Annotated in this window: 213 protein-coding genes, 10 tRNA genes, 1 pseudogene and 1 riboswitch (2 of these 225 only partly in view); of the genes and pseudogenes, 96 read left to right on the forward strand and 128 right to left on the reverse strand. The window is 56.7% G+C overall.

Translation table 11 applies throughout. The features are described 5' to 3' along the window. Both HFD87_RS01665 and HFD87_RS01670 read right to left on the reverse strand, forming a co-directional pair. Window positions 1-1,687 carry the 5' portion of a dipeptide ABC transporter ATP-binding protein gene (locus HFD87_RS01665; protein ID WP_167422857.1) on the reverse strand. Its footprint begins 170 nt before the window's first position, so 1,687 of the gene's 1,857 nt are visible here — the first part of the coding sequence; the start codon lies at window positions 1,685-1,687; the stop codon falls past the left edge of the window. Between the two features lie 9 nt (window positions 1,688-1,696). Continuing rightward, window positions 1,697-2,656: an isoaspartyl peptidase/L-asparaginase family protein gene (locus HFD87_RS01670; protein ID WP_167422858.1), complete on the reverse strand. Its 960-nt coding sequence runs from the start codon at window positions 2,654-2,656 to the stop codon at window positions 1,697-1,699. A 245-nt stretch (window positions 2,657-2,901) separates the two neighbouring features. On the opposite strand from HFD87_RS01670, the gene moeA reads away from it, so the two are divergent. Both moeA and moeB read left to right on the forward strand, forming a co-directional pair. After that, window positions 2,902-4,137, forward strand: a complete 1,236-nt coding sequence (gene moeA, locus HFD87_RS01675) for a molybdopterin molybdotransferase MoeA (RefSeq protein WP_167422859.1) — start codon at window positions 2,902-2,904, stop codon at window positions 4,135-4,137. After that, complete coding sequence (gene moeB / locus HFD87_RS01680) at window positions 4,138-4,896, forward strand: molybdopterin-synthase adenylyltransferase MoeB (RefSeq protein WP_167422860.1); 759 nt, start codon at window positions 4,138-4,140, stop codon at window positions 4,894-4,896. Window positions 4,897-5,198: 302 nt separating this feature from the next. Here moeB and HFD87_RS01685 read toward each other — a convergent pair whose 3' ends face one another. The 7 genes from HFD87_RS01685 to mntR all read right to left on the reverse strand — a co-directional run bounded on the left by HFD87_RS01685 (window position 5,199) and on the right by mntR (window position 14,217). Then, complete coding sequence (locus HFD87_RS01685) at window positions 5,199-6,791, reverse strand: ABC-F family ATPase (protein WP_010254366.1); 1,593 nt, start codon at window positions 6,789-6,791, stop codon at window positions 5,199-5,201. A 178-nt stretch (window positions 6,792-6,969) separates the two neighbouring features. Then, entirely contained in the window at window positions 6,970-7,371 is a 402-nt protein-coding gene (locus HFD87_RS01690) for an H-NS family nucleoid-associated regulatory protein (protein WP_003850507.1), read from the reverse strand. Window positions 7,372-8,236: 865 nt separating this feature from the next. Further along, window positions 8,237-9,766, reverse strand: a complete 1,530-nt coding sequence (locus HFD87_RS01695) for an efflux transporter outer membrane subunit (RefSeq protein ID WP_167422861.1) — start codon at window positions 9,764-9,766, stop codon at window positions 8,237-8,239. Window position 9,767: 1 nt separating this feature from the next. Beyond that, window positions 9,768-11,336 carry a DHA2 family efflux MFS transporter permease subunit gene (locus tag HFD87_RS01700; protein WP_167422862.1) on the reverse strand — a complete coding sequence of 523 codons (1,569 nt, stop codon included), beginning with the start codon at window positions 11,334-11,336 and terminating at the stop codon, window positions 9,768-9,770. Further along, window positions 11,333-12,478 carry an HlyD family secretion protein gene (locus HFD87_RS01705; protein ID WP_167422863.1) on the reverse strand — a complete coding sequence of 382 codons (1,146 nt, stop codon included), beginning with the start codon at window positions 12,476-12,478 and terminating at the stop codon, window positions 11,333-11,335. Before HFD87_RS01705 ends, HFD87_RS01700 begins: the two co-directional genes overlap by 4 nt. 150 nt (window positions 12,479-12,628) lie before the next feature. Further along, on the reverse strand, window positions 12,629-13,738 hold the full coding sequence (locus HFD87_RS01710) for an SLC13 family permease (RefSeq protein WP_022625975.1): 1,110 nt from the start codon (window positions 13,736-13,738) through the stop codon (window positions 12,629-12,631). Between the two features lie 20 nt (window positions 13,739-13,758). Beyond that, window positions 13,759-14,217: a manganese-binding transcriptional regulator MntR gene (gene mntR, locus HFD87_RS01715; protein ID WP_010254350.1), complete on the reverse strand. Its 459-nt coding sequence runs from the start codon at window positions 14,215-14,217 to the stop codon at window positions 13,759-13,761. A 253-nt stretch (window positions 14,218-14,470) separates the two neighbouring features. Between mntR and HFD87_RS01720 the strand changes: the two genes are divergently transcribed. After that, complete coding sequence (locus HFD87_RS01720) at window positions 14,471-14,662, forward strand: hypothetical protein (protein WP_029518943.1); 192 nt, start codon at window positions 14,471-14,473, stop codon at window positions 14,660-14,662. A gap of 240 nt (window positions 14,663-14,902) precedes the next feature. Here the strand turns inward: HFD87_RS01720 and ompX are convergent, their stop codons facing one another. Further along, window positions 14,903-15,415: an outer membrane protein OmpX gene (gene ompX / locus HFD87_RS01725; RefSeq protein ID WP_010254344.1), complete on the reverse strand. Its 513-nt coding sequence runs from the start codon at window positions 15,413-15,415 to the stop codon at window positions 14,903-14,905. A gap of 368 nt (window positions 15,416-15,783) precedes the next feature. Between ompX and rhtA the strand changes: the two genes are divergently transcribed. The 5 genes from rhtA (at window position 15,784) to glnQ (ending at window position 20,051) form a co-directional block, all read left to right on the forward strand. After that, window positions 15,784-16,698, forward strand: a complete 915-nt coding sequence (gene rhtA, locus HFD87_RS01730) for a threonine/homoserine exporter RhtA (protein WP_010254339.1) — start codon at window positions 15,784-15,786, stop codon at window positions 16,696-16,698. A gap of 326 nt (window positions 16,699-17,024) precedes the next feature. Further along, window positions 17,025-17,528 carry a DNA starvation/stationary phase protection protein Dps gene (gene dps / locus HFD87_RS01735; protein WP_010254336.1) on the forward strand — a complete coding sequence of 168 codons (504 nt, stop codon included), beginning with the start codon at window positions 17,025-17,027 and terminating at the stop codon, window positions 17,526-17,528. Between the two features lie 319 nt (window positions 17,529-17,847). Next, the gene (gene glnH / locus HFD87_RS01740) at window positions 17,848-18,594 is read left to right on the forward strand and encodes a glutamine ABC transporter substrate-binding protein GlnH (protein ID WP_010254333.1); all 747 of its coding nucleotides are present in this window, start codon (window positions 17,848-17,850) and stop codon (window positions 18,592-18,594) included. 78 nt (window positions 18,595-18,672) lie between these two features. After that, the gene (glnP, locus tag HFD87_RS01745) at window positions 18,673-19,332 is read left to right on the forward strand and encodes a glutamine ABC transporter permease GlnP (protein ID WP_010254329.1); all 660 of its coding nucleotides are present in this window, start codon (window positions 18,673-18,675) and stop codon (window positions 19,330-19,332) included. After that, window positions 19,329-20,051, forward strand: a complete 723-nt coding sequence (glnQ, locus tag HFD87_RS01750) for a glutamine ABC transporter ATP-binding protein GlnQ (RefSeq protein ID WP_010254327.1) — start codon at window positions 19,329-19,331, stop codon at window positions 20,049-20,051. Before glnP ends, glnQ begins: the two co-directional genes overlap by 4 nt. A gap of 78 nt (window positions 20,052-20,129) precedes the next feature. Here glnQ and rlmF read toward each other — a convergent pair whose 3' ends face one another. After that, entirely contained in the window at window positions 20,130-21,062 is a 933-nt protein-coding gene (rlmF, locus tag HFD87_RS01755) for a 23S rRNA (adenine(1618)-N(6))-methyltransferase RlmF (RefSeq protein ID WP_010254323.1), read from the reverse strand. Window positions 21,063-21,203: 141 nt separating this feature from the next. Between rlmF and HFD87_RS01760 the strand changes: the two genes are divergently transcribed. Next, window positions 21,204-21,836, forward strand: a complete 633-nt coding sequence (locus tag HFD87_RS01760) for a flavin reductase family protein (RefSeq protein ID WP_022625978.1) — start codon at window positions 21,204-21,206, stop codon at window positions 21,834-21,836. Between the two features lie 3 nt (window positions 21,837-21,839). Here the strand turns inward: HFD87_RS01760 and hutH (HFD87_RS01765) are convergent, their stop codons facing one another. From hutH (HFD87_RS01765) to HFD87_RS01785, 5 genes are read right to left on the reverse strand one after another with little or no spacing between them, the layout of a single operon-like run. After that, window positions 21,840-23,357 carry a histidine ammonia-lyase gene (gene hutH, locus HFD87_RS01765; protein ID WP_167422864.1) on the reverse strand — a complete coding sequence of 506 codons (1,518 nt, stop codon included), beginning with the start codon at window positions 23,355-23,357 and terminating at the stop codon, window positions 21,840-21,842. After that, entirely contained in the window at window positions 23,354-24,148 is a 795-nt protein-coding gene (locus tag HFD87_RS01770; RefSeq protein WP_010669728.1) for an ABC transporter ATP-binding protein, read from the reverse strand. Before HFD87_RS01770 ends, hutH (HFD87_RS01765) begins: the two co-directional genes overlap by 4 nt. A gap of 2 nt (window positions 24,149-24,150) precedes the next feature. Continuing rightward, window positions 24,151-24,882 carry an ABC transporter permease gene (locus tag HFD87_RS01775; protein WP_167422865.1) on the reverse strand — a complete coding sequence of 244 codons (732 nt, stop codon included), beginning with the start codon at window positions 24,880-24,882 and terminating at the stop codon, window positions 24,151-24,153. Window positions 24,883-24,890: 8 nt separating this feature from the next. Then, a complete protein-coding gene (locus HFD87_RS01780) occupies window positions 24,891-25,610 on the reverse strand; it encodes an ABC transporter permease (RefSeq protein WP_010254310.1) in 720 nt (239 codons plus the stop codon). 12 nt (window positions 25,611-25,622) lie between these two features. Next, window positions 25,623-26,471, reverse strand: a complete 849-nt coding sequence (locus HFD87_RS01785; protein ID WP_010669726.1) for a transporter substrate-binding domain-containing protein — start codon at window positions 26,469-26,471, stop codon at window positions 25,623-25,625. A 194-nt stretch (window positions 26,472-26,665) separates the two neighbouring features. Here HFD87_RS01785 and HFD87_RS23040 point away from each other — a divergent pair, with 194 nt between their 5' ends. Continuing rightward, complete coding sequence (locus HFD87_RS23040; RefSeq protein WP_256378153.1) at window positions 26,666-26,800, forward strand: hypothetical protein; 135 nt, start codon at window positions 26,666-26,668, stop codon at window positions 26,798-26,800. Here the strand turns inward: HFD87_RS23040 and hutG are convergent. Next, window positions 26,787-27,578, reverse strand: a complete 792-nt coding sequence (gene hutG / locus HFD87_RS01790; protein WP_167422866.1) for an N-formylglutamate deformylase — start codon at window positions 27,576-27,578, stop codon at window positions 26,787-26,789. The two genes, HFD87_RS23040 and hutG, sit on opposite strands and share 14 nt — an antisense overlap. Continuing rightward, on the reverse strand, window positions 27,575-28,792 hold the full coding sequence (gene hutI / locus HFD87_RS01795) for an imidazolonepropionase (protein WP_167422867.1): 1,218 nt from the start codon (window positions 28,790-28,792) through the stop codon (window positions 27,575-27,577). The genes hutG and hutI overlap by 4 nt, the downstream gene beginning before the upstream one ends. A gap of 81 nt (window positions 28,793-28,873) precedes the next feature. Here hutI and HFD87_RS01800 point away from each other — a divergent pair, with 81 nt between their 5' ends. After that, the gene (locus HFD87_RS01800; protein WP_132498860.1) at window positions 28,874-30,229 is read left to right on the forward strand and encodes a formimidoylglutamate deiminase; all 1,356 of its coding nucleotides are present in this window, start codon (window positions 28,874-28,876) and stop codon (window positions 30,227-30,229) included. Continuing rightward, the gene (locus HFD87_RS01805) at window positions 30,226-30,768 is read left to right on the forward strand and encodes a HutD family protein (RefSeq protein WP_132498862.1); all 543 of its coding nucleotides are present in this window, start codon (window positions 30,226-30,228) and stop codon (window positions 30,766-30,768) included. Before HFD87_RS01800 ends, HFD87_RS01805 begins: the two co-directional genes overlap by 4 nt. Here the strand turns inward: HFD87_RS01805 and hutC are convergent. Next, window positions 30,752-31,507, reverse strand: a complete 756-nt coding sequence (gene hutC / locus HFD87_RS01810; protein WP_167422868.1) for a histidine utilization repressor — start codon at window positions 31,505-31,507, stop codon at window positions 30,752-30,754. The two genes, HFD87_RS01805 and hutC, sit on opposite strands and share 17 nt — an antisense overlap. 326 nt (window positions 31,508-31,833) lie before the next feature. On the opposite strand from hutC, the gene hutH (HFD87_RS01815) reads away from it, so the two are divergent. The 3 genes from hutH (HFD87_RS01815) to HFD87_RS01825 all read left to right on the forward strand — a co-directional run bounded on the left by hutH (HFD87_RS01815) (window position 31,834) and on the right by HFD87_RS01825 (window position 36,443). After that, window positions 31,834-33,384 (forward strand): histidine ammonia-lyase, encoded by a 1,551-nt coding sequence (gene hutH / locus HFD87_RS01815; protein WP_167422869.1) that lies wholly within the window; start codon window positions 31,834-31,836, stop codon window positions 33,382-33,384. A 15-nt stretch (window positions 33,385-33,399) separates the two neighbouring features. Continuing rightward, the gene (hutU, locus tag HFD87_RS01820) at window positions 33,400-35,085 is read left to right on the forward strand and encodes a urocanate hydratase (protein WP_010254290.1); all 1,686 of its coding nucleotides are present in this window, start codon (window positions 33,400-33,402) and stop codon (window positions 35,083-35,085) included. Between the two features lie 200 nt (window positions 35,086-35,285). Then, window positions 35,286-36,443: a M20 aminoacylase family protein gene (locus tag HFD87_RS01825; protein WP_167422870.1), complete on the forward strand. Its 1,158-nt coding sequence runs from the start codon at window positions 35,286-35,288 to the stop codon at window positions 36,441-36,443. A 1-nt stretch (window position 36,444) separates the two neighbouring features. On the opposite strand, the gene ybiB is transcribed toward HFD87_RS01825, so the two are convergent. The 4 genes from ybiB to HFD87_RS01845 all read right to left on the reverse strand — a co-directional run bounded on the left by ybiB (window position 36,445) and on the right by HFD87_RS01845 (window position 40,873). After that, the gene (gene ybiB / locus HFD87_RS01830; protein WP_122458992.1) at window positions 36,445-37,413 is read right to left on the reverse strand and encodes a DNA-binding protein YbiB; all 969 of its coding nucleotides are present in this window, start codon (window positions 37,411-37,413) and stop codon (window positions 36,445-36,447) included. Window positions 37,414-37,439: 26 nt separating this feature from the next. Further along, complete coding sequence (gene dinG / locus HFD87_RS01835) at window positions 37,440-39,608, reverse strand: ATP-dependent DNA helicase DinG (RefSeq protein WP_033767358.1); 2,169 nt, start codon at window positions 39,606-39,608, stop codon at window positions 37,440-37,442. Window positions 39,609-39,794: 186 nt separating this feature from the next. Continuing rightward, entirely contained in the window at window positions 39,795-40,313 is a 519-nt protein-coding gene (locus HFD87_RS01840; protein WP_167422871.1) for a GNAT family N-acetyltransferase, read from the reverse strand. Continuing rightward, window positions 40,310-40,873 (reverse strand): helix-turn-helix domain-containing protein, encoded by a 564-nt coding sequence (locus HFD87_RS01845; RefSeq protein WP_167422872.1) that lies wholly within the window; start codon window positions 40,871-40,873, stop codon window positions 40,310-40,312. Before HFD87_RS01845 ends, HFD87_RS01840 begins: the two co-directional genes overlap by 4 nt. A gap of 149 nt (window positions 40,874-41,022) precedes the next feature. Between HFD87_RS01845 and HFD87_RS01850 the strand changes: the two genes are divergently transcribed. Continuing rightward, on the forward strand, window positions 41,023-41,757 hold the full coding sequence (locus HFD87_RS01850) for a MerR family transcriptional regulator (protein WP_010254274.1): 735 nt from the start codon (window positions 41,023-41,025) through the stop codon (window positions 41,755-41,757). A 175-nt stretch (window positions 41,758-41,932) separates the two neighbouring features. On the opposite strand, the gene HFD87_RS01855 is transcribed toward HFD87_RS01850, so the two are convergent. The 4 genes from HFD87_RS01855 to HFD87_RS01870 are packed head-to-tail and all read right to left on the reverse strand — an operon-like array spanning window position 41,933 to window position 45,682. Then, window positions 41,933-42,664, reverse strand: a complete 732-nt coding sequence (locus tag HFD87_RS01855) for an ABC transporter permease (RefSeq protein ID WP_010669716.1) — start codon at window positions 42,662-42,664, stop codon at window positions 41,933-41,935. Next, window positions 42,652-43,599 (reverse strand): ABC transporter ATP-binding protein, encoded by a 948-nt coding sequence (locus HFD87_RS01860; RefSeq protein WP_010254263.1) that lies wholly within the window; start codon window positions 43,597-43,599, stop codon window positions 42,652-42,654. The genes HFD87_RS01855 and HFD87_RS01860 overlap by 13 nt, the downstream gene beginning before the upstream one ends. Continuing rightward, window positions 43,592-44,767 carry an ABC transporter permease gene (locus HFD87_RS01865; RefSeq protein WP_167422873.1) on the reverse strand — a complete coding sequence of 392 codons (1,176 nt, stop codon included), beginning with the start codon at window positions 44,765-44,767 and terminating at the stop codon, window positions 43,592-43,594. Before HFD87_RS01865 ends, HFD87_RS01860 begins: the two co-directional genes overlap by 8 nt. A 3-nt stretch (window positions 44,768-44,770) precedes the next feature. Then, on the reverse strand, window positions 44,771-45,682 hold the full coding sequence (locus tag HFD87_RS01870; RefSeq protein WP_033766761.1) for an ABC transporter substrate-binding protein: 912 nt from the start codon (window positions 45,680-45,682) through the stop codon (window positions 44,771-44,773). 306 nt (window positions 45,683-45,988) lie between these two features. Between HFD87_RS01870 and HFD87_RS01875 the strand changes: the two genes are divergently transcribed. Then, window positions 45,989-47,464, forward strand: a complete 1,476-nt coding sequence (locus HFD87_RS01875; RefSeq protein ID WP_033757067.1) for an MFS transporter — start codon at window positions 45,989-45,991, stop codon at window positions 47,462-47,464. A 179-nt stretch (window positions 47,465-47,643) separates the two neighbouring features. Next, a pseudogene (locus HFD87_RS01880) lies at window positions 47,644-47,757 on the forward strand (transcriptional regulator); the annotation flags it as partial. A gap of 141 nt (window positions 47,758-47,898) precedes the next feature. On the opposite strand, the gene idi reads toward HFD87_RS01880, so the two are convergent. From idi to HFD87_RS01895, 3 genes are all read right to left on the reverse strand, one after another. Continuing rightward, a complete protein-coding gene (idi, locus tag HFD87_RS01885; protein ID WP_010669710.1) occupies window positions 47,899-48,441 on the reverse strand; it encodes an isopentenyl-diphosphate Delta-isomerase in 543 nt (180 codons plus the stop codon). A 146-nt stretch (window positions 48,442-48,587) separates the two neighbouring features. Then, the gene (locus tag HFD87_RS01890) at window positions 48,588-50,483 is read right to left on the reverse strand and encodes a methyl-accepting chemotaxis protein (RefSeq protein ID WP_022625996.1); all 1,896 of its coding nucleotides are present in this window, start codon (window positions 50,481-50,483) and stop codon (window positions 48,588-48,590) included. 191 nt (window positions 50,484-50,674) lie between these two features. Continuing rightward, entirely contained in the window at window positions 50,675-51,784 is a 1,110-nt protein-coding gene (locus HFD87_RS01895) for a suppressor of fused domain protein (protein WP_167422874.1), read from the reverse strand. Between the two features lie 521 nt (window positions 51,785-52,305). Between HFD87_RS01895 and HFD87_RS01900 the strand changes: the two genes are divergently transcribed. Beyond that, on the forward strand, window positions 52,306-53,118 hold the full coding sequence (locus tag HFD87_RS01900; protein ID WP_062758111.1) for a DUF4225 domain-containing protein: 813 nt from the start codon (window positions 52,306-52,308) through the stop codon (window positions 53,116-53,118). On the opposite strand, the gene HFD87_RS01905 is transcribed toward HFD87_RS01900, so the two are convergent. From HFD87_RS01905 to bglX, 3 genes are all read right to left on the reverse strand, one after another. Further along, window positions 53,110-53,430 (reverse strand): hypothetical protein, encoded by a 321-nt coding sequence (locus HFD87_RS01905; protein WP_031591701.1) that lies wholly within the window; start codon window positions 53,428-53,430, stop codon window positions 53,110-53,112. The two genes, HFD87_RS01900 and HFD87_RS01905, sit on opposite strands and share 9 nt — an antisense overlap. Window positions 53,431-53,680: 250 nt before the next feature. Further along, the gene (locus HFD87_RS01910) at window positions 53,681-54,553 is read right to left on the reverse strand and encodes an oxygenase MpaB family protein (RefSeq protein ID WP_167422875.1); all 873 of its coding nucleotides are present in this window, start codon (window positions 54,551-54,553) and stop codon (window positions 53,681-53,683) included. 96 nt (window positions 54,554-54,649) lie between these two features. Continuing rightward, window positions 54,650-56,947: a beta-glucosidase BglX gene (gene bglX, locus HFD87_RS01915; RefSeq protein ID WP_033779533.1), complete on the reverse strand. Its 2,298-nt coding sequence runs from the start codon at window positions 56,945-56,947 to the stop codon at window positions 54,650-54,652. A 155-nt stretch (window positions 56,948-57,102) separates the two neighbouring features. Here bglX and dld point away from each other — a divergent pair, with 155 nt between their 5' ends. From dld to HFD87_RS01930, 3 genes are all read left to right on the forward strand, one after another. Beyond that, the gene (gene dld / locus HFD87_RS01920) at window positions 57,103-58,806 is read left to right on the forward strand and encodes a D-lactate dehydrogenase (RefSeq protein ID WP_010260312.1); all 1,704 of its coding nucleotides are present in this window, start codon (window positions 57,103-57,105) and stop codon (window positions 58,804-58,806) included. A 293-nt stretch (window positions 58,807-59,099) separates the two neighbouring features. Further along, entirely contained in the window at window positions 59,100-60,497 is a 1,398-nt protein-coding gene (locus HFD87_RS01925; protein ID WP_167422876.1) for an OprD family outer membrane porin, read from the forward strand. 48 nt (window positions 60,498-60,545) lie between these two features. Next, a complete protein-coding gene (locus HFD87_RS01930) occupies window positions 60,546-63,197 on the forward strand; it encodes a beta-N-acetylhexosaminidase (protein WP_167422877.1) in 2,652 nt (883 codons plus the stop codon). 454 nt (window positions 63,198-63,651) lie between these two features. Here HFD87_RS01930 and HFD87_RS01935 read toward each other — a convergent pair whose 3' ends face one another. From HFD87_RS01935 to HFD87_RS01945, 3 genes are all read right to left on the reverse strand, one after another. Then, complete coding sequence (locus HFD87_RS01935) at window positions 63,652-66,099, reverse strand: DUF3772 domain-containing protein (RefSeq protein WP_167422878.1); 2,448 nt, start codon at window positions 66,097-66,099, stop codon at window positions 63,652-63,654. A 226-nt stretch (window positions 66,100-66,325) separates the two neighbouring features. Next, window positions 66,326-67,273 (reverse strand): D-alanyl-D-alanine endopeptidase, encoded by a 948-nt coding sequence (gene pbpG / locus HFD87_RS01940; RefSeq protein WP_010669685.1) that lies wholly within the window; start codon window positions 67,271-67,273, stop codon window positions 66,326-66,328. 178 nt (window positions 67,274-67,451) lie between these two features. Continuing rightward, the gene (locus tag HFD87_RS01945) at window positions 67,452-68,039 is read right to left on the reverse strand and encodes a Yip1 family protein (protein ID WP_010260296.1); all 588 of its coding nucleotides are present in this window, start codon (window positions 68,037-68,039) and stop codon (window positions 67,452-67,454) included. A gap of 205 nt (window positions 68,040-68,244) precedes the next feature. On the opposite strand from HFD87_RS01945, the gene HFD87_RS01950 reads away from it, so the two are divergent. The 4 genes from HFD87_RS01950 to HFD87_RS01965 all read left to right on the forward strand — a co-directional run bounded on the left by HFD87_RS01950 (window position 68,245) and on the right by HFD87_RS01965 (window position 73,997). Beyond that, window positions 68,245-68,826: a DedA family protein gene (locus HFD87_RS01950; RefSeq protein ID WP_010260294.1), complete on the forward strand. Its 582-nt coding sequence runs from the start codon at window positions 68,245-68,247 to the stop codon at window positions 68,824-68,826. Between the two features lie 231 nt (window positions 68,827-69,057). Next, the gene (locus HFD87_RS01955; protein WP_061704210.1) at window positions 69,058-70,872 is read left to right on the forward strand and encodes a glycoside hydrolase family 15 protein; all 1,815 of its coding nucleotides are present in this window, start codon (window positions 69,058-69,060) and stop codon (window positions 70,870-70,872) included. 214 nt (window positions 70,873-71,086) lie between these two features. Beyond that, window positions 71,087-72,208 carry a L,D-transpeptidase family protein gene (locus HFD87_RS01960; RefSeq protein ID WP_010260287.1) on the forward strand — a complete coding sequence of 374 codons (1,122 nt, stop codon included), beginning with the start codon at window positions 71,087-71,089 and terminating at the stop codon, window positions 72,206-72,208. A gap of 187 nt (window positions 72,209-72,395) precedes the next feature. Further along, the gene (locus HFD87_RS01965; protein ID WP_167422879.1) at window positions 72,396-73,997 is read left to right on the forward strand and encodes an inorganic phosphate transporter; all 1,602 of its coding nucleotides are present in this window, start codon (window positions 72,396-72,398) and stop codon (window positions 73,995-73,997) included. 21 nt (window positions 73,998-74,018) lie between these two features. Here HFD87_RS01965 and HFD87_RS01970 read toward each other — a convergent pair whose 3' ends face one another. From HFD87_RS01970 to HFD87_RS01985, 4 genes are all read right to left on the reverse strand, one after another. After that, window positions 74,019-75,206 (reverse strand): MFS transporter, encoded by a 1,188-nt coding sequence (locus tag HFD87_RS01970; RefSeq protein ID WP_010260279.1) that lies wholly within the window; start codon window positions 75,204-75,206, stop codon window positions 74,019-74,021. A gap of 70 nt (window positions 75,207-75,276) precedes the next feature. Continuing rightward, on the reverse strand, window positions 75,277-76,227 hold the full coding sequence (gene dusC, locus HFD87_RS01975; protein WP_022626007.1) for a tRNA dihydrouridine(16) synthase DusC: 951 nt from the start codon (window positions 76,225-76,227) through the stop codon (window positions 75,277-75,279). 2 nt (window positions 76,228-76,229) lie between these two features. Then, window positions 76,230-77,609: an ATP-dependent RNA helicase RhlE gene (rhlE, locus tag HFD87_RS01980; protein WP_022626008.1), complete on the reverse strand. Its 1,380-nt coding sequence runs from the start codon at window positions 77,607-77,609 to the stop codon at window positions 76,230-76,232. 217 nt (window positions 77,610-77,826) lie between these two features. Next, the gene (locus tag HFD87_RS01985; protein ID WP_010669681.1) at window positions 77,827-78,219 is read right to left on the reverse strand and encodes a YbhQ family protein; all 393 of its coding nucleotides are present in this window, start codon (window positions 78,217-78,219) and stop codon (window positions 77,827-77,829) included. 179 nt (window positions 78,220-78,398) lie between these two features. Between HFD87_RS01985 and HFD87_RS01990 the strand changes: the two genes are divergently transcribed. The 3 genes from HFD87_RS01990 to HFD87_RS02000 are packed head-to-tail and all read left to right on the forward strand — an operon-like array spanning window position 78,399 to window position 81,366. After that, window positions 78,399-79,160 carry an endonuclease/exonuclease/phosphatase family protein gene (locus tag HFD87_RS01990; protein ID WP_010260267.1) on the forward strand — a complete coding sequence of 254 codons (762 nt, stop codon included), beginning with the start codon at window positions 78,399-78,401 and terminating at the stop codon, window positions 79,158-79,160. Further along, window positions 79,157-80,401, forward strand: coding sequence for a cardiolipin synthase ClsB (gene clsB / locus HFD87_RS01995; protein WP_010260263.1), 1,245 nt, complete (start codon window positions 79,157-79,159; stop codon window positions 80,399-80,401). Before HFD87_RS01990 ends, clsB begins: the two co-directional genes overlap by 4 nt. After that, the gene (locus tag HFD87_RS02000; protein WP_033757029.1) at window positions 80,401-81,366 is read left to right on the forward strand and encodes a lysylphosphatidylglycerol synthase domain-containing protein; all 966 of its coding nucleotides are present in this window, start codon (window positions 80,401-80,403) and stop codon (window positions 81,364-81,366) included. Before clsB ends, HFD87_RS02000 begins: the two co-directional genes overlap by 1 nt. A 50-nt stretch (window positions 81,367-81,416) precedes the next feature. Here the strand turns inward: HFD87_RS02000 and HFD87_RS02005 are convergent, their stop codons facing one another. Together HFD87_RS02005 and HFD87_RS02010 are read right to left on the reverse strand one after the other, a co-directional pair. Continuing rightward, window positions 81,417-82,124, reverse strand: coding sequence for a Bax inhibitor-1/YccA family protein (locus HFD87_RS02005; protein ID WP_010260256.1), 708 nt, complete (start codon window positions 82,122-82,124; stop codon window positions 81,417-81,419). Between the two features lie 246 nt (window positions 82,125-82,370). Further along, complete coding sequence (locus HFD87_RS02010; RefSeq protein ID WP_010669679.1) at window positions 82,371-83,465, reverse strand: DUF1615 domain-containing protein; 1,095 nt, start codon at window positions 83,463-83,465, stop codon at window positions 82,371-82,373. Between the two features lie 106 nt (window positions 83,466-83,571). Between HFD87_RS02010 and HFD87_RS02015 the strand changes: the two genes are divergently transcribed. Then, entirely contained in the window at window positions 83,572-84,357 is a 786-nt protein-coding gene (locus HFD87_RS02015; RefSeq protein WP_010260249.1) for an OBAP family protein, read from the forward strand. Between the two features lie 105 nt (window positions 84,358-84,462). Here the strand turns inward: HFD87_RS02015 and moaE are convergent, their stop codons facing one another. From moaE to moaA, 5 genes are all read right to left on the reverse strand, one after another. Next, window positions 84,463-84,915: a molybdopterin synthase catalytic subunit MoaE gene (moaE, locus tag HFD87_RS02020; RefSeq protein WP_010260246.1), complete on the reverse strand. Its 453-nt coding sequence runs from the start codon at window positions 84,913-84,915 to the stop codon at window positions 84,463-84,465. Between the two features lies 1 nt (window position 84,916). Further along, window positions 84,917-85,162, reverse strand: a complete 246-nt coding sequence (gene moaD / locus HFD87_RS02025; RefSeq protein ID WP_033766727.1) for a molybdopterin synthase sulfur carrier subunit — start codon at window positions 85,160-85,162, stop codon at window positions 84,917-84,919. Beyond that, a complete protein-coding gene (gene moaC, locus HFD87_RS02030; RefSeq protein ID WP_033757022.1) occupies window positions 85,155-85,640 on the reverse strand; it encodes a cyclic pyranopterin monophosphate synthase MoaC in 486 nt (161 codons plus the stop codon). Before moaC ends, moaD begins: the two co-directional genes overlap by 8 nt. 2 nt (window positions 85,641-85,642) lie before the next feature. Continuing rightward, window positions 85,643-86,158, reverse strand: a complete 516-nt coding sequence (gene moaB, locus HFD87_RS02035; RefSeq protein ID WP_167422880.1) for a molybdenum cofactor biosynthesis protein B — start codon at window positions 86,156-86,158, stop codon at window positions 85,643-85,645. A 14-nt stretch (window positions 86,159-86,172) separates the two neighbouring features. Beyond that, entirely contained in the window at window positions 86,173-87,162 is a 990-nt protein-coding gene (gene moaA / locus HFD87_RS02040; protein ID WP_167422941.1) for a GTP 3',8-cyclase MoaA, read from the reverse strand. Beyond that, window positions 87,149-87,282, reverse strand: a riboswitch (molybdenum cofactor riboswitch). (Overlaps the previous gene by 14 nt.) 204 nt (window positions 87,283-87,486) lie before the next feature. On the opposite strand from moaA, the gene yvcK reads away from it, so the two are divergent. Beyond that, entirely contained in the window at window positions 87,487-88,410 is a 924-nt protein-coding gene (gene yvcK, locus HFD87_RS02045) for a uridine diphosphate-N-acetylglucosamine-binding protein YvcK (RefSeq protein WP_010669674.1), read from the forward strand. Here yvcK and uvrB read toward each other — a convergent pair. Further along, window positions 88,394-90,415, reverse strand: coding sequence for an excinuclease ABC subunit UvrB (uvrB, locus tag HFD87_RS02050; protein WP_010260230.1), 2,022 nt, complete (start codon window positions 90,413-90,415; stop codon window positions 88,394-88,396). The genes yvcK and uvrB overlap by 17 nt on opposite strands. Window positions 90,416-91,308: 893 nt before the next feature. Between uvrB and HFD87_RS02055 the strand changes: the two genes are divergently transcribed. Then, window positions 91,309-92,031 (forward strand): ABC transporter ATP-binding protein, encoded by a 723-nt coding sequence (locus tag HFD87_RS02055; RefSeq protein ID WP_010260222.1) that lies wholly within the window; start codon window positions 91,309-91,311, stop codon window positions 92,029-92,031. 146 nt (window positions 92,032-92,177) lie between these two features. Here HFD87_RS02055 and bioD read toward each other — a convergent pair whose 3' ends face one another. Genes bioD through bioB form a run of 4 tightly spaced genes read right to left on the reverse strand, consistent with a single transcriptional unit; the run spans window position 92,178 to window position 95,767 of the window. Continuing rightward, a complete protein-coding gene (gene bioD, locus HFD87_RS02060) occupies window positions 92,178-92,849 on the reverse strand; it encodes a dethiobiotin synthase (RefSeq protein ID WP_062758126.1) in 672 nt (223 codons plus the stop codon). Next, window positions 92,846-93,601, reverse strand: a complete 756-nt coding sequence (gene bioC / locus HFD87_RS02065; protein WP_033771181.1) for a malonyl-ACP O-methyltransferase BioC — start codon at window positions 93,599-93,601, stop codon at window positions 92,846-92,848. Before bioC ends, bioD begins: the two co-directional genes overlap by 4 nt. Further along, window positions 93,585-94,736 (reverse strand): 8-amino-7-oxononanoate synthase, encoded by a 1,152-nt coding sequence (bioF, locus tag HFD87_RS02070; protein WP_033766721.1) that lies wholly within the window; start codon window positions 94,734-94,736, stop codon window positions 93,585-93,587. The genes bioC and bioF overlap by 17 nt, the downstream gene beginning before the upstream one ends. Further along, window positions 94,736-95,767, reverse strand: coding sequence for a biotin synthase BioB (gene bioB / locus HFD87_RS02075; RefSeq protein WP_031593833.1), 1,032 nt, complete (start codon window positions 95,765-95,767; stop codon window positions 94,736-94,738). Before bioB ends, bioF begins: the two co-directional genes overlap by 1 nt. Before the next feature lie 85 nt (window positions 95,768-95,852). Between bioB and bioA the strand changes: the two genes are divergently transcribed. After that, on the forward strand, window positions 95,853-97,157 hold the full coding sequence (gene bioA / locus HFD87_RS02080) for an adenosylmethionine--8-amino-7-oxononanoate transaminase (RefSeq protein WP_167422881.1): 1,305 nt from the start codon (window positions 95,853-95,855) through the stop codon (window positions 97,155-97,157). A 75-nt stretch (window positions 97,158-97,232) separates the two neighbouring features. Continuing rightward, on the forward strand, window positions 97,233-97,709 hold the full coding sequence (locus HFD87_RS02085) for a kinase inhibitor (RefSeq protein WP_010260206.1): 477 nt from the start codon (window positions 97,233-97,235) through the stop codon (window positions 97,707-97,709). 343 nt (window positions 97,710-98,052) lie between these two features. Here the strand turns inward: HFD87_RS02085 and pgl are convergent, their stop codons facing one another. Continuing rightward, window positions 98,053-99,054, reverse strand: a complete 1,002-nt coding sequence (gene pgl, locus HFD87_RS02090; RefSeq protein WP_010260201.1) for a 6-phosphogluconolactonase — start codon at window positions 99,052-99,054, stop codon at window positions 98,053-98,055. A gap of 155 nt (window positions 99,055-99,209) precedes the next feature. On the opposite strand from pgl, the gene HFD87_RS02095 reads away from it, so the two are divergent. Continuing rightward, complete coding sequence (locus HFD87_RS02095; RefSeq protein WP_010260198.1) at window positions 99,210-100,028, forward strand: pyridoxal phosphatase; 819 nt, start codon at window positions 99,210-99,212, stop codon at window positions 100,026-100,028. Here HFD87_RS02095 and modC read toward each other — a convergent pair whose 3' ends face one another. From modC to HFD87_RS02115, 4 genes are all read right to left on the reverse strand, one after another. Then, on the reverse strand, window positions 100,029-101,087 hold the full coding sequence (gene modC, locus HFD87_RS02100) for a molybdenum ABC transporter ATP-binding protein ModC (protein WP_167422882.1): 1,059 nt from the start codon (window positions 101,085-101,087) through the stop codon (window positions 100,029-100,031). Then, window positions 101,087-101,776, reverse strand: coding sequence for a molybdate ABC transporter permease subunit (modB, locus tag HFD87_RS02105; RefSeq protein ID WP_010669664.1), 690 nt, complete (start codon window positions 101,774-101,776; stop codon window positions 101,087-101,089). The genes modC and modB overlap by 1 nt, the downstream gene beginning before the upstream one ends. Next, window positions 101,773-102,546 (reverse strand): molybdate ABC transporter substrate-binding protein, encoded by a 774-nt coding sequence (gene modA, locus HFD87_RS02110; RefSeq protein ID WP_033771171.1) that lies wholly within the window; start codon window positions 102,544-102,546, stop codon window positions 101,773-101,775. Before modA ends, modB begins: the two co-directional genes overlap by 4 nt. A 144-nt stretch (window positions 102,547-102,690) precedes the next feature. After that, complete coding sequence (locus tag HFD87_RS02115; RefSeq protein ID WP_010260183.1) at window positions 102,691-102,846, reverse strand: AcrZ family multidrug efflux pump-associated protein; 156 nt, start codon at window positions 102,844-102,846, stop codon at window positions 102,691-102,693. A 136-nt stretch (window positions 102,847-102,982) separates the two neighbouring features. On the opposite strand from HFD87_RS02115, the gene modE reads away from it, so the two are divergent. The 6 genes from modE to gpmA all read left to right on the forward strand — a co-directional run bounded on the left by modE (window position 102,983) and on the right by gpmA (window position 109,668). Next, window positions 102,983-103,765 carry a molybdenum-dependent transcriptional regulator gene (gene modE / locus HFD87_RS02120; RefSeq protein ID WP_167422883.1) on the forward strand — a complete coding sequence of 261 codons (783 nt, stop codon included), beginning with the start codon at window positions 102,983-102,985 and terminating at the stop codon, window positions 103,763-103,765. A gap of 69 nt (window positions 103,766-103,834) precedes the next feature. Continuing rightward, window positions 103,835-105,307, forward strand: a complete 1,473-nt coding sequence (gene modF / locus HFD87_RS02125; RefSeq protein ID WP_167422884.1) for a molybdate ABC transporter ATP-binding protein ModF — start codon at window positions 103,835-103,837, stop codon at window positions 105,305-105,307. Between the two features lie 237 nt (window positions 105,308-105,544). Beyond that, on the forward strand, window positions 105,545-106,591 hold the full coding sequence (gene galT / locus HFD87_RS02130; RefSeq protein ID WP_010260177.1) for a galactose-1-phosphate uridylyltransferase: 1,047 nt from the start codon (window positions 105,545-105,547) through the stop codon (window positions 106,589-106,591). Then, window positions 106,588-107,736, forward strand: a complete 1,149-nt coding sequence (galK, locus tag HFD87_RS02135) for a galactokinase (RefSeq protein ID WP_033771167.1) — start codon at window positions 106,588-106,590, stop codon at window positions 107,734-107,736. The genes galT and galK overlap by 4 nt, the downstream gene beginning before the upstream one ends. Next, the gene (galM, locus tag HFD87_RS02140) at window positions 107,730-108,764 is read left to right on the forward strand and encodes a galactose-1-epimerase (RefSeq protein WP_050680600.1); all 1,035 of its coding nucleotides are present in this window, start codon (window positions 107,730-107,732) and stop codon (window positions 108,762-108,764) included. Before galK ends, galM begins: the two co-directional genes overlap by 7 nt. A 151-nt stretch (window positions 108,765-108,915) precedes the next feature. Beyond that, complete coding sequence (gene gpmA / locus HFD87_RS02145; protein ID WP_033756988.1) at window positions 108,916-109,668, forward strand: 2,3-diphosphoglycerate-dependent phosphoglycerate mutase; 753 nt, start codon at window positions 108,916-108,918, stop codon at window positions 109,666-109,668. Window positions 109,669-109,870: 202 nt separating this feature from the next. Here the strand turns inward: gpmA and aroG are convergent, their stop codons facing one another. Next, entirely contained in the window at window positions 109,871-110,923 is a 1,053-nt protein-coding gene (gene aroG, locus HFD87_RS02150; RefSeq protein WP_010669658.1) for a 3-deoxy-7-phosphoheptulonate synthase AroG, read from the reverse strand. 287 nt (window positions 110,924-111,210) lie between these two features. Here aroG and HFD87_RS02155 point away from each other — a divergent pair, with 287 nt between their 5' ends. The 4 genes from HFD87_RS02155 (at window position 111,211) to zitB (ending at window position 116,279) form a co-directional block, all read left to right on the forward strand. Beyond that, complete coding sequence (locus tag HFD87_RS02155) at window positions 111,211-111,579, forward strand: YbgS-like family protein (protein ID WP_022626030.1); 369 nt, start codon at window positions 111,211-111,213, stop codon at window positions 111,577-111,579. 98 nt (window positions 111,580-111,677) lie between these two features. Beyond that, window positions 111,678-112,259, forward strand: coding sequence for a response regulator transcription factor (locus tag HFD87_RS02160; protein WP_033756983.1), 582 nt, complete (start codon window positions 111,678-111,680; stop codon window positions 112,257-112,259). Window positions 112,260-112,273: 14 nt separating this feature from the next. Further along, window positions 112,274-115,318, forward strand: coding sequence for an ATP-binding protein (locus HFD87_RS02165; RefSeq protein WP_181955669.1), 3,045 nt, complete (start codon window positions 112,274-112,276; stop codon window positions 115,316-115,318). Then, window positions 115,296-116,279, forward strand: a complete 984-nt coding sequence (gene zitB, locus HFD87_RS02170; protein WP_022626033.1) for a CDF family zinc transporter ZitB — start codon at window positions 115,296-115,298, stop codon at window positions 116,277-116,279. Before HFD87_RS02165 ends, zitB begins: the two co-directional genes overlap by 23 nt. On the opposite strand, the gene pnuC is transcribed toward zitB, so the two are convergent. The 3 genes from pnuC to HFD87_RS02185 form a co-directional block, all read right to left on the reverse strand. Further along, the gene (gene pnuC, locus HFD87_RS02175) at window positions 116,273-116,995 is read right to left on the reverse strand and encodes a nicotinamide riboside transporter PnuC (RefSeq protein WP_033785474.1); all 723 of its coding nucleotides are present in this window, start codon (window positions 116,993-116,995) and stop codon (window positions 116,273-116,275) included. The genes zitB and pnuC overlap by 7 nt on opposite strands. A 24-nt stretch (window positions 116,996-117,019) precedes the next feature. Further along, window positions 117,020-118,081 (reverse strand): quinolinate synthase NadA, encoded by a 1,062-nt coding sequence (gene nadA, locus HFD87_RS02180; RefSeq protein WP_167422886.1) that lies wholly within the window; start codon window positions 118,079-118,081, stop codon window positions 117,020-117,022. A gap of 126 nt (window positions 118,082-118,207) precedes the next feature. After that, a complete protein-coding gene (locus HFD87_RS02185; protein WP_010260149.1) occupies window positions 118,208-118,750 on the reverse strand; it encodes a methylated-DNA--[protein]-cysteine S-methyltransferase in 543 nt (180 codons plus the stop codon). Between the two features lie 158 nt (window positions 118,751-118,908). On the opposite strand from HFD87_RS02185, the gene HFD87_RS02190 reads away from it, so the two are divergent. Beyond that, window positions 118,909-120,384 (forward strand): AlkA N-terminal domain-containing protein, encoded by a 1,476-nt coding sequence (locus HFD87_RS02190; RefSeq protein WP_167422887.1) that lies wholly within the window; start codon window positions 118,909-118,911, stop codon window positions 120,382-120,384. Between the two features lie 404 nt (window positions 120,385-120,788). Here HFD87_RS02190 and HFD87_RS02195 read toward each other — a convergent pair. The 22 genes from HFD87_RS02195 to sdhC form a co-directional block, all read right to left on the reverse strand. Continuing rightward, a tRNA-Lys gene (locus HFD87_RS02195) sits at window positions 120,789-120,864 on the reverse strand. 46 nt (window positions 120,865-120,910) lie between these two features. Then, a tRNA-Lys gene (locus tag HFD87_RS02200) sits at window positions 120,911-120,986 on the reverse strand. Between the two features lie 70 nt (window positions 120,987-121,056). Continuing rightward, window positions 121,057-121,132: transfer RNA gene (locus HFD87_RS02205), tRNA-Lys, on the reverse strand. A 164-nt stretch (window positions 121,133-121,296) separates the two neighbouring features. Continuing rightward, window positions 121,297-122,091: a cell division protein CpoB gene (cpoB, locus tag HFD87_RS02210; RefSeq protein WP_045140667.1), complete on the reverse strand. Its 795-nt coding sequence runs from the start codon at window positions 122,089-122,091 to the stop codon at window positions 121,297-121,299. Between the two features lie 9 nt (window positions 122,092-122,100). Further along, window positions 122,101-122,631: a peptidoglycan-associated lipoprotein Pal gene (pal, locus tag HFD87_RS02215; RefSeq protein ID WP_010260771.1), complete on the reverse strand. Its 531-nt coding sequence runs from the start codon at window positions 122,629-122,631 to the stop codon at window positions 122,101-122,103. A gap of 50 nt (window positions 122,632-122,681) precedes the next feature. Then, complete coding sequence (gene tolB, locus HFD87_RS02220) at window positions 122,682-123,977, reverse strand: Tol-Pal system beta propeller repeat protein TolB (RefSeq protein WP_010260769.1); 1,296 nt, start codon at window positions 123,975-123,977, stop codon at window positions 122,682-122,684. A 115-nt stretch (window positions 123,978-124,092) separates the two neighbouring features. Then, window positions 124,093-125,394, reverse strand: coding sequence for a cell envelope integrity protein TolA (gene tolA / locus HFD87_RS02225; RefSeq protein ID WP_022626037.1), 1,302 nt, complete (start codon window positions 125,392-125,394; stop codon window positions 124,093-124,095). Between the two features lie 27 nt (window positions 125,395-125,421). Next, complete coding sequence (tolR, locus tag HFD87_RS02230; protein ID WP_010260764.1) at window positions 125,422-125,850, reverse strand: colicin uptake protein TolR; 429 nt, start codon at window positions 125,848-125,850, stop codon at window positions 125,422-125,424. A gap of 13 nt (window positions 125,851-125,863) precedes the next feature. After that, window positions 125,864-126,550: a Tol-Pal system protein TolQ gene (gene tolQ / locus HFD87_RS02235; protein ID WP_010260762.1), complete on the reverse strand. Its 687-nt coding sequence runs from the start codon at window positions 126,548-126,550 to the stop codon at window positions 125,864-125,866. Next, window positions 126,547-126,951 carry a tol-pal system-associated acyl-CoA thioesterase gene (gene ybgC / locus HFD87_RS02240; RefSeq protein WP_010260759.1) on the reverse strand — a complete coding sequence of 135 codons (405 nt, stop codon included), beginning with the start codon at window positions 126,949-126,951 and terminating at the stop codon, window positions 126,547-126,549. The genes tolQ and ybgC overlap by 4 nt, the downstream gene beginning before the upstream one ends. A 178-nt stretch (window positions 126,952-127,129) precedes the next feature. Beyond that, window positions 127,130-127,423 (reverse strand): cyd operon protein YbgE, encoded by a 294-nt coding sequence (ybgE, locus tag HFD87_RS02245; RefSeq protein ID WP_022626040.1) that lies wholly within the window; start codon window positions 127,421-127,423, stop codon window positions 127,130-127,132. Further along, window positions 127,423-127,527, reverse strand: a complete 105-nt coding sequence (gene cydX / locus HFD87_RS02250; RefSeq protein WP_010260755.1) for a cytochrome bd-I oxidase subunit CydX — start codon at window positions 127,525-127,527, stop codon at window positions 127,423-127,425. Before cydX ends, ybgE begins: the two co-directional genes overlap by 1 nt. A gap of 15 nt (window positions 127,528-127,542) precedes the next feature. Next, a complete protein-coding gene (cydB, locus tag HFD87_RS02255; protein WP_010260752.1) occupies window positions 127,543-128,682 on the reverse strand; it encodes a cytochrome d ubiquinol oxidase subunit II in 1,140 nt (379 codons plus the stop codon). Window positions 128,683-128,693: 11 nt separating this feature from the next. Continuing rightward, on the reverse strand, window positions 128,694-130,265 hold the full coding sequence (cydA, locus tag HFD87_RS02260; protein WP_010260749.1) for a cytochrome ubiquinol oxidase subunit I: 1,572 nt from the start codon (window positions 130,263-130,265) through the stop codon (window positions 128,694-128,696). 574 nt (window positions 130,266-130,839) lie between these two features. Then, window positions 130,840-131,715 carry a succinate--CoA ligase subunit alpha gene (gene sucD / locus HFD87_RS02265; RefSeq protein WP_010260744.1) on the reverse strand — a complete coding sequence of 292 codons (876 nt, stop codon included), beginning with the start codon at window positions 131,713-131,715 and terminating at the stop codon, window positions 130,840-130,842. Continuing rightward, window positions 131,715-132,881, reverse strand: a complete 1,167-nt coding sequence (sucC, locus tag HFD87_RS02270) for an ADP-forming succinate--CoA ligase subunit beta (protein ID WP_003853151.1) — start codon at window positions 132,879-132,881, stop codon at window positions 131,715-131,717. Before sucC ends, sucD begins: the two co-directional genes overlap by 1 nt. Before the next feature lie 70 nt (window positions 132,882-132,951). Next, window positions 132,952-134,175 carry a 2-oxoglutarate dehydrogenase complex dihydrolipoyllysine-residue succinyltransferase gene (gene odhB / locus HFD87_RS02275; protein ID WP_010260740.1) on the reverse strand — a complete coding sequence of 408 codons (1,224 nt, stop codon included), beginning with the start codon at window positions 134,173-134,175 and terminating at the stop codon, window positions 132,952-132,954. Window positions 134,176-134,190: 15 nt separating this feature from the next. Then, window positions 134,191-136,998 carry a 2-oxoglutarate dehydrogenase E1 component gene (gene sucA, locus HFD87_RS02280; RefSeq protein WP_010260738.1) on the reverse strand — a complete coding sequence of 936 codons (2,808 nt, stop codon included), beginning with the start codon at window positions 136,996-136,998 and terminating at the stop codon, window positions 134,191-134,193. A gap of 200 nt (window positions 136,999-137,198) precedes the next feature. Further along, a complete protein-coding gene (locus tag HFD87_RS02285) occupies window positions 137,199-137,915 on the reverse strand; it encodes a succinate dehydrogenase iron-sulfur subunit (protein WP_010260736.1) in 717 nt (238 codons plus the stop codon). Window positions 137,916-137,929: 14 nt separating this feature from the next. After that, entirely contained in the window at window positions 137,930-139,696 is a 1,767-nt protein-coding gene (sdhA, locus tag HFD87_RS02290) for a succinate dehydrogenase flavoprotein subunit (RefSeq protein ID WP_022626042.1), read from the reverse strand. Next, on the reverse strand, window positions 139,697-140,044 hold the full coding sequence (sdhD, locus tag HFD87_RS02295) for a succinate dehydrogenase membrane anchor subunit (protein WP_009091417.1): 348 nt from the start codon (window positions 140,042-140,044) through the stop codon (window positions 139,697-139,699). After that, a complete protein-coding gene (sdhC, locus tag HFD87_RS02300; protein WP_029519433.1) occupies window positions 140,038-140,427 on the reverse strand; it encodes a succinate dehydrogenase cytochrome b556 subunit in 390 nt (129 codons plus the stop codon). Before sdhC ends, sdhD begins: the two co-directional genes overlap by 7 nt. 633 nt (window positions 140,428-141,060) lie before the next feature. Here sdhC and HFD87_RS02305 point away from each other — a divergent pair. Then, entirely contained in the window at window positions 141,061-142,344 is a 1,284-nt protein-coding gene (locus tag HFD87_RS02305; protein ID WP_010260725.1) for a citrate synthase, read from the forward strand. Window positions 142,345-142,618: 274 nt separating this feature from the next. On the opposite strand, the gene nei is transcribed toward HFD87_RS02305, so the two are convergent. The 11 genes from nei to HFD87_RS02360 form a co-directional block, all read right to left on the reverse strand. Then, window positions 142,619-143,407, reverse strand: coding sequence for an endonuclease VIII (gene nei, locus HFD87_RS02310; RefSeq protein WP_033766694.1), 789 nt, complete (start codon window positions 143,405-143,407; stop codon window positions 142,619-142,621). 11 nt (window positions 143,408-143,418) lie between these two features. Beyond that, complete coding sequence (gene pcp, locus HFD87_RS02315; RefSeq protein WP_010671296.1) at window positions 143,419-144,066, reverse strand: pyroglutamyl-peptidase I; 648 nt, start codon at window positions 144,064-144,066, stop codon at window positions 143,419-143,421. A gap of 6 nt (window positions 144,067-144,072) precedes the next feature. Then, window positions 144,073-145,089, reverse strand: coding sequence for a DUF979 domain-containing protein (locus tag HFD87_RS02320; protein ID WP_167422888.1), 1,017 nt, complete (start codon window positions 145,087-145,089; stop codon window positions 144,073-144,075). Then, window positions 145,089-145,817 (reverse strand): DUF969 domain-containing protein, encoded by a 729-nt coding sequence (locus HFD87_RS02325; RefSeq protein WP_010671295.1) that lies wholly within the window; start codon window positions 145,815-145,817, stop codon window positions 145,089-145,091. Before HFD87_RS02325 ends, HFD87_RS02320 begins: the two co-directional genes overlap by 1 nt. Window positions 145,818-145,870: 53 nt before the next feature. After that, window positions 145,871-146,608 carry a 5-oxoprolinase subunit PxpA gene (pxpA, locus tag HFD87_RS02330; RefSeq protein WP_010260713.1) on the reverse strand — a complete coding sequence of 246 codons (738 nt, stop codon included), beginning with the start codon at window positions 146,606-146,608 and terminating at the stop codon, window positions 145,871-145,873. Then, window positions 146,598-147,527: a 5-oxoprolinase subunit PxpC gene (gene pxpC / locus HFD87_RS02335; protein ID WP_033771144.1), complete on the reverse strand. Its 930-nt coding sequence runs from the start codon at window positions 147,525-147,527 to the stop codon at window positions 146,598-146,600. Before pxpC ends, pxpA begins: the two co-directional genes overlap by 11 nt. Beyond that, a complete protein-coding gene (gene pxpB, locus HFD87_RS02340) occupies window positions 147,521-148,177 on the reverse strand; it encodes a 5-oxoprolinase subunit PxpB (protein WP_052270803.1) in 657 nt (218 codons plus the stop codon). The genes pxpC and pxpB overlap by 7 nt, the downstream gene beginning before the upstream one ends. 159 nt (window positions 148,178-148,336) lie before the next feature. After that, window positions 148,337-149,080: a type 2 GTP cyclohydrolase I gene (locus tag HFD87_RS02345; RefSeq protein WP_167422889.1), complete on the reverse strand. Its 744-nt coding sequence runs from the start codon at window positions 149,078-149,080 to the stop codon at window positions 148,337-148,339. Between the two features lie 18 nt (window positions 149,081-149,098). Further along, complete coding sequence (gene phrB / locus HFD87_RS02350) at window positions 149,099-150,523, reverse strand: deoxyribodipyrimidine photo-lyase (RefSeq protein ID WP_167422890.1); 1,425 nt, start codon at window positions 150,521-150,523, stop codon at window positions 149,099-149,101. 12 nt (window positions 150,524-150,535) lie between these two features. Next, the gene (locus HFD87_RS02355; RefSeq protein WP_022626045.1) at window positions 150,536-151,492 is read right to left on the reverse strand and encodes a 2-thiouracil desulfurase family protein; all 957 of its coding nucleotides are present in this window, start codon (window positions 151,490-151,492) and stop codon (window positions 150,536-150,538) included. A gap of 154 nt (window positions 151,493-151,646) precedes the next feature. Continuing rightward, window positions 151,647-151,847 carry a DUF2517 family protein gene (locus HFD87_RS02360; protein ID WP_010671290.1) on the reverse strand — a complete coding sequence of 67 codons (201 nt, stop codon included), beginning with the start codon at window positions 151,845-151,847 and terminating at the stop codon, window positions 151,647-151,649. Window positions 151,848-152,104: 257 nt separating this feature from the next. On the opposite strand from HFD87_RS02360, the gene kdpE reads away from it, so the two are divergent. Further along, window positions 152,105-152,779: a two-component system response regulator KdpE gene (gene kdpE, locus HFD87_RS02365; RefSeq protein WP_010260694.1), complete on the forward strand. Its 675-nt coding sequence runs from the start codon at window positions 152,105-152,107 to the stop codon at window positions 152,777-152,779. Window positions 152,780-153,055: 276 nt separating this feature from the next. On the opposite strand, the gene pgm is transcribed toward kdpE, so the two are convergent. Both pgm and seqA read right to left on the reverse strand, forming a co-directional pair. Then, window positions 153,056-154,696, reverse strand: coding sequence for a phosphoglucomutase (alpha-D-glucose-1,6-bisphosphate-dependent) (gene pgm / locus HFD87_RS02370; RefSeq protein ID WP_167422891.1), 1,641 nt, complete (start codon window positions 154,694-154,696; stop codon window positions 153,056-153,058). Between the two features lie 26 nt (window positions 154,697-154,722). After that, window positions 154,723-155,271, reverse strand: coding sequence for a replication initiation negative regulator SeqA (seqA, locus tag HFD87_RS02375; RefSeq protein WP_010260690.1), 549 nt, complete (start codon window positions 155,269-155,271; stop codon window positions 154,723-154,725). Window positions 155,272-155,521: 250 nt separating this feature from the next. On the opposite strand from seqA, the gene ybfF reads away from it, so the two are divergent. From ybfF to fur, 4 genes are all read left to right on the forward strand, one after another. Further along, window positions 155,522-156,286: an esterase gene (gene ybfF / locus HFD87_RS02380; protein WP_033766681.1), complete on the forward strand. Its 765-nt coding sequence runs from the start codon at window positions 155,522-155,524 to the stop codon at window positions 156,284-156,286. A 168-nt stretch (window positions 156,287-156,454) separates the two neighbouring features. Further along, entirely contained in the window at window positions 156,455-156,730 is a 276-nt protein-coding gene (ybfE, locus tag HFD87_RS02385) for a LexA regulated protein (RefSeq protein WP_010260688.1), read from the forward strand. Between the two features lie 132 nt (window positions 156,731-156,862). Then, on the forward strand, window positions 156,863-157,393 hold the full coding sequence (fldA, locus tag HFD87_RS02390) for a flavodoxin FldA (RefSeq protein ID WP_010260687.1): 531 nt from the start codon (window positions 156,863-156,865) through the stop codon (window positions 157,391-157,393). 348 nt (window positions 157,394-157,741) lie between these two features. After that, window positions 157,742-158,185, forward strand: a complete 444-nt coding sequence (fur, locus tag HFD87_RS02395) for a ferric iron uptake transcriptional regulator (RefSeq protein WP_009091454.1) — start codon at window positions 157,742-157,744, stop codon at window positions 158,183-158,185. Between the two features lie 71 nt (window positions 158,186-158,256). Here fur and HFD87_RS02400 read toward each other — a convergent pair whose 3' ends face one another. From HFD87_RS02400 to nagE, 3 genes are all read right to left on the reverse strand, one after another. Next, window positions 158,257-158,652, reverse strand: a complete 396-nt coding sequence (locus tag HFD87_RS02400) for a hypothetical protein (protein WP_010260686.1) — start codon at window positions 158,650-158,652, stop codon at window positions 158,257-158,259. A gap of 235 nt (window positions 158,653-158,887) precedes the next feature. Next, window positions 158,888-160,555, reverse strand: a complete 1,668-nt coding sequence (glnS, locus tag HFD87_RS02405; RefSeq protein WP_010260682.1) for a glutamine--tRNA ligase — start codon at window positions 160,553-160,555, stop codon at window positions 158,888-158,890. 152 nt (window positions 160,556-160,707) lie between these two features. Beyond that, entirely contained in the window at window positions 160,708-162,735 is a 2,028-nt protein-coding gene (nagE, locus tag HFD87_RS02410) for an N-acetylglucosamine-specific PTS transporter subunit IIBC (RefSeq protein ID WP_031293061.1), read from the reverse strand. 328 nt (window positions 162,736-163,063) lie between these two features. Here nagE and nagB point away from each other — a divergent pair, with 328 nt between their 5' ends. From nagB to HFD87_RS02470, 12 genes are all read left to right on the forward strand, one after another. After that, on the forward strand, window positions 163,064-163,864 hold the full coding sequence (gene nagB / locus HFD87_RS02415) for a glucosamine-6-phosphate deaminase (protein WP_010260676.1): 801 nt from the start codon (window positions 163,064-163,066) through the stop codon (window positions 163,862-163,864). Window positions 163,865-163,926: 62 nt separating this feature from the next. After that, the gene (nagA, locus tag HFD87_RS02420; RefSeq protein WP_167422892.1) at window positions 163,927-165,075 is read left to right on the forward strand and encodes an N-acetylglucosamine-6-phosphate deacetylase; all 1,149 of its coding nucleotides are present in this window, start codon (window positions 163,927-163,929) and stop codon (window positions 165,073-165,075) included. Window positions 165,076-165,082: 7 nt separating this feature from the next. Further along, window positions 165,083-166,303 carry an N-acetylglucosamine repressor gene (locus tag HFD87_RS02425; protein WP_010260667.1) on the forward strand — a complete coding sequence of 407 codons (1,221 nt, stop codon included), beginning with the start codon at window positions 165,083-165,085 and terminating at the stop codon, window positions 166,301-166,303. Window positions 166,304-166,342: 39 nt separating this feature from the next. Continuing rightward, complete coding sequence (locus HFD87_RS02430; protein ID WP_010260664.1) at window positions 166,343-167,095, forward strand: HAD-IIA family hydrolase; 753 nt, start codon at window positions 166,343-166,345, stop codon at window positions 167,093-167,095. A 307-nt stretch (window positions 167,096-167,402) separates the two neighbouring features. Beyond that, window positions 167,403-169,070 (forward strand): asparagine synthase B, encoded by a 1,668-nt coding sequence (asnB, locus tag HFD87_RS02435; RefSeq protein ID WP_010671283.1) that lies wholly within the window; start codon window positions 167,403-167,405, stop codon window positions 169,068-169,070. A 218-nt stretch (window positions 169,071-169,288) separates the two neighbouring features. Next, window positions 169,289-169,365: transfer RNA gene (locus HFD87_RS02440), tRNA-Met, on the forward strand. A 9-nt stretch (window positions 169,366-169,374) separates the two neighbouring features. After that, window positions 169,375-169,459, forward strand: a tRNA-Leu gene (locus HFD87_RS02445). 22 nt (window positions 169,460-169,481) lie between these two features. Then, a tRNA-Gln gene (locus HFD87_RS02450) sits at window positions 169,482-169,556 on the forward strand. 34 nt (window positions 169,557-169,590) lie between these two features. Further along, window positions 169,591-169,665, forward strand: a tRNA-Gln gene (locus tag HFD87_RS02455). Between the two features lie 22 nt (window positions 169,666-169,687). Next, window positions 169,688-169,764: transfer RNA gene (locus HFD87_RS02460), tRNA-Met, on the forward strand. A gap of 6 nt (window positions 169,765-169,770) precedes the next feature. Continuing rightward, window positions 169,771-169,845: transfer RNA gene (locus HFD87_RS02465), tRNA-Gln, on the forward strand. A gap of 30 nt (window positions 169,846-169,875) precedes the next feature. Next, window positions 169,876-169,950: transfer RNA gene (locus tag HFD87_RS02470), tRNA-Gln, on the forward strand. Between the two features lie 115 nt (window positions 169,951-170,065). On the opposite strand, the gene ubiF is transcribed toward HFD87_RS02470, so the two are convergent. Next, entirely contained in the window at window positions 170,066-171,238 is a 1,173-nt protein-coding gene (ubiF, locus tag HFD87_RS02475; protein ID WP_167422893.1) for a 3-demethoxyubiquinol 3-hydroxylase, read from the reverse strand. A gap of 172 nt (window positions 171,239-171,410) precedes the next feature. On the opposite strand from ubiF, the gene miaB reads away from it, so the two are divergent. The 9 genes from miaB (at window position 171,411) to HFD87_RS02520 (ending at window position 180,829) form a co-directional block, all read left to right on the forward strand. After that, window positions 171,411-172,835 carry a tRNA (N6-isopentenyl adenosine(37)-C2)-methylthiotransferase MiaB gene (miaB, locus tag HFD87_RS02480; protein ID WP_167422894.1) on the forward strand — a complete coding sequence of 475 codons (1,425 nt, stop codon included), beginning with the start codon at window positions 171,411-171,413 and terminating at the stop codon, window positions 172,833-172,835. Between the two features lie 209 nt (window positions 172,836-173,044). Further along, window positions 173,045-174,106, forward strand: a complete 1,062-nt coding sequence (locus HFD87_RS02485) for a PhoH family protein (protein ID WP_010258952.1) — start codon at window positions 173,045-173,047, stop codon at window positions 174,104-174,106. Then, window positions 174,103-174,576, forward strand: coding sequence for an rRNA maturation RNase YbeY (gene ybeY / locus HFD87_RS02490; protein ID WP_022626053.1), 474 nt, complete (start codon window positions 174,103-174,105; stop codon window positions 174,574-174,576). Before HFD87_RS02485 ends, ybeY begins: the two co-directional genes overlap by 4 nt. An 82-nt stretch (window positions 174,577-174,658) precedes the next feature. Continuing rightward, a complete protein-coding gene (gene corC, locus HFD87_RS02495) occupies window positions 174,659-175,540 on the forward strand; it encodes a CNNM family magnesium/cobalt transport protein CorC (RefSeq protein ID WP_008925004.1) in 882 nt (293 codons plus the stop codon). A gap of 4 nt (window positions 175,541-175,544) precedes the next feature. After that, window positions 175,545-177,068 (forward strand): apolipoprotein N-acyltransferase, encoded by a 1,524-nt coding sequence (gene lnt / locus HFD87_RS02500; protein WP_010258955.1) that lies wholly within the window; start codon window positions 175,545-175,547, stop codon window positions 177,066-177,068. 440 nt (window positions 177,069-177,508) lie between these two features. Then, window positions 177,509-178,405, forward strand: a complete 897-nt coding sequence (locus tag HFD87_RS02505; protein ID WP_010258958.1) for an amino acid ABC transporter substrate-binding protein — start codon at window positions 177,509-177,511, stop codon at window positions 178,403-178,405. Window positions 178,406-178,685: 280 nt separating this feature from the next. Then, entirely contained in the window at window positions 178,686-179,426 is a 741-nt protein-coding gene (locus HFD87_RS02510) for an amino acid ABC transporter permease (protein WP_010258960.1), read from the forward strand. Beyond that, entirely contained in the window at window positions 179,426-180,103 is a 678-nt protein-coding gene (gene gltK / locus HFD87_RS02515) for a glutamate/aspartate ABC transporter permease GltK (protein ID WP_010258961.1), read from the forward strand. The genes HFD87_RS02510 and gltK overlap by 1 nt, the downstream gene beginning before the upstream one ends. Then, window positions 180,104-180,829, forward strand: coding sequence for an amino acid ABC transporter ATP-binding protein (locus tag HFD87_RS02520; RefSeq protein ID WP_010258962.1), 726 nt, complete (start codon window positions 180,104-180,106; stop codon window positions 180,827-180,829). A gap of 58 nt (window positions 180,830-180,887) precedes the next feature. Here HFD87_RS02520 and HFD87_RS02525 read toward each other — a convergent pair whose 3' ends face one another. Continuing rightward, complete coding sequence (locus HFD87_RS02525; protein WP_010258963.1) at window positions 180,888-181,370, reverse strand: zinc ribbon-containing protein; 483 nt, start codon at window positions 181,368-181,370, stop codon at window positions 180,888-180,890. Window positions 181,371-181,592: 222 nt separating this feature from the next. On the opposite strand from HFD87_RS02525, the gene leuS reads away from it, so the two are divergent. The 13 genes from leuS (at window position 181,593) to lipA (ending at window position 195,088) form a co-directional block, all read left to right on the forward strand. After that, window positions 181,593-184,175: a leucine--tRNA ligase gene (gene leuS / locus HFD87_RS02530; protein ID WP_010671277.1), complete on the forward strand. Its 2,583-nt coding sequence runs from the start codon at window positions 181,593-181,595 to the stop codon at window positions 184,173-184,175. Window positions 184,176-184,189: 14 nt separating this feature from the next. Then, entirely contained in the window at window positions 184,190-184,789 is a 600-nt protein-coding gene (lptE, locus tag HFD87_RS02535) for an LPS assembly lipoprotein LptE (protein ID WP_010258965.1), read from the forward strand. Further along, window positions 184,786-185,817 (forward strand): DNA polymerase III subunit delta, encoded by a 1,032-nt coding sequence (gene holA / locus HFD87_RS02540; protein WP_010671276.1) that lies wholly within the window; start codon window positions 184,786-184,788, stop codon window positions 185,815-185,817. The genes lptE and holA overlap by 4 nt, the downstream gene beginning before the upstream one ends. Continuing rightward, on the forward strand, window positions 185,810-186,454 hold the full coding sequence (gene nadD / locus HFD87_RS02545; protein WP_167422895.1) for a nicotinate-nucleotide adenylyltransferase: 645 nt from the start codon (window positions 185,810-185,812) through the stop codon (window positions 186,452-186,454). The genes holA and nadD overlap by 8 nt, the downstream gene beginning before the upstream one ends. A 92-nt stretch (window positions 186,455-186,546) precedes the next feature. After that, a complete protein-coding gene (rsfS, locus tag HFD87_RS02550; protein ID WP_010258968.1) occupies window positions 186,547-186,864 on the forward strand; it encodes a ribosome silencing factor in 318 nt (105 codons plus the stop codon). A gap of 3 nt (window positions 186,865-186,867) precedes the next feature. Next, a complete protein-coding gene (gene rlmH, locus HFD87_RS02555; protein ID WP_010258969.1) occupies window positions 186,868-187,338 on the forward strand; it encodes a 23S rRNA (pseudouridine(1915)-N(3))-methyltransferase RlmH in 471 nt (156 codons plus the stop codon). Between the two features lie 34 nt (window positions 187,339-187,372). Beyond that, a complete protein-coding gene (gene mrdA, locus HFD87_RS02560) occupies window positions 187,373-189,277 on the forward strand; it encodes a peptidoglycan DD-transpeptidase MrdA (protein WP_010258971.1) in 1,905 nt (634 codons plus the stop codon). 8 nt (window positions 189,278-189,285) lie between these two features. Continuing rightward, the gene (mrdB, locus tag HFD87_RS02565) at window positions 189,286-190,398 is read left to right on the forward strand and encodes a peptidoglycan glycosyltransferase MrdB (protein ID WP_010258973.1); all 1,113 of its coding nucleotides are present in this window, start codon (window positions 189,286-189,288) and stop codon (window positions 190,396-190,398) included. A gap of 10 nt (window positions 190,399-190,408) precedes the next feature. Then, on the forward strand, window positions 190,409-191,506 hold the full coding sequence (rlpA, locus tag HFD87_RS02570; protein WP_167422896.1) for an endolytic peptidoglycan transglycosylase RlpA: 1,098 nt from the start codon (window positions 190,409-190,411) through the stop codon (window positions 191,504-191,506). A 131-nt stretch (window positions 191,507-191,637) separates the two neighbouring features. Beyond that, window positions 191,638-192,849: a D-alanyl-D-alanine carboxypeptidase DacA gene (gene dacA, locus HFD87_RS02575; protein ID WP_010258977.1), complete on the forward strand. Its 1,212-nt coding sequence runs from the start codon at window positions 191,638-191,640 to the stop codon at window positions 192,847-192,849. Window positions 192,850-192,949: 100 nt separating this feature from the next. Further along, complete coding sequence (ybeD, locus tag HFD87_RS02580) at window positions 192,950-193,213, forward strand: DUF493 family protein YbeD (RefSeq protein ID WP_003854030.1); 264 nt, start codon at window positions 192,950-192,952, stop codon at window positions 193,211-193,213. Window positions 193,214-193,293: 80 nt separating this feature from the next. Next, window positions 193,294-193,953 carry a lipoyl(octanoyl) transferase LipB gene (lipB, locus tag HFD87_RS02585; RefSeq protein WP_029519432.1) on the forward strand — a complete coding sequence of 220 codons (660 nt, stop codon included), beginning with the start codon at window positions 193,294-193,296 and terminating at the stop codon, window positions 193,951-193,953. Window positions 193,954-194,122: 169 nt separating this feature from the next. After that, window positions 194,123-195,088 (forward strand): lipoyl synthase, encoded by a 966-nt coding sequence (gene lipA / locus HFD87_RS02590; RefSeq protein WP_010258979.1) that lies wholly within the window; start codon window positions 194,123-194,125, stop codon window positions 195,086-195,088. Window positions 195,089-195,200: 112 nt separating this feature from the next. Here lipA and tatE read toward each other — a convergent pair whose 3' ends face one another. From tatE to HFD87_RS02620, 6 genes are all read right to left on the reverse strand, one after another. After that, complete coding sequence (tatE, locus tag HFD87_RS02595) at window positions 195,201-195,404, reverse strand: twin-arginine translocase subunit TatE (protein WP_010671272.1); 204 nt, start codon at window positions 195,402-195,404, stop codon at window positions 195,201-195,203. A 92-nt stretch (window positions 195,405-195,496) separates the two neighbouring features. Beyond that, window positions 195,497-196,267 carry an amino acid ABC transporter ATP-binding protein gene (locus tag HFD87_RS02600; protein WP_010258981.1) on the reverse strand — a complete coding sequence of 257 codons (771 nt, stop codon included), beginning with the start codon at window positions 196,265-196,267 and terminating at the stop codon, window positions 195,497-195,499. Then, a complete protein-coding gene (locus tag HFD87_RS02605) occupies window positions 196,264-197,208 on the reverse strand; it encodes an amino acid ABC transporter permease (RefSeq protein ID WP_167422897.1) in 945 nt (314 codons plus the stop codon). Before HFD87_RS02605 ends, HFD87_RS02600 begins: the two co-directional genes overlap by 4 nt. Beyond that, on the reverse strand, window positions 197,205-198,092 hold the full coding sequence (locus HFD87_RS02610) for an ABC transporter substrate-binding protein (protein ID WP_061704241.1): 888 nt from the start codon (window positions 198,090-198,092) through the stop codon (window positions 197,205-197,207). Before HFD87_RS02610 ends, HFD87_RS02605 begins: the two co-directional genes overlap by 4 nt. A gap of 22 nt (window positions 198,093-198,114) precedes the next feature. Then, window positions 198,115-198,903, reverse strand: a complete 789-nt coding sequence (locus tag HFD87_RS02615) for a deaminated glutathione amidase (RefSeq protein WP_167422942.1) — start codon at window positions 198,901-198,903, stop codon at window positions 198,115-198,117. Next, window positions 198,903-199,871 (reverse strand): ABC transporter substrate-binding protein, encoded by a 969-nt coding sequence (locus HFD87_RS02620; RefSeq protein WP_061901674.1) that lies wholly within the window; start codon window positions 199,869-199,871, stop codon window positions 198,903-198,905. The genes HFD87_RS02615 and HFD87_RS02620 overlap by 1 nt, the downstream gene beginning before the upstream one ends. Before the next feature lie 120 nt (window positions 199,872-199,991). Here HFD87_RS02620 and HFD87_RS02625 point away from each other — a divergent pair, with 120 nt between their 5' ends. Next, complete coding sequence (locus HFD87_RS02625; RefSeq protein WP_033771120.1) at window positions 199,992-201,347, forward strand: PLP-dependent aminotransferase family protein; 1,356 nt, start codon at window positions 199,992-199,994, stop codon at window positions 201,345-201,347. Here the strand turns inward: HFD87_RS02625 and HFD87_RS02630 are convergent. Both HFD87_RS02630 and cspE read right to left on the reverse strand, forming a co-directional pair. Then, the gene (locus HFD87_RS02630; protein ID WP_010258992.1) at window positions 201,325-201,756 is read right to left on the reverse strand and encodes a GNAT family N-acetyltransferase; all 432 of its coding nucleotides are present in this window, start codon (window positions 201,754-201,756) and stop codon (window positions 201,325-201,327) included. The genes HFD87_RS02625 and HFD87_RS02630 overlap by 23 nt on opposite strands. A gap of 226 nt (window positions 201,757-201,982) precedes the next feature. Beyond that, a complete protein-coding gene (gene cspE / locus HFD87_RS02635; RefSeq protein ID WP_006118399.1) occupies window positions 201,983-202,192 on the reverse strand; it encodes a transcription antiterminator/RNA stability regulator CspE in 210 nt (69 codons plus the stop codon). Between the two features lie 1,297 nt (window positions 202,193-203,489). On the opposite strand from cspE, the gene HFD87_RS02640 reads away from it, so the two are divergent. Continuing rightward, entirely contained in the window at window positions 203,490-203,735 is a 246-nt protein-coding gene (locus tag HFD87_RS02640) for a hypothetical protein (protein WP_010258994.1), read from the forward strand. 190 nt (window positions 203,736-203,925) lie between these two features. Here HFD87_RS02640 and gntT read toward each other — a convergent pair whose 3' ends face one another. Continuing rightward, window positions 203,926-205,242, reverse strand: a complete 1,317-nt coding sequence (gene gntT, locus HFD87_RS02645) for a gluconate transporter (protein WP_010258995.1) — start codon at window positions 205,240-205,242, stop codon at window positions 203,926-203,928. Window positions 205,243-205,533: 291 nt separating this feature from the next. Here gntT and HFD87_RS02650 point away from each other — a divergent pair, with 291 nt between their 5' ends. Next, entirely contained in the window at window positions 205,534-206,682 is a 1,149-nt protein-coding gene (locus tag HFD87_RS02650) for an iron-containing alcohol dehydrogenase (RefSeq protein WP_064689969.1), read from the forward strand. Window positions 206,683-206,848: 166 nt separating this feature from the next. Here HFD87_RS02650 and HFD87_RS02655 read toward each other — a convergent pair whose 3' ends face one another. The 4 genes from HFD87_RS02655 to HFD87_RS02670 form a co-directional block, all read right to left on the reverse strand. Further along, the gene (locus tag HFD87_RS02655) at window positions 206,849-207,685 is read right to left on the reverse strand and encodes a Cof-type HAD-IIB family hydrolase (RefSeq protein WP_111533516.1); all 837 of its coding nucleotides are present in this window, start codon (window positions 207,683-207,685) and stop codon (window positions 206,849-206,851) included. A gap of 102 nt (window positions 207,686-207,787) precedes the next feature. Continuing rightward, window positions 207,788-208,252, reverse strand: coding sequence for an RcnB family protein (locus HFD87_RS02660; RefSeq protein ID WP_010671265.1), 465 nt, complete (start codon window positions 208,250-208,252; stop codon window positions 207,788-207,790). 278 nt (window positions 208,253-208,530) lie between these two features. Continuing rightward, window positions 208,531-209,628, reverse strand: coding sequence for an ABC transporter substrate-binding protein (locus HFD87_RS02665; protein WP_167422898.1), 1,098 nt, complete (start codon window positions 209,626-209,628; stop codon window positions 208,531-208,533). A gap of 241 nt (window positions 209,629-209,869) precedes the next feature. After that, on the reverse strand, window positions 209,870-211,156 hold the full coding sequence (locus HFD87_RS02670) for an HAAAP family serine/threonine permease (protein ID WP_010671264.1): 1,287 nt from the start codon (window positions 211,154-211,156) through the stop codon (window positions 209,870-209,872). Between the two features lie 364 nt (window positions 211,157-211,520). Here HFD87_RS02670 and HFD87_RS02675 point away from each other — a divergent pair, with 364 nt between their 5' ends. Further along, on the forward strand, window positions 211,521-212,111 hold the full coding sequence (locus HFD87_RS02675) for a hypothetical protein (protein ID WP_033771112.1): 591 nt from the start codon (window positions 211,521-211,523) through the stop codon (window positions 212,109-212,111). A gap of 150 nt (window positions 212,112-212,261) precedes the next feature. Continuing rightward, on the forward strand, window positions 212,262-213,455 hold the full coding sequence (locus HFD87_RS02680; protein WP_010259005.1) for a zinc-dependent alcohol dehydrogenase: 1,194 nt from the start codon (window positions 212,262-212,264) through the stop codon (window positions 213,453-213,455). A 65-nt stretch (window positions 213,456-213,520) separates the two neighbouring features. Here HFD87_RS02680 and HFD87_RS02685 read toward each other — a convergent pair whose 3' ends face one another. After that, entirely contained in the window at window positions 213,521-213,727 is a 207-nt protein-coding gene (locus HFD87_RS02685) for a hypothetical protein (RefSeq protein ID WP_010259007.1), read from the reverse strand. Between the two features lie 188 nt (window positions 213,728-213,915). Between HFD87_RS02685 and HFD87_RS02690 the strand changes: the two genes are divergently transcribed. Beyond that, window positions 213,916-214,668 (forward strand): GNAT family N-acetyltransferase, encoded by a 753-nt coding sequence (locus HFD87_RS02690; protein ID WP_167422899.1) that lies wholly within the window; start codon window positions 213,916-213,918, stop codon window positions 214,666-214,668. Here HFD87_RS02690 and HFD87_RS02695 read toward each other — a convergent pair. Then, window positions 214,665-215,357 (reverse strand): DUF421 domain-containing protein, encoded by a 693-nt coding sequence (locus HFD87_RS02695; RefSeq protein WP_010259010.1) that lies wholly within the window; start codon window positions 215,355-215,357, stop codon window positions 214,665-214,667. The two genes, HFD87_RS02690 and HFD87_RS02695, sit on opposite strands and share 4 nt — an antisense overlap. 600 nt (window positions 215,358-215,957) lie before the next feature. On the opposite strand from HFD87_RS02695, the gene HFD87_RS02700 reads away from it, so the two are divergent. Further along, entirely contained in the window at window positions 215,958-219,719 is a 3,762-nt protein-coding gene (locus tag HFD87_RS02700) for an NAD(P)-binding protein (RefSeq protein ID WP_167422900.1), read from the forward strand. Between the two features lie 13 nt (window positions 219,720-219,732). Here the strand turns inward: HFD87_RS02700 and HFD87_RS02705 are convergent, their stop codons facing one another. Further along, window positions 219,733-220,062 carry a hypothetical protein gene (locus HFD87_RS02705; RefSeq protein ID WP_045140688.1) on the reverse strand — a complete coding sequence of 110 codons (330 nt, stop codon included), beginning with the start codon at window positions 220,060-220,062 and terminating at the stop codon, window positions 219,733-219,735. Between the two features lie 351 nt (window positions 220,063-220,413). Between HFD87_RS02705 and HFD87_RS02710 the strand changes: the two genes are divergently transcribed. Beyond that, window positions 220,414-221,637 (forward strand): AI-2E family transporter, encoded by a 1,224-nt coding sequence (locus HFD87_RS02710; protein ID WP_010671259.1) that lies wholly within the window; start codon window positions 220,414-220,416, stop codon window positions 221,635-221,637. Between the two features lie 304 nt (window positions 221,638-221,941). Here the strand turns inward: HFD87_RS02710 and HFD87_RS02715 are convergent, their stop codons facing one another. From HFD87_RS02715 to HFD87_RS02725, 3 genes are all read right to left on the reverse strand, one after another. Next, on the reverse strand, window positions 221,942-222,259 hold the full coding sequence (locus tag HFD87_RS02715) for a hypothetical protein (RefSeq protein ID WP_010259015.1): 318 nt from the start codon (window positions 222,257-222,259) through the stop codon (window positions 221,942-221,944). Between the two features lie 138 nt (window positions 222,260-222,397). Next, window positions 222,398-222,823 (reverse strand): DUF4186 domain-containing protein, encoded by a 426-nt coding sequence (locus HFD87_RS02720; protein ID WP_167422901.1) that lies wholly within the window; start codon window positions 222,821-222,823, stop codon window positions 222,398-222,400. 12 nt (window positions 222,824-222,835) lie between these two features. Further along, window positions 222,836-223,108 (reverse strand): cupin domain-containing protein, encoded by a 273-nt coding sequence (locus tag HFD87_RS02725; protein WP_010259018.1) that lies wholly within the window; start codon window positions 223,106-223,108, stop codon window positions 222,836-222,838. 171 nt (window positions 223,109-223,279) lie between these two features. On the opposite strand from HFD87_RS02725, the gene HFD87_RS02730 reads away from it, so the two are divergent. Then, window positions 223,280-224,176: a lipid kinase gene (locus tag HFD87_RS02730; RefSeq protein ID WP_010259020.1), complete on the forward strand. Its 897-nt coding sequence runs from the start codon at window positions 223,280-223,282 to the stop codon at window positions 224,174-224,176. A 37-nt stretch (window positions 224,177-224,213) separates the two neighbouring features. Here the strand turns inward: HFD87_RS02730 and HFD87_RS02735 are convergent, their stop codons facing one another. The 6 genes from HFD87_RS02735 to HFD87_RS02760 form a co-directional block, all read right to left on the reverse strand. Continuing rightward, the gene (locus HFD87_RS02735; RefSeq protein ID WP_010259022.1) at window positions 224,214-224,447 is read right to left on the reverse strand and encodes a hypothetical protein; all 234 of its coding nucleotides are present in this window, start codon (window positions 224,445-224,447) and stop codon (window positions 224,214-224,216) included. A 255-nt stretch (window positions 224,448-224,702) separates the two neighbouring features. Next, window positions 224,703-225,158: a DUF421 domain-containing protein gene (locus HFD87_RS02740; RefSeq protein WP_167422902.1), complete on the reverse strand. Its 456-nt coding sequence runs from the start codon at window positions 225,156-225,158 to the stop codon at window positions 224,703-224,705. A 12-nt stretch (window positions 225,159-225,170) separates the two neighbouring features. Further along, window positions 225,171-225,680 carry a hypothetical protein gene (locus HFD87_RS02745; protein WP_223565618.1) on the reverse strand — a complete coding sequence of 170 codons (510 nt, stop codon included), beginning with the start codon at window positions 225,678-225,680 and terminating at the stop codon, window positions 225,171-225,173. Window positions 225,681-225,811: 131 nt separating this feature from the next. Then, complete coding sequence (locus HFD87_RS02750) at window positions 225,812-226,777, reverse strand: magnesium and cobalt transport protein CorA (RefSeq protein WP_010259025.1); 966 nt, start codon at window positions 226,775-226,777, stop codon at window positions 225,812-225,814. Between the two features lie 103 nt (window positions 226,778-226,880). Beyond that, window positions 226,881-227,900, reverse strand: coding sequence for a DUF481 domain-containing protein (locus tag HFD87_RS02755; protein WP_010259026.1), 1,020 nt, complete (start codon window positions 227,898-227,900; stop codon window positions 226,881-226,883). A 104-nt stretch (window positions 227,901-228,004) separates the two neighbouring features. Next, on the reverse strand, window positions 228,005-228,601 hold the full coding sequence (locus tag HFD87_RS02760) for a DUF1349 domain-containing protein (protein ID WP_167422903.1): 597 nt from the start codon (window positions 228,599-228,601) through the stop codon (window positions 228,005-228,007). 355 nt (window positions 228,602-228,956) lie between these two features. Here HFD87_RS02760 and HFD87_RS02765 point away from each other — a divergent pair, with 355 nt between their 5' ends. Then, on the forward strand, window positions 228,957-229,193 hold the full coding sequence (locus tag HFD87_RS02765; protein ID WP_003854080.1) for a DUF2171 domain-containing protein: 237 nt from the start codon (window positions 228,957-228,959) through the stop codon (window positions 229,191-229,193). 346 nt (window positions 229,194-229,539) lie between these two features. On the opposite strand, the gene HFD87_RS02770 is transcribed toward HFD87_RS02765, so the two are convergent. Further along, window positions 229,540-230,343 carry a carboxymuconolactone decarboxylase family protein gene (locus HFD87_RS02770; protein WP_010259029.1) on the reverse strand — a complete coding sequence of 268 codons (804 nt, stop codon included), beginning with the start codon at window positions 230,341-230,343 and terminating at the stop codon, window positions 229,540-229,542. Window positions 230,344-230,368: 25 nt separating this feature from the next. Then, window positions 230,369-230,686, reverse strand: the end of a protein-coding gene (locus tag HFD87_RS02775; protein ID WP_167422904.1) for a putative quinol monooxygenase. Its footprint extends 405 nt past the window's final position; 318 of the gene's 723 nt are visible here — the last part of the coding sequence; its start codon lies beyond the right edge, outside the window; the stop codon is at window positions 230,369-230,371.

Raw genomic sequence — 230,686 nt, forward strand, 5'->3', positions numbered from 1 at the left:
TGAGTTTTCGGGTATAAGGGTGCTGAGGCTGCTCAAACACCGCCTGACGCGGCCCCATCTCGACAATCTGACCGAGATACATCACCGCCACGCGGTGGCTGATACGCTCCACCACCGCCATATCATGAGAAATAAACAGGAAGGCGATGCCAAACTCGCGCTGCAGGTCGAGCATCAGATTAATTATCTGCGCCTGAATTGACACATCCAGCGCCGAGACGGACTCATCGGCGATCACCACTTTGGGGTTCAGCGCCAGCGCGCGGGCTATACAGATGCGCTGACGCTGGCCGCCGGAAAACTCATGGGGATAACGCTGAGCATGTTCCGGCAGCAGACCCACTTTATCCAGCAGCCAGGCGACGCGCTGCTCCGCCTCACGACGCGGCATCGCCTTGTGGACCAGCAGCGGCTCCATAATGGAGAAGCCAACCGTCAGCCGGGGATCGAGCGAGGCGTAGGGATCCTGGAAGATAAACTGAATGTCGCGTCGCAGATGGGCCAGCGCGGCACCCGACAAATGGTCTATCCGCTGTCCGTCAAAGGTCAGGGTGCCACCCTGACTGGCAACCAGCTTCAGCAGCGATCGCCCGGTGGTCGATTTACCACAGCCAGACTCCCCCACCAGCGCCAGTGTCTCACCGGCATAGAGATCAAAACTGACTTTTTCGACGGCATGCACCCGGCTTTTGACGCGGTTCAGCAGGCCGCCGCGAATATCAAAGCGGGTGACCAGATCGCGCACCTGCAAAATGGGTGGCTGCAGGCGGCGAACCGTATCCTGCGGCACATCATCAACGGCATCGCTGTGCAGCAACGGAAATTTAGCTGGCAGGGGCTGGCCCTGCATCGAACCGAGCTTTGGCACCGCCGCCAGCAGCGCCTGGGTATAGGGCTGCTGCGGGGCGCTGAACAGCCTGGCTACCGGGGCATTTTCTAATACTTCGCCGCGGTACATCACCTGAACCCGATCGGCCATTTCGGCGACCACGCCCATATCGTGAGTGATAAAAATCACCCCCATCTGCATCTCTTTTTGCAGCACGCGGATAAGCTGCAAAATCTGCGCCTGGATGGTGACGTCGAGCGCGGTGGTCGGCTCATCGGCAATCAGCAGGGCCGGTTTGCAGCAGAGCGCCATGGCGATCATCACGCGCTGACGCATCCCGCCCGACAGCTGATGCGGAAAGCGGGATAATACATTTTGCGCATCCGGGATTCGTACCAGATCCAGCATCCGGCGCGCTTCGGCCAGCGCGCCGGCGTGGCTCAGGCCCTGATGAAGACGGATGGATTCCGCGATCTGCTCGCCCACGGAGAAGACCGGATTCAGTGAGGTCATCGGCTCCTGAAAGATCATCGCCATATCCGCACCGCGCACCCGCCGCATCTGACCTTTTGAGGCGCGCATCAGATCCAGCACGTCGCCGTTGCGACGCCGCAACAGCACCTCGCCGCTGACCCTCCCGCCAGCCTGCTCAATCAGCCGCATCAGCGCCAGCGAGGTCACTGATTTCCCCGAGCCTGACTCCCCCACCAGCGCCAGCGTTTCGCCGCGAAACAGATCGAGTGACAAATGACGCACCGCGTCAGTGACGGTGGTTTCGTGCTGAAAACGCACATTGAGATCGCGCACCGCCAGGACCTGCTCAGGGGCCAGCGGCGGTAACGTTTGCCTGTCGCTCATCTCTGCTCCTTAACTTTCGCGATAGATAGCGACGTCTGCCACTTCGCCAACCCGCGCCACACCGCGATACATCCCTTCGCTGTTGAACGGCAGCGCTACGTTGCCTGCGCGGTCGACGGCAATCAGCCCCCCGCTGCCGCCCAGCTCCAGCACACTGTCATGAATAACATTAACCGTGGCCTGCTGCAGTGAGCGCCCGGCGTAGCGCATCTGCGCTGCCACATCGTAGGCCGCCAGCGTCCGTATAAAGACTTCCCCGGTGCCGGTACAGGAGACCGCCACGCTGTCGTTACTGGCGTAGCAGCCTGCGCCCGGCAGCGGCGAGTCGCCGACCCGCCCGGCCTGTTTGTTGGTCATGCCGCCCGTCGAGGTGGCAGCAGCCAGGTTGCCCGCCAGATCCAGCGCAACCGCGCCTACCGTGCCAAACTTGCGGTCCGGGTCGAGCGGATCGTCGCTGTGCGCGGCACCATCATGGTCCAGCACCGCCGTATCGCTGTTCAGCGCGCGCTGCAACTGCTCCCAGCGTTCCGGGGTCGAAAAGTAATCGGGCGCGACCGGTTCCAGCCCGTTCGCCACGGCAAACTGCTCTGCGCCTTCGCCGATAAACAGCACATGCTCGCTCTTTTCCAGCACGGCACGTGCCGCCAGCACCGGATTACGAACCCGCGTTACGCCCGCGACCGCGCCCACCTCCAGCGTACGGCCATCCATAATGCAGGCATCGAGTTCATGGGTGCCCTGATGGGTGAACACGGCACCTTTTCCGGCGTTGAACAGCGGACACTCTTCCAGCAGTCGCACCGCCTCAGTCACCGCATCAAGTGCGCTGCCGCCCTGCGCCAGTATCTGCTGACCCTGAGAAACAATATCGTGTAGCGCCTGACGATAAAGTTGTTCCTTTTCAGCACTCATTGCTGCGCGCGAAATCGCACCTGCGCCGCCATGAATAGCGATCACTGCATTGACCATAACGCTCTACCCTGTGGTTGCATCAGGACGAAAAACACTGATTTAAAATGGTTTTCACCCTTTTTGGGTGATTTTTGACTATAGAAAGCCTGCTAAGTGTTGTAAAGCGGAAACTGTTCCTGTGGTTATAACCTTTTCTTACCGCCATATTTCACTTTGGCTACTCCCGGGCCGACACCGATGTGACTCAGCGGCCAATTCCCACCATAATAGGCAGCATCTGAAACAACCAGGCTGAACTGTTCATGGAAAGTTTTACTGCAGGTTTGATCTCCCTTGAGGAGGCGCAACAAAAAATGCTGTCACAGCTGACGCCCATCACCGACTCACTTAGTGTGCCGCTGACCGACGCGGTCGGACGCATCACGGCAACTGCAGTCACCTCACCCATTGCCGTGCCGCCCTTCGATAACTCTGCGATGGATGGCTACGCCGTCAGGCTGGCCGATGTCAGCAGCGGCCAGCCGCTTCCCGTGGCGGGTAAAGCCTTTGCGGGCGCACCGTTCAGGGGTGAGTGGCCGCAGGGCAGCGTGATTCGCATCATGACCGGTGCGCCGGTGCCCGCAGGCTGTGAAGCGGTGGTGATGCAGGAGCAGACTGAAACCCAGGGCGATGCGATTGTGATTACCGCGCCGGTGCGTCAGGGGCAAAATATCCGTCTGACCGGCGACGACATTCAGCCGGGCCATGTGGTGCTGGAGGCGGGAACGCGTCTGGGTGCCGCCGAGCTGCCGCTGCTCGCCTCGCTGGGCATCGCACAGATCAGTGTGCTGCGCAAACTGCGGGTTGCTATCTTCTCCACCGGCGATGAGCTTCAGCCGGTCGGTGAGCCGCTGGCAGACGGCCAGATATATGACACCAACCGGTTTGCGGTCTCGCTGATGCTGCATAAGCTGGGTTGCGAAGTCATTGACCTTGGCATCATTAAAGACGATCCCACCGCCCTTCGCGCCGCGTTTGAAGAAGCGGATCGGCAGGCGGATGTGGTGATCAGCACCGGCGGCGTTTCGGTGGGCGAAGCGGACTTCACCAAAAGTATGCTGGAAGAGCTCGGTGCTATCAGCTTCTGGAAGCTGGCGATCAAACCCGGCAAACCGTTTGCCTTTGGTCGCCTCAACAGCAGCTGGTTCTGTGGTCTGCCAGGCAATCCGGTCTCCGCCGCTGTCACCTTCTATCAGCTGGTGCAGCCGCTGCTTGCCACCCTCACCGGCCAGCAAAAATCCGCCTTGCCACCCCGCCAGAAAGTACGCTGTGCCTCACGACTGAAAAAGTCACCCGGCCGCCTCGACTTCCAGCGCGGCATTCTGCGCCAGAATGCACAGGGTGAACTGGAGGTGGAGACCACAGGGATGCAGGGCTCACACGTCTTCAGCTCTTTCGCCCAGGCGAACTGCTTTATTGTGCTGGAACGGGATCGCGGCAACGTTGAGCCGGGCGAGTGGGTTGAGGTAGAACCGTTCAACGCGCTGCTGGAGGCATAAATGCTGCCTGAATTAAGCGATGAGGAGATGCTGCGCTACAACCGACAGATTGTCCTGCGCGGCTTTGATTTCGACGGTCAGGAGCGGCTGAAAGCGAGTCATGCGCTGGTCGTCGGGCTGGGCGGGCTTGGCTGTGCGGCTGCGCCTTACCTGGCGTCTGCCGGTGTCGGCAACCTGACGCTGCTCGACTTCGATACCGTGTCGCACTCTAACCTGCAACGGCAGATCCTGCATCATGACGCGGATATTGGCCGTGCCAAAGTGGACTCCGCCGCACAAAGCCTGGCCGCCATCAATCCGCACTGTCAGCTGCATCCGGTTAATGGACAGCTGGACGATGCAGCGCTGCTGGCGCTGATCGCCCGGCAGCAGGTGGTGCTGGACTGCACCGACAACGTTGCAGTGCGTGAGCAGCTTAACCGGCTCTGTCGTCAGCAGCGGGTGCCACTGGTCTCCGGCGCCGCGATTCGGATGGAAGGTCAGATCAGCGTATTCAACTGGCAGCCCGGCACACCCTGCTATCGTTGCATCAGCCGCCTGTTTGGGGAACAAACCCTGAGTTGCGTGGAAGCGGGCGTCATGGCTCCGCTGGTTGGCGTGATTGGTGCGATGCAGGCGATGGAAGCGATTAAAGTGCTGACGGCATTTGGCACGCCCGCCACCAGCCGGTTGCTGATGTACGATGCGATGAGCGCGGAGTTCCGCAGCATGAAGGTAGCGCAGGATGCGCACTGTGAAGTGTGTGGTGGTAACGCGTAGCGTCGGCAGGAACGCCTGTGCTTCATGAAGCCCGCACCGTGGTGAAGTTTTTACCTGCTCAGGGAACAAGGTCAGATCGGAAAGTCGCTTAAACCATCCATGGGCGCTCGGCCCGCGCCATCCATGGCGCGGGACGCTTTCCTCCTCTGACCATGTTCCCTGCGCCTTGAGCATATGCGTTGCTGCCAGATAATCCCTGAGCCTGGCATCCTGCCCAACCCACACCATCTAACAAGCTAAAAGCATATAACTCATTCATTACCACCAAAAAAAACGGGGTGGCCTGCGCCACCCCGTTTCAATCAGACGATACCCTGACTCCGCAGGTAATCTTCGTAATTACCGGTGAAGTCCACCACGCGGTCTGCTTTCAGCTCTATCACGCGGGTTGCCAGCGAGCTGACAAATTCACGGTCGTGTGAAACAAACACCAGCGTGCCTTCATACATCTCCAGCGCCATATTGAGCGATTCAATCGACTCCATATCGAGGTGGTTGGTCGGCTCATCCATAATCAGAATGTTCGGTTTTTCCATCATCAGCTTACCGAACAGCATACGACCCTTCTCTCCACCGGAAAGCACTTTGGCCGGCTTCTTAATATCATCCTGCGAAAACAGCAGGCGACCCAGAATACCGCGAATGGTCTGCTCATCATCGCCAGGCTGTTTCCACTGACTCATCCAGTCAAATACCGTCAGGTCATTGGCAAAATCATCGGCGTGATCCTGAGCGTAATAACCAATACGTGCATTCTCTGACCATTTAACGCTGCCGTTATCTGGCGTCAGCTGACCCACCAGCGATTTTAACAGTGTTGATTTACCGATACCGTTGGCACCGATCACCGCCAGCTTCTCACCCACTTCCAGCAGCAGATTTAAATTCTTAAACAGCGGACCGTTATCAAATCCTTTGGTCAAACCTTCCACTTCCAGCGCATTACGGAACAACTTCTTGTCCTGCTCAAAGCGGATAAACGGGTTCTGGCGGCTGGAGGCTTTCACTTCATCCAGTTTAATTTTATCCATCTGCTTAGCGCGTGATGTCGCCTGACGCGATTTAGAGGCGTTGGCGCTAAAACGACTGACGAACGATTGTAAGTCAGCAATCTGCGCTTTTTTCTTGGCGTTATCGGATAACAGACGTTCACGCGCCTGGGTCGCCGCGGTCATATATTCGTCATAATTACCGGAATAAACCCGCAGCTCGCCATAATCCAAATCAGCCATGTGCGTACAGACCATATTAAGGAAGTGACGGTCATGCGAAATGATAATCATGGTGCTGTCACGCTCGTTCAGCACCTGCTCCAGCCAGCGAATAGTATCGATGTCCAGGTTGTTCGTCGGTTCATCGAGTAACAGAATATCAGGATTAGAAAACAGCGCCTGCGCCAGCAGCACACGTAATTTAAAGCCCGGCGCAATTTCGCTCATCGGGCCATAATGCTGCTCAACCGGAATGCCGACGCCGAGTAATAACTCACCGGCACGAGACTCCGCGCTATAGCCGTCCATCTCACCGTAAAGTGCCTCAAGATCGCCGACTTTATACCCCTCTTCTTCGCTCATTTCTGGCAAAGAATAAATACGGTCGCGCTCCTGCTTCACTTCCCATAACTCATGGTGACCCATGATAACGGTGTCCAGTACGCTAAATTGTTCAAAGGCGAACTGATCCTGACGCAACTTACCGATGCGCTCGTTGGGATCGTAAGAAACATTGCCGCCTGAAGGCACCAGATCGCCACCCAAAATCTTCATGAAGGTGGATTTTCCGCTGCCGTTCGCACCGATTAAACCGTAACGATTACCGCCGCCAAATTTAACGGAGATATTTTCGAACAGTGGCTTGCTGCCAAACTGCATGGTGATATTGCTGCTAACTAACACGGCATTGACCTTTGTGAAGAGAATGGATGAAAAAACGGCGGCTATTATGCCAGATGTGACGCAGCGCACGCCAGCGTCAGCCGTGGATTCCTTGCGGGGTGATTGATATCCCGGCAGAAATAAAAAAGCCGGAAGGCCATAATGGCCCCCCGGCTCCCACTTACAAGGATTGTGTCGATCAATCGATCAGGAAACTGTCCAGGCTTTTACCGGAATCCAGCGCTTTTTTAATCGCTGCCGGGGTACGGCCCTGGCCAGTCCAGGATTTCTGCTCACCATTTTCGTCGGTGTAAGAATATTTAGCCGGACGCGGCGCACGCTTGGTACGTTTTTTCCCGCTTTCCAGTGCACCTAATAATTCATTAGGATCGATACCGTCAGCCAGCAGCATTTCGCGATATTTAGAAAGCTTTTCTTCTTTTTCGCGATTCTGCGTCTCTTCCGCTTCTGCTTCTTCACGGCGCTCAGTAACAACAACCGTTAATTTTTCCAGGATCTCTTCAAGATCGGTCAGTGGCAGTTCACGAGCCTGGGCACGTAATGTGCGAATATTGTTCAGTACCTTAAATGCGTCACTCATCACAATGTCCTTGATTAAGGGGGGTTAATAAAACTGTAGCGCCAAGACTACCTAATTCAAATAAAAAAATAAATTATTTTTACGCTACAGATAATTCCTAAGTATTAATTCGGGCAAAACAGAGCTATTAAAATCGGGCGTGCCTGACCTTTTATTAACGCTGAATTAACAACAAATGGCACTTTTACTCAGGAGTTGAAAACGATTTCAGGCAGATTATCCCGGCAGAAGGCAGTTAACGCTATCAACTAAATGCGGGCCATGCAGCCTCATTATTTACGTTTACGGGCCGGAGATAACAGATTAAAAATGTGCCTGCCCGTGACCCCAGTCACACCAGCTTACAGATTATGCTTAAAAAGCCACCCCCGGCACCGTTAAATAGCGCAAAAGAATTAACGCTCTGGTGGCTTTTTTAATTATGCCCTTTGCCACCTGTTAACCATTTTTGCCGCTGCGATTTATAGCAGAGTCGGATTATTCGCAGATCGCTTAGCTGCGCAATAACAGTTCCGCCCGGCTCAGGCTGACTGAATAGCCTCACGCGCCCCCACTCGTTCAGTCGTAAGTTGCCTTAAAAAAACGTCAAAGAAATAAACTGAGAAAGGTGACAGAGCTCAAAAACCTGAATGCGGAAAGTGCCAGCAACATGAAAATAATCGCTCGCCGAAGGCGCTGATAATAACCCTGCGATTATCACTGTTTTATTTTCTGCTGGCTGCACCCGTTCCAGTGATGCTGAGAAGCTCTCTTTATCAACGGGTTAGATCATGATGAACAACATGGAGAGAAAGGCAGCATCGGTTTAACGCTGCCGGAGGAGAGATAAAGCGGTAACTGCGCAGAGGCAGCTACCGCCGGATAACTAATTCGCCTGCGTGGCCGGGCCAAATATCGGATATTGCGGCATATCCACGTTCTGGTAAGTCTCCCAGCCGCCGCCCAGCGCTTTATAGAGCGCCACTAAATCGAGTGCACTCTGCATCCGCGCCTGTGTCGCCTGCTCCTCTGCCTGAGCCAGCTGACGCTGCGCATCCAGCACCTCCAGGAAGGTCGATAGCCCCTGGCGATAGCTATCGCTGGCGAGATCAAAGGCACGCTGAAGAGCCCCGGTCGTCTCATCCAGTGCGGTAACCCGCTGCTGATCGGCGCGATAGCTGACCAGCGCATTCTCCACATCCTGTAACGCCGTCAGCACCGTCTGACGATAATCCAGCGCGGCACTGGCCTGCTGCGCCCGCGCTAACTTCACGCTCGACACCAGCTGTCCACCCTGGAAAATCGGAATCGATAGCGACGGGCCATAACTGTAGAAATGGCTGCTCCAGTTATCCAGATAGCTGGCGTCGGTGTTGCGCACGCCCAGCTGTCCGGTGAGAGACAGGCTTGGGAAAAGCTGTGCGACTGAAACGCCAATCTCTGCGGTTTGTGCATGCAGCGTCGCTTCAGCCTGGCGAATATCAGGACGACGGCGTGCCAGCGTGGAGGGAATACCCACCGGAACAAACTGTGGCAGCGGCGGCAACGCTTTAGGTGTACTGAGTTCAGCATCCAGCGCGCCCGGTGTCTTACCGAGCAGCACCGCTAATCCATTCATCGCCTGCCGCGCCTGCGACTGATACTGTGGCAGTTGCGCCTGCAGCGTGCTGAGCTGGGCATGGGCATTTTCCACATCGGTCAGCGGGGCCAGACCATTACGCTGCTGGCTTTGCGTCAGCTCGGTTGTCTGCTGCGCCACATCAATCTGCTGTTGCAGCGTCTGGATGGTGCTCTGCGCGCCACGCAGTTGCAGCCAGGCACGCGCCACTTCGGCTTCCAGTGAGACCAGCGCATCATTGCGCTGCTCTATCGCGGCCTGCTGCTGGGCATTGGCGGCCTCAACCTGACGGCGCACTTTGCCCCACAGGTCAAGCTCCCAGCTGGCATCAAAGCTGCCCTGATAGAGATTAACCGGCTGGGTCAGGCTATTAAGCTGGCTGGCCACGTTGCTGTCGAGCTGATCGGTTGCGCCATTGGATTCCAGCAAGCCTTTAAGTCCGAGTTGCTGACGCGTCACTTTGGCCGAACCGCTCAGGCTGGGGAACAGACTGCCCTGCGCCTGTGTCAGCTGTTCACGCGCACCGGCAATACGCAGCACCGTCTGCTGCAGGCTCAGGTTGCCCGCTATCGCCCGCTCAATCAGACTGTCGAGCTGCGGATCGTTGAAGCTGCGCCACCAGCGTGAATTAATCGCGGCATTTTGCGGCTTTGACGCCTCCTGCGAATCCAGGGTGTTATAGCTACCCGGCACGGCAGGTTTCGGTGCCTGATAATCTGGCCCGACGGCGCAGCCCGCCAGCCCGAGGGCCAGCAGTAAACTCAGGGGTTTCAGGCGATGAGAGTAAAAAACCTTCATGTTAGTGTGCTCCTGCACTGCCTTCGCTCTTAATCGGCGACAGCAGCCAACAAAATGGAATCAAAATCAGGGCGACAATACTCAGGCCTGAGAAGACATCGATGTAAGCGAGAATACGCGACTGCGCAATCATCTCTTGATAGAGCTGTCCGGTTGCCAGCGTGATGGGATCGCCTACCGCCGAGGTAAAGTCGCGAATCGCCTGTGCCCAGTGCTCAAGCGTAATGTTGAACGGCTCGTTCAGCGGCGTCATGTTATGCACCATATGCGCCGACCGCGCCTGAGCGCGCTCGGTGATAGCCGCGGTCGAGAGCGAGATCCCAATCGAACCGGCCACGTTACGGAACATGGTAAATAGCGCCGAGGCGTCAGCGTTAAGTCGCTGCGGAATGGTCACAAAGGCGATAGTGGTCAGCGGGACAAACAGGAAACCCAGCCCGATTGACTGCGCGCTACGCATCAATACCAGCGTTTTGAAATCGACGTTCGGCGTTAAAGTCGAGGAGTAGAAAAACGCCACGGCCAGACAGCTGAAGCCAAAGGCGATGATGTATCGCGTCTGCACAATCGGCATCAGTTTCAGCACCAGCGGAATCGTCAGCACGATCAGTACCGCACCGGGCGACAACACCAGCCCTGACCAGGTTGCGGTGTAACCCAGATCCTGCTGCGCCAGCTGTGGCAGCACAACGGAACTGCCATACAGAATCATCGCCATGCCCGCCATCAGCAGCCCGGCCACCCAGAAGTTGCGGTCTTTCATCACCAGGATATCGACCACCGGCTTGCGGGCATACATCAGCCAGTAAATGGCCCCGACGATGCCAACCAGCGCCAGAATGGCGAACAGCACGATGAAGTGTGAGGCGAACCAGTCCTCATCCTCTCCGCGATCCAGCATAACCTGCAGACAACCCAATCCTAAGGTAATCAGGCTGATGCCGATGTAATCGATCTTCAGCTTCCCTTTGGCCCATTTGCGCTCCCACGGCGGATCTTCCAGCAGCTGATAGATCGCCAGTACGGTCAGCACGCCCACCGGAATGTTGATAAAGAACACCCAGCGCCAGCTGTAGTTGTCGGTGATCCAGCCGCCTAATGTCGGGCCAATCACCGGCGCGACAATAATGGCAATCGAGGAGAGACCAAAAGCCTTGCCGCGATCTTCCGCCTTGAAGTAGTCCAGCAGCACGGACTGCTGAACCGGCTGTAATCCGCCACCAAAAAAGCCCTGCAGCACGCGGAACAGAATGATCTGCCACAGTTCAGTGGCAATGCCGCACAGGAAAGAGCAGATGGTGAACATGACGATGCAGATCAGGAAAAACTGTTTACGGCCAAACAGCCGGCTGAAGAACGCAGAGATAGGCAGCACAATGCCGTTCGCCACCAGATAGGAGGTCAGCACCCAGGTTGACTCATCGTAACTGGATGAGAGCGAACCGGCGATGTGCGGTAGCGCCACGTTGACAATGGTGGTGTCGAGGATCTCCATAAACACCGCCAGCGTCACCGTGATCGCCACTAACCACGGATTACTGGCGGGTTTCCAGCTCTGCGCCGTACTCATTCCACCGTTACCTTAGGTTCAACAGAGAGGCCAAGCGGCAGCGGATGGTTTGGATCAAGACCCTTGTCGATGACAATTTTCACCGGCACGCGCTGAACGATTTTCACATAGTTACCGGTAGCGTTTTCAGACGGGAAGGTCGAGAAGCGCGACCCGGAGCCCATCTGAATACTGTCGACGTGCCCTTCCAGCTTCATGTCCGGCCAGGCATCAACACTGATTTCCACTTTGTCGCCCGGATTCATGCGTTGCAGCTGAGACTCTTTGAAGTTCGCGGTGACCCAGATATCAGGCGAGACCAGCGAAAACAGCGACGATCCCGCCTGCACCAGTGTGCCCAGCTGAACGTTACGCTTGGTGACAAACCCGTCATAGGGCGCGCGAACCTGGGTATAGGAGAGATTAAGATCGGCCGTGCTTAACTGCGCCTTAGCCTGCTCAACCTGTTGCTGACGCGCTTCAACATTGGTCTCCTGCTGGCGAATCTGCAGAGCAACCTGTGACGCCACTTCAACCTGTGCTTTCGCGCTTTGTAACTGCGCCTGCGCCGAACGTAACTGCGCGGACGCGCTGTCGATATTACGCTGACTGGTCGCACGCGGATCGACGCCGCGCTGGCGACGATAATCCGCCTGCGCATTAAGCAGATTCGCTTCGGCTTTCGCCTGATCCGCCAGCGCCTGATCGCGCTGTGCCGGATACTGTACCTTTGACAGCGCCAGTTGAGCCTGCGCCTGATGCAGCTGTGCGACAGCTAAACCGAGCTGCGCATTAGCCTGTTCACGCTGGGCACGATTGTCGCTGGGATCGATCTCCACCAGCAGATCGCCCTTCTTCACCCGCTGGTTATCTTTCACCAGCAACTTCACGACATAGCCGGAGGCTTTAGGTGCAATGGTAACGGCATCGCCTTCGGTAAAGGCGTCGTCGGTGGTTTCAATATTGCGGGTAGTGAACCAGAACCAGAAGCCGACAATCAGCATAATCACCACCACTACCGCCAGAATAATCAGCGGCTTTTTACCGGGGCGTTTACGCTCAGGCTGCTGGTCGTTGTCCTGATTTTCCTCTGACTGACGGTTTTTATCCGTCGCATTCTCTGCGTCCTGCTGGTGTGGATCGCGTTGGTTATTCTCGCTCATAGTTCCCATCACTGGCTAAGGCCCTAATTCCCGGGCATAAAGGTCCTGTTAACCTTATATCGGAAACTGACAAAATCCAGCGCAACTTTACGAAACTTGAGAAATGGCGCACATCCTGCCACCTGTGGCGGGTAGCAGGATGCGTCGGGCCTAATTGAGCAGCCGCAACAGCAGCCAGCCGCTGGCCATCGACCAGGCAAGCAGAGGGAGAGAAAAGAGATGGAAATGCCACCAGACGGCCCGATCTTTCGCCATGCGCAGGGCAATCAGGTTGGCGAGCGAACCCGGCAGCAGGCCGAATCCGCCAATATTGACCGCCCAGGCCAGCACATCGCCAGGCGGGACTTTTTGCAGCAGCAGAATCGTCGCGGGAACGTTGCTGATCACCTGTGACAGACCAATCGCCAGCAGGTAGAGCTGCCCCTGACCGAAATGAGAAACCGCATCAAAGTGAGCCTGCATCACCGGCAGACGCGTCATCAGGAAGACGTCAATAAACATGGCGATAAACACCGCCAGCAGGCTCCAGTCGATGCGCAGCAGCACCGGACGCGCCATCACCAGGAACGTGGCAAGAATCAGCAGCAGGACCCAACCGGTGATTTCCAGCTCCAGGCCGGCGATAAACAGCAGGTATAGCACCACGCTGACAATAAACAGCGGCTTCTGCCACTGCGGCTGTTCAGGGTTGTCATGCTTATCAATCGACCGCTTTGAAAAGCTGAACCAGGTTAATACCATCAGGCTAAGCAGCAGCCAGGCGGCCAGCGGCAGCATCTGCACAATAAACGCGACAACGCTTAGTTTGCCGTGGCTCCACAGCAGAATGTTTTGCGGATTGCCGACCGGCGTCAGCAGGGATCCGGCGTTGACCGCCAGCGCTTCGAAGATGATTAGTCGCGAGATGGGTAAGTGAGAGAACTTTCGCAGCGTCAGCGTCAGCGGCACCAGAATAAACAGCGCCACATCATTGGTCAGGAACGTAGAGAGCAACGCGGCAGCAAGCACCATAAACAGCGCCAGCGCACGTTCGTGCCGGAAACGCGCAATCAGTCGTCCCCCCAGCACGTCAAAGTAGCCACTGGTTTCCAGCCCTTTGGTCAGGATCAACAACCCGGTGAGCGTAATAATGGTATGCCAGTCTACGGCACCGGGCAGATCGGCCCAGCGAAAATCCGCCAGAAATGCCAGAACTACACCAATCACGATTAATAAATGCAAAACAGAGTCATGCAAAAAAGATCGAAGCAGTTGAGGCATGATGAAGGTACGCCTTAGCGTTAGCGGGTTTCGGAGAATTTCTTAAATACGGCCAGCGTTTCATCACTGACGTGATGCTCAATCCCTTCTGAATCACGTCGGGCAGTTTCGGGACTGATGCCTAACGCCAGCAGAAAACTTTCAACAATGTGATGACGGGCGCGGCTCTCCTCTGCCAGTTTCTCCCCTTCACCGGTCAGGAAGACACCGCGGTAAGGCACCTGCTCAACCAGCCCGGCACTGCCAAGCCGCTTCAGCATTTTCGCTACGGTAGGTTGTGAAACGCCCAGGCGGGCCGCCATATCAACCTGACGCGCTTCGCCAAATTCACCAATCAAATCAGAGATTAACTCAACGTAGTCATCAATTAATTCCCGACGATGCGCTTCACGCACCTGCCGAAAACCTTCGACATGCTCTTCAATATCTTTCAGTGGTCCTTTTGGCGCAGAAACCACGCTTTTAGCACGACGACTCATTCAGCTTCCTCATTATTTTTTCCCGTACTGTCACTGCTGTACGGATTTAGCTGCGCTCATTGTAAACCAGCCGCAAAGAAGCTCAAATTTTTCGTCATTAGCCTTGGCTAAAGGATATAGCCAGTGCTATATTTGACGATAATGTAAGCAGCAAAAGAGCGATCCCTGATGATCCTCTGTTGCTCCGGTGATGATGACGCCTCTCACCGCAGGCTGCTGACTACCGCGTCGACAATGATTGGGAGGTGATTCTATGAGCACCCTGAAATGTTGCTTAGATTGCAGTAAATGCTTCCAGGCTGAGAAGAAAACAACCACGGAGATGAAATCCTGGCTGTGCCTGCTGACGCGTTCACCGTTCACACTGCGTCTGATGTTGCTGGAAAAACTGCTGGGCCATAAGTCTGACGATCGTCGCTGTCAGAATCTGATCTGGCGCGGCTAATCCTGATTCTATGCCTTTCAGCCGCTGGCTGAGAGGCGCACTCTCCCTTTCTGCTCTCTTTTTTTCCTGTTTCCCCATCGAATCAATATGACCTGCGGCTTCAACCAGCATGGCTGCTGATCGGCTACAGCGATCCGGAAAAGTCGGGAAACGTGCAGATACGAGAGAAGGGTGAGTAAATCAGCACAATAAAAAACGGCCCACAAGGGGCCGCTTTTTTGCAGGTCAGCTAAGCTAAACTTAGAAGCTGTAACCTACGCCAGCAATCCAGGTGCCAACGTCAACGTTACGGATACGGCTCTGCTCGTAACCAACGTCAACTGCGAAGTCCTGAACTGGGTTAAACTGCAGACCTGCGCCGTAAGAGAAACCTACGTCGCTTGAATCAGTTTTATCGCGTGATGAAGTATCGTTCTGCTGGAATTTACCGTAGCCGATACCCACAACACCGTAGATGCTTGCCCAGTCGTTCAGACGGAAAGCAGGACCACCGGTCACACCGTAGTACTGGCCTTTGTTATAAATGCCAGAATCGGTGTTATCTTTTTCTGTGTAGGTGAATGAACCGATCCAACCCAGTGGGTTAGAACCGTCTTCGTAGCGGTATTTCAGGTTGAAGCCGTTAGCTTTGTTAGCTACGCCCTGATAGTCGCTCTGAGCATAGCCACCAGTTACGGTGCTCTGTGCCATTGCTGAACCTGCAGATACTGCCAGTACACAGGCTAATGCTGAAAGACATGCAATTTTTTTCATAACCACCTCAAATGTGAAAATACTTCTCTCCTGACAACGCTGAAAATATAACAAAAAATAGCGAGAAACTCTGCCCGGATTTTGTTGTCTAACAGAATGTTTGGTGTAACAGGAAGTTAATGCAACAACCTATGTCATTCATTTTTCTTATAAAATCCGTCATCTTTCTGCAATAATCATTTTGTGCTCATTTCGTTCTTTAAGTTAAATCCTAAAAAAACCTGACATTTCTTTACCTAAATGGCCCTGATTCTGGCCAAAAATCGCTCAGTTGAGAGAAATTTAAAACTCCATTCCGTGATTTTTTGCCTGCTATTTCCTTTACACTGGCTGACTCATTACGTTGATGACCAGGATAAGTACACAGGATGTCTGCCTCTCCCGCTTCTAAAAACCTTGCCCCGATAGTGATGCCGATTGCCGTGCTGCTGATTGCGATGCTGTCGCTTCAGGGCGGTGCTTCGCTGGCGAAAAGCCTGTTTCCTGCCGTCGGTGCCACCGGCATCACCGCGCTGCGTCTGGGATTTGGCACCCTGATACTCTGTATTATCTTCAAACCCTGGCGTTTACGCTTTAGCCGGGAGCAACGTCTGCCACTCCTGATGTATGGACTGGCGCTGGGCACAATGAATTTCACGTTCTATCTGGCGATTCGTACCGTGCCGCTGGGTGTGGCGGTGGGACTGGAATTTACCGGCCCACTGGCGCTGGCGCTATTCGGATCGCGCCGGCCACTGGATTTTGTCTGGGTGCTGCTGGCCGTGATTGGTCTGTGGTTCCTGCTGCCTTTTGGCACAGGCATGACTGCGATTGATCCGCTGGGCGCTGCGCTGGCAGTGAGTGCAGGCGCCTGCTGGGCGATCTATATCCTGGCGGGACAGCGGGCAGGCGCAGAACATGGCCCGGCGACAGTGGCTATCGGGTCGCTGATTGCCTCAGTGATTTTTGTACCGCTGGGGCTGACGTTCGCAGAAAGTGGCATCTGGACATGGGCCGTTATGCCGATCGCGTTGCTGGTTGCCCTGCTCTCCAGCGCCATCCCCTATTCGCTGGAGATGATCGCCCTCACCCGCTTACCGGCGCGCATCTTCGGCACGCTGATGAGTCTGGAACCCGCCATGGCTGCCTTTTCAGGCATGCTGTTTCTGGGGGAAACCCTGACCGGGCTTCAGTGGCTGGCGCTGCTGGCGATCATCATCGCCTCGGCAGGTTCAACGCTGACCATGCGGCCGAAAAAGAGTCAGTTAAACAGCGTTGAATTATCAGACGATATCCAAAAATAAACGCTATCCGCCCCGCCTGCTGGCGGGGCTAAATAATAATCATGCTCATCATGAGAATTATTCCTAATCTTCGCTCCTTCCTGAGTTGCCTATTTTGAAACAGACACTTACCAGTTATTTACATAATAGAATAACAACATGATTTAAATAGCTATTTATTTTATTTTATATTTTAACATGGCATTAACCTTCTTAGCCCAGCTCTGCTCTGACTAAAGACGCACGCTATTTCATCCATCGACAAAGTCGTTTCTGCAAAGCTGAAAAGCGCTGCTATACTTATCCGGTACTTGATTAGGACAACCATCAAAGAGAGGACTGAAACGATGAGTACCGCTAAATTGGTTAAAACTAAATCTTCTGACCTGATTTATACCCGCAATGATGTGGCCGAAGACGATAAAAAAGCCACCATCGCGGTGTTAAACCGTCTGGTAGTCGAGTTTATTGACCTGTCATTGATCACTAAGCAGGCGCACTGGAACATGCGCGGTGCTAATTTTATCGGTGTGCATGAGATGCTGGACGGCTTCCGCACCGCGATTACCGATCATCAGGATACTATTGCCGAGCGTGTGGTTCAGCTGGGTGGCGTGGCGCTGGGCACCACGCAGGTCGTTAACGATACGACTCCGCTGAAGAGCTATCCGCTGAATATTCACAGCGTTCAGGATCATCTGAAAGCGCTGGCAGACCGTTACAGCGTTGTCGCGAATGACACCCGTAAAGCGATCACTGAAGTAAAAGACGAAGATACCGCTGATATCTTTACTGCGGCATCACGTGACCTTGATAAATTCCTGTGGTTTATCGAAGCGAACATCGAATAAGACTCAATGCAGTCTGTCAGGCGGGGAAACCCGCCTTTTTTACGTCTGTGTTACCGCATTTTTATGACCCTGTTAACAGTTCTTCCCTCCTCCGCTTCACAGCCTTAACATCTGAGGCACACTACCGCTTGCACCAAAACAGCCACCTGCACCAAAACTGAGCACCAAAATAGTGCAATGGCAGAATTAACTGCAAAATCGTGTCAGCTATGTTATTTAACTCTCTGATTTCGCGGATTTTGCAAAGTTGGCATAATTCTTTCATATGACAAGCCGCAAACGCAGGCCCTGCCGCCTGGTAGTAAAAAAAGGAAAAATGATGAAGTCACTGTTAAAAGTTTCTGTGGCCGCGCTGGCGCTGGCCTTCTCTCTCTCTTCCACTGCAGCAGACAAGAAGCTGGTCGTCGCCACGGATACCGCCTTTGTTCCGTTTGAATTTAAACAGGGTGATAAATATGTCGGCTTCGATGTGGATCTGTGGGATGCCATTGCGAAAGAGCTGAAGCTCGATTACACCCTGAAGCCAATGGACTTCAGCGGCATTATCCCTGCACTGCAAACGCGCAATGTCGATCTGGCACTGGCGGGTATCACCATTACCGAAGAACGTAAAAAAGCGATTGAGTTCTCTGACGGCTATTACAAAAGCGGTCTGCAGGTGATGGTGCGTAACAATGAAAACGACATCAAAGGCATCAGCGATCTGAACGGTAAAGTGGTCGCAGTGAAAAGCGGCACCGGCTCCGTGGAATACGCGAAAGCCAACATCAAATCCAAAGATCTGCGTCAGTTCCCGAATATCGATAGCGCCTATATGGAGCTGGGCACCAACCGTGCGGACGCCGTGCTGCATGACACGCCAAACATCCTTTACTTCATCCATACCGCCGGTAAAGGCCGCTTTAAAGCGGTAGGCGATTCAATTGAAGCGCAGCAGTATGGTATCGCCTTCCCGAAAGGCAGCGACGATTTACGTGAAAAAGTAAACGGCGCACTGAAAACCCTGAAAGAGAACGGCACCTACAACACGCTCTATAAAAAATGGTTTGGCACCGAACCTAAATAATAATTTGCCCGTTATCTGATTTCAGCAGGGGAACTTTTTCCCTGCTTTTTTCCATCGCAACATATCTGGAGTGACACCATGGAGTTTGACTGGAGCGTCATCTGGCCCGCCATGCCAGCGCTGCTTGAAGGCGCTAAACTGACCTTAATTATCTCAATTATTGGACTGATTGGCGGCCTCTTCATCGGCCTGGTAGCGGGCTTTGCCCGCGCTTACGGTGGCTGGATCACCAATAACATCGCACTGGTGTTTATCGAAATCATTCGCGGCACCCCTATCGTGGTGCAGGTGATGTTTATCTATTTTGCTTTGCCGATGGCGTTCCCCGACCTGCGCATTGATCCCTTCAGCGCGGCGGTGGTGACCATCATGATTAACTCCGGCGCTTACATTGCCGAGATTACCCGTGGTGCCGTGCTGTCGATCAACAAGGGCTTCCGCGAAGCCGGACTGGCGCTTGGCCTGTCGAGCCGCGAGACGCTGCGCTACGTGATTATGCCGCTGGCGCTGCGCCGCATGCTGCCACCGCTGGGCAACCAGTGGATTGTCAGCATCAAAGATACTTCGCTGTTTATCGTTATTGGTGTGGCTGAACTGACCCGTCAGGGTCAGGAGATTATTGCCGGTAACTTCCGCGCGCTGGAAATCTGGAGCGCCGTCGCGATTATCTATCTGGTTATTACGCTGGTGTTGAGCTTTGTGCTGCGCCGCATTGAGAAAAGGGTGAAAATCCTGTGATTGAATTTAAAGATGTCTCCAAGCATTTTGGCCAGACCCAGGTGCTGCACAATATTGACCTGAAGATTAACCAGGGCGAAGTGGTGGTGATTATCGGCCCATCCGGTTCCGGTAAATCAACCCTGCTGCGCTGTATTAACAAGCTGGAAGAGATCACCAGTGGCGAACTGATTGTCGATGGCCTGCGCGTCAATGATCCGAAAGTCGATGACCGCCTGATTCGTCAGGAAGCGGGCATGGTGTTTCAGCAGTTTCATCTGTTCCCACAGATGAGTGCGCTGGATAACGTCGCCTTTGGTCCTATCCGTGTGCGCGGTGCCAGCAAAGAGGCGGCACGCCAGCTGGCGCGTGAGTTGCTGGGCAAAGTGGGCCTCGCCGAGCGCGCGCACCACTTTCCGTCTGAGCTTTCCGGCGGTCAGCAGCAGCGCGTGGCGATTGCCCGTGCACTGGCAGTTAAGCCGAAAATGATGCTGTTTGATGAGCCAACCTCAGCGCTCGACCCGGAACTGCGTCACGAAGTGCTGAAGGTGATGCAGGATCTGGCGGAAGAAGGCATGACGATGGTGATTGTGACGCACGAAGTGGGCTTCGCACAGAAGGTGGCTTCACGGCTGATCTTTATCGATAAAGGGCGGATTGCGGAAGATGGCGATCCCGACAGCCTGATCAGCAACCCACCGAGCGAGCGTCTGCGCGAATTCCTGCAGCACGTCTCCTGATCAAAACGGGCCGCATCGCGGCCCGTTCTATTTTACTCTTCGCCCACAGATACACCTGTTACCATGTAAAGCGACACCTCAGTTCCCCAGGCGACTCAGTAGTTTAGTGCGCTGGGCGGCAGGCATAAAACTCCACGCCAGGAAGCGACTCTGCTTCTGACCCTGCGCCATATTAACCACCCGCATCTCCGCCACGTCGAGCGCCTGCAGCTGTTTTTCCAGCGCCGGTAAGTTCTCTTTGCGCGACACCAGCGAGGTAAACCAGCCGATCTGACGACTAAACGCCACGCTCTCGGCGATCATCTTGCCGATAAAGCCCTTTTCGCCACCGGGATACCATAATTCATTGTGCTGGCCGCCAAAGTTGAGCGGCGCACTCTTATCCAGTCCGAGATTGCGGACCTTACGCTGCGATCCCGATACCGCCTCTTCCGCCGAGGCGTGGAATGGCGGGTTACACATCACTGCACTGAAAAATTCAGTTTTACTGACCACACCTGCCAGCACTGCATCGCTGTTTTTCTGACGACGCAGACGGATCTGGCGCGTCAGGCGCGGATTGGCCGCAACAATGCGGTTAGCGGCTTTGATGGCGGCTTCATCGACTTCGGTGCCGGTAAAGCGCCAGCCATATTCTGCCGCGCCAATCAGCGGATAGATGCAGTTTGCACCGCAGCCGACATCCAGAACGTCCGCCGTCGGGATCACGCCGTTGTTATCCAGCGCCAGCAGATCGGCAAGGTAGTGCAGATAATCGGCGCGTCCCGGCACGGGCGGGCAGAGTGAGCCGGGAGCCAGCTGCCAGTCGATGTCGTAAAATAGTTTGATCAGCGCCTGGTTCAGCAGCATCACCGCCTCCGGGTCCGCGAAATCCACGGACTGCACGCCATACCCATTGGGCCGGACTTTGGCTTTCAGCGGCGGATGGGCAGCGGTTAACGCGGCAAAATCGTATTCGCCCTGATGGCGATTGCGGGCGTGGAAGGGCGACGTGCTGGCTGACTTTTTCATACGTTCTCTCAATTATTCAGGCGCGCGTACAATACGCTGTAGGCGGCGGAAAATAAACCCGCACCATCCGCTTACCTCTTTCCGATTCCGTCGGGCGATGCTGTCGGGCTAAGATAAATAAAATTCCCTGCTGGAGAAGTTATGACCCGGAAACGCTATTCCTATCAACCCCGTGCTGGTCACGGTCTGCCGCACGATCCGCTGAACGCCATTATCGGGCCGCGCCCGATCGGCTGGATTAGCTCAGTGAGCAGCAGCGGCCAGCACAATCTGGCACCTTACAGCTTCTTTAACTGTTTCAACTATCATCCGCCGATTATCGGTTTCGCCAGCAGTGGCTGGAAAGACAGCGTGAGAAATATTGCTGAGACCAAAGAGTTTGTCTGGAACCTGGCGACGCGTCCGCTGGCGGAAGCGATGAACGAAAGTTCCGCCTCGCTGCCTGCCGATCAGGATGAGTTCGCCTTTGCCGGTTTAACGCCGCTGGCGGCTTCACAGGTCAGCGCCAGTCTGGTGGCAGAGAGCCCGGTCAACTTCGAGTGCCGCCTGACGCAACTGATTCAGCTGCAGGATGCCAGCGGCAATCTGATCGACAGCTGGCTGGTGCTGGGTGAAGCGGTGGCGATTCACATCGATGAATCGCTGCTGGAAGAGGGCATTTATCAGACCGCTAAAGCCGAGCCGATTCTGCGCGCGGGCGGCCCCAGCGCCTATTACGGCATCAGCGAAGCGCAACGTTTTGATTTAGTCCGTCCGGACGCGCGCCGCAGGTAATCCTCACCCCACAAGCGCATCGGCCCGGTGCGCTTTAATCTGAGCTACCGCGCGGGCGATGTCGGGTGCCAGCCAGCGATCCTGCTGCCAGCGCTCAACAACCTGCCGCAAATGCTGCCAGGCGCGCCGCGTGCCTGCTGCCAGCTGTGACTCACCGTGAAACTCCAGCGCCTGCGCCGCCAGCAGATACTCAATCGCGATAATGTGATCAACATTGCTGACCAGTTTCAGCAGCTTCAGCGCCGAGCCGGTGCCGAGGCTCAGATGATCCTCCTGTAATCCTGAAGTGACATAGTTATCAAGCACCGCAGGCTGCGCCAGCTGACGGTTCTCCGCGCAGAGTGATGCCGCCACGTACTGCGCAATCATCATGCCGGAATTGACGCCCGGCTCGGCCACCAGAAACGGCGGCAGGCCGCTGACCAGCGGATTCACCAGCCGATCAAGCCGCCGCTCGGCGATGCTGCCCAGCTCCGCCATCGCAATCGCCAGCAGGTCGCAGGCCATTGCCACCGACTCGCCATGCGGATTGGACTGTGACACCACGCGCCAGGCCTGCGGCGTCCCAAGCACCAGCGGATTGTCGGTACAGGCGTTGAGTTCGGTCTCCACCTGACGGACAGCATGACTAAACTGATCGCGGCAGGCGCCGTGCACCTGCGGCATCGAGCGCAGACTGAGTGCATCCTGAGTCCGGATGCCAACGCTGGCTTTCAGCAGCGGGCTGTCACTCAGCAACTGGCGCAGTCGTTCGCCGCTGCGCTGAATCCCCGGGCTGGCCTTCAGCGCCAGTACCTCAGGGTCAAACGCCACCATCTGACCGCGCAGCGCCTCAAAGCTCATCGCACCGGTAACGTCTGCCCAGTCCAGCAGCCGTTCGGCATCGTCCAGCGCCAGACAGGCTAAGCCGGTCATGCAGGGCGTGCCGTTGACCAGGCTCAGCCCCTCTTTGGCACCAGGCCGGTAAGGGGCTAATCCCGCCTGGGCCAGCGCCTGCTGCGCGGGCATGATTTCACCCTGCCACTCCACCTCGCCGATGCCAATCAGCGCCAGGCCGATATGCGCCATGTGGGTCAGATACCCCACCGATCCCTGCGACGGTACCTGTGGCGTAATCTGCAGGTTTAGCAGCGCCAGTAGCTGTTGCACCAGCGCCACTGAAACACCCGATTTGCCGTGACTGTAGTTCGCAATCGCAGCGCACAGAATGGCGCGGACCTCGGGTTTTGCCAGCACCGGTCCGACGCCACAGGCATGACTCAGCAGGGTATTGCGCGATAGCTGGCTCAGTTCATCTTCAGACAGGGTGATGTTGCACAACGCCCCCAGCCCGGTATTGATGCCGTAAGCCACCTGCCCCGCCGCCACGATATTACCGACGATTTCACGGCTCTGCGCAATGCGCTGCCAGGCACTGTCGCTCAGCGTCAGGTTGGCGCCGTGCCGGGCGACCTGCACCAGCGCCTGCCATTTCAGCGGGCCATCGCCCCAGACCAGCGTCTGACGTATTACGTCGCTCATACCACCGGCTCCACCTGATGATGACTGGAGATAAACTGCTTAAAGCGCGCCGATCCCGCCTCGCCGAACATCGCCTCTGGCGTGCCCTGACAATCAATAGTGCCCTGATGCATAAACACCACCCGGTTAGAGACGTTGCGGGCAAAACCCATCTCATGGGTCACCACCAGCATGGTGCGGCCCTCTTCCGCCAGGCTGCGCATGACCTTCAGCACCTCGCCTACCAGTTCCGGATCGAGTGCCGAAGTTGGCTCATCAAACAGCATCACCTCCGGGTCCATTGCCAGCGCCCGGGCGATCGCCACCCGCTGCTGCTGACCGCCTGAAAGCTGGGCGGGATAGAAATCTTTGCGATTCAGCAGACCGACCCGATCCAGCAGCTGTTCCGCCTGGGCAATACAGGCTTTTTTATCGCGCCTGAGGACGTAGTGCGGCCCTTCAATGACATTCTGCAGCACCGTCAGGTGCGACCAGAGGTTAAAGCTCTGAAACACCATGCCGAGCCGGGAGCGCAGCCGCTCAATCTGACGCGGATTAGCCGCCAGCTGGTGTCCCCGGGCATGGCGCTTCATCTCAATGGTTTCACCGCCCACGCTGACCACGCCCGCATCAGGCGTCTCAAGCAGATTAATGCAGCGCAGCAGCGTACTTTTGCCCGAGCCGCTGGCACCGAGTATTGAGATAACATCGCCCTGGTGCGCCTGCAGCGAGATGCCTTTCAGCACCTCCATGGCGCCAAAGGATTTATGGATATCGCTGGCCGACAGCGTGACGGGTGGCAGTTCAGACATGTTTATTTTCCTCCAGGAATCGGCTTAGCGGCCGGTAACGGCTTTTTTTCCGGTTTATGAACCGGCGTCAGACGCCGCTCCAGCAGGGCATAGAGTTGCACAATGATTAAGTTGAGGATCAGGTAGATTGCCGCCGCACAGAGAAACACCTCCATGGTGCGGTAAGTACGCTGGATAATCTGCTGCGCCACCCCGGTGACATCCCAGACCGTGACCAGACTGGCCAGCGCGGTCGACTTCACCAGCAGAATCGCCTCGGTGGAGTAAGCGGGCAGCGCATAACGCAGCATCACCGGCGCGATAATGCGCCGCAGCAGCAGCCCGCGCGACATGCCGCACGCCATCCCCGCCTCCACCTGACCGGGCGGCACAGCCAGCAGCGCGCCGCGCAGGATCTCCGCGGTGTAGGCGGCGGTGCAGAGCGACAGTGCCAGCACCGCACAGGTAAAGGGCTCACGCAGAAACGGCCAGAAGAGACTGTGCCGGATCACACCAAACTGCCCCAGACCGTAGTAGATCAGAAACAGCTGGATCATCAGCGGCGAGCCGCGAAACACCAGAATGTAGCCACGGGCAAAAGCACTCAGCAGACGCCAGCGGCTCATGCGTAGCGCCAGAATACCCACCGCCAGCACGCCGCCGCACAGGAAGGCGCTGATAAACAGGCCCAGCGTAACCGGCAACGCGGCGCTGAGTTTCAGGAAGGTGTCAGTGAGGAACGCGAAATCGATCATAAATCTCCTTAATGCTGTGCAGCGGTGCGGCTTTGCCAGGCGCGACCAAGACGGGATTCAGCCCGCAGAAAGGCGCGGTTCGACAGCAGCGTCAGCAGCAGATAACAGGCACCGCCCACCAGATAAAAGGAGAAGTAATCACGGGTGGAACCGGCCGCAATCTGGCTGGCCCGCATCAGCTCGACAATGCCGGTCACTGACACCAGCGCCGAGTCTTTCAGGCTCATCTGCCAGACGTTTGACAGTCCGGGCAGCGCATAGCGCGCCACCTGCGGCAGCAGGATGCGTTGCCGGATGCGCCAGCGCGGCATACCAATAGCGACAGCGGCTTCGATCTCCCCTTTCGCCAGGGCCAGCCGTGCGGCACGATAGACTTCCGCCTGGTAAGAGCCGGAGATAAGCCCGATGGCCAGCGCCCCGATCAGAAACGGCGGCGCTTCGATAAACCCGTCCGCGCCAAACAGTTGTCCGATCTGCGTGATCAATCCCGATCCGCCGAAGTAGAACAGGTAGATCACCAGCAGCTCAGGGATGCCACGAAAGATCACCGAGTAGCCTTCCCCTGCCCAGCGCACCGCGCGGTGCGGGGATAACTTCGCAGCGGCGACGCCCGATCCCACTACCGCACCGACCAGCAGCGCGGCAAATGAGAGCAGCAACGTCGTCAGCGTGGCACTCAGAATCAACCGTCCCCAGCCCTCCGGGCCAAAACTCAGCAGGCTTATCATCAGTTACCTCACTCAGGGTGTGACGTCAGTTTTGAACCACTTCTCGCTCAGCTTTTTCACTGTGCCATCGGCCAGCGCGGCTTTGATCGCCTGATCCAGCCGGGCTTTCAGATCGTTGTCTGCCATGCGCACGCCCATCGCCTCGCCCTCACCCCAGATTGGGCCGCCCAGCTGCGGACCGCTAAAGCTGAGGTTACGGTTATCCGGTCGCGCCAGCATCGACTGCGCAAAGGTCACATCGTCAAACACCGCGTCAATACGCCCCGCCTGCAAATCGAGGATCGCATCGGCTGAGCTGGTGTATTCCCGGACATCCGCCACCTCTTTGAAGTACTTGTCGATAAACGGCGTGTAGACGGTGCCGGAGGCGATACCGATGGTTTTGCCCTTCAGCGCCGCTTTCAGGGGTGCGATGGCAGGCTCCACGGTTTTCTCATCGTCGGTGAGTTTGATGATCTTACTGTCGGCAGGCAGCAACGACCCTTTCACCGTGATGAAGGTGGCGGGCGTAGAGGCATAGGGCACGGTGAAATTGATCACTTTCTTGCGCTCGGGGGTGATCACAATTGCATCCATGATCACGTCATATTTTCCGGCATTCAGACCGGCGATCATTCCATCCCAGTTCTGCACCACCAGCTTGCACTGTATTGCCATACGCTGGCAGAGATCGGCCATCAGCTCCGGTTCAAAACCGCCCAGCTTGCCGCCTGGCAGGGTGAGGTTCCAGGGTTCATAACTGCCTTCGGTTGCAATGGTAATAGACTTCCACTCTTTGGCCTGGGCGCTGACGCCACAGAGCAGCAGGCTGGAAACCAGCGTAGTGAGACATAAACGACGAAGAGTCAGAGGGTGCGTCATACGGTTCTCCTGAAAGTAGCGGCCTGGTGATCGCCCTGACGAGATTTAACATAAATTTCACAGGATGATATGTCATGTATATACAAGTTAACGCAGCGCAGTTCATTGCCGGCTTTATCGTTTTGTGAGCCAGACAGAATTTATTACGCAGATGGCGGTGCTGCTGCACTTGTACATACAACCAAGCAAAGGTTATGCCAGCTCTTCAGAGGCGGAAAAAGGCGGCGGGAGTCTGGGAGCGGGCAGGCGACCTGCCCGCCGCTGCACTTAATCAGGGCAGCGATGCACCGGAGTGGCGCATCGCTCTGGTGAGTTTTATTGCGATTTAGCCTGCGCCAGCATGGCGTGGATCAATGCCTTCAGCACGTTCTGCAACCGGGCGGCACGCGCCTGCTGCCAGGCGTAAGGCGGGGTTTCATCCATATAGTTGAGCTGCGCCAGCTCCAGCTGGACCGACTCAATCTGCTGCTGCGGCTGACCGTAGGCGCGGGTGATGTAACCGCCTTTAAAGCGCCCGTTAATCACCCAGCTGTAGTCGTTCTGCGCCGCGCACACGGCCTCCAGCGCCGCACTCATTGCAGGCGTGCAGCTTGCGCCGTCGTTGGTGCCGATGTTGATATCGGGCAGACGGCCGTCAAACAGGCGGGGAATTTCACTGGCGATAGAGTGGGCGTCAAACAGCAGCGCATAGCCATGCTGCGCTTTGAGCCGCGCCAGCTCCTGTTGAATCTGCTGATGATAGGGCTGCCAGATCTGATCGATGTAGCCCTGACGCGCCGTGTCGTCGGGTGTTTTGCCTGGCGCAAAGGTCGGTGTGCCGTTGAACAGGGTTTCCGGGAACAGGCCGGTGGTGGCGCTGGTGTAGAGCGGCTGGTTATCGGGCGGGCGATTAAGATCGACCACAAAGCGGGAGTAGCGGCCGATTAACACGCTGGCCCCGAGATCACGCACAAAATCATACAGCAGGGGAATATGCCAGTCGGTGTCGGGTAAGCCGCGCGCGGCCTCACTCAGTCCGGCTTCCACGTCGGGCGTCAGCTCGGTACCGGCGTGGGGAATGCTGACCAGCAGCGGCAGACTGCCCTGGGTAAAATGGAAAGGGTTCATTGCGGTTCTCCACGATAGATAACGGTACAGGGCAGTTCACCACCCAGCCAGTAAACCAGTTCTGCCGGACGGGCCAGCGGCCAGTGAACGAAGTTCGCCACTTTTCCCGCCTCCAGCGAGCCGTGACTGTCAGCCAGCCCCAGCGCTTTTGCCCCCCACAGCGTGACGCCCGCCAGCGCCTCTTCCGGCGTCATGCAAAACAGGGTACAGCCCATATTAAGCATCAGACGCAGCGACAGCGCAGGCGAGGTGCCGGGATTGGCATCGCTGGCCAGCGCCATCGGCACGCCATAGCGCCGGAAGAGATCCACCGGCGGACGCTGCGTCTCCCGCAGCAGATAAAATGCACCAGGCAGCAGCACCGCCACGGTGCCATGCTGTGCCATCGCTCTGGCATCCTCCTCGGTGGCATATTCAAGGTGGTCGGCAGAGAGCGCCCCATAGCGCGCCGCCAGTGCTGCGCCACCTGACGCCGAGAGCTGCTCCGCATGCAGTTTCACCGGCATGCCAAGCGCCACCGCCCGATCAAATACCCGCGCCACCTGCTGCGGTGAAAAGGCGAGATGCTCGCAGAACGCATCCACCGCATCCGCCAGTCCCAGTGCCTGCACCTGCGGCAGCAGCCGTTCGCAGATGATATCGACCCAGCCATCCGGGTCGTGCTTAAACTCCGGCGGAAAAGCATGTGCCGCCAGACAGGTGGCACGCACGTCAGCAGCTACGCTCTCTCCCAGCTGGCGAATCGCCCGCAACATCCGCAGTTCGCTCTCTTCATCCAGGCCATAGCCGGACTTGATCTCCACGGTGGTGACGCCCTCTGCCAGCAGGCGGTTAAGCCGCCAGCGAGCCGATGCCACCAGTTCCTCTTCAGTGGCGGCGCGGGTAGCGCGCACGGTTGAGAGGATGCCACCGCCCTGCGCGGCAATCTCTGCATAGCTGACGCCATTCAGGCGCTGTTCAAACTCCTGGCTGCGGTCGCCGCCAAACACCAGGTGAGTATGACAATCCACCAGCCCCGGGGTCACGATGCCGCCCGGCAGATGATGATGCTGATCGGCGACGAACGCGGGCATCTCCGCCTGCGGCCCGACCCACACCAGCCTGCCCGCCCGCACCGCCAGCGCCCCCTGCGGGATAAGATGGTACTTTCCGTCACGCATGGTGACCAGGTCAGCCCCGGTCCACACCGTCTCTACGCGCATCTCTTCTGCCATCGCTGCCTCATGCCTCCGCCGTTTACACTGTGCCTCAAAGTATGTATATGTATATACAACCACATCCGATGAGGATCAACCATGGCGACTTTTTTTGCCTCGCGTGCGCTGCTGGCGGAGGGCTGGCAGCAGCAGGTGCGTATCACGGTCAATCAGGCCGGTTTTATCGACTCCATTACTCCGGATAGCCACGCTGATCAGGCTATCCGGCTCAACGGCGAGGTGATCCCGGCAATCGCCAACCTGCACTCGCACGCCTTCCAGCGTGCCATGGCGGGTCTGGCTGAAGTGGCGGGCGATCCTCAGGACAGTTTCTGGACGTGGCGGGATCTGATGTACCGCATGGTGCAGCGCCTGACGCCGCAACAGGTGGGCGATATTGCCGCCCTGCTCTACATCGAGATGCTGAAAGGCGGCTACACCCAGGTGGCAGAGTTTCACTACCTGCACCACGACACACAGGGTGCGCCCTACAGTGATGATGCGATGCTGCAACAGCTGATTGAAGCGGCGGAGATCGCCGGTATCGGCCAGACGCTGCTGCCGGTGCTCTACACCTACAGCGGCTTCGGCAGCCAGCCAGCGTCGGCGGGTCAGAAGCGTTTTATCCAGCAGACTGACCGCTATCTGCAACAGCAGGCGCGGCTTGATGCGTGGCAGCAGCAAAGGCCACTGCTGAACCGTGGCCTCTGTTTCCATTCACTGCGGGCGGTGAGTGAAAGCCAGATGCAGGACGTGCTGGCGGCCAGTGATCTGACACTGCCGGTACATATCCATGTGGCTGAACAGCAGAAAGAGGTGAATGACTCGCTGGCGTGGAGCGGCGAGCGTCCGGTGGCCTGGCTGCTGAACCGCTTTGAGGTGGATGCGCGCTGGTGCCTGATCCACGCCACCCATCTGGATGAGAGTGAGCTGGCGCGTCTCGCCCGCAGCGGCGCAGTGGCGGGTCTCTGCCCGACCACCGAAGCCAACCTCGGTGACGGCATCTTTCCGGCAGTGGAGTACATCGCGCAGGGCGGACGCTGGGGCATCGGCTCTGACAGTCACGTCTCGCTGAGCGCCCAGGAGGAGCTGCGCTGGCTGGAGTATGCTCAGCGACTGCGCGACCAGCGTCGCAACCGGATTACCCTGCCCGGCCAGCCGTCGGTAGGCGATCTGCTGTGGCAACAGGCAGCTGCGGGCGGTGCGCAGGCGTGTGGCATTCAGCAGGGCACGCTGGCGGTGGGACAACGTGCCGACTGGCTGGTGCTGCGGGATGAGGCGTGGCTCGGCAGCGTCGGGTCGCACGCCGTCCTCAACCGCTGGCTCTTTGCCGGGCAGCGCGATCAGATTCGGGACGTTTATGTGGCGGGTAAAGCCGTGGTTGAAGATGGGGTGCATCCGCACCAGACGGCGTGTGCCGCCCGCTTTGCTCAGGCGATGGAGGCGCTGCGATGATCGCCCGGTTCACGTACGCGGAGCTGGCGGTCAGCCGCTGGCGCAACGGCGGCGGCGAAACCCGCGAAATCATCAGTTTTCCGCCCGGCGCGGAGCGCTTCGGCTGGCGCGCCAGCATTGCGACGCTGGCGCAGGATGGTCCCTTCTCAGCCTTTCCTGACATTGATCGGGTGATTACCCTGCTGCATGGCGATCCGGTGTTGCTGACCGCGCCGGGCGTGCAACACTTACTGACGCCTCAGCAGCCCTGGGCGTTTGCCGGCGAACTCGCCTTAACGGCAAAGCTGCAGGGCAGCGTCAGCGAAGATTTTAATATTATGACGCGGCGCGGGGAATGGCAGGCAGCGGTGGAGGTGGTGACCACGCCGGTCAGCACTCTGCATGGCGTCGCCTGGGTGCTGGCTGGCGCCTGGCAGACGGCTGCCGGGGAACGGCTGACTGCGCAGCAGGGCGCGTGGTGGGTCGATGAAGAAACAGCATTCAGCCCGTGCGATACCGATGCCCGGCTGCTGTTTACCCGTCTTAACCGTGTCCCCTGAAGCGGCCCAGTAGTTTGTAACGTGAGCCGGGATAGAGCAGCCGCGCATAGGTCACGATTTTAGTGTCGCTCCAGGTCTGACGGCGAATCAGCAGGCAGGGTTCGTGCTCATCCACCGACAGATGTTTACGCTGACGCGCATCGGGCAACACCGCTTCAACAATGTGCTCGCCCGCCGTCAGCGGCGCGACGCGCATCAGATAGGTGTAAGGCGTCATCTGCTGATAATCCTGCGTCAGGTAATCGGGTGCGACCAGCGGATTGACCAGACGGTCCTCCAGCTGCACCGGCAGCTCATTTTCGTAATGCACAATCAGCGAATGATAAAGCGTCTGCCCAGTAGTCAGTCCCAGCACCGCCGCCTGCTCAGGATCGGCTTTGTCCTGGCCGAAGGCGAGAATTTTGCAGCTGTGCTGATGGCCGCGCTGAGCGATCTCATCGGCGATGTTATGCACCTCCAGCATGGCGGTGTAGCCTTTCATCTCCGCCACGAAGGTTCCGACGCCCTGCATCCGCACCAGAAAGCCTTCGCTGGTGAGTTCACGCAGCGCCCGGTTAATGGTCATGCGGCTGACGCCCAGTTCATTCACCAGTTCACTTTCTGATGGCACACGCTGATTCGCTTTCCACAACCCTTCACGGATCTGGCTGACGATGGCCTGCTTCACCCGCTGATAAATCGGGGCAGGCTCATCGCTCATTGCCGCCGCCAGTTGTGCCAGTGCCGTATGCTCAACCATTTGCTGTTCCTTATGCTGAAAGTCCCCTAAGTTTACTGTCTCACCGTGTGAATGTATATACATCCAGTACGCTGCGCGGTGCCCCAATGGTGCAGTCTGCGCATCCTGATGGTGCAGCCTCTGAGTAGCGCTAAATAGTCAACCCGCAGCGGACGGGCAATCGATTTTTGTGATCGGCCTGGCACGGCACTTGCTTGCTCCCTTTGATTGTATAGACAAGCATAGACAAGAATTAACGCTTATGTTTCACTCGTATTATTCCGCTGGATCAGGGCAAGGAGAGCAGTTTAGCCACACCAGCACACTTGTATAGACAGGAGTAAACTATGTCAGGTTCGTTTCAGGTTTTGCGCCTGGTGCCAGGCGAGGTGGACCTCGCCACATTACGCGCTATCTATCAGGGCAACGTCACGCTGACGCTTGATGAGCCCGCGCGTCAGGCAATTGCGGCGGCGCAGCAGACCGTGGATGCGATTGTCGCCTCTGGCAACGTGGTGTATGGCATTAATACCGGCTTTGGCAAGCTGGCGCAGACGCAAATCCCGGCCAGCCGGCTGGCGGATCTGCAGCGTAATCTGGTGCTGTCACACAGCGTCGGGCTGGGCGATCTGCTGCCCGACAATGTTACCCGCCTGGTGGTCGCCACCAAAATCATCAGCCTGGCACGCGGTCACTCTGGCGTGCGAATCGAACTGGTTGAGGCGCTGCTGGCGCTGTTCAATGCGGGTGTCATGCCCTGCATCCCGGAAAAAGGCTCGGTCGGTGCCTCCGGCGATCTGGCGCCGCTGGCGCACATGTCCCTGATGCTGCTGGGCGAAGGTCAGGTCCGGCTCAGGGATGAGTTGATCCCGGCCACCGAAGGCCTGGCAAGCGTGGGTCTGTCGCCATTTGTACTCGGCCCGAAAGAGGGACTGGCGCTGCTTAACGGCACCCAGGTCTCAACTGCACTGGCGCTGCGCGGCCTGTTTGAGGGTGAAAACCTGTTTGCCGCCGGTCTGATGGCCGGTGCGCTGTCGCTGGAGGCGATTAAAGGCTCACTGAAACCGTTCGACGCCCGTATCCATCATGCGCGCGGCCAGCATGGTCAGATTGCCGTCGCCGCTGCCGTCAGCACCCTGATTGAGGGCAGTGAAATAGTGCTGTCGCATACGCATTGCGGCCGCGTTCAGGATCCCTACTCCATCCGCTGCGTGCCACAGGTGATGGGTGCCTGCCTGGACAACTTCAGCCACGCGGCGCGGATTCTGGAAATCGAAGCGAACGCGGCTTCTGACAACCCGCTGGTGTTCAGTGACAGCGGCGATGTGATCTCCGGCGGCAACTTCCACGCCGAGCCGGTGGCTTTTGCTGCGGACATCCTGGCGCTGGCGATTGCCGAAGTCGGGGCCATCTCCGAGCGGCGGCTGGCGCTGCTGCTGGACAGCGGCTTGTCGGGCCTGCCGCCCTTCCTGGTGCGCGACGGCGGCGTGAACTCCGGCTTTATGATCGCTCAGGTGACCGCCGCCGCGCTGGCCTCTGAGAACAAATCGCTGGCCCATCCGGGCAGCGTCGACAGCCTGCCGACCTCCGCTAATCAGGAAGATCACGTCTCGATGGCAACCTACGCCGCCCGCCGTCTCGGCAGCATGTGCTTTAACAGCGCCGCGGTAGTCGGCATTGAGGCGATGGCCGCCGCACAGGGCATTGAATTCAACCGGCCGCTGAAAAGCTCTGCGCTGATTGAGCAGGCCATCGACACCATTCGCGAGCAGGTCGCCTTCCTTGAGGAGGATCGCCTGCTGGCTCCCGATATCGAGGCAATGCGTCAGTGGGCAAGTCGCACTGACTGGCCTCAGGCATTGACCGCGCTGCTGCCGAGCATGCGCCCAACTTCTTGAATTAAGGAATCTTTCATGAGCGAAACTCTTTCTCAGGCTGTGGCACGTGAAATTCGCGCGCCTCACGGTACCACGCTGCACTGCGCCAACTGGCTGATTGAAGCCGCTTACCGCATGATTCAGAACAACCTCGATCCCGATGTTGCCGAGCGGCCGGAAGATCTGGTGGTTTACGGCGGCATCGGTAAGGCGGCGCGTAACTGGGAGTGCTTCGAGCAGATCCTGCGTTCGCTGCGGGCACTGCAGCCGGATGAAACCCTGCTGATCCAGAGCGGCAAGCCGGTCGGCATTTTCCGCACCCACGCGGATGCACCCCGCGTGCTGCTGGCGAACTCCAATCTGGTGCCGCACTGGGCGACCTGGGATCACTTCCATGAGCTGGATAAAGCGGGCCTGATGATGTACGGCCAGATGACCGCCGGTTCCTGGATCTATATCGGCGCGCAGGGCATCGTGCAGGGCACCTACGAAACCTTCGTGGAAGCGGGACGTCAGCACTACAACAACGACCTCAGCGGACGCTGGATCCTCACCGCCGGGCTGGGCGGCATGGGCGGCGCGCAACCGCTGGCGGGCGTTCTGGCCGGGGCCTGTGTGCTGGCGATTGAGTGTCAGGAGTCGCGCATCGATTTCCGCCTGCGCACCCGCTATGTAGATTACAAAGCCACCACGCTGGATGAAGCGCTGGCGTTAATCAGCGAAGCGACCGCGGCGAAAAAAGCGATTTCGGTCGGGCTGCTGGGCAATGCCGCCGAGATCCTGCCGGAGCTGGTGAAACGCGCCCGGGCGGGCGGGCCAAAACCGGATATCGTGACCGATCAGACCTCGGCACACGATCCAATTAATGGCTATCTGCCGGCTGGCTGGGATCTGGCGCGCTGGCAGCAGGAACGCGTCTCACAGCCGAAGGCAGTGGAGAAAGCGGCGCGTGCCTCAATGGCGGTCCACGTGCAGGCAATGCTCGACTTCTGTCATATGGGCATCCCGACCGTGGACTACGGCAACAATATCCGTCAGGTAGCGCTGGATGAGGGTGTCAGCAACGCCTTCGACTTCCCTGGCTTTGTACCGGCCTACATCCGTCCGCTGTTCTGCGAAGGAAAAGGCCCGTTCCGCTGGGTGGCGCTGTCCGGCGATCCGGAAGATATCTACAAGACCGACGCGAAACTCAAAGAACTGTTCCCGCACCACAAAACGCTGCATCGCTGGCTGGATATGGCGCAGGAGCGCATCGCCTTCCAGGGATTGCCAGCACGTATCTGCTGGCTGGGACTGGGCGAACGGCATCTTGCCGGTCTGGCGTTCAATGAAATGGTCCGCAACGGCGAGCTGAAAGCGCCGGTGGTGATTGGCCGCGACCATCTCGACTGCGGCTCGGTTGCCTCACCTAACCGTGAAACCGAAGCGATGAAGGATGGCTCGGATGCAATCTCAGACTGGCCGCTGCTCAACGCGCTGCTGAATACCGCAGGCGGTGCGACCTGGGTCAGTCTGCATCACGGCGGCGGTGTTGGCATGGGCTTCTCGCAGCACGCCGGTATGGTGATTGTCTGTGATGGCAGCAAAGAGGCGGATGCGCGTCTGGGTCGGGTGTTGTGGAATGATCCGGCCACCGGCGTGATGCGTCATGCCGACGCGGGTTATGAGCTGGCACAAAGTTGCGCGGCAGAGCACGATCTGAACCTGCCGATGCAGAAGTAATACGCTGAACGGGGCGGGCAGCGACTTGCCCCGTTTTCTTCGCGTTTTTCCATTCTTAAGCCCTGCCCGGACATCACTTCCTTATTACTTATTCCATTTTGATTTAGCCTATAGCCAGATTTCGTCCTGCCGGCGATAGACGCAGCGCCACCCGACCTCTAAAGTGAAATCTTCTCATTCTGTATGGAGCGCGACTCTGCATGACCCTTTCCCCTGCCCTGCTTGAAGATGCCCTGCGCTGGCGCCGTGAGTTTCATCGCCACCCCGAATTAGGTTACCAGGAACAGCAAACCAGCCAGTTTATCGCTGATGAGTTAGAGCGGGCGGGATTGCAGGTGTTTCGTGGTCTGGCGGGCACCGGCGTGATCGGCACGCTGGAAAACGGTCCCGGCCCGGTTATCGGGCTGCGTGCGGACATGGATGCGCTGCCGATTACGGAAAAAGGCGACACTGAATGGCGCTCCGTCACTCCCGGCGTGATGCACGCCTGCGGGCACGACGGTCACAGCGCCATTCTGCTGGCCGCCGCCCGACAGCTGGCCGCCACACGCCAGTTCAGCGGCACGGTACATTTCATTTTTCAGCCTGCCGAAGAGAACCTGGGCGGTGCGCGCAAAATGGTGGAAGAGGGACTGTTCCAGCGCTTCCCGATGGATGCGATCTATGCGATGCACAACTGGCCGGGACTGCCGCTGGGGTCACTGGCGGTTAACCCTGGCGCCATGATGGCGTCGCTGGATTCGTTTGAGATTACCCTGCACGGCAAAAGCTGCCACGCGGCGATGCCGGAAAGCGGTGCCGATCCAATGGTGGTGGCGGCCGAGCTGATTCTGGCGCTGCAGACGATTCCGTCACGTCGGCTCTCGCCGCTCGCCTCGGCGGTGGTTAGCGTGACGCAGATCCACGGTGGCGAAGCGATCAACGTGATCCCGGAACAGATTGTGCTGCGCGGCACGGTGCGTTGCCTGCAGACCAGCGTGCGCGAAAAAGTACGCGGACTGATTGATGAGTTTGTCGCTACCCTGCCACGTCCGTTTGGCGTCAGCGGTGAGATTGAGTGGTTACCGGGCTATCCGGTGACCGCCAACCATGCGGCCCCGGCTGAGCAGGTGCGCGAGGTGGCGCTGGCGACGCTGGGGGCCGAACAGGTTCAGTGGCAGGTCAATCCGTCAATGGCGTCTGAAGATTTTGCCTGCATGATGGAGGCCTGTCCGGGTGCTTACTTCTGGCTGGGCGCGGATGGCGACACGCCTTCCGCCCCGCTGCACAACGCCCGCTATGACTTCAACGACGCGCTGCTGCCAATTGGCATTACTTTCTGGCAGAACCTGGTTGAACAGGCGCTGCCAGCAGCCTGAGTCAGTAACCGGCGGCGAGGATCTGCTGCTCTGCCGCCGCCAGCGAGTCGCACTGGCCGCTGGCGCGCAGGCAGCAGGCGAGCTGCAGTCGCAGTGATGCGGGCACCGGCCGCTGCTGATTCAGCACCTGCTCAATCCAGCGCGCGGTTACCTCTGCCGTCTTATCGGCCGGCAGTTCAACGGCCACTTCGGGCTGACGCTCAACCCACACTTCCGCTTCTGCGCCTGCGCCCTGAATCATGCTGATCGCCGGGCAGCGCTGTGGATTGGCATAGACTTCCCCTTCGGTGCCATTGAGCAGTATCGCAGGCGCATCGATGTCACTGAAGAATTTCGCCACACGCGGCACATACTCCGGATGCGACACGCTCGACAGACGCAGCGCCGCACGTTCGGCAAACGGGGTCGCCAGTTTTGCCAGCGTATGCGCGCTGTTACGCACGCCCATTCGCCAGCGCAGCGACAGCTGTTTCGCCATTGGCGGGCAGAGATGATCGATGGTGATAAAGGCGAGTTCGCCCTGATCGAGTTTTGCCTGCGCCGCCTCTGCGGTGGTGACGGGGGTAATACCTAGCGCGGCAAACACCGCTTCACTGGTGATGCGCGTCGCGTCGTCGCTGACGCCATGCACCAGCACCGGGAAGCCGAGTTTCACCAGCAGCAGCGCCAGCAACGGCGTGAGATTGCCCTGCCGACGCGCACCGTTGTAGCTGGGGATCACAATCGGCATCGGGCGGTTTTCCGGCGCCTGCAGTTGCATCATCTGCGCCTGCATCGCCTGATAAAAGCCGCGCATTTCCGCTTCGCCTTCGCCTTTAATACGCAGCGCAATCAGAATGCCGCCCAGCTCCAGGTCCGGCACCTCGCCCGCCAGCATCGCGCCATAGAGCGCCACGGCAGTATCAAAGTCGATATCGCGGGCATGATTTTTACCGCGACCAATCTCTTTAATGATTTTATTCAGTTCCATCACTCGCTTCCGGTTAAGTGCGCGGCTCAGCGCCGCGTGGGACGTCGTTTACGCACCGTATTTTTTGGCACCACGGTGGCCGGTATCGCTGCCGGCTCTGGCGTTTCCGGCTGCTCAATCGGGAAGATCGGCAGCGCCGCTAACAGCCGGCTGCCGTAAGATTTGCTCAGCAGACGGCGGTCGTAAATGACGATTTCGCCATAACATTGATGGCTGCGAATCAGGCGTCCGACCTGTTGAATCAGGGTAAAAGAGGCGCTGGGTAAGCTCTGCACCTCAAACGGATAGCGTTTAAGGCTTTTCAGCCACTCGCCTTCGGTCAAAATTACCGGACTGTCTACCGGGGGAAAAGCGATTTTATGGATATGCACCTGACTCAGCAGATCGCCTTTGAGATCCAGCCCTTCGGCAAACGACTGCAGGCCAATCAGGATGCTGGTTTCCCCTTTGGCGACGCGCTGACGATGCAGATCGACCAGGCGGCTGCGCGGCTGATCGCCCTGAACCAGCATTGAGAGGCGCAGGTCGGGCAGACAGGCGACAAACTGCTGCATCGCCCGGTTGCTGGCAAACAGCACCAGCACGCCTTTGTGCTTTTTCTCCGCCATCTGCTGCCGGAAGAAACCGGCCATCTCCGCGATATGCTCCGCTTCGTGCGTCATCAGCGGCTCATAGCGCATCTGCGGGATCACCAGCTTGCCCTGCTCCACGTGGTTAAACGGGGAGTCCAGCGCCACAAAGCGGTCGCCCGCCTTCTCGCTGAGTCCCGACATCTCCTGCAGGCGGTTGAAACTGTTAAGCGATCGCAGCGTGGCGGAGGTCACAACCACGTGCGGAATTTTACGCCACAGCATCTTCTCCAGCTGGTCGCTGACGCGGATACCGGCGCAGTGAAATAGCAGGTGCGCCTGACCTTCGCGCAGCTCGCGGGTGATCCACTTCGACACCGGCGCGCCAGAGGCTTTTTCCATCGCCGCCAGCCGCCACAGTTTGCTGACCGATTCAAACCAGCCAAACTGGCGATTGAGCTGCAGCAGATTGCGATGCAGTCGCACCACATCCACCTTGCCGGTCTGCTCGCTCAGCGCATTAATCAAACCTTCACTCAGGCCGCGCAGCGCATCGCTGAGCTTAAAGAGCCGGGCGCAGAGATCCAGCAACTCCTGGGGCAACGCCCCCAGCACAAAGCGGAATTCGCCCGGCTGGTTATGCGGTGGCAGCAGCGGATTCAGCGCCTGAGCGGTAATCGTCAGCAGTTCGCGCAGCTCATCGCAGTGCGCTTTCAGCCGCTCCGGGTTAGCCAGCGGCGGCGGCGATTTTGGCCGCATCTGCGTCATGATGCTCTCCACCAGCTTGATAAAGAGGTCGAGCTGCAGGCTGCTCCAGCCCGGCGTGATGTCGGCGCTCATCTCCAGCGCATCGCGGGCCACTTCCGGCAAGTGATGCCCTTCATCCAGCACCAGCATCAGGTTTTTTGCCGGTGGCAGCACCGACTCATTCTCCATTGCGGCCATGACCAGCGCATGGTTCGCCACCACTACATCCACCTGCTCGATTTCGCGCCGCGCCACAAAGAACGGGCATTCACGATACCAGCGACAGTGTGCGCCAAGGCAGCTCGCTTTGTCGGTGGAGAGCCGCTGCCACAGGCTGTCGCTGACGTTCTCGTCGCTGTGATCGCGCAGGCCGTCCCACTGATAGCGATCCAGCGATTTCTGCAACCGGCCGCACTGCGTCTGCTCCTCTTTAGTGCTGCTGACGGCGTCATCGTCCAGATAAAGCAGCAGATCGCCCTGCTCATCGTCATCAGCCGCCATCGCCGCCAGATTACGCGGACAGACATAGCGCCCGCGACCAAAGGCGGCGGTAAAGGTGAGATCGGGAATGATTTTTTTCAGCAGCGGCAGATCTTTGGTGAAGATTTGATCCTGCAGCGCCACGTTGGCGGTGCTGATCACCAGCCGCTTCTCCTGGGCGCGGCTGGCCGCGATGCCCGGGATCAGATAAGAGAGGGTTTTGCCCACGCCGGTTGGCGCTTCAACCGCCAGATGGCGCGAATCGTCGCCCGCCAGGCATTTCGCCACTTCGGCGATCATCTGGCGCTGCGGCGCACGTGGGATGAAGTCAGGCACCTGCTCCTGAAGCGCTTTATACCACTGCGCTATCTGGCTTTTTACTGCGGCTGTCAGGGCCATGATTTGCGTTACCACACCGAAAATATGGCCTGTATTTTTACACAGTATCCTGTTGGCGTCAGCTTTCGCGCCGAATTTTTCGTGCGACGTCGTAAATTTCAGCAGTTGCCCGGTTCAGGGTCGTGCAGGCAGCCCGTCAACCCGGGCCGGCACGAAGAAAGGCCAGCCGCATGAGCTAGCGGCTGGCTACGCCAGCACTTTGTACATATAGGTGGTGGCATCCAGCACGCCGGCGGTGGATTCGGCATAAAACGGGATCGACCCCGCTACCTGCCAGCCCATCGAGCGATAGAGATCGCTGGCGACATCGCCGCTGCGCGTATCCAGCACCAGCAGCGTTTTGCCCTGCGCGCGGGCCTGCTGCTCAGCGCGCTGCATCAGCTCACGCGCGATGCCCTGACGGCGCGCCTGCGGATGCACCAGCAGTTTGCTGATCTCCGCCCGGTGTCGGCCATTAGGCATGGCGCTGCCACTGAGCATGACCGTGCCCACGATGCGACCGTGCTGCCGCGCAACGAATAATTCGCTGTCGCCGTCTGCCAGACCGGCAATCCGCTGCTGCCAGAATCGCGTCATCACCTCTTCGTCTGCGGCATCAATAAAGCCGACGCTGGCGCCGTCTGCCACACAGGCCTGCAGCACCGCTGTAAGTTCACCCAGTTGCTGTTGCGCTTCGTCGGCGCGAAGTATTGCGTAATCGATCATGGTTTCGCCACCACCAGTAAATAGCGCGCACCGTCAGTCAGGTGCGCCTCAAAAGCCGATTTCCCGACCAGATGAAAACGTAAGCAATCACCGGGCTTCAGCGCCCACTGCTGCGCCCCCATCGTAACGATGAGACCGCCCTCGCGTAGCCAGATATGCTGCTCCAGACCCTGAATGGGTGGCGCATCGTAATCTATACGTGCACCAGGCCGTAATCTGCCCTCAACCAGTTCGCATCGGAAGTGAAGCGCAGGAGGTGAAACATTCCGGCGAATAAATCCGCTGGATTCATCCTGCCACACGGGCTGCTGGTCATCTCTGATCAGCAGACTGGACTCAACCTCCACTTCACTGAGCAGGCGCGACATCGTTAATCCGTAGGCAACACACAGACGGTTAAGCAGCGCAGCAGTAGGGCTGGTCTCGCTTCGCTCAATGCGCGATAATGACGCACGACTGATGCCCGTTGCGACAGCAAGTTCATCCAGCGACCAGCCGCGTTGCAGGCGTAATTCTGCCAGCCTCACCGCCAGTCGTTGCTCCGTATTCAGCTCTGACATGGTGATTTCTCATATTTGGGAATAATTCTCTTATATGAGATATAACGGAGAAACGGCGTATCAGTCAAGTTGTACATCGAGAAATGTATTGTACAACTTAGTCGGCTTCGTTATGGTAATTGCACTCAGACCAATCGAAAGAGGAATTTATGACCTTATACAGTATCGGTGACGTCGCCGAGCGCTGTGGCATAAACCCAGTCACCCTGCGCGCCTGGCAGCGTCGTTATGGCTTACTGAAGCCGCAACGTACCGAAGGCGGACATCGTCAGTTTGACGAAGAAGATGTTCATCGCATCGAAGAGATCATGCGCTGGATTGAAAGCGGCGTGCCGGTCGGTAAAGTTAAGGCACTGCTGGAAGGTGGCGATGTAGATGCCCATGATGGATGGACCACACTCCAGGATGAGCTGATCAGCGTCCTGCGTCACGTCAGACCCGCTAAACTTCGTAATAAAATTGCCGCGATTGGTCGCGAACATCCGATTGATGCGCTGATCGACCATGTTTTTATGCCGGTGCGCCAGAAGCTGAGTCTGGACCAGAACACCGCCCGCACCATGTGCAGTCTGCTGGATGGTTTGCTGATCGATTATGTCGCGTTCTGCCTGACCGGCAGCCGCAAAAAATCGGGTAAAGATGCGCTGATTATTGGCTGGGGTATCGACGATCGTACCCGCATCTGGCTGGAAGGCTGGCGTCTGTCGCAGCATGGCTGGCGGATTGATGTGCTGGCAGAACCGCTGGATTTACCGCGTCCTGAACTCTTTCCCGGCATGAATATGTTTGTCTTTACCGGTAAAAAACTGACCCGCCGCCAGCAGGAACAGCTGTCACACTGGCAGGAACAGGGCTATGCCGTGCGGTTGCACGACCCCGCCTGATAACAAAAACGCACGCCGGGCACTTTGCCTGCTGCCTTGCGCGCGCTATTATCCCCGCCTCACTGTTAACGAGCTCAGGTTTTACCCATGAACTGTAAAAAAGCTTTCTTCGCCACGCTGTTTTTTATTATGGCGGCAGGTGGCACCGGCGGTCTGATGCTGGTGGGATACTCTCTCATCGTTCACTCACGCTAAGCCAGCGCTGCAGGCGTTCAAACAGGCGATCGCTGACTATCGCCAGCAGCGCCACCAGTAATGCCCCCTGAATCACATAGGCTGTATTAAAGCCGCTTAAGCCGATAATCACCGGCGATCCCAGACTTTTCGCGCCGACCGTCGAGGCGATGGCAGCGGTGCCGATGTTGATGATCACCGAGGTGCGTATCCCGGCGATGATGACCGGCGCAGCCAGCGCCAGCTCAATCTGCCACAGCCGTTGCCAGCTACTCATGCCGACCCCGATGGCGATCTCCCGACTGCTGGCCGGTACGCTATCAATACCCGCCAGCGTCCCCTGTAAAATCGGCAGCAATCCGTAGAGCAGCAGCGCCACAACTGCGGGCCAGGCCCCAAACCCCATTACCGGCACCGCAATCGCAAGCACCGCCACCGGCGGAATCGTCTGCCCTGCCGCCACAATGGTTTCCATCAGCGGCCGGAAGGCCCGCCCCGCCCGCCGCGTCACCAGCACACCACTGCCGATGCCAATCACAATCGCCAGCAGGCTGGCGGTGATCACCAGAAACAGATGCGCCAGCGTCAGCTGCCAGAAACTCTCCTGCTGATAGAGTGGCCGCGCCAGTTCGGGAAACCAGCGGTGAAACAGCGGCCCGCTGTAAGGCATCAGGGTCAGCAGCGCGCCGTAGAACAGCACCAGCCACAGCAGCGGATCCCTTAGCCTGCGCATGTTAAATCCTCGCGCAGTTGCAGCAGATCGCCAAAGTGGAGCACGCCCAGTGGCCGCTGCTGATCGTCGATGACCGGCAGTTTATCGGTACGCCGGGCGATAAACTGCGACAGGGCATCGCGCAGCGTCAGTGCCGCAGCGATCGGTTCGCCCGGCAGCCACTCGCCGCGCCGCACGGCATTACCGACCTGCTCCAGCGACAGCAGCCGTACTCCCATTTCGCTGCGGCCAAAGAAGTCGCGCACAAAATCATTTTTCGGCTGGGTCAGCAGCTCGACTGGCCTGCCCTGCTGAACAATCTCGCCGTTATCCATCAGCACAATACGGTCTGCCAGCGTCAGCGCTTCGTCGATGTCATGCGTCACCAGCACGATGGTGCGGCCCGACAGTTGATGAATGCGCAACATCTCCTGTTGCAGCACCCCACGCGTCACCGGATCGAGTGCACCAAACGGCTCATCCATCAGTAACACTTCCGGATCCGCCGCCAGCGCCCGCGCCACGCCGATGCGCTGCTGCTGCCCACCCGAGAGCTGATGCGGATAGCGGTCCAGCAGCTGCGCATCGAGATTCAGCAGCGCCAGCAGCGCCGTGATACGTTCATTGACCTGTGCCCGGGGCCAGCCCAGTAGCACTGGCACCGTGGCGATATTCTTCCGCACCGTCCAGTGCGGAAACAGACCAATCGACTGGATGGCGTAACCCATGCGCCGCCGCAGCGTGCGGGCATCGAGCTGGCGAATCGACTCTCCGGCAAAGCGGATTTCACCACTGTCAAACTCCACCAGCCGGTTGATCATCTTCAGGGTGGTCGATTTGCCCGAACCGGAGGTGCCAAGCAGCACGCAAAATTCCCCTTTAGCCACCTGTAACGACAGATCTTTCACCGCCGCTTTACCGTTAAACGCGCGGGAAACGCCGTCAAACTCAATCATCTTTTCTCTCCAGCAGTGAGATCAGCAGGCGGAACAGCGCATCGATGACCACCGCCAGCGCAATCACCGGGATCACACCCAGCAACACCAAATCAAGCGCACTGCTTAGCAGTCCCTGGAAAATAATCGCGCCAAAGCCGCCCGCGCCAATCAGCGCCGCAACCACCGCCATGCCCAGCGTCTGCACCACCACTACCCGCAGGCCCGCCAGCCAGACCGGCAGCGCCAGCGGCACATCCACCGCAATAAACTGCTGCCAGCTACCCATGCCGACGCCACGTGCACTCTCACGCACCTCGTGCGGCACCTGTTGCAGCCCCACCACCACGCTGCGCACCAGCGGCAGCAGGGCGTAAAGCACCAGCGCGATCAGCGCCGGAGCCATCCCAATGCCGCTGATGCCCCAGTCGCCGAGCCACGGAAACTGCTGAGCCAGTCCGGCCAGCGGCGCAATCAGCAGACCAAACAGCGCCACCGAGGGCACAGTCTGAATCACATTCAGCACACCGAACACCCCGCCCTGCCAGCCAGGCCGCCGGAACAGCGTGACGCCCAGCGGCAGCGCAATCATCAGCGCAGGCACCACCGTGCCCGCCAGCAGGGTGAGATGACGGCTCAGCGCGGCATCAAACACCGCGTGGCGGTTGGCATACTCTTTCAGCAGGGAGAGATCGCTGAGCTGGCCACTGAACAGCAGCAGCAGCGGCAACAGCCAGACCTGCAGATTGAGCAGCAGCTGTGCCAGCCGATGACGGGTCAGTTGCCGCACCTGATCGGTGATCAGCAGCAGGATCAGCGCGCCGCTGCACCACAGTCCGCTGGCAAAGCTGGTGCGCGCCAGACGGCTGCCCTGCTGGCTGAGTAAAGTGGCCTGATGACCGCTGAGCCAGATGATCGACGCCAGCATCAGTTCTGCCGCCAGCAGCGCCAGCATCAGCATGATGCGGGTCGGATGCCGCCACAGCAGCAGCCACAGCGTCACCAGCGGCAGCAGCAACAGCCCGAAGCGGCTAATCTGCCAGCCCATCAGCGGTTCACCCGCCACCAGACGGTTCGGGGCGAAGTTCAGAAACGGCAATGCCACCAGCGCCAGACTCAGCAGCGTCAGCAGCAGCAGTGCCACCGGCTGGTCAACCGGACGGCGTATCGCTTCCCGCGATATCTGCATCGGTTACAGCAGCTTTTTCTGCTGCAGCCATTCGGTCGCTACGCTACTGGCATCCTGACCGTCGACCGCGATTCTGGCGTTGAGCTGTTGCAGCGTCTTCTCATCAAGCGCGCTGAACACCGGCTTCAGCCACTCTGCAATCTGTGGATAGGCTTTGAGTACCGATTCACGGATCACCGGCGTCGGCGCATAAATCGGCTGAACCCCTTTAGGATCGCTGAGCGTCTGCAGACCTAATGCCGCCACCGGACCGTCGGTGCCGTACGCCATCGCCGCGTTTACGCCGGAAGTCTGCTGTGCCGCTGCGCTGATGGTGACAGCGGTATCGCCGCCAGCCAGCGACAGCAGCTGGTCCTGCTTGAGATCAAAGCCATAGGCTTTTTCAAAGGCGGGTAAGGCATCGCTGCGTTCAATAAATTCTGCTGAGGCCGCCAGTTTGAAAGTGCCGCCTTTTTTCAGCCAGGCGCTGAGATCCGCCAGAGAGTTGAGCTGATTTTTTTCAGCCAGATCTTTTCGCACAGCGATAGTCCAGGTGTTATTGGCCGGAGCGGGCGTCAGCCAGACCAGATGGTTTTTCTCCGCATCAAGCTTCTTAACCTTTTCGTAGCCTTCAGCGGCATTTTTCCAGGCGCTGTCTTTCTCATCATTGAAGAAAAATGCACCATTGCCGGTATATTCCGGATAGATATCAAGTTCGCCCGCCGTGATAGCACCGCGCACCACCTGCGTGGTGCCGAGCTGAATTTTATTGACGGTTTTTACCCCGTGCTTTTCCAGCACCTGAAGGATCACATTGCCCAGCAGCGATCCTTCGGTATCAATTTTTGAGCCGACCCGCACCGGGTCCGCCGCCTGTGCTATCCCCATGCTGAGCAGCAAAGCGCTGACGCCCATCCAACCCCGAATTCTGACCATGGCTTTTTCCTTATCGCAGTGTGTTGTTTTTACGTTTTGTTCGTGCGTGATGATTCACAAGGCGTTGTGCGCCTGCGCGTTCAGGCTGCCCTCCTGCCGCTCTGCGGGAGGCTGGCAAGGCGTGCAGCGGAAATTATCTGCCTTAAAAGCGTAGCCTGGCGCAGCGGCGATGTAGCTGACTTTATCGCAAATTGATAACGATTTGAGATTATAAATTCATCTCATATAACCGAAATGAATTTACGTCTGGGCGTCTAAACGGCTATCCTCGAAAATCTGTTTTTATAATAAAAGACGCACAACATCATGTCCGACCTGACCTCTTCCGCCCACGTGGCAACAGCAGGGAGTTCGCCCGGTGGCGAAACACAGTGGATCCGCAGCGCAGCTGACGTCTCCCGATTAGTGAACAGTGGCGACAGCGCCCGTAATAATGCCCGCATTGTGGTGGCGATTGCGCTGGGGGGCGTCTTCCTTGACGCCTACGACCTGGGTGCGCTGGCCTTTGGCATCAAAGACATCACGCGCGAATTTAATCTCACCCCGACCGGCACCGGCATGGTTGCCTCGGCAATCACCTTCGGGGCCATTATCGGCGCACTGATCGGCGGCTATCTCACGGATAAAATTGGCCGTTATCGGGTGTTTATGGCCGATATGTTCTTTTTCGTGGTGGCGGCTATCGCCTGTGCGTTTGCCCCCAATGAGTATGTGCTGGCCGGCGCGCGTTTTGTGATGGGCCTGGGGGTCGGAATCGATCTGCCGGTGGCGATGGCGTTTCTGGCGGAGTTTTCCCGGCTGCGTGGCAAGGGGAATAAAGCGGCCAGCGTGGCGATGTGGTGCCCAACCTGGTATGCGGCGATCAGCATCTCTTATCTGCTGGTGCTCTTGCTCTATGCCGTGTTACCCGAAAGCCACACCGACTGGCTCTGGCGGCTGATCCTTGGTTTTGGTGCCGTTCCGGCGATTATCATCATCGCCATCCGTAGTCGTTACATGAGCGAATCCCCGGTTTGGGCGGCGAATCAGGGCGACCTGAAAGGTGCCGCGGCGATTTTACGCAGTGCGTGGAATATTAATGCCCAGGTGGCACCCGACGCCGCGCTGACGCCTGCCATGCCGGTGCGCAAGGCGAGCTGGCGTAACTATGGCGCGCTGTTACAGGGTGTTTATCGCCGCCGTACATTGCTGGCGACCATCACTTCCATTGCCTCATCTTTTGCTTATAACGCGGTGGCGTTTGGCTTGCCGGTGATCATCTCCAGCTTCTTTGCCCAGTCAATGCTTACCACCATTCTGGTGTCGCTGGCGCTGAATCTGCTGTTCGCCTTTGTCGGCGGGATACTGGCGGTGCGGCTGGTGCCGCGCCTCGGGGCGTGGAAGATGTCGGTGGCGGGATATGCCTGTCAGTGCGTGGCGCTGCTCGGGCTGGCGCTGATTGGTCGTCCGGAAGGCGGCCAGGAAGCCGCGCTGGCGATCGGCATGCTGGCGCTGTTTCTCTTTGGACAGGGATTCGGGCCGGGTTCGCATACCATGACTTTTGCGTCGCTGAGCTACCCGACGTCGCTGCGTGGCGTGGGTGTCGGCTTTAACCAGACGCTGATGCGCGGCAGCTCTACCGTTTCGCTGTTTCTGTTTCCGGTGCTGGTCGCGGCGCTGGGCACCGGCGTGTTCTGGGTGATCTTCCTGGCACCACTGGCGGGCCTGCTGGCGCTGCTGGCGATCCGCTGGGAACCGTCGGGTTATGATGTGGATGCGGAAGATTTCGAGCTGCAGCGATAATCAATGGTCAGGGCGTGGATAGCGCGCAGGCTCAGGGAGCGGTGTAAGGTGCCTTTTTAACCTGATTGCAAAGCATCTGAATCACAAATCAGATAGCTAATGATTTATAACAAAGGCACTCGGGATGATTTATAAGAGGATGAAAAACATCGGTTAAAGGCGTTGAACGAGGGCTGATAATGGACAAAAAACTGTTTGAGCGTTTGAAAGAAAGCATGACTCAGATGAATGAAATTGCAGAAGGCTCCCGCGAGTCATCCCGTGAGAATACGGTCACTGCGGTTAAAGTCAAAGCGAAGCAGAAAAGCTTAGAGAAGATGAATCAACCGCAGGACCCGTAATAAGACCAAATTCTGGCATCGCTGATAACCCGTTGATTCATTTAGTCCGGACTTCTCCCACCCACAACTAAACCGCACCTTAGTGCGGTTTTTTTATGCGGTAACTGCCGGGAAAGGAAACTGCTCAAGATAGTCCGGGATGCGCGGGAAGGTATGCAAAAACCACGGTGTGAACTGCTGTGGCTGCTGCTGCATCTGCTGCTCAATCAGCGCCATCGGGCGATAATCCCAGGCATCCGCTTCCTGCGGATTCAGCTGCGGCAGGCTGTCGCAGACGGCAAAGAAGACGTGACCATACTCATGTTCAGTCAGGCCATTGCTCAGTTTCAGGTTGTAGCTCAGCTCAAACACCGGCGTCAGCGTCACCACCATCCCCATCTCTTCACGCAGGCGGCGCTCGGCGGCGTCGCGGGTTGATTCATGGGGATAAGGATGACCACAGCAGGTATTACTCCACAAGCCACCACAATGATATTTATCGCTGGCACGCCGTTGTAGCAACAGCTCCTGCCGGGAATTGAAGACGTAGACCGTCACCGCGCGGTGCAGTAATCCTTTTTCATGCACTTCCAGCTTTTCCATCTTGCCGGTGGGACGATCGAGGTGGTCAACGAGGATAACTTCAATAGCAGACATGGCGTTTCCTTGAGATTATTCCCAACTATTCTGGCACAGAATTATCGGTTTGGGCGGATCATCGAGGATTTTTTACCCGGGTCAGGCGGAGATAAGCGGATGAAGCAGAGAGAAAATCAGGCCAGCAAGGCTGGCCTGGAGAGGGATTACAGTCGGAAGCTCTGAACCACCCGCTCAAGCTGGGTGCTCTGCGATTCCATCGCCTGCGCGGCAGCAGAAACCTGCTCCACCAGCACGGCGTTCTGCTGTGTGGTGCCATCCAGTTGGGTAATCGCAACGTTAACCTGTTCGATGCCCAGGCTCTGTTCGCGGCTGGCTGACATGATTTCGCTCATCAGCGTTGTCACACTGCTCACGCCCTTCATCAGCTCATCCATGGTCTGACCCGCCTGCTCGACCAGCGCGCTGCCGGTATCGATGTTCGCCACCGACTCTTCGATTAACTTTTTAATCTCACGCGCCGAGTTGGCTGAACGCTGTGCCAGGTTACGCACTTCCGATGCCACCACCGCAAAACCGCGACCCTGTTCACCGGCGCGTGCAGCTTCTACCGCGGCGTTCAGCGCCAGGATATTGGTCTGGAATGCGATGCTGTCGATCACGCTGATGATATCGACCACTTTACGGGATGAGTGATGAATCTCGCCCATGGTGGTCACCACCTGACGGACCACTTCGGTGCCACGTGCGGCCACCTGCGAGGCATCACCCGCCAGCTGGTTAGCGTGGGTGGCGTTGTCAGCGTTCTGACGCACGGTGCCGGTCAGCTGCTCCATCGACGCGGCCGTTTCTACAATCGAGCTGGCCTGATCTTCGGTACGGGAAGAGAGATTAGCGTTGCCGCTGGCAATTTCCCGCGACGCGGCAGTGATCGCCAGCGCGCTGTCGCCCACCTGCTGGAGCAGTCCCTGCAGATAGCTGATGAACTGGTTAAAGCTCTGCGCGACGGCGTTGAACTCCGGGCTGTTGCTGGCTGGCAGACGCTGAGTCAGATCCGCACCACCGGTCGACAGCGCTTCGATGTTGCTGTTCAGCACGTTAAGACGTTTCATCATGGCGCGGACAAAGCCCAGCGACACCAGCAGCAGGATCACCGCCAGAGGGATCTGCACCAGACCCAGGCGGGTCAGCATGTTGTGCGACTGCGCTTTCAGCAGGCTGGTTGGCAGGCTGCTGGCGAGATACCACGGGCTGCCTGGAATGGCCTGCACGAACAGCGTCTGCTCGCCTTCACTGCTGTCATAGGTGGTTTCCAGCGGCTGATTGCCAACACCGTTAAGCAGCGTTTTCAGCGGTGCTGCCATCGGCATCTGCACGTCAGCCAGGTTCTCCAGCTTCGGTGCGGCATTCACCAGTGCGCCATTGCCCACGACTTTACCGTCGGCTTCGACGATCAGGACGTTGCCCTGAATGGTTTCACCCATCTGCTTCGCCAGCTGGTTAAAGAACCCCAGCGTCACGTCGATGGTGGCGACACCCCAGGCCGTGCCGTTTTTGTAGATGGCCATAGCACAGTTGGTACGCGGCTGCGGGCTGGCGGCATCCTGATAGGCTTTTGCCCAGGCACACTGGCCTTTCGGAGCGGCCATGCCATCTTTGTACCAGGGTTGCTCCCAGTATTTGTCAGCCGCGTCGGAGTTCCAGTAGGTGTTCACCTGCAGTTCATTGCTGGCATTACGGGCAAAGAAGCTGCTGTCCTTCTCTTTGGCCGGGTCACGACGATTTGGCAGTGGCCAGATCCCGCCACCAAACACATTGCTGTCCTGATACTGGTTAACCAGCGTCGGTAACAGGGTGTCGATGGTGGCGCTGTCCATGACAGATGCGGCTTCGGTAATGGCGCGCTGCTGGGCCTGAACGCGGTTCATCTGTTCAACGATACCGGAAGCCAGCGAATCCACCTGATAGCGAACCAGACGGCTTTCGCTATCGACCAGCTGTGGCGCGACAAACTGATTAATAACCCAGACTGTAACGAGTAAAAGCGCAACAAAGAACGCGATCATTGTTGCGGTGAAGCGGGATTGTGTTGTTTTAAACATCTTCGTTCCCCTGAACCTGGTGCGGCGCGATTGCCTGATCGGGTTTAACGGCGCGGCAAGCGGGAACTTGAGATGAGCAGGATCACACATTTGAGAAATGTTTGATTTATGTAAAAATTTAATTTCAGTGAGAAACTATCACATCCCCGGCGGGCGCCGGGGAATGGGCGAACAGGCGCATTATTGCTGGCCTACTCTTCTGAACTGACGACCTGCTGGCGCGGGCGGAAGATGTGATTATTGCCATCCGCCGTTAACAATTCCCGTAACTTCTGACCGCCATGTTCATCCGCCTGCGCGAACTGCCGTTCCGCTTCAGTAATCGGCGTGGTCCAGAGCAGAGTCGGGCGATCGCCGTCGCGTTTTGGCAGCGAGAACTGCGCCTGATCGGTTGCCAGCTCATTGGCGAGCAGGAAGCTTTCAAAGCCGACGGGTGCCACTTCCGACGCCAGCGTATGGCCCTCGCCCAGCCAGGTCAGCCGCGCCCAAGGCAGATGCACGAACTCCGCCAGCGCGCTGGCCATCTGCACCGCGTTGCCTTCGGTCATGACTTCACCGTCAACCGCCATGCCGAGTTCAATGCGGCGATACTGCGGCGCCAGCTCATCAAACAGATAATCGACCTGCGGCATCGGCCGAATGCTCATGCCGATGGTCAGGAAATACCAGACGCCCTGATGCCAGTGCTGGGAGATTGCCATCGGCGGCCAGCTGCCCTGATCGATAGCGTAATACTTCACTGACTCGCCAAAGCGCGCCTGATAGCAGGCCATCAGATCGTTCTGCACCTTATCCCACTCGCTGCCGTCGTGCCATTCGCGCCAGAACTGACGCTGATGCTCCGCACGGGCGTAGTAGTCATTGGTTGATGCCGACCCCAGCGGTGCCGTCAGCCGGTTCTTTTTGATGCAGCCTGCAGAGAAGCTCACCTGCTTCTCCTGATAGAGACTCCAGCCGGGGATCACCGCCAGCAGCTGGCCGTAATACCACAGCGCCGCGCCATCATCGCTCGGCTCCCAGAGCACCTGCAGACCGGCTGGATCCAGCGAGGGTTCCGCTTCCAGATTACGGCAATACTCGGCGCTGAGCAGCGGCGCTATGCCCTGCTCCATCGCCTCGCGATCTTCCTGCGCCGGTGCCGGCAGCAGGTTTCGTAGCCAGCAGCCGCGTACCGCATACTGGCTGCGGAACAGGTCGGTTGGCCAGATGTAAAAATAGGCAGTGCGCTCATCCTGTTCGACAATGGCGGTCAGGGTGCGCTGCTGATTGTGGACTTCAGCAATCAGGGATTTGTACGTCATAGTGCCTCGACAAAGCCTGGAGGAATCCATTTTCCCCGAGAATAGAGCAGGATCCTGGCTGCGGCTATCTGAGACAAGGGTAATAGTCTCAAAGTGTGGGAGTTGGAGGGTGGTGAGGGTTTTTGGTGAAGTGCTGCGCTTTGGAAGAGTGGCCGTTGTTAGTATCAGAGACCACTATGAGCGAGGAGCGTAAGTTCGGAATAAATACTCATATTGAGGACACTCAGGAGAAGTGGGCAAGCCATTCCAGAATCGTATGTTTAATTCAGCATAACGGTGTTTATTAAATATCCTTTTTACCTTAACCGTTAATTACATTTCTGGCCGACTGTATAAATCTTTAACCCATTTATAGTCATTTGCTGCAGACGCAATTGATCAGCTTATCCTGGCGATCGCTTGAGTAGTCGCCTGCTGCTTATTATTATGGCATCGCTGATTACCAATGGAGCGGCCTTTAGTTGTTTACAGCTGATAATCAGAGAGTATTATCGATGATGTAATGTATAGGGAGATAAAAAATGGACGCAGCATTGCTTGAAATAATGCGCTCAGGCGGGAGGAATAAAGCCTGGGCTGAAACAATGGTCAACCTTGAAGCCAGGAAACTTATCGATACAGCTAACAGGTTGTCAGCTTTCTATCTCAGGGATGGGCTAACCCGGATGCAGTTTGTCCAGGAAATAAAATCGGTTATTGACCGGCAGTTCGCCGCCGCCCGGCAGGCAAAATCTGATGAAGAATGCATGAAGTGCGTTAAGCACCTTAGGTCAGAGACAGAAAATCTTGAAGAGCAAGGACAATTGCTGCGTTCAAAGACAGCAGAACTCTACGCCAAAGTGGAGTTTGTGCGTGAAAACAACAAAATTGTGGGTTACATGATTTCCGCTGTTCATGTTGTAATTTCAGGTTTTGCTGTTGTCGGCGGTGCTTTGATGATATCGACAATGACGCCACTCGGCGCACTGGCCGGTGCCGTTCTCGTTATGGACGGGCTTAATGGGCTGTCTAAAGAACTCATTCCGCGCCTCTCTGGCGAGAACACAGAAGGCATGTTTGCCGATGGTGCAATGCAAGCTGCTGAATTTATGGGTTTTAAGCCAGAGTCAGGACTGGCTTTTTATAATACGGTAACGCTTACTGCCGATATTTACAGCATTAGGGGGCTGGCGAGAAAGCCTGGCGCATGGCGGCTGTTCAGATGGATGCCCCGTGATTACTTCCGTAAAGTTGACACTATGAGCCGTCCGAAGCTGACCATGAAAATCGTTGGCTGGGGTGTTAAAGCTAAAGTGATATTTGATTTACTCAGCCTAAACGAGCAATCACGCTAACTCTTTATTCAACCGGCAGTAACGCCATGACTTCCAGGCCAGCATTGGCGGTTGAATAAACGTCACTATGACTACCCCGATTAGCAGAGACAGGCCTCCGCCTAAAATATATGTTTTAGTGGAGAAACACAGAAGAAATATAAAGACTAACGTGCAGCCAGAAATAATCCATAACAGCACCCTGAATCTGTTTTTTAAATCCGCTACGGCTTCCCCCAGAGTACCGCCATAGCTTTCAAGGTTATTTTTAATTTTTTTCAAATCAGCATCAGTAAAACCCGACTTTAGCAAATCTGCCTCACTAACTTTCATGGTGCTTCACCTTTCATCCATAAAATGTGCATTCATTCTACCGCAATTATATACGCGTATGTCTCTCATGCGGCAACTTCCGTCGCTGGCACAAAACGGATGTTAGTATCTGCCCCAATCAGCCTGTTGTAACTAACCCCCAATAAGTTAACGTCTGCACAAAAGCACCTGCCCAGGCCCCGATATCTAACACTGCGGTTGAGTAATCCTTTATGCGCTAAAGCAATCCACCCTTTTACCAGTGAACCCCTCACCCCACCCTTCCCATCCGCACCATCGCCCGATACCAGGCTCCGCGCTGAATCGACCACCTTAATCCCACCGCAATCGCATTAATCTTCCGGTCAATGATCGCCTGCTGAAAGCGGCCGATTTCAGTACCGGACATTGCCTGCGCCCAGGCTGGCATCAGCCCGACCCCTGACTTAAGCATGATTTTCATCACCGGTTTTGCCTGCCAGCTGGGTGCGGGAGCATTCATCAGCAATCGCGTCACTTCGGCAGTGCGATGATCAAAGCGCAGCTCTGAACGCATCTGTTGCAGGTAATCCGCGACGTCGACGACGCTTTTCGGTACCTTCTCCGCCCCCAGCGCTTCGGCAATCTGCGCCGCTTCCTGATAGTACTGATCCTGCCCGGCACGGCTGAGGTTTGGATTTTTGTAGCGCAGATGGGCGGCCAGAAAACGGCTGGTCTCCGCCACATGCACCCAGGTCAGCAGATGCGGATCGCTGGCGGCATAGGGTTTGCCTTCACTGTCGACGCCGCTGACTTTCAGGTGAATGCGTTTCACCCGGTCAATCAGCGTCTGTGCATCCTGCGAATTACCGTAGGTGGTCACCGCGATAAACTGACTGGTGCGCCGCAGGCGGCCCATCATATCTTCGCGGAAATTGGAGTGATCCCAGACGCCCGCCAGCGCCGCCGGATGCAGCATCTGCAACAGCAGCGCGCTGATCCCGCCGCACATCATGGAGGTGAAGTCACCGTGGACGCGCCAGATCACGCTGTCCGGGCCAAACAGGCCGGGATCGCCAGGCGGTTGAGAGAGGTCAAATTCATTCATCGACAGGCCGTTAAGGCGGAATACCTGCTGCTGAATGCGGTCACGCAGATTAATCATAGCGGCTCTGATAGTGGATATGACGCGGCGCGCCGTAGCAGGACGCTAACGACGCGCCGCATCACCTTCCCCTGACGTCAGGGGAAAGGCTGACGGTTATAAATAGTTGAACTGCCCATCCTCGGTACGAACGGAATCGAGTCCAATCATCACGTTGAATTTGCCGGGCTCTGCAACATGCTGCATCTGCTGGTTCCAGAACTTCAGCGCATCCACGTCGATTTTAAAGGTCACGGTTTGCGACTCGCCCGCTTTCAGCATGATGCGCTTAAAGCCACGCAGCTCCTGCACCGGACGGCTGATGGAAGCAACCGGATCGTTGAGGTACATCTGCACCACCGTCGCGCCATCGCGTTTACCGCTGTTGGTCACGGTCACGCTGGCTTCAATGCTGCCGTTACGCGGCATGGTCGGTGAGGACATTTTTACCGGCGACACGGTGAAAGTGGTGTAGCTCAGGCCGTAACCAAACGGATAGAGTGGACCGTTAGCCGCGTCGTAGTAGTGCGACGTGTATTTGTTCGGCTTAGCAAAGTTGTAAGGACGACCGGTTGGCAGATGGTTGTAATAGATCGGAATCTGACCCACTGAACGCGGGAAGGAAACTGGCAGTTTGCCCGACGGGTTGTAGTCGCCGAACAGCACATCGGCGATGGCGTTGCCGCCTTCGGTGCCGCTGAACCAGGTTTCCAGCATCGCATCGGCCATCCGATCTTCATTCACCACTGACAGCGGGCGTCCGTTCATTAGCACAATCACCAGCGGCTTACCGGTGGCTTTCAGTGCTGCTAACAGCTTCTGCTGGCTCGGCGGGATCACCAGGTCGCTGCGGCTGGAGGCTTCGTGCGCCATACCCTGCGCTTCGCCCACGGCGGCAACTACCACATCGGCCTGTTTCGCTTTGGCGACCGCGTCATCAATCAACTGCTGCGGTGAACGCGTATCCACGGAAACCGCCTGCTCATAGAGGTTCAGGAAGTCCTGAATCCCTTTGTTGTCGGTGACGTTAGCGCCCTTCTCATAGAGCAGCGTAGCCTTGCCTTCGGTGGCATTGCGCATGCCCTGCAGCAGCGAAACGGATTGCTTCGCCACGCCAGCGGCGGACCAGCTGCCCATAATGTCGCGCTGGCTGTCTGCCAGCGGACCAATCAGGGCAATGGTGCCCGATTTTTTCAGCGGCAGCGTTTCCAGGCGGTTTTTCAGCAACACGATGCTCTTACGCGCGACGTCGCGCGCTTCAGCCCGGTGCAGACGGCTTTCCGCATTGGTGTCCTGCGGATCGCTCTCTTTCGGACCTAAATGGCTGTAGGGATCGTTAAACAGGCCCATGTCATATTTGACGTTGAGCACATGGCGCGCCGCATCGTCAATCTCCGCCATGGTGACGGCGCCGCTCTTCACCAGAGCGGGCAGATACTTGCTGTAATATTCGTCGCTCATGCTCATATCGACGCCCGACTTCAGGGCGATGCGAACCGCTTCCTGCGGATCGCTGGCGACGCCATGTTTGATCAGCTCTTTGATTGCACCGTGGTCGCTGATGGTGATGCCTTTGAACTTCCACTTATCGCGCAGCAGATCTTTCAGCAACCAGCTGTCCGCCGTGGCGGGTACGCCATTGATCGAGTTCAGCGCCACCATCACGCCGCCGCTGCCTGCATCCAGTGAGGCTTTATAGGGCGGCAGATAGTCCTGGAACATGCGCTGCGGGCTCATATCCACGGTGTTGTAATCGCGTCCGCCTTCAACTGCGCCGTAGAGCGCGAAATGCTTCACGCTGGTCATCACGCTGTAGCGATCGGCAGCACTTTTGCCCTGCATCGACTGCACCATGCTGCGACCCATTTCGCTGGTGAGATACGTATCCTCACCAAAGCCTTCGGAGCCACGGCCCCAGCGCGGTTCACGGCTGACATCCACCATCGGCGCCCAGGTCATGTTCAGGCCATCGTCGGCCGCTTCATAGGCAGAGACGCGCCCCACCTCTTTCACCGCATCCAGATCCCAGCTCGACGCCAGCGCCAAAGGAATCGGGAAAATGGTGCGCTGACCATGAATAACGTCGTAGGCGAAAAACAGCGGGATCTTCAGGCGGCTGAGCTGCATCGCCTGATCCTGCATCGCGCGGATATCCTGACGGGTTACGGTATTAAAAATCGCGCCAACCTGACTCTTCTGAATCATGTCGCGAATCACTTCTTTCGGATTATCAGGTCCGACGCTGATTAAACGCAGCTGGCCGATCTTCTCGTCCAGCGTCATTTTTTTAAGCAGTTGATTAACGAAGGCATCCCGCGCCTGTTCGGTCATCGGGTGGTTACCTGGCACTGTCTCAGCCAATGCCGGTTGCATCGCGAGGGAGACAGCGAGACTAACAGAGTAAATCCATTTCATCAGGTTGGGTTCTCTTAAGTAACTGCGCAATATCGAATAAACAGGCGGCAGTGTGCCACAAGATGAGAATAGCAGGTAGCTGCCGCTGTCACACTGCGTTGAGGTGAGTTGACGTGCTACAGTTAGGACGCACTGATAAGACAAGGGAACTGATCATGATACAAACCTCTGCCCTGCTTTCTGACCTGCGCCGCCTGGTCGGCCCTACCCATCTGCTGACTGAACCTGAACAGACCGCGCGCTATCGCAAAGGCTTTCGCTCCGGCGAAGGCGAGGCGCTGGCGGTGGCGTTTCCCGGTACGCTGCTGGAGCTCTGGCGGGTACTGCAAACGCTGGTGAATGCCGATGTCATTATCCTGATGCAGGCGGCGAATACCGGCCTGACCGAAGGCTCGACGCCGCATGGCGACGATTACGATCGTCCGCTGGTGATTGTCAGCACCCTGCGGCTGGACAAGCTTCAGCTGATTGACGAAGGCCAGCAGGTGCTGGCGTTCCCCGGCAGCACACTCTACCAGCTGGAAAAAGCGCTGAAGCCGCTGGGGCGTGAACCCCACTCGGTTATTGGCTCCTCCTGTATTGGTGCCTCGGTGCTGGGCGGCATCTGTAATAACTCCGGCGGATCGCTGATCAAACGCGGACCGGCCTACAGTGAAATGGCGCTGTTTGCTCAGATTGATGCGCAGGGAAAACTGAAGCTGGTGAACCATCTCGGTATCGATCTTGGGACGTCACCGGAGGAGATTCTGGGGCGGCTGGATGATGACCGCTGGCAGCCCAAAGATGTGCAGCACGATGGACGTCACGCCTCCGATCATGAATATGCCGACCGGGTTCGTGAAGTGGATGCGGATACACCCGCCCGCTATAACGCCGATGCGCGTCGCCTGTTTGAAGCCTCCGGTTGTGCCGGGAAACTGGCGGTCTTCGCGGTGCGACTCGATACCTTCGCCAGCGAACCGCAGCAGCAGGTGTTTTACATCGGCACCAACGAGCCCGGTGTTCTCAGCGATATCCGCCGTCACATGCTGGCGCATTTCACCCATCTGCCGGTGGCGGGCGAATATATGCACCGCGACATCTATGACATTGCGGAAGTCTACGGCAAAGATACCTTCCTGATGATCGACAAGCTGGGCACCGACAAGATGCCGCTGTTTTTCACGCTGAAGGGGCGGGTTGATGCCTGGCTGAGCAAACTCTCCTTCGTTAAACCGCACTTCAGCGATCGCCTGTTGCAGCGCCTGAGTAAACTGTTTCCGGCGCATCTGCCGAAACGCATGAAGCAGTATCGCGACAAATATGAACACCATCTGATGCTGAAGATGTCTGGCGACGGCGTGGCAGAAGCGCGTAACTATCTGCGCGACTACTTCCGTGAAGGCGGTGGCGAATTCTTCGAGTGTGAAGGCAAAGAAGGTGCGCACGCCTTTCTGCATCGCTTTGCAGCGGCGGGTGCGGCAGTGCGCTACCACGCGGTGCATTCTGATGAGGTCGAGGACATTCTGGCGCTGGATATCGCCCTGCGTCGTAATGATGCGGACTGGTTCGAAACCCTGCCCGATGAGATCCGCGCCTCGCTGAGCCATCGTCTCTACTATGGTCACTTCTTCTGTCATGTGTTTCATCAGGATTACATCGTCAGAAAAGGCGTCGATGTGCATGCGCTCAAAGCGCAGATGCTGGAGATTCTTCAGGCACGGGGCGCGGAATATCCCGCTGAACATAACGTCGGACATCTCTATCAGGCCAAACCGCAGCTGGCGGCGTTCTATCGCCAGCTCGATCCCACCAACAGCTTCAATCCTGGGATTGGCAAAACCAGTAAGCAAAAGGGATGGGCGGTGAAGCAGGTTTAATCGCCTTATCGGTCAGCCTGCTTATCTGAGCAGGCTGATTGTCATACAACCGGGAGGCCCGTTCGCACCACCAGCTTCCCATTGCAGCAGTCCTGCCAATAGCTAACATCTTCATCAAAATATTAATCTCCCCTCCCATATTGCACCTGCTTTATTTTATCTCATCGGGTTCTGCGCAATAGTTCACAAATCACCACGCTGCTAATTGATAATTCGCGTCGCGAAAAATAGAGTACCGCCACAATAATAATATTCTGCTTAATTATCCGGATTGTATTCAGGGAGGAATGATCATGCGAAAAATTAATTACGCGTTAGCGTTAGTTGAAATAGCCACCGTATTAATAGCGTTAACTGCAATAAGTTCATCACCGGCTTACGCCAGCGGATTTATTGAGGACTCATCGCTTAAAGGTAATGTTTTTTACTGGCAGCGTCAGCGAGATCGCAGAGACACCGATCCCGCCAGTGAATATCAGGGGCAGTATCGGGCTAATTTACATCATGCCTCGCTCAACAGTAATCTCGACTATCAGTCAGGCTATGCCGGAGAGTGGATTGGTCTGGACCTCGCCATTTTCGGTGCTGCTGAGCTTTCCAACAGCGGCCCCGCCGCACCCAATGAAATTGGCTTCAGTAAGGCGCGTACCCGCTGGGATGAAAAGTGGAATGGCGACAGCGGCGGTGCTTCTGTTTATAAAGCCGCACTGAAATTAAAATATAACGATTACTGGTTGCGTGCCGGTTATATTCAGCCAACAGGCCAGACAATTATTGCGCCACACTGGAGTTTCTTACCCGGAACCTATCGCGGCGTCGAAGTCGGTGCGCTGTATGATTTCCAGCAGGCTGGTACATTATCGCTCTCCTGGATGTGGAGCGACAAATATAAAGCGCCCTGGTATCGTGACTTATATGATTTTCGTCAGGCTGATGGCAAAACCCCTGTCAGCTACCTGCATTCGTTCGGCATGAAATATGACTTCAAAAATAACCTGGTGCTTGAGGGCGCATTTGGCCAGGCGGCGGATTATATGGATCAATATTTTGCCAAAGCCTCGTGGTCAGCCACGCCTGGCGGCAATGCACTCTACACCAGCTATCAGTTTTACGGCGCACACGACAAAGTATCGGGTGGTGCCGCTAATCCGCGTGATGTCTATGACGGCCTGGCCTGGTTACAGGCAATCACGGTCGGCTATACCGTCGGCCCGGTTGATCTGCGACTCGAAGGCAGCTGGGTCAAAGCAGAGGGGAATCAGGGCTTCTTCCTGCAGCGCATGACGCCAGGCTACGCCAGTTCCAATGGACGACTGGATATCTGGTGGGATGCCCGTTCCGACTGGAACGCCAATGGCGAAAAAGCGATCTTTGCCGGGGCGATGCTCGACTTAACGCCGTGGCAACTGGCGGGATGGAAAGTGGGCGCATCGTACGTCTGGGGCTGGGATGCCAGACCCGCCACGCTGCCCACCGTTGACCAGAGCCAGCGGCTGAAAGAGTCCGCCTGGAACCTTGATCTGATCTATCAAATCCAGCAGGGCCGCGCCAAAGATACCCTGTTTAAACTGCATTACACCCGCTACGACAACCACAGCAATCTGCCCAGTTACAGCGGCGGTTACGGCAACATTTTTCAGGACGAGAAGGACATCAAATTTATGGTTATCGTGCCGTTTACGCTGTTCTGACGCCCTGCAGACTCCCGGATATCTCTTCAGCAGCAAGGATGAATCAATATGTTTAAGTTAAGCCTTATCGCGCTCACTCTGCTGGGCGTTGCAGCCACAGGCCACGCCAGCTCGTCAGCGCAGCAGGTGGTGAATCAGATCAGCCAGTTTGGCGTCACTTATCAGGTGAACGATAATCAGGCCGCCCTTCATGGCACCGACTGCGCCGCGCTGGGAGCCGACTATGCCGCCTGCAATCGCGCCACCATTACCCTGATCAATAACGGCCCTGCCCTGACCGATAAACACTGGGCAATCTACATGAGCAACGTCCACCAGACGCTGCGGGTCGATAACGAACAGTTCAAAATGACCCATCTGGTCGGCGACCTGACCCGGCTGGAGCCGACTGAGAAGTTCACCGGCATTGGCGCGGGCGAATCGGTGCAGATTCCGATCGTTAACGAATACTGGCAGCTGTTTGCCACGGATGTGATGCCGCGCTGGTATGTGACGTCCGGGCAGGCCACCCCCAAAATTATTGCCAGCACCGATCATGAAGATCCCAGCCAGTTTGTGTTGCCGTTGGGGGATAACTGGCGACGCAGTGCCGATGACCGGAATATCCTGATGCAACCCGCCAGCCGGTTTGATAAAAACAGCGATGTTGCCACCCTGCCCGCCTCCGCGCTGCGCGGTCAAATCATACCCACGCCGCTTGAGGTGAAACTGCGTCCGCAGGATGCCGATCTCAGCCGTGGCGTCAGTCTGTCTCTGACCGGGTTGACCCGTGAAACCGGTGAGGCGGTAAAGCAGCGTCTGACCCTGCTTGGTCTGAAAGAAGATCCTGATGGATTTGCCATCAGGACACAGATCAAACCGGGTCACTTCAGCGGCAAACAGGCTAAACCGGGCGCATACGATCTGGATATCACCCCACGCCGTGCCATTGTGGTGGGCTACGATGCTGCCGGTGCGTTCTACGGTCTGATGTCGATTCTCTCGCTGATACCCACCGAAGGCGCGCCGCGTATTGCCACGCTGGAAGCCCATGATGCGCCACGCTTTGCCTATCGCGGCGCGTTTCTTGACGTTGCCCGCAACTTTCACACTAAGCAGGCAGTGATGCGGCTGCTTGATCAGATGGCGGCCTGGAAGATGAACCGCTTCCACTTTCACCTCAGTGACGATGAGGGCTGGCGGATTGAGATTCCCGGCTTACCGGAACTGACTGAGGTGGGGGCTAAACGCTGCCATGACCTGAGCGAACAGCGCTGCCTGCTGCCGCAGCTCGGTTCCGGTCCGTTCAGCGATAACAACGGCAGCGGCTATTTCAGTCGTGCCGACTACATCGAGATTGTGAAGTATGCGCAGGCCCGTCACATCCAGGTGATCCCGGAAATCGATATGCCCGCCCATGCCCGTGCCGCCGTCATCGCCATGGAAGCGCGCTATCAGCGGCTGATGAAGGAGGGACAACCTGAACAGGCCAGTGCGTATCGCCTGATCGATCCCACCGACGACTCTAATACCACCTCGGTGCAGCTCTATGACCGCACGAGCTATCTTAATCCCTGTATTGAGGGTTCGCAGCGGTTTGTCGATAAAGTGATCGGTGAGATGCAGGCGATGCACCGGGAAGCGGGACAGCCGCTCGGCGTCTGGCATTTTGGCGGTGACGAAGCGAAGAATATCCGGCTGGGTGCTGGCTACTCGGATAAACGCGACCCTAAACCGGGCACCGGTCTGCGCGACTGGAGTAAAGAAGATCTGCCGTGGGCGAAATCGCAGGTTTGTCAGGCACTGGTGAAGAGCGGCAAAGTGGAAGATCTGGCGCACCTGCCTAGCTACTTTGCCCTGACCGTCAGTGACATCGTTAACCGACACGGTATTGGCAAAATGCAGGCCTGGCAGGATGGTTTAAAACATGCCAAAGATTCAGCATCCTTTGCCACACCGCGCGTCGCGGTCAACTTCTGGGACACCCTCTACTGGGGCGGTTTTGACACAGCCAGCGACTGGTCACAGAAAGGTTACGACGTGGTGATCTCCAGCCCCGATTATCTCTATCTGGATTTTCCGTATGAAGTTAACCCGCTGGAGCGCGGCTATTACTGGGGCACGCGCTTCAACGACGAGCGCAAAATCTTTGGCTTCGCGCCGGACAACCTGCCGCAGAATGCTGAAACCTCGGTGGATCGCGATGGCAACTTTTTCAGCGCCAAATCAGAGAAGCCCTGGAGCGGTGCTTACGGCATTTCGGCCCAGCTGTGGAGCGAAACGGTACGCACTGACGCTCAAATGGAGCACATGATCTATCCTCGCCTGTTTGCAGTAGCGGAACGAAGCTGGCACCGCGCCAGCTGGGAGCAGGATTACAAGGCAGGTCAGGAGTATGCGGGGGGCAAAACCCATCTGGTCGATCAGCAGGCGCGTCTGAATGACTGGCAGAGATTTGCCAATCTGCTGGGACAGCGGGAACTGGCGAAGCTGGATAAGGCGGGCATCGATTATCGCCTGCCGGTGCCGGGAGCCAGAATCGTTGATGGCATCCTGTCGATGAACGTGGCCTTACCGGGCGTTACGCTGGAGTACAGCCTGGACAACGGCACAAACTGGCAGCGCTACGATGCCACCAGACCGCCGCAGGTCAGCGGTGCGGTGGCAATTCGCTCGGTGAGCCGAGACGGGCAGCACACCAGCCGCGTTGAATCCCTGTAGAAAGCGAAGTGTGAACGGGCTGAGAAGCCAGCGTTTGAATATGAAAAAGGCCGACAGAAGTCTAATGGCAGTCAGTTAAGCGACAGGGGATAACGCAGTCTGGTGCCGGGCAGGGGCTGGCGGTCCTCGCGCCGCTGCGCGGTTCCTTCACTTCATTCGCCTGCCTGACGGACCGCCGGGGATGGCACATCCTGTGCCGCCCCGCCTTTCGCCCGCGTCCTGCGGGCTCTCCTGGCAGACTCATTCTGTTCAGCGCTGCGGATTACCTGCCCCTGCCCGGCCCCAGCCTGCTCTGAAACTTCAGTGTGTATTGTTAAAAAGGGCACGATAGTGAAGGCCTGAGCGCCGCTGCTGCTCGCTCGCCCAGAAAAAAGGCTGCCACGTTTGACCGTGGCAGCCTTTACAAATCTGATCTTAACTGATCAGCATTAGACAGAAGTCGGCCCTTTCACACCTAAACCAGCTTCTCTTCGGGGACCGGCTCCGCACCCGCCATCTGCTGACGGCGCTCGATAATCATGGTTTGCGGTGTGGAGAGCAGGATGCCCTCTTTACGCAGACGCGTCAGAATATCGAACAGCAGATCGCTCTTCGCCCCTGCGATCTGGCGCTGACCCGCCACGTTACCGGTGACGCTCAGTATAATTCCCTGCTGAGTCAGATCTTTAAACGAAACGGATGGCTCTGGCGTCTCCAGAATGCGTTCATTTTCGTTGTAGACCTCCAGCAGGATATCGCGCACTTTCGCCGGATCGATATCGAGCGGGAACGTCAGCGTAATCGTGACCACCCCCTGCGCATTGCCCATGGTGGCATTTCGCACGTTCTGCGAGATAAACTGCGAGTTCGGCACAATCACCGTGGATTTATCGCCCAGCTGGATCTCGGTGGCGCGCACGTTAATCCGGCGGATATCCCCTTCGATACCGCTGATGCTCACCAGATCGCCAACCTTCACTGGCCGCTCGGTCAACAGAATCAGCCCCGAGATAAAGTTCTTCACAATCTCCTGTAAGCCAAAACCGATACCTACCGACAAGGCACTGACGATCCAGGCCAGCTTATTCCACTGCAGGCCCATGATCGACAACGTCAGCAGGATAATCAGCACATAACCGATGTTGCTGAACAGCGTCACCAGCGACACCCGCATGCCCACATCCATGGTGGTTTTCGGCAGAAAATCGGTGTCGAGCCAGCGGCGCACCGTTCGCAGCACATAGATACCGACGATCAGGCAGATTATCGCATTCACCATATGCGCCGGGACGATATTCAGGGATTCAAGCCCTTTACCACCCCAGAACTCAATCACTTTTTGCAGCAGCTCAATCGGTGTTGAAGAGGCAAAGGTCCCGTTGACCAGCGCCAGCGCCACAACCAGCACCAGGAAGGTTTTACCGATGGCCGTCAGCAACGTAGCCGTTTGCTGCAGATGACGCTCATTGATGTTAAGCGAACTCTGAATACGGCGACCGGTTGCGTTACTGGTCGAGAACAGGCTCTCACAGCCATCGTTGAGCAGATGACTGAGGAAGTAGAACGAACCAAACAGCAGGCCGCACCAGATCACTTCATAACTCAGGAACCGCGCCAGCGTGACGTAACCGATGAGCAGCGACACCAGAATGGCGATGCCGGTCAGCGTCAGGCCCATCTGGATCAGTCCGACCAGCGTAGAGCGAGCCTCTGGTGGTGTGCCCGCCTGGGTCATACGGCGACGAACCCGGTTGGTGCGCATGCTGATCGCCAGCGCGGTAGTACCAATCAGCAGTGCCGTCAGCCCGTTGGCAAAAATGGTGGTATTCAGGCTGGTGCCGACGCTGTAGTTAAACGCTTCGACCGTCTGGAAGATAAAGACCAGCACGGCGGTAATCGGTGGAAACGGTTTTAACGCCATCGCCACTTCATTGGAGATGGTCGGTAAACGCCAGCTGGGGCGACGGGTAGAGAGGAAAGCGCGTCCCAGTCCGGCAATCAGGCCACAAAAGACACTGAGCCGAACCAGTTGATCCACAAAGTCCTGAACGTTTTCAGAAACCTCATCATGGCGGGTAAAGGCCAGGGCGATGAAGTTAAAGGTGAGGACGACAGCCACAAGGGTGGTCAGGGCTATCGCTGCCGCCAGGAAACTGCGGCGCAGCTTCCCTTCCGGCAGTTTGTGAATGCTGATCCAGGCCAGAAACTCTTCGCTGTAACGACGGCCAGCCGTCATTACCAGCATGGCAGCCAGCAGCCAGAAAACACTGCCCACGCGCCAGCCCGGCTCCCATGAGAGTGCCGCAGTGTCCTGCAACTCCTGCAGGAATTCACCGATTTTCTCGCCATCCAGATCCTGACTATTGAGCAGCGGTGACCAGAAGCGCGGCCCCAGAATGGTGCCGGAGTTCAGCGCCAGTTGGCTTTTCAGCTGATCGCGGCGCAGGTTAACAATCTGCGAGGAGAGCATCAGCGCGCCATTTTTAATGCCTTCGGCCTGTTTGATCTGGTCGTCGAGTTTGCTTTTCTGACTCTCCAGCGCGTTACGCTTGCGCGTGACTTCCGACGTCTCTTTTACGCCGCTGTCGGCTTTAGGTGCCGGCCCCAGAACCTGCAATTGGGCTTCCAGTTGCTGGCGATCGGGGAGCAGCGCCTGGCCCAGCGTGTCGGCACTGCCTGAGAGCTCAAGCGCCATTTCATTCAGCTGAGTCAGCTTGTTTTCGCCAGCATCAACGGAGACCTGACTTTTAATTTTATCGAGGATCTTCTGCATTTTCGGCAGTTCAACCGCAGCATTCAGCTTCGGCGGAGCATCCTGTTCCTGAGCAGCAGTGGCCTTATCATCCGCGGCCAGCGTCAGCGCCGGGGCAAACGCCACCAGCGCCAGCATTAACAATGCAAAAAAGGATCGTAGCTTAAACATATGAGTAAGATTCCGGCAGCTTAAATCAGGCGATCGTCCCTCGCCAGTCGCGCGTAGTGTAGGGCTTTGCAAGGGATGGCAATATAGGAATAACGGGCATTTTTCGGGCTAATTCGGTGCAGACAGAAGCGTGAAAATCGCTGTACGCCTCTGCCTGCATCATCCCGGATACCCGCTCAGCCTGCAGGTAATGCCAGTGTCCGCAGCGCGCAACACCGGCTGTTTTCTACTCAACGTCGGCGCTGCTGGCCCCATTACTGGCAACCTGGCCCGACTTCTGTTTTTTATAGGCCAGTGCGGCAGCCGGCACCGGCGCCGCTTTACCGGTCTCAATCCAGCTGCGCAGACGGTTAGCGTCGGCGAAGTGGGTATATTTGCCAAAGGCATCCAGCACCACCAGCGCCACCGGACGATTATTAATCATGGTGCGCATCACCAGGCAGTGGCCAGCCTCATCGGTGTAACCGGTTTTGGTTAGCTGAATATGCCAGTCATCTTTATAGACCAGATGGTTGGTGTTGCGGAACGGCAGCGCATAGCTCGGATGGGCAAACACCGCCGTCTCCTCTTTAGTGGTGCTGAGCGCACCAAGCAGCGGATATTCCCGCGTCGCTTTGAGTAGTTTAACCAGATCCTGCGCGCTGGAGACGTTTTGCGTCGACAGGCCGGTTGGCTCCACGTAGCGGGTCTGTTTCATGCCCAGTGACCGCGCTTTCGCGTTCATCGCCCGGATAAAGGCGTTATAGCCGCCCGGATAAGCATGAGCCAGGCTGGCGGCGGCGCGGTTTTCTGAGGACATCAGCGCCAGCAGCAGCATATTCCGGCGGCTGATCTGGCTGTTGAGCTTAACGCGTGAGAATACACCCCGCATTTCCGGCGTCTGGCTGACATCGACGGTTATCATCTCGTTCATCGGCAGATGCGCATCCAGCACCACCATAGCAGTCATCAGCTTGGTGATGGAGGCAATGGGCCTGACCCGATCAGGGTGGCTTGAAAACAGCACTTTATTGGTCGTGAGATCGACAATCATCGCACTGCCAGAGGCGATCTGCGGCTGAGCAATCGGCGCCAGTTGCGACAGCGACGTCGTCGCCTGCGCCGGAAGTGAAACAATCTGCCCTGAAACGAGCAGCGCCAGCGAAAGCAGGGTGGAACGAATTTTTGCAGGCATCGTAGAAAAAACCCGGTTATGAATATGTACTGTGTCAGACCGACACAGGCCGCCCGCTTCAGTGAGGTCGGAGCGCGGGCTGGCGGCGATATCATACCCGTAAGGTTAAGAAATTTCCTGGTGAGAGTGTTTCCGGGCGTAAAAAGAGAACTGCCGCCAGAGCGGCGGCAGCGGTCGGTCAGAACAGATGCGGTCCATATCCCCACAGCACCACGGTTAATGCCAGTAATACTTCAAATACCAGCACGCCGATGGCCAGCGTTGAACCGGAAAAACGCAGACTCTCTTCGCGGTCGATATTAAGAAACAGTGGAATACCGATATAGAGCAGATAGCCGGTGTAGAGTAGCGCCAGGGCGCCCGCCAGCACGCAGAGCCAGACCAGCGGATAGAGCGCCACCAGCCCGCTGAGAAACAGCGGCGTGGCCACATAGCCCGCAAACACCGTACAGCGCTGTACGCCGGGGCGCTGCGGATAATCACGTGCCATCCAGTGAATTACGCGTCCCATTACCGCGACGCCACCCAGAATAATCAGATAGAACAGAATGCCAAGCCCAATCCCGGTCAACAGGTTGAGTTGCACATATTGCCCCTCGCCCAGATTCCAGCCCAGCTGAGTTGTACCGATAAAGGCGCAGATCACCGGAATCGCCGCCATCAGCAGAACATGGTGGGTGTAATGGTGCGATACGCTCTCATTCTCTTGCTTGATATGACGCATTTCCTGATTCGGATGCGCCAGCAGACCCCAGACATGATTCATAGATTCACTCCTCTGATGCAGTGGGCCGCCCGATGATGCATCCGTCTTTGGGGGCAGCGTCCTCTCAAGTATAAACGGCAGCGAAACTTTCGTGGTGATCGGACAAAAAAACAGCATAAATAAACGGACCCGTGAGGCACGGGCGGAAGCGAAGCCAAATCGCGTATAGACTGGAAGAAACAGTCACTGAACAGGGAGGGTCATTTTGCATCTGGATATCAACGCATTAATTACGCAGTACGGTTATCTGGCACTTTTTATTGGCTGTATCGCCGAGGGGGAAACATTTACGTTGCTGGGCGGCGTCGCCGCGCATGAGGGGCTGCTGCATTATGTGGGAGTGGTGCTGGCCGCGATGGGTGGTGGTATTGTCGGCGATCAACTGCTCTACTGGGTCGGTCGCCGCTGGGGCACACAGATCCTGCGCCGCTTTAAAAAGCATCAGGATAAAGTGGTCAAGGCGAACCGCCTGATTAAACGCCGTCCCAGCCTGTTTGTGATTGGCGTGCGCTTTATGTATGGCTTTCGACTGATTGGCCCAATCATCATCGGGGCCAGCCGCCTCAATCCGATGAAGTTTTTTATTCTTAACGTCATCGGGGCGGCCATCTGGGCGCTGATCTTTGTCACCCTGGGCTATTTCGCGGGCGGCATCATCGCGCCGTGGCTGCATAAACTCGACCAGCATCTGAAGCATCTGCTGTGGCTGGTCGGCGCAGTGGTATTCGCCTTTGCGCTGCGCTGGGTGATCCGCCGCTGGCACAACCGTCGTGCCGACCAGGAATAAATGAACCACGGATTCGCCAGCAGACGCCACCGGCTATAAGAGAGAGCTGACCGGTGGTAAGGGTCGCCGACGCTGAGCAGCGCCAGGCGACCCTGCTGGCGATTTCCCATGTTTCACCCGCCCTCACCCCTTCCCTGCCTCATTCAACCGTACGTTAACCATCTGTGCCCAAACGAAGCCGCATCAGATGGCTCAGCTATAGTTAGGATGGACACTGACAGGGAGATGAGGATGAGTAAGGTAAAACGTAAGATTGAAGACCATGGCGTGATCGGAGATTTGCGCACCTGCGCACTGGTCGCGAATGATGGCACCATTGATTATCTCTGCTGGCCGGAACTCGACAGCCCGTCGGTCTTTGCCGCCCTGCTCGACAGCGATGATGCCGGGCTTTTCTCCCTGGCCCCTGACTGGCCCAATGCGCGACGTCAGCAGCTCTACCTGCCCGATACCAACATCCTGCAGACCCGCTGGCTGGATGATGAAGGCGTGGCGGAGATCACCGACTACATGCCGATTTGTGATGACAAGGACAAGCTGCCGCGTCTGATCCGGCGGGTCAAAATGGTTCGCGGCAGCGCGACCTTTAGCCTGCGCTGTTCACCGCGTCACGACTATGCCCGGGCGCAGACCCGTGCAGAGGCGCACAACGGCTGTATCGATTTTCATGCCGAAGGCCAGCCGTCGCTGCGCCTCGCCGCCAGCGTGGCGATGACGCTGGAGGATGAGAGCGCGACCGCCCTCTTCACGTTACAACCCGGTGAACATGCGCAGTTTGAATTTGGCAGCGTGGATGATGCGCATATCGAAGCCCTGACCACCGAACATTGCTTTGAAGAGACGCTGAACTACTGGCGACGCTGGAGCGCCCACAGTAACTATCAGGGACGCTGGCGCGAAATGGTGCAGCGTTCGGCGCTGGTCCTCAAACTGCTGACCTCACATCAGCACGGCTCTATTGCGGCGGCAGCGACCTTTGGCCTGCCCGAAGAACTGGGCGGTGAACGCAACTGGGACTATCGCGCCTCCTGGATCCGTGACGCCTCGTTCAGCATGTATGCCCTGATGCGGCTGGGCTACATCGATGAAGCCAAACACTTTACCCACTGGGTTGGTCGCTGCGTTGAAAACAGCCATCACGATGAGATGCGCCTGCAGGTCATGTACCGGCTGGACAGCGGCACCGAACTGCACGAGATGGAGCTGCTGAATCTCTCCGGCTATGCCGACTCCCGTCCGGTGCGCATCGGCAATGACGCCTGGCAGCAGACCCAGCTCGACATCTATGGCGAGCTGATGGATGCGGTCTATCTGGCCAATAAATATGGTGAGGCGATCTCCCAGCGCGGCTGGGAACATGTCGTCAAAATGATCGACTGGCTGTGTGAGAACTGGGATCAGCCCGATGCCGGTATCTGGGAGATGCGCGGTGAACCGGAACATTTCCTGCACTCTCGTCTGATGTGCTGGGTGGCGATGGATCGCGCGCTGCGTCTGGGCATGAAGCGATCGCTGCCAATGCCTTATGAACGCTGGGATCGGGCGCGCCGGGAGATCCGCGAAGATATCTGGGCTAACTTCTGGAACAGTGAGCGGGGTCACTTCTCTTCGACCCGTCATGGCGAATATCTCGACGCCTCAATGCTGCTGATGCCGCTGGTGCGTTTTGTGGGAGCCACCGACCCGGACTGGATTGCCACGCTGGATGCGATCAAAACCAATCTGGTCAGCGACGGTATGGTGCGCCGTTACAATACGCATGAGACGCCCGCCGATGGCCTGAAAGGCTCAGAAGGGTCGTTCGGAGCCTGCTCCTTCTGGTATGTCGAGTGTCTGGCGCGCGCGGGCCGGATTCAGGAAGCGCATTTTGAATTTGAAAAGTTGCTGAGCTACGCCAATCCACTGGGCCTCTACGCGGAGGAGTTTGACAGCCACGGCCATGCGCTGGGCAACACGCCGCAGGCGCTGACCCATCTGGCGTTAATCAGTGCCGCCTTTTTCCTGAACCGCAAACTCAGCGGCGAACAAACGCAGTGGCAACCTTAGTCAGGGATAAGCCCGTAAAGCCCCATTTTTAGCGCCCTGCTTCCGGTAAATGCGCTAACATCCGCGGTGAATTTACGTAAAGTATTGCAGGCAGGTTAAAATCCCGATTCACAACGTCAGATTAATGAACATATAATGCGCAGCAGGTCACATTGGCCAGCATGAATTCGACACACTGAACAGCCTGAAATATGGCGATAAAGAATTGTAAAATATGAAAATCATTCGCGCTTTCGCTTCAATCGCACTGGCTCTGGCGGCCTTCAGCCAGTCAGCCTTTGCTGTGGTTTACCCGTTACCGCCGGCCAACAGTCGTCTGATCGGCGAAAATATCGAAATTACTGTCCCTGAAGACAGCAAACTGCCGCTGGAAGCTTTTGCGGCGCAGTACCAGATGGGCCTCAGCAATATGCTGGAAGCCAATCCGGGCGTTGACGTTTATCTGCCTAAGGCTGGCAGCAAAATGATCATCCCACAGCAGCTGATCCTGCCAGACGCACCGCGTGAAGGCATTGTGATTAACAGCGCGGAGATGCGTCTTTACTACTATCCGAAAGGCAGCAAAACCGTGGTGGTGTTGCCTATTGGTATCGGTGAACTGGGTAAAGATACCCCGATTAACTGGACCACAGCGGTAGAACGTAAAAAAGATGGCCCGACCTGGACGCCAACCAAAGGCATGCATGCGGATTACGCGGCGCGCGGTGAAACCCTGCCAGCGGTCTTCCCGCCAGGCCCGGATAACCCGATGGGCCTGTATGCGCTCTATATCGGTCGTCTCTATGCGATTCACGGCACCAACGCCAACTTCGGTATCGGCCTGCGCGTGAGCCATGGTTGTGTGCGTCTGCGCGCTGACGATATTAAATGGCTGTATCAGAACGTGCCGGTCGGCACGCGCGTACAGTTTGTTGATCAGCCGGTAAAAGCGACCGTGGAGCCAGACGGTTCACGTTATGTAGAAGTGCATAACCCGCTGTCGACCACCGAAGAGCAGTTCAACTCGCGTGAGCTGGTGCCGATTACGCTGAATCAGGCGGTGAGCAAAGTTCTGGTTGATGCCAGCGTCAATCAGGATCAGGTTAATGGCGCGATTCAGGGCCGTACCGGTATGCCAGTAAAAGTGAACGGCGTGGAGAACAACATCCAGACTGCGCCAGTTCCGATGCCGGAAAACCCGCAGGCTGTGCCACAGGAAGAGCCAATGACGCCAGTCACCTCTCAGGGTGCAAACAGTGATGCCGCGCAGCCACAGCAGCCGGCCACTGAGCCAGCCGCACCGGCCGCTCCGGTAACACCAGCAGCCCCTGCAGCCGCGGCCAATACCAGCTCGTAATTGCCGCCCTGCTTGCAGAAGCCAGCGCCTGTCGCTGGCTTTTTTATTGCCTGCGTTTCCGCGTTTTTCCCCGCACTCCGCTCAGAATGCCCCGTCCGACGATCATTAATCTGTCATATAAAGCGCGTATCACACTGCGTTGACCCGGTGCAAATCAGCATCCGGCATCAGCCACCAGAGGTACACCATGAGCGAAAACAGTCTCTCCTCCTCATCAGCCCGAGGTCGCCCCGATTTCAACGGCAAAAATAGCCGTTTCAGTAAACCGCTGTTCTTTATTCTGCTGGTTGCCGGACTGGCGTTCGCTGGCCTCAATCTGGTCAGCGATGTTGAAGAGACCAATATGCCGGTCACCAGCTATCTGCCGTTCTTTCTGCTGGGGCTGGCACTGCTGATTGCGCTCGGCTTTGAGTTCGTGAATGGCTTTCACGATACCGCCAATGCCGTGGCGACCGTGATCTACACCCATTCGCTGACGCCCGGCGTCGCGGTGGTCTGGTCCGGTTTCTGTAACTTTCTGGGTGTGCTGCTCTCCAGCGGCGTGGTGGCGTTTGGCATTATCTCACTGCTGCCGGTGGAGTTGATCCTGCAGGCCAGCAGCGGCAGCGGGTTTGCCATGGTCTATGCGCTGCTCTTCTCAGCGATTATCTGGAACCTGGGCACCTGGTATTTAGGGCTGCCGTCGTCGTCGTCCCATACGCTGATCGGCTCGATCATCGGCGTCGGCGTTGCCAATGCGATGCTGCACGGACGCAGCGGTCTGAGCGGGGTTGACTGGGATCAGGCATTGAAGGTCGGCTATGCACTGCTGCTGTCGCCGGTGGTCGGCTTTGTCTGCGCCGGGCTGCTGCTGTGGGTGATGAAACTGTTTATCCGCAATCGCCAGCTTTATCAGGCGCCGGAAAGCAATCAGCCGCCACCGGTCTGGATCCGCGGCCTGCTGATCCTGACCTGTACCGGCGTGTCGTTTGCGCACGGCTCCAACGATGGTCAGAAAGGGATGGGGCTGATTATGCTGATCCTGGTGGGCACCATGCCGATCGCCTACGCCCTGAATCGATCGCTGCCACCCGATCAGATCCCGCGCGTCGCGGCGCTGAACGAAGTGACCGCCCATCAGCTGCTGCAACTGCAACCCGCCTCAGCCAATCCTCCACCGGCCCGTGAGGTACTGACCGGCTTTGTTGGCAACAACAGCATGAATCCCGACGTGCTGCCCGCGCTGGCGATGACGCTGCGCGAAGTCGGCGATGAGATTCGTCGTTACGGTTCAATGGAAAACATTCCAGCTCAGGCGGTGACCAATACCCGCAACCAGATGTATCTGGCGTCAGAATCGATCAAGCATCTGCAGAGCGCTGAGGTCAGACTGCCGCAGGAGACGGAACGCAACCTTAAGGCAGTGAAAACGGAACTCGACAGCGCCACCCGCTTTATTCCGATGTGGGTGAAAGTGGTGGTGGCGATTGCGCTGGGACTGGGCACCATGGTCGGCTGGCGCCGGATTGTGGTCACAGTGGGAGAACGGATCGGTAAAACCCATCTGAGCTATGCTCAGGGCGCCAGCGCCGAACTGGTGGCGATGATGACCATTGGCGCGGCAGACGGTTTCGGTTTACCGGTTTCCACCACTCACGTGCTCTCATCCGGCGTAGCGGGCACTATGGCGGCGAACCGTTCCGGCTTGCAGCTCTCGACGCTGCGTAACCTGGCCGTCGCCTGGATTTTAACGCTGCCGGTTTCTATTCTGCTCTCTGCCCTACTCTACTGGGCGTTCAGCCATTTTTAACGGTCTGCGGCTTATCGTCATTCAGGCGATAAGCCGCTGCTGCCAGTAAAGCCGCAGGGTAATCAGCAGCGCTCCCAGCACCATCAACGCCGCCGCCAGATAGACTGACTGCATCCCCCAGTGTCCGATAAGCAATCCCGCCACCGGGCCGGTTAAGCCCAGGCCCAGATCGAGAAAAGCGGAATAGGTGCCCAGCGCAGAGCCCTGATCCTGGCGCTCAACCCGTTTAACCGCCTCAACGCCCAGCGCCGGAAAGACCAGCGAAAATCCGCTGCCGGTGAGGAATGCGCCCGCCCCTACCAGCCAGGCGCTGTCCGCCTGCCAGATAATCAGCAGTCCCAGGCACTCCAGCAGGAAAGAGAAGAGCGACACGCGCAGCCCGCCGAAACGGGTAATAAAGCGACCAAATCCCAGACGCACCAGCACAAACCCCAGGCTGAACAGCGTCAGCGCATAGGCCGCGCCCTGCCAGTCGCGGCTGGCAAAATAGAGGGTGATAAAGGTGGCGATAACGCCAAAACCGATGGTGCCGAAGCCCAGCGCCAGGCCATAGAGCCAGACGCGGGAGAAGACGCGGTGAAACGGAATGCGCTCGCCCACACTGACCGTCACCGCCGGTTTGCGGCTGGCCATCAGATAGCCCGCCACGCCCATCAGCGCAATCAGCCCGGCAAATCCACTCATACCAAATTCACTGTTCAGCAGCACACCCAGCGGTGCACCGACGGCCATTGCCAGATAGGTCGCAACACCGTTCCAGGAGATCACGCGCGCGGTCTGCATTGGCCCGACGATGTTCATACCCCACAGGGTAGAGCCGGTGCTGCTGAAGCTTTCACCTACGCCGAGAAACAGCCGCCCGATGGCCAGCAGCGCCAGACTCAGCCACGGCCAGCCGCTCAGCAGTGCGGCCACGATAGTCAGCACCCCGCTCATACCGCAGCAGAGCAGTCCCAGCATCACCACCCGCTTTGGCCCAAGGCGATCGGCCAGACGGCCCGACTGCGGACGGCTGAGCAGCGTCGCAAAGTATTGAATGCTGATAATCAGTCCGGCGATAAAGGAGCTGAAGCCAAGATGATTTTTGACGAAGCCTGGCAGCACGGCCAGCGGCAGTCCGACAGAGAGATAGCAGAAGAAGGTGAAGATAATAACAGAGAGGATTCGTTTGTTGAGCTGGCTGTTGCTCAACACAGCGGAGTCAGACATAGCAGGCAAGGGGTCCAGGAAATTTTTCCCACTATACCGTCAGGCCGCTAAGGGGTCGCCTGATTTTTTATCACAAACCATGAACATGTGCGTGACGATCAATCGCCTGTGCAATGTCGCCCGACGATTTTAACGCACGGATTTCGCTGAATAAGCCATCGGCTTCGCCATAGGCTTTGCGCAGATAACCGAGCCACTGTTTGATACGCGCCACGTGGTAGAGGCCGGTATCGCCCTGCTTTTCCAGCCGGCTGTATTTCTGTAATAACCGCACCACATCAGGCCAGGCCATCGGCGGCTCGTTATATTTCACTACCCGGCTCAGGTTGGGGATGTTCAGTGCGCCACGGCCAATCATCACCGCATCGCAGCCGGTTACCGCCATACAGTGTTGCGCGCTTTGCCAGTCCCAGATTTCGCCATTGGCAATCACCGGAATGCGCAGCCGCTGACGAATATCGCCAATCGCCTGCCAGTTAATCGCCTCTGCACGGTAGCCCTCTTCTTTGGTTCGTCCATGCACCGCCAGCTCGCTGGCACCGGCCTGTTGCACCGCATCGGCAATCTCCAGACTGCGGGCGCTGGAGTCCCAGCCGAGCCGCACTTTCACCGTTACCGGCAAATCTGCAGGCACCGCTTCACGCATCGCTTTCGCGCCGCGATAGATCAGATCGGGATCTTTAAGAAGAGTTGCGCCGCCTCCGCTGCCGTTGACCAGCTTAGAAGGACAACCACAGTTGAGATCCACACCCCATGAGCCCAGCTCCACCGCACGTGCGGCGTTTTCGGCTAACCATTCGGGATGCTGCCCCAGCAGCTGCATACGCACCCGCGTGCCGGAAGGCGTGCGGCTGGCGTTATGCAGTTCGGGGCAGAGACGGTAGAAAGATTTTACCGGCAGCAGTTGATCGACCACGCGCAAAAACTCAGTGATGCAGAGATCGTAGTCGTTTACTTCCGATAACAGCTGGCGCACCAGTGAATCCAGCACGCCCTCCATCGGTGCCAGTAAAACCCTCATACTCAGACGTTTCCGGTACGCTTCGCTGCTGCCGGACGACGCGGACGGGCTGCGGGCCTATCGCCCTGAGGAGCGGCCTGGCTCTGACGACGCGCCTGAGGACGCTTTTCGCCGGATGAAGATGAGCGCGATGCGCCTGCACCCTGTCCGCCCTGGCTGCGACCACGGCCGCCGCCGCCGCCACCTGCACCGCCGCGAGACTGCTGCTGACGACCGTTGATGATCGGCTCCGCTTTGATGCTCGGATCGGGTTCATAACCTTCAACGGCCAGACGCGGGATTTCACGCTTCAGCAGACGTTCGATATCACGCAGCAGTTTATGCTCATCGACGCAGACCAGTGACAGTGCGACACCGGTCGCCGCCGCACGGCCGGTACGGCCAATACGGTGAACGTAATCTTCGGCGACGTTAGGCAGCTCATAGTTCACGACGTGTGGCAGCTCTTCGATATCCAGGCCACGGGCCGCGATATCGGTGGCAACCAGGACGCGAATTCCGCCTGACTTAAAGTCGGCCAGCGCGCGGGTACGTGCACCCTGGCTCTTGTTGCCGTGGATCGCGGCGGCGGAGATACCATCTTTACCCAGCTGCTCGGCAAGGTGGTTCGCGCCGTGTTTGGTCCGGGTAAAGACCAGCACCTGCTGCCAGTTGCCTTCGCCAATCAGCTGCGACAACAATTCACGCTTACGCTTCTTATCAACGAAAGCCACCTGCTGCGCGACCTGCTCGGAGGCGGTGTTGCGGCGAGCCACTTCAATCATTTCCGGGTTGGTCAGCAGTTTCTCAGCCAGGCCTTTGATCTCATCAGAGAAGGTGGCAGAGAACAGCAGGTTCTGACGTTTGGCCGGCAGACGTGCCAGTACGCGACGGATGTCGTGGATAAAGCCCATATCCAGCATACGGTCCGCTTCATCCAGCACCAGAATTTCGACCTGTGACAGGTCAACCGCATTCTGTTGTGCCAGATCCAGCAGGCGTCCAGGCGTTGCCACCAGGATATCGACGCCGCCACGCAGTTTTACCATCTGTGGATTGATGCTGACGCCACCAAACACCACCATGGAACGCAGCGAGAGATATTTGCTGTAGTCGCTGACGTTTTCGCCAACCTGCGCCGCGAGCTCACGGGTTGGGGTCAGGATCAGGGCGCGCACCGGGCGACGACCGCGGATGGGCGTGGCAGTGGCAGAGAGTTTTTGTAACATCGGTAAGGTAAAGCCGGCTGTTTTGCCGGTGCCGGTCTGGGCGCTCGCCAGCAGATCGCGGCCTGCCAGCACAACAGGAATCGCCTGGCGCTGGATAGGTGTGGGTTCGCTGTAGCCTTGTTCGGCGACCGCGCGCAAAATATCGGCACTCAGGCCGAGAGAGTCAAAAGACATTAAGTGATTTACTCCGGTCCGCTCTGACCGTGATTCACGGTGTAGTTTTCAGAGGGATAGTGACGCCAGCCAGGGCTGACGCGTGAAAAGGGCGCAAACTACGATGCGTAAGCGGGCGAGTGTAACAGCTTTGAGAGCAGTGTGCGAGATAGCTCACATTTCCTGACACAACTTAACCGCCTGAAAACAGGAAGGCCACCTTCCGGTGGCCTTCAACTTAACTACGTTTGTTTTCGATTCGTCGCGGTGGCTCTTTCACCAGCAGCGAGACCAGCGCCGGACCCAGCAACATCACTACGCCGAGACACGCCAGCAGCAGGTTGTTGTGGTAAATCCGCGACACCAGGAACAGTGTCATCATGGCGGCGCCAAAGTAGTAAGTGGTGGTCGCTTCTTCAAGATAATCGCCGAGAGTACGTAAACGGGCAATGCGCTGTGTCACCAGCATGGCAACAAAAACCAGTGCGTACATCGCCACCAGCGTACTGCAGACATCAACCAGCGCTTTGTGCTTCCAGCCCCAGATCAGTGCAGCGATCACCAGCAGATGCATAGCAATATGCAACAACGTTTGACCCGTGATAATTTGAATACGATTAGACCATTTCATTCAGTTCTCCTGGCAGACCCAACAGGTCGCCCAAGTGCTACCGGCACAAGCCGGAAACGATTTCCTCAATGTAAAACAATTTTCGGATAACGCCCTAATTTTCGCCCTCTTTCACCACCCATTTGTGACAAAGACTACACTTTGATTCTATTGATGATGAAAAGGAGTGCGTCGCGAGTATGCCACAAAACAAGCAAGGATTTTCAATAAAAGTCCTGACGATCAATACACATAAGGGTTTCGCCCCTTTCAATCGCCGCTTCATCCTGCCCGAATTACGCGACGCCGTTCGCGCAACGGAGGCGGATGTGGTCTTTCTGCAGGAGGTGATGGGCACGCATGCCATCCACTCCCTTAACCATGAGGAGTGGCCCGACTCTCCTCATTATGAGTTTCTGGCCGACACCATATGGAACGATTTCGCCTATGGGCGTAATGCGGTCTATCCGGAGGGGCATCACGGCAATGCGGTGCTGTCTCGCTTCCCGATCGCCGACTATGAGAACCGGGATATCTCGGTGGCGGGCAGTGAAAACCGCGGCATGCTGCACTGCCAGATCGCCCTGCCCGAGCCGCACGGCACGCTGCATGTCATCTGCGTTCATCTGGGTCTGAAAGTGGCCCATCGTCATGCGCAGATGAAGAAAATATGTGAAATGGTTAACTCACTGCCGTCCGACGCGCCGGTGGTGGTGGCGGGCGATTTCAACGACTGGCAGCGACGCGCTAACTCCATTCTGAAACATGGCGCAGGCCTGAAAGAGGTATTCAGCATGAAAACCGGACGCCCGGCGCGCACCTTCCCGGCGCGCTTCCCGATCCTGCGGCTTGACCGCATCTATGTCCGCAACGCCACCGTCAGTCATCCGTGGGCGCTGCCGCGCAAGCCCTGGTCCCATCTTTCCGACCATGCGCCGCTGGCGGTGGAGATTCACCTATGAATTTTAGCTGGCAGGAAGGCAACCGGCTGCTGTTGCTGGAAAATGGCGAAGCGTTTTTCCCGCGGGTCTTTGGCGCGATCCAGCGGGCGGAACGTACGGTATTAATCGAAACCTTTATTCTGTTTGAGGATGACGTGGGCAACGCCCTGCACCGCGAACTGCTGGCGGCAGCCCAGCGCGGCGTGCGGGTCGAAGTGATGGTCGATGGTTATGGCTCTGCCGAACTCTCCGACAAATTTGTTAACAGCCTGACCAGCGCTGGCGTGCGTTTCATCTATTACGATCCGCGTCCGCTGGTGATGGGAATGCGCACCAACGTTTTCCGCCGTCTGCACCGCAAAACCGTGGTGGTGGATGACGTGGTAGCCTTTGTCGGCGGCATTAACTTCTCGGCCGAGCACAACACCGATTATGGCCCGGAAGCGAAACAGGATTATGCGGTACAGGTCAAAGGCCCGGTGGTGGGCGACATCGCCCGCTATCTGCAACAGGCGATTGGCAGCGAACAGAATACCCGCCGCTGGTGGGGGTCGCGCTCTCATCGTCCGGCGGTCAACGCCACGCCCGGCGATGCTCAGGTGCTCTATGTTTATCGCGATAACGACGAGCATCGTGACGACATCGAAGTCCACTACCTGGAGATGCTGCGTGAGGCGAAGCGAGATGTGATTATCGCCAATGCCTACTTCTTCCCGGGTTACCGGCTGCTGCGTGAGATGCGCAACGCCGCGCAGCGTGGCGTCCGGGTGCGACTGATTGTGCAGGGCGAACCGGATATGCCGATTGTGAAAGTGGGCGCGGAGCTGCTCTACAACTATCTGGTCGATGGCGGCGTCGAAGTCTACGAATATATCCGTCGCCCGCTGCACGGCAAGATCGCGGTAAAAGACGACTACTGGGCCACCGTCGGCTCCAGCAATCTCGATCCGCTCAGCCTGTCACTTAACCTTGAAGCCAATCTGATCATCCACGACAGGCCGTTTAACCAGACGCTGCGCGATAACCTGGAAGCGCTGCTGGCCAACGATTGCCAGCGCGTGCAGGAAGATCGCTTACCGCCGCGCAACTGGTGGCAACTGAGTAAAAGCGTGGTGGTATTCCACTTCCTGCGCCATTTCCCGGCCATCGCTGGCTGGCTGCCGGCGCATACGCCGCTGCTGGCCCAGGTGGGTGAGCCGGTACAGCCTGAAATGGAGACGCAGGATCGCGTTGAAACTGATAACCCGGGAGCAAAATCCTGATGGCAAAAAAACATCCACGCTGGCAACTGGCGAAAAAAATCCTCACCGTGCTCTTTTTCATCGCGGTGGTGGTTCTGCTGGTGGTCTATGCCCGCAAAGTGAACTGGGAAGATGTTTATGACGTCATCGTTAACTACAACCGCTTTGTGGTACTGACCGCCGCCGGACTGGTGGTGCTGAGTTACCTGGTGTATGGCTGCTATGACCTGATTGGACGCGCCTACTGCGGCCATAAGCTGGCGAAGCGGCAGGTGATGCTGGTGTCGTTTATCTGTTACGCCTTCAACCTGACGCTGAGCACCTGGGTGGGTGGCGTCGCGATGCGCTACCGGCTCTATTCACGGTTAGGGCTGGATAGCGGCACCATTACCCGCATCTTCTCTCTGAGCATCGCCACTAACTGGCTGGGCTATATTCTGCTGGCCGGCGTGGTATTCAGTGCGGGCATGGTGTCGATTCCCAGCGGCTGGTTTATTGGTGAAACCACCCTGCGGCTGATTGGTGGCGCTCTGCTGGTGCTGGTGGCGGTCTACCTCTGGGCCTGTGCCTTCTCAAAGCAGCGTCGCTGGACGGTAAAAGGCCAGACGCTGCAGCTGCCCTCGCTGCGCATGGCGCTGCTGCAGTTTGCGGTTTCCTGTGCCAACTGGATGGTGATGGGGGCGATTATCTGGCTGCTGCTGGGACGAGACGTCGGTTATCCGATGGTGCTGGGCGTGCTGCTGATCAGCAGTATTGCCGGGGTAATCATTCATATTCCGGCGGGCATTGGCGTACTGGAAGCGGTCTTCCTGGCGTTACTCAGCGGTCAGCACGCCTCGCATGGCACTATCATTGCGGCGCTGCTGGCTTATCGCGTGCTCTACTTTATCCTGCCGCTGCTGTTAGCGCTGGTGCTCTATCTGGGGCTGGAGAGTCGGGCGAAGCATCTGCGTCAGAAGAACGAGCAGAAGTTGCAGAAGTCGTAATAAAAAAGGGGAGGCGCAGACAGTGCGCCTCCCCCGCTACTCCCTCAGGCTTAACGGCGGTTGCCGAAAATCCGCAGCAGCATCAGGAACAGGTTGATAAAGTCGAGATACAGCGTCAGTGCGCCCATAATCGAGTAGCGACGCAGGTTTTCCGTATCGCGGGCATCGATCTGCTCACCGATATTTTTCAGCTTCTGCGTGTCATAGGCCGTTAACCCCACAAACACCACCACCCCGATGTAGGTAATCGCCCACATCAGCGCCGGGCTTTTCAGCCAGAAGTTCACCAGCGACGCCAGCACGATGCCAATCAGCGCCATAAACAGCAGGCTGCCAAAACGGCTGAGATCGCGTTTGGTGGTATAGCCGTAGAAGCTCATCGCGCCAAACATCCCCGCCGTGATAAAGAAGGTGCTGGCGATCGAGGAGTTAGTGTAAACCAGGAAGATACTCGCCATGGTCAGGCCAGTCAGCGCCGAATAGAGCATAAACAGCCCGGTTGCCACGGCCCCGCTCAGGCGATGCACCATGCCTGACAGGAAGAAGACCAGCCCCAGCTGCACGATAATCAGTCCGAAGAAGGTGATGCGGTTAGCAAACACCAGCTCCATGATCGCTGGCGTGCGCGCAGCGTACCAGGAGACAAACGCCGTCAGTAACAGACCGCAGGTCATCCAGCCATAAACCTGCGCCATATAGGCTTGTAAACCGCGAGATGCGGATTGAACGATGGAATCATTTCGTGGATATCGGTCCATGATGCACCTCTTGTTAAACGGATTAGGACCGGCTCCACACAGGGAACCGGATGAATAACCTGGTCTGGCAGGCATACGTTGTTTCTGTTTCAGCCCGTTGGGCCAGCGACAGCGCGACACAACCGCCACGGGCCCATACGGCCTTATGAGGATGCGCACAGTGCAGGGCCAGAATAACAATAAAAGTCGCCCGGAACTGGCTCTAAGTGTGGCACAGCTCAGCTCAACTGCGCCACAACATGCCGCTTAACGTCGCGACAGGCACTGCTGATAACGGCTGTCGACACGCTGCGCAAACCACGCCGTGGTGAGATTACGGGTAATTTTCGGGCTTTCCAGCTTGATGCCCGGCAGCATTTCACGCGGTAACTTTCTACCCGCCATTTTATCCGCCAGGGTAAAGACCTGTTTCCAGAGTTCGCTGTCGCTGAACGACGCTTTCTCTCCTTTCTCCAGATCGCGGCGAATGTCGCTGTTGCTCATATCGATCTGCTTCGACAGCGTGCGCACCGCCAGTTCGGTGCCGCCCGCCGCATCCGATCCATAAAGAATCAGATCGCCATCCAGCGCCAGTTTCATGCCGGTGGCGCGCGACACCGCCGCCTGGAAGGCCGCATTGCGGCTGGCATACCAGCCCGCATTGTAGTCGGCAAAGCGGTAGAGCGGCTGGCTATAGTCAGCCGGATAGCCGAGCAGGTGCATCGTCCCGAAGTAGATCCCGCCGTGGCGGGTAAAGACTTCACGCCGGATAGTGCCATCGATCGGCCACGGGTAGCCTTTGGCATGCGCTTCGGCAAACGCAATGCTGACCTGCATCGGCCCGCCGGTGTGGATCGGGTTGAGATTGCCGAACAGCGTCTGGCCCATCGGCACCATATCGATCAGGTCATCGAAAATAGCGCTCAGCTCTTTCTCACTGCGCACTTTGTCCAGCCGGGCGGCGTAGCTTTCACCGGTGGGCGATTTGATCTGCAGCGCGGTACGCACCAGGAATGCCGGCACGTGCACCTGCGCCGCACGGCGGTTGATCTCGCCCCAGGCGATTTTTGGCAGACCCGGCACGGCGGCCTCGGCGCTGAAGTTGCTCTCCTGATCCGCCACAGCGATCACCGCGCAGAGGTTGCTGGCGCTGGGATCGATCTGCTGAGTGCGGAAGGTAGTGTAGATATCGTCGCTCCACGCCGCTTTATTGCTGACGTGCGACGGCAGCAGCCGCTGGATCTGCGCTTTGACATCTTCAGGCTGCCGCACCGGCGCCTCAGGGGTTTTCTTGCTGCTACAACCTGCCAGCACCAGGGCGGCGACCAGTGTCAGACGTTGCAGAATCGGGGTGGATGACATGCCTGTCCTCAGAATGAACCAAAGCTCTACTCTACCATTGCCAGAGTTTCACAGGCAGGCGAGAACTGAACTAAGGTTATCTTTTTTACCGTTAAAGGAACTTACGATGTTTAAACTCTGGCCTGTTGCGGCGTTCAGCCTGTTATTAACCGGCTGCGGCGCCAATAATACGCCTGCCCAGGTAAAATCTCCGGGTGCCCCCACCTCCTCCTCGCTTAAGGTGCTGGAGACCGGCGCCAGCGTGATGCAGTCACGTCCGCCCATCGACGCCATCAACACCTATCTCGACGGATTCCATTTTTATAACGGCGATAAGAACGGTCAGATGGAGGCGCACCACTATGTCACCGTACTGAACGACGATGTGATGCAGGCGGTGATTTACGACGGCAACACGCGCGATGCACGGCTGATGGGCGTGGAGTACATTATCAGCGAACGGCTGTTTAACACCCTGCCGCCCGAAGAGAAGAAGCTCTGGCACAGCCATCAGTATGAGGTGAAATCGGGCACGCTGATTGCGCCAGGCTTACCGGAAGCCGCCGACCACGCCCTGATGAAGCGCATTGTGAACACCTACGGGAAAACCTGGCACACCTGGCACACCGATCGCGACAAAACGCTGCCGATCGGCATTCCGGCGCTGATGATGGGCTTTACGGAGGATGGTCAGATGGACTCGCGACTGCTGGCGGACCGCGATCGTCGTTTTGACGTCGACAGCAAAAAAATCCGCGCCCAGCGTGCGGATATTGTGGCGCATCCTGCCGCGGCAGGTGCCAATGCCTGGCAACAGGGCCAGGTCATTCAGCTGAAGCGCACCGCCGGCGGCGGCGAACACAGCCACGGTCAGACCGGTTTTGGTCCGGCTGAGCAGCTAAAGCAGCCTTAATCCCGCCCTAAGCGTCGTGATGTCCGGGGATGCGGGCAGCGGCGTGTCTGCGGTTAACGGCTCAGCGGGCGCAGACACTTCTGCCCGCTAAGCCGTTAATGCAGCTTAGTCCCAGCGCTGAGCCGCCTGATGGTCGCTGTCGCGGGCATCCACCCAGCGATCGCCCTGCTCTGTCGCTTCGCGCTTCCAGAACGGCGCGCGGGTTTTCAGGTAATCCATGATGAACTCTGCAGCGGAAAAGGCGCTGCCACGATGGGCACTGGTCACGCCCACCAGCACGATTTCATCGCCGGGAAACAGTTCGCCCACGCGATGGATCACCGTGACGCGCTGCAGCGGCCAGCGTTCGCGCGCCGCATCAACAATCTCCTGTAGCGCTTTTTCGGTCATGCCGGGATAGTGCTCCAGCGTCAGTGCCGCGACGTCGTTGCCCAGATTGTGGTTACGGACTTTGCCGGTAAAGGTCACTACCGCACCATCTTCATCACAGGCCGCCAGCCAGCGATACGCTTCCGCCATATCAAAGGGCGCGGGACCGACGCGAATCTGCGTTTCCATCTTAGCCTCCGGTCACGGGCGGGAAAAAGGCCACTTCATCACCGGCGTGCAGCGGATGACTCATCGGCACCAGCGTCTGATTCACCGCCGCCAGCAGCTTGCCCGACTCGAGCGCCAGCGCCCAGCGGTCATCGCGATCTGCCAGCGCACTGCGCAGCGCGGCCACATCCGGATAATCAGCACCGACCTCAAGCGATGAGGTGCCGGTCAGCTCACGGACCTGGGCGAAAAACAGCACCTTAATCATGCGCGACCGCCTGGAAATCGCCGCTTTTGCCACCGCTCTTGCTGATTAACCGCAGCTGATCGATGACGATATCTTTCTGCACCGCTTTGCACATGTCGTAGATGGTGAGCGCGGCAACCGATGCGGCCGTCAGCGCTTCCATCTCCACGCCGGTTTTGCCGGTCAGGCGACAGAGCGTGGTGATGCGGACCCGGTTATGGTCCGGTTCCGCCTCCAGGTTCACTTCCACTTTACTCAGCATCAGCGGATGACAGAGCGGAATCAGTTCCCAGGTGCGTTTCGCCGCCTGAATGCCGGCGATGCGCGCGGTGGCAAAGACATCCCCTTTGTGGTGGCTGCCTTCGATAACCATCTGCAGCGTTTCTGGCTGCATCAGCACCAGCACTTCTGCCCGCGCTTCGCGCACGGTTTCCGCCTTGGCGGAGACATCCACCATGTGCGCTTCGCCCGCGGCGTTAATGTGTGTGAGTTGAGACATACTTACCGTTTCTTGAGATGTGAGACAAAATTACAGGGCACGGTGCGCGCATCAAGCTGGTCAGCGATAATGCGTTCCCAGGCGGTGCGGCAGGCACTGGTGGAACCCGGCACGGCCAGGATCAGCGTCTGATTAGCCAGACCGGCAATCGCGCGAGACTGCAATGTCGAACCGCCAATCTCTTCATAGGAGATCATCCGGAACAGTTCGCCAAATCCATCAATCTCGCGGTCGAACAGCGGCAGCAGCGCTTCCGGCGTGCTGTTTTTCAGGTTAAAGCCGGTTCCGCCATTAATAATCACGACCTGAACATCTTCACTGGCGATCCAGCGCGACACGGTGGCGCGAATACGATAGAGATTATCCGGCACGATGGCGTGATCGATCACCTCATGCCCCGCTTCGGCTGCGGCTTCGCGCAGATAGTCGCCGGAGGTATCGTCACTGGCATCGCGACGATCTGACACTGTCATCACCGCAATCTGCACTGCCTGAAATTCGCTGGCTGGTTTACCCATACTGCCTCCTGAAATTAGCCGCCAATGTAAGAGAGATTCTGTGTGATGCCGGTGTTGCCCTGATGCAGAAAGTGCGTCTGCTTTTTCTGCCCCAGACTGCTGGCAATACGCGCCTGCAGTTCGGCCTGCTGGTCGTCTGTCGCCAGCAGATCGCGCAGCGGCACACCGCCGTCACCAAACAGGCATAGATGCAAATTACCGTGCGCCGAAACGCGCAGACGGTTGCAGCTGGCACAGAAATCTTTGGCATAAGGCATGATCAGACCAATCTCGCCGACATAATCGGGATGGTAAAAGACCTGCGCCGGGCCGTCGCTGCGTCCGCTCTCCCGATGCTGCCAACCCTGGGCGATCAGCTGATCGCGGATGACCATGCCGGAAACGTGCTGATCGCGGAACAGCGTGCCGCCGTCACCGGTCTCCATCAGTTCGATAAAGCGCAGCTGAATCGGACGGGTGCGGATCCAGTCGAGGAACGTAGCCAGATTACGGCTGTTGAGATCGCGCATCAGCACGCTGTTGACTTTGACCTGGCGAAAACCGGCGTCGAGGGCAGCATCAATACCGCTCATCACCTGATGGAATTTATCCTGACCGGTAATGGCGTGAAACTGACGGGCATCCAGGCTGTCGACGCTGACGTTGAGTGCGGTTAACCCCGCGTCACGCCACTGTTTCACGTCACGCGCCAGCCGGTAGCCATTGGTGGTTACCGCGATCTGGCGAATGGAGGCGTTTTCGCGCACCGCCGCAATGATGTCGGTGAAATCACGGCGCAGCGACGGCTCACCGCCGGTCAGCCGCACTTTTTCCGTTCCGGCAGCGGCAAAGGCCCGCGTGACGCGGCGGATTTCATCCAGCGAGAGAAAGCTTTTGTTACGAATTCCCTGCGGTTTGTAGCCGTCAGGAAGACAGTAGGTACAGCGGAAATTACAGACATCCGTGACCGACAGGCGCAGGTAATAGAACTTACGCGCGTATGCATCAGTAAATTGTGACACCAGAACACCTTTCCAGATTGGGAGATGCAGTCATTTCTTCCTGCACCCTGGCAGCTCGATGGCTACGGCCTGAACCCCCTATCCGCAGACGTAGGCATTCAGGCTTGAGTGTACGCTGACCCGTTGATCAGCGCGGTAAGCATGATGGTAGCGTGATTTTCGTCACTCTTCCATTTGCTGTTTTCGCTATATATTCTTATACATATCGAATTTTCACCGCATTTTCGCGACAGGATACGTTAAAATGCGATCCAGATTTTGACGTAAGTCATCCGCGCGGGCTTAGCGATTAGAGCCACGCCACGCGAACGGATATTAAGGAGAAGTATGAATCGCACTCTGGCCGATCTTGATCGCGTTGTGGCACTGGGAGGCGGACACGGTTTAGGCCGCGTCATGTCTGCCCTTTCCCCGCTGGGCTCGCGTCTCACCGGCATCGTCACCACCACCGACAACGGCGGATCGACCGGCCGTATTCGTCGCTCAGAAGGCGGCATCGCCTGGGGCGATATGCGTAACTGCCTTAACCAGCTGATTGCAGAACCCAGCGTCGCCTCGGCGATGTTTGAGTACCGTTTTGCCGGTAACGGCGAACTGGCCGGACATAACCTGGGTAATCTGATGCTGCGGGCGCTGGATCATCTCAGCGTTCGTCCGCTGGAAGCGATCAACATCATCCGTAACCTGCTTAAGGTCGACGCCTTTTTAATCCCGATGTCAGAGCAGCCGGTGGATCTGGTGGCGATGGATGTTGAAGGCAACATGGTTTATGGCGAAACCGCAATTGACGAGATGAAGCAGCCGCCGCAGGAGCTGATGCTGCATCCCAACGTCCAGCCAACGCGGGAAGCGCTGCAGGCGATTGGTGAAGCGGATCTGATCCTGATTGGACCCGGCAGCTTTTACACCAGCCTGATGCCGATTCTGCTGATGGAAGAGATGGCGCAGGCCTTGCGTCGCACGCCTGCCACTATGGTGTTTATCGGCAATCTGGGCCGCGAGCTGAGTCCTGCCGCCGCCAGTCTCTCAGTGGCTGACAAGCTGCAGATGATGGAGCGTTATATCGGCAAGCGGGTGATTGATGCGCTGGTCGTCAGCCCGGCGGTGGACACCCGTGGCATTGAAAACCGGCTGATTGTCCGTGAACCGCTGGAGGCCGCCGATATCCAATATCGTCACGACCGCCAGCTGTTACGGGTGGCGCTGGAACATGCCATTCAGGGCTTTAACGGCGCTACGAGGCCGCAATAAACAGCGTTCGCAGTTCATGCAGCTGATCGCGCACGTTGGCCGCCTGTTCAAACTCCAGGTTCTGCGCATGCTGCTGCATCTGCCCTTCCAGCTCGTGGATTTTCTTCTGCAGAGCCTGCGGCGTTAACAGCTGGAAATCGGCCAGCGCCTGGGCTTCGCCAGGACGGGCGGGTTTCGCTTTGCCGCGGGTTTTCACCACGTTTTTGCCCAGTTCCAGAATATCGGTGATCTTCTTATTCAGGCCCTGCGGCACGATGCCATTCTCTTCGTTGTGCAACTGCTGTTTCTCACGGCGGCGCTCGGTCTCTTCAATGGCGCGCGCCATCGACGGCGTGATTTTATCGCCGTAGAGAATTGCCTTACCGTTGATGTTACGCGCCGCACGGCCAATGGTCTGAATCAGCGAGCGTTCGGAGCGCAGGAAGCCCTCTTTATCCGCATCGAGAATCGCCACCAGTGACACTTCCGGCATATCCAGCCCCTCACGCAGTAAGTTAATGCCCACCAGCACATCAAACTCGCCCAGACGTAAGTCGCGTATAATCTCCATACGCTCTACCGTGTCGATATCGGAGTGCAGATAACGCACCTTCTCACCATGCTCAGACAGATATTCGGTGAGATCTTCCGCCATGCGTTTGGTCAGCACCGTCACCAGTACACGTTCGTTGATCGCCACGCGCTGACGGATTTCTGACAGCAGATCGTCAACCTGGGTACCGACCGGACGCACTTCGATGATCGGATCCAGCAGACCGGTAGGACGCACCACCTGATCGATCACTTCGTCGCCCGATTTTTCCAGCTCATATTTGCCCGGCGTCGCCGAAACATAGATGGTCTGCGGGGCCAGCGCCTCAAACTCTTCAAACTTCATCGGACGGTTATCCAGCGCCGACGGCAGGCGGAAGCCATACTCCACCAGCGTCTCTTTACGCGCCCGGTCGCCTTTGTACATGCCGCCAATCTGCGGAATGGTCACGTGCGACTCATCCACCACCAGCAGGCCATCGGCGGGCAGATAGTCAAACAGCGTCGGTGGCGCTTCGCCTGGTCCGCGTGCGGAGAGGTAGCGTGAGTAGTTCTCGATGCCGGAGCAGTAGCCCAGCTCGCTCATCATCTCCAGGTCAAACTGGGTACGCTGGGTAATGCGCTGCTCTTCCAGCAGCTTATTGTTCTCCAGCAGCACCCGGCGGCGGTCCGCCAGCTCGACTTTGATATCTTCCATCGCCTGCAGAATACGCTCACGCGGCGTGACGTAGTGCGTCTTGGGGTAGATGGTAAAGCGCGGCACGACCGAATCGATCTGGCCGGTCAGCGGGTCAAACAGCGACAGACGCTCAACCTCTTCGTCAAACAGCTCGACGCGCAGCGCAATATCGTCCGACTCCGCCGGGAAGATATCGATCACTTCGCCGCGCACCCGGAAGGTGCCGCGCTGGAACGCCTGGTCGTTGCGGGTGTACTGCAGCTCTGACAGACGGCGCAGAATACTGCGCTGATCGATAATCATGCCGCGGGTCAGGTGCAGCATCATTTTCAGATAGAGATCGGGATCGCCCAGACCGTAGATAGCCGAAACCGATGCCACCACAATGACATCGCGCCGTTCCAGCAGCGCCTTGGTGGCCGACAGACGCATCTGTTCGATATGTTCGTTCACCGACGCATCCTTTTCGATAAAGGTATCGGAGCTCGGCACATAGGCTTCAGGCTGGTAGTAGTCGTAGTAAGAGACGAAAAACTCGACGGCATTATCCGGGAAAAACTCTTTCATCTCGCCATAGAGCTGGGCGGCCAGCGTCTTGTTGGGTGCCAGCACCATGGTCGGACGGTTGAGGTCGGCAATCACGTTGGCGACGGTAAACGTTTTACCGGAGCCGGTTACGCCTAATAAGGTCTGATGGGCCAGTCCATCCTCCAGCCCCTCTTCCAGGCGACGTATCGCCTCAGGCTGGTCGCCCGAAGGTTTAAAGGCGGAGTTCAATTTAAAGGCTTTGCTCATGAATGCAGTTCCTGCTGGAGAAGTCGGCGGGCAGGCACTTATTTTACTCTGCTATGGTGATTTTGCCAGAAAATAATACTGGATATAAAAACAGTATTGATGCAATGTTAACGCCAGCAGGATGGCACCTGATGTCCCTGCAGGCTGGCAGCGTTATCGCTCAGCATGTTGCGCAATGTTATCCCCAGGCAGGGATCTGATTTAACATTTGTCAATAGAGTGTCACAAAATTACAGTACGGTTACCTGACAGATAATTCTCAGGCTTGTTTTTTGATAAACAACTGATTTTAATGATATAAGGCTATGAGGCCAGATTCTCGTCATTATGTTACCAGGCCGCGTATTTCCTCGCTTCCAACTGGTTTTCATTACCTAATGCACAAGGTTATCCACAGGAATGGTGGATAAGTGATGGCAGCCCCGACGCCATCAGCTGTGTATAATTTTTCCCTGCCTTCTCACTACCGTGAAAATAATTTTTTTTGCGTTAAATTTCGCGTCGCCTGCTGACGGATTATTCTGCAATTTTAATCTGTCACCGGGTGTCGTACGCAAATTTGCACGCCTCATACTAAGATTCTTAATCGGACTTCCTGCCACGTTACAGTACGTCTGCACCAGAAACAGCGCTCCAGGGCACTGCAAAAGTGCATGCGCGTGGTCACCGTGGGGAATTGATAAGTTTTTCTCACCTTTCATCCCTGACACGCGGCGCTGCAGCAGGAAACAGGGCCGTTTTTAGATCTGGCCTGGGAATTGCAGGAGTCAGTGGCGTCACCGCGCGGAACGCGCACTGTGCTGCAATGGCGAGGCTGCCGTTGCTGATGACTTGTTTGCCAGACGACAGAGCGCGGAAGCAATCAGGCTAACGATCGGGAAGGAGAGTGTCAGATGCTGAGTTTACGTTCGGTAAATCAATTTTACGGTCAAAACCATATTCTGTGGGATGTGGACCTGGATCTGTCGCCTGGCACCTGCACCGGCATTCTGGGCCGTCCTGGCATGGGTAAAACCACGCTGGTGAACTGCATCATGGGCAGATTGCCGATTAACAGCGGCTCTATCTCCTGGAAAGAGGATGGCTCGCCGCCGGAAGATCTGCTGCTGCAACCGGCTGAACAGCGGGCGCAGATGGGGATTGGCTATGTGCCGCAGGGCCGCCATATTTTTACCCAGATGAGCGTGGAAGATAATCTGCTGATTGCCCTGCTGGCGGGTGCCAGCCAGCGCGACCGCCATCGCGCCATTCCCGAAATGGTATTCGACCTCTTCCCGGCGCTCTACTCTCTGCGCCAGCAGCGCAGTGGCGATCTGCCGATCGATCAGCAGCAACAGCTGGCCCTGGCGCGCGCGCTGGTGCTGCAGCCCAAACTGCTGATTCTGGATGAGCCGACCGACGGGATGTCGCCGTGGCTGGAAGAGGAGATGGGCAATCTGATCCGTCGGCTTAACCTCGACTACGGGCTGACCATCCTGCTGCTGGAGCAGCGCCTGTCGCTGATCCGTCGCGTGGCGGACTATTTCCTGCTGCTGCACCGCGGCCGCAATGTGGCGCAGGGCAGCATGGAACAGCTTGATGACCACACCGTCGATAAATGGCTGACGGTGGCCTGACATTCAGCGCCTGCCCCACCGGGCGTAAGTGTTGCAGGCAGGCTGGAGACGGAGCGCGCGGAACCACCGGAGCGTGTGCACAGCGCGTGAGGATGGAGAGCACTGCCCGGATTCAGCACGACAAATAAAATAGCCAGGCCAGGCGGTTACTCCGGCAACGTCAGGTAGTGACCACAGGACGCCTGCTGCGCCGCATCGGTGAGAAAGGGGATGGTGCCCAGACAGGGCGCAGGCAGTCGATTTTTCAGGCTGGTGAGATACTCCTGATAGCGTTTACCCGGGGGTTCGACGGTGTTGGCGATCCAGCCCACCAGCGGCAGGCCGCTTGCCCGCACCGCGTCAGCGGTGAGCATGGCGTGATTGATGCAGCCGAGCTTAATCCCTACCACCAGAATCACGGGCAGCTTTTCGCTGACCACCCAGTCCGCATAAGTGTGCGTCTCCGACAACGGGGTATACCAGCCGCCCGCGCCCTCTACCAGAATCCAGTCTGCCAGCGGTTGCAGCGCCGCCAGACCTGCCGACAGCGCCAGATGGGTGATCGGCCTGCCCTCTTCGGCGCTGACGATGTGCGGCGAAGTCGGCTCAAGAAACGCCAGCGGATTGACCTGCTGATAGCTTAACGGCACGCTGCTGTAACGCTGCAGCGCCAGCGCATCGCTGTTACGGATGCCCTCTGGCGTCATCTCACAGCCTGAGGCAACCGGCTTATAGCCCGCACAGCGATAGCCCGCTGCGGCTGCCGCCTGCAGCAGCCCGCCGCTGGCCACGGTTTTACCGACCTCGGTGTCGGTGCCAGTGATAAACAGGCGTTTCATGATGCACTTACTCCATAGATTAAATGGTAACTCAGGCGATAGCCGTGCCGATCTCGCGGCCAGTGCGCCTCTAACTGGTTGAGCCGTTGTCGGGTTAATACCTGCCCGTCACGCCCCTGGTGCAGATGGGTCGCGCCAATCCCCTTCAGGGAGCGCATGGCGCTGAGCGCATCGGGAAAATGCAGGGTCACCACCTCTGAGGTACAGCGCAGCTGCTCTGCGTGGCAGGCCGCCGCAATCTGCGGCTCGCTGAGAAAGCGGTTGGCGTGAGGCAGCGCATCCAGATGGGACCAGGCTTCATGAACCTCCTGCAGAGACCCGTCGCCCAGAGTGGAAAATAGCAGCGTGCCATCGGGCCTCAGCACCCGCCGGAACTGGCTCAGCGCGCCGGGCAGATCCTCGCTCCACTGCACCGCCAGGTTGCTCCACACCAGATCAATCGTGTTATCCGCCAGCGGCAGCGCGTCGATATCACCGGCCAGATAGTGCTGCGCCGCGTCATTGTCCCGCGCCTGTTGCAGCATCTGTGGAGAGAGATCCAGAGCCGTTACCTGTTTGCCACGTTCGCGCCACAGCCTGCTGTACCAGCCGGTGCCACAACCGGCATCCAGCAGCTGCAGACCGCTCTGTGCGGGCGCCTGTGCCAGCAGTGCATCGCCGCTGAGGCGTTGCAGCGCCGCATGGGCATCGTAATGGCTGGCCGCCCGGCCAAAGGCGCGTGCCACCGCCTGTTTGTCAACCCGCAGCGTCATGCAGCGCCTCCAGTAACCGGTCAATATCCTCGGGGCGATGAGCCGCGGTCAGAGTGATGCGCAGCCGGGCCGTCCCCGGCGGCACGGTCGGTGGCCGGATCGCGCTGACCCAGCAGCCCGCCTCAGCCAGCCGCTGGGAGAGCGCCATCGCATCGCCATTTTCGCCCACCAGCAGCGGCTGAATCGCGCTGCCGGAGTCCATCAGTTGCCACGGCAGCGAGGCCGCACCGCGCCGGAAATGGCCAATGTTCTGCTGCAGTTGCTGCCGCAGGGCATCGCCCTGCTGAACTTCACGCAGCGCCGCCTGCAGCGCGCTCGCCTGCGCCGCGGGCATCGCGGTGGAGTAGATCAGATGTCGGCTGAACTGCAGGAAATAGTCGGCGGTGGCCGCGTCGCACAGCAGCGCGGCACCGCTGACGCCAAAGGCTTTGCCAAAGGTGACCACCAGCAGTTCCGGTTTAACGTCCTGCTGCCAGCAGCTGCCGCGCCCCTGCTCACCCACCACGCCAATGCCGTGCGCATCATCCACCAGCAGCCAGCCCTCTGCCTGGCGCGTCTGTTGCGCCAGGGCGGCCAGCGGCGCACTGTCGCCATCCATGCTGAAAATACCTTCCGTCACCACCAGCGTTTCGCCCTCGCAGGGAGAGGCGAGCCGGGCGGCCAGGCTCTCCGGCGCGTTGTGATGGAAACGTCGCAGCTGTGCCGGACTATGGCTGGCGGCGTCGAGCAGCGAGGCGTGGCTGAGTTTATCGGCAAGGATGCGATCGTTTTTCTCGCCCAGCAGATGAATGACCGCCTGATTGGCCGCAAAGCCAGAGATAAACAGCAGCGCACGGTCGTAGCCGAGCCAGTCGGCCAGCTGCGCCTCAAGATCGGCGTGCTGACGGTGATAACCCGTGACATGCCCCGAGGCACCCGCACCTGCGCCCGCCTGCGCCGCGCCCTGTTGCCAGCCCGCAATCACCGCCGGATGCTGGGTTAAGCCGAGATAATCATTGCTGGAAAAGTGGAGATAGCTGCGGCCGCCGCTGTGCAGCGTGCGGGTCGATTGCTGATCGATCACCCGTCGCTGCCGCCAGCCATCGGCCGCCCGGCGCTGCGTCAGCGCCTGACGGATACGTTGCTGCCAGCCCATTACAGCGCCGCGTTGTAGAACTGTTCAGTGTCGGCATGGAATAGCTGCTCGCTGAGTTGCTGCTCCTGCTGCTGATCGCCGTGCTGAGTGTGAGTATGCTCCGGGTTAAGACCCAGTTTGCGGAACAGCACGCGGTCTTTGTCCTCTTCCGGATTCGGCGTGGTCAGCAGTTTGCAGCCGTAGAAAATCGAGTTCGCCCCGGCCATAAAGCACATCGCCTGAGTCTGCTCACTCATCTGCTCACGGCCCGCAGAGAGGCGCACATGCGAGGTCGGCATCATGATGCGCGCCACCGCGATGGTGCGGATAAAATCGAACGGTTCTACATCATCGTTATCTGCCAGCGGCGTACCTTTAACCTTCACCAGCATGTTGATCGGTACGCTCTCCGGTGGCGTTGGCAGGTTGGCTAACTGCACCAGCAGACCGGCGCGGTCGTTAACGGTTTCGCCCAGGCCGACAATGCCACCCGAACAGACTTTGATGCCGGCGTCGCGCACTTTGCCCAGCGTATCCAGACGTTCCTGATAGCTGCGGGTGGTGATGATGGAGCCGTAGAATTCCGGTGAGGTGTCGAGGTTATGGTTGTAGAAATCGAGACCTGCGCCCGCCAGTCGCTGCGCCTGGTCGTCGCTGAGCGTGCCCAGCGTCATGCAGGTTTCCATTCCCATCGCCTTCACGCCTTCTACCATCTTCTCCAGATAGGGCATATCGCGCTCGTGCGGATTTTTCCACGCGGCACCCATGCAGAAACGGGTTGAACCGGCGGCTTTGGCCTGACGCGCTGAGGTCAGCACCTCTTCCACTTCCATCAGCCGCTCCGACTCCAGGCCGGTCTTGTAGCGCGCGCTCTGCGGGCAGTATTTACAATCTTCCGGACAGGCACCGGTTTTAATCGACAGCAGGGTACTGACCTGCACCTGGCGCGGATCGAAGTGCTGCCGATGCACCTGCTGCGCGTTAAACATCAGTTCAAGAAAAGGTTGATCAAACAGCGCTTGCGCCTGTGCAATTGTCCAGCGTTGAGCCATTACTTACTCCAAAAAGGGTGTCATCCCGACGAAAAGCAGGGTTATACTTGTAAACTATATTTTTTTATTTTGGTTTACAACTCCGATGACTATCCCCGTTTTCTCCTCAGACGATGCCCGCTTTGACCGCCAGCATATCTGGCATCCCTACACCTCGATGCAGGACCCGCTGCCCTGCTACCCGGTGGTCGCCGCACAGGGTTTTCAGCTGCAGCTGGCCGATGGCCGTGAGCTGGTGGATGGGATGTCCTCGTGGTGGGCGGCGATCCACGGTTACAACCATCCGCGCCTGAACCGGGCGCTGACAGAGCAGGTCACACAGATGTCGCACGTGATGTTTGGCGGCATTACCCATCCGGCGGCGGTGGCGCTCTGCCGTCAGCTGGTGGCGATGACGCCTGAGGCGCTGGAGTGCGTCTTCCTGGCCGATTCAGGCTCGGTGGCGGTGGAAGTGTCGATGAAGATGGCGCTGCAGTACTGGCTGGGGCGTGGCGAGACGCGTCAGCAGTTCCTGACGCTGAAACGCGGCTATCACGGCGATACCTTTGCAGCGATGTCGGTGTGCGACCCCGAGAACTCGATGCACAGCCTGTGGCGCGGCTATCTGCCCGAGCATCACTTTGCGGCGGCCCCGGCCTGCGGCTTTGATGATGAATGGCACCAGCCTGATTTCGATGATTTCGCCAGGCTGATAGAACAGCATCACCGGCAACTGGCAGCCGTCATTCTGGAGCCGATTGTGCAGGGTGCGGGCGGCATGCGTTTCTACCATCCGCGCTATCTGCAGCAGGTACGGGAAGCCTGTGATCGCTATGGCGTGCTGTTGATTGCGGATGAGATCGCCACCGGCTTTGGCCGTACCGGCAAACTCTTTGCCTGCGAGCATGCGGGCATTACCCCGGATATTCTCTGCGTCGGCAAAGCGCTGACCAGTGGCATGATGACGCTGGCGGCGACCCTGACTACCCGCGAGGTCGCGGACACCATCAGCCGCAGCGCGGCGGGCTGCTTTATGCATGGCCCGACCTTTATGGGCAATCCGCTGGCCTGCGCGGTCGCGGCAGAGAGCCTGACCATGCTGGCGGAAGGTCACTGGCAGCGCCAGGTGGCGGCGATCGAACAGCAGTTACGGGCTGAGCTGCTGCCGCTGCGCAGTTCACCGCAGGTGGCCGATGTGCGCGTGCTGGGCGCGATTGGCGTAGTGGAAACCCATCAGACGGTTAATATGGCGGCGCTGCAGCAGTTCTTTGTTGAACAGGGCGTCTGGATCCGGCCTTTTGGCCGGCTAATCTACCTGATGCCACCCTACATCATCACGCCGCAGGCGCTGAGCAGGCTGGTGCAGGCGATTGGCGGCGCGCTGGAGCATTCTCAACATTTTGCCGCCTGAAGCGGGCTGACCGCTGGCACTGACGGCACTTTTGGTTATGATGACAGGCTATTCATCGACAATTAAGGAGATGTGATGCGCGTTTTTAGTCAGGATTTTAATGACGGCGAGAAGATGCCTGAAAAGCATGTTTTCAACGGCATGGGTTATCAGGGCGAGAATATCTCTCCCCACCTTGCCTGGGAAGCGGCACCAGAGGGTACCAAAAGTTTTGTGGTGACCTGCTACGATCCTGATGCCCCGACCGGTTCCGGCTGGTGGCACTGGGTGGTAGCGAATATTCCGGCCAGCTCGACGTCACTGCCGCAGGGTGCCGGTTCCGGCAAAGCATCACTGCCAGCAGGCGCAATCCAGACCCGTACCGATTTCGGTCAGGCGGGCTACGGTGGCGCGGCGCCGCCACAGGGCGAAACCCATCGCTACATTTTCACCGTGCATGCGCTGGATGTGGAGACGATTGAAGTAGATGAAGGCGCCAGTGGCGCAATGGTCGGCTTTAATGTGCATTTCCACGCACTGGCGAGCGCCTCGCTGACCGTGAATTATCAGTAATTCAGCACGCCAGACTACTGGCAAACCCAAGGCTGGGTGACCTGGCAGCAACGTATTAGCTCAAAACGCAGGGAACGGCGTCAGAAGAGGAAAGCGTCCCACGCCCAGGGACAAAAACGCCGGGAGCGTTTTTGAACAACGCAAAGCGTTGGCCCGGCTACGGGCGCACCTCAGGGATGAGGTGCGTAATCGCGGGGGCAGAGCGTGCCATGGATGGCGGTTTTTGCGTCTTTCCGATCTGACGCCGTTCCCTGTGTCTGCTCGATCTCACAGCTGGGCTGTGGCAGACTTCGTCAACTATCTCATACCTCTCCCTGACAGGAGAGGCGTTTTTCGTAGCGGGTTACGCCTGTAACTGATGAATCACAACCCACATCGGGCCCTGCCCCACCGCATAACGTCCCAGCGGCTTTAGCAGCCCTTTCGGTTCGGTAATCGCATAAACTTCGATGTGATGAGATTTCTGTCCCGCCGCTACCAGATAGCGTCCGCTGTGATCGATATTAAATCCGCGCGGCTGCGTTTCCGTCGGCTGGAACCCTTCCAGGGTCAGCTCATCGCCCAGGTCGCTGACGCTGAAGACTGCCAGCGTGCTGCTGGTGCGATCGCAGGCATAGAGGAAACGGCCATCCGGCGTCAGATGAATATCAGCTGCCCAGCGCGTACCGCTGAAGTCAGGCGGCATCATATCCAGCGTCTGAACGCTTTCTGCTTCGCCTTCGCCCGTATTTAATGCCCACACCTCAACCGTGCTGTCGAGCTCGTTCACGCAGTAAGCGTACTGGCCGCCCGGATGGAACTGCATATGACGCGGGCCAGCGCCTTCTACCGTCGTGACCTGCGTCTGTTTACGCGGCGTCAGCTGACCATCTTCGCCCAGCTTAAATAAACAGATACGGTCCTGCTTCAGAGCCGGCACGTAGAGCGTCTTGTTGTCATTATCGATGTTGGCCGAGTGACAGCCATCCAGTCCGCTGATCACCTGCAACGGGGCCTGCGGGATGCCGTCATCGCCAATCGGGCTGACGCTGACGCAGGCATCATTGTAGGAGCCGCAGAACAGGAATCTGCCCTGGCGATCGGTGGAAATGTGAGTCGGACTGCCGGGCAACGGCGCCTGACCCGCTTCGGTCAGCGTACCATCGGCGGCAATGCGAAACGCCAGCACGCGGAAATTGGGACGCACACCGACATAGAGAAAATCGCGGTTCGGACTCACCACCATCGGCTGAACCTGGCCGGCGACATCGGTCACCTGAAGCAACGTCAGCCCGCCCTCATCATTCATCTGCCAGACGTGGATCTGCTGGCTCTCGGGACTGGCGGTGTAGACAACTTGTTTCATGCATTCTCCTTTTTTGCTGCCTGATCATGATCTGTGAATCACTGTAGCCTGTTTTATTGCCCTGCGCTGGGATCATTTGTGCCCTGTTTTTTGTCTCCGGACCGTGGTGAGGTGTAGACTTCAGCCCCTGCAAACCAGGAAAAACGAGAGGATTAATGAACTACCGTGTAATTGCCCTCGACCTCGACGGCACGCTGCTGACCCCAGCCAAAACGATTCTGCCGCAGTCAATCGAAGCGCTAAATCAGGCACGCCAGGCGGGCGTTCATGTCGCTATCGTGACCGGACGCCATCACTGCGCTATCCACCCTTTTTATCAGGCGTTACAGCTGGATACACCCGCAATCTGCTGTAATGGCACCTATTTGTATGATTACCAGGCGAAAAAGGTGCTGGCGTCCGATCCCCTCGACCCGCAGCTGGCGTTGCAGGTGATTGAGATGCTGAATCAGCAGCAGATTCACGGGTTGCTCTACGTGGATGATGCGATGCTCTATCAGACCCCGACCGGCCACGTGATGCGCACCCTGAAGTGGGCCGAATCGCTGCCCGCCCACCAGCGTCCACTGTTCCGCCAGGTGCCCGACTTAGCCCAGGCGGCACGCGACGCCGGTTCGATCTGGAAGTTTGCCCTGTCGCACAACAACATTCCGGAACTGCAGCAGTTCGCCACCAGGGTGGAAGCGGAACTGGGACTGGCCTGCGAATGGTCGTGGCACGATCAGGTCGATATCGCCAAAGGCGGCAACAGCAAAGGCAAACGACTGGCGCAGTGGGTTGAATCACTGGGGCTGAGTATGTCCGATGTGATCGCGTTCGGTGATAACTATAACGATCTCAGCATGCTGGAAACGGCCGGACTGGGCGTGGCGATGGGTAATGCCGATGAGGCGATCAAAGCGCGGGCGAAAATGGTGATCGGCACCAACCTTGAAACCGGTATTGCCGATACCCTCTATCAGTACGTGTTGTAATCAGGGCGTCACCGAGACGCTTTTGATCTGGGCATAAAGCCACTGATCCGGCCGGATGCCCAGCTCATCCCGCGCCCACGGCGTGATGCGCGCCCAGAGTTCGCTGATGCCGATGCGCAGCTTCACCTCAACCTGGTCCCCGACCTCCAGCAATTCCACCACCTGTGCCGGTAAAATGTTGCGGATCGAGCTGTGTTGCGGCGGTTGCAGCGCCAGCGAGACATCGGCCGAGGCAATGCGAATACGCAGCGGGGTTTTAACCGGCTGATTCACCCGGCTGACCCAGATGTGCTGATCGCCCAGCGACAGCGCGGTCATCGGATAGTCGGGATGCTGCTCCAGCACCTGCACCCGCAGCACGCTGGTCAGTTCACTCACCGGCAGCCAGGGCCGCATCGCGCTGCTGCTCCAGACCCGCTCCAGCGGACCAAAGGCTTTGACCTTGCCCGCATCCAGCACCAGCACGTTATCAGCCAGCTGCAGGATCTCCTCCAGACTGTGCGAAACGTAGAGCATCGGTATCTCAACCTGCTTCGCCAGCTTTTGCAGATAGGGCATCAGTTCACGTTTGCGTGGCAGATCCAGTGACGCCAGCGGCTCATCCAGCAGCAGCATATCCGGTGCGGTCAGCAGCGCACGGCCAATCGCGACCCGCTGCTTTTCCCCGCCCGACAGCGACAGCGGAAAGCGCGGCAGCAGCGCCTCCAGACCCAGCAGAGAGACCAGACTGTCGAACTGCGCTTTCATCTTAGGTGCCATACCATATTGCAGGTTGCCACGGACCCGATAGTGCGGGAACAGTCGCGCATCCTGGAATACATAACCGATACGCCGTTTTTCCGGCGGCAGCGCAATCTTCTGCTCTGCATCAAACAGCAGACGATCGTGCAGCTGGATCCGTCCCCGCTGCGGCTGGGTCAGCCCGCTGATCGCGTTGATCAGGGAGGTTTTTCCGGCACCTGACACGCCGAAAATAGCGGTGATCCCTTTGGCCGGGATCTGCAGGTCGACCTCCAGCACGTGATCGCCCTGCTGCTGCATAATGTTGAGTGATAGCATCAGTTTCCCATCCGCTTACGGCCTGCACGTGCCAGCCATTCCGACGCCAGCAGTGACGCCAGGGCCAGCACGATCGCGATGACGCAGAGCCGTGCCGCCGCCCCTTCCGCACCCGGTGTCTCTATCAGGGTAAACATCGCCAGCGGCAGCGTGCGCGTCTCGCCGGGAATATTGGAAACAAAGGTGATGGTGGCGCCGAACTCGCCCAGCGATCGGGCAAACGCCAGCACCGTTCCGACGATCACGCCTGGCAACGTCAGCGGGAGCGTAATGGTGAAAAAGACCCGCCAGCGTCCGGCGCCCAGCGTGCGCGCCGCCTGCTCCAGCCGGCAATCCACCGCCTCCAGCGCCAGCCGGATGGCGCGCACCATCAACGGAAAGGCGATCACGGCAGAGGCCAGTGCGGCACCGCGCCAGCTGAAAGCAAAGCTGAAGCCAAACCAGTCATAAAGCTTTTCGCCTATGATGCCGCGCCGCCCAAGGCTAATCAGCAGCAGATAACCCACCACCACCGGCGGCAGCACCAGCGGCAGGTGGATCAGGCTGTCGAGCAGCGCTTTACCAGGAAAACGGCAGCGCACCAGAATCCAGGCCATCAGGATGCCAAACGGCAGACTGCCAATCACGGCTATGCCAGAGACTTTAAGGCTAAGCAGTACCGCCTGCCATTCGGGATCGCTGAGTATCATTTCGTCGGTGTGAATCCGTAATGTTTAAAGATAGCCGCGGCCTGAGGCCCTTTCAGATAATCATAAAACGCTTTAACGGCAGCGTTGTCGTGATCGTTCACGATCGCCATCGGATATTCTACGGGTTTATGGCTGGTTGCCGGAAAATGCCCGACGACCTGCACTTTGTCGCTGGCGACCGCGTCGGACCCGTAGACAATGCCATAGGGCGTTTCATTACGCTCGACCAGCGCCAGCGCTGCCCGCACATTATTGGCTGGCGCTAACGAAGGCGCAACGCCTTCCCAGGCACCCAGCTTTTGCAGCGCCTCTTTGGCGTAGATGCCCGCAGGAACGTGGTCCGGATCGCCGACTGCCAGACGCTCACCGTGCAGCAAGGTTTTCCAGTCAGTCTGCGGGTCCAGCGTCACCGCTTTCGCGTCAGCACTGCGTGGCGCAATCAATACCAGATCGTTGCCCAGCAGGGTATAGCGGCTACTGGTAATCACACTTTTTTTCGCCACCGCATCATCCATCCACTGCTGATCGGCAGAGATAAAGAGATCGGCAGGAGCACCCTGCTCAATCTGGCGCGCCAGCGTTGAAGAAGAGGCAAACGAAGAGACCACCGTCACCCCCTTTTCCTGCTTGTAACGGCTGGCAATATCCTGCATCGCGTTGGTCAGTGAAGCCGCGGCAAACACAGTGATGCTGTCGGCGGCCACAGCCTGCCCGGCCAGCGAAACGGTGATCAGGGCCGCGACGCCCCAGCGATAGTGTTTAAATGACATGATTTTCTCCGGCTATTCGTTGTGTAGCGGATAATATAGCGCAATGTCAGTGAGGTTCAGTAAATTATCGGCAGGGGGAACAAAAGGTTAAATCAGGAGAGATAAAAACGACCACGCCCGCGCAGATGGCGGGCGTAGCAGCAATTAATTGTGCGAACGGGCTGAGGATTTTTCGCGATGACCAATTTTAGAGATGACGTTAAACACTTCACCCAGGCCATAAATCATGCCCAGCATCAGCGCCATCACGACAGGCACCATCAGTATGGCAACGGCGAGGCTTTTAAGTAGTTCCAGCATGGAGAGTCTCACTCTGCTAACAAAAAAGAGATTGTAACGGGTCAGCAAAATTTTGCGCAGCCCTTTTCGTGCTTTTACTTTGGTCACAAAACGCCGCTATCATCGGCCTTCGCCTTAACCCTTTGCCGGAGCTGTCATGGAAGCCGAACTGTCCCTTCATATCCGTTTACAACAGAAACTGTTTGCCGATCCGCGACGTATTGAGCTGCTGAAACGCGTACAGCAGACCGGGTCGATCAGTCAGGGGGCGAAGCTGGCCGGTATCAGCTACAAAAGTGCCTGGGATGCGATTAATGAGATGAACCAGATGGCGGATGAAACGCTGGTGGAGCGGGCCACCGGCGGTAAAGGCGGCGGTGGCGCAACGCTCACCCGCTACGGTGAACGCCTGATTCAGCTGTTCCAGCTGATGGAGCAGATCCAGCAGAAAGCCTTTGATGCGCTACAGCAGGATACGTTACCGCTCGACAGTCTGCTGGCGGCCATCGCCCGTTTCTCGCTGCAGACCAGCGCCCGTAACCAGCTGTTTGGCACCGTTGTCAGTAACGATGCGCAGCAGGTGGTCCAGCATCTGCTGATTCAACTGGCCGATGGCGTCACGCAGCTTAATGTGGCGCTGACCCAGCGCAGCGCCGATCGCCTGCAACTGGCCGCCGGTAAAGAGGTGCTGGTGCTGATCAAGGCGCCGTGGATCCGCATCAGTCGTGACGCCGCACAGCATGACAATCAGCTGGCAGCGACGGTCAGTGCCATCGAACCCGGCGAGCAGATGAGTGAAGTGCTGATGAAGCTCGCCAGCGGCGAAACCCTGTGCGCGACCCTGAGCAACGATCAGCTGCAGCAACTCAGGCTGCAGCCCGGCGACGCCGTGATCGCCAGTTTCAATGCGGAACACGCCATCGTCGCCACCCTGCTCTAGCCGTTGATTTGACTTCATTACGGGCAATGGTTACAACTCAGTGACACGATGCAAAAAATGGAACAGAACATGGCTTCATTGCACATTTCGCAAGGCACGTTTCGTCTTAGCGATACCCGGATACTGAGCCTGAATCAGGTGGAACTGCAGCGCGGCGAAAGCTGGGCGTTTGTCGGTGCCAACGGCAGCGGCAAATCATCACTGGCGCGCGCACTCTCTGGAGAACTGCCGCCGCTGGCCGGTTCAGTCAGCAGCGACTTCAGACGGCCGGTCCGGCTGTCGCTGGAGCAGCTACAAACACTGGTGGCGCAGGAGTGGCAGCGCAACAACACCGATATGCTCAGCGAAGGTGAAGAGGATACCGGGCTGACCGTGGCAGAGGTGATTCAGGCGGAGGTGCAGCAGCCCGAGCGCTGCGAGCAGCTGGCACAGCAGTTCGGCATCGAAGCGCTGCTTTCACGCCGCTTCAAATATCTCTCTACCGGCGAAACCCGCAAAACCCTGCTCTGTCAGGCATTGATGAACCAGCCAGATTTGCTGATTCTGGATGAGCCGTTTGACGGGCTGGATGTGGCGTCGCGCGCCAGCCTGACCGACACGCTGCGCGGCCTGCAGCAGCCGACATTTACCCTGGTGCTGGTGCTCAATCGCTTTGACGATATTCCCGACTTCATTCAGCAGGTTGGCGTGCTGGCGGAGTGCACCCTCACCCACAGCGGGCCACGCCAGGCCATTTTAACGGAAGCGCTGGTGGCACAGCTGGCACACAGTGAACAGCTGATGGGAATGGCGTTACCTGAGGCGGATGCGCCGGATCAGCTGCCATCGCTGGCGGATGATGCGCCGCGCGTTATCCTGCGCAACGGCACCGTCTCGTATAACGATAAGCCAGTAATTCAGGGGCTGAACTGGCAGGTCAACGCCGGCGAGCACTGGCAGATTACCGGCCCGAACGGCGCCGGAAAATCGACCCTGCTCAGCCTGGTGACCGGCGATCATCCTCAGGGCTACAGCAATGATTTAACCCTGTTTGGCCGCCGTCGCGGCAGTGGCGAAACCATCTGGGATATCAAGCAGCATATTGGCTATGTCAGCAGCAGCCTGCATCTCGATTACCGCGTCAGCACCAATGTGCGCACGGTGATCCTGTCGGGCTTCTTCGACTCTATTGGTCTCTATCAGGCGGCTTCTGACCGGCAAAAAGCGCTGGCGCAGCAGTGGCTGGCACTGATGGGGATGGATAACGGACAGGCCGATGCGCCGTTCCACTCGCTCTCATGGGGACAGCAGCGGCTGGTGCTGATTGCCCGCGCGCTGGTTAAGCATCCGACGCTGCTGATACTGGATGAGCCACTACAGGGGCTCGACCCGATTAACCGCCAGCTCGTGCGGCGCTTTGTCGATGTGCTGATTGGCGAGGGACGGACTCAGCTGCTGTTTGTTTCGCATCACGCGGAAGATGCGCCCGCCTGCATTACACATCGCCTGAGCTTTATCGCCCATGACGGCGGCTATCACTTTCAGCAGGAAACCCTGCACTAGGGCTCATGTAACGCTTCACCCAACGCCGCTGCTGCGGCGTTTTAAAGCGCTCTTGTGTAAGCGCTACCATTCCACATCACCTTTCACGCCATATATCCGCGCACATTGCCACGAAATAAGAATATTCAGCTTGTGTAAACGATACCATTTATCCAGACTTGATCACGCTTTCGGGCGCGCTGATGTGCTACTTTTTACCGATGCCTCTTTGGCTTTTGACGCTTACCAGGATCTAACATGGAAAAATTCAACCCGGTCGATCACCCGCATCGCCGTTACAATCCACTGATTGATCAATGGATTTTAGTTTCACCTCATCGGGCCAAACGTCCGTGGCAAGGCGCGCAGGAAACCCCGGCGGTCAATACGTTACCGGCGCACGATCCGGACTGCTTCCTGTGTGCCGGAAACACCCGCATCACCGGCGACAAAAACCCGGACTATTCGGGCACCTACGTTTTTACCAATGACTTTGCTGCGCTGATGACCGACACGCCAGACGCGCCCGAGAGCGACGATATCCTGATGCGTTGTGAAAGCGCACGCGGCACCAGTCGGGTCATCTGCTTCTCGCCCGATCACAGCAAAACCCTGCCGGAGATGTCGCTGAACGCACTGGAAGAGGTGGTGCGTACCTGGCAGGCAGAGACCGCCGATCTGGGTCAGCACTATCCCTGGGTGCAGGTGTTTGAGAACAAAGGCGCGGCGATGGGCTGCTCCAACCCGCATCCGCATGGTCAGATCTGGGCCAACAGCTTCCTGCCGAATGAAGCGCAGCGTGAAGATGATCATCAGCGCGACTATTTCGCTAAACATGGCTCGCCGATGCTGGTCGATTATCTGGCACGTGAACAGCAGGATGGCAGCCGCACCGTGGTGGAAACCGATCACTGGCTGGCGGTGGTGCCGTGGTGGGCCGCCTGGCCGTTTGAAACCCTGCTGCTGCCGAAAGCGCACGTCAAACGAATTACCGACCTCAATGAGGCGCAGCGTACTGACCTGGCGCTGGCGCTTAAGCTGCTGACCAGCCGCTACGACAACCTGTTCCAGTGCTCATTCCCCTACTCCATGGGCTGGCACGGCGCGCCGTTTAACGACGAAGCCAACGATCACTGGCAGTTGCATGCTCACTTCTATCCGCCGCTGCTGCGCTCAGCAACGGTGCGTAAATTTATGGTTGGCTATGAAATGCTGGCCGAAACCCAACGCGATTTAACGGCGGAACAGGCGGCGGAACGTCTGCGTTCTGTCAGCGACGTTCACTTCCGTGAGGCACAACAATGAGCTTAAAAACCATCACGCAGCAGCTTTTCTCTGACACCTTCGGTTACGCCGCTACGCATACCATTCAGGCACCGGGCCGCGTTAACCTGATTGGCGAGCATACCGACTATAACGACGGCTTCGTGCTGCCGTGCGCCATCGATTACCAGACGGTGATTGCCTGTGCCCGCCGTGACGATCGCCAGATTCGGGTGGTCGCTGCAGATTATGAGAATGCGCAGGACACATTCTCGCTGGATGAAGAGATCGTCAGCCTGCAGGAACCGATGTGGGCCAACTATGTGCGCGGCGTGGTGAAGCATCTGCAGCAGCGTCATGCCGATTTCGGCGGTATCGATATGGTGATCAGCGGCAACGTGCCTCAGGGCGCGGGCCTCAGCTCATCTGCGTCGCTGGAAGTGGCGGTCGGCACCGTGGTGCAGCAGCTCTATAATCTGCCGCTGGATGGCGCCGCCATTGCCGTGAATGGTCAGGAAGCGGAAAACCAGTTCGTCGGCTGTAACTGCGGCATCATGGACCAGTTGATCTCCGCGCTGGGCCGGAAAGATCACGCCATGCTGCTCGACTGCCGCACGCTGGGCACGCGTCCGGTGTCGATGCCGGAAGATATCGCGGTGGTGATCATCAACTCCAACTTCCGTCGTACCCTGGTTGGCAGCGAATACAACACGCGTCGTGAGCAGTGTGAAGCGGGCGCGCGTTTCTTCAATAAGAAGGCACTGCGTGACGTTGAACTGGTCGAGTTTGAAGCGGCACAGGCGCAGCTCGACCCGCAGGTGGCAAAACGCGTGCGTCACGTTCTGACCGAGAACGCCCGCACCCTGGAAGCAGCCGATGCGCTGACGCAGGGCGACCTGACCCGTATGGGCCAGCTGATGGCCGAATCTCACGCCTCGATGCGTGACGACTTCGAGATCACCGTGCCACCGATCGATACCCTGGTAGAGATCGTGAAAGCGCAGATCGGTGAGCGCGGCGGCGTGCGTATGACCGGCGGCGGCTTTGGTGGTTGTATCGTCGCGCTGATGCCACTGGATCTGGTCGATCAGGTCAAAGCCGCCGTAGCGGAGCAGTATGAAGCAGCAACCGGCATCAAAGAGACCTTCTACGTCTGCAAAGCCTCTGAAGGAGCTGGCCAATGCTGAACGACGTCAACTCCCACGCGCCCGACGGTCAGCCGTGGCGCATAACGGTGCTGCGCAATGCCAACGGCATGCTGGCCACCTTTATGGACTGGGGCGCAACCTGGCTCTCCGCCCGCGTGCCGATGCAGGATGGCACGGTGCGTGAAGCGCTGCTCGGCTGCGCAACGCCCTCTGACTATCTCCATCAGGATGCCTATCTGGGCGCGACGGTCGGCCGCTACGCTAACCGCATCGCCGGGGCAAAACTGAATAAACTGAACCGCCAGCTGGTGCCGAACCAGGGTGCACATCAGCTGCATGGCGGACCGGAAGGCTTTGATAAGCGCCGCTGGCAGATTGTCAGCCAGTCTGACAGCGAGGTGCACTACCGCATTGATTCGCCCGATGGCGATCAGGGCTATCCCGGCAATCTGATTGCCGATCTGCGCTATCAGCTGGATGACCAGAACTGCCTGAGCATTAGCTATGAAGCGCGCTGCGATCAGCCCTGCCCGGTCAATCTGACTAACCACGCCTACTTTAACCTTGATGCGCATCATGGCGACGCCCGCCAGCATCGCTTACAACTGCACGCCGACCATTATCTGCCGGTCGACAGCGAAGGCATCCCGAATGCGCCGCTGAAAGAGGTTGTCGGAACCAGTTTTGATTTCCGCGAGGCCAAAGTCGTGGCACAGGAGTTTCTGGCAGACGACGACCAGCGAGCGGTGAAGGGCTATGACCATGCGTTTCTGCTCAGCAGCGCAGGCGACGACACTCAGCCTGCGGCAGAACTCTGGTCGGAAGATGGCAGACTGCAGCTCAGCGTGACCACTTCGGCACCGGCGTTGCAGTTCTACTCCGGCAACTACCTGGCAGGCACCCGTGCCCGTGAACAGGCGAGCTATACTGCATTTCAGGGTATTGCGCTGGAGAGCGAATTTTTACCGGATTCGCCTAATCATGATGAATGGCCTCAGCCTGATTGCTGGCTGCAGCCGGGAGATCGCTGGGAATCCGTGACGCGTTATCGCTTCACGCCACGCTGAGCCTCCGGCTGAAAAACGCGCAGTGCGTCACACACAGGCTTACGCGCTGCCCGCTTTTCCGTTATGGTATGGCGCAATCAGCTCGCGTGTCAGGCGGGCAGCAGCAGGTTTCCAATCTCACAGAAACATCACAGTATTAAGGAGTTAAGCTATGGCTGTAACTAAGCTGGTTCTGGTGCGACACGGCGAAAGCCAGTGGAACAACGAAAACCGCTTTACCGGTTGGTATGATGTTGACCTTTCTGAGAAAGGTCGTGGCGAAGCCAAATCAGCAGGTCAGCTGCTGAAAAAAGAGGGCTTTGTTTTCGATTTCGCTTACACCTCAGTACTGAAGCGTGCCATTCACACGCTGTGGAATGTGCTGGATGAGCTGGATCAGGCCTGGCTGCCGGTTGAGAAAACCTGGCGTCTGAACGAGCGTCACTACGGTGCGCTGCAGGGTCTGGATAAAGCGGAAACCGCTGCCAAATATGGTGATGAGCAGGTTAAGCAGTGGCGTCGCGGCTTTGCCGTTACTCCGCCAGAGCTGGATCGTTCAGATGAGCGCTTCCCGGGCCATGATCCGCGTTACGCGAAACTGACCCCAGAGCAGCTGCCAACCACCGAAAGCCTGGCGCTGACTATTGACCGCGTTATCCCTTACTGGAACGAAACCATTCTGCCGCGCATCAAAAGCGGTGAGAAAGTGATCATTGCCGCACACGGCAACTCACTGCGTGCGCTGGTGAAATATCTGGATAACCTGAGCGAAGATGAAATCCTCGAACTGAACATCCCTACCGGCGTACCGCTGGTTTATGAGTTCGATGAAAACTTCAAACCGTTGAAACGCTACTACCTGGGCGACCAGGACGAGATTGCCGCGAAAGCCGCAGCTGTTGCGAATCAGGGTAAAGCGAAGTAATTTCTCGCTGAAATGCAAAAAGGCCAGACGAAAGTCTGGCCTTTTTTATTGGGCTGCGCGCACGAACGCTGCGCACTGTGTTCGTTGTCAGAATAAAGAGATCAATGAGCCAGGCAACAACTGATTGGCTCAAAGCGCAGGGAATACGGTCAGAGGCACAATCCTCAACGCGAACCGGGTCAGACCTTGTCAGTTATCCCACTCAGCCGCGGCGCTGTTTAACCGCTGCCGCCAGCTGACGCAGCACCTTGTCGGTATCTTCCCAGCCGATACAGGCGTCGGTGACGCTTTTGCCATAGACCAGCGGCTCGCCGCTCTCCAGACTCTGGTTGCCTTCCACCAGATGACTCTCGATCATCACACCGACAATCGCCTGCTCACCATTAATCAGCTGCTGTGAGACATCGTCTGCCACAACCATCTGACGCTGGAACTGCTTGCTGCTGTTGGCGTGGCTGAAATCGATCATCACCTGCTGTGGCAGACCCGCTTTTGCCAGGCCCTCTTTGACCTCTGCAACATGCTGCGCACTATAGTTCGGCTCTTTGCCGCCGCGCAGAATGATATGGCAGTCACCGTTGCCGCTGGTTTCCACAATGGCGGAGTGACCATACTTCGTCACAGACAGGAAACAGTGCGGCGATCCCGCCGCGTTGATGGCATCGATCGCCACCTTAATGGTGCCATCGGTGCCGTTTTTGAAGCCGACCGGACAGGAGAGACCGGACGCCAGCTCACGGTGTACCTGGGATTCCGTGGTGCGCGCGCCAATCGCGCCCCAGCTCATCAGGTCAGCCACATATTGCGGGGTAATCATATCCAGAAACTCGCCCGCCGCCGGTAAGCCGCTGTCGTTAATATCCAGCAGCAGTTTACGCGCCAGACGCAGACCGTCGTTGAGCTGGTAGCTGTTATCCATGTAGGGATCGTTGATCAGCCCTTTCCAGCCCACCGTGGTGCGCGGCTTTTCAAAATAGACCCGCATCACCACTTCCAGCTCGCCTTTCAGCTCATCACGCAGCGCCAGCAGGCGGTCGGCATACTCTTTTGCCGCTTCAGTGTCATGAATTGAGCAGGGGCCGATCACCACCAGCAGGCGATCGTCCTTGCCCTGCAGGATCTGATGAATCGCCTGACGGGCCTGTGAAACGGTCTGTGCAGCACGATCGGTCGCCGGGAATTTTTCGAGCAGCGCAACCGGAGGTAACAGCTCTTTAATCTCTTTGATGCGTAAGTCATCGTTCTGGTAATTCATACTGATTCCATATTATTTCTGGCCCGGCGCCCGCCGGACACAACCTGCCCAATGTAGCCCGAAGCGCCTGGGGTGTAAATTCCCGCTGCGGGTTAAATGTGCGGGTGATATTTGCATTAATCAGGTTAGCGACTAGACTTTTTAATGGTAAGCACTGAGGAACGTCCCGCTTACCAAATTAAATCACCCTGTTTAAGCCAACCGGCGAATTATATTTCGTCAGGGATTTTCTTACCCGAAATTGCACCTCTGGGCTTAAAGCATCTTCATTTATTAACGGGAGCATAATGATGAAAAAGTTTGCCTTACTCTTTTTGACAGCAGCAATGACACTGAGCAGCGGTGCGGTACTGGCTGCAGACAGCAGCAGCAATAACGGTACATCGAATCAGGCAGCCAGTGCAGGTGCAGCAGCGGGCGGAGCGAAAGAGAATCTGCCGCCAAATAATGTCGATAACAGCAAAATTAATAACACTGGCAACGATACCAATCCTGCAACGTCCGGCAGCACCACCAGCCATGGTAATATGTCTGCTAACGAAATGGACCAGAACGCCCAGTGTAAAGATGGTAAATGTCCGAACATCAATAAAAAAGTTCAGACTAAAGTGGGCGGCGGTGACGTAGATACCAAAACCGACGGCACCACCCAGTAATTCTGTTTAGCCAGGAGAGCTGACGCTCTCCTGGTTTTTCTCCCCTCTGTCCCACTCTTCCGCTATGCTAATCCTGTGAATTTTACAGGAAATCCTTCATGGCCGTTTTGCTTCTGATTGACGATCATCCGCTGGTTGAAGTGGCACTTGAAGCCGCTCTGAGCCAGTCGCCTATTCCGGTTCAGCTCCTCTCTGCCAGCAGTGAAAAAGCCGCCCGTCCCCTGCTTCAGCAGCCACTGGACATCATCGTGCTGGATATTGGCCTGCCGGACAGCGATGGGCTGGAGTTCCTGCGTCGCCTGAAGATCCATCGGCCCGACTGTCCGGTATTGATCTACTCTGCTCAGCAGACCCGCCACTATGTGCGTCGCGCCCAGGCGCTGGGTGCCGCCGGTTATGTGGTGAAGAGCCAGCGCATGGCGCAGCTGCTTAGCGCTATCCTGGCGGTGCTGGGCGGTCAGACGGCGTTTCCGGTGATGGATGATGAGCCGGAACTCCCGCTGACCCAGAAAGAGCGTCAGATTCTGGCGCTGCTGGCCAGCGGCCTGTCCAATCTGCAAATCGCCGCCCAGTTGCACATCAGTAACAAAACGGTCAGCACCCATAAAAAGAACATTCTGGAAAAAACCGGCGCTCGTTCGGTGGTGGAACTGGCTGACCTGTGGAAGGCGCAGCAGTGAGAACTCTCCTGCTGATGCTGCTGTTGCTGTGCGGCTCCGTTGTGGCTGAGGTGCGTCCGGTGAGCAGCATCAATCTGCCGATGATGCTGCCGGTGACACACGCGGAAACCATGCAGGGCAAAATCCTGCGAGTTGGCCTGCTGGAAGAGAACCACGCCCCCTGGGCGATGCGCATCGGCAACGACCTGTATGGCATCAATGCTGACTATCTTTCCGCACTGCGCCAGCTGACTGGCGCGCAGTTCAGCCTCAACCTCTACAGCGATCAGCCGCATCTGATGCAGGCGCTGAACAGCGGCCAGATCGATTTTGCGCTTGGCATGTGGATTTCTCCCCTGCCAGCCGGCGCCCTGAGCAGCGATAACTGGTACAGCAGCCCGCTGCGGGTCTACCGCAATCAGCAAAACCAGCGTGCCGTGATGTTTAACAGCCAGAATGCCCAACTGGCGATCAGCGAAAGCACGCTGGCACAACTGCCGCCTGCGCTGGCCGCCCGCCACAGCTGGCGACGCTACAGCAGTGATCTGCAGGCGCTCTATACCCTGCTGAATCAGCAGAATGATTATGTGGTGGCGGATGAAACCAGCGCCGGATTTCTGCTGAGCCAGCTGCAACAGGGCCAGATTTATCAGATCGCCTCACACATCGAGGCCGGACAGCTCAACCTGCGCGCGGTCTCCCGCGATCCAGAGCTTATCAGCTGGATTAATCAGAGCCTGCGTCAGTTGCCAGCAGAACTGATGAACACGCTGCAGGCGCGCTGGAGCAGTACCCTGCCGCGCTATCAGGATACGCAGACCCTGATGCTCAGCCCCACTGAACGCGCCTGGATTGCCGATCATCCGCGTATTACTTACACCGCCGAACCGGACAACTATCCCTGGAGTTATCGCGATGCCAGCGGGACCGCCAGAGGCTATGGCGTGGATTTGCTGAAAGCGATAGCTCAGAGCACCGGCCTGCAGTTTGAACCGGTGTGGGTCAGCAATCCGCGTCAGGCGAACACGCTGATCGGTCAGCAGCAGGCGATGCTGCAGCTGATGCAGCCGCTGAACGGCGATGCGATGCAGAGCACCTCGCTGCCGGTGTGGCGCGCGCTATGGGGCATCTACAGCCTGCAGCCCGATACGCTGGCGCACTGGCGCGACCTGCGCGGCAAGCGGGTCGGCGTGTTACAGGATGACCTGGCGCTGCGTCTGCTGCCTGCGGATCTGCAGCCGCAGCAGTTTGCCGATCGTAATAGCCTCTATGACGCGCTGGCAAAAGGGCAGATCGATGCGCTGGTCGATAACGTGCTCTCCGCCCGCTGGCGTATCGCCAGCCGCGATGATGCGCGCATCCACCTCGCCTTTGCCGCCAGCGACATCGCCTGGCCGATCGCGCTGGGCGTGACGGCTGACCAGCCGGTGCTGCGCACCCTGCTGGATCGCGCGCTGCAGCAGATCCCGGCTGACACGCAGAGTCAGATGCGCGACAGCTGGTCAACCCCGCCACAGCCCGGCAGCGTGATGGTGATGCGTTCGCTGCCGATGATGGTGCTGGCGGTGGCAGGTGCGGCCATTGCGCTGCTGCTGTTGCTGCTGGCGCGCCGCTACTGGCAACAGCGCCGGGAGCGTCAGCAGCGTGAACAGGCTGAGCACGCCAATGCGATGAAGAGCCAGTTCCTGGCGACCGTCAGCCATGAGCTGCGCACGCCGATGCAGGCGATCCTCGGCCTGCTGGAGCTGGAGAAGCAGCAGCACAGCAGCCAGAACCTGACGCTGCTGCACAGCAGTGCGCAATCGCTGCTGACGTTGCTGAATGATCTGCAGGATCATGCGCGCATCGAGAGCAACAGTTTTACCCTGGCGCCCCGTCCGCTGGCGCTGGCGCAGTGGCTAAATCAGCAGCAGCACTTTTATCATCCGTTAATGCGCGAAGACGGCCCGCATCTGATCGTCGATGCGCTGACGCCGCTGCCTGATGCCGTGATGATCGATGCTGATCGCCTGCAGCAGGTGGTCAACAACCTGATGACCAATGCGCTGAAATTTACCCGCCACGGCGCGATTCGCCTGACGCTGGCCGCACAGCAACAACAGCTGATTCTGACGGTGAGCGACAGCGGCAGCGGCATTCCGCCAGAGGAGCAGCAGAAGCTGTTCGATCCCTGGTATCAGGCGCCGTCCGGTAAATCGGTTTCGGTGCAGGGCAGCGGCCTGGGGCTGTTTATCTGCCGGGAAATGGTGCAGCGGATGGGCGGCGACATCCGGCTCGCCTCTGAACCCGGTCACGGCACCCAGGTCACCGTGACGCTGCCACTGGAGGTCTGCGCACCAGCAAACCACGTGGATGAAACCGCCCTTCCCGACCTTCCACCGCTGCGGGTGGCGATTGTCGATGACCATCCGACCAATCTGCTGGTGATGCAGCAGCAGCTGTCGCGTTTTGCGATTCAGGCTGACATCTTTGAGCAGGGACGCGCACTACTGCAGGCCGATGCGCAGCAGCCTTATGACCTGCTGTTTATCGACCAGATGATGCCGCGGCCTGACGGCACGCTGCTGCTGCGGATATTGCGGCGGCGTGACCGTCAGCGGAAGCGTCAGGCGATGCGGGTGCTCTGCTCCGCTGATGCCCAGCTGCTGTCACGACCGCTGGAGGCCCGGGAGCGGGTAATGATAAAACCGGTGCAGTTAGCCGATCTCAGCGCGCTGCTGGCAGAGTGGCAGGAAGATCCGCTGGCGGCGCTGGATGATAATCTGTGGCAACTGGCGCAGCAGAATGAGAAATTCCTCCGCCGTCTGAGCCAGACGCTGCACAACACGGTGACGCAGGATCTGGCCGTGATGCGCGAAGCACGCGAGCGCGAGGCGTGGATGCCGTTCGCCGAAGCGGCGCACCGGATGAAAGGAAGCTGGTTACTGGTGGGGCTGGAGCATGGCGCACAGCTCAGCCAGCAACTGGCGGAGCAGGCAAAACAGCATCAGGACACGTCTGAGACGTGGCAATTACTGATATTATTAGCAAACAGGTTACTGAAAAAACTGGAATCTTATGGCACATACCCACACTCATAGCGGGCAGGATAGTAATCGCACGCGTCTGGCGGCCGCCTTCGGGGTGACCGTTGTCTTTATGGTGGCTGAAGTGATTGGCGGCTGGCTCTCGGGTTCACTGGCGTTGCTGGCCGACGCCGGGCATATGCTGACCGATGCCGCCGCGCTGCTGATGGCGCTGCTGGCGGTGCAGTTCTCGCGCCGTAAACCCAATGCACGCCACACCTTTGGCCTGCTGCGTCTGACCACGCTGGCCGCATTTGTTAACGCCATTGCGCTGCTGGGCATTACCGCACTGATCGTCTGGGAGGCGGTGCGCCGCTTTGCCGACCCGCAACCGGTGACCGGCGGCCTGATGCTGGGGATTGCTATTGGCGGCCTGCTGGCCAATATTCTGTCGTTCTGGCTGCTGCATCACGGCAGCGAAGAGAAGAATCTCAACGTGCGGGCCGCGGCGCTGCATGTGATGGGCGACCTGCTTGGCTCGGTGGGTGCGATTGTCGCGGCGGTGATTATTATGCTGACCGGCTGGACCCCAATCGATCCGATTCTGTCGTTGCTGGTGTCACTGCTGGTGCTGCGCAGCGCCTGGGCGCTGCTGCGTGAGAGTCTGCAGGAGTTACTGGAAGGGGCGCCGCGTTCGCTGGATGTGAACCGGCTGATACGGGATCTCACCCTGAACATCGCAGAGGTGCGCAATGTTCACCATGTGCATCTGTGGCAGGTGGGCGAAAAGCCGATGCTGACGCTGCATGCGCAGGTGATCCCGCCTTACGATCACGATGCGCTGCTGCATCGTATCCACGACTATCTGCGCCAGCACTATCAGATTGCGCATGCGACCGTGCAGATGGAGTATCAGCCCTGTGCCGGTGCCGAGTGTGAACTCGGCTTAAGCGGCGCTGCCGCCACCGGCCATGATCACAGCCATTCACACGACCATGAGCATGCTCACGCTAAAGGCGAAGTGCACACTCACTGAGCCGACAGCGCGCGGGAACCCTGTTGCCGCGCGCTGCGGATCCACATGCGTGAGCCGTTCAGCGCAATCAGCGTCAGAATCACATACTCCAGCGACATCGCATAGACGCCCTGACGGGCAAAAATCATCACGCTAATCACGTTGATGATGACCCACAACAGCCAGTTCTCAACATATTTGCGCGTCATCAGTACCATCGCCGCAATCGACAACACCATCATGCAGGAGTCCCAGAACGGGAACGCATCCGGCTGCAGCGCGGGCATCGCCACCGACAGGCCAACGCCGTTCATCAGCGTGACGGCCGCTCGGGTTAACAGCGCAAACACCGGATCGATATAGAGGGTCATCAGCGCAATCGCAATCACACAGCCCGCCGTCCAGGCCAGCGCCTTAGGCAGTGGCAGCCAGCGGATTTTCAGCGCCGCCTGATGATCGGAGGTTTGCCGACTCCAGGCGTACCAGCCGTAGATATTGGCGGCAAAAAAGAAGAGCTGCAGCAGCAGGCTGGCGTAGAGCTGGATCTGAAAGAAAATCACCGCAAATAGCGTGACGTTAATCAGGCCAAAGGGATAGTTGATGATTTTTTCCAGGCTGGCAAACCAGATGCAGAGTAAGCCCGCCAGCGTGCCGATAGCCTCAATCCATGAGAGATCGTAGCCTCCGGCACCCAGAGGAATGTGAACCAGAATATTATGTGTGCTGAAGAAGTCCATGCTGAGCACCTGTCCGGAAAACGCTTACGCGTTTCCGTTCACGTTGAGTTTAAGTTCCGCTGCAAAGGATAGCATGCGATTAAGCGGCAGTAACGCCGCCTCACGCAGCGTCTCATCCACCTGAATCTCATGTTCCACCCCACCCGACTCCAGCGCCTCTGCGATGGCTTTAAGGCCGTTCATCGCCATCCAGGGACAGTGAGCACAGCTGCGGCAGGTGGCACCTTCACCGGCAGTCGGCGCTTCAAGCAGCTCTTTATCCGGCACCGCCTGCTGCATTTTGTAGAAGATGCCGCGATCGGTCGCCACAATCATCTGCGGATGCGGCAGGGATTTGGCGGCCTGAATCAGCTGGCTGGTCGAGCCGACCGCATCGGCCAGATCGACAATCGCCTGCGGTGACTCAGGATGCACCAGCACTGCCGCGTCGGGATAGAGCGCTTTCATACGCTGCAGCGCCTGGGTTTTGAACTCGTCGTGCACAATGCAGGCACCCTGCCAGCAGAGCACGTCCGCGCCCGATTTTTGGGTGACGTAGCGGCCAAGATGGCGATCCGGCGCCCAGATAATTTTTTCGCCCAGACTGTCGAGGTGCTCAATCAGCTCGACCGCAATGCTTGAAGTCACCACCCAGTCGGCCCGCGCTTTTACCGCCGCCGAAGTATTGGCGTAGACCACCACGGTGCGATCGGGATGGGCGTCGCAAAAGGCGTTAAACTCTTCAATCGGGCAGCCGAGATCCAGTGAGCACTCCGCCTGCAGCGTCGGCATCAGTACGGTTTTCTCCGGGCTGAGGATTTTGGCGGTTTCCCCCATAAAGCGCACGCCGGCCACCAGCAGTGTCGTCGCCGAATGGTTGCTGCCAAAGCGTGCCATCTCCAGAGAGTCGGAAACGCAGCCGCCCGTCTCTTCTGCCAGCGCCTGAATTTCCGGATCGGTGTAGTAGTGCGCCACCATCACCGCGTTTCGCGCCTTCAGCAGCGCTTTAATTTTCTCACGGTAGAACGCCTTCTCGTCGTCACTCAGGCGAGCGGGTTTGGGCGGAAAGGGATAAACGGCGCTTTCTGGATCGAACATCACACTCATGACACAGCTCTCGTTTTGTCTAATTAACGAAAATCGCCTGTTCCGGCGACTTATGGCGTAGAATCCGCCATCGTGTTTTATATGCTAAACACGATAGCGGAAAAGCCTGGCTGTGTCGTGCGATATTTATTCTGTCTGCATCACAGCGCCGACCCTGCCGGGCTGCGTTTCATCTGCCAGTACCAGCGGTTTTTGCGGCGCTTCCAGTGCCAGCAGAAAGGCTTTGATATCCAGTCCGCCCGCAAAGCCGGTCAGCTTGCCGTTGGCTCCAATCACGCGGTGGCACGGTGCGACAATTGAGAGCGGATTACGCCCATTGGCGGCCCCGACGGCACGCACCGCCAACGGATGGCCGATCTCCCGCGCAATCTGGCTGTAGCTGCGCGTCTCACCAAACGGGATAGCCACCAGCGCCTGCCAGACTTTTTTCTGAAACTCAGTGCCGACAAAATCGAGCGGCAGCTCAAAGCAGCGACGAGCACCGGTGAAGTATTCGCTGAGCTGACGCTCAGTTTCGATCAGAATGGGATGATCGTCATCGCGCGTTTGCGGCAAAAACCGGGTGCGTTTTGGATCGTCGTTTTCCCACAAAATACCCGCCAGGCCGCTATCGCTGGCGACCAGTTTCAGTTCACCCACCGGGGTGACTATCGGTTTGAAGTAGTACATGGTGATTCTCCCGTCACGGTTCTGTCGCCTATTATCGCACTTTTCATCAGCCTGACTGGCTGTTTTCGGTCATGGCGATAAACTGTTGTGCTGTCCGAAAACAGCCAGTCTGCCGGGATTCACCGGTGTAGGCTGCGCTTATTTACCGGAGAACTGCCATGCTCGATCCCGACATTGCCTATCAGGCGCTGACCTCTCGTGATACCCGCTTTGACGGCGTTTTCTTTGTTGGCGTGACCTCAACCGGTATCTATTGTCGTCCGGTCTGCCCGGTCAAAGCGCCGATGCAGAAGAACTGCCTTTTCTTCAGCAGCGCGGAAGCGGCGGAGAAAGCCCGCTTTCGCCCCTGCCTGCGCTGTCGGCCCGAACTGGCACCCGGTAATGCGCCGGTTGATCAGCCGCACCGTGTGGCAGAGCGGCTGGTTCAGCGTATCGAGGAAGGCATGCTGGAGGAACGTGAAGGACTGGAGGCGATTGCCGCTGAATTCGGTATCAGCCTGCGTCAGCTGCGCCGTATCGTGCAGCAGGAGCTGGGTGTCTCGCCGCTGGAGCTGAAGCAGACGCGGCGCATGCTGCTGGCTAAACAGCTGCTGACCGAAACCGGCCTGCCGATTATTGACGTTGCCTATGCCAGCGGCTTTGGCAGCCTGCGGCGCTTTAATGATGTCTTCCAGGCGCGTTACCGCATGACGCCAGGCGCGCTGCGCAGGGACGATACGGGCTCTCAGTGTGCGCAGCCCGGCGACCGCGTGACGCTGCGGCTGGCCTATCGCCCTCCCTATGACTGGGCGGCGATGCTCTGGTTTTTGCAGACGCATCTGATGAAAGAGGTTGAGGCGGTGGAAGATGGCTGCTGGCGACGCACCGTGGTGCTGGGCCGCTGCCGGGGCTGGGTCTCTGTTTCGCATCTGCCGCAAAAGAACGCGCTGCAGGTGACGCTCTCAACCTCGCTGACGCCGGTTCTGCCTCTGCTGCTGCGCCGTCTGCGCGATCTGTTCGATCTCGACGCACAGCCGCAGCGTATCGCCGCCTGTCTGGCGCAGGACCCACTGCTGGCACCCAGCCTGATCTCGCATCCGGGTCTGCGTGTGCCTGGCGCATTCGACGCCTTTGAGCTGGGCGTGCGCGCCATTATTGGCCAGCAGGTGACGGTCAAAGCGGCCACCACGGTCAGCAGCCGTTTTGCCGCCGCCTTTGGCGAACCCTGTGAGACGCCGTTCGCCGATCTGACCCGCTACACCGCCCATCCTGAACGCATTGCCGGACTGACGGTAGACGATGTCGCGCCGATGGGGATTGTCAGTGCCGCCCGCTCCCGCGCCATCATCGCCTTTGCAAATGCCTGCGCCAGCGGAGATTTGCGTCTCAGCGCCGCTCAGGCGCCAGACGAGGTCATCAAAAAACTGGTCAGCCTGCCGGGTATTGGTCCCTGGACCGCGCACTACATCGCGATGCGCGCCCTGCGCTGGCCGGATGCCTTTCCCAAAGAGGATATTGCCATCCGGAATAACCTGGGCGGCATGTCATCGAAAGAAGCGGAGGCGCGATCGCAGTCATGGCGTCCCTGGCGCAGCTATGCAGTGATGCATATCTGGGAGAGCCTAGCAGTAGCAAAGGCAAAGAAAAAGCCGTGACGGCGAGAGTGGGGGCAAATCTGCCAGCAATACAGAAGCTCAACGCGCAGGGAACAGGGTCAGAAGAGAATGGCGCGGGCCGACAGCCATCGCCAGAGGCTTTTCCAGACTGCTTACAAACTCGCACCCGACTGGATTTGGCCGCAACGAAAAAGCTCAACGCGCAGGGAACAGGGTCAGAAGAGGAAAGCGTCCCGCGCCAGGGACGGCGCGGGCCGAGCATGTCATGGATGACGGCTTTTGAGTCTTTCCGATCTGACCCTGTTCTCTACGCAGGCTCGATCTCACAGCGGAACGGGCCGGAGTTTGCTCACAACTTCAAAAACCAATCACGTTTTGCTTTGAAAAAGTAATCAGATACCGCAGAAACAAAAAAAGCGCCCTGAGGGCGCTTTTTTCTTAATTGGTGGGTCGTGCAGGATTCGAACCTGCGACCAATTGATTAAAAGTCAACTGCTCTACCAACTGAGCTAACGACCCGCTGGGGGCTTACAACCGTTCAACACGCCAGGCGGCTGAGATAAGATGGTGGGTCGTGCAGGATTCGAACCTGCGACCAATTGATTAAAAGTCAACTGCTCTACCAACTGAGCTAACGACCCATCTTAGGTTGTGAAGCAATGCTGAAGTGTTCTTCTTAAAACTGCGCGGTAAAAGCGCGTCTGAGGAAGATGGTGGGTCGTGCAGGATTCGAACCTGCGACCAATTGATTAAAAGTCAACTGCTCTACCAACTGAGCTAACGACCCATCTTCAGGCTTACCAGACACTTTGCAATGTGTCCCGGCAACGGCGGCATATATTACTGATTTAGCGGGGTAGCGCAACTCTTATTTCTGCTAAAGGCTTCAGTTGCTTACCTTTCATACGGCAAGACCAGAAATCACACGATATCTGGCCTGAACCGTACAGATTACAGACTTGTCAGACGTTTTTGCGCCTGCTTAGCAGATTCGGTGTCTGGATAAAGTTTGATCACCTGCTGGAAGACCGCTTTAGCTTTCGCTGTGTCTTTTTTCTCCTGCATGATGACGCCCACTTTCAACAACGCTTCTGCAGCTTTTGGCGACTTCGGATAGTTTTTCACTACCGTGGCGTAATAGTAAGCCGCGTCGTCCTTTTTGCCTTTGTTATAGTTCAGCTGTCCCAGCCAGTAATTGGCGTTCGGCTGATAGGTCGAATCCGGGTAACGTTTTACCCACGCCTGGAGCGCGCTGATCGCCTGATCATACTGTTTCTTCTCCAGAATCAGCGCCACAGCCGCATTGTAATCGCTGTTAGCGTCACCGGTCTGCGCAGGTGCGCTATCCGTTGATGCTGCCCCGCCTGCGGTTGCTGCTGCGCCGGTATCCGCTGCGGCACTGCTGCCGGCTGCCTGCTGACCGCCGCTGGTGCTGGCGCTGCTCAGGCTGTCAATCTGCTGGTAAAGCTGCTTCTGCCGCTCAACCACCTGATTCAACTGATACGTGTTTTGCTGGATTTGCCCACGCAGCGCGTCGATATCACGCTGGTTATCGCTCATCTGCTGCTGCAATTGCTGCATCAGCTGTGCCTGGGCATTAGAAATTCGTTCAAGAGTGGTGACACGGTCTTCGACCGAGCCGGAGCCAACGCTACTGATTGACGCTTGGGCATTAGCGGCCCAGGGGGCCGCTACGCCAATCAGTAACGACAGACTCAACAGGTGATGTCTGAAGTTACTAACCATGTGATTCTCTTAGTAGACCAGAACGGCACGACGGTTTTTAGAATACGCTGCTTCGTCATGACCCAGAACAGCTGGCTTCTCTTTACCGTAAGATACGATAGACATCTGATCAGCCGACACGCCTTTGCCCTGCAGGTACATTTTAACCGCGTTAGCACGACGTTCGCCCAGGGCGATGTTGTATTCCGGCGTACCGCGCTCATCCGCATGACCTTCGATGGTCACTTTGTATGACGGGTTGCTGCGCAGGAAGGTTGCATGCTGATCCAGCATCTGTGCGTAATCAGACTGAACGTCATACTTGTCCAGGCCGAAGTACACGATGTTGTTCTGCTGCAGCTGCTGCATCTGCAGACGAGCCTGCTCGTCAGAAGACATGTTGCCGCCGTTGCCGTTCATGCCAGAATTTGCACCGTAAGCGCCGCCATCAGCGCCCATGCCAGTCTGGTCATTGTTGTTGTTCTTGTGTGAGCTACAAGCCGCTACTGCCAGAACCGGCAGAGCCAGCATCAAACCCTTCAGCACTTTGTTCAGTTGCATTTCAAAATCCCATTATTGTTTATTGTTTGTGATGTCTGAACTGTCAGACATTACAGATACGGCGACCAGGCAGGAAATTTTACCTGTCCATCAGTTGCCGGAAGACGCGCTTTGAAACGGCCGTCGGTAGAAACCAACTGCAACACGGAACCCATACCCTGAGTAGAGCTGTAGATTACCATTGTGCCATTGGGTGCCAGGCTCGGCGTTTCATCCAGGAACGTGTCCGTTAACGTTTGAACGGCTCCCGTTTCCAGATCCTGTTTGGCGACGTGTTGAGCACCACCGTTGGTGCTAATCATCACCATTGACTTACCATCTGTTGCGACATCCGCATCCTGGTTCTGACCGCCTTCCCAGGTAATACGTTGTGGCGCGCCACCGTTAAGTCCGACTTTGTAGATTTGTGGAGCACCAGCCTGATCGGAGGTGTAAGCCAGCGTCTGGCTGTCCGGGAACCAGGTTGGTTCGGTGCTGTTATAGCGACCATCGGTAATCTGACGCGTCTGACCTGAGGCCAGATCCATCACATAGAGGTTCAGGCTGCCGGTTTTAGAGAGCGCAAACGCCAGTTTAGAGCCATCCGGCGAGAACGCTGGGGCACCGTTGTGACGTGGATAGGAGGCGATCTGACGGATAGCACCGTTCGACAGCGTCTGTACCACCAGCGCAGATTTGCCGCTTTCAAAGGTCACGTAAGCGACTTTGCTGCCATCCGGAGACCAGGCTGGCGACATCAGCGGCTGTGGTGAACGGTGCACGACAAACTGATTGTAACCATCGTAGTCAGCAACGCGCAGCTCATACGGGAACTGGCCGCCGTTAGTCTGCACCACATAGGCGATACGGGTACGGAAAGCGCCCTTGATGCCGGTCAGCTTCAGGAACGTTTCGTCACTGGCCGTGTGAGCGGCATAACGCAGCCACTGCTTCGTCACTTTATAACTGTTTTGTGCCAGCACGGTACCGGGAGCACCGCCGGTGTCGACCAGCTGGTACGAAACCTGATAGCTGCCATCCGGGTTAGACGCGACCTGACCGACGACCACGGCATCAATGCCGAGTGCACTCCACGCGGCAGGCTGAACTTCCTGCGCGCTGGCAGGCTGCTGTGGCAGACGCGAGCGATCCAGTGGATTAAATTTGCCACTGTTGCGCAGGTCAGCTGCAACGATGCCGCCGATATCTTCCGGCGCTGCGCCAGCACCGGCCCATTTAAACGGCACCACGCCAATCGGGCGCGCAGTGTTGACACCCTGGGTGATCTCAATTCGAACTTCTGCATGCAGCATGGCTGCCCACAGCAGGATAAAAAAGCCTAACGTAACGCGAAGAGCTTGCTTCATTTTATCTCCCTTATCTGAACCTCAGTCCACGATAATTGGCACTGTTCCTGGAAACCACGAGTACAACTTAAGTACGGCACGCTAAACATAGATCAACTTGCCGCCCGTTACTGCATTATTGCGGTTTAAAACGCATTGGGGCGTTTTTAAACACTTCGTAGACCGCCTGCGAAGGCGGCTTCGGAATACGTGCCTGTTTTGCGGCAGCAATCGCGGCCTGACAGAGCGCGGGATCGCCACCCTCTGACTTAACATCAATCAACAAGCCATCAGGCGCAAGTTTAATCCGCAAATCACAGGTTTTTCCGCGATACAGATCCGCATCATAGAATCGGCTCTGAATCGCACTCACAACCTGACCCATGTAGGAGTTGATTTCCGCGCCTGATGCACCCGCTTTCTTCTGGTTTCCCTGCCCTGCTGCGCCGCCAGAGGTGCCGCTTTTCGGTGCATTTTTACCGGAAGCGAGTCCACCCAGCAAATCATCGACATCGCTGTCGTTGGCAGCATCGGCGGCGGCTTTCGCTTTAGCATCCGCTTTGGCCTTAGCGGCAGCATCGGCTTTGGCTTTCGCCGCGGCATCGGCTTTCGCTTTCGCGGCAGCTTCTGCCTTCTCTTTGGCGGCCTCTTTAGCCGCTTCCGCTTTCTCTTTTGCTGCTTCTGCGGCTTTCTCTTTCGCCGCCTCTGCGGCTTTTTCTTTGGCTTCAGCAGCTTTTTGTTTAGCCTCTTCAGCCGCTTTGGCTTTGGCATCCGCCGCCGCTTTCACTTTGGCTTCAGCTGCGGCTTTCGCATCTGCTTCAGATTTCGCCTTCGCTTCCGCAACGGCTTTCTCTTTTGCAGCAGCGGCAGCGGCGGCTTTCGCCTGCTGATCAGCCTGCTTCTTTGCTTCGGCTGCGGCCTGTTTCGCCTGCTCAGCCGCGGCTTTTGCCTGCGCATCTGCCTGAGCTTTTGCATCCGCTTTGGCTTTGGCAGCCGCCGCTTCCGCCGTTTTTTGCTGCTCCTGCGCCTGCTTAGCAGCGTCTTCGGCAGCCTTCTGCTGCTCAGCCTGCTGTTTTGCCTCTTCTTTCGCGGTTTCCTGCGCGGCTAAACGCTCTTTTTCCAGCGCTTTCAGACGCTGCTGTTCAGCAGCCTGTTTCTGTTGCAGCTCTTCAGCCTGCTGCTGCGCCTGCTTTTTACGCTGCTGCTCAGCCCGCTGGCTGTCACTTTGCTGGTTCTGCTGACGATTGTATTGACTCACGACGGCACCGGGATCGACCATCACTGCATCAATATCACTGCCTCCGCCACCCGCACTGCTGGCGTCAATGTGCTCATTAAACGAGCTCCAAATCAGCAGCGCGATCAGCACGATATGCAGAATCACCGAAATGATTATCGCGCGCTTTAACTTCTCGTTTTGCTCGGTTGCCTTCGACACACTCGGTTCCCAAAAAACGGTTCGATTTTAAATCGGCTGCGTCATCAAACCGACAGATTTAACACCCGCCTGGTGCAGCAGGTTGAGCGCTTTAATAATTTCATCGTAAGGCACCTCTTTCGCGCCCCCGATCAAAAAGACCGTCTTAGGATTCGCTTCCAGTCGACGCTGCGCTTCGCTGATTACCTGCTCTGGCGGAAGTTGATCCATACGATCGTGATCCACGACCAGGCTGTACTGACCCACGCCCGCCACTTCGACAATCACCGGCGGATTATCATCGCTGGCAACGGTTTTCGAATCGGTCGCATCAGGCAGATCCACTTCCACGCTCTGGGTAATAATGGGCGCCGTTGCCATGAAGATCAGCAACAGCACCAACAGGACGTCCAGTAGCGGAACGATGTTGATTTCCGACTTCAGGTCGCGGCGTTTGCGACCACGTACTCTGGCCATCATTAACCTCTATTTACTTAGCGCTATCGCTGGAGAAAGCCTGGCGATGCAGAATGGCAGTGAACTCTTCCATGAAGTTGTCGTAGCCCTGCTCCAGTTTGTTCACGCGCTGGTTCAGACGGTTGTACGCCATCACCGCCGGAATCGCGGCAAACAGACCGATAGCGGTCGCAATCAACGCTTCAGCGATACCCGGTGCAACCATCTGCAGGGTTGCCTGCTTCACGGCACCCAGTGCGATAAAGGCGTGCATGATCCCCCAGACGGTGCCGAACAGTCCGATATAAGGGCTGATAGAACCGACGGTGCCGAGGAATGGAATGTGGTTTTCCAGCGCTTCCAGCTCACGGTTCATCGAGATGCGCATCGCACGGCTCGCACCATCAATGACCGCTTCCGGCGCATGGCTGTTGGCGCGATGCAGGCGGGCGAACTCTTTAAAGCCGGAATAGAAAATCTGCTCCGAACCACCCAGTTCTTCCCGCCGCTCCTGGCTCTCCTGATAGAGGCGCGAGAGTTCGATGCCGGACCAGAATTTGTCTTCAAACGCCTCCGCTTCTCTTCCCGCCGCATTCAGAATACGTGTGCGCTGAATAATGATGGCCCAGGAGGCAATAGAAAAGCCGATCAAAATCAACATGATAAGTTTGACCAGAAGGCTCGCCTTCAGGAACAAATCAAGAATGTTCATGTCAGTCACTGCTTGAACTCCGCGACAATAGACTTGGGAAGCGCAATCGGCTTCATTAGATGTGGGTTAATGCAGGCAATCAGGACTTCTGCCTCATTGAGCACTTTGCCTTCAGTATTCACGATACGCTGAGTGAACGTCATGGTAGCCCGTGTCATTGATGTGACCTCGCTCTGGATCTCCAGAAGGTCATCAAGACGCGCCGCCGCCAGATAGTCCACCGATATTCGCCGTACCACAAAAGCGATCTGCTGTTCTAACAGCGTCTGCTGATTGAAATGGTGCTGTCGCAACATTTCAGTACGTGCTCGTTCATAAAAAGCGATATAGCTGGCGTGATAAACCACACCACCGGCATCAGTATCTTCGTAGTAGACCCGAACCGGCCAGCGAAACAGCGTTGTACTCACTCTACATCCCGGCCTCGTTTTAAACGTTGTTACTATACGCAAGAGAATTGGGGTTGGGAATGGCTCGTCAGAGCCAGGCGAAAATAATTATCGCTCCGTAACAAACGGAACGATTTCAGGGAGATTAATTGACCAGACGCTGACAAAAATTCACTGACAGCGCCGATGAGGCGGGGTCTTAAAGATAAAAACGGTAAAGCGCAATAAATAGCACCAGCATGGCGGGTAACGGGGCAAACAGCGCCTGCCATCGGGTTTGCTTTGGCCGGAAGCCCACACCGTGGATCACCCCACTGCAGACCGCCCAGATCAGCACCAGCCCCTGCAGAGCCGGTAACTGGCCTGCCTGATTGGCAAAGCGTGTCGGATCCCACATCACGCCGCCTGCGGTCAGCAGCGCCAGCAGCAGTGAAAGGGCCCGTAACGGGCCCTTATCCATCAGATCATACAGCATCCGAATTAGCGTTCGCATCAGTGAGGCTCATCCTGCGCTTCAATGTGCTCAATCGCCAGCGCGGTCACGATACCAAAGGCACAGGCCAGCAACGTGCCGAGAATCCAGGCAAAATACCACATGCGACGTCTCCTTAATTAATAGAGTGAGTGACTGTTGCTTTCAATATGCTCTTTGGTGATACGACCAAACATCTTCCAGTAGCACCAGGTGGTGTAGGCCAGAATGATCGGCACAAAGATAGCGGCGGCAACGGTCATGGTTTGCAGCGTCAGCAGGCTGGACGTTGCGTCCCACATGGTCAGGCTCACACCCGGCACCGTGCTGGATGGCATGATGAACGGGAACATTGCAATACCGGCTGTCATGATGACGCAGGCCAGCGTCAGTGAGGAGAACAGGAACGCCCAGGCGCCCTTCTCAACCCGCGAGCAGAGTATGGTCAGCAGCGGCAGCACAGCGCCCAGCAGCGGGAACAGCCACAACACAGGGTGGTTCTGGAAGTTGACCATCCAGGCACCCGCTTCGCGCACCACGGTTTTGCCCAGTGGGTTAGAGGCGGCGAAGTGATCCATAGTGCTGGTCACCACATAACCATCGATACCATATTTCACCCAGACGCCCGCCAGGATAAAGCAGACCATCATCACCAGGGCGGCAAGTTGTGCTGCGGTGCGTGAACGCAGATGCAGTTCGCCGGTAGTGCGCATCTGCAGATAGGTTGCACCCTGCGCCAGAATCATCGCCACACTGACCACACCCGCCAGCAGCCCAAACGGATTCAGCAGCTGGAAGAAGTTACCGGTATAGAACAGGCGCAGATACTCATCGGCATGGAACGGCACGCCCTGTAACAGGTTGCCAAACGCTACGCCGATCACCAGCGGCGGCACGAAGCTGCCAATGAAAATCCCCCAGTCCCAGGCACCGCGCCAGCGATTGTCTTCAATCTTCGAACGGTAATCGAAGCCAACCGGACGGAAGAACAGCGACGCGAGCACCAGAATCATCGCCACGTAGAAGCCAGAGAAGGCTGCCGCGTAGACCATCGGCCAGGCGGCAAACAGCGCGCCACCTGCGGTGATCAGCCAGACCTGGTTACCGTCCCAGTGTGGAGCGATACTGTTAATCATGATGCGACGTTCAGTATCATTCCGGCCCAGAATGCGCGTCAGCATCCCGACACCCATATCAAAACCATCTGCGACGGCAAAGCCAATCAGCAGTACGCCAATCAACAGCCACCAGACAAAGCGCAGAACTTCATAATCAAACATGGTCGCTCTCCTTATCCCTGTACCGGCTGGGTGATTGCCGTGATCTGCTCATGATGATAACGCCCGGTTTTCAGGCTGCTCGGCCCAAGGCGGGCGAATTTGAACATCAGGTACATCTCAGCCACCAGGAACATTGTGTAGAGTCCGCAGATCAGGATCATGGAGAACAGCAGATCGCCAACGGTCAGGGAGGAGTTGGCTACCGCAGTCGGCAGCACTTCACCGATAGCCCAGGGCTGACGACCATACTCCGCCACAAACCAGCCTGATTCGATAGCGATCCACGGCAGCGGAATACCAAACAGCGCCGCTTTCAGTAACCAGCGATTTTTGCCGATGCGGTTACGCAGTACGCTCCAGAACGCCAGCGCGATAATGCCCAGCAGCAGTACGCCACACAGCACCATGATGCGGAAGGCAAAATAGAGCGGGGCGACACGCGGGATAGAGTCCTGCGTCGCCTGTTTAATCTGCGCTTCGGTTGCATCAGCCACGTTGTCGGTATAACGCTTCAGCAGCAGACCGTAGCCGAGATCCTGTTTGTGACTGTTGAACGCGTCACGCACCGCCGGATCCTGGCTGCCACCGCGCAGCTCATTCAGCAGGGCATAGGCTTTCATGCCGTTGCGGATGCGCACTTCATGCTGTGCCATCAGATCTTTCAGGCCGGTGACCGGCGTATCGGTAGATCGGGTGGCAATCAGGCCCAGCAGCCAGGGGATCTGTACTGCGTATCGGTTCTCCTGAGTGGCCTGATCGGGCAGGCCAAACAGGGTAAACGAGGCCGGTGCCGGCTGGGTTTCCCACTCCGCTTCGATAGCGGCCAGTTTGGTTTTCTGCACGTCACCCATTTCGTAACCTGACTCATCGCCCAGAACGATGACTGACAGCACCGCCGCCATGCCAAAGCTGGCCGCGATAGCGAACGAGCGTTTAGCAAAGGCGAAATCACGGCCTTTCAGCATGTACCAGGCGCTGATGCCCATAATAAACATTGCACCGGTGGTGTAACCGGCTGCCACGGTGTGCACGAATTTCACCTGCGCGACCGGGTTCAGCACCAGCTCTGAGAAGCTGACCATCTCCATGCGCATGGTTTCGAAGTTGAACTCAGAGGCGATCGGGTTCTGCATCCAGCCGTTAGCCACCAGAATCCACAGCGCCGACATGTTTGAGCCCAGCGCCACCAGCCAGGTGACGGCGAGGTGCTGCACTTTGCCCAGGCGATCCCAGCCAAAAAAGAACAGGCCAACAAAGGTGGATTCCAGGAAGAACGCCATCAGACCTTCGATGGCGAGCGGCGCGCCGAAGATATCGCCAACGTAGTGAGAGTAATATGACCAGTTAGTCCCGAACTGAAATTCCATGGTCAGGCCGGTGGCGACACCCAGCGCAAAGTTAATACCAAATAACTTGCCCCAGAACTTCGTCATATCTTTATAGATTTGTTTGCCGCTCAGGACATATACCGTTTCCATGATCGCCAGCAAAAACGCCATACCCAGCGTTAAAGGGACGAACAGAAAATGGTACATCGCCGTTAAGGCAAACTGTAACCGCGACAGCTCGACGATATCTAACATAAGGACTCCTTGCTCCTCGCTTTGTCTCCGTCACGCGCGCGAACAGATCGAACGCAATCAGAGTCAGCAACGACTGTTTATTGATTCCAGTTTTTTATTACCCGCAGAACAGGTCTGTGAGCTGCCCGAACAGGCGAGTAGCGAATGAAGCAGCTCAGAAAATTGTCAATCAGCGCTTTCGTTAACGCGTGCTTTAACAGGAGGAAAGCGGGTGTTATCCCGGGTTGAGCAGACGTTTGAAAATTAGTGTAAAAGGCTGGATTGATGCAGCGCAATTTACGCCCTTAGCGTTGCGCTTTGCCAGAGATATAGTTGGATATAAGTCGCGATTAATTGATCTGGATTAACGCAATAAGTTTCCAGATAGGGTCAGGTAGGTTTCTTGTTAATGAGATGTCAGTAATGAAATAAAGCGCGAAGAAATAATTTACCTTTGACACTTTTCCTTAACGTGATGAGCCGCAGACCGGTTATTTAACCGCGCACTCTTCTCTTTAGCTTCCTGCGTTATAGCTGTCATTTACAGGCATAAAAAAAGCCACCCGAAGGTGGCTTAGTCTCAGATGACGCTGACTTATTTAGCAGGTAATACGGCTTTAACTGCGTCACCGATATCCGCCAGGCTGCGGACGGTTTTCACGCCTGCCGCTTCCAGCGCAGCAAATTTCTCATCTGCTGTACCTTTACCACCGGCAATGATGGCGCCAGCATGGCCCATACGCTTGCCTTTCGGCGCGGTGACGCCAGCAATGTAGCCTACAACCGGCTTGGTCACGTGCTCTTTAATGAAGGCTGCAGCTTCTTCTTCTGCGCTACCGCCGATCTCACCGATCATCACGATAACTTCAGTCTGTGGATCATCCTGGAACATTTTCAGGATGTCGATGAAGTTAGAGCCTGGGATCGGGTCACCACCGATGCCAACGCAGGTTGACTGGCCGTAGCCGATATCCGTGGTCTGCTTAACCGCTTCATAGGTCAGGGTGCCTGAACGTGACACGATACCGACGCGGCCCGGCTGGTGAATGTGGCCCGGCATGATGCCGATTTTACATTCGCCTGGGGTGATAACGCCTGGGCAGTTTGGACCGATCATCCGCACGCCTGCTTCATCCAGCTTCACTTTCACGGTCAGCATATCCAGGGTCGGGATGCCTTCGGTGATGGTGATGATCAGTTTGATGCCCGCGTCGATCGCTTCCAGGATGCCATCTTTACAGAAAGGAGCCGGAACGTAGATCACGGTGGCGGTCGCGCCGGTTGCTTCTACCGCTTCGCGTACGGTGTTGAACACCGGCAGGCCTAGATGGGTCGTGCCACCTTTGCCTGGCGTCACGCCGCCAACCAGTTGGGTGCCGTATGCCAGCGCCTGCTCAGAATGGAAAGTCCCCTGGCCACCGGTGAAACCCTGGCAAATGACTTTGGTGTTTTTGTCGATCAGAATGGACATTATTTACCCTCCGCGGCAGCAACAACACGCTGTGCGGCGTCTGTCAGGCTGGTTGCTGCAATGATGTTCAGACCGCTGTCCGCCAGTTTCTGGGCGCCCAGCTCGGCGTTGTTACCTTCCAGACGTACCACAACTGGTACGTTCACACCCACTTCAGCGACTGCGCCGATGATGCCGTCGGCAATCAGGTCGCAGCGTACGATACCGCCGAAGATGTTAACGAATACGGCTTTAACCGCATCGTCAGACAGGATGATTTTGAAGGCTTCGGTCACGCGCTCTTTGGTTGCGCCGCCGCCGACATCAAGGAAGTTGGCCGGTTGACCGCCGTGGTGTTTAACGATGTCCATGGTGCCCATCGCCAGACCTGCGCCGTTAACCATACAACCGATGTTGCCTTCCAGCGCAACATAGTTCAGTTCCCACTGTGTCGCATGGGCTTCACGTGGATCTTCCTGGCTTGGATCGCGCATTTCGCGCAGCTCTGGCTGACGGAACAGGGCATTGCCATCGGCACCCAGTTTGCCATCCAGGCAGATCAGGTCGCCCTGTTTGGTGATCACCAGCGGGTTGATCTCAACCATCGCCAGATCGCGCTCCAGGAACAGTGTCGCCAGACCCATGAAGATCTTGGTGAACTGGCCAACCAGCTTGCCAGTCAGGCCAAGTTTGAACGCCAGCTCACGACCCTGATAAGGCTGCGGGCCGGTCAGTGGATCCAGCGCCATTTTGTGGATCAGGTGCGGGGTCTCTTCCGCCACTTTTTCAATTTCCACGCCGCCTTCAGTGGAGGCCATGAAAATTACGCGACGCGTTGCGCGATCGACCACAGCGCCCAGATAGAGCTCCTGATCGATATCGGTCGCCGCTTCAACCAGAATCTGGTTTACCGGCTGGCCGTTTGCGTCTGTCTGATAGGTAACCAGGCGTTTGCCCAGCCAGTTTTCAGCAAAAGCGCGAATCTCTTCTTTGCTGTTAACCACTTTCACACCGCCCGCTTTACCGCGGCCACCGGCATGAACCTGACATTTAACTACCCACGGGCCTGCGCCAATTTTAGAGGCTGCTTCTTCCGCTTCACGTGGTGTAGTACAGGCGTAACCCGTTGGTGCCGGCATGCCATACCGTGCAAACAGTTGTTTCGCCTGGTATTCGTGTAAGTTCATGATGTTCTATCCATTCAGGTCTGAAAAGAGTAATGAGGTTGGGCGCGCGGCAAGGCGCGCCCGGTGAAAATCAGACATCCAGCAGCAGGCGCGCCGGATCTTCCAGCATCTCTTTCACTGCAACCAGATAACCAACTGATTCACGGCCATCGATCAGACGGTGGTCGTAGGAGAGCGCCAGATACATCATCGGCAGCACCACAACCTGACCATTGACCGCCATCGGGCGATCTTTGATGGCGTGCATGCCCAGGATGGCGCTCTGCGGTGGGTTGATGATCGGGGTGGACATCAGTGAACCAAAGACGCCGCCGTTGGTAATGGTAAAGTTACCGCCGGTCAGATCCTCAACTGTCAGCTTGCCGTCACGGCCTTTCACTGCCAGCTCTTTGATTTTCTTCTCGATGTCCGCCATGCTCAGCGCATCCACGTCACGCAGGACGGGTGTAACCAGACCACGTGGCGTAGAGACCGCAATGCTGACGTCGAAGTAGTTGTGGTAAACCACATCTTCACCATCGATAGAAGCATTCACTTCCGGATAGCGTTTCAGCGCTTCAACAACCGCTTTGATGTAGAAGGACATAAAGCCCAGACGTACACCGTGACGCTTCTCGAAGGCCTCACCATACTGCTTACGCAGATCCATGATGGGCTTCATGTTGATTTCGTTGAAGGTGGTCAGCATCGCGGTGCTGTTCTTCGCTTCCAGCAGACGCTCGGCAACACGCTTACGCAGACGGGTCATCGGCACGCGTTTTTCGCTGCGGTTAGCCACTGGCTGCTGCGCGGCGGCCGCATCAGCAGCTGGCGCAGCGGCTTTGGCAGCCTGCGGTTTGTTAGCCAGATGTTTTTCAACATCTTCACGGGTCAGACGACCACCAACACCGCTGCCTTTGATCTGCGAGGCATCAAGATTGTGCTCTGCAATCAGACGGCGGATAGCCGGGCTGAGCGCATCGTTGCTCTCTTCTTCCAGTGACGCAGTCTGACGCTGAGCCGGGGTAGACTCTTTGCTTTCAGACTTCGCGCTGCTCTCTTTACCGGCGCTGTTGCCCTCTTTCAGACGACCCAGGATCTGGCGGGAAGTGACGGTGGCGCCCTCTTCTTCCAGAACGGCTTCCAGGATACCGTCCGCAGAGGCTGGCACTTCCAGTACAACTTTGTCAGTTTCGATTTCGACCAGCACTTCATCGCGAGTGACTGCATCGCCTGGTTTTTTATGCCAGGTTGCCACAGAGGCATCGGCAACCGATTCAGGCAGGTCGGGAACGAGAATATCTACGCTACTCATTATCTTTCCTTTTAATTAATTAACGTTCAGCGCGTCATTAACCAGGTCTTGCTGCTGTTGTTGGTGTACGGACATGTATCCCACGGCCGGTGAGGCGGATGCCGGGCGGCCTGCATAACGTAAGGTGGCACCAAACGGCACAACTTCACGGAAATGATGCTGACTGCAATACCAGGCGCCCTGATTCAGTGGCTCTTCCTGACACCAGACAAAATCCTGCACGTGAGCATACGCTTTTAATGCTTCCTGTACCGCGTGATGCGGGAACGGATAGAGCTGCTCGATGCGCACGATAGCCACATCGGTCTGCTCATTTTTACGACGCTGCTCCAGCAGGTCGTAATAGACTTTACCGGAGCACAGCACGACGCGTTTCACGCCCTGCGGATCCAGATCATCGACTTCGCCAATAGCAGGCTGGAAGCTGCCGTTAGCCAGTTCATCCAGCGTGGAGATCGCCAGTGGATGACGCAGCAGTGATTTCGGCGACATCACAATCAGCGGACGGCGCATACCGCGCAGCGCCTGACGACGCAGCATATGGTAAACCTGCGCAGGGGTAGACGGCACGCAGACCTGCATGTTCTGCTCAGCGCAGAGTTGCAGATAACGTTCCAGGCGCGCAGAGGAGTGCTCTGGCCCCTGACCTTCATAACCGTGTGGCAGCAGCATCACCAGGCCACACATCCGGCCCCATTTCTGCTCACCGGAGCTGATGAACTGGTCGATAACAACCTGTGCGCCGTTGGCGAAGTCACCAAACTGCGCTTCCCAGATGGTCAGGATGCGCGGCTCTGCGGTGGCATAACCATATTCAAAGGCCAGTACCGCCTCTTCTGACAGCACGGAGTCCCACACTTTGAACTGACCCTGACCGCTGTGCACGTGGTGCAGAGGGGTATAGGTTGAGCCGTTCGCCTGGTTATGGACTACCGCGTGACGATGGAAGAAGGTTCCGCGACCGGTATCTTCACCCGACAGACGCACCGGAATGCCTTCATCAACCAGCGTGGCATATGCCAGGTTTTCCGCGCCGCCCCAGTCAAAGGCTTTCTCGCCTTCAGCCATCAGGCGACGGTCGTTATAAATCTTGGCAACACGCGACTGCACTTCCACCTCTTCAGGCACCTGGCTGATACGCAGCGCCAGCTCCTTCAGACGTTTCATGTCGACCTGAGCCGGGTAAGGTTCATCCCACTCATGATTCAGGTAAGGTGACCAGGTAAAGGAGTGCAGGCTCATTGGACGCCATTCCGGCACCACACACTCACCCGCATCCAGCGCGTCACGGTAGAGATTGACCATTTCGGTCGCATCTTCCTGCGTGGCAATGGCTTCACCTTCCAGACGGTCGGCATAGATTTTACGCGGCGTCGGGTGTTTTTTGATTTTCTGGTACATCAGCGGCTGGGTCGCACTTGGCTCATCCGCCTCGTTGTGACCATGACGGCGATAGCAGACCAGATCGATAAACACATCACGCTTAAAGGTGTTGCGATAGTCGAGCGCCAGACGGGTTACAAACGCGACCGCTTCCGGATCGTCAGCATTGACGTGGAAAATCGGTGCCAGCACCATTTTGCCGATATCGGTGCAGTAAGGGGTCGAACGCGCATCTTTCGGGTTGGAGGTGGTGAAGCCAACCTGGTTGTTGATGACGATGCGAACGGTACCGCCCACTTCATAACCGCGCGCCTGTGACATGTTCAGAGTTTCCTGAACCACGCCCTGGCCAATCACGGCCGCATCACCATGAATGGTGATCGGTAAGACTTTATTGCTGGCTGGCTCATCCAGACGATCCAGACGGGCACGCACTGAACCCATGACCACCGGGCTGACGATCTCCAGATGCGACGGGTTAAACGCCAGCGCCAGGTGAACCAGGCCGCCTTCGGTTTCCACGTCAGACGAGAAGCCCATGTGGTACTTCACGTCACCGGTGCCCAGATGCTCTTTGTGCTTACCGGCGAACTCGTCGAACAGGTCCTGTGGCTTTTTACCCAGCACGTTGATCAGCACGTTGAGACGACCACGGTGCGCCATACCCAATACGACTTCACGGGTTCCGCTCTTACCGGCATGACGGATCATTTCGCGCAGCATCGGAACCAGTGCATCGCCGCCTTCCAGCGAGAAGCGTTTGGCACCCGGGAATTTCGCTCCGAGATATTTTTCCAGCCCTTCGGCCGCGGTCAGCTCTTTCAGGAAACCTTTTTTCTCTTCATTGCTGAAGGCTGCACGGCCCGCGACTGACTCAAGACGCTGCTGAATCCAGCGTTTCTCATCAGTGTTGTTGATGTGCATATATTCTGCACCGATCGAGCCGCAGTAAGTCTGAGTCAGCGCCTCGAACAGTTCGGCCAGCTTCATGGTCTCTTTGCCAATGGCAAAAGAGCCGACGTTAAAGCTTTCCTGAAAATCGGCCTCGGTCAGATCGTGAAAAGCGGGATCGAGATCGGCTACCCGGTCCTGTTTCCACAGACCAAGCGGGTCAAGATTGGCGTGCTGATGACCGCGGAAACGAAACGCGTTAATCAGCTGCAGCACTTTTACTTGCTTGGAGTTGGTTTCAGGATCGGAGACAGATGAGGTGTAACGAGATGCGTCTTTCGCCAGGCGACGGAAGTACTCACGTGTGGTGGAGTGAAACTGCTCAGGTTTCATTCCGGTGCCCGGTAACTGCTGGAACATCGAGCGCCACACTGCATCGACAGAGTCAGGATCGGTCAGGAAATCCTCATAGAGCTGCTCTATGTAAGACTGATTCGCGCCGGCCAGCCAGGAAGAGTCCAGCCAGGGCTTCATCGCGCTGTTCTGCATTGTGATCCCTTAAGCATTGCTATGCTTTTTTGAGGTTTCATTTGTTGCCGCTTTCGCGGTTTGCCGTAGTGAGTTCAGCGATACGAGCACTTTGCGCAGCGCGCGTGGCCCGTAAGGGAACCTTTGTAAACGTGGTAATCACCGCGCTTACAGAGGCTTCCGTAAAACACCGGGAACCTGAGGTTCCCGGCAGAAACTGCTTATGCGCCGCGCTGCAGCAGCATCGACTTGATATGGCCGATGGCGCGCGTCGGGTTCAGCCCTTTCGGACATACGCTCACACAGTTCATGATGCTATGGCAGCGGAATACGCTGAAAGCATCATTCAGATTGTCGAGACGCGCCTCGGTTTCGGTGTCGCGGCTGTCAATCAGGAAGCGGTACGCGGCCAGCAGGCCAGCAGGACCGATGAACTTCTCAGGATTCCACCAGAATGATGGGCATGAGGTTGAGCAGCAGGCACAGAGTATACATTCGTACAGGCCATCCAGGTGTTCACGCTCATCCGGCGACTGCAGATGTTCACGAGCTGGCGGATTTTCCCCATTATTCAACAGGAAAGGCTTAATTTTCTCATACTGTGCATAAAACTGGCTCATGTCTACAACCAGGTCACGCACCACCGGTAAACCTGGCAGCGGACGGATAACAATTTTCTGTTTGCCGTTGCCCAGCGCCGAGACGGGCGTAATGCAGGCCAGTCCGTTTTTACCGTTCATGTTCAGGCCATCGGAACCGCAGACGCCTTCACGACAGGAGCGACGAAACGCCAGGGTCGGATCTTTCTCTTTCAGGCGAATCAGTGCGTCCAGCAGCATCATGTCGCGACCATCTTCCGCTTCCAGGGTGTAATCCTGCATGCGCGGTTTGTCATCGACGTCCGGATTGTAGCGATAAATTGAAAACTCGAGTCTCATGATCGTCTCCGAAATTAGTAGGTACGCACTTTCGGCGGGAAGGCCGCGCGCAGTTTCGGCTGCATGTTCACCTCACGGCGCGTCATGCTTTCGGTTTCCGGGACATAAAGACTGTGGCACAGCCAGTTTTCATCATCACGATCCGGGAAGTCGAAGCGACTGTGCGCACCGCGGCTTTCGGTGCGATAGTTAGCCGCTACCGCCGTGGCAAAGGCCGTCTCCATCAGGTTATCCAGCTCCAGGCACTCAATACGCTGGGTGTTGAAATCCGGTGAGCGGTCATCCAGACGCGCTGACTTCAGGCGCTGGCGAATCTCTTTCAGCTCTTCCAGACCCTGTGCCATCGCTTCGCCTTCACGGAATACCGAGAAGTTATTCTGCATGCAGCGTTGCAGCGCTTTACGAATCTCAACCGGATCTTCACCCGTGGTGTTGTTTTCCCAGCGGTTGAAACGCGCCATCGCCCCGGCGATCTCATCTTCTGTGGCATCACGCAGGTCGCCCTGCTCCTGAATACTCGCCAGCAGATGCAGACCCGCTGCACGGCCAAAGACCACCAGGTCGAGCAGTGAGTTACCGCCCAGACGGTTGGCACCATGCACCGATACGCAGGCGATTTCACCGACGGCGAACAGGCCTGGAATCACTACATCTTCGCCCTGCTCATTGACGCGCAGTGCCTGGCCGGTCACTTTGGTCGGAATACCGCCCATCATGTAGTGGCAGGTCGGAATGACCGGAATCGGCTCTTTAATCGGATCGGCGTGCGCAAAGGTGCGTGACAGCTCAAGGATGCCAGGCAGACGTGACTCAAGCACCTCTTTACCCAGATGATCCAGTTTCAGTTTGAGATGTGGACCCCACGGGCCATCACAGCCGCGACCTTCACGGATTTCAATCATCATTGAGCGCGCAACCACGTCGCGGCCCGCCAGATCTTTGGCGTTCGGCGCATAACGCTCCATGAAGCGTTCGCCATGTTTGTTCAGCAGATAGCCGCCTTCACCACGGCAGCCTTCGGTGACCAGCACGCCCGCACCGGCGATACCGGTTGGGTGGAACTGCCACATCTCCATATCCTGCACCGGTACGCCCGCACGCAGTGCCATACCTACGCCGTCACCGGTGTTGATATGCGCATTGGTGGTGGACTGGTAGATACGGCCCGCGCCGCCAGTGGCCAGAATGGTCGCTTTCGCTTTGAAATAAACCGTTTCGCCGGTTTCGATGCAGATAGCGGTACAACCCACGACTGCGCCATCGGCGTTTTTCACCAGATCCAGTGCATACCACTCAGAGAAGATAGTGGTTTTGTTTTTCAGGTTCTGCTGATAAAGAGTGTGCAGCAATGCGTGACCGGTACGGTCAGCCGCAGCCGCCGTACGCGCCGCCTGCTCGCCACCGAAATTCTTTGACTGGCCACCAAACGGACGCTGGTAGACTCGACCATCTTCCAGACGCGAGAAAGGCAGACCCATGTGTTCCAGTTCCAGAATCGCTTCCGGGCCGGTTTTACACATATATTCAATCGCGTCCTGGTCGCCGATGTAGTCGGAACCTTTGACGGTGTCGTACATGTGCCATTCCCAGTTATCTTCATGGGTATTACCCAGCGCAACGGTAATACCGCCCTGCGCAGATACGGTGTGGGAACGGGTCGGGAAAACTTTAGATAACAGGGCACAGCTCTGGCCGCCCTGGGAGATTTGCAGTGCGGCTCGCATTCCTGCGCCACCTGCGCCGATTACCACGGCATCGAACTCTCTGATTGGCAAACTCATTTACACACCCCACACCACAACAAATCCATAAATCGCATACCACAACAGCGCCACGACAATCACAAACTGCAACAACAAGCGGGTTGGCAGTGATTTAACGTAGTCTGTTAACACCTGCCACATGCCAATCCAGCCGTGGATCAGAATGGAGAACAGCGTCAGCAGCGTGAACACTTTGGTGAATGCGGAAGCGAAGAAGCCACGCCACAGGTCATAAGTCAGCGTGTCTGTCATCACCACGAAACCGAGGATATAGACGATGTAGAGCGTAATGAGAATTGCAGTTGCCCGCAGCAGCAGCCAGTCCTGAATGCCGTTGCGACCCAATGCGGATGCATTGCTTACCATACGAGGACTCCCGCCAGAATTGCCAGCACGACAGTGATCACAAAAGTCATATGAGCGGAACGCTTACCAACCTGCAGCGTTTCGGCCAGATAACCAAAATCCATCAACATATGACGAATCCCGCTCACCGCGTGATAGGCCAGCGCCGTTAAGATGCCCCACATAATGAACTTCGCGAAGAAGCCATCCATGATGGACGCAGCGTGCTGGAAACCTTCAGGAGAGGAGAGAGAGAGACCGAGCAGCCACAGCAGGATGCCAATGGCAACCAATGTGATTACGCCGGAGACGCGGTGAAGAATGGACGATATTGCAGTAACGGGAAACCGGATCGTCGAGAGATCCAAGTTGACAGGTCTTTGTTTTTTCACGGTTTTGCCCACACAGCTCTTTTTTATTTTGCTTCCTCCGGACCTGAGGCGGAGTCTAATCACAACGCGTGGCAGACTTTAACCGTCACCAAAAAAGCAACATCCAGTGTTAATTGACGCGGTAGTAAACGCTGGGTGGCTCCTGGTGTCAGGGTGTTCCGGAGACCTGCCTGGAGTATAGGAGGATCACATTCTGATTACAATTCCCCTACAAACTCTTTGGTATATTTTAGGTGGAACAGTGATCCTACTCACGATTTTCACAATTGATACAATTTTAATTATCTGATTTGACAATAGTTCAACAATTCAGTTACAAACTAAGCCTGTAAATTCCTATGATGCGCAAAAGTTATGGGGATACACTTTCCCCTAAGCGCAAGTTATGTAACATTGCGATAATGAGCATTAAAAAGCATCAGGTTATTGGTTACCAAGAAGTTATGTCCTGACCGGATCTTTAACAACCGCGATATGCAGCATGTCCATGGCTCACCGGTTCCCGCTGGGAACGCGCCGCTCACTCTGTACCCTGCACCCGTTTTATCCCCGCAGAGTGATACTGTGTAGTTTTGCCAACCGCAACATGAACGCGTTTCAGGTGTCTAAAGATCCTTACCCACATAAGGCGCTATGGAGACGAAAATGACAGATAAAAAAGTAACGCTAACCCTGCAAGATGGAACATCTATTGAACTGGACGTGCTGAAAGGTACGCTGGGCCAGGATGTCGTTGATGTCCGCACTCTGGGTTCAAGTGGCCTGTTCACCTTCGATCCCGGTTTTACGTCTACCGCGTCCTGCGAATCTGCAATCACCTTTATCGATGGGGATGAAGGTATCCTGCTGCACCGTGGTTTCCCTATTTCTGAGCTGGCGACCCACTCTAACTATCTGGAAGTCTGCTACATCCTGCTGAACGGCGAAGCACCAAACCAGAAACAGTTTGATGAGTTCCGTACCACGGTTACCCGCCACACCATGATTCATGAGCAGATTACCCGCCTGTTCCACGGCTTCCGTCGCGATTCGCATCCGATGGCGGTAATGTGCGGTGTCACTGGTGCACTGGCTGCGTTTTACCACGATTCGCTGGATGTAAACATTGAGCGCCACCGCGAAATCGCAGCATTCCGTCTGCTTTCTAAAATGCCGACGATGGCAGCGATGTGTTACAAATATTCTATCGGCCAGCCGTTTGTCTATCCGCGCAACGATCTCTCCTATGCGGGTAACTTCCTGCACATGATGTTTGCCACGCCGTGCGAAGAGTACAAAGTGAATCCGGTGCTGGAACGCGCCATGGACCGCATCCTGATCCTGCATGCTGACCATGAGCAGAATGCCTCAACCTCTACCGTTCGTACCGCTGGTTCAAGCGGCGCGAATCCGTTTGCCTGTATCGCCGCCGGGATCGCCTCCCTGTGGGGACCGGCGCACGGCGGTGCCAACGAAGCAACCCTGCGTATGCTGGAAGAGATCAGCACCGTTGAGCATATTCCGGAATTTGTTAAACGCGCCAAAGACAAAAATGACTCCTTCCGTCTGATGGGCTTTGGTCACCGCGTTTACAAAAACTACGATCCACGCGCGACCGTGATGCGCGATACCTGCCATGAAGTCCTGAATGAGCTGGGTATGAAGGATGACCTGCTGGAAGTGGCGATGGAGCTGGAACACATTGCGCTGAACGACCCGTACTTCATCGAGCGTAAACTCTATCCAAACGTGGACTTCTACTCCGGTATCATTCTGAAAGCGATGGGTATTCCATCCTCCATGTTTACGGTGATCTTCGCGATGGCCCGTACCGTTGGCTGGATTGCACACTGGAAAGAGATGCACGACGAAGGCATGAAGATTGCCCGTCCGCGTCAGCTCTACACCGGATATACCGAGCGCGAATTCAGCTCACAGCTGAAAAAGTAAGGTTCAGTTAATAGCGGAGAGGGATCTCCGCCTGATGTTGCTTTAAAGCCGGGGGCGGTTGGCTGTGATACCGCGCCTGCGTAGAGAACATGGTCAGATCGGAAAGACGCAAAAGCCGTCATCCATGACACGCTCGGCCCGCGCCATCCCTGGCGCGGGACGCTTTCCTCTTCTGACCATGTTCTCTGCGCGTTAAGCTATTTTATTGCTGTAAGATTCACACGGGTTTGACTCTGTCAGCCGTAAGAGCATTTTACCCTTTTGACTTTACTGTCTATCTCTGACAACCCGGACACCAGTAAAAAGGCCGTGATGAGAGCGTGCCCTTCTCAATCACCGTGCCGCAGCGTCGGCATTTTTTGCCCTGCCGATGAAAAACCTCAAACTGAAACGCCGCTTCCTCATGATATTTCTTCATGGTTCCACGCATCCGATAGGCATGGCGCGGCACTGAAAGCAGCGCTTCGCTGAAAGCAGTCAGCTGATCGTTACTGAGATCCTGCGCCCGATGATTTGGCAGCAACTGTGCCAGCCAGAGAATTTCGGCACGCAGGTAGTTTCCCAGCCCGGCCAGAAAAGCCTGATCCAGCAACAGACCACTGAACTGCCGCCGCCGGAAACGGGGTGACAGCAGCCGCTCTTTCACCTCTTCCACTGTCAGCGCACTGTTCAGCACATCCGGCCCGATACGATTAAGAAAGGGATGCGCCGCCAGCGTATCCGCATTGAGCAGTTCAATATCTGAGGCGCTGTAGAGCAGAATCGCTTTGCCCGCCGTCGCCAGTCGCACCCGCAACTGACGGGTGGAATTCAGTTCGGTGTCAGGTTTTACAATGCGCCAGACACCATACAGCTGGTTATGACTGTAGAGCGTCAGGCCATTGCTGAAATGAGTCAGCAGCGCTTTTCCCCGCGTCTCAATCGCCTGAACCTGCTCACCAATCAATGCCGGTTCATAGGTCTTGAGCTGAGGAAACGCGAACCACGCTTCCGTTAAGGGCTGACCCACAATGGCGTCTTCAAGTTTATCCGCCACGCGACGAATTTCCGGTCCTTCAGGCATCGTTCATCCTCTTAATGGGTGGCGCCGCCAGCCTGTCTGATATCCTCGCCGGTCTCCAGCGTGACCTTTACCGCAATTTCCAGCGCCTGAATAATGGACGCCAGCGCCATGCTCGGTGCGCCCGGATGCTGCGCCGCCTGTTCTGGCAGATAAGGAATATGGATAAAACCTCCCCGCACCGGACTGTCATGCTGCTCAAGCCAGTGCAGCAGGCCGTACATTACGCGGTTACAGGTAAAGGTGCCCGCCGTTTGCGACACTGACGCGGGGATCCCCGCTTCCCGCACCGCCGCCACAATCGCTTTGATGGGCAGACGGGAAAAATAGGCTGCCGGGCCACCAGCTACGACGGGCTCATCCACCGGCTGATGACCGGCGTTGTCCGGGATACGGGCGTCATCGACATTAATACCAATACGTTCAACGGTAATGTCGCTTCGCCCGCCCGCCTGCCCCACCGACAGAATCGCATCCGGTTTCACCTCTTCCAGCGCCTGATTCAGCACCCTGAGTACGTCGCTGAATACCACCGGCAACTGGCGGATCACTATCGTCGCCCCGCTAATCTGTTTGCCTTCCAGCGCGCGCACCGCTTCCCATGAAGGGTTAATCGTTTCACCGCCAAAAGGTTCAAAGGCGGTCATCAGGACAGTTTTCATGCAACCTCACAGGAACATCAGGAAATAGAGCAGGAAAATATTAACGATTAACAGTAGCACACCGGTCGGAATCTGAGCCTTGATCACCGCGTTACGATCGGGCAGTTCCAGCAGCGCCGCCGGGACGATATTGAAGTTGGCCGCCATCGGCGTCATCAGCGTGCCGCAGTAGCCGGAGAACATGCCAATTGCCGCCATCACTGCCGGATTTCCGCCGTGCTGCAACACCAGAATCGGGATGCCGACGCCTGCGGTGATAATCGGAAACGCCGCAAAAGCATTACCCATGATCATGGTTAACAGCGCCATCCCGACGGCATAGACGGTAACCGCGACAAAGCGATTATCCACCGCCAGCCAGGTTTCTGTCAGATGCGAAATAGCACTGCCCACGCCCGCGCTGGTAAACAGCAGCCCCAGGGTGGCGAGGATCTGCGGCAGGATAAAGGCCCAGCCAATCGAATCCAGCAGGCGACGGGTCTCCTGCATCGACTGCACCGGTTTCTCGTGGGTCAGTTTTAACGCCACCAGCCAGCCAATCACACAGCCGACCATCATTGAAAACAGCGTCACCAGCGTAGCGTGGTTACCGGGGCCGAACAACGCATCCTGCAAACCGGGAATATGGTTAAACGCCAGCACACCGACCACGGTCACGACCGGAATCGCCAGTGCAGGCAGAAACAGTTTATTGCGCAGACGCAGCGCACTGGCCTGTTTCTCTTCATCGCTGCGCTGATGATAGCGACCCAGCCTGACACCGCCAAACCCGGCAATCAGCGCCATCACCACCACAATGACACCGATGCCGATGTGCAGCATACGGGTGCCCGCCGCATCTGACCCCATCCAGGCGCTCATCAGTTGCGTCGTCCAGTCACCGACCAGAAAAACCAGGCCATACAAAGCCCAGAACAGTCCGGTGGTAAAGCGACGTGGATTCGCGCTGTCACGCCAGGAAAGCACCGCCACTACCAGCAGGATAATGCCCGCCAGCCACATCAGATATTGTTGCTGGAACATTACTCACCTCCTTTGGCTTTCAGCGCCTGACGGTTCAGCTGCTGCAGCTCTCGCGCCAGTTGCCGATCCAGCCGTACCAGACGTGCCGAGTGGATCAGGAACGCGGCGACGGCAGTCGGAATGCCCCATAAGGCGATGTGCAGCGGTTCGGTCTGAATCCCGGCGGACTCCTGCATAAAGTTATGCATAAAGATAATTGCGCCAAACGCCACGAAGATATCCTCACCAAAGAAGAGGCCGACATTATCGGTCGCCGCTGACATCGCGCGCAGCCGATGGCGCAGCTCAGGTGAGATCTCGCCATAGCGGCTTTCAGTTGCGCCTTCCGCCATCGGTGCCAGCAACGGACGCACCATCTGCGGATGTCCGCCGAGACTGGTTAACCCCAGCGCGGCGGTGATTTCGCGCACAAACAGGTAGACGATCAGCAGCCGTCCGGCGGTTGCCGTTTTGATCTGTGCAATCCACGCCTGCGCCCGCTCTTTCAGTCCGTGACGCTCCAGCAGGCCAATGACCGCCAGCGGCAGCAGCAGGATCAGTGGCAGGTTGCGGGTGTTGAGAAAACCTGCCCCGAGCTTTTCCAGAATGTCCGCCAGCGGCATCATCGCGGCCAGACCGGTCACAAACCCGGCGACAATCACCACCAGCACCGGATTGAATCGTAACAGGAAGCCGACGACGATGGCGGCGATGCCCAGTAATGGCCAGAGATTTACTGCACTATCCATGGATTTCCCTCAGAGTTGAAAAACCCGGCATACGCCGGGCTAAGTGTGGTTATTCAGTTGCTGGTGACACGAATCTGCTGATCGGCAAACGCATCACGCAACCGCTGTGCAAATTGCAGGGCGTGCGCGCCGTCGCCATGTAAGCAGACAGTCTGTGCATTCACCGCAACCCATTCTCCGGTGATACTTTTTACTTTGCCCTGCTGCACCATCGTCAGCGTCTGACTGATAGCCTGCTGTTCATCTTCAATCAGCGCGCCCGGCTCGCTGCGCGGCACCAGCGCACCGCTACTGAGATAGCCACGGTCGGCGAACACCTCTTCCCGCGTGCGTAAGCCGTAGTGCGCCGCCGCACGAATCGATTCGCTGTTAGCCAGTCCCACCACAATCAGCTGGCTATCGACCGCCCTGATGGCACGGGCAATGGCGTCCGCCAGCACCGGATCGGCCGCAGCCTGGTTGTAGAGCATGCCGTGCGGTTTAACATGAAGCAGCCGCGCACCTTCGCTTTCCGCCAGACTTTTCAGCGCACCAATCTGGTAGATCATCTGGGCGTAGACCGTTTCCGGCGGCAGCTGCATGGCGCTGCGGCCAAAGTTTTCCCGATCGGGAAAAGCGGGATGTGCACCAATCGCGACGCCAGATGCCTGTGCCCAGCGCACCGACTGCAGCATGGTCTGCGCATCACCTGCGTGAAAGCCACAGGCGATGTTGGCGGAACTCACCAGTTGCAGCAGCGCCTGATCGCTGGCGCAGCCCTCGCCCAGGTCGGCGTTTAAATCAATTTTCATGGAGTCCCCACTTCATCTGGTCCAGTGCGCGTTGCTGATGCTGACGTGCCAGCATCGCTTCCGGCAGGGTGCAGTGAATAAAATGAATCGGCTCACCCAGCCGGATTTGTGCCAGGTGATAGAGATCGGCTTCGATAACCGAGGCGATGCGCGGATAGCCGCCGGTGGTCTGGGCATCCGCCATCAGCACGATAGGCTGTCCGTTCGGCGGCACCTGAATCACACCCGGCATCACGCCGTGTGACAGCAGCTCGCGCGGGCTCTCGCGCTCAAGCTTGCGTCCCTCAAGCCGGTATCCCATCCGGTTACTTTGCGGGCTGAGTTTCCATGCGGTACGCCAGAACGCCTGCTGCGCTTCGCGGCTGAACTCGTGATACTCCGGGCCAGGTAGTGCGCGGATGCGGTTGCCCCATAGCAGTTGCCGCACCCCGACTTTACGGTCAAACGTGCGGGTCGGTTTACCCAGCGGGAGCTGATCGCCATCCTGCAAGGTTCGCCCCTGAAAGCCGCCAAATTTTGCTTTTAGATCGGTGCTGGCAGAGCCGAGCATCGCAGGAATATCAAAACCGCCCTGCACTGCCAGATAGCTGCGCATACCGCGCTGCGGCATCGCCAGTGACAGGAGCTGCCCCCGTTTCACCGGCGTGCGCCAGCCCGTCCAGACCGGCTGGCCGTCAAGCTCCGCATGGCAGCCTGCGCCGGTCAGCGCAAACCAGCCATCGCGGGTGAACTCCGCTTTGAACTGGCCGAGCACCATCTCCAGCACCGCGCTGTCGGGATCATTGCCCACCAGCACATTGGCGGTGAACATCGCGGGATGATCCAGCACACCGCCAGGGCTGATGCCATACTGACGCCAGCCGTAACGGCCCGCATCCTGAATAGTGGCGGCCAGGCCGGCTCGCAGAATGTTTAACATACGCCCTCCTGTTGCGGCACAAAGCGAACCCTGTCACCGGGACGGAGCAGCGTGGGCGGTTGCTGCAGGGGATCAAACAGCGCGGTGCGCGTCTGGCCAATCAACTGCCAGCCGCCGGGCGAAGCCAGCGGATAGACGCCGGTCTGGCTGCCGCCGATGCCCACCGAGCCGGCGGGCACTGCAACCCTGGGCTCAGCACGCCGCGGGATGTGCAGGCGCTGATCCAGTCCGCCCAGATAGGGAAAACCGGGCTGAAAGCCGATAAAAAAGACCACATAGTCGCTGCTGCTGTGCAGCTCAACCACCTGACGGGGCGTCAGCGCGGCGTGTTCCGCCACCACCGTCAGATCGGGGCCAGACTCGCCGCCATAGATCACCGGGATCTCCACCTGACGCGACTCCGGCAACTGCGCTTCACTCTCTTCCCACCAGCGCTGAAGCCGCTCTATTGCGTCCAGCGCGCTCTGCTGGGGATCACGCAGGATCAGGGTGATGTTGTTCATGCCGGGGATCACCTCCAGCACGCTGGCATAGTCGTGCAGTCGCTGATTCAGTCCCCAGATTCGTTGCTGGCTCTCCAGTGAGACCGGCGGTTCCAGCTCCAGCACGACAGCGCGTTCACCCAATAAATAACACCGTGCTCGTTGCAACAGCTACCTCCCGCTCAGTTGAGATCGCGCCTGGCCGACCTGACCGGATGCCCGGTGCAGCCCATTGCTTATCTACGTAAAGCAAACAGTTATGCGAAAGTGACAGGGATGTGTCAACAGATTTAGGTCCTGCGCAGGCGCGCAGGACAAGGGAGAGTGTCAGGCAGGATTGGGGATATCGATGAAGGTCACATCAAGATCGTGGTGTTGCGCCAGCCAGTCGCCCAGCGCTTTTACGCCGCCGCGCTCGGTGGCGTGATGGCCTGCGGCAAAGAAATGCAGCCCCTGCTCACGCGCGCTGTGAATAGTCTGTTCAGAGACTTCACCGGTGATAAAGGCGTCGACGCCCGCCGCAGCCGCCTGGTCGATAAAGCCCTGCCCGCCCCCGCTGCACCAGGCAATGCGACGGATCAGCGCTGGCGCGTTGTCACCACAATGCAGCGGTTCACGTCCCAGCCGCTCACCAATTCGGCGGGCCAGCTGCTCGCCGGACAGGGGCTCAGCCAGCTCACCCCAGAACACCAGCGGCATCACTTCGCCGCGCACTTCGATATCCAGCAGTTTCGCCAGCTGGACGTTGTTGCCTAATTCAGGATGCGCGTCGAGCGGCAGATGCCAGCCATAGAGATTGATATCGTTGGCCAGCAGGGTCCGCAGACGACGGCGCTTCATACCTTTAATCGCGGCCGGTTCACTTTTCCAGAAATAGCCATGATGGACAATAATCGCATCGGCCTGACGCGCCACCGCCTCATCCAGCAGCGCCTGACAGGCAGTGACGCCGGTGATAATCGTTTTGATCTCGCTGCGTCCCTCAACCTGCAAACCGTTGGGGGCGTAATCGCTGAAGCTGTGGCTGTCGAGTTGCTGATTGATCAGCGTCTCTAATTCGTAATGGTTCATTCAGGCTCCTTCGAGGCCTCAGGCTGCGCTTTTGGCGCGCTCAAAGGCGTCTAATGTCTTTTTACGTGCCACCTTATGATCCACGATTGGTGCCGGATAATCGAGTTTCTTATGATGCTTCTCTGCCCAGACATGGGGCTGGTGAATATCGCTGTCAGGCACCCCGGCCAGTTCAGGCAGATAGTGGCGGATAAAATCCCCCTTCTCATCGAAGCGCTCGCCCTGCGTGGTCGGGTTAAAGATGCGGAAATAGGGCGCCGCGTCCGTGCCGGTCGATGCCGCCCACTGCCAGCCGCCGTTGTTCGCGGCCAGGTCACCATCAATCAGCTGCTGCATGAAATAGCGTTCGCCTTCACGCCAGTCGATCAGCAGATCTTTGACCAGGAAACTGGCGGTGATCATCCGTAAGCGGTTGTGCATCCAGCCCAGCGCCTTCATCTGACGCATTGCGGCATCGACAATCGGATAGCCGGTTTTACCCGCTTTCCACGCGTCGAAATGTGCGTCGTTACGCTGCCATTCAACGTTTCGCGTCCAGTCGATAAACGGCTTGTGTCGGCACAGCGCCGGCCAGGCAACCAGCAGATGACGGTAGAATTCACGCCAGATCAGCTCGTTCAGCCAGGTGAACGCGCGGCTGTTGTCCAGCGCATCGGGATGTTCATGCAGCACGCGATGCAGGCACTGACGTGGCGACAGTACGCCGGTCGCCAGATAAACCGACAGACGGCTGGTGGCGTCCAGCGCCGGAAGGTCGCGCTTAGCGGGATAGTCGATAACCGGTTGCGTGGCGAAATGGCGCAACCGCTTCAGCGCCGCCGCTTCGCCTGGCGGAAACAGATCCTGATCAAAGTCTTCGGTTGGATAGTCAAAGGCGGGAATCGGGGAGGGTTTCAGCGGTGCGCCTTCGCGCGCTTTCGGCGCAGGCACGCACTCAGGCAGCCCCTGCTGCAAGCGGCGGACAAAGGCTTTGCTGAACGGGGTAAACACCTTATACATCGAGCGATCGCCGCTCTGCACACTGCCGGGCGGTAGCAACAGGCTGTCATCAAAGCCCTGGCAAATCACGCCCGCGTCGTCGAGACGCTTTTCAGCCTCCGCATCGCGCTGGCGTTCATTAACTTCATACTGGTAATTGTAGAAGAGCTGATCGACCTGCTGCTTAGCGCAGAACTGCAGCAGCGCATCAATACTGTCGCTGAAGGCGTGACACGCCTGATAGTGCAGTTCAATGCCCCGCTCTGCCAGCGCACGCTGCACCTGCAACAGACTGGCGTGGATAAACGCCGCCTGCTTCGGTGACATGTCATGCTGCTGCCACTGTGCTGGCGTGGCAAGGTAGAGCGCAATCACTTTTGCATCGCTGTCGCGGCAGGCGGCGTGCAGCGCCAGATTGTCGTTGACGCGTAAATCGTTACGCAGCCAGACCAGATGGGTGGTCATACTCCTCCTGTATTACTGTCCGTAGCGTAAGCACAAGGCTTCGGGATAGGGATCGAAATAGCGTTGCTGGGCCAGCCACGGGTGCGGGTACTCCGCCATGTAGTGTTTGAGAATGGTAATCGGCACCAGCAGCGGTTGTGTGCCCTGACGATAGCGGTCAATCAGCGTTGCCAGTTCCTGGCGCTGCGGTGAACTCAGGTGCGTGCGGAAGTAGCCCTGCACATGCATCAGCACATTGGTGTGATTGCGACGTGAGGCGGGACGTGACATCAGTTCCATCATGCGATTGCGGTACTCAAAGGCAAAGGCGTCCAGCGACTCCCACTGGCTCATGGAGGCGACAAAGGGTCCCAGCTCGCGGTATTTCTCCTGCGAATGCGCCAGCATCATCAGCTTGTAACGGCTGTGGAAGGCGATCAGTCCCTGCCGGGTCAGGCCGTTTTCCCACATCTGATTAAATTCATGCAGCGCGCAGACACGACCGATAAAGTTCTCACGCAGGGCGGGATCGTGCAGACGACCATCTTCTTCCAGCGGCAGCCAGGGCATCTCGCGCTGCAGGAATTCAGTAAAAATACCGGTGCCTGCTTTGCGGTTATTGTTGTTATCGGGCTCATAGACCCGCACCCGCTCCATGCCACAACTGGGTGATTTGGCGCAGAGGATATAGCCACAGAGGTGATGCAGGGATTTTACCCGCTCAGCAGACCAGTCACGCATCTGCGTCGTAACCTCTTCTCCGCCATCTTTGCTGAAGCAGAGATGCAGCTCATCATCGCCCTGCTTCACCAGACGCAATGCCGGGCGCGGCGTTGGCAGACCAATCGCCATCTCAGGGCAGATGGGCTCAAAACGGACAAATGGGGTGAGATCGTCGGTCGCAAAAGTAAGACGCTTATGCCCACCATCAAATCTGACGCGGTCGCCGAGCAGGCATGCACTGATTCCAACGGGGATTTTTTTGCTCATACTTGTACAACCTCCGAAATCTTGTAGAGGTTTAAGTGTAGCGTAAAATGGTCAGGAATAAAGGGTTAAAACGGGATTCCGGATCGCTTATTCTCAGAAAAAACGCAAAAAAAAGCCCGGTCAGTTGACCAGGCCTGTTTTGCGGCAGGAGAAATCACCAGAACGCGCCACCACCCGCTTCAGCCTGCGCCAGCCAGACCGGCTTGGCGCTGGTCTTACACCAGACGCGGTGCAGATAGCTGTAGAAACGTGCCCGATCCTGTCGAAACAGCATAACAGGAAGCGCCAGTACGCCGAGAAGAACCACCAGCGTACGTCGCGCAATAATTTTATAACGTGGATAAGCCCGATACATGGTTTCTCCTCCCGGTAAGTGAAATAGTGTGAATGTGATCTGTGTTCAACTTTACGCCAGGTTGTGTAATTTTACTACTCATCTGACCACTTATTTGCCGCTATTTTTGCTGTTTAAGAATTAACCTGTAATTAAGTTACAAAAAGGTTACCGCCTGGTTGCGTTAGCGTTGAAAGGGCCGACAGATTATGGTCGCGGACGCCAGCATAAAATGTTGATAAAGTAGCGCTTCGGTCCCCACTCAAGGCAGGTATTGCGTGACCACGGTTTTGATCGTTGAAGATGAAAAAGAGATCCGGCGCTTTGTCCGGCTGGCGCTGGAAAATGAAGCCCTTAAGGTGTTTGATGCCGATACACTGCAACGCGGACTGATTGAAGCGGCGACCCGCAAGCCGGACTTAGTGATCCTGGATCTGGGTCTGCCGGATGGAGATGGCACCGATTTCATTCGTGACCTGCGACAGTGGAGTGCCATACCGGTGATTGTGCTGTCAGCGCGCAGCGATGAGCAGGATAAGATCGCCGCACTGGATGCGGGAGCAGATGACTATCTGACCAAACCCTTTGGCATTGGCGAACTGCTGGCGCGCGTCCGGGTTGCGCTGCGTCGTCATAGTGGCCAGCAGCCGGATGCCAGAGTGACGTTTGCCGACGTCAGCGTCGATTTCGCCGCACGACGGGTACAGCGCGGCAGCAGTGAGATTCACCTTACCCCGATTGAATTTCGTCTGTTGAGTATTCTGCTTAACAATGCCGGCAAGGTGCTGACGCAGCGGCAGTTGCTGAGCCAGGTCTGGGGACCCAATGCGGTGGAGCACAGCCACTATCTGCGCATCTATATGGGACATCTGCGCCAGAAGCTGGAAGCCAATCCGACACAACCGGCTCATCTGCTGACGGAAACCGGGATCGGCTATCGCTTTATGCCATAAAAAAAGGCGCCAGAGGCGCCTTTCATGACTGCAAACAAACTCAAATCTGAGCAAATACTGACCGCAACGGATAAACCCCGAGGCGCAGGGAACAGGGTCAGAGGAGGAAAGCGTCCCGCGCCATGGATGGCGCGGGCCGAGCTGTCATGGATGACATCTTTTGCGTCTTTCCGATCTGATCCTGTTTCCTGTGCTGGCACGATCCAACAGCTAGCCGGGTTGGACTTTACCAGCAACCTTAATGGTACCGAGCGTATCTTTCATCTGCCCGACTAATCAGGCGTTTTTCAGCACTTCGCTGACAATCTCAACGGCTTCTTTCTCAATCTGCGCGCGGTGTTCAGCGCCCAGGAAGCTTTCACAGTAGATTTTGTAAGCGTCTTCGGTGCCTGAAGGACGGGCAGCAAACCAGCCATTCTCCGTCATCACTTTCAGACCGCCGATAGATGCACCATTACCTGGCGCGGCAGTCAGACGAGCGGTGATAGGATCACCCGCCAGCGTATCAGCGCTGACCATCTCCGGTGACAGCTTCGACAGCGCGGCTTTCTGCGCTGAGGTGGCTGATGCCTGCAGACGGTTGTAGCTTGGTGCGCCAAAGCGCGTTGCCAGTTCGTCATAGTGCTGCTGCGGGTTTTTACCGGTCACTGCAGTAATTTCAGCGGCCAGCAGACACATGATGATGCCATCTTTGTCCGTAGACCACGGCGTACCGTCGAAACGCAGGAATGAAGCGCCTGCGCTCTCTTCGCCACCGAAACCGAGGCTGCCGTCATACAGACCATCAACAAACCATTTGAAACCAACCGGCACTTCCACCAGCTTGCGACCAATGTCGTTGACCACACGGTCAATCATGGCGCTGGAGACCAGGGTTTTACCCACGGCAACATTCTGACCCCATTGTGGACGGTGCTGGAACAGATAGTTGATCGCCACCGCCAGATAGTGGTTTGGATTCATCAGACCCGCCGGGGTCACAATGCCGTGACGGTCATAATCGGGATCGTTGCCGAACGCCAGATCGAACTTGTCACGGTAAGCCAGCAGGCCTGCCATTGCGCTTTCAGACGAGCAGTCCATGCGGACCACGCCATCTTTATCCAGATGCATAAAGCGGAAGGTCTGATCGACCGCGTCATTCACCAGCGTCAGATCCAGCTTGTAGTGCTCAGCAATACGCTGCCAGTAAGCAATACCGGAACCACCCAGTGGATCCACACCCAGCTTCAGGCCCGCTTTCTGAATCGCCGGGAAGTCGATAATCTCTGCCAGACCTTCAACATAAGGCTGGATCAGATCTTTTTCGACCACATGACCGCTGGCCATCGCCTGCTCCAGCGGCAGACGTTTCACCTCTTTCAGGCCATCTTTGATCAGCTGATTGGCACGATCTTCAACCACTTTGGTGACGTTGGTATCAGCAGGTCCGCCGTTAGGTGGGTTGTACTTGATGCCGCCATCTTCCGGTGGGTTATGCGACGGCGTAATCACGATGCCGTCAGCCAGCGCGCCACCCGCTTTGTTGTGCTCAAGAATCGCATTCGAGATCGCAGGGGTCGGCGTATAGCCATTATCCTGCTGCACGATCACATCAACGCCGTTTGCCGCCAGCACTTCCAGAACAGACAGGATGGCGGGTTCAGACAGCGCATGGGTGTCTTTACCGACGTAGCAAGGCCCGGTGATACCATTCTTTTTACGCTCTTCGGCAATCGCCTGAGCGATCGCCAGAATGTGCATCTCGTTGAAGCTTTGACGCCCTGCACTGCCGCGATGGCCTGAAGTGCCAAATTTCACCGCATGTTCCGGGTTCGCCACATCGGGCTGCAGGACATAATATTGTGACGTTAATTGTGCAACGTTAATCAAATCGCTCTGCTGGGCGGGTTGCCCGGCACGTGGGTGATTGGCCATTGGCGCTGCTCCCTGACGCTTAAGTTTTAAATGGTGCCGCAAACTTTCTCGGTCAGTTCCGCAGGGAACTGCATCGAGAGCATGATGTGTTCGATCATGCTGCATTTACGACCAGTATTGGTGTTGGTGATCACCCAGTACGGCGTGCCGGGCACATGCTTCGGCTTAGTATGGGTGCCATTCTGCAACAGCGTATGCTCATCACCTGCAAAATAGACGCGGGTGCGGCCCTGCAGAGATGCAGTAGCTTCAGCAAAGGCTGCGGTATCAAGACGATAGAGCGTTGACAAGATAAGCATAAAGCGATTCACCGCCCGCTTCTGCTCCGCATATTCATCGGAAAGCAGCAGCTCGCGCACCGCGCGGACACGATCCTGCGGGCGCGAACCCACAGACGCAGGCTGGGACTCTTTCGCTGCATCTTTTGAGGCTGGCTGTGCAGGCGAAGCGGGTGCAGTCTGACCGGCCGTGAACTTCAGCATACGACGCAGAATGTCGGATGCGCTTTCACCAATGTGTTGCGTGTGGCTGGCAATATAACGGTAGAGCTCTTCGTCAACTTCGATCGTTTTCATCTTATTCCGTACGGTTCTTTCTCATGACAGAACCACCTGTTTCCTGAAAAGCTCTGAGTATAGTCAGGCAATTCAAAGGGTGTGTGGGTTCTAACATCAGGATTATAAAGTTAAAGTCAGGCGGGTTGTTAGCAATCAAACGGTTTACGGGCAAAAGTCAGAATATGTCCTAATGCCGCCGGAACCGGCGCGCCTGAAAAGGTGAAACCATGATAACCTAAGCTCAGGTCTCAAACTTAAGAACTTTGCTATGATTTTGAACGCCCGTCTGCAAACTGAACAATCCCCTGCTGATTCTCTGCCCATCCTGCTTATTCACGGTCTGTTTGGCAGTCTCGATAACCTTGGCGTGCTGGCGCGCGGGCTGAAAGATGCCGGTCCGTTGCTGCAGGTAGATGTCCGCAACCACGGACTTTCACCACGATCTGACGAGATGAACTACGCTGTAATGGCGCAGGATATGGTCGAAACACTGGATGCACATGGCATTGATCGCGTTGCGGTGATCGGACACTCGATGGGCGGTAAAATCGCCATGACCATGAGCGCGCTGGTGCCGGAACGCATTGAGCGCCTGGTGATGATCGATATCGCCCCGGTGGATTACCAGACGCGCCGTCATGACCAGATATTTGCCGGCATTCGTGCCGTCACCGATGCGGGCGTCTCATCCCGCAGCGAGGCGGCGAAGGTCATGCGAACGCTGATCGAGGAAGAAGGGGTGATCCAGTTCCTGCTGAAATCCTTCCAGGAGGGGGAGTGGCGCTTCAATGTCCCGGTGCTGTGGGATAACTACACCACGATATCTGGCTGGCAGCCGGTTCCCGCCTGGAATCACCCGGCGCTGTTTATTCGCGGCGGCGACTCCAGCTACCTGGATAACAGCTATCGCGATGCGTTGCTGCAGCAGTTCCCGGCCGCTCAGGCGCATGTGATCGGTGGCGCAGGACACTGGGTTCATGCAGAGAAACCCGATGCCGTTTTGCGCAGCGTCCGTCGCTTTTTTGCGCTTTAAAAGCAAATAGATGGCGGTAAAGGTTTAGGATTGGCGTCAGGCGTAAGCGTGAAGTATGATGGCGCGCTAAAATTTTGCCGCGGGTCAGTTTTGCTGCGGCAATGGCCAATAATTTATAATCTGCGCGGTGAGTGTCTGGCGCCCGCCCCCATTCAGTTTTACTAAGCCATGGCAAAAGAACAGACTGACCGCACGACGCTCGATCTCTTTGCTGATGAGCGCCGCCCTGGTCGACCCAAAACCAGTCCGCTTTCGCGTGATGAACAGCTGCGCATTAACAAGCGCAATCAACTGAAACGTGACAAAGGACGCGGGCTTCGTCGTGTCGAACTGAAAATGAACAGTGACGCCGTCGATGCACTCAATACGCTGGCAGAACAGCGCAATCTCAGCCGTAGCGAACTGATTGAACAGATGCTACTGGCACAGCTCAAACTGGATTAATGCGGGCAAATCGCACGCAGGAGCAAATGTCGGGGCTTTAACCGTTCACCGGTTTTCTCTCGTCTGCTATTATTCGCTGAAATGTGCTGCGGCACACATCTCATCATCAGGATTTAAGAGGTTATTTTACTCATGGCACTCGTAGGCATCTTCTTCGGCAGCGATACCGGCAATACCGAAAACATTGCAAAAATGATCCAGAAACAGCTGGGTACAGATGTTGCAGAAGTCCATGACATCGCAAAAAGCACAAAAGAAGATCTGGAAGCGTTTGATATCCTGCTGCTGGGTATTCCGACCTGGTACTACGGCGAAGCGCAGTGCGACTGGGATGACTTTTTCCCGACGCTGGAAGAGATCGATTTTAACGGCAAGCTGGTTGCGCTGTTTGGCTGTGGCGACCAGGAAGATTACGCAGAGTATTTCTGTGATGCCATGGGCACGATTCGCGACATTATCGAACCGCACGGTGCCGTGATTGTCGGACACTGGCCAACTGAAGGCTACCACTTCGAAGCCTCGAAAGGCCTGGCCGATGACACCCACTTCCTGGGCCTGGCCATTGACGAAGATCGCCAGCCTGAGCTGACCAGCCAGCGTGTTGACCAATGGGTTAAGCAGATTTTTGATGAACTGCAGCTGAAAGAGATCATCGAAGCCTGATCCTGCCCGACTCAATGTGAGCGCCAGCTCACATTGAGGCAATGAAAATGCCTATAGAAATAATAGCCACATTTTTTTAACTTTCTCCGTTTAATCTGTAGAATACCCGCATCGATCTTCCGCTTATTTTCTCAGGCGGCAAGACTAAGTGATGTGCTAACAGACCTCTGTCAGAATCTTCCCCGGCCCGGTGACGAACCCCCAATAGCCCATGATGATTCTGACACGCCCTCTGGTTTTCATTTCATCGCTTCAGTTCTATAATGAGACGCAAATGAGAATGAGCACAGATCGACATTCAAGGCGATAAGCCACAAAAGTGAATATTAGTAACAGGACAAAATCCGCATGACTGACAACAACACCGCATTAAAGAAGGCTGGCCTGAAAGTAACGCTGCCCAGACTGAAAATTCTGGAAGTGCTTCAGGAACCTGAGTGCCATCACGTCAGTGCGGAAGATTTGTATAAACGCCTGATCGACATTGGCGAAGAGATTGGCCTGGCGACCGTTTACCGTGTTCTGAACCAGTTTGATGATGCCGGTATTGTGACTCGTCACAACTTTGAAGGCGGCAAGTCTGTCTTCGAACTGACGCAGCAGCATCACCACGATCACCTGATCTGCCTGGATTGCGGCAAGGTTATCGAGTTCAGCGACGAATCGATTGAAACGCGTCAGCGTGAAATCGCGACCCGCCATGGCATCAAGCTGACCAACCACAGCCTCTATCTCTATGGACACTGTACGCTGGGCGATTGCCGTGAAGACGAAACGCTGCACGACCAGTAACGCTGGCGCGGCCTGAAATAAAAAAACCGGTGAATTCACCGGTTTTTTTTCGTCTGTTTTCTGCCCTCACCTCACGCGACCAGCGTCTCCTGCAGATAGCGCCAGCGTGGAATGGAGCTGCTGCAATCCAGAATGGCCAGCGAAATGCGGCTCTGGTTATTGCCGTTCATCATCTGCATTTCGCGATACTGTACGACGATCTCTTTTTCATGATGAGAGAGAATGACATGTTCACAGGTGGCAATGCGCATCCCTTCCCGCTGCCCTTGTAACTGCTGGAAAAGATCCTCGACCTCGTTCAGATTGTACTCTTTGCCCTTTGGGGTCACCATGCGAAACTCAGGATGAAAATAGGACATCAGCAGCTGGAAACTGTCGTCAGATCCGGCTGGCTGATTAAAAATACGTTCAATGAGCTGATGTAAAACGACGACACTGTGTTTGGCTTCCTGGGCGAGAACTGTCATTTTTTTTCCTTCTGTAACCCGCTTTGCAACCTCTGAGAGCGGATAGCCTACCTGAAAGCTGACAATTCACATCCTGAAATTGATTAATTTTTTTAAACTCAGATTACTCCCACAAGTCGGTATTGAACCGGTTGTGGTTAGTGCAGAATAAACGTCGGCGATGGTAAAAATCAGGGCAATAAAAAAGGGCGATAAATCGCCCTTTTGTCATTTTATGAGGTCAGCTCCAAAAAATTTATTCGCCCGTTTTGGTCCAGGTATCACGAAGACCGACGGTGCGGTTAAACACCAGTTGCGTCGGTTTCGAGTAAACGCTGTCGGCGCAGAAATAACCTTCACGTTCAAACTGAAACGGTGTTGTCGGTTCCACATCGCGCAGGCTGGGTTCAACAAAGCCGTTTTTGATGGTCAGTGATTCAGGATTAATGACCGCCAGGAAATCCTCTGCAGCAGCCGGGTTTGGCACACTGAACAGACGATCATACAGACGGAACTCAGCTGGCTGCGCGTGATCCGCAGAAACCCAGTGAATCACGCCTTTGACTTTGCGGCCATCGGCTGGATCTTTGCTCAGCGTATCAACATCGCTGGTGCAGTAGATGCAGGTAATGTTGCCCGCTTCATCTTTGGCGACCCGCTCAGCACGAATCACATAGGCGTTACGCAGGCGGACTTCTTTACCCAGCACCAGACGCTTATATTGTTTGTTCGCCTCTTCACGGAAATCCGCGCGATCGATCCAGATCTCGCGGCTGAACGGCACTTCACGCGTGCCCATCTCCGGTTTACCCGGATGATTGGGCATGGTGACGATTTCGCTATGGCCTGCTGGCAGGTTTTCGATCACCACTTTAAGCGGATCTAAAACCGCCATGGCGCGGGGCGCATTCTCGTTGAGATCATCACGGATACAGGACTCCAGCGAGGCCATCTCCACGATGTTATCCTGCTTGGTCACGCCAATACGACGACAGAACTCACGGATAGAAGCGGCGGTGTAACCACGGCGACGCAGACCTGAAACGGTCAGCATGCGCGGATCGTCCCACCCTTCTACGTGCTTCTCGGTCACCAGCTGAGTGAGTTTACGTTTCGACATCACCGCATACTCCAGATTCAGGCGCGAGAATTCATACTGACGCGGATGAACCGGAATAGTGATGTTGTCCAGCACCCAGTCATAGAGACGGCGGTTGTCCTGAAACTCCAGCGTACAGAGCGAGTGGGTAATGCCTTCCAGCGCATCGGAGATGCAGTGGGTAAAGTCATACATCGGGTAGATGCACCACTTATTGCCGGTCTGGTGGTGTTCCGCGAACTTGATGCGGTAAAGCACCGGATCGCGCATCACGATGAAATTAGAGGCCATGTCGATTTTGGCGCGCAGACAGGCGGTGCCTTCGGCAAACTCACCGTTTCGCATCTTCTCAAACAACGCCAGATTCTCTTCCACGCTGCGATCGCGATAAGGGCTGTTTTTACCCGGCTCTTTCAGGGTGCCGCGATATTCACGAATCGCATCCGGACTCAGTTCATCAACATAGGCCAGTCCTTTGGAAATCAGCTCGATGGCATAGTTGTAGAGCTGATCGAAATAGTTTGATGAGTAACAGACCTCACCGCTCCACTCAAAACCCAGCCACTGAACGTCACGCTTGATGGATTCAACGAATTCCATATCCTCTTTAACCGGATTGGTATCGTCGAAACGCAGGTTGCATTGCCCCTGATAGTCCTGGGCGATGCCAAAATTCAGACAGATCGATTTCGCATGACCAATATGCAGATAGCCATTGGGCTCCGGCGGAAAACGGGTATGCACGCTGCTGTGCTTACCGCTCGCCAAATCTTCGTCAATGATCTGACGAATAAAGTTAGTTGGGCGGGCTTCAGCCTCACTCATCTCAAAAATCCTCAATACGAATAACGGGTGATTTGTACCACGAAGTAACGGAGTATGATCCACAAAGCGTCTGAGGGAAACAACCGTTTGTTAAGCCTTTAAAACAAAAAAGGCAGGAATCGCTTCCTGCCTGTGGGGTTCTGTTGCGGGGATTAGCCTTTCACTTCATACAGCGGGGTTTCCCCTGCTATTACCTGACCCTGTGCCAGTAAAGTCAGACCGGCGAAATCGTCGCTGTTGCTGACCACGACCGGACTCACCATTGAGCGGGCATTGGCGTTAAGGAATTCAAGGTCCATCTCCAGTACTCGCTGACCGGCGACCACGCTGGCCCCCTCTTCAACCAGACGAGTAAAGCCTTTACCTTCCAGCGCCACGGTATCCAGCCCCATGTGCACCACAATCTCCACGCCATTGTCGGTTTCCAGACAGAAGGCATGATTGGTGTTAAAGATTTTCACCAGCGTACCGGCAATCGGTGCCACTACCCATTTGTCGCTGGGCTTGATCGCCAGACCGTCGCCCACCGCTTTGCTGGCAAAGGCTTCATCCGGCACATCATCCAGCGCCACGACTTCACCGCTGACCGGCGCCAGCAGCGTGGCGATGACCTGCTTCTCACTGTTCAGCACCGCCTGCGGTTTAACGTCCGGCTCGGCCGGCGCACTGCTGGTAGCCGCTGCAGCGACCGGACCTTTGGTCAGCACTTTTTTCATGGCCGAGGCGATGCTTTCTGCCTGGGTACCTACGATGATCTGCACGCTCTGTTTGTTAAGACGGATCACGCCGGACGCGCCAAGGCGCTTAGCAACCGCCTCATTCACCTGCGCCGAGTCATTCACGTTAAGACGCAGACGGGTGATACAGGCATCGATACTGGTTAAGTTAGCTGAACCACCAATCGCCCCAATGTAGCGGCGCGCCAGTGACTCTGTGGCACTTTCACCGCTATCCGTTTTATCAACGTTAACGTCATAACCATCAGTTTCATCACCATCAACCGCCAGCTCGCGGCCCGGCGTCATCAGGTTGAATTTTTTGATGGTAAAGCGGAACACCACATAATAGATAACGAAGAAGACCAGACCCTGCGGGATCAGCATGTACCAGTGTGTCGCCAGCGGATTACGGGTCGACAGCACCATATCCACCAGCCCGGCGCTGAAACCAAATCCGGCAATCCAGTGCATGCTGGCAGCGATGAAGACAGAAATACCGGTCAGGACGGCGTGGATCAGATAAAGCACGGGTGCTACGAACATGAAGGAGAACTCCAGCGGTTCGGTAATACCCGTAAAGAAGGCAGCAAACGCCGCGGCCAGCATGATACTACCCACTTTGACGCGGTTCTCAGGACGCGCACAGTGGTAGATAGCCAGCGCAGCACCCGGCAGACCAAACATCATGATCGGGAAGAAGCCCGCCTGATAACGACCGGTGATGCCGACAGTTGCCGATCCGTCAGCCAGTGACTGTGCACCGCCAAGGAATTTAGGAATGTCATTAATGCCCGCAACATCGAACCAGAACACCGAGTTCAGGGCGTGATGCAGACCGACCGGAATCAGCAGGCGGTTAAAGAAGGCGTAGATACCGGCACCGGCAGAGCCGAGCTTCTGGATATGTTCACCAAAGCCCACCAGACCGTTAAAGATAACCGGCCAGATATACATCAGGATAAAGGCGACCAGGATCATCAGGAACGAGACCAGTATCGGCACCAGTCGCCGTCCGCTGAAGAAGGAGAGTGCTTTCGGCAGCTCGACGTGGCTGAAGCGGTTATAGACCTCCGCCGACAGGATACCGACCAGAATACCGACAAACTGGTTATTAATTTTGCCAAACGCCACAGGTACCTGGTCAACCGGCATCTTCTGTATCATCGCCACCGCGGCCGGTGAGCAGAGCGTGGTGACTACCAGAAATCCGACAAAGCCGGTCAGGGCTGCCGCACCATCTTTATCTTTCGACATGCCATACGCGACACCAATCGCAAACAGCACTGACATGTTTTCAATGATGGCAGCACCCGACTTGATCAGCAATGCCGCCAGCGCATTACCTGCGCCCCAGCTGTCTGGATCGATCCAGTAGCCCACGCCCATTAATATCGCTGCTGCTGGCAGGGTTGCTACCGGCACCATCAGTGCGCGCCCCACCTTTTGTAAGTAACCTAACATATCCCCTTCCCCCTATGAGCCTGACTTGTCGCTTTGCGCTGCTTAATGTTGTTATGTCAGCTGCAAAGATCGTTAATACACTTCATATCACGCAGCGAAGTGTAATGATAAATTAATTCGCCTCGCAAATTAAAAGCCTGGTAAATGTGATTTTTATCACTAAAAAACATCGTTTCATACGGCAACATCTGGCTATGACCGTAAACTTATTTTATGATCCGAAATATTGAATTATGCGCCGCCCGTGGCGACAATGAATCATCTGTTCAGATTGGTGACTCACGCAACGGCTTAGCCATCCCCTTTCTATTTTCAATTGAGGTGAAACATGAGACTGATTCCTTTAGCGACACCAACCCAGGTGGGAAAATGGGCCGCCCGACATATTGTTAATCGTATCAATGCGTTTAACCCGACGGCGGATAAACCTTTTGTCCTGGGGCTGCCAACCGGCGGTACGCCACTGGAAGCGTACAAACACCTGATTGATATGCACAAAGCGGGCCAGGTCAGTTTTAAAAACGTCGTGACATTCAATATGGATGAATATGTTGGCCTGCCAAAAGAGCATCCTGAGAGCTATCACAGCTTCATGTATCGCAATTTCTTCGATCACGTTGATATTCAACCGGAAAATATCAACCTGCTGAATGGTAATGCCCCCGATATTGACGCAGAATGTCGTCAGTACGAAGAGAAAATTCGCGCGCTGGGTAAAATTCACCTGTTCATGGGCGGCGTTGGCAACGACGGTCATATCGCCTTTAACGAACCGGCTTCCTCTCTCGCTTCCCGTACCCGCATTAAAACCCTGACCCATGACACCCGCGTGGCGAACTCCCGCTTCTTTAACGGTGACGTTGATCAGGTGCCTAAATATGCGCTGACGGTCGGCGTCGGTACGCTGCTGGATGCAGAGGAAGTGATGATTCTGGTTACCGGCCATGTTAAAGCGCAGGCATTACAGGCGGCGGTTGAAGGCAACGTTAATCATATGTGGACCATCAGCTGCCTGCAGCTGCACGCGAAATCGGTGGTAGTGTGCGATGAGCCGGCCACCATGGAACTGAAAGTGAAAACCGTGAAATATTTCCGCGAAATGGAAGCGGAAAATATGAAAGGCGTGTAACAGAACATTGTCATGCCCTGCTGTTACGCTGAGTGACAGCAGGCCAGGACGGGAGAAGAAAGATGTACGCATTAGTTAACGGTCGAATCTACAGTGGCCATGAGGTTCTGGATAATCACGCGGTGGTGGTTGCCGATGGGCGTATTGCGCGCGTCTGTCCGCGTGAAGCGCTCCCGGCGGATATGGAGCAGCGGGATATGGCAGGGGCAAATATTGCGCCAGGCTTTATCGATCTCCAGCTCAATGGCTGCGGTGGCGTGCAATTCAATGACAGCCTTGAGGCGCTCAGCATTGAAACGCTGGAAACGATGCAGCGCGCCAATGAAAAGTCTGGCTGCACCAGCTTTTTACCGACGCTGATAACCAGCAGCGACGCCCTGATGAAGCGGGCGATTGAAACCATGCGCGCCTACCTGCAGAAACATCAGAATCAGGCGCTGGGTCTGCATCTGGAAGGGCCCTGGCTGAGCAAAGCGAAAAAAGGCACCCACGATCCGGCGCAGATCCGCCTGCCGGATGCGGCAATGGTGCAGTACCTGTGTGACAACGCGGACGTCATCACCAAAGTCACGCTTGCCCCTGAAAATGCGGGTAGCGATGTGATTCGTCAATTGACTGATGCCGGGATTATTGTCTCAGCCGGTCACTCGAATGCGACCTATGAAGAGGCTAAAGCGGGCTTTTCTGCTGGTGTGAGTTTCGCGACGCACCTCTACAACGCCATGCCCACTTTTGCGGGACGTGAACCCGGGCTTATCGGTGCGCTGTTTGATTCGCCTGATGTATACTGCGGCATTATTGCGGACGGTTTACATGTACATTACGCTAACGTGCGCAATGCAAAACGCATCAAAGGCGACAAACTGGTGCTGGTCACGGATGCCACTGCACCGGCTGGCGCGGACATAAGCGAGTTTATTTTTGCAGGCAAAACAATCTATTATCGCGATGGGCTCTGTGTCGACGAAAACGGCACATTAAGTGGTTCTGCCCTGACGATGATTGAAGCGGTACAAAACAGCGTTGAGCATGCAGGGATCGCACTGGACGAAGCGTTGCGCATGGCAACACTCTACCCGGCACGGGCGATGGGCGTGGAAAGGCAGTCAGGCTCGATCGAAGCAGGAAAAATCGCGAACCTGACTGTGTTTACGCGCGACTTTAAAATCATAAAGACGTTTGTCAACGGAGACGACGTCCTGAGCGAGTAAGCACTGAATGACCACTGGCGGCCAGTCACAAATAGGAAATGTCGATCTTGTTAAGCAACTCAATAGCGCAGCGGTTTACCGGCTGATTGATCAACAGGGGCCGATATCGCGCATTCAGATTGCCGAACTTAGCCAGCTCGCGCCCGCCAGCGTCACCAAAATTACCCGTCAGTTGATTGAGCGCGGCCTGATCAAAGAGGTAGACCAGCAGGCGTCTACCGGTGGTCGCCGCGCCATCTCCATTATCACTGAAACCCGCCATTTCCATACCATCGGCGTCCGCCTCGGACGCAACGACGCCACCCTGACTCTGTTTGACCTCAGCGGTAAATCGCTGGCGCAGGAAGATTATGCGCTGCCGGAACGCACTCAGGAGACGCTGGAACATGCGCTGTTTAACGCCATCAGCAGCTTCATTGAGCAGCACCAGCGTAAAATTCGCGAGCTGATCGCGATTTCAGTGATCCTGCCTGGGCTGGTCGATCCGATTAACGGCGTGATCCGCTATATGCCACACATCTCTGTCAGCCGCTGGCCGCTGGTCGCCAGCCTGAAAAAACGTTTTAACGTTACCAGTTTTGTGGGTCATGATATTCGCAGCCTGGCGCTGGCCGAGCACTATTTCGGTGCAAGCCGCGACTGTGCTGACTCGATTCTGGTGCGTTTACACCGGGGCACGGGGGCCGGCATTATTGCCAACGGCCATATTTTTCTCGGCAGCAACGGCAATGTTGGCGAGATCGGCCACATTCAGGTCGACCCGCTTGGCGAGCGCTGTCACTGCGGCAACTTTGGCTGCCTTGAAACTATTGCCGCCAACGGCGCCATTGAAAATCGGGTACGCCATCTGCTGAATCAGGGCTATCCCAGCGTACTGACGCTGGAGGCGTGCCAGATATCCCACATCTGCAAAGCGGCCAATCAGGGTGATGCACTGGCCTGCGAAGTGGTGGAGCACGTTGGCCGTTATCTTGGCAAAGCTATCGCGATTGCGATCAACCTGTTTAATCCGCAAAAAGTGGTGCTGGCGGGTGAGATCACTGAAGCAGAAAAAGTGCTGCTGCCAGCGATTGAGGGCTGCATTAATACTCAGGCATTAGAGGCCTTCCGTAAAAATCTGCCGGTCGTGCGTTCCACCCTGGATCATCGTTCCGCTATTGGTGCCTTTGCGCTCGCTAAACGTGCCATGCTTAACGGCATTCTGCTGCAACATCTTCTGGAAGACTAAGCTAACCCGCTGCTGTGGCGGGCCACATCGGATCTGACTATGACCATTAAAAGCGTAATTTGTGATATCGATGGCGTGCTGATGCACGACAACACGGCCGTTCCCGGCGCACAGGAGTTTTTACAGCGCATTCTGGCCAAAGAGATGCCGCTGGTGGTGCTGACGAACTATCCCTCGCAAACCGAGCAGGATCTGGCCAACCGTTTTGCCTCGGCCGGTGTCGAGGTGCCCGATTCCGTTTTCTATACCTCCGCAATGGCAACCGCCGACTTCCTGCGCCGTCAGGAGGGCAAAAAGGCGTATGTGATTGGTGAGGGCGCACTGATTCATGAACTCTACAAAGCGGGCTTTACCATTACCGATGTGAATCCCGATTTTGTCATTGTCGGAGAGACGCGCTCGTTTAACTGGGACATGATGCATAAAGCGGCCTTCTTCGTGGCTAATGGCGCCCGCTTTATTGCCACCAACCCGGATACTCATGCGCGCGGTTTTATTCCTGCCTGTGGCGCACTCTGTGCGGGTATTGAGAAGATATCAGGCCGTCGCCCGTTTGTTGTCGGCAAGCCCAGCCCCTACATTATGCGCGCCGCGCTGAACAAAATGCAGGCCCACTCGGAAGAGACCGTGATTGTCGGTGACAATCTGCGAACCGATATTCTGGCCGGTTTTCAGGCGGGTCTGGAGACGGTGCTGGTGCTCTCCGGCGTCTCGACGCTGAGTGATATCGATGCCATGCCGTTCCGTCCGGACTGGATCTACCCTTCTGTGGCCGATATCGACCTGTTCTGATTCATTTCTCTTATGACGCATCCGGCTAATCTGTGATGCGTCCCCCCTTTTTGCGCTATATCTCCCACTTTTACTGTCTGATTTCTGCTCGAAAAAGCCATTTTATTGCTGATCCATCAACGAACCGGCTTTAAAATTATCGTTTATTCAATTTTATTGCCATGCAAGCAATCTTTTTATCAGTAAATCACGATTCCTCTTGCATTGAATGCACCAAATAGCGCATTTTCTTATGTATCACGCAGCATCAGGCTGCCGGACAAACGCAAAAGAAAACATCGCCGTAAGGTGAGCTCAGGAGTCAGTTATGTGTTCAATTTTTGGTGTGCTGGATCTGAAAACCGATCCTGTTGAGCTGCGCAAAAAAGCGCTGGAATGTTCACGCTTAATGCGTCATCGCGGCCCGGACTGGTCAGGCGTCTACGCCGATGACCATGCTATTCTGGCGCATGAACGTCTCTCAATTGTTGACGTTAACAATGGCGCACAGCCGCTGTACAACGCCGATCACACCCACGTACTGGCAGTTAACGGCGAAATTTATAACCATCAGGCACTGCGCGCTGAACTCAGCGATCGCTACGCGTTTCAGACCGGTTCTGACTGTGAAGTGATTCTGGCGCTCTATCAGGAGAAAGGTGTCGATTTCCTTGATGAGCTGGAAGGCATGTTCGCCTTTATCCTCTATGACACCGTTAAAAAAACGTACCTGATTGGTCGCGACCACATCGGCATCATCCCGCTCTATATGGGTAACGATGAGCATGGCAACCTGTTTGTTGCTTCAGAAATGAAAGCGCTGGTACCTGCCTGCCGTTCAATCAAAGAGTTCCCGCCGGGAAGCTACCTCTCCAGCACCGATGGCGAGATCCGCCGTTACTGGCAGCGCGACTGGATGGAATATAAAAACGTTGAGCACAACACCACCGACGCCGCTGGCCTGAAACATGCGCTGGAAGAGTCCGTGAAAAGCCACCTGATGTCAGATGTGCCTTACGGCGTGCTGCTGTCAGGCGGTCTGGACTCTTCCATCATTTCAGCCGTGACCAAGCGTTACGCGGCGAAGCGGGTTGAAGATCAGGATAAAAGTGATGCATGGTGGCCACAGCTGCACTCCTTCGCGGTAGGGCTGGAAGGTTCACCCGACTTAAAAGCGGCGAAATCGGTGGCGGAGCATCTGGGCACCGTACACCATGAAATTCATTTCACCGTGCAGGAAGGTCTGGATGCCATTCGCGATGTGATTTATCACATTGAAACCTATGACGTCACCACCATTCGTGCCTCTACGCCAATGTACTTAATGTCGCGTAAAATTAAAGCGATGGGCATTAAGATGGTGCTGTCGGGCGAAGGCGCAGATGAAGTCTTCGGCGGCTATCTCTATTTCCACAAGGCGCCAAACGCCAAAGAGTTCCACGAAGAAAACGTACGTAAACTGCAGGCGCTGCATATGTTCGACTGCGCCCGTGCCAACAAAGCGATGTCCGCCTGGGGCGTTGAAGCCCGCGTACCGTTCCTGGATAAAAAATTCCTGGATGTGGCGATGCGAATCAACCCGGCCGATAAAATGTGTGGCAGCAACGGTAAAATGGAGAAGCACATTCTGCGTGAATGTTTCTCCTCTTACCTGCCGGAGAGCGTGGCGTGGCGTCAGAAAGAGCAGTTCTCGGATGGCGTAGGTTACAGCTGGATCGACTCACTGAAAGAAGTGGCTGCGAAGCAAATCAGCGATCAGCAGCTGGCTACCGCTCACTTCCGCTTCCCGTTCAACACGCCGGGTTCGAAAGAAGCCTATCTCTATCGTGAGATCTTTGAAGAGCTGTTCCCGCTGGCGAGCGCGGCAGAGTGTGTGCCTGGCGGTCCATCGGTCGCCTGTTCTTCAGCCAAAGCGATTGAATGGGATGAAGCGTTTAAAAACATGGACGATCCCTCTGGTCGTGCCGTGGGTGTGCATCAGTCAGCCTATAAATAAGTCGGCAGAAAGCAACCAGAATGGGCCCGTTGTGGCCCATTTTTTTTACGATTAGCGTTGTATTCACTGAAAAATTGCCGAATAAACATCCAGGCTGGTTATAAGCCAGTCAAACAGCGATTATCTGGCAAAAAACGGTAAAAAAATTGTTGACGCTGTCTGGTCAACTCCGCATAATGCGCCCCGCAACGCCGATGAAGGTAACGCGAAAAAAAGATGGCTACGTAGCTCAGCTGGTTAGAGCACAGCACTCATAATGCTGGGGTCACAGGTTCGATTCCCGTCGTAGCCACCATCTTTTTTTGCGGGAGTGGCGAAATTGGTAGACGCACCAGATTTAGGTTCTGGCGCCGCAAGGTGTGCGAGTTCAAGTCTCGCCTCCCGCACCATTTCATTATTCGGCAGCGTGGATGGGATATCGCCAAGCGGTAAGGCACCGGTTTTTGATACCGGCATTCCCTGGTTCGAATCCAGGTATCCCAGCCAATTTCGATGATTCTCGAGGCTGAGAACGGACGAATGGGATATCGCCAAGCGGTAAGGCACCGGTTTTTGATACCGGCATTCCCTGGTTCGAATCCAGGTATCCCAGCCATCATTGAAATGCAGTACAATTTGGCTACGTAGCTCAGCTGGTTAGAGCACAGCACTCATAATGCTGGGGTCACAGGTTCGATTCCCGTCGTAGCCACCATATAATTGGGGTGTCGCCAAGCGGTAAGGCACTGGTTTCTGATACCAGCATTCCGGGGTTCGAATCCCTGCACCCCAGCCATACAAAAGACAATTTGAAAAACACCATTATTGGGGTGTCGCCAAGCGGTAAGGCACTGGTTTCTGATACCAGCATTCCGGGGTTCGAATCCCTGCACCCCAGCCAAATTGCACAACCTGGCCCGCTTTTGCGGGCTTTGTTGTTTTTGTCGTTCCCCTTCCTGATTTCCTGATTTCCTGATTGCAGGCCCGCCGTATGGCGAGCCAACATGCGCAATCTGCTATAACCCCAGCGCGTAGCGCAATACCTGCCGCTTCAGTACCCCGGAATGTTCGGCGGCAATCAATCCGAGATTACGTGCAAACCGCAGCGGTGCCAGCTGATTGCTGAAGGCAAAATAGAACAGATCCATGCCGCCTTGCATCAGCATATTGTCTTTACGACGTTGCCGGTGATAGCGCTGCAATACGCGCTCGGATGCCCAATCCTCCGCCGCACCGCGTGCGCTGACCAGCACATTAATCAACGCATCAATATCGCGATAGCCCAGATTCACGCCCTGCCCGGCCAGCGGATTAATGGTATGCGCGGCATCACCGACCAGCGCCAGTCCTGGCAGGACATACCGTGAAGCGTGACGCCGTACCAGCGGGAAGCCGCCAGCCGCATAGGCTTTAAAACGTCCCAGCCGCGCCGGGAAGTGGCTGGCTATCTCTTTTTCCAGCTGGGCCATCGGCATCGCCTGTAGCTGGCGGACTCTTGCAGGCGCGTCATACCAGACCAGCGAGGCCCGGTTGCCATACAGCGGTAAAAAGGCGCGCGGTCCCTGAGGCGTAAAGTGCTGCCAGGTCGCATCGCCTGCCGGATGTTCGCAGGTCACGCTGATCAGTAAACAGGATTGCGCATAGCTCCAGCCATGAATACCGATCCCGGCCATCTGTCGCACCTGAGAGTTCGCGCCATCAGCCCCAACCACCAGGCGGGTGTGTAAGGCAACGTCGTCGTTGAGGTCGATGCGCCAGCCGCCATTTTCTGGCTGCAGGTTCTCCAGTGTGGCCGGGCAATAGCAGGTCACGCCCAGCGACTGCATCTCCTCCCATAGCGCCCGCTGAAGCACGCTGTTCTCGACCATAAAGCCCAGCTCGGGCAGCCCCAGCGAGGCCGCATCAAAACTCACCTGCGCCGTCTGCCACTCCCAGGTTTCCAGCCTGCGATAGGGCGCGCTGCGCATCGCCTCTACCCGAGGCCAGACGTTGAGCTGCTTCAGCAACCCCACCGAGGATGAGCCAATCGCCGAAATTCGCAGATCGGGATCGCTGTCGGCATCAAAAGGAGCGGGTTCGGCACGCTCAATTACCGCAACGCGAAAATGTTGCTGCGTCAGTCCACATGCCAGCGCCGCACCGACCATGCCACCGCCAACAATCACTACATCAAACTGATTATCCTGCATTGCTTATGTCCCTCTCTTATTCCCGCCAGCCTGCGCAACACGGGTCTGAATAAAGCAAAGTGTACCGGAAAACCGGATTGCTGGCAGAAAAGCCCTGAGGCTGGTCACAACAGCATCAAAGCATTACAATACGCGCCCCGCACTTCACTGCACTGAATCAATGGTTAGCGCGATGACAAAAAAACTGCATATCAAAACCTGGGGATGTCAGATGAATGAGTATGATTCATCCAAGATGTCTGATCTGCTGAACAGTACGCACGGCTATACGCTGACCGAGGTTCCTGAAGAGGCGGATATTCTGCTGCTTAACACCTGTTCTATTCGTGAGAAAGCGCAGGAGAAAGTATTCCACCTGCTGGGACGCTGGAGAAAACTCAAAGAGCGCAATCCGGATGTGATTATCGGCGTGGGCGGCTGCGTGGCGTCGCAGGAAGGGGATCATATCCGCCAGCGTGCGCCCTGCGTGGATATCGTTTTTGGTCCGCAGACACTGCACCGCCTGCCGGAGATGATCAACACCGTGCGCGGCACCAAAAGCCCGGTGGTCGACATCAGCTTCCCGGAAATCGAGAAATTTGATCGCCTGCCGGAACCGCGCGCAGACGGCCCGACGGCCTTTGTCTCCATCATGGAAGGCTGCAACAAATATTGTACTTTCTGCGTGGTGCCTTACACCCGTGGCGAGGAAGTGAGCCGTCCCAGCGATGACATTCTGCTGGAGATCGCTCAGCTGGCGGCGCAGGGCGTGCGTGAAGTTAACCTGCTTGGCCAGAACGTTAACGCCTATCGTGGTGCCACCTTTGATGGTGAAATCTGTACCTTCGCTGAGCTGCTGCGCCTGGTCGCCGCCATCGACGGTATCGACCGCATTCGCTTCACCACCAGCCACCCGATTGAGTTCACCGATGACATCATCGAGGTCTACCGCGATACGCCGGAACTGGTGAGCTTCCTGCACCTGCCGGTTCAGAGTGGATCAGACCGTATTCTGACGCTGATGAAGCGTGCTCATACCGCGCTGGAGTATAAGTCGATTATCCGCAAGCTGCGCGCGGCGCGCCCGGATATTGAGATCAGCTCTGACTTCATCATTGGTTTCCCCGGCGAAACTCAGCAGGATTTCGAGCAGACCATGAAGCTTATCGCCGAGATCAATTTCGACGTCAGCTTCAGCTTTATCTACTCTGCCCGTCCCGGCACGCCCGCCGCTGACCTGCCGGATGATGTCAGCGAAGAGGAGAAAAAGCAGCGTCTGTGGATCCTGCAGGACCGCATTAACCAGCAGGCGCAGGCGATCAGTCGCCGCATGGTGGGCACAGTGCAGCGTATTCTGGTGGAAGGCATCTCCCGCAAGAACGTGATGGAAGTCTCTGGCCGCACCGAAAATAACCGCGTGGTGAATTTCGAAGGCTCGCCTGAAATGATCGGCCGCTTTGTGGATGTTGAAATTGTCGATGTCTACACCAACTCGCTGCGCGGCAAACTGGTGCGTACTGAAGAAGAGATGGGGCTGCGCATGTCGGAAAGCCCGGCGTCCGTGATCGCCCGTACCCGTAAAGAAAATGAAATCGGCGTGAGTCTGTTCCAGCCGTGATGCCTGCTTTACTGTGCGGCAGCGCGCATCGCGTTGCCGCCAATTTCACTTTGCACCACTTGCTTTCTGAAAGTGTCGCCCAAATATCTCTCCATAAGCTTGCGCCCAGGCGTTACGGCATAAATAATTTCGTTATGGTGCATCCGGTTAAGTTTAACGGTGCGTCAGACACATCCCATAACTGGCCCTGAGTGACCCAAAGGATTCGTTTGAATATCGAAACTCGTGAAATCGCCCTTGAACCGGCTGATAACCGTCGTCTGATGAGCCTGTGTGGGCCTTTCGACGATAATGTAAAACAGCTTGAACGTCGTCTGGGCATTGAGATCAATCGTCGCGACAACGTTTTTAAGCTGTCAGGACGTCCACTTTGCGTGAATGCCGCAGCAGATATTCTGAAAACCCTCTATGTCGATACCGCGCCTGTGCGTGGCGACATCCCGGATATCGAGCCTGATCAGATTCACCTGGCGATCAAAGAGAGCCGGGTACTGGAGCAAACCGCTGAGAGCGTGCCGGAGTATGGTAAAGCGGTCAATATCAAGACCAAACGCGGTGTGATCAAGCCGCGCACTCCAAACCAGGCCCAGTACATCGCTAATGTGCTCGACCACGATATCACCTTTGGTGTCGGCCCGGCTGGTACCGGTAAAACCTATCTGGCGGTAGCCGCGGCAGTGGATGCGCTGGAGCGTCAGGAGATTCGCCGCATCATGCTGACCCGCCCTGCCGTCGAAGCGGGTGAAAAGCTGGGCTTTCTGCCAGGCGATCTGAGCCAGAAAGTCGACCCTTATCTGCGTCCGCTCTACGATGCGCTGTTCGAAATGCTCGGCTTCGAGCGGGTGGAAAAGCTGATGGAGCGCAACGTCATTGAAGTCGCCCCGCTGGCCTACATGCGTGGTCGTACCCTGAACGATGCGTTTATCATTCTTGATGAGAGCCAGAACACCACCATCGAGCAGATGAAAATGTTCCTGACGCGTATCGGCTTTAACTCTAAAGCGGTGATTACCGGCGACGTTACCCAGATTGACCTGCCGCGTCACGTCAAGTCAGGCCTGCGTCATGCCATTGAGGTGCTGGCGGACGTTGAAGAGATCAGCTTCAACTTCTTCCACAGCGAAGATGTGGTGCGCCATCCGGTAGTTGCCCGCATTGTCACCGCCTATGAAGCCTGGGAAGCGGCCGATCAGACCCGTCGTGACCAGCAGGCCGAAGAGCGTAAACGTGAAGCACTGGCTGCACAGAGCGCCACGCAGGAGAGCAAATGAGCGAGGTGATTCTCGACCTGCAAGTCGCCTGTGACAACACCGCTGACCTGCCTGATGAAAGCCAGTTTCATCGCTGGCTGTCAGCGGCTGTCACCCCTTTTCAGCCGGAAAGCGAAGTTACGGTGCGTCTGGTTGATGAAGCGGAGAGTCATGAGCTTAATCTGACTTATCGCGGCAAAGACAAGCCGACCAACGTCCTCTCTTTCCCGTTTGAAGCACCGCCGGGCATTGAGCTGCCGCTGCTGGGCGATCTGATCATCTGCCGCCAGGTCGTTGAGCAGGAAGCCGCTGAACAGGGTAAAAGCGCTGAAGCCCACTGGGCACATATGGTGGTACACGGCACGCTGCATCTGCTGGGTTACGACCATATTGAAGACGACGAAGCGGACGAGATGGAAGGACTGGAGACCGAGATAATGCTTGCTCTTGGGTATCCTGATCCGTACATTTCGGAGAAAGAAGACGCCTGAATCCTGAATTCAGTCAATCCTGCTGTCAGTACAGGTTACTGACAGCACCCATTCCTCACCAGAGAGATCTTTAAAAACCGCCATGAGCGACGACCATTCTCAAAACAGCGATGCACCCAGTAGTAAAAAGGGATTTTTCTCCCTGTTGATCAACCAACTCTTTCACGGTGAACCAAAAAGCCGTGATGAGCTACTGGAGCTGATCCGCGACTCGAATAATAAAGAGCTGATTGACCAGGACACCCGCGACATGCTCGAAGGGGTACTGGATATTGCGGAGCAGCGCGTGCGTGACATCATGATCCCGCGCTCGCAAATGATCACCCTGAAACGTAATCAGAGCCTCGAAGAGTGTCTGGATGTCATCATCGAATCCGCCCATTCTCGTTTCCCGGTGATCAGCGAAGATAAAGATCATGTGGAAGGGATTCTGATGGCGAAAGATCTGCTGCCGTTTATGAGCAGCGAATCTGAGCCTTTCAGCATTGAGAAAGTGCTGCGTCCTGCGGTGGTTGTGCCTGAAAGTAAGCGTGTCGACCGGATGCTGAAAGAGTTCCGCTCCCAGCGTTACCATATGGCGATCGTCATTGATGAGTTTGGCGGTGTCTCCGGTCTGGTGACCATTGAAGACATCCTGGAGCTGATCGTCGGTGAAATTGAAGATGAGTATGACGACGAAGAAGATCGTGATATCCGTCAGCTCAACCGTCACACCTTTACCGTGCGTGCACTGACTGCCATTGAAGATTTCAACGAGGTGTTTGGCACCCAGTTCAGTGACGATGAAGTCGACACCATCGGTGGTCTGGTAATGCAGGGCTTCGGTCATCTGCCCGCTCGCGGTGAAAGCATCGAGATTGAGGGTTACCAGTTCAAGGTGGCGATGGCTGACAGCCGCCGCATCATCCAGGTTCACGTGACTATTCCGGAAAATTCGCCACAACCTCAACTGGAAGACGAATAAGTCTATGGCTTTAGCCTCACTCTACCCGCGTCAGCGGGTTCGCCTGCTGCTGGCTTTAATAACGGGTGCACTTGGCACCCTCGCCTTTTCTCCCTACGATTTCTGGCCCGCTGCACTGCTCTCGCTGTGCGGCTTACAGCTGCTGACTCTTAACCGCTCCAGCCCGCAGGCCAGCGCCATTGGGTTTGTCTGGGGTTTAGGTCTGTTCGGCAGTGGCATCAACTGGGTTTATGTCAGTGTCGCCACCTTTGGCGGCATGCCTGGCCCGGTCAATGTCTTTATCGTAGCGCTGCTGGCGGCTTATCTGGCGATCTACCCGGCGCTGTTTGCCGGCGTACTGAATCGCATCTGGCCGCGAACGACGCTGTGGCGCCTGGCGCTGGCGGCACCGGCATTGTGGCAGATCACCGAGTTCCTGCGCGGCTGGGTGCTGACCGGCTTTCCGTGGCTGCAGTTTGGTTACAGCCAGATCGATGGCCCGTTAAAAGGCCTGGCCCCACTGGCGGGCGTAGAGACGCTGACCTTCCTGCTGATGGTGGTGGCTGGCCTGCTGGCTTATGCCCTGCAACAGCGCAACGTCAGAAGTCTGGTAGCAGCGCTGCTGCTGCTGGCATTGCCATGGCCGTTGCGCTACATCCAGTGGGTTCAGCCGATGCCCGAGCGGGCCGTCGAGGTGGCGCTGGTGCAGGGAAACATCCCGCAATCGATGAAGTGGGATCCGCAGCAGCTGCTCACTACCCTGCGCATTTACAACGGTCTGAGTCAGCCGCTGATGGGCAAAGCGCCGATTATTATCTGGCCTGAATCGGCAATTACCGATCTGGAGAGTAATCAGCAGCCGTTCCTGCGTTCGCTGGATGACGAACTGCGTGAGCGCGGCAGTTCGCTGATCACCGGCATTGTGGACTCCCGGCTGGAGCAGAACCGATATCACGATTACAACACCGTAATCGTGCTGGGCGGTAAAGCGCCGTACAACTACTTCAGCGGCAATCGTTACCAGAAGAATCACCTGGTGCCGTTTGGCGAATTTGTGCCGCTGGCCGATCTGCTGCGTCCGCTGGCCCCGTTCTTCGATCTGCCGATGTCGGCATTCAGTCGTGGCAACTACCTCCAGCCGCAACTCAGCGTGGCGGGCTATAACCTGACCAGCGCCATCTGTTATGAGATCGTGCTGGGTGAACAGGTGCGGGCCAACTTCCATCCCGACACCAACTTCCTGTTGACCGTTTCGAACGATGCCTGGTTTGGTCACTCTATCGGCCCATGGCAGCACTTCCAGATGGCGAGGATGCGTGCGCTGGAACTGGGACGTCCGCTGTTGCGCAGCACCAATAATGGTGTGACGGCGGTGGTCAATGCCAGTGGTGATGTGGAAGCCATGCTGCCGCAGTTTACCCGCGATGTGCTGACCAGCAAGGTTACGCCAACACAGGGAGAAACCCCGTATGCGCGGGCTGGCATCTGGCCAGTGTGGTCACTGACGCTGCTGGCGGCGGTGATAGCACTCCTGCGCCGTCGTCGATAACCTCCCCTCCTGTGCTCACTGAAGGCGAAGCACGTGCTTCGCCTTTTTCATAGTGACTCTCCGGTTTTTTTCACTCCCCACGCCGCACACTCTGCTGTCTTTCTAACCCATAACCTCTTTCTGGCACGATGATTGCAAAATGTTTCACTGCTTTTCGCAAACAGGCTGATTGCAGGCGCTGATGCCGAGCGGATTGCACCAAAACAATTGACGCTGCTGCACCATTAACGCGCAGGGTGAAAAAATTGCCTTTTTTTGGTGCGTATCACCTCGCAAAAAAGAAACTTTTTTGTTTCATTGCGTTAACAATCCGCTATGTTAATGACTCTTCTGCGCCCGTTTAAACCGCAGAATGAGCAGAAACGCAGCAGAAAACAGACACAACATCATAATCAGCGCAGGTTATATCCTGTGCCTTTTTCATACGAAGGAGTTGGAACATGCAACTACGCAAAGTGGCATTATCTCTTCTGCTGATCAGCGCAGCGGCGGGAGCGGCCCAGGCGGAAGATCTCAGCGGCACCCTGAAGAAGATCAATGACAATGGCGTCATTGTGGTCGGGCATCGCGAATCATCAGTTCCCTTTTCTTATTATGACAACCAGCAAAAAGTCGTCGGCTACTCACAGGCTTACTCAAACGCCATCGTTGAAGCGATTAAAGCAAAGCTGAATAAACCTGATCTGCAGGTCAAAATGATCCCGATCACCTCACAAAACCGTATTCCGCTGCTGCAAAACGGCACCTACGATTATGAGTGTGGCTCGACCACTAATAACCTTGAGCGCCAGAAACAGGCCGCCTTCTCAGACACTATTTTTGTTATCGGCACCCGTCTGCTGGTTAAGAAAGATGGCCCGATCAAAGATTTCGCTGACCTGAAAGGCAAAACCGTAGTGGTGACCTCAGGTACCACCTCTGAAGTGCTGCTGCACAAACTCAACGACGAACAGAAACTGGATCTGCGCATCATCAGCGCAAAAGATCACGGTGACTCCTTCCGTACGCTGGAAACCGGTCGTGCCGTGGCCTTTATGATGGATGATGCCCTGCTGGCAGGCGAACGCGCCAAAGCCAAAAAGCCGGACAACTGGGAAATTCTGGGCACGCCACAGTCAAAAGAAGCCTATGGCTGCATGCTGCGTAAAGATGATCCGCAGTTCAAAGCGCTGGTGGATGAAACCATTGCCAAAGCCCAGACCTCTGGCCAGGCAGAAAAATGGTTCGACACCTGGTTCAAACAGCCGATTCCACCAAAGAACCTGAACATGAACTTTGAGCTCTCTGATGACATGAAAGCGCTGTTCAAAACGCCAAATGATAAAGCACTGAATTAACAACAAAATACCCAATGGATTTCAGATTGCATTGAGGCGGCAGAAAAATGACTCCCGATGAGCCTGCTCCGGTAAGTGATTCGGGTGAGTGAATGTAGCCAACAAAAATGCAGCCTGAAAGACGACGGGTATAACAAGGGCGGCCTGGCTGCCCTCTCGATTGCTGAAACCGCGGCATGGACAGACAGACTGACACGGGTCGTTCCCCTGAGTCAGGAAATAAAACGCCGTTCATCAATCTTCAGGGTAGCTTAGCTACCCTTTTTTTCCGGAGCTCGTTATGGGTATCGATTGGAACTGGGGCATATTCCTCGAACAGGCCCCGTTCGGTAACACGACCTACCTCGGCTGGCTGTGGTCCGGTTTTCAGGTGACAATTGCCGTCTCCTGCTGCGCCTGGATTATCGCCTTCTGCGTGGGTTCATTTTTCGGCATTCTGCGCACCGTGCCTAATCGCCTGCTGTCGACCATTGGCACCTGCTATGTCGAACTGTTTCGTAACATCCCACTGATCGTCCAGTTCTTCTTCTGGTATCTGGTGGCGCCCGAGCTGGTGGGCGAAAAGCTTGGCATGTGGTTTAAGTCTGAGCTGGATCCCAACATTCAGTTCTTCCTCTCCTCGATGATCTGTCTTGGCCTGTTTACCGCCGCCCGCGTCTGCGAGCAGGTGCGCGCAGCGATTCAGTCACTGCCGAGTGGACAGAAGAATGCCGGTCTGGCGATGGGCTTAACCCTGCCGCAGACCTATCGCTATGTGCTGCTGCCGAATGCGTATCGCGTAATTGTGCCGCCGATGACCTCGGAAATGCTGAACCTGGTGAAGAACTCCGCTATCGCCTCCACCATTGGTCTGGTCGATATGGCGGCGCAGGCGGGCAAACTGCTCGACTATTCTGCCCACGCCTATGAATCCTTTACCGCCATTACGCTGGCCTACGTTGCGATTAACCTGGTGATTATGTTGTTGATGAGTCTGGTCGAGCGCAAAGTCCGGCTGCCAGGCAATGCGGGAGGCAAGTAATGTACGAGTTTGACTGGAGTTCGATTACACCCAGCCTGCCCTATCTGCTTAATGGCTTAGTGATCACCTTTAAGATCACGATTACCGCCGTGGTCTTCGGCATCCTGTGGGGCACTCTGCTGGCGGTGATGCGCCTGTCGACGTTTAAGCCTATCAGCTGGTTCGCTAAAATTTACGTCAACCTGTTCCGCTCAGTGCCGCTGGTCATGGTGCTGCTGTGGTTCTATCTGGTCGTGCCGAGTTTTCTGCAGCAGGTGCTGGGCCTGTCGCCCAAAACGGATATCCGACTGATTTCAGCCATGGTCGCCTTTTCGCTGTTCGAAGCGGCGTACTACTCTGAAATTATTCGCGCCGGCATCATCAGTATCTCGCGTGGACAGGGCAGTGCGGCTCTGGCGCTGGGCATGACGCAGTGGCAGGCAATGCGACTGATCATCCTGCCACAGGCGTTTCGCGCCATGGTTCCGCTGTTACTGACGCAGGGTATCGTGCTGTTCCAGGATACCTCGCTGGTTTATGTCTTAAGCCTGGCGGACTTCTTCCGTACCGCGTCCACCATTGGTGAGCGTGATGGCACCCAGGTTGAAATGGTTCTGTTTGCAGGTCTGGTCTACTTCGTTATCAGCCTGAGCGCATCGCTGTTGGTCAGCTATCTAAAAAGAAAAAGGACGGTTTAAATGATTAGCCTGAAAAATGTTTCTAAGTGGTATGGTCACTTTCAGGTGCTGACCGACTGCTCAACCGACGTCAAAACCGGTGAAGTGGTGGTGGTGTGCGGCCCGTCCGGCTCCGGTAAATCAACGCTGATCAAAACGGTGAACGGCCTTGAGCCGATTCAGCAGGGCGTGATTGCGGTGAACGGCACCGAGGTGAATAACAAAAAGACTAATCTTGCGCAGCTTCGCAGCCAGGTCGGGATGGTGTTCCAGCACTTCGAGCTGTTTCCGCATCTGAGCATTATCAACAACCTGGTTCTGGCGCAGGTGAAAGTGCTGAAACGCGACAAAGCGGCAGCCCGCGATAAAGGGCTGAAGCTGCTGAAGCGTGTGGGTCTCTCCGCCCATGCTGAGAAGTTTCCTGGCCAGCTCTCAGGTGGTCAGCAGCAGCGTGTGGCCATTGCGCGAGCGCTCTGCATGGACCCTATCGCGATGCTGTTTGATGAACCCACCTCCGCGCTGGATCCGGAAATGATCAACGAAGTGCTGGATGTAATGGTTGAACTGGCACAGGAAGGGATGACGATGATGGTGGTGACCCATGAGATGGGCTTCGCCCGTAAGGTTGCCAATCGCGTGATCTTTATGGATGAAGGGAAAATTATCGAAGACACCAACAAAGATGACTTCTTTAATAACCCACAGTCTGAGCGCGCTAAAGATTTCCTCGCTAAAATTCTGCACTAAACCTGACGAACAGGCGGGTCACCCAGGGTGGCCCGCTTCATTTAGCTACACCACACTATCAGGGTTCAAACGGCTGACGCTGAAACTGGTCATTGCCGCATTCCGGACAACGTGACAGCGTTTCAGGCGTGTAGATTGCCCGGGTGAACTGGCATTTCTCACAGACCAGATTGCCCAGCCCCACCACTTCCCCACTCTGATAAACCCCGTGATGATGCAGATCCTGGAAGACCTCTCGCCACTCCAGCTGACTTTTATCGGTGATATCCGCCAGCTCTTTCCAGACGCTCTCACGGATGATGCGCATAAACAGTGAGTCCGCCAGCGGTTCTTCCACATCGGTGTAGCTGCGTGCAAACTCGCCCAGATCACGGCGCACTGAGCTGAGCGCCTGGTCAATCTCCTGTTCCGTCATATCATCGCGCACCAGCAACTGGCTTCGTCGCCCGGCAATCAGCTCATCAAGGTTACGATCGCCCTGACGAAGACGTTCAGTCAATACGGCTAACGACTCGCGATATTCCTGAGCCACTTTATTCATTTTGTTCTCCTTTATGCAGACCCTCGCTGAACTAAGTTTAGTCGTAATGTTGCTTTTGCCGTGTCGTCTGTACAGTGAATTACAAAAGGGTGAAGGCTCTGACGCTTTCGGCAGAAATCGTGCCGGCAAAAGTGGGAAGTGTTGTTGATACGCGGCCTTATGGGTATGCTATGCGGATCTTAGAGCCAGAAAAATGTTTTTCATAAAGGACCACAGGCAGCCATGCAAGAGCAATACCGCCCGGAAGAAATTGAATCCCGTGTGCAGCAGCACTGGGATGAAAACGAAACGTTTAAAGTGACTGAGCAGGAAGGTAAAGAGAAATACTATTGCCTCTCCATGTTGCCCTATCCTTCTGGCCGCCTGCACATGGGCCACGTTCGTAACTACACCATCGGCGACGTAATCGCGCGTTATCAGCGTATGCTCGGCAAAAACGTACTACAGCCGATTGGCTGGGATGCTTTCGGCCTGCCTGCGGAAGGCGCTGCGGTGAAAAACAACACCGCTCCGGCCCCGTGGACTTACGACAATATCGCCTACATGAAAAACCAGCTCAAACTGCTGGGCTTTGGCTATGACTGGAGTCGTGAACTGGCAACCTGCCAGCCAGAGTACTATCGCTGGGAACAGTGGTTCTTTACCAAACTGTATGAAAAAGGCCTGGTCTATAAAAAGACCTCTGCCGTGAACTGGTGCCCGAACGATCAGACGGTGCTGGCGAACGAGCAGGTGATCGACGGCTGCTGCTGGCGCTGCGACACCAAAGTTGAGCGTAAAGAGATCCCGCAGTGGTTTATCAAAATCACCGATTATGCGGAGGAGCTGCTGAACGATCTGGATACGCTGGAAGAGTGGCCTGAGCAGGTCAAAACCATGCAGCGTAACTGGATTGGCCGCTCTGAAGGTGTCGAAATCACCTTCGATGTGGCTGACAGCGAAGAGAAGGTCACTGTCTACACCACCCGCCCGGATACCTTTATCGGCGCAACCTATGTTGCCGTTGCCGCAGGCCATCCGCTGGCGACCCAGGCGTCGGTCAATAATCCGGCGCTGGCTGACTTTATCGCTGAATGTCGCAATACCAAAGTGGCTGAAGCCGATATGGCGACCATGGAGAAGAAAGGCATGGCGACCGGCCTGTCTGTTGTTCATCCGCTGACCGGCGAGCTTATCCCGGTCTGGGTTGCCAACTTCGTACTGATGGAATATGGCACCGGCGCTGTGATGGCGGTTCCGGCGCACGATCAGCGCGACTGGGAGTTTGCCACTAAATATGATCTGCCGATTAAGCCGGTCATCCTGAATCTGGATGGTTCCATTCCTGATGTCAGCATTGCGGCGATGACTGACAAAGGTGCGCTGTTCAACTCAGGTGAGTTTAACGGCATGGATCACGCCACCGGTTTTAACGCCATCGCGGATTCGCTGGCGGCAAAAGGCGTGGGCGTGCGTAAAGTGAACTACCGCCTGCGCGACTGGGGTGTCTCCCGTCAGCGCTACTGGGGTGCCCCTATCCCGATGGTGACGCTGGAAGATGGCACCGTTATGCCTGCACCAGAAGACCAGCTGCCGGTGATCCTGCCGGAAGATGTGGTGATGGATGGCATTACCAGCCCAATCAAAGCGGATCCGGAGTGGGCTAAAACCACGGTAAACGGCCAGCCAGCCCTGCGTGAAACCGACACCTTTGACACCTTCATGGAGTCTTCCTGGTACTACGCGCGTTATACCTGCGCCAGCTACAAGGAAGGCATGCTGGATCCGGCAGCGGCAAACTACTGGCTGCCGGTCGATCAGTATGTGGGCGGTATTGAACACGCCATCATGCACCTGATGTATTTCCGCTTCTTCCACAAGCTGCTGCGTGACGCGGGCCTGGTGAACTCCAATGAGCCAGCCAAACGTCTGCTGTGCCAGGGCATGGTGCTGGCTGACGCCTTCTACTCCCTTGGTGCCAACGGCGAGCGTAACTGGGTTTCACCGGTTGACGTTGAGGTTGAGCGGGATGAGAAAGGCCGCATTGTTAAAGCCACAGACACGCAGGGCCGCGAAGTGATCTACGCGGGCATGAGCAAAATGTCGAAGTCGAAAAACAACGGCATCGACCCACAGCTGATGGTTGAGCGTTACGGCGCGGATACCGTGCGTCTGTTTATGATGTTTGCTTCACCGGCGGATATGACGCTGGAGTGGCAGGAGTCGGGCGTTGAAGGGGCGAACCGCTTCCTGAAACGTGTCTGGAAGCTGGTCTTCGAGCATACACAGAAAGGTGCGACAGTGGCACTGGATGTGGAGAGCCTGAATGACGAGCAGAAATCGCTGCGTCGCGATCTGCACAAAACCATCGCCAAAGTGGCGGATGATATTGGCCGTCGTCAGACTTTCAACACCGCCATTGCGGCGATCATGGAGCTGATGAACAAACTGGCACGCGCCCCGCAGGAAAGCGAGCAGGATCGCGCCCTGATGCAGGAAGCGCTGCTGGCCATCGTCCGTCTGCTCTATCCGTTTACCCCGCACGCCTGCTATGTTCTGTGGCAGACGCTGGGTGGCGAAGGCACTATCGATGAAGCGAGCTGGCCGGTTGCGGATGAAGCCGCTATGGTTGAAGATTCGCTGCTGGTAGTGGTTCAGGTTAACGGTAAAGTGCGCGGTAAAATCACCGTGCCAGCCGATGCAACACAGGAACAGGTTCAGGCACGCGCTGCGCAGGAGCATCTGGTAGCGAAGTATCTGGACGGCGTGACTATCCGTAAAGTCATTTATGTACCGGGCAAACTGCTTAACCTGGTCGTAGGTTAAGTTCAGGAGGAACTGTGCGACATCCGATTATCAGGCTGTTTGTCATGCTGGCGGTGGTGATCACCGCTGGCTGTGGTTTTCATCCGCGCGGCACCACTCAGGTGCCCAGCGAACTGAAAACCCTGATTGTTTCAACCGGCGATCCTTATGGGCCGCTGGCGCGTACTGTGCGTCAGCAGCTGCGTATCAACGATGTCAAAATTGTTGAAGACAGCAAACAGAATCGCACCGATATTCCAACGCTGCGCCTGGGGCCTGAATCCTCGGGCCGTAACACGGCTTCGGTCTTTATCAGCGGCACCACTGCCGAGTATCAGCTGGTGATGACCCTCACCGCGCAGGTGCTGCTGCCGGGCAAAGGTATCTATCCTATCAGCACCACGGTTTATCGGTCGTTCTTCGATAACCCGAACGCTGCGCTGGCAAAAGATGCCGAGCAGGATCTGATTACGCAGGAGATGCGTCAGCGTGCTGCTGAACAGCTGGTACGTAAACTGCTGACGGTACACGCCGCGCAGATCAACAGCAAAGAGACCTTACCGGCGTCAGTGATTCCGGTGCCGGGTCAGGGTTCACAGGAAGCGCCCACTTCCTCTGCTACCAGCCTGCAATGATCAGGATTTATCCTGAGCAACTCAGCGCGCAGCTCCGTGAGGGGCTGCGCGCCTGTTATTTGTTAGCCGGTAACGAACCGCTGCTGCTGCAGGAAAGTTCAGATGCGATTCGCGTCGCCGCAACCGCGCAGGGATTCGAAGAACATTTTAGTTTTACGCTGGATGCACAGACTGACTGGGAGAGCCTGTTCGTCAGTTGCCAGTCACTGAGCCTGTTTGCTCAGCGTCAGACCATGACGCTGCAATTCCCCGATAATGGCCCCAACGCCGCGATGGCAGAGCAGCTGGTTAAGCTGTCGCAGTTGCTGCACGCCGATATTCTGCTGATTTGCCGGATGGCGAAGCTGACCAAAGCGCAGGAAAACAGCGCCTGGTTTAAAGCGTTGTCCGCCTCTGCGGTATTGGTGCCCTGTCAGACGCCTGAACAGGCGCAACTGCCACGCTGGGTCGTTAATCGCGCTAAGGCGCTGAAGTTATCGGTAGATGACGCGGCCGTGCAACTGTTGTGTTACTGCTATGAAGGCAATCTGCTGGCGCTGGCGCAGGCGCTGGAGCGGCTCTCGCTGCAGTGGCCCGACGGCAAGCTGACCCTGCCCCGGGTTGAAGAGGCGGTCAGTGATGCCGCGCACTTTACTCCTTTCCACTGGGTGGATGCCCTGCTGGCGGGAAAAAGCCGCCGCGCCCTGCATATTCTGCATCAGCTGGAGAAAGAAGAGAGCGAAGTGGTGATACTGCTGCGTACGCTGCAGCGTGATCTGCTGACGCTGCTGCATCTGCAACGCCACCAGACAGCGCAGCCGCTGCGTACGCTGATGGATCAGCAGCGCATCTGGCAGAATCGCCGTGCGCTGTTTACCGACGCGCTGCAACGAGTGGATGCCACGCGTCTGCAACGCGCCATTCATCTGCTGAGTCAGATTGAGATCACCCTGAAGCAGGATTATGGACAGCCGGTGTGGCCGCAGTTACAGACCCTGACGCTGCTGCTCAGCAGTCGTGCTTTTCCGACGAGCTTTGCCCATGTCTGAGTTACACGCACTGTTTGGCGGCACCTTTGATCCGATTCATTTTGGCCATCTGCGCCCGGTCGAAGCGCTGGCGCAACAGACCGGCCTGCAGCGTGTAACGCTGCTGCCCAACAATGTGCCGCCGCATCGTCCGCAACCGGAAGCCAGCGCTGCCCAGCGGGTTGCTATGCTGCGCTGCGCTATCCGCGACCTGCCGCTGTTTGAGATCGATACCCGCGAGCTGGAACGCGACACGCCGTCCTGGACCGTGACCACCCTGGAAGCCTGGCGCACCGAACGCGGTGCAGAGCAACCGCTGGGATTTATTATTGGTCAGGATTCATTGCTGAGCTTATCAAAATGGCATCGCTGGCAGGATCTGCTGTCACTCTGCCATCTGCTGGTGTGCCAGCGCCCCGGCTATCCGACCCGGTTCGACTCGCCTGACATGCAGCGCTGGCTTGAGCAACAACTCGCTCAGGATATCCGGCAGCTGCATCAGCAGCCCGCAGGCCATATCTGGCTGGCGGACACCCCTCTCTATGACATTTCGGCCACTGAAATTCGCCGCCGTCGCCACCAGAATCAGCCCTGCGACGATCTGTTGCCCGCTGCGGTTATCGATTATATCGACCGCGAAGGCTTATATCGCGACTGATCCGGGCATGCTATACTACGCCGCTTAATTTTTTGGCTGCACTCTCCGGGCTTACAGCCGGCTCGTTACCACCAGATTCCAAGGGGAACCTTTTGCAAGGTAAAGCACTCCAAGAGTTCGTTATTGATAAGATTGATGATCTCAAAGGCCAGGACATTGTCACCATCGACGTTCAGGGCAAATCCAGCATCACCGATTTCATGATCATCTGCACCGGCACCTCCACGCGTCATGTGACTTCGATCGCAGAACACGTAGAGCAGGAGTCGCGTTTAGCAGGCCTGATGCCATTAGGCATTGAAGGTAAAAGCGCGGCAGACTGGGTCGTGGTCGATCTGGGTGATGTCATCGTGCATGTGATGCAGGAAGAGAGTCGCCAGCTGTATGAGCTGGAAAAACTCTGGGGCTAATCGGTGAAACTGCAACTTGTTGCCGTCGGCACGAAAATGCCTGACTGGGTGCAGACCGGTTTTATGGAATATCTGCGCCGCTTCCCGAAAGATATGCCGCTTGAGCTGACCGAAGTGACCGCAGGTAAACGCGGTAAAAATGCTGATATCAAACGCATTCTTGAAAAAGAGGGTGAAGCGATGTTAGCGGCGGTCGGCAAAGGCAATCGCATCGTCACGCTGGATATTCCTGGTCATCCGTGGGAAACCCCGCAACTGGCACAGCAGATTGAACGCTGGAAGCTGGATGGTCGCGATGTCAGCCTGCTGATTGGCGGGCCTGAAGGCCTGGCCCCCGCCTGTAAAGCGGCGGCAGAGCAGAGCTGGTCACTGTCAGCATTGACGTTGCCCCATCCGCTGGTGCGCGTGCTGGTAGCCGAAAGTCTGTATCGGGCCTGGAGCATAACGACAAATCATCCTTATCATCGTGAATGACCGATCAGCCCACATCAGACATGACAAGTAGCGGATGAAATTACAAAGCAACGCCTTTCGCGATTACAGCGCCGAACAGAAACTCTTTGTCCGTCGGGCCTTTATCGCCTTCGTCGGTATCTTACTGCTCTCTTCAGTACTGGTGGTTAACCTTTACCACCTGCAGATCCTTCGCTTTGATGATTACAGCACCCGCTCCAACCAGAACCGTATCAAACTGGTGCCTGTGGCCCCCAGCCGCGGCATAATTTACGATCGTACCGGCACGCCGCTGGCGCTGAACCGCACTATTTATCAGGCAGAACTGGTTCCGGAAAAAGTTGATAATCTGCAACAGACCCTGGAAAACTTACGCCCGATTCTTGAGCTGACTGACGACGACCTCGAAAACTTCCAGAAAGAGCGTAAACGCTCGCGTCGGTTCACCTCTATCCCGGTTAAAACCGGTCTGAATGACGTGCAGGTCGCGCGCTTTGCGGTCAATCAGTACCGCTTCCCCGGCGTGGAAGTTAAAGGTTACCAGCGCCGCTACTACCCTTACGGTGCCACACTGACGCATGTGGTCGGCTACGTCTCAAAAATCAACGATCGTGACGTTGCACGCCTCGACAAAGAGGGCATATGGCCTAACTACGCCGCGACGCACGACATCGGTAAGCTGGGCATTGAAGCCTATTACGAAAATTTGCTGCACGGCAAAACCGGCTTTGAAGAGGTTGAGGTCAACAACCGTGGCCGGGTCATTCGCCAGCTGCATGAGGAGTCCCCTCAGGCAGGCCGTGATATCTATCTGACTATCGATCTCAAACTGCAGCAATATGTCGAGACCCTGCTGGCGGGCAGTCGCGCGGCCGTCGTGGTCAGCGACCCGCGCACCGGCGAAATTCTCGCCATGGTCTCAACGCCCAGCTATGACGCCAACATGTTTGTCGACGGTATTTCCAGTAAGGATTACCGCGGCCTGCTGGAAGATGAAAACCGCCCGCTCTATAACCGTGCGATTCAGGCTGCCTATCCACCGGCTTCGACGGTTAAACCTTATGTGGCGGTCTCTGCCCTGAGTGCTGGCGTGATTAACCGTAATACCAGCCTGTTTGATCCCGGCTGGTGGCAGCTTCCCGGTTCAGAAAAACGCTTCCGCGACTGGAAAAAATGGGGCCACGGACGTCTGAACGTCACCAAAGCGCTGGAAGAGTCTGCCGATACCTTCTTCTATCAGGTTGCCTATGACATGGGCATCGACCGTCTGTCGGAGTGGATGAATAAATTTGGTTACGGCAGCCGTACCGGCATCGATTTACCGCAGGAGAGCGCCGGTAACATGCCGACCCGCGACTGGAAACAGAGACGCTTTAAAAAGCCGTGGTATCAGGGCGATACTATTCCGGTGGGGATCGGACAGGGTTACTGGACCGCTACGCCGTTGCAGATGAACAAAGCGATGATGATTCTGATCAACGACGGCGTCGTCAAAGTGCCGCATATGCTGCGCGCCACCCGCGAAGGCCGTACCCTGGTGCCCTATCGCCAGCCGCCTGAAGCCCCGATTGGTGATATCCATTCCGGCTACTGGGAAATTGCCAAAGATGGCATGTATGGCGTGGCGAACCGGCCCAACGGCACCGCGCACAAAAGCTTCGCCGATGCGCCCTATAAAATCGCCGCCAAGTCCGGTACGGCTCAGGTCTTTGGCCTGAAAGAGAACGAAACCTATAACGCCCATAAAATTGCTGAACGATTACGCGACCATAAATTAATGACCGCGTTTGCCCCTTATGACAAACCTCGGGTCGCCGTGACCATTATCCTGGAAAACGGTGGCGCCGGTCCGGCTGTCGGCACCGTCATGCGCCAGATTCTGGATCACATTATGTTGGGTGATAACAATACAGTCCTGCCGGACGCCGCTCCTGTGCCGCCCGGTTATGAAGGTGAATAAACATGTCGATGCAAGATAGTCCGCAGAAACGTTCGATCTGGATGCGCATCCACATCGATCCGCTGTTTATGCTGATCATTCTCGGCCTGCTGACCTACAGCGCTGTGGTGATCTGGAGCGCCAGTGGTCAGGACCCCGGCATGATGGAGCGTAAACTCGGTCAGATCGCGATGGGGCTGGTCATCATGATTGTGCTGGCGCAGGTACCGCCGCGCGTCTATGAAGGCTGGGCGCCCTATCTCTATATTGTCTGTGTCATTCTGCTGGTGGCGGTGGATGCCTTTGGGCAGATCAGTAAAGGCGCTCAACGCTGGCTCGATCTCGGCTTTGTGCGTTTTCAGCCCTCTGAGATTGCCAAGATAGCGGTGCCTTTGATGGTGGCGCGCTTTATTAACCGCGATGTCTGTCCGCCAACGCTGAAAAATACCGGCATTGCGCTGATTCTGATCTTCCTGCCCACCCTGCTGGTGGCGGCACAGCCCGATCTCGGCACCTCGATTCTGATTGCCGCCTCCGGCTTGTTTGTGTTGTTCCTCTCGGGTATGAGCTGGAAACTGATTGGCGTAGCCGTGTTGCTGGTCGCCGCCTTTATCCCGATTTTGTGGTTTTTCCTGATGCACGATTATCAGCGTGACCGCGTGATGATGCTGCTCGACCCGGAAACGGACCCGCTGGGTGCGGGTTATCACATTATCCAGTCGAAAATTGCTATTGGCTCAGGAGGCCTGCGCGGTAAAGGCTGGCTGCAGGGCACCCAGTCTCAGCTGGAGTTTTTACCGGAACGTCATACCGACTTTATCTTTGCGGTTCTGGCCGAAGAGTTAGGCCTGGTTGGCGTGCTGCTGCTGCTGGCCCTTTATCTGCTGCTGATCATGCGGGGATTGGTGGTGGCAGCCCGGGCGCAGACCACCTTTGGCCGGGTAATGGCGGGCGGTTTAATGCTGATTTTATTCGTTTATGTTTTCGTTAACATTGGCATGGTTAGTGGTATCTTACCGGTAGTTGGCGTGCCGCTGCCGCTGGTCAGTTATGGCGGCTCCGCGCTTATCGTGCTTATGGCGGGATTTGGCATTGTGATGTCGATCCACACTCACCGAAAAATGTTATCTAAAAGTGTCTAAGAGGCTTCAGATGCGTAAGGAATGGCTTGGCGTTGCACTGGCATCACTGGTTCTGGCGGCCTGTACCACGCCGGAACCCCAAAATACGGCGCCGCCGCAACCGGCTTACAATGGACCGGTGGTGGAGATTCCAGGCGTTGAGCCACGTTATGAGCCGATCAATCCAGGCACCAGCCAGGATTACAGCGTGAAAGGCAAAAATTATCGCGTCATTAAAGATCCGTCGAACTACAGTGAAGTCGGCCTGGCCACCTGGTACGGCGAAGAGGCGCAGGGCAACCGCACCGCCACCGGCGAAGCCTACGATCCTGATGCACTGACCGCGGCCCACCCTACTCTGCCGCTGCCGAGCTATGTGCGCGTGACCAATATCGCGAATGGCCGTCAGATTGTGGTGCGCGTTAACGATCGCGGCCCTTACACGCCAGGACGCATTATCGACCTGTCGCGGGCTGCCGGTGACCGCCTGAATATCTCCAACAATTCGCGCGTGCGGGTTGATTACATCAAGGTCGCCCCAGACGGTTCGCTCTCTGGCCCCGGCACCATCGGGACCGTCGTGGCAAAACAGAGCTACTCTCTGCCTGCCCGTCCGGACCTGAGTGGTGGCGCGGTGATGAACGGCGGCAGCGCAGCCCCCTCAGAGCCGCCTGCGCAAAATGTTGAGGCCATCAGCAACATTACGCTGCAAAGCGGTGACAACATGGGCGCGCCGGTGCAGAGCAGCGGCTTTCTTGGTGCACCCCAGCCATTAGCAACCGGCGTACTGGAAGGTAATGAACCGCCAGCCGCCGCACCCGCCAGTTCCGCACCGGCAGTCAGCAATGCTGCTCCCGCAGCAGCCAGCGCCGCGCCTGCAGCCAGCAGTGGTGGTGCCGACGGATATGTGGTGCAGGTCGGTGCGCTGAATGACCCGGCGCGTGCCCAGCAGATGATGAAAAGCCTGAGCCAGCGTTATGGCGTGCCCGGTAAGGTAGAAGACGCGGGCAACAATGTGTATCGCGTTCAGCTCGGCGGTTACGCCTCCCGCGCCGAAGCGGCTGCGCTGCAACAGCGTCTGAGCAGTGAAGGCCAGGCCGCCTCATTTATTACTAACACGCGTCGCTGAACCGTTTATCAGATAGCTGCACGTTACGTCTGCTAACAACCCAATCATCACGCCCGGTGCCAGTTAATCTGGCATTGGGTATGATGAGTGACATTTTCAACCTCAAACTCACGGATGTTGTAGTCCTACACATGAACACGCTGAAATCATCTCGTTTGCTGAAACGCCTGACAGTGGGATCACTGATCGCTTTCTCTCTCAGCCATGCTGCTATTGCTGATGACGTCAATCTCAAGACCATGATTCCGGGCGTGCCGGACATTGATGCCGAAGCGTATGTCCTTATCGACTACAACTCAGGCAAAGTGCTGGCAGAGAAAAATGCCGATGCACGCCGCGATCCTGCCAGTCTGACCAAGATGATGACCAGCTATGTCATTGGTCAGGCCGTTAAAGCGGGTAAAATTCATCAGGACGATATGGTCACCGTCGGCCCGGATGCCTGGGCGACCGGCAACCCGGTGTTCAAAGGCTCCTCGCTGATGTTCCTGAAGCCAGGCGACCGCGTGCCGGTTTCTCAGCTGACCCGTGGGATTGTGCTGCAGTCCGGTAACGACGCCTGTGTTGCAATGGCTGACTATGTCGCTGGCAGCCAGGATGCGTTCGTTAATCTGATGAACAACTACGTCAAAGCGATTGGTCTGCAGAATACCCACTTCCAGACTGTTCATGGTCTGGACGCGGAAGGTCAGTACAGCTCCGCGCGCGATATGGCGTTGATCGGTCAGGCGCTGATCCGTGACGTGCCGGAAGAGTATGCTGTCTATAAAGAGAAAGAGTTCACCTTCAACAATATCCGTCAGATGAACCGTAACGGTCTGCTGTGGGATACCAACCTGAATGTGGACGGCATCAAAACCGGTCACACTAACTCAGCCGGCTATAACCTGGTAGCGTCTGCGACTGAAGGCCAGATGCGCCTGATCTCCGCAGTCATGGGCGGTCATACCTACAAAGGCCGTGAAACTGAGAGTAAGAAACTGCTCACCTGGGGCTTCCGTTTCTTTGAAACCGTGGCGCCACTGAAAGCGGGCAAAGAGTTCGCCTCTGAGCCAGTCTGGTTCGGCGATAACGACCGTGTGCAGCTGGGCGTGGAAAAAGATGCTTACCTGACCATCCCACGTGGCCGCATGAAAGATCTGAAAGCCAGCTATGTGCTGACCAACACGGAACTGCATGCACCACTGAAGAAAAATCAGGTGGTCGGCAGCATCAACTTCCAGCTGGATGGCAAGACTATCGAACAGCGTCCGCTGGTGGTGCTGAACGAGATCTCTGAAGGAGGTTTCTTTGGCCGTATCGTTGATTACATCAAGCTGATGTTCCATCACTGGTTCGGTTAAGCGTGGCGGGTGATTGAAAAATCACCCCTTCGCCCCCATTACACGATATTATGTTGCTCCCGCTCAGGCGGGAGCCTGTTTTTTATGCACCGGAGTTAATATGAAAACCAAACTGAATGAGCTGCTCGAATTTCCTACCCCATTTACCTACAAAGTAATGGGTCTGGCACAACCGGAGCTGGTTGATCAAGTGGTTGAAGTGGTGCAACGCCATGCGCCAGGCGACTACAGCCCTGAAGTTAAGCCGAGCAGCAAAGGCAACTATCACTCCGTCAACATCACTATCACCGCCACCCACATCGAGCAGGTAGAACGCCTGTACGAAGAGCTGGGCAACATCGAAATTGTGCGGATGGTACTGTAATTTACGGGTCGGCAAGGCGCCTCTGCCTGACGGTTTGCCGACGTTATCCTCAGCGTTATTTCCTTTAGCGGGCTATCGTTTTGTCAGTTGAAACTCTTCTTGTCCGCCAGTCAGGTCTGCGCGACTGGCAATCTGTCTCCGACGCCATGCATCACTATACCGACCAGCGCAACGACCAGAGTCGTGATGAAATCTGGCTGGTTGAACATCCTCCGGTCTTTACTCAGGGTCAGGCGGGCAAAGCAGAGCATCTGCTGATGCCAGGCGAGATCCCGGTGGTGCAGAGTGACCGTGGGGGTCAGGTCACCTATCACGGGCCAGGACAGCAGGTGATGTACGTCCTGATCGATGTAAAACGCCGTAAGCTCGGCGTACGCCAGCTGGTGACCATTCTGGAAGAGACGGTTATCGCCACCCTGGCAGAGTTTGGCGTCAGCGCCCGCGCCCGTGCTGATGCACCTGGCGTCTACGTCGGGGAAGAGAAGATCTGTTCACTGGGATTACGCATCCGTAAAGGCTGCTCGTTTCACGGTCTGGCGCTGAATGTTGCTATGGATTTGTCGCCCTTCCTGCGCATCAATCCCTGTGGTTACGCCGGCATGAGCATGACCCAGTTGAAAAATTTCCAGCCAGAGGTGACGACGGAGCAGGTACACTCTCCGCTGGTCAGCGCGTTTGCGCGGCTGTCAGGTTATGAAAATGTTGAATGGATTTCAGGGGATCTCCCTGTTAAACCTTAACGCAGAATGCGAATTTACAAATATGTAACTTATCCGCGCTGACTGTGGCTGCTTCGCAGGCGATGTGATGATATAATTTTTGCACTTTTTTCAAATAAAGTTGAAAGCAGCCTTCCCGGTTTGAGTGGGAACGCTTTCAAATCGCAATCCGACCGGAACCTGCTGATTTATGAGTAAACCAATTCAGATGGAACGCGGCGTCAAATATCGTGACGCAGACAAAATGGCGCTGATCCCGGTGAAAACCGTGGCTGTTGAACGGCAGGAGATGTTGCGTAAGCCGGAATGGATGAAAATCAAGCTGCCAGCTGACTCCAGTCGTATTCAGGGCATTAAAGCCGCGATGCGCAAAAACGGGCTGCACTCAGTCTGTGAAGAGGCATCCTGCCCTAACCTCGCCGAATGCTTCAACCACGGCACCGCCACCTTTATGATCCTTGGCGCAATCTGTACCCGTCGTTGTCCGTTCTGCGATGTGGCACATGGCCGCCCCAATGCCCCTGACGCTAACGAACCCGCTAAACTGGCGCAGACGATTGCCGATATGGGCCTGCGCTACGTGGTGATCACCTCGGTTGACCGCGATGATTTGCGTGATGGTGGCGCACAGCACTTTGCCGACTGCATCAGCGCGATTCGCGAAAAAAATCCGACGATCAAAATCGAAACGCTGGTGCCGGACTTCCGTGGCCGTATGGATCGCGCGCTGGAGATTCTCACCGCGACGCCACCGGATGTGTTTAACCACAATCTGGAAAACGTACCGCGCGTCTACCGCCAGGTGCGTCCGGGCGCGAACTATGAGTGGTCACTGAAGCTGCTTGAACGTTTCAAAGAGGCGCATCCTCACATCCCGACAAAATCGGGTCTGATGGTGGGCCTGGGCGAAACCAATGCCGAAATCGTTGAAGTGATGCGCGATCTGCGTCGCCATGGTGTCACCATGCTGACGCTGGGCCAGTATCTGCAGCCGAGCCGCCACCACCTGCCGGTTCAGCGTTACGTCAGCCCGGCTGAGTTCGATGAAATGAAAGAAGAAGCGATGGCGATGGGCTTTACCCATGCCGCGTGCGGTCCGTTTGTCCGTTCTTCCTATCATGCGGATATGCAGGCCAAAGGCGAAGAAGTGAAATAAGCACGCTTTTGCTTCAGGAAGCCCGAAAAACAAAAAACCAGACTGGAAACAGTCTGGTTTTTTTATCTGTGCCTGAAATAAAAAGTAACAGTTATTTGCAGCAAATAACCGATTAATCTTTATGAACGACGCGTTCTGCCGGCACGTCTTCAGCCGCAGTTCGGGTTGCGCTGGTATCTTCATCTTTCATGGCTTTTTTAAAGCCCTTGATTGCGGAGCCCAGATCGCCACCCAGTGAGCGCAACTTGTTGGTACCAAAAAGCAGTACGATAAGCGCACCGATAATCAGCAGCTTGGCAATACTGATACCTTCCATATTTAACCTTTCAACTTTATCGAATCACGGTGACTGATATTTACGCGCAGTTTGCCTGCGGCGACAACTGGAATCTGTAACAGAGTAAGATCTCAGATGAAACGACTCAGGAACGCCTGGGTGCGCGGATGCTGTGGATTCGCGATCACCTCTTCAGGCGTGCCCTGCTCCACCACCACCCCCCCATCCATAAAAACCACGCGATCGGCGGCTTCCCGCGCAAAGCTAATCTCATGAGTCACCACGATCATCGTTAATCCCTGGTCGGCCAGGGTACGCATGGTCGCCAGCACTTCGCCCACCAGTTCCGGATCGAGCGCGGAGGTCGGCTCATCAAACAGCATCAGCTGCGGCTTGATCGCCAGCGCCCGCGCAATCGCCACACGCTGTTGCTGTCCGCCCGAGAGGTGACGTGGCCAGGCGTCCGCTTTATCGCTTAATCCCACCGTCGCCAGCAGCGATCGGGCATGGGCCATCGCCTCCTGACGCGGGAATTTATGCACGCCGATGGGCGCTTCAGTGATGTTCTGCAGCACGGTCATATGGGGGTAGAGATTGAACTGCTGAAACACCATGCCAATTTTCTGGCGCTGACGGGCGATCTGGCGTGGCGACAACCGGTGCAGCACATGCCCTTTAAGTACATACCCGATCTGCTCATCACCGACCCGAATCGATCCGGCGTTCATCTCTTCAAGATGATTGATGCAGCGCAGAAACGTGGATTTACCGGAACCGGACGGCCCGAGGATCACCACTACCTCACCGGGCCAGACATCCAGATCGATCCCTTTCAGAACCTGATTGTCGCCGTAATTTTTCTGCACGTTGCGGGCGCAGACCAGGGGTTCACGCTGACTCATTGCTCCTCCTGCTGGGGTTGCGCGTTAGCGGCGACGGCGGCGCGTCTGGGGGCGCTGGCCACCCGACGAGTGCCACGCGCGTAGTAACGCTCGATGGCGGACTGGCCCAGATTGAGGATCGAGGTGATCAGCAGATACCAGATCACCGCCACCATCAGCATCGGGATGATCTCGAAGGTACGGTTGTAGATCGCCTGCACCGAATAGAGCAGATCGCCCATTGCGATCACGCTGACCAGCGACGTCGCCTTGATCATGCTGATCAGTTGGTTGCCGGTGGGCGGAATAATCGACCGCATCGCCTGAGGAATAATGATGCGCCGCAGCGCCCGTGAACGACTCATGCCAAAGGCCTGGGTGGTCTCTACCTGACCGTTATCCACCGACAGCAGACCGGCGCGAATAATTTCCGCCATATAGGCCGCTTCATTCAGCGCCAGCCCGGCAATAGCGGCTGTCAGTGGGGTGATCAGATCGTTGGTGTTCCAGCTGGCCAGCGTGATATCGGTCCACGGCAGCGTCAGCGACAGCGCCGGAAACAGCGTAGAAAGGTTGTACCAGAAGATCAGCTGTACCAGCAGCGGCGTGCCTCGAAAGAACCAGATATAGAGTCCGGCAATGCCGCGCAGCAACCGGTTCTCAGAGAGCCGCCAGACACCCAGCAGCAGACCGAGCAGCGTGCCGAGCACCATCGACACCACTGTCAGCCCCAGAGTGACCTGCAACCCTTTGAGCACGGATCCTTCAGTAAACCACTTGAGTACCACCTGCCATTCAAAATTAGGGTTGGTCGCCACCAGCCACAATAGATTGGTGCCGATCACCAGCACTAAAATCCAGCTGATCCAGCGTCCGTAAGTGGGGGCGCTGCGAGCGAACGCCACGTCGCGCAGCTGTGCCTCGCCTCTGTCACCGCTGTGCAGATGGCGCGGCGGGCTCATTTGCTGGCCTCTTTCGCCAGATTCAGTCCGGGTGCGGTGGTCATGTTGCCCTCAAGCTGCCACTTTTTCATGATGGCCGCATACGTCCCGTTCTGATACAGCTCTTTGTAGGCATCCAGCACCACCTGACCCAGCGGCGAGCCTTTCGGCACCACCGTGCCCTGGAAAATATCGCCAAAGCCGTTTTTCTGCCCTTTGCCCGCTAGCTCAAGCTGCCCTTTCGCCTGATTAACAAAGTAAGTCAGCGGCGCCTGTGATGAGAAGAACGCATCGGAGCGTTTAGAGCGTACCGCCAGAATTGATGAAGGCTGATCGGTAAAGGCCTGCACCGTCACGGCCGGTTTCCCGTCGGCCACACACCGGTCTGACTGCTTACGGATAACCTGTTCCGCAGAGCCAGCGGCCATAACGGCAATGCGCTTGCCGCAGGTGTCGTCCAGCTGATTGATTCTGGCCGGATTGCCCTTCTGCACGCCGAACACCACGAACTCCTGCACAAAATCGATGAAATCCACTTTCTGCTGACGGTCCGGATAATCACCAATCGGCCCAATCGCCAGCTGATAACGACCCGCATTGATGCCGGTGAGTACGCCTGATAAACCACTCACCGTTGCATGCTCGATCTTCACACCCAGCAGTTGTGCCAGTGCAGTCGTTAATTCGGCCGACGCGCCCTCCATTGAGTGCGGGCCATTCACAATTTCATAGGGCGGAAATGAACCGTTATTAACTGAAATCATTTTGCCCGATTTTTTGATCTCATCCGGCAGCCTGTCATGCAGGGCCTGGTCAACTTTTTGCACCGGAATAGCGTCGGCAGCCTGCGCCAGGGATGCAGTCAGCCCCAGCGCCACGATTAAGGCGGTTGCTCTCTTCGTCATAATGGATTCCTGGTTCAGCGGATCAGTTGAGTTCGGGACGGGCAAAGCGCCGGTTTTCCAGTACCGGCAGAACCCGGCGGGCATAGGCGACGCGCTCAGGATCGAGATCGGCAAACAGCAGCGCCGGCGATTCCGCCGCATTCGCCACCGCTACGCCCAGCGGATCGACCACCAGGCTGTTGCCGATATTGCGCGGGCCGCACTCCCCCACCGCCACCATATAGCAGGTGTTCTCCAGCGCGCGGGCACGGGTAAGCAGTTCCCAGTGCATCTCTTTCAGCGGACCTTTAACCCAGGCGGCAGGCAGCACCAGCACCTCTGCACCATCCAGCACCAGCCGACGCGCCAGCTCCGGGAAGCGCACGTCATAGCAGGTCATTAATCCGACTTTCATACCCGCGACCTCAATCAGCGGCGGAATGACGTGGCCGGGATTGACCCGCTGCGACTCCTGCATCGCAAAGGCATCGTACAGATGCAGCTTTTCATAGGCGGCGATGATCTCACCGTTGCGGATCGCTACCAGCACGTTGAGCGCTTTTTGCTCCCCGGTGGGAACGTGAATGCTCATCATGGTGGTCAGTGCATTCTGCTTTCTGGCGACCAGCAGCTGGCTCAGAAAAGGGCCATCCAGCGGCTGCGCCGCCTTCAGCACTAAATCGGGGTCGGCTATATCACGTGCCAGCACCCCTTCCGGCAGTACCAGCAGATCGGCGCCACCTTCTGCCGCCCGCTGCATTAAGTCCAGACAGATACTGGCGTTCTCCTGCCATTCGCGGCTCACCGCAAATTGTCCCAGTGCTACTTTCATCATTTCTCTTCTCCCGCAGCGGCCGGAAACATTGCTTCCGGCGTCAGTACCTGGTGAGTCAGCCCTTGCTCATAGAGCTCACGGCCAAAGTCCGCAATCATCTTTCTGTTAACGCTAAAACCATTCTGATTCCAGTCAGCGGGCAATTCCTGCGCAGTGCGTCGCAAATCGTCCAGCAGCCACGGCGTGGTGTCGGCATATTTCTCTCTTTTCTGCATCCACAGCCGGTAAGAGCGATCGATGACCTCACTTAACGCCGCAGGCAGCCACGGATGCGCCGCCGCCAGTGCCGGTTTCAGCGCCAGAATGTGGATGCCCGGCACATAGCCGACACGATTAAAGTAGTCCCGCTCCGCCTGATAAAAATCGGTCTGCAGCTGACGTAATCCCGAACCCGGCAGGAAAAAGCCCTCCGGCATAAATGGCGTGAAGATGGCATCCAGCTCACCCGCCTGCAGCATCTCTATCAGCGGTCGTTCGTCAGGCGCGGGTTCAATGCGGCCCGGGCGGCCAAATCCCGCCAGCCGATCGACAATCGGATGATCGGCAGTAAGACGACCGGCATACCAGAACACATCATCGATTTCGACGCCTGCTTCACGCAGCACCGTGCGTGTCCAGGTATTGCCCGAATCCTGCCAGCCGGTGACGCCGATTCTCTTACCTTTCAGCTGCGCAGGCGTGGTGATGGGGCTGCTGCTGCTGGTGATAATGCAGCGCTGGCGGAAGCCGCGCATCAGGAAGTGTGGCAGGCCAAGCAGTGTTTCGTCTCCTCTGGCCCGGCCCTGAGCATAGCGGCTGAAGGAGACTTCGCCCGCGTCATAGTCGGGGCTGGTCGCCAGATCATTCACAAGTGTGCCGACGCGGTCGATCTGCAGTTCAAAACCTTCTGGTCTGATATCGCCCAGCGCCAGCGGGGTGAAGTAGTCCCAGTCGCGTACCGCCAGTCTGATGAGTAGCCTTGCCATGATCTCTCCGTTTACGCTGCACCGTCGGGACGGGGCATAAAATAGTGCTTGAATTTGATACTAGATCCGGAATACTTACCTGAACAATCATTAATTTGTTACTGAACAAAGTATTTTCTTATGACAGAGAGCGTCGACCTCAACTGGTTTTGCAGCCAGATAAAATCGCCTTCAGTGAAAGGCATTGCACAGGCAGCCTCCGCGCTGATTCGTGACGGACAGATCGCGACAGGTATGCAGATGCCTGCGGTGCGGGAGATAGCGGAGCAGCTGGGTGTCAGCCCGGCAACCGTTTCTGCTGCCTGGGCGCAACTAAGAAAGCAGAAAGTGCTGGCGGGCAAGGGGCGCAGTGGTGTCTGGGTCAGTAGTAATACGGTGATGCCGCGTCCGATTCGCTTTGAGAAGATCGGCAACTACGGTGATAACATCCGCGCCGATCTGACCCTCGCCGCGCCCGACCCCGCCCTGCTGCCTGACCTGCAGCGTGCGCTGCAGGCGGCCCTGCACTCACCGCAGCTCAACAGTTACACCCGTGAGGCGATTTCCGCGCCGCTGCTTCAGGCGATCGCGCCGCGCTGGCCCTATGCTGCAGAGGCGTTTCTGGCGACAGATGGCGGTTTTGACGCGATGAATCTGCTGGTGCAAACCCTGGTCTCGCCGGGAGACCGCGTGATTATTGAAGATCCGACCGCGACCCGGCTGCTCGATATACTGGATAACGTCGGCGCAGAGATTCTGCCGCTGGCGTGTGATGATCAAGGCCCGCTGCCAGAGGTTCTTTCTCTTCTGCTGGAGCAGGCACCGGTAATGTTGATCTATCAGCCCCGCACCCACTCGGCCACCGGGAACAGCATCAGCCCGGCGCGACGTCAGGCAATGGCGCAGGTTCTGCAACAGAGCAACACACTGATCGTTGAGGATGATGGTATTGGCGATCTCTCCGCGGAGGCGAGCTGGAGCCTGGGTTCAATCTTTCCTGAACGCACGCTGCACGTCCGTTCGTTTTCCAAAGCCTATGGACCGGACCTGCGGCTGGCAGTGCTCTCTGCCACCTCGGAGATGGTCAGGCGCATTCAGTCATGGCGAAATTTTGGCGTCAGCTGGACCAGCCGCATTCTGCAGGATGCGGTGGCGTGGCTGCTGGAGGATGAGGAAACGCAACGGCAGATCGCCACCGCACGCGCGACCTACCGGCAACGGCGTGAAGCGTTGCTCGCGGCGCTGGCACAGCGTGGGCTTGATCTGCCGCTTCGCGACGGATTAAGCCTCTATATTCCGGTGACTTCAGAGCAGTTTGCCATGATCACGCTGGCTGCCCGCGGTATTGCGGTCGTGCCAGGCGAGCGCTGTCGGCTCGGCCCAACCCAATTTATTCGCGTCAGTATCGCCAGCCTCAGGGATGAACAGCGGGAGATGATTGCCGGGGCGCTGGTCATCGCCAGCGGACGGGAATTTAACTCGCTTGCAGATCTTTGATGAGATAACAGGGGGATTCAACATAGCCTTCACGGGCGTAGAACTGGTTCGCCTTGAGACGTGACTGATGGCAATGGACTTCCATGCGATCGCAGCCACGACGAGCCGCCAGCATTTCAGCATGCTGAATCAGCTGCTGGCCGACGCCTTTACTGCGCTCACCTTCTGCAATGCAGAAATAGCTGATGCGGGCGAAATCACCGGCCAGCGCCAGCTGAGGAATAAAATGTAAGGAGAGAAACCCCAGCACCTGACTGCCATGTTCAGCCACCAACAGCGCTTCACTGGGATCGCTGCATAACTGCGCCAGGCGCTGTTCAATAAAGCTTTCAGTGCCGCCGTAGCCTAACTCGCTCAGTAATGCACTCAACGCAAAACTGTCTTTCAACTCTGCCTGACGTATGTTCATCCTGCCTCCTCACTCACCGGGTTCTGTCGCACAGTTATATAGCGTCGCAAGCCAAAAAGCTGCATATCGGGTTGTTATAAATATGTTACGGTTATTTAGTGTGAACCGCCGCGCAGTTTGTGCGGCAACACGCCGAGAGTGAGAGTACGACAGGGGGGATGAAGCGCAGATTACAGCCATAAAAAAACCCGCCATAAGGCGGGTTTTTAGAATTCTGACTGTTAACTTACAGACTGATAACGTTAGCAGCAGATGGGCCTTTAGCGCCGTCGGTGATTTCAAACTCTACGCGCTGACCTTCAGCCAGAGTTTTGAAGCCGTTGCTCTGGATTGCAGAGAAATGTACGAATACATCTTTGCTGCCATCTTCAGGAGTAATGAAACCGAATCCTTTAGATTCATTAAACCACTTAACGTTACCTTTGATCTTAGACATCTATATTACCTTTACATGAAAAATGGACACTAAACTGTGTCGGGGTCTAGTACAGCAATTGCTGAGGGATTTGTCCAGCATGATTTGATGAAAAAGTGATAAATATCGACATTCTGTACATCCATCACACTTTCCTGCTTTTCGACTTGCGAAACATCGCTCAACGCGTATCAGGCGCAGAGCGGGTATCGGTCGCTAACCTGCTGGAAACGAAACCCTTTTTAATTTTAAGCGGTTACGTTACTGACGTTAAAAAGAAAAATCTGATTAAGATATATTCCTGTTCTTAATGACGTTTACGCCGCTAAAAGGTCAATTTTTTTCTATCATCCGGACGGTAAGTCCCATGACCTTAAACCCGTTTTTCTGCTTTTTCAGGCCTGCGTCCTGCCAGTGGCTATTTATTGTACGATAAATCTTAAATTCACTGGCGCAGATCCCGCTCCCTCGCCAAAAAAAATGAGTCGGCTGTGCCATTATCATCAGTCATGGCAGGCTATTCGCGGATATTTTAGCCAACAACTAATAAACACTGATCTGGATCAATGAAATGCTTTTTAGTGACCGAATGCGCATTTGGCAACAAACAATCAAAAGCATAAGAAACTACTTTTCTTATCGCAGTGCGAAATAATATTGCCGCGCAATAGATAAAGTCCGCTTAACCTGTCAGGCACAGGCATCCGTTAATGCTGAGTAAAAGGAGGGTGAGACACAGGATGGTGATGAAGATACGTTGCGGTCAATGTGGAAGCGCCCGATTCGTTTTTACTGATTACCGCGAGGGCCAGCGAAACTTTCATGGTGCCTGCTGCGCATACTGTAAGAAACCTCTGGGCTCACAGGATCTGCTGCCCAATACGCCGATGAATCCCATTACAGACGCTCTGTTGGCCAGCCAGAAAACATTGCGGGCACCTGATTAGGTGCCCGCTGTTGCTGAAGCGTTAACAGATATCAGAAAATCAGTTTGAACACCCCTGTCAGGGTCAGTAAGCCAACGATAAAAATGATCGCAATAATCCACAGAATAATTTTCATTTCCTTTCCCCTCACCAATTAAACACTTTTCCTGTAAGCATTATAGACAGGAAAATGCGCCCTGCCGCTTCACTTAAGGCTCAACTGGTCATAAGTTCATCAACCCTGAGCTTTATTTAAATTCTGAGATAACGATCGCAACACCACTTTTTAACGGCTCTCTTTCTTCGTTTTACAGAACACTCCTGGCTAAAATTTAGGCGGCAAGGCAGGCCTCAAGAGTGATGAGATTGAAAATGAGTCGCGAGGAGATCTTATGAGCACGATTAATACCAGCATGGGCCGCTACAGCCTCAAGGCAAAAAACAGCGGTAACCACATCAAAGGGACTTTCGCCATCAACGATGAAGGCGGCACGCAGCTCTCTCTGCAGGAGTTTGACGAGCACTACCTTGATGATGTGGTGAATAACGTTATCTACCCCGTTACCGGTGGCAACCGTGACATTGCACACGCGCTGCGGGAACAGATGGTGAAAGCCGGTTTTGAACCGCCTCATTAACGTGGCAGATTCAGACTGAATCTTCTCTGTCAGGCCGCACCTTGCGGCCTTTTTTATGCTGTCTGTCCCGCACATCCCGGTTTAACCGGCAACAGGGGCAGCAAGCGCGACGGGATGTTCAAAGCTCAAAGAGGCAGCGGGAGAGACGCGAAAGCAGAGAGCCGCTGGCAGGCTTGCCAGCGGCCAGAGGTTAAATCGCCCAGGAGAGCAGCAGGCAACCCACCAGACCACAGACCGAAATAATGGTTTCCAGCGCCGACCAGGAGCGGATGGTTTCGCCAATCGTCAGGTTGAAATACTCTTTGAACAGCCAGAAGCCCGGGTCATTAACGTGCGAGAAGATCACGCTACCGGACCCTACGGCGATGACCATCAGTTCCGGGCTGGCGCCGCTGGTAACAATCAGCGGTGCCACAATTCCCCCGGCGGTAATGGCCGCTACCGTGGCAGAACCCAGAGCAATACGCAGCACCGCGGCAATCGACCAGGCCATAAAGATTGGCGACAGCTGAGTAGAATGCATCATGCTGGCAATGTATTTATCCACGCCGCTATCCACCAGCACCTGTTTGAAGGCACCACCACCGCCGATGATCAACAACATCATGGCGATGATTTTGATCGAGTCGGTCAGGGTATCCATGACCTGTTCCATCGTGCGGCCGCGATTCAGTCCAAAGGTGAAGATTGCAATCAGCACCGCAATCAGTGTCGCCATCACCGGGTCGCCAAAGAACTCCGCATAGGGCAGCAGCACATGGCCTTTAGGCAGCAGCATCTCTGCCACCGCACGCAGCGCCATCAGCACCACAGGTACCAGTGCCGTCCAGACGCTGACGCCAAACCCCGGCATTTCCGCCTCGGTAAAGGTTTTCGGGTTATAGAGACCCTCAGGAATCGGTTTGTCGATGCCTTTCAGGAAGCGGGCGTAGACCGGACCCGCCAGAATCACCGTAGGAATACCCAACAGCGTACCAAACAGCAGCGTTTTACCCATGTCAGCGTTAAACAGCGTCGCGATTGCGGTCGGGCCAGGATGCGGCGGAAGAAAGCCGTGCGTCACGGACAGGGCAGCCGCCATCGGCACCCCGACATAGAGCAGCGGCACACGTGCCGATGCCGCAACGCTGAACACCAGCGGCAGCATCAGTACAAAGCCGACTTCATAGAACAGCGCAAATCCGACGATAAAACCGGTCAGCACCAGCGCCCACTGAATATGCTTAGTGCCGAATTTTTCAATCAGGGTGGTGGCAATACGCTGCGCACCGCCGCAGTCGGCCAGCAATTTACCGAGCATGGCACCAAAGCCCATGATCAGCGCCAGGCTGCCCAGCGTGCCGCCCACGCCCGCTTTGATTGAGGTAATCACTTTATTAACCGGCATGCCCTGCATCACACCGACCGCCAGCGCCACCAGGATCAGCGCGATAAATCCATTAAGCTTAAAGCGAATCATCAGCAGCAGCAGTAACGCGACGCCAATCGCCACATAGAGTAATGGCATAGCTTTTCTCCACCTTGTGCACTGAACATCATTCAGTGTCGGTTTATTATCATGATCCCCTGAGGGCTACAAAACAGTGCGCTGTAAGATGTTTACACATCCCGACAAACGCTGTTACCGATAACATGTTAAGGGTAACATCAGCAGGAAAGCACCACCCCGCCGGGGGTGAATTTCTGTTTTGCGAAGGTGATCAACTTTTTGCCAATGCGTTATCAGAAAGTTTGCCAGTCCCGGCGCCTTGCTTTTCGTTACACTCAGATTTTAGCGAAATGTAAAAAGGATGCGCTGGTGAGTGAGAACCTGAGTGAGCTGTACAGTAATCAACGAACCCTCTTTGGCCGGGGCAGCCTGGATAAACTGGTGCCGCTGCTGGCCGCCCGGTCACAGCCTACTCTGCTGTTTTGTGGACAATCTTTTCTGCAAGGCCCCGCATATGCCCGGCTAAAAGCCGGACTCAACGATCATATTATTGGCTATGAAATTGTCAGTCATGAAGCCTCACCCGCCGAGATTGATGGCTGGGTTGCGCGCTGGCGCGGTCATGTCGATCGGGTCGTCGCGATTGGCGGCGGGAGCGTACTGGATGCGGCGAAAGCATTTAGCGCGATGGTACAACACCCGTTGCCAACCGCCCGCTATCTGGAAAAGGTGGGTGACACCGCGGTTCAGCCCATCACGTTGCCGCTGATTGCTATCCCGACCACCGCCGGTACCGGCAGTGAAGTGACGCAAAATGCGGTGGTGACTGATCAGCGTGACATTCAGATAAAAGCGTCACTGCGCCACCCGGTCTTTGTACCGGAGGTGGCAATTCTCGATGCCGATCTGCTGAAAGGTGCGCCTGACCGGGTGCTGGCAACCTGCGGTATTGATGCGTTTACCCACCTGTTCGAAGCGTATCTCTCCGGCAAAGGCAACCTCTTTACCCGACAGCTGGCGCTGACCGGCCTGCGTCAGTTTGTTCATGCCTGGCCTGCACTTAATCGTGAGGATGCTGCTGGCGACGCGGCACGGGAAGCGATGATGATGGCGTCGTGGCTGGGCGGTGTCAGTCTCAGCAGTGCGGGTCTGGGGGTGATCCACGGTATTGCAGGGGAACTGGGCGCAATTAAGCCGTTCCATCACGGTGAAGTGTGCGGACGTCTGCTGTTTCCGTTCCTGGATCTGTTGTCCGACAGCGAACAGCCACTGCAGCGTAAGCTGATGGCGGAACTGCACCCGCAGCTCTTCAGCGAAACTACGGACTCACCGGCGCAGTTTCTGAAACAGTGGCTGCAGCAGCAGGCGATCACCCCATTCTGGCAGGATGGCCCTTCACTGAGCCGCGCCGAGGTGGAGTGGATTCTGGCGCGAGCCAACAGCAAAAATTCGCTGGTGAATTACAGCCGCGAACAGATGCAGATGATGATCGCGCAGGCCTGGCCAATCACGGCGTGATCAGGAGCCGCGTTGCCCGCATTCGCTGATCAGGCACAACCCGGGCCTGCCAGCCTCGCCCGGCTTTGCTGCTCCTCAGCGCTATCCTCTTGCACCCGCTCTCTGAGCCAGGCGGCTGGCTGAATCACGGCGCTAACCGCCCTGGCTTAATCGCAGCGCCAGACGGCTAAGCCTGCATGGCGCTAAAAGGCCCCTCACCTGCCAGCATCTGCTCAATCACCTGCAGCACGCCCTGCTCGTTGTTAGAAGGCGCGGCATAGCGTGCCGCCTGTTTCACCCGCTGTGGCGCGTTGTCCATGGCAAAACTGAAGCCAGACTGTCTGAGCATCTCCAGATCGTTCCCGCCATCACCAAAGGCCAGCACCTGGTCATGCGCGATCCCCCAGCGTTGTGCCAGCAGATCCAGACCGTGCGCTTTATGATTCCCCGGCACGATCAAATCCACCGAGCCGTGACCGCTTGAGGTCGCTGCCACACGCCCCTGATGCAGACGTTCAATATCCGCCATCAGTGGCTCGATATAGTCATCAGAGAGATTCAGCGCGAACTTAAACAGCCGGTCATGCTGCACCTCATCCAGATGATGAATCGGCTTCAGCCGGTGACAGTAATGGCGCATCTTCTTCAGCCAGTTCTCTTCCATGCCGTCGAAGTACCAGGCGCTCTCCCGGCCACACAGCAGGTAACGCAGACCCGGATAGTCGCCGTTTTGCAGGGTATCGATCACCGCGTCAACATCGCGGCGTTCAAAGGCACCGCAAAACAGTTCCTCATCACGATCGATAATCCATGCGCCGTTTTCGGCTACAAAGGCGATATCGCTGGCGATCTCCGGGAAGAATGATTTGAGCTGGTAATACTGATTGCCGCTGGCCACCACAAATTTGATGTCACGGGCGGTGAGTTGCTGATAGCAGTCGAGAAAGCGGGATCGATTGTACTGCTTGTTATCGTCCAGAAAGGTGCCATCCATATCTACCGCAACCATCTTAACCGTCGTCATCATGACTCCTTACACAGGGAATATTCAGCGTGGAGTGTCAGGATAGCCGCTGGCGCAGCAAAACGGAAAGAAAGAGGGATGGCCGCAGCCATCCCCTGGGGATCAGTTCAGGGCGCTGTTCAGCACCAGCGCGGTAATTACTCCGGTTGCGGCAGCAATCAGCACATAGTTGCCGTCGATGTTTGCCCAGTGATAACCGCGCGGCGGTTCACGCAGACCGCGTTCATGCCAGTCGGCTACGCGGTAATGGTCGCCGCGGTACGCCTGCGGGACAGGATGCCCGCGACGGAAGTCGTGCCCCTGCCAGGCGAAATGGTCGCGATCATTACGTGCCTCTCTGCCCCGACCGTTGTTGTCCTGATCCGGGCGATGATTGACGCTGTCATGACGGTTGTTGCCACGCTCCTGATTCTGGTCAGAACCGCGATTGTCAGCACGATGGTCACCGTTCTGATGCGGCACAGGCTTGCGGTGCGCGTCATCACGATCGTCTGCCCGTGAGGCCTGAGAAAAGAGTGTGCTGCATGTCAAAAGTGAAGCGATAAGCGTTAATGTTGTTTTTTTCATGATACTGCCTCCGAAAATAACGGCTGTTCAGGCACCGTTGATCGGCATCATGGCAATAATTGTGGCGGGAGACATCTGTAAAAGTCTTAAAATCCGGTAACTTACACACTATTACGCTTGCTTATCGCTTTCTTAACACAGGACATGCGATGACAACGTTGCTGACGCAATCCAGAGGTTAACCGGGCAACCTGCGCTGTCTGATAATCACGCTCTGGTTGACGGATGATGGCCGATGAAAAGTCAGGAGGCTGAAACGCACCCTGACATTTTTGCGGTTATGGCGTGCTGAGGATCACTGGCGCATCCGGTAACCCGGTAAAGTGCGTCACGATGTGGTGGTAATCAGCCGTCGGGTCCAGATCGCGGAACACTTCCGGATAGAGATCTTTTGCCAGAATTTCCATGCCGATAATGTTGTAAGGGTGATTATAAAAATGGTGATAAACGCCATAGACCCGTTTCTGTTTCACCGGTTCGATCTGCTCCAGACCGGTGCGGCTCTGCAGGCGGTTAAAGGTGGCGGTCACGTCGGTCTGACTGGCACCGTAACCAAACGGCAGCACGTTACTGTTCGGGCGTTTGGAGCCGGTCATGATATAGACGTCCGGCTTCATGGCGATAATCTTCTCCAGCGACACAAATCCTGAGCTGCCGGGCAGCAGTGCAGAACCGATATTCTTGCCACCGACCGCTTCCACCAGCGCGCCCCAGCCGTTATGACCGTGGGTAAAGCAGCAGTTGTCGCTGTTACCGGCAATCGGTTCAATAAACACGGTTGGCTTGTGCGGCACCTGCGCAATCTTCTGCTGAAGCATCTGCCAGCGCTGCTGGTAAAAATCGGCGTAATCTTTCGCCTCGGCTTCGCGATTCAGAACGGTGCCCAGCACTTTCACGCTCTTCAGGGTGTTCTCTTTCGGATGAAGTTCAACATCAAGGAACAGCACCGGGATATGGAGATTTTTCAGGGTGGCGAGCACGCCTGACTGCGTCAGGGCCGGTTTGGCGCGCAGTTGCGCAATCATCAGATCGGGCTGCTTCGCCAGCACGCTCTCCAGATTGACCTGCCCCTGATCGTTAAAGCCCATATCAACAACCGATGCCGCCTGCGGCCAGCGCTGCTTCAGCAGGTCCCAGGTCTGGGTATCCTGCTTTTTCGGCAGGTTGTTCCAGGCAACGACACGCTGAAACGGGTTCTGGCGATCCAGTAATGCCAGCGCCATCACGTCACGCCCATCCTGTAAAATCACATGCTGCGGCTCTTTTTGCAGCGTAATTTTCTGACCATCCATATCGGTCACCGTGACCGGATAGGTGGTAGCCGCACAGGCGGTTGACAGTAAAAGTGTGGTGGCAGCAACTATCCCGATTTTCATTTTTCTCCTGTCCTTTTAAGGAATAATAATTATTCGCGTTAACTCTACCATGCTGATAAGTACCAAATGTAACTATTGCTAACCAGATGCGTCTGAGAGGCGGCATTAACAACGCGGCAGCGGGCTTAAATCAGGGAGCGATATCGCTGAATACGTGGAGGTGCATAGAGAGAATGGCGAAGGGCGGGCAGAATGGCAGGCGCATCCCAGGAGGATTGAGATGCGCCTGTTGCGCTAAGTGTTACTTCACCAGCGAATAGAAGATTGCGGAGATGGCAATCAGTCCGATCAGCACGACAAACAGATTGCTGATATGACCGCTGTACTTCCGCATCGCGGGTACCTTCTGGATAGCGTACATCGGCATCAGGAACAGAATCATCGCAATGACCGGCCCGCCAAGCGTCTCAATCATGCCGAGAATATTGGGGTCCAGCGTTGCCACCAGCCAGGTCGTCAGCAGCATAAAGAGTCCGGTCAGGCGATTCAGTCTGGCGGGCGCGATGGTTTTGCCGCGACTGCGCAGCGCCTTATTAACCATGCCGTTAAATCCTTCGCGCGCGCCAAGATAGTGACCGAGAAACGATTTCGTGATCGCCACAATGGCAATCAGCGGTCCCAGCCAGGCGATCATCGGCACCTTAAAATGGTTCGCCAGATAGGAAAGAATGGTGATGTTCTGCGCCTTGGCGGCGTGTAAATCTTCAGGCGACAGGCTCAGCACGCAGCTGAAGACAAAGAACATCACCGTCACCACCATCATCAGGTGCGAGCAGGCCAGAATGCGCGAACACTTTTTCTCTGCGGCATCGCCATACTCTTCCCGCTTTGCCAGCGCGAATGAGGAGATAATCGGCGAGTGATTAAAGGAGAAGACCATCACCGGAATCGCCAGCCACAGCGTCATCCACAGGCTGCTGCCCGCGGGCTGAACGTTCAGGGTCGAAAGCACAGCGCCGTGCCAGTGCGGGATCAGATAGCAGGCCATCAGCATCAGCACCGCCACAAAGGGATAAACCAGCACGCTCATCGCTTTGACAATCATCTTCTCGCCGAAACGCACAATGGTCATCAGTCCGACAATCAGCAGCAGCGACAGCAGTACACGCGGTGGCGGCACCAGGCCGAGCTGATTCACCATCAGGCTCTCAACCGTGTTGGTGATCGCTACGCTGTACATCAGCAGAATCGGGTAGATAGCGAAGAAATAGAGCAGCGTAATCAGCTTGCCCGCACCAACGCCAAAATGCTCCTCGACCACCTCGGTGATATCCCCGGCCGGATTTTTACCGGAGAGAACGAATCGGGTCAGGGCGCGGTGCGCAAAAAAGGTCAGCGGAAACGCCAGTATCGCCATGATGATCAGCGGGATCAGCCCGCCGACGCCAGCATTGATAGGCAGGAACAGCACACCCGCCCCAATCGCCGTGCCGTATAAACCCAGCATCCACATGGTGTCGGTTTTACGCCATCCCGTATCGACGTCACTCTCAAGCGCGCCCAGCGTGCCAGTTTGCGTGGTTTTCATCAGATCTTCCGTTTTAAAAGCCGCCAGTAACCTGAGCCGTCAGGCAGGCAAATGTCCGCCCCACTCTGCGCCTCAGCTGCAACCGGATCAGTCAACGTGATGCTGACTCGCCCGTGCATAGGTAATCGATTGCGTGCGCCACTTTTTACACTACCTGACGATAAAAGTTCAAGCCGTGCAGATAAACACGCATGGATTGATGAAAAAACCGTCAGGTTGTGCAAAGTGACTGCGCAGCGATCATGCCATCTTTGTGGCGGTTTTACCGCCCCTAAAAAGGTGATCCCTGTAACGGTTCAGCGCAACGGGCTACGCTTAAACAGATTCTGTCGCGATTACGCCGACAGGCGCACAGGAGAAGAGAATGAAAATTGCCTGCCTCGGATGGGGATCGTTAATCTGGAAAGCTGGCGCACTGCCGGTGGCCAGTCAGTGGCATCATGATGGTCCTGAGCTACCGATTGAGTTTGTGCGCATCGCTGACGGCGGCGAGCTGTCGACCGCGATCTGCCTTAACGCCAGCCCGGTGCCGGTGTACTGGGCCTGGCTGAATACCGCCTCACTTGAGAGCGCCTGCCGCGCATTGCGCCTCCGTGAAGCCATTCCGGACAGTCGCATCGATGGCATCGGGATGATGACGGTGACGGCGACCTCAGCGGGACCACTGGCAGAGTGGGCTAAGACCAAAGGCATAGAAGGTCTGATCTGGACCGGTCTGCCTGCCCGCATGGCGGGTGTTGAAGGCCAGATCCCGACGCTGGACGACGCGCGGCACTATCTGCAGCAGCTCACCGGTGAAACGCGTGAGCATGCCTGGCACTACATCGAACAGGTTCCGGCACAAATCGACACGGTTTATCGTCGTGCTTTTGCCGACCTCGCTCTCTGGCAACCCGACACCCGAGCCGTAACGGTCGCCACAACGCAGGTTCAGCCGCCCTGTCAGCCCGGCTGAAACTGACCAGCCTGCTGCACCGCTCTGCTTACTCCTTAAAGGATTACTACACTTCAGGCAGGTTTCGATTTCAGGTTTCCTGAGTCTTTCCCGTGCGTGGCCACGCCTTCTGGCCTGGCCGCCGTCCCCTAATCATCAGGAGATGAACAGATGAAAGCATTAACTTATCACGGCCCCCATAAAGTCAGCGTCGATAACGTTCCCGATCCCGGTCTGGAAGCCGCAGATGACATTATTCTGCGTGTGACCGCCACCGCTATTTGCGGTTCAGACCTGCACCTTTACCGCGGCAAAATCCCCGGTACCGGGCACGGAGATATCTTTGGTCATGAGTTTATGGGCGAAGTGGTTGAAGCAGGCAGCGCAGTGACCGCCGTGGCCAAAGGCGATCGGGTGGTGATCCCGTTTGTTATCGCCTGTGGCGACTGTTTTTTCTGCCTGATGAGCCAGTATGCTGCCTGTGAAAATACCAACAGCGGACGGGGTGCCATCCTGAACCGGAAAAACATCACGCCCCCCGCAGCCCTGTTTGGTTTCAGCAAACTCTATGGCGGTGTGCCTGGTGGACAGGCGGAATATGTCCGGGTGCCGAAAGCCAATACCGGCCCGTTTAAAGTGCCGTCGGTACTGTCGGATGAGAAAGTGCTGTTCCTGTCAGACATTCTGCCCACCGCGTGGCAGGCGGTGAAAAACGCCGAGGTGAAACCGGGCTCCAGCCTGGCGATTTTCGGTGCCGGGCCGGTTGGCCTGCTCAGTGCCGCCTGCGCCCGACAGCAGGGTGCCGAACAGATCTACATGATCGACCACAACAACTACCGCTTAAACTTTGCCCGTGAGCGCTACGGTGTTATCCCGATTAACTTCGATGAGATCGATGACCCGGCCGGCTGGATTATCGAACACAGCACCGGCAATCGCGGTGTGGATGCGGTAATTGATGCAGTAGGATTCGAGGCAAAAGGCAGCATGACCGAAACCGTGCTCACCAATCTCAAACTGGAAGGCAGCAGCGGTAAAGCGTTGCGTCAGTGTATTGCCGCAGTAAGGCGTGGCGGTATCGTCAGCGTGCCGGGCGTCTATGCCGGATTCATTCACGGCTTCCTGTTTGGTGACGCCTTTGACAAAGGGCTGACCTTTAAGATGGGACAGACCCACGTACACGCTTATCTGCCCGACCTGCTGAAGCTGATCGAACAGGGTCATCTGACGCCAGAAGAGATTGTGACCCACCATCTGCCGCTGGAAGATGCTGCGCGTGGCTACGATATTTTCGCCAAACGCGAAGAGGAGTGCCGCAAGGTGATTCTGGTGCCTGGCATGGCAGCGACACAGGCCACAATATAATTTCACAACGGGTCTGAAACGCTTAACCCCTGGCTCCCCGGCTGTTTTCCGCCGGGGATCTCATCTCAGAACGGCTTGCGTTGCAGGCTGCTTCGCCACTCCCGCCTCTCCAGCAGATGTTCATCCGGCGAATCCGCCGTATCAACCTGACTGCCCTGCTCCAGCCATCGCGCACTGCGTGAATGGGGATGACTTTCGCTGATCACCTGTTGTGAAAACGCGCCAAACGATAACAGCAAAAACAGTAATGCACTGGCCAGCCTCACTTTCATACGCACACCTCTTTGGTAACGGTGCCGCTATGCTGCCCGAAGGGTTTTCATTTTCTGTCAGTAACAGGCAAAGTTATGTGGTAAGCGGGAACAAGCTGCGACGGGTTTAACCGCGGTTCAGGATAGTCCGTCAGCCCGGCATCATAAGTTTCCCGGCTAACCGTCCGTTTTCTTTCAGGAGAATGCTATTGAACCTCAATCAGTTTGATCAGCCGGTCGGTGAGGCTCTGCCCGACTGGCAACCGGTCACCAGACCACCCTGTATGCCACTCACGGGTCAGCACTGCCTTCTCCTGCCGCTAAGCATCGATCATGCAGAACCGCTATTGCAGGCATTTATGCTGGCACCGGATGATCGCGACTGGACCTGGCTGAGCGCAGAGCGGCCCGCCTCTCTGCCGCAGATGCAGCACTGGATTGCGGATAAAGTGGCGGATGCGGCCCTGGTGTCCTTCACGGTCTGCTCGCCAAATCAGCAGCCCTGCGGCGTGGTCTGCTTCGCCAGCATTGAGCCGGGACACGGCACTGTTGAAATCGGTCACGTCACCTGGTCGCCGCTGATGCAGCGCAGTGTCATCGGCAGCGAGGCGATTTATCTGCTGCTGCAACAGGCTTTCTCGCTCGGCTATCGGCGAGTGGCGTGGCGCTGTGATTCAACCAATATCGCATCACGACGCGCAGCAGAACGGCTGGGGTTCCGCTTTGAGGGCCGTTTTCGTCAGGTTATGACGCGTAAACAGCGTAATCGCGATACCGACTGGCTATCAGTTATTGACCGTGAATGGCCAGATGTTCAGCGCGCCCTGAGTGCCTGGCTAAGTGCGGATAATTTCGCTGCCGGGGGACAGCAAAAGCGCCCGCTCAGCGCCTGCTTCGCCGACGTTAACCCGGCTGATGCAAACGCGACAAGTCCTGAACGCGGAGCGGATGCTGGCGATTAATGCAGCCGACGCACGGTCAGTGCCGCGGACCAGCGCTGTCGCTGACAGCGCGGGCAGACAGCCTGCTGCTCAGCCTCAATGATCTGCGTCTGGCCGCAATGGGTGCAGGCATAGAGCGCGCTGACCGGCACAGTGCTGTAATCCTGCCGGTGCTCAGGGGGCAGTACGCTTAACCCGGCGCGCATCTCATCGTCATCGTAGAAATAGAGGCTGAGCTGACCATCGACCTCCACCAGCGCCAGCCGGATCTGCCCCAGATGCTCCACACCACTCTGCCGTAACTCCATATAAAACTCATCTTCGGAAATATTCAGACGATCCAGACTCTCCAGCACATACAATCCCTCTTTAATCAGGGTAATCACGTCGCCCTGAATAAGCCGTGAAAAGCGCGGGCTGTGCGCCGTCAGCCAGGTCGTGAAGCGGTAGAGCGCCAGCAGGACTACAAACACCATAATGACCGGCAGCACCGGCACATCATCGTAAAATGTCACATCACCGGACGCGGAACCCAGCGTCAGGATCACCACCAGCTCGAACAGCGACAGCTGGCGCACGCCGCGTCGTCCTGAGACTTTCAGAAAGGTGAACACCACCAGATAAGCGATCATGACCCGTACCACCACCTCAAACAAAAAGGTGGCCGGTTGATCGTTAAGTAAGAAACGGTGCCAGTCGAATGAGAACATAGTCTGTAAAACATCCTGTTTTAGGGGGCGCGCATCGTCGCATCACCCGTTGATGACCCGCAGATTCAGGCCAGTGATAAGTAAATCTTGTCGCCAGCCCGCCAAAAGGCAAGCGAAGCTGTAACGCGAAAGTGGGCGAGTCTGACCTCTCTGCATGTTGAGGAAAAGGTTAACAAAGCTGAAAATGGCGCTGACACTATTCACGCTGCGCTTATCGGGCCGTTCGCAAAACCGCATGCTAAAACTTCCTGTTTCTGGCTGGATAATTTTTACCGCTGCGCTTTTTTCTTTTACTTCAATAAATTGCGAACCAAACCTTACTACCTATACTTTCCAGTAAGGCTTCCGCAAAACCTTTCAACATCCAGAGAAGCCAGCCTTTTTCTGCCGATAGCGTCACTGGCCTATACCTGCTATCTCACTCGTCCACACCGCGACAGGCCCTGATGCCTGCAACTCAGTGTCTGTGGCTTATGGCATGGATCGCCCGTCCGTTCAGAGTGGTCAGATCGATCAGTCTGCAATGCATACCCTGACGCCCTGACCCGTTTCACGACGGCTCGTCAGCGGGGAGCGTGTTGCTTTTTTTCGGGAGATGCCATGACGCCCTTTTCCAGTTTCTGGCAGGCCGGCTACGAAGGTGCCGATCATATCAATCCTGCCGGCCTTGCGCTGTCGATGAACGATCTTAACCAGCATCAGGCGCGTGCAGCAGAAGATTATGCCGCGCTGGCCCCCTTTTCCATTCGCACAGTGCGCGAAAGCGTCGGCTGGCGGTTATGTGAGCACGATGGCCGCTATGACTTCTCGACGGTCGCGGCCCGGATGCAGGCCGCAGAGCAGCAGGGCATTCAGCTGAGCTGGACAATCTGCCACTACGGCTGGCCCGCTGGCGTCAGCCTGTTTGACCACGACTTTGTCAGCCGTTTCGCCGCCTTCTGTGGCGCACTGGCCCGCTTCCTGGCCCCCTGGTATCAGCAGGCGCCAGTCTACTCTCCGATGAATGAGATCTCCTTTGTCAGCTGGGGTATCTCGGTAGGGCTGTTCACCTGTGAGGCGATCGCTGAAGCGGATCGGGCGGATGCCGCCAAGCAGCAGCTGGTGCGCGCTACGCTGGCAGCCTGTGATGCCATCTGGCTGGCCGATCCGCGAGCGCGTCTGCTGCACTGTGATCCACTGATCCATATCGTGCCCGATCCCGCCGATCCGGCCAGCGACGTGCTGGCACGTGAGATGTGTGACACCCAGTATCAGGCGTGGGACATGCTGAGCGGCAGGCGCAACCCGGAACTGGGCGGCGCCCCACGCTATCTCGATCTGATTGGCGTGAATTACTACCACGACAATCAGTGGGAGCAGGGATCAAACCGGCGGCTTTACTGGCATCTGGGCGACAGCCGACGCCTGCCGCTGCATCGGATGCTGCAGCAGGTCTGGCAGCGTTATCAGCGGCCACTGCTGCTGGCGGAAACCAGCCACGTCGGCAGCGGACGCGGAAGCTGGATCCTTGAGATCGCCGCGCAGGTTGCGCAGGCGCTACTGGCAGGCGTTGAGCTGCACGGCATCTGCCTCTATCCGATCCTCGATCGTCCCTTATGGGAGGAGACGACTTTCTGGACCCGCAGCGGTTTGTGGGATCTCGATCTGCTGGGGGCCGCTCCCTATGCCCGCCAGCTACAGCAGCCTTATGCCGACGCATTGCGTCAGGCGCAGCGCTTTTTGCAGCACATCCACTCCTCAAAACACCCCTGTCAGGAGCACACTATGAAACCACCTGTTCTCATCGTTTTCAGCCATTTACGCTGGGGATTTGTTTTTCAGCGTCCGCAGCAGCTACTGACACGACTGGCACAGCACTATCGCGTGCTGTTTGTCGAAGAGCCGGTCTGGCAGGCGGGGCCACAGGGCCTGCATCAGAGCTCGCCTGCCGCTAACATCACGGTGATCCAGCCGCATACCGACAGCGACGCGCCTGGTTTCCACGACAGCCAGATCGCCCCGCTGCTGCTGTTGCTGACGCCGCTGCTGGAGGAAGATGAACAGCCGCTGATCTGGTTCTATACGCCGATGGCGCTGCCGTTGCTGACCCCTTTTAATCCGTCACTGGTGATTTACGACTGCATGGATGAGCTTTCCGCTTTTCAGAATGCACCGCGCCAGCTGCAGCAGCGCGAATCCGCGCTGATGACCCGCGCCGATCTGGTCTTTACCGGCGGCACCAGCCTCTATGAAGCGAAGCGTGACAAACATGCTCAGGTTTACTGCTTTCCCAGCAGCGTCGATGCTATTCATTTTGAGCAGGCGCGCGATCGCAGCAATCGACATCCGATGCAGGATGCGATTCCGGCACAGCGTCTTGGCTATTACGGCGTGCTGGATGAGCGCATAGACCTGCCGCTGATTGCGGCGCTGGCGGACAGCCACCCCGAATGGCAGATCATTATGGTCGGGCCGGTGGTAAAAATTGATCCCGCCAGCCTGCCGCAGCGCGACAATATTCACTGGCTCGGACAGCAGCCCTATCAGGCGCTGCCACAGTTTCTGGCGGGCTGGGATGTCTGTCTGATGCCGTTTGCCATCAATGCCTCGACGCGCTACATCTCACCGACCAAGGTGCTGGAGTATATGGCGGCGCAGCTGCCGATTGTCAGTACCGCGATTATTGACGTAGCGCGGCATTACGCAGAGGAAGTGGCGGTGGCAGAGAGCCACGCGGAATTTATTGCCGCCTGTGAACAGGCAATGGCGATTGGTGCCGCAGAACGGCTGGCGCTGGCGGGACGGATGCAGGCAAAGGTCGATGCCACCTCATGGGATCGCACCGCTGAACAGATTCATGGACTGATCCAGCAGGCGCTGACGCAGCGTCAGCCCGCAATAAGGTCGGCTAGCCAGGGCAGCGCGCAGGCGAATATCACGCCGTTAACCCCATTGATGCTGGAGAGTGAAGCCGTTCCCTGCCTGATTATCGGAGCCGGGCCAACCGGGCTGAGCGCCGGTTATCACTATGGCGAAGGCGCAGTGTTGCTGGAGAAAAATGCCACGCCTGGCGGCTGGTGCCGCTCGATTGACGATCAGGGTTTTACCTTCGACTATGCCGGTCACATTATGTTCTCGCAGGACCCGTACGTCTTGCAGCTGTATGAGATGTTGCTGGGCGACAACCTGCACTGGCAGGCGCGTGAAGCCTGGGTCTACAGCGACGGCGTTTATACCCGCTATCCCTTCCAGTCCGCGCTGCACGGCTTGCCGGTCGAGGTGGTAAAAGAGTGCGTGCTGGGCGCTATCGAGGCGCGTTATGGCGAAACGGCCGCCGCCGCGGTGCCACTGGATCGGGCGCGGGCACGGCGGGACTGCTGCGCAGATGGCGCGATCCCCGATGAGGGCAGCAGCACAGGCGTGGTGGAAGGCGAAGAGGATTTCCAGCACTTCATTATGCGCACCTGGGGCAAAGGCATCGCGCGTCACTTTGCCCTGCCCTACAACCAGAAACTGTGGAAGGTGCCGCTGACCGACATGGAAACTTCATGGCTGGGCGGACGCGTACCGCTGCCCGATCTGGCGCAGATCATTGATGGCGCGCTGCAACCGCTGGCGAAACCGGTTGGCCCCAACGCCCGTTTCGGCTATCCGCTGCGCGGTGGCTTCCAGGCGCTGATGTCCGGCTTTTTGCCGCACCTGAAATGTACGCTGGAAACGGATGCCACCCTGACCCGCCTCTACCCGCAGGCGCACGTCGCGCTGCTGGCGGATGGCCGCCACTACCTTTATGAACAATTGATCAGCACCATGCCGCTGCCGGAGCTGATTAAACTGATGGGCGATGAAGTGCCGGATAGTGTGCAACGGGCGGCGCAGCAGCTGAAGTTTGTCTCGGTGCGCTGCGTTAATCTGGGAATTGGCCGCGCCGACCTGACCGAAAAGCACTGGATTTACTATCCTGGCGATACGCTGTTTCACCGCATCTTTGTGCAGGGCAATGCGAGTCCGCACTGCAACCCGCCGGGCGGTTTCGGCTTAACCTGCGAAATCACCTATAACGCGGCCAATCCGCTGCCGCTGGCGGGAGATGCGCTGATTGAGCGCTGCCGTCAGGATTGCATCAGAGTTGGCATGATCACCGCGGACGATCCGCTGCTCTGCGCCTCAGAGGTCGATATGCCCTACGCCTACGTGGTCTATGACCATGCGCGCAGCGCTAACGTGGCGCTGATCCGCCAGTGGCTGCTGACCCAGGACATTCATCTGTCAGGCCGCTACAGCGAGTGGGAATATTACAACTCGGATCACGCCTTCCTTGCCGGTAAACGCGCCGCCGAAAATGTCCGGCTGCAGCATGTCAGCGAACGGACGCTCGGCTGACCCGGCGCAGTCGCTACGAAAGCCGCTGGCTGCACTTCGCGGCTTTCAGCGACTGTAACTGCGTCAGTCGCCGCTCCGCCTTCTGGCTGGCATTGTATTTCGCAATGCCATTGCCCAGCCCGAAATCCCCGACAAAGCCCAGCACGGTCAGTGCATCGAACTGGCCGGTCTGCTCAATATCACTCTGCACGCTGTGCGCTTTCACCAGCTCCTGATCCAGCGCGCTGCAATTCAGCATCGCCGTCTCTTCCGGGGTGACCGCGGATGCCTGCGGATACTGCTTGGTGGCGCAGCCGGTTAATACCAGCGTCAGCAGCACGATTAAGACGCTCTGTTTACTCATTTTTCATTGCCTGTTTTTTATCCAGTTAATACTGTTATCGGCAGCATCCCCCGGGATCATGAGTCTCTGACCTACCAATAATGGTCGAAACCGCTACGCTAATGTAGGATTCAGCGCGCTGCTGTCAGTTGCAGCGTGTTACCTATAGGAAGTCACGCAGCGAACGCACATTGCCCGTTCATCACTTCTGCCAGACATTTCAAAGAGTTAGCCAGCATGATGCTGTCATCAGCAGCGTTTAAAAAGCAAAGCCTGACCGATAATCAGTGACGAGGCAGCCGCATAAGCAAAGCCATACACAGAAAATTCGCGCGTCGGGTTTATCAGAGTTGTTCGAGATGAGGTTTTTCCATGCGTTTTAAAGGATTGAACATCGGGTTTTTCATTTTGATTCTGGCTATTGCCACCCTCGGTTTTTTCGAGGTGCTTTCGCCCTATTTCTCGCCGATTTTATGGGCGGCGATTCTGGCGGTGATTTTCCATCCGCTGAAAACGTATCTGCGGGTCCGAATGGGCGAACGCAATGGCCTGGCCGCGTTGATTACCCTGCTCTGTATCTGTCTGATTGTGTTCACGCCGCTGGCCATTATCGCCTCATCGCTGGTGGTCGAAACCAACGCGGTCTATCACAAACTGCAGACCAATTCGGCGCAGTTCCCGGCGGTCTTCGCCGATCTGTTGCAGCATCTGCCGCGCTGGGCAAAACATTATCTGGCTGAAAATAACCTGGATAACGCCGAACAGATTCAGCAGAAGCTCTCCTCGTTTGCCCTCAAGGGCGGTCAGTATGTGGCAGGCAGCGCCTTTATCATCGGTAAAGGGACGTTCAGCTTCACCGTCGGCTTTGGCGTGATGCTTTACCTGCTGTTCTTCCTGCTGAAAGATGGCTCCTATCTGGTGCATCTGATCCTGGAAGCGCTGCCGCTCTCAACCTACGTGAAGCATCACCTGATGGTGAAGTTTGCGGCCGTGGCGCGCGCGACGGTGAAAGGCACGGTGGTGGTCGGTATTGTTCAGGGTATTCTCGGTGGGCTGGCATTCTGGTTTACCGGTATAGACGGCAGCCTGCTGTGGGGCGCGCTGATGGCCTTCCTCTCCCTTATTCCGGCAGTCGGTTCCGCCATTATCTGGGTGCCTGCGGCGATCTTCTTCTTCGCCACCGGTGCACTTTGGAAAGGGCTGTTCCTGGTGGGCTTCTTCGTGGTGATTGTCGGACTGGTTGATAACATCCTGCGTCCGCTGCTGGTCGGCAAAGACACCAAAATGCCTGACTATCTGATTCTGATCGCCACGCTGGGCGGCATGGAAATCTACGGCATCAACGGTTTTGTTATCGGTCCGGTGATTGCCGCCCTGTTTATCGCCTGCTGGAACCTGCTCTCCGGACGCGATAACCGCGAAAACATCGAAGCCATCGACGAAGAGTTTATCGAAGAAGGCAAGAAACAGTCTGATACCGCGGCAGAGGCTGCGGCTGAAGCGGCGGCGGCCTCCGCCGATGCGGCTGCAGAGACGGAAAGGAAAGTCGCGGCGTTAGCCGCCTCGGAGAAAGAAACAGCGGAAAAGAAAGCGTAATCTGAGTCAACCATAAAAAACCTACTTTTCAGTGGGTTACAGACAGCTTACCTGGTTGAATCAGTTTTACTCTGACAGCAATGAATAAGCTCACAACGCGCAGGGTTCTGGGTCAGAAGAGGAAAGCGTCCCGCGCCAGGACGGCGCGGGCCGAGCATGTCATGGACGACGGCCTTTGCGTCTTTCCGATCTGACCCAGTACCCTGAGCAGGCTCGATCCAGCAGCAATCCAAAGCCAGAATTTCCCAACCATAAAAAAACCCACCTTTCGGTGGGTTTTTTTTAACCTCAAAACAGCCGCGAATTAATTAGTCGCTTTGTTTTTCAGATCTTCAGCACCCTGCTTGGTTTTATCCCAGCCTTTCTCAGTGCCTTCTTTGGTTTTGTGCCAGCCTTTCTGCGTACCTTCGGTGATTTTACTGCCGGTGGTATCGCTTTTGCCTTCAGCGGCGTGCTCAGACTTCAGCTTCAGCTCTTTGCCTTCGTTCTGGGTCTGATGCAGTTTTTCCTTCGCGGTATCGGCGCCTTTATGCGCTTCCGCAACGGTGTTGTCTGTGGTGGTAGCAGCAAATACCGGCGAGGCCAGCAAAATAGCAGACAGTGCAATAATTGATTTCTTCATAATTCCCTCTGTATGAATCGTTGCCGTGTAGGTTTTAATCCTGGCATAGTGTTCCCAGGAAAGATTTAAGAATAAACCAGGAATGAAAAAGGGCCAGTTTTCACCAGAAAAAGCCGCCGGTTGTAGCTTTTTCGTCCATTACCAAAGTGCGAGTTGCGGATCGTTGTCCGGTTTCGGCTGGCTTCGGCTGACGCGAGCAGGCGGTGCAGGCTGCTGCATCTGATGAGTGATCCACTGCAGCAACACCGTCACTATATAGGTCTGCTGCTCCGCGCTCAGCGGCTGGTGCTGTCCGATGTTGTGCCACTTACTCAGACAGCCACGACAGCAGGTTGCGGTGGCGTGCTGAGCGATAAACACCGGGTGGCCGCGCATCGGCGTCTGCTTGCCATCATTTTCAGGCTGCGCAGGCGCCAGCCGCTGTGCCACAAACTCAGCGGCGTGCTGGCGCAATACCGGCTCGCCTTTGCTGCTCGCATAATCATATTCCGCGCGTCCCAGACGAAAGCGCTGACGGAACGGCGAGCGTGACAGCCGGGTAAAAAGATCGTCAGAAACCTTCATGCTGATTGCCAGTCACTCATATTTACGTCCCGCCAGATAGCGTACGCCCTGCGACCCGAACGCCTCACGATGGAGTTCATTGGGCTGCAGATGAAATGTCTCACCGGGATGATAGGTGGTATCGCCTTGTTCGGTACTGATGGTGATGTCACCACTCAGAATCAGTGCCAGTGCTTCAAAGGGATGTACGTGATTATCAAGCTGGGCGGCGGCTGCACGCTCAATCAACAAAGGCTCGTCAAAACCCTGTTCGGCTAACAATTTTCTGAATTCGTGTTCTGTCATCGCAACTCCTCAGTGTGGATCTGACCCTTAGCAGTGTAGACGATCTTTATCGCCGCTTATGGCACTCAACAGGTTACGTAAAGTAGCGCAAGCAGGGTTGTTCACCGGTCAGGCCAGTGCTGTACTTGCCGTCTCGTTACAGCCATTTTGACATCGGGATAACGCAAAAGTATGTCTCAACAGGAGAAAACTGCCCTGCTGCTGATTAATCAGCGCTCGCGCAAAGGACGCGCCGAGGCCAGCCGCGCACAGTCGCTGCTGGCTCAGGCCGGGTTCACCCTGCTGCAACCGGCCGGAGATGATACCCGCAGCTACAGCGAATTAATCGCGGCGTATGCCCATCGCGTTGATGCGGTGATCGTCGGCGGTGGCGACGGCACGCTTAATGCGGCCGCGCCAGGACTGATGCAGACCGGCCTGCCGCTGGGCATTTTACCGCTGGGCACCGCCAACGATTTTGCCCGCACGCTGGGCATTCCTGCCAGCCTGGAGTCCGCGATAAAGATTATCGCTGACGGGCAGCTGCGCGCAGTGGACCTGGGTGAGGTGAATCAGCACCTGTTTCTGAACGTCTCCAGCATCGGCTTTTCGGTGGAACTGGCGCGCAACCTCACGGCGGAATCGAAAAAACGCTGGGGAGTGGGCGGTTATGCCCTGGCGGCTTTGCGGGTGCTGCGGCAGAGCCGTCCCTTCAGCGCTACGCTGGTGCATCAGGGCCATCGGACGCCGATCAAAACGGTTCAGGTGTCGGTGGGCAATGGACGGTTTTATGGGGGCGGCATGACAGTGGAACAGCGTGCCGCTCCGGACGATGGGTTACTGGATGTCTACAGTCTGGAGCTGCAGCATAGCTGGCAGCTCATTGCGCTGCTGCCCTTTCTGCGGCGCGGCACTCACGGTCGCTGGCGTAACGTGCGGGCATTCAGCGCCACGGAGCTGACGATTGAGACGCGCCGTCCCCATTACATCAATGCAGATGGTGAGATTATCGGTCAGACACCCGCACATTTTCGCCTGATAGCCAGTGCACTGCGGGTTTATGCACCGGGCGACAGCGCAGCAAAATAGCCCGACGGTGGGCGTGGTAACCGATCGCGGTGAGAAACTAGTGCTGGGTGCTCTTTTTTTCAGCGTAGTCGATGTGTTCGGAAAGATTGGCGACCAGCTTTTTCGCCATTTCGAGGGTCAGACCCAGAAACAGGGTCTCCTGCGGGCCCTTTTCACGCGGGGCATTGGGATCGATATAACCGAATTTCACTACCAGTGCCTGATGGGTATTCAGGGGACCAATATGCCAGCCGGTAACCGGGTAGAAGGTAAATCGCGTAAATTCATTCATTTAATCCTGACTGTAAAAGCATAACGCTGATTGATAGTCAGGCCAGCTCTGATGATAAAGCATGAGTGGAATACTCAGTCTGAACGAAATCGACAGGATTACAAGGGAAGCGGCATAACAAGCGCAGCGTGACGCAATGAGGATCTGTAATGCATTCAGGGCCTGCTGCAGCAAGGGGATGAGGATATCTCAGGCGTGTGTAACCTGCGCGACTCCGGCACGGGCGCTCTCCTGTCAGGCCAGGGCGAACGCCCCTCAGGACTCTTTATCGGCTCGGGGAATAATCGAGATATGCCCGTTAACCTCCAGCACCGCATATTTAATCTGATCAAATCGCTCCAGACCCTGCCCGGAGCGCGCCGCTTCCAGCACATCATCAGGACTGATGCCGGTCATCTTCATGCGGTCAGTCAGCAGATTACCATTCTCGACCAGGATCACCGGGCCACCATCGATCACCTGTTCCACCACCGGAAAGCGGCTTTTCAGTTTGCCCAGCACGATATCAATCGTGACCAGCGTGATAATGGTTAGCGCCGCGCCGGTCACCGAAAAATCGTCGCCCAGCAGCGCCTGCTGAGTTGCTTCACTGATGATCAACAGCAGAATCAGATCGAAAGAGGTCATCTGCAACAGAGTGCGTCTGCCGGCAATTTTGAACACGACCATCAGCACCAGGTAGATCGCTAAGGCACGTAATACCGTTTCCATAAAGCGCCTCTGTCAGGGATAGATCCATTGGGTAAAACGGGCCGGAGCATGGCCGTCACCATGAATAGTGACGTGAATGCGGCCCGCATTGCGCGGCTGCAGGCCAAGCCAGATCGCGTGATCCGGTCCGGTGTTGCGGGCCGAAAAGGTCAGCCGCAGATCACTGCCAATCGTCACCGCCTCCAGCGGTTGAGGCTGCAGCGTCTGGATTTGCAGGTTATCCAGGGCGCCACCGCCAATCGTAACGGTAAAGCGATCGGTTACCGGTGCGTTGTAGCGAATGCGCATATCCATATTGCTCTCAACCCGGCCAAACCGTTCATACTCCACCTGGATGGTCCCGTCCGGCGAGCGGGCGCTGCCGTTACTCAGCACGCCTTTGGAAAAGAGTCCGCATGCCCCCAGAATCACCAGCGCAATCAGGACGTATTCACCGATACGCTGAATCAGCCATTCGCGGCGTACCCAGCGGAGGTTTTCCTGAATCGGTACCGCCTGGCCGCTGCTATCCTCTTTTTTCACCGTGACCTCACACACTGTTGGCTCAGGAACAAAAACTGCACGCTGCGTTAAGCATAGCCAGACAATATCGGTTCACTATCTGGCGGGTCGTGACCTTTTCACCGGGACAATCTGGCACCGCATCCTGCCGTTTACAGCCAGCCGGAGCGACGCAGTTTGGCCCACAGCCCGCCGCAGGCCAGCAGGGTCAGCCCCACCGCCAGCGGATAGCCATACAGCGACTTCAGCTCCGGCATATGCTCGAAGTTCATGCCATACATACTGAAGACCACGGTCGGGATCACCAGGATCGCACCCCAGCCTGCCAGCTTTTTAACCACTTCATTCTGCTGCACCGTCACCAGCGCCAGATTGACCTGCATGGCACTGGTCAGCATCTCACGCATATCTTCCGCGTCGGTGACGACATGGCGGGCGTGATCCTGCACGTCGCGGATGTAGGCGCGCAGCGGACGCGGGATCAGATCTTCATGCAGGTGGATCAGCTGATTGCAGATCTCCTCCACGGGCAGCGCCGCATTGCGCAGTTTCAGCAGATGACGCCGCACGGTGTAGACCGACTGCACCGACTTGCGATCAAATTCACTGGTGAAGAGATCGTTCTCCATCTGTCCGACCCGTTCATTCAGCGAGGTAGAGAGCTCGGCATAGCGATCAACAATAAAATCGAGCAGGCAGTAGAGCGGATAAGCGGGACCAAACTTCAGCAGCGCCGGGTTTTCAGCCGCCCGCTGCCGCACCGGGGTGTAGCTTTCAGAGGCGCCGTGACGGATGCTGATCAGGAAGTTTTTTCCGACAAAAAGATGCGTTTCGCCCAGTTCGCAGCTGTCATCCTTAGCGCACACCGTTTTCACCACGATAAACAGCGATTCGCCATAATGTTCGATTTTAGGTCGCTGATGGGCATTAAGTGCATCCTCAACCGCCAGTTCATGAAGGCCGAACTCCTCTTTAATCTTCGCCATAAACTCAGCGTCTGGCTGCCACAACCCGAGCCAGATAAACGCCTCCGGCTCTTTAATCACTTCACTGATATCATCGACTTCGACCTCTTCGCCCGCGCATCCCGGACGATACACCCTGCTGCTTACGATCATCTTCTGCTTTCCCGTTGTGACAATACATGCAGCTTAGCCAATCCCGCGCCTGTAACCGGATAAAAACCGTAAGGATTTGCTGCGGCGCTGTTCGATCAGCGGCTTACCACTTCAGCCCCAATCCGGTGGAGAAAATGCCTTCGTTCAGGGTGTCGGGTATGCCGCTGACCAGATTACGGTGATAGCCAACGTGCAGCGTTGACCACGAAGTCAGGCTGTAGCGCAGGCCGACTTCGGCATCCAGCATAAATACGCCGTCATCATCCAGCGAATGGCCAACATCGCCATTGCTGTAAAGCGTGACCGATTTGCCCAGCAGATAGCGCTGATAGTTCCAGCGCAGCGAGCCGCCAAAGTGCCGCTCTTCCCGGTCATCGCTGTAGCCATACTCAAAGGCACCACCCAGCACCGAGAGTGAGAACGCGCTGAGTTCGGTGTCCCACAACTGATAACCAGGCCCGGTGCCGATCAGCGCCTGACGTGACAGATTCTCCACCCAGTCGCGCTTGTAGGTGGCGCGGGTCTGCCAGAAGAACTGCTCCCTGACCAGATAGTCAAAGGCGTAGCGCAGGCTGTAGTTATCGGTATTGATGTTCTCGTTTTCCTGCTCGCGATTGTAGGTCGCGCCGATATCGTGACGCCATTTTCCCTGGTTCAGTTTGGTGTTGAGCGCGAAGCTGTAGTCGTCAGTTTTGGTCGAGGCTTTTTTGACCTTTACGCCCGCATCGATGTTGCCGGTCCAGGCGAGCTGATCGCTGCGGACTTTGGCTTTCATAAACTCATCAATGCGTCGCAGCGAAACCTGCTGCTCCTGCTCGTTGCGTTCCACCCAGACATAGCCGGGATCGGATGAGGAGAGCCGCACCTGATAATGTTCGCCGGTCTTTTTGTTTTCGACATTCACCGGATTCTCGCTGGCAAGCGTACTGACCGCACTCCAGTCCAGCGTGACGGTACCGGCGTAGTGTGTCTCTATCCCCAGCTTGCCGTCGCTGAGATAACGAATCGTGCCGGTCAGCCGATCGCCATTATTCAGCCAGACGGTATCGGCAGTGGCCTGCTGTGCCCATCCGGCGCAGCAACTGATGACCAGCAGCGGGATAAACGAGGTGGCGCAACGCATAGCTTTCCCTGTAAAGGCGTCGTCTTGCACGGGCGACGCGTCACCGCAAATTCTGACCTGACAATTAAGCCGATTCTGCGACGATATGCAATGCGCCGCCTGGCTCAGGAGAGATCGTGCAGTGCTTTGCCGAGCGGTGGAGTAATAGCGAAGTCCGTAAAACTCATCGCCAGCCCTTCACGTTCCGGTGAACAGCCCATCACTCCGACAAACCGCCGCCCCTGACCGGGCCACGGGCAGAGCCGTAACAACGGCCAGCTCACGCCGTCGGTAGAGTACTGAATTCTTAAGGCCGCATTTTCCAGCGTGGCGCGCAGCCAGAACTGGCTCGCATCGCCGGGAAACACACCGGTAGACCAGTCGGAAAACTCGCGCGTCACCACGCTGCCAATTGCGGGCTGGTCATCGTTAAACTCAATGCCCGCCTTAACCCAGTGCGTTTCGTTATCCTGAATAAACAGCCCGGCCTGATCGTAGAGCTGACTGAAATCCGCCCTCACCTGCACCTGAACGGTAAAGTCGTTTTCCACCCAGAAGCCAAAAGCGTGGCCGCTGTGCCGTTCGAAGCCATACCAGGTGCGCTGCCAGAAATCGCTGCTCAGCGCGGTTTCGAACCTCAGCGTATCACCATCCAGACTGTGTACCGGCGGCTGATTAATCCAGACGCCACCTTCAGTGGTAATGGAACTGACTGCTGTCATAGGCACTCCTTTGGGTAAGTTAAACCACCCGCGTGCTGGTCGATCTGCGGCGTGGCGACTGACCTGATTATCATAGCGTTGATTGGTGAACGGGCGGCAGACGATTGCGGCAAATCTGAGGATGTCGATGTGGCAGGCAGTGAGGTCAGCAGACCCGTGGCTGCAGAGACTCCGGCTCTGTTTGCGGTTTCGCTTATATGCCCTTTATTCTCCTGCCGGAAATAAATAACTGCGACCAGGTCCAGTTCACTGAACTATTTCATTTTGTTAATCCCCTGGCGAAAACAGCATTTAACAACCAGGCTTGTTTTGTCTGAGGGCAACTGAACTCATTAAATATAAGGATTAAGCCACCATGGTAGATAAATCAGAAATTTTAGATCACGCGCAGGTTGTTGATGTGAATGGCGAACATGTCGGGATTGTCGACCACTTCGAAGGCGACGACAAAATTAAGCTGGCGAAAAGCGATCCTGAAGCGGGTGGCAAACACCACATTATTCCATTCAGCTGGGTGAAAGAAGTTGATGATAATAAAGTCATCCTTTCTAAAGCCAAAGCGGATGTTGAAAGTGAGTGGCAGTCTGCATAAAACATTAGCCGTGGCGCCCGCCACGGCTTATTTCATTTATTCTGTTAAATAACTCCTGCGTCCTTCCCTGCCCATTGTTCATCTATTACTGCTTAATATTTCACACCGCCTGAAACGTCTTCAGCAATATCTGTCAGATTTTTACTTTCCATGACACGGTGCTCCCTGTTTTTATGTCCGGTGGCGGGTTGTCGTAAGTGGAGGGTTTGGAGCGGTCATCATGGCATTGCGGCGGGAGGGGAAAAACCACCAGAATGGCGCAGCACTTTGCCGGATCTCTGTCGGTATCCGGCGGTCATAAGAAACGGCGGGTGAAGTAAAACCTGAGATCCTCACCCGCTGCGGGTTATTCCTGTTTTGCTGCGCGATCCCGCAGCACTTCCCCCACCACCGGAACCGCTGAAAAGGCATTTGGCCAGCCAGCATAGAACGCGGCCTGAGTGATAATCTCGCCCGCTTCTTCAGCCGTCAATCCGTTGTCCATCGCCCGGTTGAGATGGTAGCTAATTTGCGCACTTTGTCCCGAAGCAATCAGTGCGCTGACCGTCACCAGACTTCTGTCACGAGGTTGTAGCGCTGGCCGCTGCCACAGATTGAGAAACAGCGGATCGGCGGTGAATCTGACCAGCCCGGGCGAGATCGGCCCCACATTTTTCTCTACCGTTGCAGAACGCTGCTGTTCGGCTGCCTGATTTAGTGGCAGCAGTGCCGGAGAGGCTTCGGCCAGTTGATCGGCACCAATACCTCGCGCCTGAAACACATTTTTGGTCACCGCAATTGCGGACATCGCATTGGGCCAGCCGGAATAGAACGCCAGGTGAGTGATTATTTCGGAGACTTCAGCAGGCGTCACGCCACTGTCGAGCGCCACACCGGCGTAATGTTGTAACTCAGCAGGCTGGTTGCGGGCGATGAGAATGGCAAGCGTGACGATACTGCGGTCACGGATCGAAAGTGCATCGCGTTTCCAGAGATCGTCGGTTATCGCTTCACGTCCGAAACGAGCCAGTGCGGGAGAGACGGACTCAATGTCGGCAACCGAAAGGCTGGATGGATTGACGTTCAACATAGTTTCACCTCTTTTGGGTTCAGCAGCGGCCAGGTCGGCCAGCATCATGGAGATCGCGGCGGCGGCAATCACTTTTTTCATCCTCTGATCAGCTCCCTGGTAAAGGTCAGTTAACAAAAGAGTTAAGAGCGCCGCGGTTTTTCAGCAGAGCAGGCACCACGGGGATCGCCTCTTTGCGGTCGGTCATCTCAGCTGTCAGCCGGATATAGTCGCGAAAATGGGGCGTTTCGCGGTGTTGCTGATAGGCGGCGTCACTGGCGTAGATTTCATAGAAGAACCAGCGATATCTGTTTTTCGTATCGGTCGCGGCATACATCGCCAGTACGCCCGGTTCCACCTTCAGTGATTCCGCCATTTCAGGCAGCACAATATCGCGGAATGCCTGCTGATCGGCCGGTTTCACGTCAACAATCACCAGGTTATT

This window comes from Pantoea sp. EKM21T (genome assembly GCF_011800405.1).
Lineage (GTDB): Bacteria > Pseudomonadota > Gammaproteobacteria > Enterobacterales > Enterobacteriaceae > Pantoea > Pantoea agglomerans.

Bases quoted from the DNA above. Each gene is read 5' to 3' on its own strand.
- HFD87_RS01670 (WP_167422858.1), bottom strand. From the start codon at position 2,656: ATGGTCAATGCAGTGATCGCTATTCATGGCGGCGCAGGTGCGATTTCG.
- moeA (WP_167422859.1), top strand. From the start codon at position 2,902: ATGGAAAGTTTTACTGCAGGTTTGATCTCCCTTGAGGAGGCGCAACAA.
- moeB (WP_167422860.1), top strand. From the start codon at position 4,138: ATGCTGCCTGAATTAAGCGATGAGGAGATGCTGCGCTACAACCGACAG.
- HFD87_RS01690 (WP_003850507.1), bottom strand. From the start codon at position 7,371: ATGAGTGACGCATTTAAGGTACTGAACAATATTCGCACATTACGTGCC.
- HFD87_RS01695 (WP_167422861.1), bottom strand. From the start codon at position 9,766: ATGAAGGTTTTTTACTCTCATCGCCTGAAACCCCTGAGTTTACTGCTG.
- HFD87_RS01700 (WP_167422862.1), bottom strand. From the start codon at position 11,336: ATGAGTACGGCGCAGAGCTGGAAACCCGCCAGTAATCCGTGGTTAGTG.
- HFD87_RS01705 (WP_167422863.1), bottom strand. From the start codon at position 12,478: ATGAGCGAGAATAACCAACGCGATCCACACCAGCAGGACGCAGAGAAT.
- HFD87_RS01710 (WP_022625975.1), bottom strand. From the start codon at position 13,738: ATGCCTCAACTGCTTCGATCTTTTTTGCATGACTCTGTTTTGCATTTA.
- mntR (WP_010254350.1), bottom strand. From the start codon at position 14,217: ATGAGTCGTCGTGCTAAAAGCGTGGTTTCTGCGCCAAAAGGACCACTG.
- HFD87_RS01720 (WP_029518943.1), top strand. From the start codon at position 14,471: ATGAGCACCCTGAAATGTTGCTTAGATTGCAGTAAATGCTTCCAGGCT.
- ompX (WP_010254344.1), bottom strand. From the start codon at position 15,415: ATGAAAAAAATTGCATGTCTTTCAGCATTAGCCTGTGTACTGGCAGTA.
- rhtA (WP_010254339.1), top strand. From the start codon at position 15,784: ATGTCTGCCTCTCCCGCTTCTAAAAACCTTGCCCCGATAGTGATGCCG.
- dps (WP_010254336.1), top strand. From the start codon at position 17,025: ATGAGTACCGCTAAATTGGTTAAAACTAAATCTTCTGACCTGATTTAT.
- glnH (WP_010254333.1), top strand. From the start codon at position 17,848: ATGAAGTCACTGTTAAAAGTTTCTGTGGCCGCGCTGGCGCTGGCCTTC.
- glnP (WP_010254329.1), top strand. From the start codon at position 18,673: ATGGAGTTTGACTGGAGCGTCATCTGGCCCGCCATGCCAGCGCTGCTT.
- rlmF (WP_010254323.1), bottom strand. From the start codon at position 21,062: ATGAAAAAGTCAGCCAGCACGTCGCCCTTCCACGCCCGCAATCGCCAT.
- HFD87_RS01760 (WP_022625978.1), top strand. From the start codon at position 21,204: ATGACCCGGAAACGCTATTCCTATCAACCCCGTGCTGGTCACGGTCTG.
- hutH (WP_167422864.1), bottom strand. From the start codon at position 23,357: ATGAGCGACGTAATACGTCAGACGCTGGTCTGGGGCGATGGCCCGCTG.
- HFD87_RS01770 (WP_010669728.1), bottom strand. From the start codon at position 24,148: ATGTCTGAACTGCCACCCGTCACGCTGTCGGCCAGCGATATCCATAAA.
- HFD87_RS01775 (WP_167422865.1), bottom strand. From the start codon at position 24,882: ATGATCGATTTCGCGTTCCTCACTGACACCTTCCTGAAACTCAGCGCC.
- HFD87_RS01780 (WP_010254310.1), bottom strand. From the start codon at position 25,610: ATGATAAGCCTGCTGAGTTTTGGCCCGGAGGGCTGGGGACGGTTGATT.
- HFD87_RS01785 (WP_010669726.1), bottom strand. From the start codon at position 26,471: ATGACGCACCCTCTGACTCTTCGTCGTTTATGTCTCACTACGCTGGTT.
- HFD87_RS23040 (WP_256378153.1), top strand. From the start codon at position 26,666: ATGCCAGCTCTTCAGAGGCGGAAAAAGGCGGCGGGAGTCTGGGAGCGG.
- hutG (WP_167422866.1), bottom strand. From the start codon at position 27,578: ATGAACCCTTTCCATTTTACCCAGGGCAGTCTGCCGCTGCTGGTCAGC.
- hutI (WP_167422867.1), bottom strand. From the start codon at position 28,792: ATGGCAGAAGAGATGCGCGTAGAGACGGTGTGGACCGGGGCTGACCTG.
- HFD87_RS01800 (WP_132498860.1), top strand. From the start codon at position 28,874: ATGGCGACTTTTTTTGCCTCGCGTGCGCTGCTGGCGGAGGGCTGGCAG.
- HFD87_RS01805 (WP_132498862.1), top strand. From the start codon at position 30,226: ATGATCGCCCGGTTCACGTACGCGGAGCTGGCGGTCAGCCGCTGGCGC.
- hutC (WP_167422868.1), bottom strand. From the start codon at position 31,507: ATGGTTGAGCATACGGCACTGGCACAACTGGCGGCGGCAATGAGCGAT.
- hutH (WP_167422869.1), top strand. From the start codon at position 31,834: ATGTCAGGTTCGTTTCAGGTTTTGCGCCTGGTGCCAGGCGAGGTGGAC.
- hutU (WP_010254290.1), top strand. From the start codon at position 33,400: ATGAGCGAAACTCTTTCTCAGGCTGTGGCACGTGAAATTCGCGCGCCT.
- HFD87_RS01825 (WP_167422870.1), top strand. From the start codon at position 35,286: ATGACCCTTTCCCCTGCCCTGCTTGAAGATGCCCTGCGCTGGCGCCGT.
- ybiB (WP_122458992.1), bottom strand. From the start codon at position 37,413: ATGGAACTGAATAAAATCATTAAAGAGATTGGTCGCGGTAAAAATCAT.
- dinG (WP_033767358.1), bottom strand. From the start codon at position 39,608: ATGGCCCTGACAGCCGCAGTAAAAAGCCAGATAGCGCAGTGGTATAAA.
- HFD87_RS01840 (WP_167422871.1), bottom strand. From the start codon at position 40,313: ATGATCGATTACGCAATACTTCGCGCCGACGAAGCGCAACAGCAACTG.
- HFD87_RS01845 (WP_167422872.1), bottom strand. From the start codon at position 40,873: ATGTCAGAGCTGAATACGGAGCAACGACTGGCGGTGAGGCTGGCAGAA.
- HFD87_RS01850 (WP_010254274.1), top strand. From the start codon at position 41,023: ATGACCTTATACAGTATCGGTGACGTCGCCGAGCGCTGTGGCATAAAC.
- HFD87_RS01855 (WP_010669716.1), bottom strand. From the start codon at position 42,664: ATGCGCAGGCTAAGGGATCCGCTGCTGTGGCTGGTGCTGTTCTACGGC.
- HFD87_RS01860 (WP_010254263.1), bottom strand. From the start codon at position 43,599: ATGATTGAGTTTGACGGCGTTTCCCGCGCGTTTAACGGTAAAGCGGCG.
- HFD87_RS01865 (WP_167422873.1), bottom strand. From the start codon at position 44,767: ATGCAGATATCGCGGGAAGCGATACGCCGTCCGGTTGACCAGCCGGTG.
- HFD87_RS01870 (WP_033766761.1), bottom strand. From the start codon at position 45,682: ATGGTCAGAATTCGGGGTTGGATGGGCGTCAGCGCTTTGCTGCTCAGC.
- HFD87_RS01875 (WP_033757067.1), top strand. From the start codon at position 45,989: ATGTCCGACCTGACCTCTTCCGCCCACGTGGCAACAGCAGGGAGTTCG.
- idi (WP_010669710.1), bottom strand. From the start codon at position 48,441: ATGTCTGCTATTGAAGTTATCCTCGTTGACCACCTCGATCGTCCCACC.
- HFD87_RS01890 (WP_022625996.1), bottom strand. From the start codon at position 50,483: ATGTTTAAAACAACACAATCCCGCTTCACCGCAACAATGATCGCGTTC.
- HFD87_RS01895 (WP_167422874.1), bottom strand. From the start codon at position 51,784: ATGACGTACAAATCCCTGATTGCTGAAGTCCACAATCAGCAGCGCACC.
- HFD87_RS01900 (WP_062758111.1), top strand. From the start codon at position 52,306: ATGGACGCAGCATTGCTTGAAATAATGCGCTCAGGCGGGAGGAATAAA.
- HFD87_RS01905 (WP_031591701.1), bottom strand. From the start codon at position 53,430: ATGAAAGTTAGTGAGGCAGATTTGCTAAAGTCGGGTTTTACTGATGCT.
- HFD87_RS01910 (WP_167422875.1), bottom strand. From the start codon at position 54,553: ATGATTAATCTGCGTGACCGCATTCAGCAGCAGGTATTCCGCCTTAAC.
- bglX (WP_033779533.1), bottom strand. From the start codon at position 56,947: ATGAAATGGATTTACTCTGTTAGTCTCGCTGTCTCCCTCGCGATGCAA.
- dld (WP_010260312.1), top strand. From the start codon at position 57,103: ATGATACAAACCTCTGCCCTGCTTTCTGACCTGCGCCGCCTGGTCGGC.
- HFD87_RS01925 (WP_167422876.1), top strand. From the start codon at position 59,100: ATGCGAAAAATTAATTACGCGTTAGCGTTAGTTGAAATAGCCACCGTA.
- HFD87_RS01930 (WP_167422877.1), top strand. From the start codon at position 60,546: ATGTTTAAGTTAAGCCTTATCGCGCTCACTCTGCTGGGCGTTGCAGCC.
- HFD87_RS01935 (WP_167422878.1), bottom strand. From the start codon at position 66,099: ATGTTTAAGCTACGATCCTTTTTTGCATTGTTAATGCTGGCGCTGGTG.
- pbpG (WP_010669685.1), bottom strand. From the start codon at position 67,273: ATGCCTGCAAAAATTCGTTCCACCCTGCTTTCGCTGGCGCTGCTCGTT.
- HFD87_RS01945 (WP_010260296.1), bottom strand. From the start codon at position 68,039: ATGAATCATGTCTGGGGTCTGCTGGCGCATCCGAATCAGGAAATGCGT.
- HFD87_RS01955 (WP_061704210.1), top strand. From the start codon at position 69,058: ATGAGTAAGGTAAAACGTAAGATTGAAGACCATGGCGTGATCGGAGAT.
- HFD87_RS01960 (WP_010260287.1), top strand. From the start codon at position 71,087: ATGAAAATCATTCGCGCTTTCGCTTCAATCGCACTGGCTCTGGCGGCC.
- HFD87_RS01965 (WP_167422879.1), top strand. From the start codon at position 72,396: ATGAGCGAAAACAGTCTCTCCTCCTCATCAGCCCGAGGTCGCCCCGAT.
- HFD87_RS01970 (WP_010260279.1), bottom strand. From the start codon at position 75,206: ATGTCTGACTCCGCTGTGTTGAGCAACAGCCAGCTCAACAAACGAATC.
- dusC (WP_022626007.1), bottom strand. From the start codon at position 76,227: ATGAGGGTTTTACTGGCACCGATGGAGGGCGTGCTGGATTCACTGGTG.
- rhlE (WP_022626008.1), bottom strand. From the start codon at position 77,609: ATGTCTTTTGACTCTCTCGGCCTGAGTGCCGATATTTTGCGCGCGGTC.
- HFD87_RS01985 (WP_010669681.1), bottom strand. From the start codon at position 78,219: ATGAAATGGTCTAATCGTATTCAAATTATCACGGGTCAAACGTTGTTG.
- HFD87_RS01990 (WP_010260267.1), top strand. From the start codon at position 78,399: ATGCCACAAAACAAGCAAGGATTTTCAATAAAAGTCCTGACGATCAAT.
- clsB (WP_010260263.1), top strand. From the start codon at position 79,157: ATGAATTTTAGCTGGCAGGAAGGCAACCGGCTGCTGTTGCTGGAAAAT.
- HFD87_RS02000 (WP_033757029.1), top strand. From the start codon at position 80,401: ATGGCAAAAAAACATCCACGCTGGCAACTGGCGAAAAAAATCCTCACC.
- HFD87_RS02005 (WP_010260256.1), bottom strand. From the start codon at position 82,124: ATGGACCGATATCCACGAAATGATTCCATCGTTCAATCCGCATCTCGC.
- HFD87_RS02010 (WP_010669679.1), bottom strand. From the start codon at position 83,465: ATGTCATCCACCCCGATTCTGCAACGTCTGACACTGGTCGCCGCCCTG.
- HFD87_RS02015 (WP_010260249.1), top strand. From the start codon at position 83,572: ATGTTTAAACTCTGGCCTGTTGCGGCGTTCAGCCTGTTATTAACCGGC.
- moaE (WP_010260246.1), bottom strand. From the start codon at position 84,915: ATGGAAACGCAGATTCGCGTCGGTCCCGCGCCCTTTGATATGGCGGAA.
- moaD (WP_033766727.1), bottom strand. From the start codon at position 85,162: ATGATTAAGGTGCTGTTTTTCGCCCAGGTCCGTGAGCTGACCGGCACC.
- moaC (WP_033757022.1), bottom strand. From the start codon at position 85,640: ATGTCTCAACTCACACACATTAACGCCGCGGGCGAAGCGCACATGGTG.
- moaB (WP_167422880.1), bottom strand. From the start codon at position 86,158: ATGGGTAAACCAGCCAGCGAATTTCAGGCAGTGCAGATTGCGGTGATG.
- yvcK (WP_010669674.1), top strand. From the start codon at position 87,487: ATGAATCGCACTCTGGCCGATCTTGATCGCGTTGTGGCACTGGGAGGC.
- uvrB (WP_010260230.1), bottom strand. From the start codon at position 90,415: ATGAGCAAAGCCTTTAAATTGAACTCCGCCTTTAAACCTTCGGGCGAC.
- HFD87_RS02055 (WP_010260222.1), top strand. From the start codon at position 91,309: ATGCTGAGTTTACGTTCGGTAAATCAATTTTACGGTCAAAACCATATT.
- bioD (WP_062758126.1), bottom strand. From the start codon at position 92,849: ATGAAACGCCTGTTTATCACTGGCACCGACACCGAGGTCGGTAAAACC.
- bioC (WP_033771181.1), bottom strand. From the start codon at position 93,601: ATGACGCTGCGGGTTGACAAACAGGCGGTGGCACGCGCCTTTGGCCGG.
- bioF (WP_033766721.1), bottom strand. From the start codon at position 94,736: ATGGGCTGGCAGCAACGTATCCGTCAGGCGCTGACGCAGCGCCGGGCG.
- bioB (WP_031593833.1), bottom strand. From the start codon at position 95,767: ATGGCTCAACGCTGGACAATTGCACAGGCGCAAGCGCTGTTTGATCAA.
- bioA (WP_167422881.1), top strand. From the start codon at position 95,853: ATGACTATCCCCGTTTTCTCCTCAGACGATGCCCGCTTTGACCGCCAG.
- HFD87_RS02085 (WP_010260206.1), top strand. From the start codon at position 97,233: ATGCGCGTTTTTAGTCAGGATTTTAATGACGGCGAGAAGATGCCTGAA.
- pgl (WP_010260201.1), bottom strand. From the start codon at position 99,054: ATGAAACAAGTTGTCTACACCGCCAGTCCCGAGAGCCAGCAGATCCAC.
- HFD87_RS02095 (WP_010260198.1), top strand. From the start codon at position 99,210: ATGAACTACCGTGTAATTGCCCTCGACCTCGACGGCACGCTGCTGACC.
- modC (WP_167422882.1), bottom strand. From the start codon at position 101,087: ATGCTATCACTCAACATTATGCAGCAGCAGGGCGATCACGTGCTGGAG.
- modB (WP_010669664.1), bottom strand. From the start codon at position 101,776: ATGATACTCAGCGATCCCGAATGGCAGGCGGTACTGCTTAGCCTTAAA.
- modA (WP_033771171.1), bottom strand. From the start codon at position 102,546: ATGTCATTTAAACACTATCGCTGGGGCGTCGCGGCCCTGATCACCGTT.
- HFD87_RS02115 (WP_010260183.1), bottom strand. From the start codon at position 102,846: ATGCTGGAACTACTTAAAAGCCTCGCCGTTGCCATACTGATGGTGCCT.
- modE (WP_167422883.1), top strand. From the start codon at position 102,983: ATGGAAGCCGAACTGTCCCTTCATATCCGTTTACAACAGAAACTGTTT.
- modF (WP_167422884.1), top strand. From the start codon at position 103,835: ATGGCTTCATTGCACATTTCGCAAGGCACGTTTCGTCTTAGCGATACC.
- galT (WP_010260177.1), top strand. From the start codon at position 105,545: ATGGAAAAATTCAACCCGGTCGATCACCCGCATCGCCGTTACAATCCA.
- galK (WP_033771167.1), top strand. From the start codon at position 106,588: ATGAGCTTAAAAACCATCACGCAGCAGCTTTTCTCTGACACCTTCGGT.
- galM (WP_050680600.1), top strand. From the start codon at position 107,730: ATGCTGAACGACGTCAACTCCCACGCGCCCGACGGTCAGCCGTGGCGC.
- gpmA (WP_033756988.1), top strand. From the start codon at position 108,916: ATGGCTGTAACTAAGCTGGTTCTGGTGCGACACGGCGAAAGCCAGTGG.
- aroG (WP_010669658.1), bottom strand. From the start codon at position 110,923: ATGAATTACCAGAACGATGACTTACGCATCAAAGAGATTAAAGAGCTG.
- HFD87_RS02155 (WP_022626030.1), top strand. From the start codon at position 111,211: ATGATGAAAAAGTTTGCCTTACTCTTTTTGACAGCAGCAATGACACTG.
- HFD87_RS02160 (WP_033756983.1), top strand. From the start codon at position 111,678: ATGGCCGTTTTGCTTCTGATTGACGATCATCCGCTGGTTGAAGTGGCA.
- HFD87_RS02165 (WP_181955669.1), top strand. From the start codon at position 112,274: ATGCTGCTGTTGCTGTGCGGCTCCGTTGTGGCTGAGGTGCGTCCGGTG.
- zitB (WP_022626033.1), top strand. From the start codon at position 115,296: ATGGCACATACCCACACTCATAGCGGGCAGGATAGTAATCGCACGCGT.
- pnuC (WP_033785474.1), bottom strand. From the start codon at position 116,995: ATGGACTTCTTCAGCACACATAATATTCTGGTTCACATTCCTCTGGGT.
- nadA (WP_167422886.1), bottom strand. From the start codon at position 118,081: ATGAGTGTGATGTTCGATCCAGAAAGCGCCGTTTATCCCTTTCCGCCC.
- HFD87_RS02185 (WP_010260149.1), bottom strand. From the start codon at position 118,750: ATGTACTACTTCAAACCGATAGTCACCCCGGTGGGTGAACTGAAACTG.
- HFD87_RS02190 (WP_167422887.1), top strand. From the start codon at position 118,909: ATGCTCGATCCCGACATTGCCTATCAGGCGCTGACCTCTCGTGATACC.
- cpoB (WP_045140667.1), bottom strand. From the start codon at position 122,091: ATGGTTAGTAACTTCAGACATCACCTGTTGAGTCTGTCGTTACTGATT.
- pal (WP_010260771.1), bottom strand. From the start codon at position 122,631: ATGCAACTGAACAAAGTGCTGAAGGGTTTGATGCTGGCTCTGCCGGTT.
- tolB (WP_010260769.1), bottom strand. From the start codon at position 123,977: ATGAAGCAAGCTCTTCGCGTTACGTTAGGCTTTTTTATCCTGCTGTGG.
- tolR (WP_010260764.1), bottom strand. From the start codon at position 125,850: ATGGCCAGAGTACGTGGTCGCAAACGCCGCGACCTGAAGTCGGAAATC.
- ybgE (WP_022626040.1), bottom strand. From the start codon at position 127,423: ATGCGAACGCTAATTCGGATGCTGTATGATCTGATGGATAAGGGCCCG.
- cydX (WP_010260755.1), bottom strand. From the start codon at position 127,527: ATGTGGTATTTTGCCTGGATTCTCGGCACGTTGCTGGCCTGTGCCTTT.
- cydB (WP_010260752.1), bottom strand. From the start codon at position 128,682: ATGTTTGATTATGAAGTTCTGCGCTTTGTCTGGTGGCTGTTGATTGGC.
- cydA (WP_010260749.1), bottom strand. From the start codon at position 130,265: ATGTTAGATATCGTCGAGCTGTCGCGGTTACAGTTTGCCTTAACGGCG.
- sucD (WP_010260744.1), bottom strand. From the start codon at position 131,715: ATGTCCATTCTGATCGACAAAAACACCAAAGTCATTTGCCAGGGTTTC.
- sucC (WP_003853151.1), bottom strand. From the start codon at position 132,881: ATGAACTTACACGAATACCAGGCGAAACAACTGTTTGCACGGTATGGC.
- odhB (WP_010260740.1), bottom strand. From the start codon at position 134,175: ATGAGTAGCGTAGATATTCTCGTTCCCGACCTGCCTGAATCGGTTGCC.
- sucA (WP_010260738.1), bottom strand. From the start codon at position 136,998: ATGCAGAACAGCGCGATGAAGCCCTGGCTGGACTCTTCCTGGCTGGCC.
- HFD87_RS02285 (WP_010260736.1), bottom strand. From the start codon at position 137,915: ATGAGACTCGAGTTTTCAATTTATCGCTACAATCCGGACGTCGATGAC.
- sdhA (WP_022626042.1), bottom strand. From the start codon at position 139,696: ATGAGTTTGCCAATCAGAGAGTTCGATGCCGTGGTAATCGGCGCAGGT.
- sdhD (WP_009091417.1), bottom strand. From the start codon at position 140,044: ATGGTAAGCAATGCATCCGCATTGGGTCGCAACGGCATTCAGGACTGG.
- HFD87_RS02305 (WP_010260725.1), top strand. From the start codon at position 141,061: ATGACAGATAAAAAAGTAACGCTAACCCTGCAAGATGGAACATCTATT.
- nei (WP_033766694.1), bottom strand. From the start codon at position 143,407: ATGCCTGAAGGACCGGAAATTCGTCGCGTGGCGGATAAACTTGAAGAC.
- pcp (WP_010671296.1), bottom strand. From the start codon at position 144,066: ATGAAAACTGTCCTGATGACCGCCTTTGAACCTTTTGGCGGTGAAACG.
- HFD87_RS02320 (WP_167422888.1), bottom strand. From the start codon at position 145,089: ATGTTCCAGCAACAATATCTGATGTGGCTGGCGGGCATTATCCTGCTG.
- HFD87_RS02325 (WP_010671295.1), bottom strand. From the start codon at position 145,817: ATGGATAGTGCAGTAAATCTCTGGCCATTACTGGGCATCGCCGCCATC.
- pxpA (WP_010260713.1), bottom strand. From the start codon at position 146,608: ATGAAAATTGATTTAAACGCCGACCTGGGCGAGGGCTGCGCCAGCGAT.
- pxpC (WP_033771144.1), bottom strand. From the start codon at position 147,527: ATGTTAAACATTCTGCGAGCCGGCCTGGCCGCCACTATTCAGGATGCG.
- HFD87_RS02345 (WP_167422889.1), bottom strand. From the start codon at position 149,080: ATGAACCATTACGAATTAGAGACGCTGATCAATCAGCAACTCGACAGC.
- phrB (WP_167422890.1), bottom strand. From the start codon at position 150,523: ATGACCACCCATCTGGTCTGGCTGCGTAACGATTTACGCGTCAACGAC.
- HFD87_RS02355 (WP_022626045.1), bottom strand. From the start codon at position 151,492: ATGAGCAAAAAAATCCCCGTTGGAATCAGTGCATGCCTGCTCGGCGAC.
- HFD87_RS02360 (WP_010671290.1), bottom strand. From the start codon at position 151,847: ATGTATCGGGCTTATCCACGTTATAAAATTATTGCGCGACGTACGCTG.
- pgm (WP_167422891.1), bottom strand. From the start codon at position 154,696: ATGGCCAATCACCCACGTGCCGGGCAACCCGCCCAGCAGAGCGATTTG.
- seqA (WP_010260690.1), bottom strand. From the start codon at position 155,271: ATGAAAACGATCGAAGTTGACGAAGAGCTCTACCGTTATATTGCCAGC.
- ybfF (WP_033766681.1), top strand. From the start codon at position 155,522: ATGATTTTGAACGCCCGTCTGCAAACTGAACAATCCCCTGCTGATTCT.
- ybfE (WP_010260688.1), top strand. From the start codon at position 156,455: ATGGCAAAAGAACAGACTGACCGCACGACGCTCGATCTCTTTGCTGAT.
- fldA (WP_010260687.1), top strand. From the start codon at position 156,863: ATGGCACTCGTAGGCATCTTCTTCGGCAGCGATACCGGCAATACCGAA.
- fur (WP_009091454.1), top strand. From the start codon at position 157,742: ATGACTGACAACAACACCGCATTAAAGAAGGCTGGCCTGAAAGTAACG.
- HFD87_RS02400 (WP_010260686.1), bottom strand. From the start codon at position 158,652: ATGACAGTTCTCGCCCAGGAAGCCAAACACAGTGTCGTCGTTTTACAT.
- glnS (WP_010260682.1), bottom strand. From the start codon at position 160,555: ATGAGTGAGGCTGAAGCCCGCCCAACTAACTTTATTCGTCAGATCATT.
- nagE (WP_031293061.1), bottom strand. From the start codon at position 162,735: ATGTTAGGTTACTTACAAAAGGTGGGGCGCGCACTGATGGTGCCGGTA.
- nagB (WP_010260676.1), top strand. From the start codon at position 163,064: ATGAGACTGATTCCTTTAGCGACACCAACCCAGGTGGGAAAATGGGCC.
- nagA (WP_167422892.1), top strand. From the start codon at position 163,927: ATGTACGCATTAGTTAACGGTCGAATCTACAGTGGCCATGAGGTTCTG.
- HFD87_RS02425 (WP_010260667.1), top strand. From the start codon at position 165,083: ATGACCACTGGCGGCCAGTCACAAATAGGAAATGTCGATCTTGTTAAG.
- HFD87_RS02430 (WP_010260664.1), top strand. From the start codon at position 166,343: ATGACCATTAAAAGCGTAATTTGTGATATCGATGGCGTGCTGATGCAC.
- asnB (WP_010671283.1), top strand. From the start codon at position 167,403: ATGTGTTCAATTTTTGGTGTGCTGGATCTGAAAACCGATCCTGTTGAG.
- ubiF (WP_167422893.1), bottom strand. From the start codon at position 171,238: ATGCAGGATAATCAGTTTGATGTAGTGATTGTTGGCGGTGGCATGGTC.
- miaB (WP_167422894.1), top strand. From the start codon at position 171,411: ATGACAAAAAAACTGCATATCAAAACCTGGGGATGTCAGATGAATGAG.
- ybeY (WP_022626053.1), top strand. From the start codon at position 174,103: ATGAGCGAGGTGATTCTCGACCTGCAAGTCGCCTGTGACAACACCGCT.
- corC (WP_008925004.1), top strand. From the start codon at position 174,659: ATGAGCGACGACCATTCTCAAAACAGCGATGCACCCAGTAGTAAAAAG.
- lnt (WP_010258955.1), top strand. From the start codon at position 175,545: ATGGCTTTAGCCTCACTCTACCCGCGTCAGCGGGTTCGCCTGCTGCTG.
- HFD87_RS02505 (WP_010258958.1), top strand. From the start codon at position 177,509: ATGCAACTACGCAAAGTGGCATTATCTCTTCTGCTGATCAGCGCAGCG.
- HFD87_RS02510 (WP_010258960.1), top strand. From the start codon at position 178,686: ATGGGTATCGATTGGAACTGGGGCATATTCCTCGAACAGGCCCCGTTC.
- gltK (WP_010258961.1), top strand. From the start codon at position 179,426: ATGTACGAGTTTGACTGGAGTTCGATTACACCCAGCCTGCCCTATCTG.
- HFD87_RS02520 (WP_010258962.1), top strand. From the start codon at position 180,104: ATGATTAGCCTGAAAAATGTTTCTAAGTGGTATGGTCACTTTCAGGTG.
- HFD87_RS02525 (WP_010258963.1), bottom strand. From the start codon at position 181,370: ATGAATAAAGTGGCTCAGGAATATCGCGAGTCGTTAGCCGTATTGACT.
- leuS (WP_010671277.1), top strand. From the start codon at position 181,593: ATGCAAGAGCAATACCGCCCGGAAGAAATTGAATCCCGTGTGCAGCAG.
- holA (WP_010671276.1), top strand. From the start codon at position 184,786: ATGATCAGGATTTATCCTGAGCAACTCAGCGCGCAGCTCCGTGAGGGG.
- nadD (WP_167422895.1), top strand. From the start codon at position 185,810: ATGTCTGAGTTACACGCACTGTTTGGCGGCACCTTTGATCCGATTCAT.
- mrdA (WP_010258971.1), top strand. From the start codon at position 187,373: ATGAAATTACAAAGCAACGCCTTTCGCGATTACAGCGCCGAACAGAAA.
- mrdB (WP_010258973.1), top strand. From the start codon at position 189,286: ATGCAAGATAGTCCGCAGAAACGTTCGATCTGGATGCGCATCCACATC.
- rlpA (WP_167422896.1), top strand. From the start codon at position 190,409: ATGCGTAAGGAATGGCTTGGCGTTGCACTGGCATCACTGGTTCTGGCG.
- dacA (WP_010258977.1), top strand. From the start codon at position 191,638: ATGAACACGCTGAAATCATCTCGTTTGCTGAAACGCCTGACAGTGGGA.
- ybeD (WP_003854030.1), top strand. From the start codon at position 192,950: ATGAAAACCAAACTGAATGAGCTGCTCGAATTTCCTACCCCATTTACC.
- lipA (WP_010258979.1), top strand. From the start codon at position 194,123: ATGAGTAAACCAATTCAGATGGAACGCGGCGTCAAATATCGTGACGCA.
- tatE (WP_010671272.1), bottom strand. From the start codon at position 195,404: ATGGAAGGTATCAGTATTGCCAAGCTGCTGATTATCGGTGCGCTTATC.
- HFD87_RS02600 (WP_010258981.1), bottom strand. From the start codon at position 196,267: ATGAGTCAGCGTGAACCCCTGGTCTGCGCCCGCAACGTGCAGAAAAAT.
- HFD87_RS02605 (WP_167422897.1), bottom strand. From the start codon at position 197,208: ATGAGCCCGCCGCGCCATCTGCACAGCGGTGACAGAGGCGAGGCACAG.
- HFD87_RS02610 (WP_061704241.1), bottom strand. From the start codon at position 198,092: ATGACGAAGAGAGCAACCGCCTTAATCGTGGCGCTGGGGCTGACTGCA.
- HFD87_RS02615 (WP_167422942.1), bottom strand. From the start codon at position 198,903: ATGAAAGTAGCACTGGGACAATTTGCGGTGAGCCGCGAATGGCAGGAG.
- HFD87_RS02620 (WP_061901674.1), bottom strand. From the start codon at position 199,871: ATGGCAAGGCTACTCATCAGACTGGCGGTACGCGACTGGGACTACTTC.
- HFD87_RS02625 (WP_033771120.1), top strand. From the start codon at position 199,992: ATGACAGAGAGCGTCGACCTCAACTGGTTTTGCAGCCAGATAAAATCG.
- HFD87_RS02630 (WP_010258992.1), bottom strand. From the start codon at position 201,756: ATGAACATACGTCAGGCAGAGTTGAAAGACAGTTTTGCGTTGAGTGCA.
- cspE (WP_006118399.1), bottom strand. From the start codon at position 202,192: ATGTCTAAGATCAAAGGTAACGTTAAGTGGTTTAATGAATCTAAAGGA.
- HFD87_RS02640 (WP_010258994.1), top strand. From the start codon at position 203,490: ATGAGCACGATTAATACCAGCATGGGCCGCTACAGCCTCAAGGCAAAA.
- gntT (WP_010258995.1), bottom strand. From the start codon at position 205,242: ATGCCATTACTCTATGTGGCGATTGGCGTCGCGTTACTGCTGCTGCTG.
- HFD87_RS02655 (WP_111533516.1), bottom strand. From the start codon at position 207,685: ATGACGACGGTTAAGATGGTTGCGGTAGATATGGATGGCACCTTTCTG.
- HFD87_RS02660 (WP_010671265.1), bottom strand. From the start codon at position 208,252: ATGAAAAAAACAACATTAACGCTTATCGCTTCACTTTTGACATGCAGC.
- HFD87_RS02665 (WP_167422898.1), bottom strand. From the start codon at position 209,628: ATGAAAATCGGGATAGTTGCTGCCACCACACTTTTACTGTCAACCGCC.
- HFD87_RS02670 (WP_010671264.1), bottom strand. From the start codon at position 211,156: ATGAAAACCACGCAAACTGGCACGCTGGGCGCGCTTGAGAGTGACGTC.
- HFD87_RS02675 (WP_033771112.1), top strand. From the start codon at position 211,521: ATGAAAATTGCCTGCCTCGGATGGGGATCGTTAATCTGGAAAGCTGGC.
- HFD87_RS02680 (WP_010259005.1), top strand. From the start codon at position 212,262: ATGAAAGCATTAACTTATCACGGCCCCCATAAAGTCAGCGTCGATAAC.
- HFD87_RS02685 (WP_010259007.1), bottom strand. From the start codon at position 213,727: ATGAAAGTGAGGCTGGCCAGTGCATTACTGTTTTTGCTGTTATCGTTT.
- HFD87_RS02695 (WP_010259010.1), bottom strand. From the start codon at position 215,357: ATGTTCTCATTCGACTGGCACCGTTTCTTACTTAACGATCAACCGGCC.
- HFD87_RS02700 (WP_167422900.1), top strand. From the start codon at position 215,958: ATGACGCCCTTTTCCAGTTTCTGGCAGGCCGGCTACGAAGGTGCCGAT.
- HFD87_RS02705 (WP_045140688.1), bottom strand. From the start codon at position 220,062: ATGAGTAAACAGAGCGTCTTAATCGTGCTGCTGACGCTGGTATTAACC.
- HFD87_RS02710 (WP_010671259.1), top strand. From the start codon at position 220,414: ATGCGTTTTAAAGGATTGAACATCGGGTTTTTCATTTTGATTCTGGCT.
- HFD87_RS02715 (WP_010259015.1), bottom strand. From the start codon at position 222,259: ATGAAGAAATCAATTATTGCACTGTCTGCTATTTTGCTGGCCTCGCCG.
- HFD87_RS02720 (WP_167422901.1), bottom strand. From the start codon at position 222,823: ATGAAGGTTTCTGACGATCTTTTTACCCGGCTGTCACGCTCGCCGTTC.
- HFD87_RS02725 (WP_010259018.1), bottom strand. From the start codon at position 223,108: ATGACAGAACACGAATTCAGAAAATTGTTAGCCGAACAGGGTTTTGAC.
- HFD87_RS02730 (WP_010259020.1), top strand. From the start codon at position 223,280: ATGTCTCAACAGGAGAAAACTGCCCTGCTGCTGATTAATCAGCGCTCG.
- HFD87_RS02735 (WP_010259022.1), bottom strand. From the start codon at position 224,447: ATGAATGAATTTACGCGATTTACCTTCTACCCGGTTACCGGCTGGCAT.
- HFD87_RS02740 (WP_167422902.1), bottom strand. From the start codon at position 225,158: ATGGAAACGGTATTACGTGCCTTAGCGATCTACCTGGTGCTGATGGTC.
- HFD87_RS02750 (WP_010259025.1), bottom strand. From the start codon at position 226,777: ATGATCGTAAGCAGCAGGGTGTATCGTCCGGGATGCGCGGGCGAAGAG.
- HFD87_RS02755 (WP_010259026.1), bottom strand. From the start codon at position 227,900: ATGCGTTGCGCCACCTCGTTTATCCCGCTGCTGGTCATCAGTTGCTGC.
- HFD87_RS02760 (WP_167422903.1), bottom strand. From the start codon at position 228,601: ATGACAGCAGTCAGTTCCATTACCACTGAAGGTGGCGTCTGGATTAAT.
- HFD87_RS02765 (WP_003854080.1), top strand. From the start codon at position 228,957: ATGGTAGATAAATCAGAAATTTTAGATCACGCGCAGGTTGTTGATGTG.
- HFD87_RS02770 (WP_010259029.1), bottom strand. From the start codon at position 230,343: ATGAAAAAAGTGATTGCCGCCGCCGCGATCTCCATGATGCTGGCCGAC.